The sequence below is a fragment of the Balneolaceae bacterium genome, assembly GCA_034521445.1.
Lineage (GTDB): Bacteria > Bacteroidota > Rhodothermia > Balneolales > Balneolaceae > JAXHMM01.
On the sequence record JAXHMM010000011.1, the window covers coordinates 1 to 186,210 of the forward strand.

The 186,210-nt window shown below is 57.9% G+C and carries 145 protein-coding genes, 1 tRNA gene and 1 pseudogene; 68 read left to right on the forward strand and 79 right to left on the reverse strand.

Features of this window, described 5'->3' with window-relative positions; all coding sequences use genetic code 11:
- Nucleotides 1-299 precede the first annotated feature (299 nt).
- The 4 genes from mfd (at nucleotide 300) to U5K31_11755 (ending at nucleotide 5,606) form a co-directional block, all read left to right on the forward strand.
- Nucleotides 300-3,662 (forward strand): transcription-repair coupling factor, encoded by a 3,363-nt coding sequence (gene mfd, locus U5K31_11740; protein MDZ7773393.1) that lies wholly within the window; start codon nucleotides 300-302, stop codon nucleotides 3,660-3,662.
- Nucleotides 3,655-4,635 (forward strand): L-threonylcarbamoyladenylate synthase, encoded by a 981-nt coding sequence (locus tag U5K31_11745; GenBank protein ID MDZ7773394.1) that lies wholly within the window; start codon nucleotides 3,655-3,657, stop codon nucleotides 4,633-4,635. The genes mfd and U5K31_11745 overlap by 8 nt, the downstream gene beginning before the upstream one ends.
- Nucleotides 4,636-4,710: 75 nt before the next feature.
- Nucleotides 4,711-5,142, forward strand: a complete 432-nt coding sequence (locus U5K31_11750) for an antitoxin Xre/MbcA/ParS toxin-binding domain-containing protein (protein ID MDZ7773395.1) — start codon at nucleotides 4,711-4,713, stop codon at nucleotides 5,140-5,142.
- Complete coding sequence (locus tag U5K31_11755; GenBank protein MDZ7773396.1) at nucleotides 5,139-5,606, forward strand: RES family NAD+ phosphorylase; 468 nt, start codon at nucleotides 5,139-5,141, stop codon at nucleotides 5,604-5,606. Before U5K31_11750 ends, U5K31_11755 begins: the two co-directional genes overlap by 4 nt.
- 33 nt (nucleotides 5,607-5,639) lie before the next feature.
- Here U5K31_11755 and U5K31_11760 read toward each other — a convergent pair whose 3' ends face one another.
- Nucleotides 5,640-6,719 (reverse strand): M42 family metallopeptidase, encoded by a 1,080-nt coding sequence (locus U5K31_11760; GenBank protein ID MDZ7773397.1) that lies wholly within the window; start codon nucleotides 6,717-6,719, stop codon nucleotides 5,640-5,642.
- Nucleotides 6,720-6,818: 99 nt separating this feature from the next.
- Here U5K31_11760 and U5K31_11765 point away from each other — a divergent pair, with 99 nt between their 5' ends.
- The gene (locus U5K31_11765) at nucleotides 6,819-7,280 is read left to right on the forward strand and encodes a thioesterase family protein (protein ID MDZ7773398.1); all 462 of its coding nucleotides are present in this window, start codon (nucleotides 6,819-6,821) and stop codon (nucleotides 7,278-7,280) included.
- Nucleotides 7,273-8,541 carry an HD domain-containing protein gene (locus tag U5K31_11770; protein ID MDZ7773399.1) on the forward strand — a complete coding sequence of 423 codons (1,269 nt, stop codon included), beginning with the start codon at nucleotides 7,273-7,275 and terminating at the stop codon, nucleotides 8,539-8,541. The genes U5K31_11765 and U5K31_11770 overlap by 8 nt, the downstream gene beginning before the upstream one ends.
- Before the next feature lie 460 nt (nucleotides 8,542-9,001).
- Here U5K31_11770 and U5K31_11775 read toward each other — a convergent pair whose 3' ends face one another.
- The 9 genes from U5K31_11775 to mgtE all read right to left on the reverse strand — a co-directional run bounded on the left by U5K31_11775 (nucleotide 9,002) and on the right by mgtE (nucleotide 16,879).
- Entirely contained in the window at nucleotides 9,002-9,589 is a 588-nt protein-coding gene (locus U5K31_11775) for an OsmC family protein (protein ID MDZ7773400.1), read from the reverse strand.
- 372 nt (nucleotides 9,590-9,961) lie between these two features.
- The gene (locus U5K31_11780; protein MDZ7773401.1) at nucleotides 9,962-11,029 is read right to left on the reverse strand and encodes a hypothetical protein; all 1,068 of its coding nucleotides are present in this window, start codon (nucleotides 11,027-11,029) and stop codon (nucleotides 9,962-9,964) included.
- A 598-nt stretch (nucleotides 11,030-11,627) separates the two neighbouring features.
- Nucleotides 11,628-12,050 carry a hypothetical protein gene (locus U5K31_11785; protein MDZ7773402.1) on the reverse strand — a complete coding sequence of 141 codons (423 nt, stop codon included), beginning with the start codon at nucleotides 12,048-12,050 and terminating at the stop codon, nucleotides 11,628-11,630.
- A 568-nt stretch (nucleotides 12,051-12,618) separates the two neighbouring features.
- Complete coding sequence (locus tag U5K31_11790; protein MDZ7773403.1) at nucleotides 12,619-12,831, reverse strand: addiction module protein; 213 nt, start codon at nucleotides 12,829-12,831, stop codon at nucleotides 12,619-12,621.
- 228 nt (nucleotides 12,832-13,059) lie between these two features.
- Entirely contained in the window at nucleotides 13,060-13,515 is a 456-nt protein-coding gene (locus tag U5K31_11795; GenBank protein ID MDZ7773404.1) for a DUF3368 domain-containing protein, read from the reverse strand.
- On the reverse strand, nucleotides 13,493-13,735 hold the full coding sequence (locus U5K31_11800) for a UPF0175 family protein (protein MDZ7773405.1): 243 nt from the start codon (nucleotides 13,733-13,735) through the stop codon (nucleotides 13,493-13,495). Before U5K31_11800 ends, U5K31_11795 begins: the two co-directional genes overlap by 23 nt.
- Before the next feature lie 389 nt (nucleotides 13,736-14,124).
- Complete coding sequence (locus U5K31_11805) at nucleotides 14,125-14,610, reverse strand: dihydrofolate reductase (GenBank protein MDZ7773406.1); 486 nt, start codon at nucleotides 14,608-14,610, stop codon at nucleotides 14,125-14,127.
- A complete protein-coding gene (locus U5K31_11810; GenBank protein ID MDZ7773407.1) occupies nucleotides 14,607-15,455 on the reverse strand; it encodes a thymidylate synthase in 849 nt (282 codons plus the stop codon). Before U5K31_11810 ends, U5K31_11805 begins: the two co-directional genes overlap by 4 nt.
- A 41-nt stretch (nucleotides 15,456-15,496) precedes the next feature.
- Nucleotides 15,497-16,879 (reverse strand): magnesium transporter, encoded by a 1,383-nt coding sequence (gene mgtE / locus U5K31_11815; GenBank protein ID MDZ7773408.1) that lies wholly within the window; start codon nucleotides 16,877-16,879, stop codon nucleotides 15,497-15,499.
- A 168-nt stretch (nucleotides 16,880-17,047) separates the two neighbouring features.
- On the opposite strand from mgtE, the gene trkA reads away from it, so the two are divergent.
- The 3 genes from trkA to U5K31_11830 all read left to right on the forward strand — a co-directional run bounded on the left by trkA (nucleotide 17,048) and on the right by U5K31_11830 (nucleotide 20,858).
- On the forward strand, nucleotides 17,048-18,397 hold the full coding sequence (gene trkA, locus U5K31_11820; protein MDZ7773409.1) for a Trk system potassium transporter TrkA: 1,350 nt from the start codon (nucleotides 17,048-17,050) through the stop codon (nucleotides 18,395-18,397).
- The gene (locus tag U5K31_11825; protein MDZ7773410.1) at nucleotides 18,397-19,911 is read left to right on the forward strand and encodes a potassium transporter TrkG; all 1,515 of its coding nucleotides are present in this window, start codon (nucleotides 18,397-18,399) and stop codon (nucleotides 19,909-19,911) included. Before trkA ends, U5K31_11825 begins: the two co-directional genes overlap by 1 nt.
- A gap of 314 nt (nucleotides 19,912-20,225) precedes the next feature.
- Nucleotides 20,226-20,858 (forward strand): hypothetical protein, encoded by a 633-nt coding sequence (locus tag U5K31_11830; GenBank protein MDZ7773411.1) that lies wholly within the window; start codon nucleotides 20,226-20,228, stop codon nucleotides 20,856-20,858.
- Between the two features lie 183 nt (nucleotides 20,859-21,041).
- Here the strand turns inward: U5K31_11830 and U5K31_11835 are convergent, their stop codons facing one another.
- Both U5K31_11835 and U5K31_11840 read right to left on the reverse strand, forming a co-directional pair.
- The gene (locus U5K31_11835; protein MDZ7773412.1) at nucleotides 21,042-23,528 is read right to left on the reverse strand and encodes an MMPL family transporter; all 2,487 of its coding nucleotides are present in this window, start codon (nucleotides 23,526-23,528) and stop codon (nucleotides 21,042-21,044) included.
- 96 nt (nucleotides 23,529-23,624) lie between these two features.
- A complete protein-coding gene (locus U5K31_11840) occupies nucleotides 23,625-24,398 on the reverse strand; it encodes a DUF3047 domain-containing protein (GenBank protein ID MDZ7773413.1) in 774 nt (257 codons plus the stop codon).
- Nucleotides 24,399-24,712: 314 nt separating this feature from the next.
- Between U5K31_11840 and U5K31_11845 the strand changes: the two genes are divergently transcribed.
- Nucleotides 24,713-25,735: a hypothetical protein gene (locus tag U5K31_11845; GenBank protein MDZ7773414.1), complete on the forward strand. Its 1,023-nt coding sequence runs from the start codon at nucleotides 24,713-24,715 to the stop codon at nucleotides 25,733-25,735.
- A gap of 59 nt (nucleotides 25,736-25,794) precedes the next feature.
- On the opposite strand, the gene U5K31_11850 is transcribed toward U5K31_11845, so the two are convergent.
- Nucleotides 25,795-27,285 (reverse strand): capsule assembly Wzi family protein, encoded by a 1,491-nt coding sequence (locus U5K31_11850; protein ID MDZ7773415.1) that lies wholly within the window; start codon nucleotides 27,283-27,285, stop codon nucleotides 25,795-25,797.
- A 331-nt stretch (nucleotides 27,286-27,616) separates the two neighbouring features.
- Here U5K31_11850 and U5K31_11855 point away from each other — a divergent pair, with 331 nt between their 5' ends.
- From U5K31_11855 to U5K31_11865, 3 genes are read left to right on the forward strand one after another with little or no spacing between them, the layout of a single operon-like run.
- The gene (locus U5K31_11855) at nucleotides 27,617-28,438 is read left to right on the forward strand and encodes a glycosyltransferase family 2 protein (GenBank protein ID MDZ7773416.1); all 822 of its coding nucleotides are present in this window, start codon (nucleotides 27,617-27,619) and stop codon (nucleotides 28,436-28,438) included.
- 29 nt (nucleotides 28,439-28,467) lie between these two features.
- Nucleotides 28,468-28,941, forward strand: a complete 474-nt coding sequence (locus tag U5K31_11860) for a hypothetical protein (protein MDZ7773417.1) — start codon at nucleotides 28,468-28,470, stop codon at nucleotides 28,939-28,941.
- Between the two features lie 5 nt (nucleotides 28,942-28,946).
- Nucleotides 28,947-29,828 (forward strand): hypothetical protein, encoded by an 882-nt coding sequence (locus tag U5K31_11865; GenBank protein MDZ7773418.1) that lies wholly within the window; start codon nucleotides 28,947-28,949, stop codon nucleotides 29,826-29,828.
- Between the two features lie 54 nt (nucleotides 29,829-29,882).
- Here the strand turns inward: U5K31_11865 and U5K31_11870 are convergent, their stop codons facing one another.
- The 16 genes from U5K31_11870 to U5K31_11945 all read right to left on the reverse strand — a co-directional run bounded on the left by U5K31_11870 (nucleotide 29,883) and on the right by U5K31_11945 (nucleotide 41,593).
- The gene (locus U5K31_11870) at nucleotides 29,883-30,905 is read right to left on the reverse strand and encodes a hypothetical protein (protein MDZ7773419.1); all 1,023 of its coding nucleotides are present in this window, start codon (nucleotides 30,903-30,905) and stop codon (nucleotides 29,883-29,885) included.
- 42 nt (nucleotides 30,906-30,947) lie between these two features.
- The gene (locus tag U5K31_11875; protein ID MDZ7773420.1) at nucleotides 30,948-31,553 is read right to left on the reverse strand and encodes an ABC transporter substrate-binding protein; all 606 of its coding nucleotides are present in this window, start codon (nucleotides 31,551-31,553) and stop codon (nucleotides 30,948-30,950) included.
- Nucleotides 31,554-31,557: 4 nt separating this feature from the next.
- On the reverse strand, nucleotides 31,558-32,946 hold the full coding sequence (locus U5K31_11880; protein MDZ7773421.1) for a TolC family protein: 1,389 nt from the start codon (nucleotides 32,944-32,946) through the stop codon (nucleotides 31,558-31,560).
- 68 nt (nucleotides 32,947-33,014) lie between these two features.
- A tRNA-Ser gene (locus U5K31_11885) sits at nucleotides 33,015-33,102 on the reverse strand.
- A 64-nt stretch (nucleotides 33,103-33,166) separates the two neighbouring features.
- Nucleotides 33,167-34,057 carry an ATP synthase F1 subunit gamma gene (atpG, locus tag U5K31_11890; protein MDZ7773422.1) on the reverse strand — a complete coding sequence of 297 codons (891 nt, stop codon included), beginning with the start codon at nucleotides 34,055-34,057 and terminating at the stop codon, nucleotides 33,167-33,169.
- Nucleotides 34,058-34,066: 9 nt separating this feature from the next.
- Nucleotides 34,067-35,695 (reverse strand): F0F1 ATP synthase subunit alpha, encoded by a 1,629-nt coding sequence (atpA, locus tag U5K31_11895; GenBank protein MDZ7773423.1) that lies wholly within the window; start codon nucleotides 35,693-35,695, stop codon nucleotides 34,067-34,069.
- Between the two features lie 33 nt (nucleotides 35,696-35,728).
- Nucleotides 35,729-36,277 (reverse strand): ATP synthase F1 subunit delta, encoded by a 549-nt coding sequence (atpH, locus tag U5K31_11900; GenBank protein ID MDZ7773424.1) that lies wholly within the window; start codon nucleotides 36,275-36,277, stop codon nucleotides 35,729-35,731.
- A gap of 4 nt (nucleotides 36,278-36,281) precedes the next feature.
- On the reverse strand, nucleotides 36,282-36,800 hold the full coding sequence (gene atpF / locus U5K31_11905; protein ID MDZ7773425.1) for a F0F1 ATP synthase subunit B: 519 nt from the start codon (nucleotides 36,798-36,800) through the stop codon (nucleotides 36,282-36,284).
- A gap of 28 nt (nucleotides 36,801-36,828) precedes the next feature.
- A complete protein-coding gene (gene atpE / locus U5K31_11910) occupies nucleotides 36,829-37,149 on the reverse strand; it encodes an ATP synthase F0 subunit C (GenBank protein ID MDZ7773426.1) in 321 nt (106 codons plus the stop codon).
- Nucleotides 37,112-38,203, reverse strand: a complete 1,092-nt coding sequence (gene atpB / locus U5K31_11915; GenBank protein ID MDZ7773427.1) for a F0F1 ATP synthase subunit A — start codon at nucleotides 38,201-38,203, stop codon at nucleotides 37,112-37,114. Before atpB ends, atpE begins: the two co-directional genes overlap by 38 nt.
- Entirely contained in the window at nucleotides 38,204-38,584 is a 381-nt protein-coding gene (locus U5K31_11920) for a hypothetical protein (GenBank protein ID MDZ7773428.1), read from the reverse strand.
- 31 nt (nucleotides 38,585-38,615) lie between these two features.
- Nucleotides 38,616-38,861, reverse strand: a complete 246-nt coding sequence (locus U5K31_11925) for an AtpZ/AtpI family protein (GenBank protein MDZ7773429.1) — start codon at nucleotides 38,859-38,861, stop codon at nucleotides 38,616-38,618.
- Nucleotides 38,858-39,325, reverse strand: coding sequence for a polymer-forming cytoskeletal protein (locus tag U5K31_11930; protein MDZ7773430.1), 468 nt, complete (start codon nucleotides 39,323-39,325; stop codon nucleotides 38,858-38,860). The genes U5K31_11925 and U5K31_11930 overlap by 4 nt, the downstream gene beginning before the upstream one ends.
- A gap of 11 nt (nucleotides 39,326-39,336) precedes the next feature.
- Entirely contained in the window at nucleotides 39,337-40,218 is an 882-nt protein-coding gene (locus U5K31_11935) for a M23 family metallopeptidase (protein ID MDZ7773431.1), read from the reverse strand.
- Between the two features lie 4 nt (nucleotides 40,219-40,222).
- Nucleotides 40,223-40,543, reverse strand: a complete 321-nt coding sequence (locus U5K31_11940; GenBank protein ID MDZ7773432.1) for a DUF3467 domain-containing protein — start codon at nucleotides 40,541-40,543, stop codon at nucleotides 40,223-40,225.
- Nucleotides 40,544-40,606: 63 nt separating this feature from the next.
- Nucleotides 40,607-41,593, reverse strand: a complete 987-nt coding sequence (locus U5K31_11945; GenBank protein MDZ7773433.1) for a cysteine synthase family protein — start codon at nucleotides 41,591-41,593, stop codon at nucleotides 40,607-40,609.
- Nucleotides 41,594-41,762: 169 nt separating this feature from the next.
- Here U5K31_11945 and U5K31_11950 point away from each other — a divergent pair, with 169 nt between their 5' ends.
- On the forward strand, nucleotides 41,763-42,038 hold the full coding sequence (locus U5K31_11950; protein ID MDZ7773434.1) for a DUF4290 domain-containing protein: 276 nt from the start codon (nucleotides 41,763-41,765) through the stop codon (nucleotides 42,036-42,038).
- Nucleotides 42,039-42,110: 72 nt separating this feature from the next.
- Here U5K31_11950 and U5K31_11955 read toward each other — a convergent pair whose 3' ends face one another.
- Complete coding sequence (locus tag U5K31_11955; protein MDZ7773435.1) at nucleotides 42,111-42,689, reverse strand: GNAT family protein; 579 nt, start codon at nucleotides 42,687-42,689, stop codon at nucleotides 42,111-42,113.
- A gap of 303 nt (nucleotides 42,690-42,992) precedes the next feature.
- Here U5K31_11955 and U5K31_11960 point away from each other — a divergent pair, with 303 nt between their 5' ends.
- Genes U5K31_11960 through U5K31_11975 form a run of 4 tightly spaced genes read left to right on the forward strand, consistent with a single transcriptional unit; the run spans nucleotide 42,993 to nucleotide 47,964 of the window.
- Nucleotides 42,993-44,486: an isochorismate synthase gene (locus U5K31_11960; protein ID MDZ7773436.1), complete on the forward strand. Its 1,494-nt coding sequence runs from the start codon at nucleotides 42,993-42,995 to the stop codon at nucleotides 44,484-44,486.
- Complete coding sequence (gene menD, locus U5K31_11965; GenBank protein MDZ7773437.1) at nucleotides 44,479-46,260, forward strand: 2-succinyl-5-enolpyruvyl-6-hydroxy-3-cyclohexene-1-carboxylic-acid synthase; 1,782 nt, start codon at nucleotides 44,479-44,481, stop codon at nucleotides 46,258-46,260. The genes U5K31_11960 and menD overlap by 8 nt, the downstream gene beginning before the upstream one ends.
- Nucleotides 46,257-47,150: an alpha/beta fold hydrolase gene (locus tag U5K31_11970; protein MDZ7773438.1), complete on the forward strand. Its 894-nt coding sequence runs from the start codon at nucleotides 46,257-46,259 to the stop codon at nucleotides 47,148-47,150. The genes menD and U5K31_11970 overlap by 4 nt, the downstream gene beginning before the upstream one ends.
- Nucleotides 47,125-47,964, forward strand: coding sequence for a 1,4-dihydroxy-2-naphthoyl-CoA synthase (locus tag U5K31_11975; GenBank protein MDZ7773439.1), 840 nt, complete (start codon nucleotides 47,125-47,127; stop codon nucleotides 47,962-47,964). The genes U5K31_11970 and U5K31_11975 overlap by 26 nt, the downstream gene beginning before the upstream one ends.
- A gap of 5 nt (nucleotides 47,965-47,969) precedes the next feature.
- On the opposite strand, the gene U5K31_11980 is transcribed toward U5K31_11975, so the two are convergent.
- Nucleotides 47,970-49,202, reverse strand: a complete 1,233-nt coding sequence (locus U5K31_11980; GenBank protein ID MDZ7773440.1) for an ABC transporter permease — start codon at nucleotides 49,200-49,202, stop codon at nucleotides 47,970-47,972.
- A 263-nt stretch (nucleotides 49,203-49,465) separates the two neighbouring features.
- Here U5K31_11980 and U5K31_11985 point away from each other — a divergent pair, with 263 nt between their 5' ends.
- Nucleotides 49,466-50,185, forward strand: coding sequence for a hypothetical protein (locus U5K31_11985; GenBank protein MDZ7773441.1), 720 nt, complete (start codon nucleotides 49,466-49,468; stop codon nucleotides 50,183-50,185).
- 14 nt (nucleotides 50,186-50,199) lie between these two features.
- On the opposite strand, the gene U5K31_11990 is transcribed toward U5K31_11985, so the two are convergent.
- Nucleotides 50,200-51,537: an amidohydrolase gene (locus tag U5K31_11990; protein ID MDZ7773442.1), complete on the reverse strand. Its 1,338-nt coding sequence runs from the start codon at nucleotides 51,535-51,537 to the stop codon at nucleotides 50,200-50,202.
- A 109-nt stretch (nucleotides 51,538-51,646) separates the two neighbouring features.
- Nucleotides 51,647-51,934 carry a type II toxin-antitoxin system Phd/YefM family antitoxin gene (locus tag U5K31_11995; protein ID MDZ7773443.1) on the reverse strand — a complete coding sequence of 96 codons (288 nt, stop codon included), beginning with the start codon at nucleotides 51,932-51,934 and terminating at the stop codon, nucleotides 51,647-51,649.
- Between the two features lie 187 nt (nucleotides 51,935-52,121).
- Between U5K31_11995 and U5K31_12000 the strand changes: the two genes are divergently transcribed.
- Genes U5K31_12000 through U5K31_12010 form a run of 3 tightly spaced genes read left to right on the forward strand, consistent with a single transcriptional unit; the run spans nucleotide 52,122 to nucleotide 54,666 of the window.
- Nucleotides 52,122-52,646 (forward strand): sigma-70 family RNA polymerase sigma factor, encoded by a 525-nt coding sequence (locus tag U5K31_12000; GenBank protein MDZ7773444.1) that lies wholly within the window; start codon nucleotides 52,122-52,124, stop codon nucleotides 52,644-52,646.
- On the forward strand, nucleotides 52,643-53,239 hold the full coding sequence (locus U5K31_12005; protein MDZ7773445.1) for a hypothetical protein: 597 nt from the start codon (nucleotides 52,643-52,645) through the stop codon (nucleotides 53,237-53,239). The genes U5K31_12000 and U5K31_12005 overlap by 4 nt, the downstream gene beginning before the upstream one ends.
- Nucleotides 53,236-54,666, forward strand: a complete 1,431-nt coding sequence (locus tag U5K31_12010) for a DUF4097 family beta strand repeat-containing protein (protein ID MDZ7773446.1) — start codon at nucleotides 53,236-53,238, stop codon at nucleotides 54,664-54,666. Before U5K31_12005 ends, U5K31_12010 begins: the two co-directional genes overlap by 4 nt.
- A gap of 114 nt (nucleotides 54,667-54,780) precedes the next feature.
- Here U5K31_12010 and U5K31_12015 read toward each other — a convergent pair whose 3' ends face one another.
- The gene (locus U5K31_12015; GenBank protein ID MDZ7773447.1) at nucleotides 54,781-56,964 is read right to left on the reverse strand and encodes a glutamine synthetase III; all 2,184 of its coding nucleotides are present in this window, start codon (nucleotides 56,962-56,964) and stop codon (nucleotides 54,781-54,783) included.
- A gap of 293 nt (nucleotides 56,965-57,257) precedes the next feature.
- Between U5K31_12015 and U5K31_12020 the strand changes: the two genes are divergently transcribed.
- The 3 genes from U5K31_12020 to U5K31_12030 are packed head-to-tail and all read left to right on the forward strand — an operon-like array spanning nucleotide 57,258 to nucleotide 60,921.
- Nucleotides 57,258-58,145, forward strand: coding sequence for a 1,4-dihydroxy-2-naphthoate polyprenyltransferase (locus U5K31_12020; GenBank protein ID MDZ7773448.1), 888 nt, complete (start codon nucleotides 57,258-57,260; stop codon nucleotides 58,143-58,145).
- A 3-nt stretch (nucleotides 58,146-58,148) separates the two neighbouring features.
- Entirely contained in the window at nucleotides 58,149-59,360 is a 1,212-nt protein-coding gene (gene menC, locus U5K31_12025; GenBank protein ID MDZ7773449.1) for an o-succinylbenzoate synthase, read from the forward strand.
- Entirely contained in the window at nucleotides 59,350-60,921 is a 1,572-nt protein-coding gene (locus U5K31_12030) for a class I adenylate-forming enzyme family protein (protein MDZ7773450.1), read from the forward strand. Before menC ends, U5K31_12030 begins: the two co-directional genes overlap by 11 nt.
- 95 nt (nucleotides 60,922-61,016) lie before the next feature.
- On the opposite strand, the gene purD is transcribed toward U5K31_12030, so the two are convergent.
- The 6 genes from purD to U5K31_12060 form a co-directional block, all read right to left on the reverse strand.
- Complete coding sequence (gene purD, locus U5K31_12035; protein ID MDZ7773451.1) at nucleotides 61,017-62,297, reverse strand: phosphoribosylamine--glycine ligase; 1,281 nt, start codon at nucleotides 62,295-62,297, stop codon at nucleotides 61,017-61,019.
- The gene (gene tpiA / locus U5K31_12040; protein ID MDZ7773452.1) at nucleotides 62,297-63,076 is read right to left on the reverse strand and encodes a triose-phosphate isomerase; all 780 of its coding nucleotides are present in this window, start codon (nucleotides 63,074-63,076) and stop codon (nucleotides 62,297-62,299) included. Before tpiA ends, purD begins: the two co-directional genes overlap by 1 nt.
- Nucleotides 63,073-64,437: a TlpA disulfide reductase family protein gene (locus U5K31_12045; GenBank protein MDZ7773453.1), complete on the reverse strand. Its 1,365-nt coding sequence runs from the start codon at nucleotides 64,435-64,437 to the stop codon at nucleotides 63,073-63,075. Before U5K31_12045 ends, tpiA begins: the two co-directional genes overlap by 4 nt.
- A gap of 50 nt (nucleotides 64,438-64,487) precedes the next feature.
- Nucleotides 64,488-65,963, reverse strand: a complete 1,476-nt coding sequence (gene gatB / locus U5K31_12050) for an Asp-tRNA(Asn)/Glu-tRNA(Gln) amidotransferase subunit GatB (GenBank protein MDZ7773454.1) — start codon at nucleotides 65,961-65,963, stop codon at nucleotides 64,488-64,490.
- Nucleotides 65,964-66,059: 96 nt separating this feature from the next.
- Nucleotides 66,060-67,175 (reverse strand): agmatine deiminase family protein, encoded by a 1,116-nt coding sequence (locus tag U5K31_12055; protein MDZ7773455.1) that lies wholly within the window; start codon nucleotides 67,173-67,175, stop codon nucleotides 66,060-66,062.
- 3 nt (nucleotides 67,176-67,178) lie between these two features.
- The gene (locus U5K31_12060; GenBank protein MDZ7773456.1) at nucleotides 67,179-68,054 is read right to left on the reverse strand and encodes a carbon-nitrogen hydrolase; all 876 of its coding nucleotides are present in this window, start codon (nucleotides 68,052-68,054) and stop codon (nucleotides 67,179-67,181) included.
- A 323-nt stretch (nucleotides 68,055-68,377) separates the two neighbouring features.
- Here U5K31_12060 and pckA point away from each other — a divergent pair, with 323 nt between their 5' ends.
- Complete coding sequence (gene pckA / locus U5K31_12065; protein ID MDZ7773457.1) at nucleotides 68,378-69,976, forward strand: phosphoenolpyruvate carboxykinase (ATP); 1,599 nt, start codon at nucleotides 68,378-68,380, stop codon at nucleotides 69,974-69,976.
- Here pckA and prfA read toward each other — a convergent pair.
- Nucleotides 69,973-71,058: a peptide chain release factor 1 gene (gene prfA, locus U5K31_12070; GenBank protein ID MDZ7773458.1), complete on the reverse strand. Its 1,086-nt coding sequence runs from the start codon at nucleotides 71,056-71,058 to the stop codon at nucleotides 69,973-69,975. The genes pckA and prfA overlap by 4 nt on opposite strands.
- A 167-nt stretch (nucleotides 71,059-71,225) precedes the next feature.
- Between prfA and U5K31_12075 the strand changes: the two genes are divergently transcribed.
- From U5K31_12075 to U5K31_12100, 6 genes are all read left to right on the forward strand, one after another.
- Nucleotides 71,226-72,383, forward strand: a complete 1,158-nt coding sequence (locus U5K31_12075) for a 5-(carboxyamino)imidazole ribonucleotide synthase (GenBank protein ID MDZ7773459.1) — start codon at nucleotides 71,226-71,228, stop codon at nucleotides 72,381-72,383.
- 139 nt (nucleotides 72,384-72,522) lie between these two features.
- Nucleotides 72,523-73,014, forward strand: coding sequence for a 5-(carboxyamino)imidazole ribonucleotide mutase (gene purE / locus U5K31_12080; protein MDZ7773460.1), 492 nt, complete (start codon nucleotides 72,523-72,525; stop codon nucleotides 73,012-73,014).
- 17 nt (nucleotides 73,015-73,031) lie between these two features.
- Complete coding sequence (locus U5K31_12085; GenBank protein ID MDZ7773461.1) at nucleotides 73,032-73,838, forward strand: SDR family oxidoreductase; 807 nt, start codon at nucleotides 73,032-73,034, stop codon at nucleotides 73,836-73,838.
- Nucleotides 73,839-73,842: 4 nt separating this feature from the next.
- Nucleotides 73,843-74,340 carry an N-acetyltransferase family protein gene (locus U5K31_12090; protein MDZ7773462.1) on the forward strand — a complete coding sequence of 166 codons (498 nt, stop codon included), beginning with the start codon at nucleotides 73,843-73,845 and terminating at the stop codon, nucleotides 74,338-74,340.
- A gap of 83 nt (nucleotides 74,341-74,423) precedes the next feature.
- A complete protein-coding gene (locus U5K31_12095) occupies nucleotides 74,424-74,582 on the forward strand; it encodes a hypothetical protein (protein MDZ7773463.1) in 159 nt (52 codons plus the stop codon).
- Between the two features lie 158 nt (nucleotides 74,583-74,740).
- Nucleotides 74,741-75,019: an RNA-binding protein gene (locus U5K31_12100; GenBank protein MDZ7773464.1), complete on the forward strand. Its 279-nt coding sequence runs from the start codon at nucleotides 74,741-74,743 to the stop codon at nucleotides 75,017-75,019.
- Nucleotides 75,020-75,084: 65 nt separating this feature from the next.
- Here the strand turns inward: U5K31_12100 and dnaJ are convergent, their stop codons facing one another.
- From dnaJ to U5K31_12115, 3 genes are all read right to left on the reverse strand, one after another.
- Nucleotides 75,085-76,242, reverse strand: a complete 1,158-nt coding sequence (gene dnaJ, locus U5K31_12105; GenBank protein ID MDZ7773465.1) for a molecular chaperone DnaJ — start codon at nucleotides 76,240-76,242, stop codon at nucleotides 75,085-75,087.
- Nucleotides 76,243-76,262: 20 nt separating this feature from the next.
- Entirely contained in the window at nucleotides 76,263-76,961 is a 699-nt protein-coding gene (locus U5K31_12110) for a nucleotide exchange factor GrpE (protein MDZ7773466.1), read from the reverse strand.
- Nucleotides 76,962-77,117: 156 nt separating this feature from the next.
- Nucleotides 77,118-77,510 carry a VOC family protein gene (locus tag U5K31_12115; GenBank protein MDZ7773467.1) on the reverse strand — a complete coding sequence of 131 codons (393 nt, stop codon included), beginning with the start codon at nucleotides 77,508-77,510 and terminating at the stop codon, nucleotides 77,118-77,120.
- A 240-nt stretch (nucleotides 77,511-77,750) separates the two neighbouring features.
- On the opposite strand from U5K31_12115, the gene rsmI reads away from it, so the two are divergent.
- Nucleotides 77,751-78,434 (forward strand): 16S rRNA (cytidine(1402)-2'-O)-methyltransferase, encoded by a 684-nt coding sequence (gene rsmI, locus U5K31_12120; GenBank protein MDZ7773468.1) that lies wholly within the window; start codon nucleotides 77,751-77,753, stop codon nucleotides 78,432-78,434.
- The gene (gene lnt / locus U5K31_12125) at nucleotides 78,431-80,059 is read left to right on the forward strand and encodes an apolipoprotein N-acyltransferase (protein MDZ7773469.1); all 1,629 of its coding nucleotides are present in this window, start codon (nucleotides 78,431-78,433) and stop codon (nucleotides 80,057-80,059) included. Before rsmI ends, lnt begins: the two co-directional genes overlap by 4 nt.
- Nucleotides 80,060-80,105: 46 nt before the next feature.
- Here lnt and sprA read toward each other — a convergent pair whose 3' ends face one another.
- Complete coding sequence (gene sprA, locus U5K31_12130; GenBank protein MDZ7773470.1) at nucleotides 80,106-87,278, reverse strand: cell surface protein SprA; 7,173 nt, start codon at nucleotides 87,276-87,278, stop codon at nucleotides 80,106-80,108.
- Nucleotides 87,279-87,530: 252 nt separating this feature from the next.
- On the opposite strand from sprA, the gene U5K31_12135 reads away from it, so the two are divergent.
- Complete coding sequence (locus U5K31_12135; GenBank protein MDZ7773471.1) at nucleotides 87,531-89,195, forward strand: LptF/LptG family permease; 1,665 nt, start codon at nucleotides 87,531-87,533, stop codon at nucleotides 89,193-89,195.
- The gene (locus tag U5K31_12140) at nucleotides 89,188-90,270 is read left to right on the forward strand and encodes an LptF/LptG family permease (protein ID MDZ7773472.1); all 1,083 of its coding nucleotides are present in this window, start codon (nucleotides 89,188-89,190) and stop codon (nucleotides 90,268-90,270) included. The genes U5K31_12135 and U5K31_12140 overlap by 8 nt, the downstream gene beginning before the upstream one ends.
- A 42-nt stretch (nucleotides 90,271-90,312) precedes the next feature.
- On the opposite strand, the gene U5K31_12145 is transcribed toward U5K31_12140, so the two are convergent.
- Both U5K31_12145 and guaB read right to left on the reverse strand, forming a co-directional pair.
- A complete protein-coding gene (locus U5K31_12145; protein ID MDZ7773473.1) occupies nucleotides 90,313-91,005 on the reverse strand; it encodes a hypothetical protein in 693 nt (230 codons plus the stop codon).
- 137 nt (nucleotides 91,006-91,142) lie between these two features.
- Nucleotides 91,143-92,621, reverse strand: coding sequence for an IMP dehydrogenase (gene guaB, locus U5K31_12150; protein MDZ7773474.1), 1,479 nt, complete (start codon nucleotides 92,619-92,621; stop codon nucleotides 91,143-91,145).
- 2,611 nt (nucleotides 92,622-95,232) lie between these two features.
- Between guaB and U5K31_12155 the strand changes: the two genes are divergently transcribed.
- The 5 genes from U5K31_12155 (at nucleotide 95,233) to U5K31_12175 (ending at nucleotide 98,265) form a co-directional block, all read left to right on the forward strand.
- Nucleotides 95,233-95,397 carry a hypothetical protein gene (locus U5K31_12155; protein MDZ7773475.1) on the forward strand — a complete coding sequence of 55 codons (165 nt, stop codon included), beginning with the start codon at nucleotides 95,233-95,235 and terminating at the stop codon, nucleotides 95,395-95,397.
- 737 nt (nucleotides 95,398-96,134) lie between these two features.
- Nucleotides 96,135-96,467, forward strand: a complete 333-nt coding sequence (locus U5K31_12160) for a DUF6249 domain-containing protein (protein MDZ7773476.1) — start codon at nucleotides 96,135-96,137, stop codon at nucleotides 96,465-96,467.
- Between the two features lie 36 nt (nucleotides 96,468-96,503).
- Nucleotides 96,504-96,851 carry a sigma-70 family RNA polymerase sigma factor gene (locus U5K31_12165; protein MDZ7773477.1) on the forward strand — a complete coding sequence of 116 codons (348 nt, stop codon included), beginning with the start codon at nucleotides 96,504-96,506 and terminating at the stop codon, nucleotides 96,849-96,851.
- Between the two features lie 187 nt (nucleotides 96,852-97,038).
- Complete coding sequence (locus U5K31_12170; GenBank protein ID MDZ7773478.1) at nucleotides 97,039-97,431, forward strand: hypothetical protein; 393 nt, start codon at nucleotides 97,039-97,041, stop codon at nucleotides 97,429-97,431.
- 195 nt (nucleotides 97,432-97,626) lie between these two features.
- Entirely contained in the window at nucleotides 97,627-98,265 is a 639-nt protein-coding gene (locus U5K31_12175) for a hypothetical protein (GenBank protein ID MDZ7773479.1), read from the forward strand.
- 1,817 nt (nucleotides 98,266-100,082) lie between these two features.
- On the opposite strand, the pseudogene U5K31_12180 reads toward U5K31_12175, so the two are convergent.
- Nucleotides 100,083-101,174: pseudogene (locus U5K31_12180) on the reverse strand (transposase).
- A 1,156-nt stretch (nucleotides 101,175-102,330) separates the two neighbouring features.
- Here U5K31_12180 and U5K31_12185 point away from each other — a divergent pair.
- The 6 genes from U5K31_12185 (at nucleotide 102,331) to U5K31_12210 (ending at nucleotide 108,769) form a co-directional block, all read left to right on the forward strand.
- Nucleotides 102,331-102,564 (forward strand): hypothetical protein, encoded by a 234-nt coding sequence (locus tag U5K31_12185; GenBank protein MDZ7773480.1) that lies wholly within the window; start codon nucleotides 102,331-102,333, stop codon nucleotides 102,562-102,564.
- 2,235 nt (nucleotides 102,565-104,799) lie between these two features.
- Nucleotides 104,800-105,408, forward strand: coding sequence for a hypothetical protein (locus U5K31_12190; GenBank protein MDZ7773481.1), 609 nt, complete (start codon nucleotides 104,800-104,802; stop codon nucleotides 105,406-105,408).
- Between the two features lie 269 nt (nucleotides 105,409-105,677).
- Nucleotides 105,678-106,703 carry a CPBP family intramembrane glutamic endopeptidase gene (locus tag U5K31_12195; GenBank protein ID MDZ7773482.1) on the forward strand — a complete coding sequence of 342 codons (1,026 nt, stop codon included), beginning with the start codon at nucleotides 105,678-105,680 and terminating at the stop codon, nucleotides 106,701-106,703.
- A gap of 345 nt (nucleotides 106,704-107,048) precedes the next feature.
- Nucleotides 107,049-107,636, forward strand: coding sequence for an OsmC family protein (locus U5K31_12200; GenBank protein MDZ7773483.1), 588 nt, complete (start codon nucleotides 107,049-107,051; stop codon nucleotides 107,634-107,636).
- Between the two features lie 216 nt (nucleotides 107,637-107,852).
- On the forward strand, nucleotides 107,853-108,182 hold the full coding sequence (locus U5K31_12205; GenBank protein MDZ7773484.1) for a hypothetical protein: 330 nt from the start codon (nucleotides 107,853-107,855) through the stop codon (nucleotides 108,180-108,182).
- A 299-nt stretch (nucleotides 108,183-108,481) separates the two neighbouring features.
- Nucleotides 108,482-108,769 carry a hypothetical protein gene (locus tag U5K31_12210; GenBank protein MDZ7773485.1) on the forward strand — a complete coding sequence of 96 codons (288 nt, stop codon included), beginning with the start codon at nucleotides 108,482-108,484 and terminating at the stop codon, nucleotides 108,767-108,769.
- A 351-nt stretch (nucleotides 108,770-109,120) separates the two neighbouring features.
- Here U5K31_12210 and arsB read toward each other — a convergent pair whose 3' ends face one another.
- The 7 genes from arsB to U5K31_12245 are packed head-to-tail and all read right to left on the reverse strand — an operon-like array spanning nucleotide 109,121 to nucleotide 115,198.
- On the reverse strand, nucleotides 109,121-110,158 hold the full coding sequence (gene arsB, locus U5K31_12215) for an ACR3 family arsenite efflux transporter (protein MDZ7773486.1): 1,038 nt from the start codon (nucleotides 110,156-110,158) through the stop codon (nucleotides 109,121-109,123).
- Nucleotides 110,159-110,192: 34 nt separating this feature from the next.
- Nucleotides 110,193-111,965 carry an arsenical pump-driving ATPase gene (gene arsA, locus U5K31_12220; protein ID MDZ7773487.1) on the reverse strand — a complete coding sequence of 591 codons (1,773 nt, stop codon included), beginning with the start codon at nucleotides 111,963-111,965 and terminating at the stop codon, nucleotides 110,193-110,195.
- Nucleotides 111,966-112,017: 52 nt separating this feature from the next.
- Nucleotides 112,018-112,647 (reverse strand): arsenite efflux transporter metallochaperone ArsD, encoded by a 630-nt coding sequence (gene arsD, locus U5K31_12225; protein MDZ7773488.1) that lies wholly within the window; start codon nucleotides 112,645-112,647, stop codon nucleotides 112,018-112,020.
- Between the two features lie 48 nt (nucleotides 112,648-112,695).
- Complete coding sequence (locus U5K31_12230) at nucleotides 112,696-113,142, reverse strand: DinB family protein (protein MDZ7773489.1); 447 nt, start codon at nucleotides 113,140-113,142, stop codon at nucleotides 112,696-112,698.
- Nucleotides 113,143-113,164: 22 nt separating this feature from the next.
- Nucleotides 113,165-113,929: a metallophosphoesterase family protein gene (locus U5K31_12235; protein MDZ7773490.1), complete on the reverse strand. Its 765-nt coding sequence runs from the start codon at nucleotides 113,927-113,929 to the stop codon at nucleotides 113,165-113,167.
- A gap of 31 nt (nucleotides 113,930-113,960) precedes the next feature.
- Complete coding sequence (locus tag U5K31_12240) at nucleotides 113,961-114,839, reverse strand: universal stress protein (protein ID MDZ7773491.1); 879 nt, start codon at nucleotides 114,837-114,839, stop codon at nucleotides 113,961-113,963.
- Between the two features lie 26 nt (nucleotides 114,840-114,865).
- Nucleotides 114,866-115,198 carry a metalloregulator ArsR/SmtB family transcription factor gene (locus U5K31_12245; GenBank protein MDZ7773492.1) on the reverse strand — a complete coding sequence of 111 codons (333 nt, stop codon included), beginning with the start codon at nucleotides 115,196-115,198 and terminating at the stop codon, nucleotides 114,866-114,868.
- 444 nt (nucleotides 115,199-115,642) lie between these two features.
- Here U5K31_12245 and U5K31_12250 point away from each other — a divergent pair, with 444 nt between their 5' ends.
- From U5K31_12250 to U5K31_12260, 3 genes are read left to right on the forward strand one after another with little or no spacing between them, the layout of a single operon-like run.
- Nucleotides 115,643-116,257 (forward strand): phosphoribosyltransferase, encoded by a 615-nt coding sequence (locus tag U5K31_12250; GenBank protein MDZ7773493.1) that lies wholly within the window; start codon nucleotides 115,643-115,645, stop codon nucleotides 116,255-116,257.
- 25 nt (nucleotides 116,258-116,282) lie between these two features.
- A complete protein-coding gene (locus U5K31_12255; protein MDZ7773494.1) occupies nucleotides 116,283-116,909 on the forward strand; it encodes a hypothetical protein in 627 nt (208 codons plus the stop codon).
- A complete protein-coding gene (locus U5K31_12260; protein MDZ7773495.1) occupies nucleotides 116,828-117,466 on the forward strand; it encodes a hypothetical protein in 639 nt (212 codons plus the stop codon). Before U5K31_12255 ends, U5K31_12260 begins: the two co-directional genes overlap by 82 nt.
- A gap of 110 nt (nucleotides 117,467-117,576) precedes the next feature.
- Here the strand turns inward: U5K31_12260 and U5K31_12265 are convergent, their stop codons facing one another.
- The 5 genes from U5K31_12265 to U5K31_12285 form a co-directional block, all read right to left on the reverse strand.
- The gene (locus U5K31_12265) at nucleotides 117,577-118,974 is read right to left on the reverse strand and encodes an efflux RND transporter permease subunit (GenBank protein ID MDZ7773496.1); all 1,398 of its coding nucleotides are present in this window, start codon (nucleotides 118,972-118,974) and stop codon (nucleotides 117,577-117,579) included.
- On the reverse strand, nucleotides 118,950-119,810 hold the full coding sequence (locus U5K31_12270; protein ID MDZ7773497.1) for an efflux RND transporter permease subunit: 861 nt from the start codon (nucleotides 119,808-119,810) through the stop codon (nucleotides 118,950-118,952). The genes U5K31_12265 and U5K31_12270 overlap by 25 nt, the downstream gene beginning before the upstream one ends.
- A gap of 200 nt (nucleotides 119,811-120,010) precedes the next feature.
- Nucleotides 120,011-120,262: an efflux RND transporter permease subunit gene (locus U5K31_12275; GenBank protein MDZ7773498.1), complete on the reverse strand. Its 252-nt coding sequence runs from the start codon at nucleotides 120,260-120,262 to the stop codon at nucleotides 120,011-120,013.
- Between the two features lie 125 nt (nucleotides 120,263-120,387).
- Nucleotides 120,388-121,233, reverse strand: a complete 846-nt coding sequence (locus U5K31_12280; protein ID MDZ7773499.1) for a universal stress protein — start codon at nucleotides 121,231-121,233, stop codon at nucleotides 120,388-120,390.
- Between the two features lie 2 nt (nucleotides 121,234-121,235).
- Complete coding sequence (locus tag U5K31_12285; protein ID MDZ7773500.1) at nucleotides 121,236-123,674, reverse strand: AAA family ATPase; 2,439 nt, start codon at nucleotides 123,672-123,674, stop codon at nucleotides 121,236-121,238.
- Between the two features lie 191 nt (nucleotides 123,675-123,865).
- Between U5K31_12285 and U5K31_12290 the strand changes: the two genes are divergently transcribed.
- From U5K31_12290 to U5K31_12310, 5 genes are all read left to right on the forward strand, one after another.
- On the forward strand, nucleotides 123,866-125,317 hold the full coding sequence (locus U5K31_12290) for an ATP-binding protein (protein MDZ7773501.1): 1,452 nt from the start codon (nucleotides 123,866-123,868) through the stop codon (nucleotides 125,315-125,317).
- Nucleotides 125,318-125,563: 246 nt separating this feature from the next.
- Complete coding sequence (locus U5K31_12295; GenBank protein ID MDZ7773502.1) at nucleotides 125,564-126,724, forward strand: multicopper oxidase domain-containing protein; 1,161 nt, start codon at nucleotides 125,564-125,566, stop codon at nucleotides 126,722-126,724.
- A gap of 47 nt (nucleotides 126,725-126,771) precedes the next feature.
- Entirely contained in the window at nucleotides 126,772-127,269 is a 498-nt protein-coding gene (locus U5K31_12300; GenBank protein ID MDZ7773503.1) for a plastocyanin/azurin family copper-binding protein, read from the forward strand.
- Between the two features lie 245 nt (nucleotides 127,270-127,514).
- The gene (locus tag U5K31_12305) at nucleotides 127,515-128,714 is read left to right on the forward strand and encodes an AAA family ATPase (protein ID MDZ7773504.1); all 1,200 of its coding nucleotides are present in this window, start codon (nucleotides 127,515-127,517) and stop codon (nucleotides 128,712-128,714) included.
- Nucleotides 128,715-128,773: 59 nt separating this feature from the next.
- A complete protein-coding gene (locus U5K31_12310) occupies nucleotides 128,774-128,962 on the forward strand; it encodes a UPF0158 family protein (protein ID MDZ7773505.1) in 189 nt (62 codons plus the stop codon).
- Between the two features lie 494 nt (nucleotides 128,963-129,456).
- Here U5K31_12310 and U5K31_12315 read toward each other — a convergent pair whose 3' ends face one another.
- Nucleotides 129,457-129,789: a hypothetical protein gene (locus U5K31_12315; GenBank protein ID MDZ7773506.1), complete on the reverse strand. Its 333-nt coding sequence runs from the start codon at nucleotides 129,787-129,789 to the stop codon at nucleotides 129,457-129,459.
- Nucleotides 129,790-129,952: 163 nt separating this feature from the next.
- On the opposite strand from U5K31_12315, the gene U5K31_12320 reads away from it, so the two are divergent.
- The 3 genes from U5K31_12320 to U5K31_12330 all read left to right on the forward strand — a co-directional run bounded on the left by U5K31_12320 (nucleotide 129,953) and on the right by U5K31_12330 (nucleotide 132,018).
- Nucleotides 129,953-130,291 carry a tRNA-binding protein gene (locus U5K31_12320; GenBank protein ID MDZ7773507.1) on the forward strand — a complete coding sequence of 113 codons (339 nt, stop codon included), beginning with the start codon at nucleotides 129,953-129,955 and terminating at the stop codon, nucleotides 130,289-130,291.
- Nucleotides 130,292-130,419: 128 nt separating this feature from the next.
- The gene (locus tag U5K31_12325) at nucleotides 130,420-131,499 is read left to right on the forward strand and encodes a ketoacyl-ACP synthase III (GenBank protein MDZ7773508.1); all 1,080 of its coding nucleotides are present in this window, start codon (nucleotides 130,420-130,422) and stop codon (nucleotides 131,497-131,499) included.
- Between the two features lie 138 nt (nucleotides 131,500-131,637).
- Nucleotides 131,638-132,018 (forward strand): DUF3127 domain-containing protein, encoded by a 381-nt coding sequence (locus U5K31_12330; protein ID MDZ7773509.1) that lies wholly within the window; start codon nucleotides 131,638-131,640, stop codon nucleotides 132,016-132,018.
- Here the strand turns inward: U5K31_12330 and U5K31_12335 are convergent.
- Nucleotides 132,015-132,896, reverse strand: a complete 882-nt coding sequence (locus U5K31_12335) for a DUF5694 domain-containing protein (GenBank protein MDZ7773510.1) — start codon at nucleotides 132,894-132,896, stop codon at nucleotides 132,015-132,017. The two genes, U5K31_12330 and U5K31_12335, sit on opposite strands and share 4 nt — an antisense overlap.
- Before the next feature lie 182 nt (nucleotides 132,897-133,078).
- On the opposite strand from U5K31_12335, the gene U5K31_12340 reads away from it, so the two are divergent.
- Nucleotides 133,079-133,516 (forward strand): thioesterase family protein, encoded by a 438-nt coding sequence (locus U5K31_12340; protein MDZ7773511.1) that lies wholly within the window; start codon nucleotides 133,079-133,081, stop codon nucleotides 133,514-133,516.
- Nucleotides 133,517-133,881: 365 nt separating this feature from the next.
- Here U5K31_12340 and U5K31_12345 read toward each other — a convergent pair whose 3' ends face one another.
- From U5K31_12345 to U5K31_12365, 5 genes are all read right to left on the reverse strand, one after another.
- A complete protein-coding gene (locus U5K31_12345; GenBank protein ID MDZ7773512.1) occupies nucleotides 133,882-134,625 on the reverse strand; it encodes a HAMP domain-containing sensor histidine kinase in 744 nt (247 codons plus the stop codon).
- A 117-nt stretch (nucleotides 134,626-134,742) separates the two neighbouring features.
- Nucleotides 134,743-138,882, reverse strand: coding sequence for a hypothetical protein (locus tag U5K31_12350; protein MDZ7773513.1), 4,140 nt, complete (start codon nucleotides 138,880-138,882; stop codon nucleotides 134,743-134,745).
- Nucleotides 138,883-139,058: 176 nt separating this feature from the next.
- A complete protein-coding gene (locus U5K31_12355) occupies nucleotides 139,059-148,757 on the reverse strand; it encodes an SdrD B-like domain-containing protein (protein ID MDZ7773514.1) in 9,699 nt (3,232 codons plus the stop codon).
- A gap of 338 nt (nucleotides 148,758-149,095) precedes the next feature.
- Nucleotides 149,096-149,743, reverse strand: coding sequence for a response regulator transcription factor (locus tag U5K31_12360; GenBank protein MDZ7773515.1), 648 nt, complete (start codon nucleotides 149,741-149,743; stop codon nucleotides 149,096-149,098).
- Nucleotides 149,744-150,045: 302 nt separating this feature from the next.
- The gene (locus tag U5K31_12365) at nucleotides 150,046-150,951 is read right to left on the reverse strand and encodes a YihY/virulence factor BrkB family protein (protein ID MDZ7773516.1); all 906 of its coding nucleotides are present in this window, start codon (nucleotides 150,949-150,951) and stop codon (nucleotides 150,046-150,048) included.
- Nucleotides 150,952-151,081: 130 nt separating this feature from the next.
- Here U5K31_12365 and U5K31_12370 point away from each other — a divergent pair, with 130 nt between their 5' ends.
- The gene (locus U5K31_12370; GenBank protein ID MDZ7773517.1) at nucleotides 151,082-151,237 is read left to right on the forward strand and encodes a hypothetical protein; all 156 of its coding nucleotides are present in this window, start codon (nucleotides 151,082-151,084) and stop codon (nucleotides 151,235-151,237) included.
- Between the two features lie 194 nt (nucleotides 151,238-151,431).
- On the forward strand, nucleotides 151,432-152,586 hold the full coding sequence (locus U5K31_12375; GenBank protein MDZ7773518.1) for a 6-bladed beta-propeller: 1,155 nt from the start codon (nucleotides 151,432-151,434) through the stop codon (nucleotides 152,584-152,586).
- A 443-nt stretch (nucleotides 152,587-153,029) separates the two neighbouring features.
- On the opposite strand, the gene U5K31_12380 is transcribed toward U5K31_12375, so the two are convergent.
- A complete protein-coding gene (locus U5K31_12380; GenBank protein MDZ7773519.1) occupies nucleotides 153,030-153,500 on the reverse strand; it encodes a hypothetical protein in 471 nt (156 codons plus the stop codon).
- A gap of 109 nt (nucleotides 153,501-153,609) precedes the next feature.
- Nucleotides 153,610-156,168, reverse strand: a complete 2,559-nt coding sequence (locus tag U5K31_12385; protein MDZ7773520.1) for a protein kinase — start codon at nucleotides 156,166-156,168, stop codon at nucleotides 153,610-153,612.
- Between the two features lie 195 nt (nucleotides 156,169-156,363).
- On the opposite strand from U5K31_12385, the gene U5K31_12390 reads away from it, so the two are divergent.
- From U5K31_12390 to U5K31_12400, 3 genes are all read left to right on the forward strand, one after another.
- Nucleotides 156,364-157,698, forward strand: a complete 1,335-nt coding sequence (locus U5K31_12390; protein MDZ7773521.1) for a GAF domain-containing SpoIIE family protein phosphatase — start codon at nucleotides 156,364-156,366, stop codon at nucleotides 157,696-157,698.
- A 220-nt stretch (nucleotides 157,699-157,918) separates the two neighbouring features.
- A complete protein-coding gene (locus U5K31_12395; protein MDZ7773522.1) occupies nucleotides 157,919-160,303 on the forward strand; it encodes an ABC transporter permease in 2,385 nt (794 codons plus the stop codon).
- Between the two features lie 58 nt (nucleotides 160,304-160,361).
- Nucleotides 160,362-162,761 carry an ABC transporter permease gene (locus U5K31_12400; protein MDZ7773523.1) on the forward strand — a complete coding sequence of 800 codons (2,400 nt, stop codon included), beginning with the start codon at nucleotides 160,362-160,364 and terminating at the stop codon, nucleotides 162,759-162,761.
- Between the two features lie 4 nt (nucleotides 162,762-162,765).
- Here the strand turns inward: U5K31_12400 and U5K31_12405 are convergent, their stop codons facing one another.
- The 7 genes from U5K31_12405 to U5K31_12435 all read right to left on the reverse strand — a co-directional run bounded on the left by U5K31_12405 (nucleotide 162,766) and on the right by U5K31_12435 (nucleotide 172,673).
- Nucleotides 162,766-163,623: a mechanosensitive ion channel family protein gene (locus U5K31_12405; GenBank protein ID MDZ7773524.1), complete on the reverse strand. Its 858-nt coding sequence runs from the start codon at nucleotides 163,621-163,623 to the stop codon at nucleotides 162,766-162,768.
- 40 nt (nucleotides 163,624-163,663) lie between these two features.
- The gene (locus U5K31_12410) at nucleotides 163,664-166,297 is read right to left on the reverse strand and encodes a M20/M25/M40 family metallo-hydrolase (protein ID MDZ7773525.1); all 2,634 of its coding nucleotides are present in this window, start codon (nucleotides 166,295-166,297) and stop codon (nucleotides 163,664-163,666) included.
- A 104-nt stretch (nucleotides 166,298-166,401) separates the two neighbouring features.
- Complete coding sequence (locus tag U5K31_12415) at nucleotides 166,402-168,081, reverse strand: ATP-binding protein (GenBank protein ID MDZ7773526.1); 1,680 nt, start codon at nucleotides 168,079-168,081, stop codon at nucleotides 166,402-166,404.
- Nucleotides 168,082-168,357: 276 nt separating this feature from the next.
- Nucleotides 168,358-169,248 carry a bifunctional methylenetetrahydrofolate dehydrogenase/methenyltetrahydrofolate cyclohydrolase FolD gene (gene folD, locus U5K31_12420; GenBank protein ID MDZ7773527.1) on the reverse strand — a complete coding sequence of 297 codons (891 nt, stop codon included), beginning with the start codon at nucleotides 169,246-169,248 and terminating at the stop codon, nucleotides 168,358-168,360.
- 18 nt (nucleotides 169,249-169,266) lie between these two features.
- Nucleotides 169,267-170,637, reverse strand: coding sequence for a sigma-54 dependent transcriptional regulator (locus U5K31_12425; GenBank protein MDZ7773528.1), 1,371 nt, complete (start codon nucleotides 170,635-170,637; stop codon nucleotides 169,267-169,269).
- A gap of 19 nt (nucleotides 170,638-170,656) precedes the next feature.
- A complete protein-coding gene (gene dacB / locus U5K31_12430; protein ID MDZ7773529.1) occupies nucleotides 170,657-172,141 on the reverse strand; it encodes a D-alanyl-D-alanine carboxypeptidase/D-alanyl-D-alanine-endopeptidase in 1,485 nt (494 codons plus the stop codon).
- 67 nt (nucleotides 172,142-172,208) lie between these two features.
- On the reverse strand, nucleotides 172,209-172,673 hold the full coding sequence (locus tag U5K31_12435; protein MDZ7773530.1) for a PTS sugar transporter subunit IIA: 465 nt from the start codon (nucleotides 172,671-172,673) through the stop codon (nucleotides 172,209-172,211).
- A 132-nt stretch (nucleotides 172,674-172,805) separates the two neighbouring features.
- Between U5K31_12435 and U5K31_12440 the strand changes: the two genes are divergently transcribed.
- The 4 genes from U5K31_12440 to U5K31_12455 are packed head-to-tail and all read left to right on the forward strand — an operon-like array spanning nucleotide 172,806 to nucleotide 176,946.
- Complete coding sequence (locus U5K31_12440) at nucleotides 172,806-173,465, forward strand: heme exporter protein CcmB (protein ID MDZ7773531.1); 660 nt, start codon at nucleotides 172,806-172,808, stop codon at nucleotides 173,463-173,465.
- A gap of 21 nt (nucleotides 173,466-173,486) precedes the next feature.
- Nucleotides 173,487-174,689: an AAA family ATPase gene (locus U5K31_12445; protein MDZ7773532.1), complete on the forward strand. Its 1,203-nt coding sequence runs from the start codon at nucleotides 173,487-173,489 to the stop codon at nucleotides 174,687-174,689.
- A 3-nt stretch (nucleotides 174,690-174,692) separates the two neighbouring features.
- Nucleotides 174,693-175,532, forward strand: coding sequence for a diaminopimelate epimerase (dapF, locus tag U5K31_12450; GenBank protein MDZ7773533.1), 840 nt, complete (start codon nucleotides 174,693-174,695; stop codon nucleotides 175,530-175,532).
- Complete coding sequence (locus U5K31_12455) at nucleotides 175,519-176,946, forward strand: DUF5103 domain-containing protein (protein ID MDZ7773534.1); 1,428 nt, start codon at nucleotides 175,519-175,521, stop codon at nucleotides 176,944-176,946. Before dapF ends, U5K31_12455 begins: the two co-directional genes overlap by 14 nt.
- A 17-nt stretch (nucleotides 176,947-176,963) precedes the next feature.
- On the opposite strand, the gene U5K31_12460 is transcribed toward U5K31_12455, so the two are convergent.
- The 3 genes from U5K31_12460 to U5K31_12470 form a co-directional block, all read right to left on the reverse strand.
- Entirely contained in the window at nucleotides 176,964-180,356 is a 3,393-nt protein-coding gene (locus U5K31_12460) for a hypothetical protein (GenBank protein MDZ7773535.1), read from the reverse strand.
- A 26-nt stretch (nucleotides 180,357-180,382) separates the two neighbouring features.
- Complete coding sequence (gene rnr, locus U5K31_12465; protein ID MDZ7773536.1) at nucleotides 180,383-182,563, reverse strand: ribonuclease R; 2,181 nt, start codon at nucleotides 182,561-182,563, stop codon at nucleotides 180,383-180,385.
- Between the two features lie 87 nt (nucleotides 182,564-182,650).
- Nucleotides 182,651-186,210, reverse strand: a 3,560-nt coding sequence (locus tag U5K31_12470; GenBank protein MDZ7773537.1) for a hypothetical protein, incomplete at its 5' end; no start/stop codon positions are given.

Consider the following 186,210-nt stretch of genomic DNA (forward strand, 5'->3'; position numbering starts at 1 on the left):
AGCCCATGCGCTTGTGCCGGAGGGTGTGATCGCTGGCGTAGAGCTGGCTGATCTCCCAGCTTACGAACACGACGATCACCATCAGCACCGCTGCGTGTACGTAGGAAATATCCATAGCATTTCACTTGATAATTGTAACAATCTGGCGGTCTGAGTGAAGAAAAGCAAATACATGCCCCTCTCACCTATCCCGAGCTATTTAAGGACTCCCCGGAAATGGTTACCTTGTCCGCTTTGTTGTCACCCTCGTAAGCTACTGTCGGCTACCGACGCCGTCCCGACTGAGCGAAATACCCCGCATGGCCCTGCAGACCGTATCGAAAAAACTGGAATCCGCCCTCCCCTGGAAAGGCATGGGCGAGGAGCTGGAGAGCCAGGGATGCCTGCACCTGGACCATTTTGTGGGCTCCACCCCCTCCCTGCTGGCCCACCGCCTGCAAAAGCGCTACCGGCGCATCGTGGTAATCTGCCCGGACCATGAAACAGCCGAATTCTTCAAAGGCGACCTGGATGCCCTGGAAGCCGACAACGCCCTTCTCTTCCCACCCACTGGCCGGAATCCCTACGACGACCAGCAGATCACCGACAGCACCCGCACCGTGCAGCGTTCGGAGGTGCTGGAGGAGATCCAGAAACACGACACTTCGCTGACCGTCACCTCGGCGGAGGCGCTCTTCGACAAGATCATCTCCCCCGAGGCCTTCCAGCAGTCGTCGTTTACCATCCGCACCGGCGAGGAAGTCGCCATGGAGAAGCTGCTGGAGGAGCTGGCCGATCAGAACTACGAGTCGGTCAGGTTCGTGGACATGCCCGGGGAGTTCGCGCGGCGCGGCGGCATCCTGGACATCTTTCCCTACTCGGGCGAATATCCCATCCGCCTGGAGTTTTTCGGAGACGAGGTGGACTCCATCCGCGAGTTCGACCCCGATTCCCAGCGTTCGGTTTCCTATCTCAACACCGCACGCCTGGTGCCGGACGTCACGCGCCTGGCGCAGGGCGGCAAGCAGCATCTGCTGAGTTATTTCGACGAGCACACCCTCCTGCTTGCCCTCAACGAGTCGCTTACCCGCGCCGACCTGGAAAACCGTTTCGGGGAGGCCGCCGAACGCTACAGGGAGCTCGAGAAGGAGGGGCGCGAGGATCTGTTGCCGCCCAAAGAGCTCTTCCTGGATCCCCATACGTTCGGACAGGTGCTGGAAGCAAGCACGCGCATCTACCTGGGAGGATTTTCAGAGCGGCGCGACGACCTGTGGAGCTGGCGCCTGGAGGCGGGTCCTCAACCCGACTTCAACGGATCCATCAAGCTGCTGCGCGAGCGCATCGCCCGGCTCAGTGAGGAGGACACAGAAACCTGGATTCTTTGCGACAACGAGGGGCAGCGCGACCGTTTCGAGGAGCTGCTTGGCGAGCCCTCCGAGGAGCTTCGCTACCACCTGGCCATCGAAACCATCCACGAAGGATTCATCCTCCACGACCAGAAGTTGGCCGTCTTCACCGACCACCAGATTTTCAACCGCTACCACCGCCCGAGTACCCGAAGACGGCGGCGCGCCGACAAGGGCGGCATCTCCTTCAAGGAGCTGCGCGACCTGAACAAGGGAGACTTTGTGGTGCACGTCGACTACGGCATCGGCAAGTTCGCCGGTTTCCGCAAGATCACCGTCCGCGGCGTGGAGCAGGAGTCGGTCGTGCTGCGCTACGCCGAGGACTCCGTGCTCTACGTGAACGTGACCAGCCTCCACAAGATCCAGAAGTACTCCGGCAAGGAGGGCACCCAGCCGCGTATCACCAAGCTGGGCAGCGGAGCCTGGGCGCGAAAAAAAGCCCAGACGCGCTCCAAGGTAAAGGACATCGCCCGCGACCTCATCGAGCTCTACGCCAAGCGCAAGTCCAAGAAGGCCTTCGCCTATTCGGAGGACAACGCATGGCAGACCGAAATGGAGGCGCGTTTCGAATTTGAGGAAACGCCCGACCAGCGCGAGGCCATCGAAGCCGTAAAGGACGACATGAAAAGCGACACCCCCATGGACCGCCTGGTCTGCGGGGACGTGGGCTTCGGCAAGACCGAGGTGGCCGTACGCGCCGCCTTCAAGGCTGTGATGGACAACAAGCAGGTGGCCGTGCTGGTGCCCACCACCATCCTGGCCGACCAGCATTACAAAACCTTCGCCAAGCGCATGAAAGACTTTCCGGTGAAGGTGGAAGTGCTCTCGCGCTTCCGCTCATCCAAGGAACAGAAGGAGGTGCTCGAGGGACTCAAGGAAGGTACGGTAGACATTGTGGTGGGCACCCACCGGCTCACCTCCAAAGACGTGGCGTTCGACGACCTGGGCCTGTTGGTCGTGGACGAGGAGCAGCGTTTTGGGGTGCAGGCCAAGGAGAAGCTCAAGGAGTACCGGGCGACGGTGGATGTGCTGACCCTTACGGCCACCCCCATCCCCCGCACCCTGCAGTTCTCGCTCATGGGCGCGCGCGATCTGTCCATCATCAACACCCCTCCGCCCAACCGCCAGTCGGTGCAGACCGAGATTCACTCCTTTGACGAGGAGCTTATCCGCGACGCCATCCTCCACGAGGTCTCACGCGGCGGGCAGGTCTTCTTTATCCATAACCGCGTGAAGAATATCGAGGAGATCGCCTCCATGGTGCGTCAGCTCATTCCCGACGTGCGCGTACGCTTTGCCCACGGGCAGATGAGCTCCTCCAAGCTGGAGAAGATCATCGAAGACTTCTACGCCCACAAGTTCGACGTGCTCATCTCCACCAACATCGTGGAGAACGGCATCGACATTTCCAACGCCAACACCATGATCATCAACCGGGCCGACCGCTTCGGACTGTCGGAGCTGCACCAGCTCAGGGGACGTGTGGGACGCTCCCAGCGCAAGGCCTACTGCTACATGATCACCCCGCCCATACAGACGCTCACCGACGAGGCGCGCAAACGCCTGCTGGCCCTGGAGGAGTTCTCCGATCTGGGCGCAGGATTCAACATCGCCATGCGCGACCTCGACATTCGCGGAGCGGGCGACATCCTGGGGGCCGAGCAGAGCGGCTTCATCAACGAGGTGGGCTTCGAGCTCTACCAGAAAATCCTCAACGACGCCGTCCGCGAGCTCAAGGAGGAGGAGTTCAGCGAGGTATTCGAAGATGTGGAGGTGGATCTGGAGCTGCCGGAGACACAGGTGGAGCACGATCTGCCCGCCCTGCTGCCGTCGGACTTTGTGGCCGACAACGTGGAGCGGCTCAACCTCTACCGCAAGCTCTCGGGCGCCGATGAGCTGGAGGAGATCAACGACTGGAAGGAGGAGGTGGAAGACCGCTTCGGCACTCTGCCCCAGGCCGCACAGAATCTGCTCACCTCCTTCGTCATCAAGCTCTACGCCTCGCGCCTCTTCTTCAAGAAGGTGACGGTCCGCTCCGGGCGCATGTGGCTGGTCTGTCCCGATCCCGACAGCGAGCTGGGCAACGAATTCTACGAAAACCGCTTTCAGGACATCCTGAAGGCTCTGCAGGAGCTCGCTCCCGACAAATTTGAAGTGGTCCAGAAAAAAGACAAGGTGCGCTTCGTGGTGCACGACATCGACGGGCTGGAGGACGCCGCCACCTTCCTGAAGGACCTGCACAAGGAGCGCTTCCGGGAGGAGGTCACCCTTGCTTGAACGGATCAAGAAGATACTGCGAGAGGGCGGCGTGGCCGCCTTCCCCACCGAAACAGTCTACGGGCTGGGCGCCTACGCCTGGAACCCCGACGCCGTGCGCCGCGTCTTCGAGCTGAAGGGCCGCCCCGCCGACAACCCCCTCATCGTGCACCTGGCGTCGGCCCGCATGGCCGCAGACTTCGTCCCGGAGATTCCCGAAGACGCCCGCACCCTCATGACCGCCTTCTGGCCGGGTCCCCTTACGCTGATCCTCCCCAAAAAACCCGAAGTGCTCGACCTGGTCACCGCGGGCCTGGACACCGTGGCCCTGCGCTGGCCCGCCCATCCCCTGGCGCAGGAGCTCATCGCCACCTGTGGGCCGCTGGTGGCCCCCAGCGCCAACAAATCCGGGCGGCCCAGTCCCACGCGCCCCGAACACGTGCGCGAGGACTTCGGGGAGGATTTTCCCGTATTGGAGGCCGGCGAGACACAGATCGGGCTGGAATCGACGGTATTGGACCTTTCCCGCGAGCCCTATACCATTTTGCGGCCGGGATACATCGGCCGCGAACAGATCGAGAAAGCGCTGGGCAAGGAGGTGCGCCTGGCCGATTCAGAGGAGGGCGAAGAGACCGATGGCGAGATCCCCGGCCGTGTCGGACAAACAGACGCCGACGCCCCCGCCCGCAGCCCGGGCACCAAGTATTCTCATTACGCCCCCTCGGCCCGGGTGCGCTGGATGGAAGAGGGAGAAGAGCCCGGCCGGGACAACACCCTCTACCTGATACATGCCGAGACGGCGGCCGAGCGGCCCAACGTGGCAAGCTACGAAAGCGACTACGAGCGCATGGCCCGTGAGCTCTACGACCGCTTCCGGCAGGCCGACCGCGAGGGTTACGCCCAGGTTGCCCTCCGACCCTTCACTGCCGACCTCCGCCGGAGTAAGCCCGTCGCCGAAGCCCTTCACAACCGCATTTCGAAGGCTATTGGCTGAGCCTGTACCTTGATGCGGACTGTATTGCAATTTGTCATTATATATACGAAATTTGTCTTAGCAACCATGCCATGAATGCGTTCACTCATGAATATTATAAAAGAGATTGCCACCCATTATAAGACGGATGATCAGAGCTTATATAAGCTGAGTAAAATGGCAAGGGAGGGTATCCCTTACAGCTCTTTTACCCTGATTGTGGAAGATAATCCATTCGATCTCTCCGACTGGGCGAAGTTCCTGGATATATCAGAACGAACGCTACAGCGATACAAAAAAGAAGACACTACTTTCAGTCTCCTTCACAGCGAAAAGATCTTGGAAATAGCTCTGTTAAATTTGAAAGGTATTGAGGTATTCGGGAATAAAGAGAATTACCATACCTGGCTTGATAGTAAGAGTATCGCACTAGGTGGAATAAAACCCAGAGAATTGCTGGATAACCATTTCGGGATAGAGCTGATCCGGGGCGAGCTGATCAGAATTGAACATGGCGTCCTTGCATGACCGTATTCCGGCTGTGTCGCAAACCTTACAGAAATGACCTGTCGGGGAGAGGGGCGGAAATCAAAGGGGGGCGCTGGAACAGCGAAGGTGTACCCCTGCTCTATACATCGCAGTCCCGTGCCCTTAGCGTAGTAGAACTGGCCGTTCACCTGCCCCTCGGAATTCATCCCCTGGACTATTTCATGCTGACTATCACGGTTCCCGATTTTGTACCCGTACAATCATCGGAGGAAATGGGACTGCCGGCAGATTGGAAAGAACGCCTGCATTCGCAATCAACGAGGGAAATCGGCAATCAATTTTTTGACATGAATACCCACCTCGTACTGGAAGTCCCCTCTGCGGTTGTGGAGGGTGACCATAACTACCTGGTCAACCCCCGTCATTCAGACTTTAACCAGGTAACATTAGTTGAGACGGTCCCTTTTCAATTTGACAGACGACTATTCGAGAGGGAGATTTAGTTTACTCGCTCAGTCTGATCAAGGGAACGCCCCCTAGTCAAACACCGTGAAGGTCTGGTCGGGCTCCAGGGCCAGCACCGACTCGGTCATCAGTTCAATAAGCTGCTCCACGTCGCCCACCGAGACCGTCTCCACCGGCGAGTGCATGTAGCGCAGCGGCAGCGAAATCAACCCGCTGGGAATGCCCGTCTTCTGGTGGAATATGCTGTCGGTGTCGGTGCCCGTGCGTACGCTGTTGGCCTCGTGCTGGATGGGGATCTCCTTCTTTTCGGCCACCCCTTCCACGAACTCCACGATACGCGGGTGGTTGGCCCCGCCGTGCTGCACCACCGGACCCCTACGCATCTTGATCTGCCCGTGCTCCTTGTTGTCGATGCCGGGCGAGTCGGTGGCGTGGGTCACATCGGTGACCAGCGCCATATCGGGCTCCAGGCGGTAGCTCATCATGCGCGCGCCGTAGCCCCCGACCTCCTCCTGTACGGAGTTGAGGGCCATCACGTTCACTTTCAGCTCCTCGCGGCGCTCCTGCAGGTTCTTCAGAGCCTGGGCGATCACAAAACCGCCGATGCGGTTGTCCAGCGCCCGTCCGGTGAGAATGTCGTCCGACAGGTACTCGAAATCACTGGCGTAGGTGATGGGATCGCCCACCTGCACCATCTCCAGGGCCTCCTCCCTGTCGGAGGCGCCGATATCCACGTAGATATCCTTCCAGGCCGGCTCCTTCCCTCCCCCGTTCTTGTTCTCCTGCAGGTGAATGGCGGTGTTGCCCGTCACGCCCGAAACGCGTCCCCGCTTGTTATGAATATAGACCCGTTTGGCCCGGGCAATAGTAGAGTCGCTGCCGCCCAGCTTGTTGATGTAGACAAAACCGTTGTCGTCGATGTATTGCACGATCATCCCGATCTCGTCGCAGTGCGCCTCCAGCATGACGGTAATCACGTCGAAGCTGGTGTTCAGCTTGGCCACCGCCGAACCATAGGCGTCGGTGTCCACCTCGTCGCTGAAACGCTCGGTATACGATTTCCACACCTTCTGGCCGGCCTTCTCGAAACCGGTGGGGCTGGGCGTGATGAGCAGATCTTCCAGGAATTCCCGGGCCGCATCGTCTAACATATTCCTCTTTTTCCGTTATATTTTGGTCGCTTACGAGCCTGAATATAAGAATCCCGCGGACAGCCCTAAACCCAATTTACCAGCGCGAAACCGGTCCCCATGGACGCACCCTCCTACGACGAATCCCTCTTCCCCCACTGGTTTCGCCTGCCGGTGCGCTTCCGCGACCTCGATCCCCTCAACCACGTCAACAACGCCCTCTTCAACACCTACTACGAGGAGGCGCGCATCGATTTCATCCGGGAAGTGCCCGCCCTGGTGCGCGGGCTGGAGGAGGGCTTCAGCTTCGTGCTGGCTGAGATCACCATCCGCTACCTGCATCCGGCCGAATTCCCCGACACTCTGCTGATCGGCACAGGCATCACGGACACGGGCAACAGCAGCATCAGCAGCTACCAGGCCGTCTTTTCGGGGGAGGAGAATCGGCTGCTCTCCACCGCCCGGGCCACGGGCGTCTGGTTTGACGTGGAGGCGGGACGGCCCGCGCGCCTGCCCGACCTCCCCGACCCGGAGGCTTTCCGCCCCGACGAACGCATGCTAAGCTATCGCGACCATGGATAAGAGCACCCAGTACAAAATTTTCAACGATCCCATCCACGGTTTCATCACCGTGCCCAAGGGCACCATCCTGCGGCTGATTGATCATGCGAATGTGCAGCGCCTGCGCCGCATCAAGCAGATGGGCCTGGGCTACCTTGTTTTCCCCGCCGCCGAGCACTCGCGCTTCTCTCACGCCATCGGCGCCATGGAACTGGCCCAGCGCACCCTCAACAACCTGCGCGAGAAAGACACCACCATCAGCGAGGCCGAGTACGAGGCCACCCTCATCGCGGTGCTCATGCACGACGTGGGACACGGTCCCCTCTCCCACACCCTGGAGTACGACCTCATCACCGACTTCCACCACGAAATGATGACCCTGGCGGTGATGAAAAGGATGAACAAGGAGTTCGACGGGGCCCTGGACCTGGCCATCAAGATCTTCACCGGGCAATATCCCAAAAAGCCCTTTTTGAATCAGCTCATTTCCTCGCAGCTCGACATCGACCGGCTGGACTATCTGAAGCGCGACAGCTTTTTCACGGGCGTCTACGAGGGCTCGGTGGGCATTGACCGCATCCTGAAGACCATGCGGGTGCACAAGGGCAACATCGTCATCGAAAAGAAGGGCATCTACGCCATCGAGAACTACATTCTGGCGCGCCGGCTCATGTACATGCAGGTCTACCTGCACAAGACCGTGCTCAGCGCCGACAAGCTGGTGCGAAACATCTTCGCCCGCGTGCGCCAGCTCATCGACCGAGGCATCAAGCTTTACCACCCTTCCCCTTCCATGGAGTATTTTCTGAAAAAGAAGCCCTCCGCCAAAAAGGGCATCAGCGGGGAGATCCTCGACCGCTACCTGGATCTGGATGACAACGACGTCTTCCAGAGCATCAAGTACTGGCAGAAATCCAGCGATCCCGTGCTGGCTGACCTCTGCCGGCGATTTCAGTCGCGTACCCTTTTCCGCACGACCTTTACCGGGGGACGCAAAATTACCAAGAAGATGAAGGAGGAGGTTAAACGGAAGACCAGGGCGGTGCTGGAGAAGCAGGGGCTGCCAGCCGATGAGGAGGCCGCCTCCTACTATTATGCCTTCGACCGCAGCTACAGCGAAGCCTACAAATACGAAAAAGAGGGCATCTGGATCCTGGAGGGCAAAGAAAAAGCGGTGGAGTTCTCAAAAGCCGCTGACACCGACAATATTATTGCGCTCACCGAGCCCGTGGTGAAGCCCTTCATTGTGCACTTGAAGGATTTTGAAATTGAGGGGATTTAATACTTTCACCTTGCCAGTTCCTGCATTGGCGGGAGGGTCGAGACGATTATTCGACGCTCCAAAAAGACGACCAACAAACCTTTAAATCTCTAATCACGGGCGTAGCTGTTTAGGTGAAGCTTTCACAGAATGACTGAGATTCTCGTCCGGCTAGCCACCCGGCCCCGAATTGATAAGCCACATAAGTCCATAGACGCTTCCCCTTTGGGAAGTAGTCTCAGATAAACGCCTGGACAACAATTAATGTCCAATTGACCGAAGAACTGTTACTATCACTGTAAATAAATAGGATAAATAGAGCTGAAATTATTAGTGAAAACAGGTGTCCACCAGCCCTTCCAACAGGTCATAGAAAAGGTGTGGGAAGAGATGCCTTTCTAATACATAAACGCGTTAATGCGTGGGTTATATGGCGGCTCTTGTTTGCTATAGTTGAAGTTTAAACTAGTTTAAGATTCGTTCAAATTATCTTCAAGGTTTTTGTTATTGGGATTGCAGGTTTTAAGGTTTGATAGACCACGCAACTTTTTACTGCAGCACCAAATAAAGTATTTAAAACCTTTTCTCCTGCATTGTCTGAACCTAATTCTACCTCCATATTAATTTTTTGAAATCCAACTGGAACAGATTTATCAAACTTTAATGTTCCGCGGACATCAAGGTTGGCTTCAACTGACACTTTTGTGTGCTGCAATTGAACTTCTAATCTATCTGCAATCATTCTTAAGGTACTTTCTAAGCAAACAGCCAATGCGGCACATAAAATGTCTCCGGGTGTTGAGTAATCGTGATCACCGCCTACAGCTCTATGGAGACCCGTTTTGAGTGGTAATTTTAGCTCATCATTCATTAGAACTTTAGAATGAAATGGATCATCCAAGTTTTCACCTTCAACTACTGCTGAATCTATAATTAACGCTTTCTGTGGGTCATCATCATAGATTTTCTTTAGTTGATTATGCCTTTTTACGACTTCGGATTTTACATTTCGCAGTTTAAGTTTTTTAGCTAAATGCTTAGCGGTAAATTTAATGTCGTCTTTTTCCATAAAATGTATTTATGCTTTTTTAATGGGTATTAACATTGGAATAACCCCAGTGCGGTTGATGTTATCCTCACTTCGCTCATAAGTTTTCTTAAGGTTATTCTTATAAATTAAATAAACAATTTGAAGAAAATCGCTCTCAAATCAAAGTAACTTACTACATCACCGCACTGTTTGGATGCTGAATTAAGCCATATAACGACATTGCGCATAAGCTGCAGGAGCCAACGCGTTGAAATAATTTACAAATGAATGGATGAATAATAAATGGAAGCGGGCAGGAACAGGCGAGGCCTGTCCGCTTAGTGCGCTGGTTATGTGGTGGTCCTATTCAATTGAGAATTTGGGCTCAGGGTTAACTAGTTCTCTCATTTTTCAATTCTCTCGGTAATTATCAATCATAAAAATGCTCCCATCTCGATTTAGAAAGAGATTTTCCTCCGATGTGAGTAGCTGATAATCATATTTCCCCAGAAATGATGCCTCTCTAGAGGTGTTGTCAATGCTGTAGTGGCTGTATGAAATCATAAATGAAGTGGAGTTGGGCTCCTCACGAACTCCATTAACGACACGGACCATCACATCTCCATTTTCTTCTAAATATAGACCGTTCATAGCATCGTAATCTGCGATTATAGGAGAAAGACCTCTCATATCCCCTTCAGAAGAATAACGGATTTCCAAGTTAGCATAGTTAAAATCTTCTACGCGGTACAGTCGATCCAGTTCAAAATCATTGTTAAAAACATAGACCAAAGGGAAAGAATTGTACATCAAATAAATAAGATTTCTATCCGGGTCGACTCTGACTTTGCCCTCGGAATACAAATTAGTCAATCTTCCAATATCCGTGTGATAAAACCTTCCAAAAGATTGGAGCAGGTTTCCTTCTTTGTCAAAGACATGCAAGGGATGATCACTTGATACACTCTCCGGTAACCCCAAGGCAAACAACCGATCCTCCGTCACTGCAATCGAATGAGGCACAAATTCAAGGTTGATGGAACGTACATATTGGCACGGAGTACTGCTACACTCGAAGATCGATATCAACCCCTCAGCGCCTGATACAAATACTTGTCCTTCCCAGACAGTGAGGTCACTTGGTTGAAACAAATCACCCGGTCCTCGTCCCGCTTGAGCTATTTTCTGTACTTCATTGCTTGACGAGTTATATTCGTACAGGATGCTATTGGAGATATCCAGGATAACTCCTCTTGTTTTATCATCCGTTACATACTGAAAGATCACATCAGTGCCTACAAAAACATCCAGTTTTAGTGGGGCGTTAGCACTACTTTGCCCTTCGTTTGAGAATTCCTCCAGTAATAGATTCGTATTACGTTTATCGGCACCCAGGGGAATGGCCTCTTCATTGATGTAAGGGATATTTTCCAGTATCGGATGAGTTACCGTTTGTGCGGTTACCCACTCAGCGCTCACAAATAAAAAAAGTATTGCCATGACAATATTATAAATACTTATTCTGATCATCATAATATTTCCTTCAATCTTAGATTTTTAACTAATGAGTGATATTACTTTCACTTTTGTGATCTCAGTAACTTAGCCACATAACGTTGCTGCAAATAACCTGCGTAGTTACTAAGAATGTAATTTAACAGATTGAAGAGGAACCGAAAGAGGAGAGGGGGTGGAAGCGCTTCTGCCACGTTAGGTTAATTTGCTGGTTAGAGTGCCAGGATTAGACTCGTTGTCTCCACTTTTCAGGATCACTTCGTTGATCAAGAATTGCGAGAATTGTTATGCTTTCTGGCTCATCAATAAAATAGGGCATTTAACTCCGTTGGAGTGATTTCCGATTAAAACGTACAATAAGTGTCCGACAAATTCCTGTTGATCCAACTGGCGATGGTTGAACCGGTACTCAATTTCTTTGAGGTAGTATAAAAAGTTTTCTGCACTTACTCCGTGGTAGCGGAGAAGACGTTCTTTGGCATACCCCCAAAAGCCTTCGATTCCGTTGATACTGGCTGCTCCGCGAGCGTATTCAGCCTGGCCGTGATCGACCGTTTGATGATCAGCAAGCGGAGTCCTCGGACTGCCAGGTGTCGGAGTAGATGGTTGTTTCAATGGACACTTTATCACGGATGATATCTTGTAGCGTGAGTTTGTCTACTTCGGCGACAGGAACGACATACACGATCCCGTCCTGGCGCTGATAGATCCCAAAAACTGGCTGCTGTAGCTCCTTGGCCCCTCGCCCGCGTTTTACCTTGCCGGCCTTACGCAGGCGCTTCCGGTCGCTGTGGCGACGGTTCTTGAAACTCGGGCCAAAGTAGGTGCCTTCCGGCCCGAGGCCGGACCTATCTCGTGGGCCTGCGACAGGCTGAATCTGCCCGGGCGACTTCGAACGCTTGGAGGCTCTTGTCTGTACGCGGCCGAAGCAGCGGCCGCACGCGGCCTGGTCTGGCCGCTTGCAGTCGCGCGGCACGACCTGCACGATTCGGTAAGCTCTTCAGCTCGAACCGCCGAACGGGCCGTCCTCCAGGCTGTCTTGGCCGGCTTTCTGGTAGGAGCAGCTCCGCGACTGGGGGTGCCAGGTGACCTCACCCTGCAATCTGCGGCCCGTAGCATCGCCCCGGGCATCGCCAGCGGCCGTTCAGCGGGCTTCCAGAATCGACGCGTCCAATCCGCGCAACCAGGCTGCCGGCGTGTGCGACCCCCGCAACGGGCCGCACGCCAGATACGGCCAACGGCGCGAAGAACGTAAACCACGCGTAAATATGCTGCACAGGCGCTTACCGCCGCAGAGCCACACTCCCGCAGACGGGGGCATGCCCGGAGATCATTGGCACGTGCCGGAAGCGAGCTACTAAAGCTCGCCGCACGGTATCCATGTAGATTGTTTGATAATGAAGAGGATTGCGTTGAACCGTAGCGATTTTGGCATCCACGCACCGAACAAATTCTTTGCTTAGACTGGCGAGCTGCTTCTCATACCACCAATACGCTTGATCAAAATCTCGCTCTGCCTGAAGAGTAAAAATTAAGCGTTTGCTCACGAGGGGTCATAAGTATTGATCCCGAATCTCATCCCAAGATTTCCCTCTTTTCTTATCCTCTTGAAATGATTTCAGTCTCTCTTCTAGAATACTCTTGTGGTGATCGGGGAGAGGTACGTCATTTGGTTCGGATGCAATGGAATCCCAGAGTGCCTCAACGACGAGGAGCTTCTCGCTTTTATTTAGCTCGCTGAGTTGCTTGGCCAGTGCTTCATCCATGATGATGCTTTTAAATGATCATCTGGAATTTACTAAAAATGGGTCAGAATACAATTAACTGCTGAGGGAACGGGAAGTGGGTAGGCACTCTAACGTTGCTGCAAATAACCTGCGGGGGACTACAGTTCTAATGTAACAGACATTTCGGGAACCGCAAGCTGTGAGGTAGGGGGAGGGGCTCTGCCCCGTCAGGTTGATTTGCTTGTTATGGTTGCGAACGATCGCTGATCAGGTTTCATCAACTATCTGCAGGACCCGATCAACCAGTTCTTGGGATATCCAAAAATTCGTTTGTAGCATTTTTTTAATCAGCGGTTTGACAGCCTGAATATGTCCTTTCCTTTTTGCTGTTACCAGGACGCCTAGCGAGCCGGTAATTGTCACTCCCATCTCAGTAGCTGCTTTTCTTCCCTTGATCTCATCGATGATCAACAACGAATTACTTTCCTCCGAAGCCAGTGCAATACTTGTCGCTTCACCCGGATCCAAATAGCTGGCTAACCCTTTATCAAGACCAGACGTCGGTTTCTTTACTTCAACCCAATCCGGAAGAGATTGACTAAACTCTTTCGAAACGGTTTCCGTGATATGGATTTTGCCGAAAAGATCCTTCAGGAGATCTAACTCTCCGATTTTGTAGAAAAGAATAAGGCAGCTCGTGTCAGAAACTGTGACCTTGGGCATTTTCTATATCTTGATCCAATTCCTCTGCCGGATGATTGATGAGCGCTACATTATACTCCGCGAGAAGCTCCATAAACGTCTCTTTGGAATATCCTGCTAATTCTGCTGCCTGGCCCAGAGTTAATTTTCCTCTCTCGTACAATTTGGATGCCAAAGACATACGGGCCTCTTGATCATCTATCTCTGCTGTGTTTGGTATGTGTATCGTAAGAGTTTTCATAGATGAAAAGTAATTAATTTTTCCTACTAACGATAATCATCCATCAATGGTGTTTACGGCTTGCAATTAGGGCATGAGGAGTGAGCAACATAACATAATCTTACACCACTAACGTAGCTGATAGTGGTATATCAAGCAACTGGAGTGCCCATCGAAAAGCTCTGGGTTGGGACACTGGGAATTGCCGTTGATGTAATATCTTGATATAACATCTTGACGTAACTACAGGTTTTATGTCTGAGGGGGTATAAGGTGAAAGGCGGCCAAAAGTCTCATTTCTACGCATACCACAAATGCGATCCTTATGATAGGCGAACTAAATTCCTGGTGGAATAAACTGGCGCAACATTCCCCTTAAGCCAATCTCACCTAAATCGAATCCTCTCTATCTAATCCGATACGCGGTCGTAAATAACGAACGAAAGGTCTTCCCGGTCGTCTCGCATGACCTCTTTCCAGATGCTCCCGACGTCCTCGCGGTACTCCGGGAAATAGGTGTCTCCCTCAAACTCCTCGCGGATCTCGGTAATGTACAGCCGGTCAGCGTAGTCCATAAACTGCCGGTAGATCTCCCCTCCCCCGATGATAAACACCAGATCGTGGTTGCTCAGGTAGCTGATGGCCTGACTGACGGATTTGAAGGCGGTGATCTCCTCCAGGTCGTCGTAGGTGCGGGTGCGGCTCAGTACTACGTTTTCGCGACCTTCCAGCGGGCGCTCGTTGAGCTCCTCAAAAACCCCGCGTCCCATCACGATGGGATTTCCCATGGTGGTCTCCTTGAAGTGCACCAGGTCGTCGGGGAAGTGCCAGGGTAGCTTGCCGTCTTTTCCGATGACCAGGTTGGGATCGTGTGCTGCGATGATGGCTAGGGTCATACGGCCACCTCGAATTTGATGGAGGGGTGCGGATTGTAGTTCTTCAGCTCAAAGTCCTCGAAGGTGAGCTCGTCCACCGGCTTGTCGGCGATCTCCAGGGTGGGAAGCTCGCGGGGCTCGCGCTCGAGCTGTTCCTTTAGTCCGTCCACGTGATTCATATAGATATGCGCGTCCACGATGGTATGGGCGAAGGTGCCGTAGTCAAGTCCCACTTCGTTGGCGACAGCCATGGTGAGGGCGGAATAGCAGGCCAGGTTGAAGGGAATACCCAGGGCGATGTCGCCGGAGCGCTGCGTCAGGTGACAGTTGAGTTTGCCGTCGGCCACGTTAAACACGTACATCACGTGGCAGGGCGGCAGGGCCATTTGATCCAGCAGGCCGGGGTGCCAGGCGGAGACCACGATGCGGCGGCTGTGGGGGTTCTCCTTGAGCATGGTGATGGCGCGTTCCACCTGGTCGAGCTCCTTGTCGATGGTAACGGTTTTTGTGAGATGGGAGGCGTCTCCCTCAAAGCTGATCTCCTCGGTCTCCGAATAGGGAAAACGGCGCCACATGACCGGATAGATGGGTCCCACATGCCCGTCCTCGTCCGCCCACGCGTCCCAGATGTGACAGTCCTGCTCGTCGCGCAGCCAGCGGATATGGTCCTCCCCGCGCAGGTACCAGAGCAGTTCCAGGATGACCGAACGGAAGTATACCTTCTTGGTGGTCAGCAGCGGATAGCCCTCCGCCAGGTCCACCTTGTAGAATTCCGAGAAGCTGGAGAGGGTGTCGGTGCCGGTCCGGTTTGATTTCCGCACGCCGTTGTCAAGGACGTTGCGTACCAGGTCGAGGTACTGTTTCATCTACGGGTTGCTTGGGTCTGTCTTTTTGAATTTTCGGATCTCTAAAGGGCTACGCCTTGAAGTAACGCTATTGCAATGGAAAAGTAAATGAGAATTCCCATGACGTCGCTCAGCGTGGAGACGAAGGGAGCGGAGCTGACAGCCGGGTCCAGCCCGAACTTGGAGAGCATAAAGGGCAGCATGGAGCCGCTAAGGTTCCCCCAGAGCACCACCCCGATGAGGCTGAGCGCCACCACCGTCGCACTGGCCAACATGTCGTCGGACACCCCGCCGTGCAGGGCCCATGTCCAGGCCAGGATAATGCCGAAACCGATAACTGCCATGAGCAGGCCCAGCATGAGTCCGGAGAGCAGCTCCCTCCCCATGACCTTGAGCCACTCGTCGCGGTCAATGTCGTCGGTGGCGAGGGCCCGGATGATGAGCGTGGCGGCCTGCGATCCAGAGTTGCCCCCGCTGGAGATGATCATCGGGATGAAAAGAGCCAGGGTAACGGCGTTGGCAAGCACGCTCTCGTAGCCGTCCAGCACCGAGGCGGTCAGCAGCTGTCCCACAAACAGGATCAACAGCCAGCCGATGCGCTTTTTGACCATCTCAAGGATGGTGGTCTGCGAGTAGTAGTCGTCGAGGGCATCCATACCGGCCATCAGCTGCATGTCCTCGGTGGTCTCCTCCTCGGCCACGTCGATCACATCATCCACCGTCACGATGCCCACGAGGATGCCGTCGGAATCGACCACAGGCATGGCCACACGGTCGTACTTGGAGAGCATCTTCACAGCATCCTCCTGGTCTTCGAAGGCGCTCAGCGCCTCAAAACTCTCGTCCATCAGCGAGCTTATGGTGGCCTCGGGGTCGGCCAGGATGAACTGGTTGAGCCGCAGGTCGTCGATCAGCTTTTCGTTCTCGTCCACCACGTAGATCACGTTTACCGTTTCGGCGCTGTGCCCGTAGCGCCTTATATGCTCCATGGCGCGCTGCACGGTCCAGTCCTGTTTCACCTTCACATAACGCGGGGTCATCAGCCTTCCCACGCTCTCGTCGGGGTAGCCCAGCAGCTTGGTCACCAGGCGGCGGTCCTCGGCCTTCATGGAGCTCATCACCCGCTGGGTGAGGTGGCCGGGCAGCTCCTCCATGAGGGCCACCCTCTCGTCAGGCTCCAGGTTGGACATAACGTCGCTGAGCTGCTGGGCGGTGAAGACCTCCAGAAGTTCGGCGCCCTTGACGGTGCTCAGGTAGGAGAAAACGTCGGCGGCTTTCTGCTTTCTGAGGAGGCGGAAGATGACCACGGCCACCTCGTTGTCCAGCTCCTCCAGCAGCTCGGCCACGTCCACCGCAGGCACGTCGTTCAGAATGTCCTTGAGCGCCACCCAGTCCTTGGCTTCGATCAGCTCGTCAAATTCGGGTTTCAGCAGGTGGACAATCATCGGACTTCCGCAATATGGGACGGTTTACGGGGATGGTTTCGCGGCGTCCTAATTTACGGGCTTCTCCCCTGTTTTAAAAAAATGAGGTGACCGGCTAAGAGATTTTTGCGATTTTACCTCCGCTTTGTCACATTGTGCCATGCTTTTTAACGAGGAAGTAGCAACAGCTTGAAGATCATCATTATCGGGGCGGGCGAAATAGGCTACGAACTGGCCAGCCTGCTCTCCAAGGAGCAACACGACGTGGTGGTCCTGGACCGGGACAAGGAGTGTCTGGACAAGGTGAAGGCAAACCTCGACGTGCTCACCCACGAAGGCAACGCCACCTCGGTCAAGGACCTGGTGGATTCGGGCGTGCGGGACGCCGATATCATGATTGCCGTGACGAGCATCGACGAGGTGAACATGATCGCCTCCATGATGAGCAAGCGCCTGGGCGTTGAATTGGTAATCGCACGGGTGCGCAGCGATGAGCTCTCGCGTCCGGGCGCCCCGCTGAAGCCCACCGACCTGGGCATCGACGTAATTATCCATCCCGAGCAGAGCGCCGCCTATGAGATTGTGCGCCTCATCAAGCGCGCCTCGGCCAGCGACCTGGTAAACCTGGCCGATGGCAAGATGCAACTCATCGGGCTGAGGCTGGGCAAAAATTCGCCCCTGGTGGGCATGTCGCTGGAGCAGTACGCCGAAAAGCATCCCGATCTTACCTTTCGGGTGGCGGCCATCTCCCGGCGTACGCTTACCATCATTCCCAGCGGCTCAGTGAAGCTGCAGGCGATGGACCAGATCTTCGTGCTGGCCCGGACCGAGGACATCCCCGCCGTCATCAAAACCACCGGCAAGCCCGATGTGGAGATCAACTCCATCATGATTTCGGGCGGCACGCCCATCGGCGCCATGATCGCGCGTATCCTCACTCAGGAGGAGAAAAACTGGAAGATCAAGCTCATCGAGCCCGACCGCAAGATTGCCGAAGAGCTGGCTCAGGAGCTCAAGGACGTACTGGTGCTCAACGGCAACCCTACCGACCCCGACCTGCTGGCCACGGAGGGCATCACCGACACCGACGCATTCATATCGGTAACCGACGACGAGGAATCCAATATCATCTCCTGCCTGATGGCCAAGCACCTGGAGGTCAAGAAAACCGTGGCGCTGGTCTCGAAGACTGACTACATCCCCCTCAGCCAGACCATTGGACTGGATGCCGCCGTCAACAAGAAGTCGGCCGCCTCCAACGAGATTCACCGCCACGTACGCCGTGGACGCGTCATCTCGGTGACCGCCCTGCAGGGTATCAAGGCTGAGGTGATCGAGCTGCAGGCCGCGTCCGGATCGAAGGTGGTAAAAAAACCCATTCACAAGATTTCCTTTCCCCAGGGCTGCGTAATCGGGGGCATTATGAGCAACGGCTCGGTGGAGATTGCCACCGGACAGTCGCAGATCAGGGCCAGCGACCGGGTGATCGTCTTCTGCATGCCCGAGGCGGTCGACAAGGTAACCTCACTCTTTAACTGATGCTCAGAAGCCCCTCCGACAGTTTCAGGCGACCGAAGATCGACTATCTCACGGTGCTGGGTATCCTGGGTTCCTTTATCTTCTTCCTGGGCTTTGCCCTGCTGATTCCCATGATTATCTCACTGCACTACGGGGAGGAGATATGGGACACCTACCTATACTCGGCGGGGATAGCATTTGGCTTCGGGGGACTGCTCTGGGTGCTGTTCAAGCCGCGCCACGAGCTGCGCATACGCGAGGGGTTCCTGGTAGTGAGCTGCACCTGGCTCTTCCTTTCGCTGGTGGGCGCCCTTCCGTTCGTCATTTCGGGCATTCTCCCCAGTTACACCGACGCGGTCTTCGAAACCATGAGCGGGCTCTCCACCACGGGTGCCACCATCTTCAACGGGGTAACGGCCGATGGCTTCCAAAACCCGCAGATCGAGGCCCTGCCCATGAGCATCCTCTTCTGGCGCTCCCTGGCCCACTGGCTGGGCGGCATGGGCATCATCGTGCTCACCATCGCCATCCTGCCCCTGCTGGGCGTGGGGGGCATGCAGCTCTTCGCGGCGGAGTCGCCGGGCCCCACCACCGACAAGCTCACCCCGCGTGTGCAGGAGACGGCCAAGCTGCTCTGGATTGTGTACGTCTCTTTTACCTTCGCGGAATTCCTGCTGCTCTGGGCCGCGCCGTCGATGGACTGGTTCGATGCCCTCAACCACGCCTTCGCCACCATGGCCACCGGGGGCTTCTCCACCAAGAACGCCAGCATACAGGCCTTCGACTCGATGTATGTGGACGGGGTGATCACCCTCTTCATGTTCATGGCGGGCATCAGCTTCGCCATGCACTTCCGGCTCTTCCGCGGCGACGCAGCATCTTTCTTCAACAACCGCGAGACGCGATTCTACGCGCTGATCACCGGCATCAGCATCCTGGTGCTCTCCGGATCCCTCTGGCTCTTTAATAACTACGACGTGGTCAGCGCCCTCCGCTACGGGGCCTTTCAGGCCGTGGCCATCGTGACCACCACCGGCTTTGGGACGGACGACTACGAGCTCTGGCACTCCTTCGGGGCCTTTTTCCTGTTTTTACTCTTCTTCACGGGAGGCTGCGCCGGCTCCACGGGCGGAGGCGTAAAAATGATCCGCTGGATGATTATCATCCGCAACTCCCTGCGTGAGTTCAAGCAGATCGTCCATCCCAAGGCCGTGCTTCCCATCCGCATCGGCGACAAGGTGGTGGATTCGGACATCCAGCGCACGGTGCTCAGCTTTTTCGTGCTTTACCTGGTGGTCTTCGGCGTGGGGGCGCTGATTATCGCGATCATGGGCTACGACATGAAGTCGGCCATCGGGGCCAGTATCGCCTGCCTGGGGAATATCGGTCCGGGCTGGGGCGAGTTCGGTCCGACGGACAGCTACGCGCATCTGCCCTATTTCGGAAAGTGGGTGCTCATTCTGATGATGATGATCGGGAGGCTGGAGCTGTTTACGGTGCTGCTGATCTTTACGCCTGCGTTTTGGCGTCAATAGGGATACTGCTATTCTTAACTGGAAATTTTATACATCCTCATTACCTGTCCTATCTACGACCGTATATAAAATTTAGGTTTAGAATAGCAGTATCCCTATTGCCTTAATTTCTGTATTTCGCATAAATAATTTAGATTGAATAAGGGACGTACCCTCCTCCTATATCTGAAACCTGCCCGCGGCCGGTTCGTATCCGCCAAGGATTCTAGTGTAGGTGTGCATCCTGGTGTTTCCAGGCCAGTCCAACCATTCGGCAGCTAACATCCACCTCCATCCCACTCCTCTCTCTGATGACAAATGATCGCAAACCTGTCATGAGCGACAGTAAGGCCGGCATGGAAAAATGGATAGGCATCCTGCGGGCTGTCGTTTTGGGATGGACCGCCTTCACCACGGTTTTTATCTGGACCGTCAGCAATCGAGGATTCTGGCGTCCTTCTATCTCTTCGGCTTCCATTGGGATGGAAGGTGCCGGGCGTACCACCTCCTTTTGGATCATCCTGGCGCTGGCCCCCCTGGCACTGACACTCTTCTACCTTCACGGCAGACGCAGAATGCAGCCGCTCTACCGCACCGGTTTCCTGCTTTGGAATCTTCTCCTGGCAGGTATCGTCATCTACGTTGCAGTGAGCACGGGATGGGAATCCAACTTTGTCGGGGGCACCTGGGGTTGGGAAGTGCCGCTGGTCCTCCTGGCCTTCCCATTCGGATTGGTGGCCGTCAGCGCCGTGGCCTGGATCTACCTCGATTCCAAGCTTCCCGGCGAAGCGCCCCGAGGGTGGAGCGACCTGCGCTGGAGGACCCTTGCAATCGCCCTGCTGCTGACTCCGTTGATAGCGCTGATATTCCAGATGGGCGAAGGCTACGACTGGAGCGCCAAGGTGGCGACGGGTACAGCCATCCTGCAGTGGCTCATGTTCATCCACTCCCTCGAAAATAGCCGTTGAACACCTTGAAAAAGATAAACAGGCGCGTACAGGTCCTTTTACGGCCTAAATGGGTCATGCCATATCAAGATGAGGAATTGGGCAGGTATAGTCCCCTTCAGGGCCTAATTGGGTCATGCGATACTTGATAAGGCGGGATATCCGATATGAGCCAATTCTAGCCCTGAAGGGGACTATACCTGCCTAGTACCGAATCCAGTTCCTATCCTCCAGCCATTGAATCAACGCCGGCAGGAAGGTAAGCGCCGCCACCAGCGTCATGCCGATGCCGATCACCGCCATAATGCCCAGCGACTGCAACCCGGGGTGTGTGGTAAAGATCAGCCCCGAGAAACCCAGCATGGTGGTCATCGAGCCGATAGTCACGTGCTGTCCTGTGCTGGAGAGCACCTCCCACATGGAGTTCCTGCCCTCGTCGCGGTAGCGGTGGGCCAGGTGAACCCCGTTGTCCTCCCCTATGCCCAGGATGGCCGGAAGCACCACCAGGTTGTAGAAATTGAACATCATGCCGGTCAGGATCATGATCCCGAAAAGCCAGAGCAGTCCCACCACCAGCGGCAGCATGGCGATGAGGGTCCACCGCAGCGAGCGGAAGGCGATCAGCATGAGCAGGAAGACCATGGTGAAGGTGGCGCCCACCATCCAGGGACTCTCGCTGCGCATCAGATCCAGCATTTCAGCGGCGATGATGGAGGTGCTGGCGGCGTGGAAGGTCTTGCCGCTGTCCAAGGTCACTTCGCCCACATCCTCCTTGAAGGCGATGGAATTACGTCCGTCGGCCAGTCCCACGCTTGGGTAGACGATCACGAAATTGCCCACCTCGCCCTCGCGCGTCACAAACTGGTTGCGAAAATAGTCGGGGATATCATCGATGCTCATGCGGGTCCGGGTCTGGGCGGCCCTGCGAAGGCGATCCAGCTGCGGGTCGTCCTGTCCCTGGATGACGGGGTCGTTGAGCAGTTCGCGAATGTCCGATATGCGCTGGAGTTTAGCCGTGGCCGCAGAATCGGTGGGTGGAAAGCGCTCAGGCAGGGCTTCCACCTCGGCGATGGTGGGACTGGTGGTGTCGGTGCGCATGCGGTGGCGCAGTTTCTCCAGGATCTGGATGACCTCCTGCTGGTTGTCGGCCAGAAGGTAGGCGGGGTTGTGCTTGTCGCTGGTATTGACCCGATCGGTAATCTCGCGAAAAGACTCATAGCGGGGGAAGTCAGGCTCCAGCTCCCCGAAGTCGTACTGGAAACGAATATTGCTGGAAAAGATCCCAACCAGCACAGCCACGGCCAAACCTGACAGCACGATGGTGCGGGCCATCGGGAAGCGGCGGGGACCGGACGCCCTCCTCTCCACCGACTCCACATTCAGCAGGATCCAGTTGAACCGCTCGCATATCACCAGCAGAGAAGGCAGCACGAAGAGCATGCAGAGCAGCGCCAGGATGATGCCCGAGCCGGCGATAAATCCGAATTCCGAGAAGCCTCGGAAGCGCGCCAGCACCAGCACGTAGAGGGACAAGGCCGTGGTCAGCCCGCTCACCATGATGGCCATGCCCGTCTTGTCATAGGTACTCTGAAGGGCGTCGGGGATGTCCAGCCCGTCAGATCGGAATTCGATGTAGCGGGCGTAGAAGTGGATGCCATAGTCAATGCCCATACCGAACAGTATCACGAAAAGCACCGAGGTCATGGTATTAAGCATGCCCAGCACGGCGTAGGTGATCCCGAAAGTCCACGAGAGGCTGATCACCAGCGGCAGGCCGATGACCAGCACGGGCACCGGCACCCTCAGCAGATGGCTCCATACGGCGTGCGTCTGTCCCCTGCTACCCCCGCGGCGGTAGTGGATGTATTTTTTGATGAAAAAGTAGAACATCACCAGCAGGATCACCGTGGAGATGCCGGAGGCGAAACTGCGGAAGACGTCATTCATGATGGAGTCGATCTCCTCCAGGTGACGCTGCAGTCGTCCCCCGTAGCGCACCTCCATCTGGGGATGATAGGAGGCCGGCTCCATGACGGCGGCCAGGGAGTCCACACTTGCGAACATGTCGCGAAGGAAGCTCAGGTTGCTCTTCGAGCCGGTGGGATAGAAATGCACCACCATGACCGTGGAGTCGGGGCTCATGGGATACTCGTCGGGGATGAGGTCGTTGTAGCTCTCCTCAAAACGCTCCAGGTTCTGCTGCTGGGCAGCCTCATCCCCTTCCTCATCCAGTCCCAGATCCATGTAGAAGGGATTGGCATCCTCCTTGGCCTGATGGATTTCCGACTCCAGGTAATCGGCGATATCGGTCAGCTCGTTGTCGGTGGCGAAGTAGAGAGCGTTGTCCTTGAGCACCTCCACGTCCTTGCGGAACTCGGCCCGCTTGAAGAAGTAGTTCTCGGTGGCGGGATCGTAGAGCTTGAGGGCCTGCTGTATGAACTCATTGGCGAAGGCGCGGTTGGCCTCAAAGGAGGGCGACTGAATGGCCAGCTCCATGGAGGTCTCCCCGCCAACCGTCTGCTGCAGTCGCTCCAGTGCGATAACGTGGTCGTTGGTTTTGGGAAGTAGATTGGCCAGGTCGGTATCCACCTTGAGCTGCACGGCAAAGTATCCGGCCACCGCCGCCGTTACCAGCGCAAAGGCGATTACGCCGAAGGGATTCCGGTAGTTAAACCGGATCAGGGGACGCAAGTAATTCAGGATTTTGTCCATTCGCTGTCAACCCTACGAAATATGACCCTGCATGAAAGGCGTGAATTTAACCATTTTATTCCATCTTGTCGGTCTTCAGTTGCCCACGGGCTTCAGTATGAAATCATCGTAGTCGGCCATTACGTGGGAACCTGTGCTGTCGCCGTCGCTCAATACCAGGATGGCCAGGGGCTGCTTGGGAGGCGTCTCCCCGAAGAGTTCTCGGTAGTCCTCGTATATGTTGCGCTCGAAGGTGACCCACTCGCCTGTGCGCGCCTCACCCGACTCGATCACGAGGATTTTCTGGTTGCCGAAGAGCTTGGAAAACTGCGAGCCGGTCTCCCTGGTAGTGCTCCAGGAATAGCGAATGGACTTAGGCACTTTTCGAAAGAGCACATGGCCGAATTCGAAGACCACATAGACGCTGACCACAGAGTCGTTACGGTCGCTGACGTCTTCATCGGCGTTATCAGGAAGCTCGTGAGCGCGCACCCGCCAGCTTAACACAGGCGTCTCGTGGATGTTTACCATTTCCTTGTTCGCGAGCGGATAATTGATATGCTTGGCGTGCATACCCTCGTACCGTAGAAAGCGGTTGCCCTCCTCCTCCATAATCCGGTATTTGTACTCTTCCTGAACATTAGAATCATAATTCACCAGTTCCCTGTTCCCGTCCCGGTCAAACCAGCCGACAGGCAGTCCCCCGACGGGATCGCTCTCAAAATCATCCAGCAGAAGGGAGCCGTCGGCCAGTCGTTCCGGTGCACCTGCCTGCTTCTGGGCACTGGTTTCCGGTGGCACGGCCAGCAAAACCGCAAGCAAGCATAGCAGGATGCGCATGGTATGGATGGGGGTTCGAATGTTGTGCACGGTAATCGTACTATTTGCCCTCATGATTTAAATGGTTGCCGTCCGATGGCCTGTATAGTGACGCGTTCCTTCAGCGAATACCTATAATACAGAATACGCTGTGAATAGAAAATGCAGGAATATGACAACGTATGAACGCCCGGTATAGTTTTCTCTGATCCCAAATCAGGGTTTGCCTGCGCCAATGCGGCTGCACCGGATTCCCGCCAACGACCGACGAACACGCATACAGGACCCCGGCATTAAGGTTGAAATAATTATTATATATATTGGGAACCGCCGAATCGGCCGCCTGTTTCACCACAGATCACTGCATGCTTGACTCCCTTGCCGAAAGCCTGAAACGCTACCGCCGGAAACTGGCGGAATTCCGGGAGTCCCCCCGCGGCGAGCGGACGGTCCGATACCTAACCTGGACCTTCCAGGCTGTGGTTCTGGGGGTGATCATCTACCAGCTCACCGGCATCGGCTGGGGGACGTTTCTGGCCGCGTTGCCCGACGTGGCAATGTTTTACGCGCTGTTCCTGTTGATCTACTTCCTGTTGCCCTTTTCCGAGGCGCTGGCCTATAAGATTTGCTGGGGCACCCCGTACCTGCACAGCATTCCGATCTTCCTGAAGAAACGCATTTTCAACAAGGACGTGATGGGCTATTCCGGGGAGGTCGTCCTGCTGCACTGGGCCACCCAGTCGATTCCCCGCTCCCGCCGCCAGCTGTTCCGTGATATAAGGGACATGAACATTATCTCCTCGGCCGCTTCCACCATGGTGGGTGTGGGATTGCTGGTATTTTTGGTGCTTACAGGACAGATTCAGGCGCTGAATTTCCTGTTTGACGGCAGCGTTATCGGAAGCGCCGGGGTATGGGACTACACCGTGGGGGGCGCCATCGCCCTGGCAATTATCCTGATCGCCTACCGCTTTCGCGACTGGCTTTTTTCCATGCCGGTCGGGATCGCATCGAAAGTGTTCTCCATTCACTTCCTGCGAATGCTCCTTCTCTATTCTGCGGAGATCCTGCAGTGGCACCTGGTGCTCCCGGAGATCGGACTGGAGATCTGGTTCACGTTCCTGAGCATCCGGATCATCATCAGCCGCATCCCATTCATTCCCAGCCAGGATCTGGTGGCCACCAGCACGAACATCGAGCTGGCCCGAGTCCTGAATGTCTCCGTAGCGCCGGTCTCCGGACTCTTCCTGGCACATGACGTGCTGGGTAAAATCTTCAACCTCTTCTTCTACCTCTATTATAGCTGGCAGGAGCGGCGGGGAAAGAGTGTCACGGCGGGCGACGAGCAGATGGTCGCCCACCGAGAGGGAGAGCCGCCGGGGATTTAGACCATCCTTCCGGCCGGATGCCTTCCGTACGGAGCCATACGCTCCAAGCGGCTGTCGATCTAGAAGCTCCCGTCCCATCGGATGCCTGCGCGGATCCCCAAGATATTCCCGTACACTTCCCCCGTGTCGGCGCCCATGGAGAGATGCGCGGAAAGCCCGTCCCGGGAAGGAAAATCATAGGATAGGTCCAGCAGCAGAGAAAGATTAACCTCCTTCATCTCCTCCAGGGACCGGAAATTGTCTTCCAGCTCGTTGATCCTGCGCCGCTCGAAGGTGCTATAGTTACGGGAATAGGTCGCCAGGACGCGATAATCCAGCCCGGGCGATAAACTGCCGTTTACCCCGAGATGGTGGGCAACGATAATATTGTGCCAGGGCCGGTTGATCTCAGGACGGAAGGTAATCAGCGGCATACCAAGCACACGGTCCTCATGGGTCCACCCGCTCTGATAGATAAAATTCCAGTAATACATCTGACGTCCGCTGGGCTGGTCGGCCCGGGAGTCCTGCTGTTTGGTGTTGATGTGCTCGTAAGTAACTCCCTCAAGCCAGTGGGAATCGTCCGACCGCCGGAGGTAGTTGAGACCCCACACCCCGTCCCATGGACTGCGGAGACGGCGGGAGACGCTATCCTCCAGGTAAAACAGGCGGGTGGCGGAAAGTTTAAAGCCCTCCCCCCGGTAGAGCAGCTCAAATTCATAGGCCGCCACAGAGTTGCCCAGCGAATTGGAGACCTCGCCGTCCGGCGTGCTGTCGCTCCCGGCTGCCCCGTAGGCAAACACCACACGGAGGTAGTCGGAAAATGAGCTGGGCAGGTGGCCGTCATGCGGATGCGTGCCGCCCCAGGTGCTGTTGTGCACCACCCCGCCCGTCCCGCTCCATCGACCGGAATTCAAGCGCAGATAGAGGTATTTCTGGTGCAGCATGACGTCCTTCACAAACCGGTTGTCGGGGAACACGCCGTTGGAGAAGAGCCCTTTGAACTGGACGTGCCCGTCGGTCCCCGGGATGTCGGCAAATTCCGGGTTGTAGATGCTGACCCTCGGCACGGGCGTGGCATGGGTGCCCTCCATCATCGATCCAACCGAAAGCCGGTGGTTGTTGCGTCCAATGGGGAGGGCAAAGCGTCCCGCATCCAGCCGGAACGCCCCGTAATCCGCCCTCAGGTAGAGCTCCGGGAAGTGATAGGAGGAGCGGTCCGACCACCTCACCAGGAACGTTCCAGCTGCGGTGAGCGACCAGCGGGAACCCCTGAGGAGCGGCGCCTCCACGGAAAACTCATTCAAAAAGTTGACCCCCTCCGGATGAACCCGTCCCAGGCTGTTGGAATAAAACCAGAAGGGAAGGCTGTCGGCCGTCGCGGCGTACACATCGGAACGCAGGGAGTAGCGAATGCTGTGCACCGTGTCGCGGTCCGCCACATCTCCGAGGACGGTATCTTCTCCATTTGCGTCCCCGTACTGTGCCTGTGACGTAGAAGGCAAAAGTGCTGGAATCACGGCAGCCGACAGCACCGCCAAAACCAGGAGACGAATCGGAATGGAGTTCATAATTTCTTGATCCTGGCAGTTTGTGTGCTTCTTTTCCCAGACCGCGTGATGCAATTCAGCGATTCACCCTGTCTTCGGTTTCGATGAGTTACCATAACTTTAATACAACATCAGGCGAAAGATAATGAAATATTTATTGGAGAGATGCATTCCGGCGCGCACGGTGAGAATTGCAAGGCCCGCCGTAGCCTTTTATTATTGCCTCCCCGAAATTTTTACGATATTTCGACCGCATTCAGCCCCAACTGCAGGACCGCGCGGGCCCGGATGGTGACCCGGCGCCGAAGGGGTACGCATCCGGCGAATACAGATTGTCAAGACGAACGAACCTATGGATTTGAAATCCGACACTCAATTCCCCGCGTCCTCCGACCGCACAGAAGAGGAGAATCCGCCCAAGGTGAGCTGCCTGATCGTAACGGCAGACCGCAGGGCCCTGCTTCGCCGGTCGATCCGATCGTGGAGCAGGCAGACCTACTCCAACCGCGAGCTGGTGGTTGTGGACAACGGGAAGGATACCGTTGAGGACCTGCTGGAAGATCTGCCCGGAGACCAGGTGCAGTATGAGCGGATCGACCCTGACGGGGACCTCGTGCTTGGGGACCTTCGCAATATCTCCCTGGACCAGGCGACGGGTGATTTTCTGATGTGCTGGGACGACGACGACTGGTTTCACCCAGACCGCATATCGGTCCAATTGGAGTCGCTCGGCGAGGAGTACGACGCCTGCTGCCTGCTGGGCAATCTCTTTCACATCAACACCCCGCAGCTCACAGACCATCCCTACCGGGGCTACCTCCCCGACGGCAGTCCCAGCTCCATTATCCACCGTCGCGACCCGGAGATTCGCTATCCCAGCCTCCCGCGTCAGGAAGACACCGTCTACCTGAACAAGTGGAGAGAACGCAGATACCGCAAACTCCCCCTCTCCTATTCCTATCTTTTCGTACGCTGTTTTCACGGCGATAACGTTTCCGGCCGTAAACACTTTTTGAGGCGCCTGCGCAACTCGCCCATGGGATGGATCCGTTACATGTGGTTTCACTATGTAAAGGGTGACGTGCTGCAACATCCAAAATTCAGGCTGACGGAGAAGGAACGTGCGTCTATTGAAATGTTTCAGAAGGATTCCCGGCAGCTCGGTCTCTTCTAACCCTGCAATTCCGGACCGTACAAAACGACATGAAGAACTACACCACACACAAGAAAATTCTGGGAGGCGCAATGCTGATCAACATCCTGCTGATCAGCACACACCTGGGGGAATTCTGGCCCTTCAGTATCTTTCCCATGTTTTCCCAGGCGGGCAATCCGTGGACCCGCGCCACGGTGGAGCGGGTGGAGAACCCCTCTGAGGAAGAGCTGTGGCAAAGCCGCACGCTTCCGGAACTCAACGGTAAGGCGGTGGGACTCTACCGGCAGGGCGTCGATCCCATCGACTACGCCAATTTCGTCGGGAAGACCACGGAATGGAACCAAAAACGCATCAATGCTCTTCGCGAGCTCCTCGGAGCCCGTGACCTGGGTGATCAGCGCTGGATGATCCATCGTGTCCGCGGCTACCTGGCGGAGGGCGATTCCGTGGTGGTCGAGAGCACACCGCTCTTTCTCTTTACGGCAGACTCCACCATCAAAAATCCTAATCTCTTCAGGTGAGCCTCATGCTGAACCGCCTGATGTACAACCTGTTTGATTGGGAGGAACCGGAATCGTTCGGCGTGAGGACCTACCTGCGGGTGTTCGAGTTCTTTGTAGCCGCCTATTCTCTGATCTACGCCTGGAGCTGGGGTTTCTACATTAGGAAAATACACGACGTGGTACTTCCGCTCGGGCTGGCTAACTACATCAATGACGAGATTTTTTTCGGAAACGATCTGGCGCTCTGGCTCGCCGGACTCCTCACCTTGCTGACAACGGCAGGATTCCTGGGCCGGGGGCGCCGTTTCCGGTGGGCATACCTGGCGGCATTCCCGCTGCTGCACCTTCTGTACGTGACCCGATTTTCTCTCGGGGAGATCCCCCACAGTTCCAACCTGGTTGGGTTCGGACTGCTGGGACTGGGACTCGGTTTCGTCTTTTTCAAGGATCGGCTCAAGGCGCTCTCTTTCGGCTACGGACTGATGATTTTCTTCATTGGACTGGGCTACACCACCGCCGGTATCAGCAAGCTGGTCGCCTCGGGCGTCACCTGGGTCGACGGCCACCACCTGTGGCTCTGGATCGCGGAAAAATCAACCGACGTTCTCTCAGGATACGGTTCCTTTGAACTTAATGCCCTGCAGGAAGTGGCTCTCTCAAGCCGTACCGCCGCAACCGCCATACTGGGCGTGGGACTGCTGACCGAACTGAGCGCTTTCCTGCTCTGGTTCAAACGGTTGCGTCCGTGGATTACCCTGGCCGTAATCGGCATGCACATCGGCATCTACTACTCGATGAACATCTTCTTCCTTTCCTATATGATCGGGCTGGTCATTGTCGGCTTCCCCTGGCACCTGCTGTTGAATCGGCTGAAGAGCCGAGGCAATCCGGCGCCCAAGCCATGAAAAGTGCAGGTCTTACACCTGATGCCGTTTGAAATGGCTTCAACGCTTCTTCGCTCAAATCCTGTTCTCCTTGAAAATACCCGACGATCGTTTCAGCTGTTCCAGATTGCGTGTTAGGTTGTTCCAGGTGCGTTCGGCAAACTCGTAAAAGGGTTGTTTCTGGTGGTACCAGCCGAAATGCAGGCAAAAGGGCGTGGTTTTCAGGTAGTCACCCTTGCCGGGAATGACGGAGAGCAGGCGCGTCAGAAATCGCCGGAGCCTACGCGATTTGAGTCCCCGCAGGTTGTAGACGAAGCTGTCGCAGTAGTAGGTGCAGACCACGTACTCAAAATCGGGGTCATGGGCCGTCAGGTCGCCTATATAGTCGAGCTGGGGACTGGTATGGCCCTGCAGCCAGGGATAGACGGGCAGGTTCAGCTTGGACATGGCCATGGCCATGCTCCACTCGCAGGACTCCTCGCTGCGGCCCTGCTCCAGGGTGCGGCTGCGGAAGTGCGTCTCATTCTTGCGGTCGAGCATCTTGGAGGAGAGCTCGCACATCTTTTTGGTCAGGTTGTAGTCGGCCGCGTAGATCATGCCGGTCTGCACGCGGCTGAGATAGGTAAGGCCGAAGTGGCGCAGGGTGCGCTGACGGCGGCGCAGAATGATGTCGGCCAGCACGCCGATGTTTTTGGGTCCCCCGAAAAAGTTATCCGACACCTGTGTGCCCGTAATGGTGAATTCATAGGGAGAGAAGGATTGCCAGAGGGGGTCCGGGTCCCGGCACCAGATGATGTCGCTGTCCAGGAAAATATTCCTGCCGAAGAAGAGATAGTCGTGGATGTTGTGTTTGAATCCCACGATGGAGGCGCGCTCGGGCGCCATCAGGTGGACCACGTCGAAAATGCCGGTCAGTCCATGCTCTTCCAGGATATTCTTGTGCTTCTTCTCGCAGACCAGGGCCACAGGACGCTCCCGGTCGTAGCGCCGCAGGGAGACCACGGAAGCGATGGCATGCCTGAGGTACCTGGGATGCCCGTACGTGGCGTAGACGTAGCCCTCCGGGGCGAGCTCTTTTTTCTGGACGGATCGTAGCATGACGTGAAAATACGAATAAAATGGACCTCGTTCAGCCCGCTCCTATCCCCTGCCCGCCCGCTTGCGCAGGGCCTCCAGCAGCACCTGGTATCCGCGCTGGCTGATAATGCGCTGGTACTGGCTGCGGTAGCTCTCAGCCGTGGAGACGTCGTCGATGACAATATCGGTAACCGTCCACTCTCCGTCGTAGTTCATGTCGTAGTGTACGGGAATGCGCGAGGCGTCCTGCATCACGGTGGTATGCACCCGCGCGCTGTCCCCGTTGACGCGGATGGCGAGGTATTCCACCCGAGCGCGGTAGATATCCAGGTTGTTCATGGACTGGTCGCGCACCACGGTGGAGAACACCTCGACAAACTCGTCGCGCTCCTCGACTGACAGCGTGTCCCAGGTCTGCTGCAGGGCGTAGGCCGCCATGGAACGGTAGTCGATGATGCCATTGATGATGTCCTTAAGCTGCTCACGCTGCGCCTCGGTATACTCGGCGCCTTCCGGGCCGACCAGATCCTTGATCTCGCGGTCGCGCTGATCAAGCAGGGCGCGAACGGCAGCGCTGTCCTGCTGCTGCGCCGCCGCAGGGGCGGGCAGTGCCGCCAGGAGGGCAACCGTCGCCGTCAGTGCCAGGTGCAGGGTTCTCTTGATCGTCATGGGGTCAGGGTTGATTCATAGAAAGGTGAGTGATAGGTAGTCCGGCCGCCTTGAAAAGTTCCGCCATGTTCTTATTGTGCTCGAATACCTCCCGCTCGATCTGCACACGAAGCTCCAACTCCTTCCTGAGTGCGTCCAGCAGGTCCTTGGTGTCTCCGAAGCCCAGGTCGTAGTCCAGCTGCTCCTGACGCAGCCACTCCTTGGTGGTGGTCAGCGCCTCATCGAGGCGCTCCAGGCGGGAGCGTGAGAGGCTGGCGTTCTTGTAGTGGTCGTTGAGTTCCAGTACGATGCCGTCCATGGCCGCCGATCGCGCATCCTGGGCCTGTTCGAGCTGAATGCGGCTGCGCTCGATCCGGGTACTGATGCCGAAGATGTCGAGGTTCTGGCGAATGCCGAAGCCCAGGGCGCCGGTGGCGTAGTTGGTGTTGTTGATGATAAAAGGGTTACTCTGGCGCGGGCGGTTGGGTGTGTTGGCGTAGCTGCCGGAAAGTCCCACGAAAAGGGTGGGCAGGGCCTGCGAACGGGTGGCCTTGAGGCCGAACTCGGCGGCGCGGATACCCGAATCAATGCCTTGCAGCTCCGGGCGCGACTTCAGGGCGTTGCCGCGGTAGTAGCTGAGCTCGCGCAGGACGTTGTTTACCGGGTCGAGGAACTGCGGCTCCGGCACGTAGACCGTCCCGGGATCGGCCTGCAGCACATAGTTCCAGATACGCCGTATATAATCCATATTCTCCCGCACTTCGGCCGCGCGCATGTCAAACTCCGACCGGAAAACGCGAAACTTGAAGAGGTCCGACTGGTCAAAATCCTGATTGCCCTCCTCCTGCATCTGCTCCAGCTGGGAGGTAATCTCCTCGATGCGCCCGCGCGCCTCGTCCAACAGACGTTGAAGCTCACGCGTCATCATATAGCTGTGATAGAGCTCATAAAGGCGCAACTCCAGTCCAGCCTGCCGGGAGTCGAATTCGTGACGCGCCGCATCGGCGCCCGCCTCCGCCGCCTTCACTGCGCTGCTGAGTGCGCCCCAGGTGAAAACCGGCTGCACGGCGCTCACCTCCGCGCGTGTGTAGAGTCCCCAGTTCTCCCAGTCGTTGTCCAGGTTGGGGTCGAGGTAGTATTCGTTTTCCGACAGGTCGGTCCGGTCGCTCTTCACGCCCGGGACCACCCCGTGCTGGGTATTCAGCTCGAAGCGCGGAAGGTAGCGCTGCGAGCGGGCCTGGTCGATGCGGTTATTGGCCAGGCGCACCTTCTCCTGCTCAAATTCGAGCTGGCCCGAATTTTCCGTGCCTTGACGGATGAACTCCTGGAGACTCACGGAGAGGGTATCCTGCGCGGTTGCTGCCGGGACGGCCACGCAGAGCAGCAGCGCGAAAAGCAGGAAGCGGAGTTGCATGGCGAGTGGATTGGGTTAGAGCCTAATGAAATAGCCCCTCCCCCCGGAAGGGACGGGGCTATGCAAAGCGGAGAGAGAGGGATTCGAACCCCCGGAGACCCATAGGGCCTCAACGGTTTTCAAGACCGCCGCATTCGACCACTCTGCCATCTCTCCGTTCCTTTCGGCGGCGCGGGCTCCCGTCCGCGGGCGTACCCGTTAACTGGGCCGGCTACTGCGGTCAGGATTCCTTCAGGGCCTGCGCGCCTGAAACAATTTCGGAAATTTCCGTGGTAATCGCACTCTGGCGCGCCTGGTTGTAATCAAGCTTCAGATCCCGTTCAATATCCTTGGCGTTCTCGGTGGCGTTGTCCATAGCGGTCATCCGGGCACCCTGTTCGGCGGCGTTGGATTCAAGCACGGCCTTCCAGATCTGCATGTTCAGGTGCAGCGGAAGCAGCTTGTCGAGGATGGCCTCCGCGTCAGGCTCGTAGATGTACTCGCCCTTCAGGTCGCGGGAGGCGCGGTCCTCCAGCAGCAGTTCGGGATCGATGGGTAGCACCGGCTCGACGATACGGTTCTGCGAAATGACCGATTTAAACTCGTTGTAGCAGAGGTGTACCTGGTCGAAACTTCCCTGCTTGAACAGCCCGATCACCTCGCGCATGACCTCGGAAGTGGAGGCGAATTCCAGCTCGTCAAAGAACCCGGGAATGCTTTTGGCTACCTTGTACTTGCGCTTGCGGAAGTACTTGTCGGCCTTTTTTCCCAATGCGATAACGGACAAGTTGCCGGAATCATTGTACGCGGCAAAGTCGTCGGCAATGCGCTTCTCGACCGCCTTGAAGAGGTTGTTGTTGAATCCGCCGCAGAGTCCGCGGTCGGAGCCGATGACAATGAACAGCACCCGGTCGATCTGTTCGGGGCGGCGCATCAGCACGTTGTCCCCGCCGGCGTTGGCAACCAGCCGGGAGACCACCTGCTTCATCTTGTAAGCGTAGGGGCGCGTGTCGATGATGCGGTTCTGCGCCTTGCGCAGCTTGGCGGCCGCCACCATCTTCATCGCCTTGGTGATCTGCATGGTGTTCTGAACCGATTCGATCCGGTTCCGTATGTCGCGTAAGTTGGCCATACCTTATGCTTATGCTTGTGCTTCTGCTTCTTCGGAGGCTTTGATCTGTCGGATGACGCTGCGGGCGGCTTCCAGCAGCTGCTCGCCCAGCTCGTCGCCCAGATTACCGGAATCGGCGAGCTCGCCGAGCTCATCGCTGAATTTGGCCCGGATGGTCTCCAGGTACTCCTGCTCGAACTGCATGATCTGGTCAACTTTCAGATCCTCAAGCAGTCCCTCGTCGTTAACCTTCAGCAGGGCAATCTGATCCTGCACCGGTCGCGGCTGGTAGATGTCCTGCTTGAGCAGTTCCACCGTGCGCTCGCCCCGCTTGAGCTGCCGCTTGGTTGCGGCGTCGAGGTCGGAACCGAACTTGGCGAAGGCCTCCAGCTCGCGGTACTGCGCCAGGTCCAGCTTCATGGTGCCGGACAGCTTTTTCATGGACTTCACCTGGGCGGAGCCTCCCACACGCGACACGGAGGAACCCACGTCGATGGCGGGGCGCACCCCGGAGTTGAAAAGGTCGGTGTCCAGGAAGATCTGTCCGTCGGTGATGGAGATCACGTTGGTAGGAATGTAGGCGGAGATGTCGCCCGCCTGGGTCTCGATAATGGGCAGTGCCGTCAGCGAGCCCCCGCCCTTCATGAGAGGCTTGAGCTGCTCGGGCACATTGTTCATCTGCCGGGCCACCTCGTCGTTGTCGATAATCTTGGCGGCGCGCTCCAGCAGACGGCTGTGCAGGTAGAACACGTCGCCGGGGTAGGCTTCGCGTCCCGGGGGACGCTTCAGCAGCAGGGAGAGCTCGCGGTAGGCGACGGCCTGCTTGGAAAGATCGTCGTAGACCACCAGAGCGTGACGGCCAGTGTCGCGGAAGAACTCCCCGATGGCAGCCCCTGCGAAGGGGGCGATGTAGCGCATGGGGGCCGAGACGCTGGCCGGGGCCGAAACGATCACCGAATACTCCAGGGCGCCCTGCTCTTCGAGGGCGTTGGCGATACCAGCCACCGTAGAGCCCTTCTGTCCCACAGCCACGTAGATGCAGAAGACCGGCGCGTCGGTCTCCTGGGTCTCGCGCTGGTTGATAATGGTGTCCACCGCTACGGTGGTCTTGCCGGTCTGGCGGTCGCCGATGATCAGCTCACGCTGGCCGCGTCCAATGGGAATAAGCGAGTCAATGGCCTTGAGTCCAGTCTGCAGCGGTTGGGTTACCGGCTCCCGGTAGATCACGCCCGGGGCTTTCCGCTCCAGGGGGGTGCGGATGGTGTCGCCCGAAATGGGTCCCTTGCCATCCAGGGGACGTCCCAGCGGATCGATCACGCGTCCCAGCAGCCCTTCCCCCACGTTGATGGAGGCGATGTCCTTGGTGCGGCGCACCGTGTCGCCCTCCTCCACCGCGCTGGTGGCGCCGAAGAGCACGACGCCGACGTTGTCCTCCTCAAGGTTGAGCACCATGCCGCGCACCGAGTTGCCCTCCTCGTCCTTGGAATCGGGCAGGTCCACCAGCTCACCGGCCTGCACTTTGGAAAGGCCGTAGACGCGGGCGATACCGTCCCCTACCTCGAGGACCGTACCCACGTCGTACACGTCGGCTTCGTTGTCAAAGCCGGAGAGCTGCTTGCGTAGGATGGCGGATACTTCGTCTGGTCTGACTTGACTCATGGTATTCGTAAATGCTTTTAGCGGATGTTGGAATTATTCGACCGAAGCGGCCGTAAGCTGCTCGTGGAGTTCCTCCAGCTTGTGCCTGACGGTGCCGTCGATGACGGTGTCGTCAAGGCGCACGGAGAGCCCGCCCATCAAGTCGGGATTCACCGAGAGGTCCATCTTCACCTTTTTGCCGGTTTTCTTTTCGAGGGATTGGTGCAGCTTTTCGCGCTGCTCCCCGTTCATTTCGAAGGCGGCCTGCACCTCCACCTCGATGATGCCGGCGTGGATGTTGTACTGCTCGCGGAAGGCGGCGGTCACCTGGTCCAGCAGGCGTATCCGGCCCTTTCGGGCCAGCAGGTCCAGGAAGAGGAGTGTGGCCTGATTGACCTTCTCCCCGAAAATCTCACGCAAGGCCTCCTTCTTGTCGTCGAACTTAATGACGGGACTGCGAAGAAAGGCCACAAGCTCCCGGGATCCCTCCAGGGTGTTGTGGATGAGATTCATGTCGTCCAGGATGGCCTCCACCTGCTCCTTTTCCTTTGCAAACTGCAGAAGGGCGGAGGCGTACCTGCGTGCCGTCTTGGTGGTGCGCATGGCGTCAGTTTTTGGAGAGCTCTTGGATGTAGTTGTTCACGAGCCTGCTGTTCTTCTCCTCGTCCAGTTCGGACTCCAGGATGACGGAGGCCGACTGCACGGCAAGGCGGGCGACTTCGTCCCGCAGTTCCAGCAGGGCACGTTTCTTCTCCTGTTCGATGGTTTCGCGCGCCTGTTCGAGCATGCGCGCGGCTTCAGCCTTCGACTTTTCGATGCGCTCGGCGCGGAGGACTTCCGCCTCCGCGATGGCTTCCTTGCGAATCTGCTGGGCCTTCTGCTCGGCCTCGCGGAGGGCCTTCTCGTTGTCTTTCGAGATCTGCTCCGCGCGGGCCAGGGCGTTTTCAGCCGACTCCAGCGACTCCTGGATACGGTTTTCGCGCTCGCTGAGTGCCTTCATAATGTGCGGAACGGCATACTTCCCCATCAGGAGAAGAAAGAGCACCATCGTGATCAGCACCCATAGGGCGAAACCGCCGTTAAAAGAGAGGAAACCCCCTCCCTGGGCCAGGACTAGTGGTAACACAGTCATAATGGAGTGTCAGCGGTGAAGGTTACAGTTGGATGCCGAGAGCCAGGAGGAAACAGACGATAGCGGCGACCAGTGCCACACCCTCGATGAGAGCGGCGGTCAGGATCATGGCCCCGCGAATGTCGCCGGAGGCTTCAGGCTGACGGGCAATGCTTTCCACCGCACCTTTACCGATCATGCCAATGCCGATGCCGGCGCCGATGGCTGCAATTCCTGCTCCGATTCCTGCTGCTAATAAACCCATAGTGTTGTACCTGTTCTTTTGATTATGGTTGGGATGTAGGGTATTGAAAGTTCGATTAAAATCAGGCGTGTGCTTCCACCGCCTCATCATGGTGTTCATGCTCCTCGACCGCCATACCGATGAACACGGCCGAAAGGAGCGTGAAAATGTAGGCCTGCAGTACGCCGACAAAAGCTTTCAGCACGTACATCAGTACGGTGAGGGGCACCGCCAGGAAACTGGTGCCGATGCCCACCGTGGTACCGAAACCGTCGGCAAAAATGAAAATGAGTCCCAGCACGATGATGATCATGATCTTGCCGGAAAGCATGTTGGCGAAGAGACGGACGGCGAGCGCAATAGGCTTGGTGAAGAGGCCCAGGAGTTCAATGGGCGTGAGAATGATGCGCATCCAGCCCGGTACGCCGGGGAACCAGAACACATGCTCCCAGTGGTCCTTGGAGCCGTTCCATTGCGTCAGAAAAAAGGTCATGAAGGCCAGCGTGCCGGTCACGGTCAGATCGGCCGTCGCAGTGACGCCCCAGGGCAGCAGGCCGAAGAGATTCATAAAGGTAATGGAGACGAAGGCGCAAAACAGGTAGGGCAGAAACTTTCTGTACTTGCTTTCCGGAATGTTGCCCCGAGCGATGTCGTCGCGAACGAACAGGAAGGTGATCTCAAAGAGGTTGTGAAACCAGCCCCTGGGCGCCGTCTCCCTTCCCACCCCCTTGTCGTAGCGCCGCACGGCCATCAGGGTAAGCAGGCCCGTGAGGCCCACGGCAAACCAGAAGAACATCAGGTGGGAGGTGATCGACATATCGAGCGCGATCTCCCCTTCGCCGGTATAGGTAAGGGCGCCGTGGTCTTCGGTAAAACGGCCCGATTCCACGGCGGCATGGGTAGACCCGTAGAAGTGCCACTGCCCGCCGGCCAGAATGATGCGCGGCAGCTCCAGGTGATAGCCCATCACATCCAGGTAGTGATGGTCGGAGATCTTGCCCATCAGGTCGATGGGAGCGCCATCCGATTCACCCTCGGCGGCTTGCGCCTGTTCGGACTGATCGGCTTGCTCCAGTGCAGACTCCGGGGAGGTGGAGGCAAGAGCATTAGAATCGGGAACCACAAAGAACAGTAAGAATACTGTGACTGCCAGTCGGCGAAAGGCCTGTACCATTTAGAATTCCGCTTCGGTTTCCAGTGTTTTGTTTAAAAAAATAATTTCGATTACAGAATGGAAAAGATAAGAAATAATGAAACTAACTGTAAAATAAATATGGTGGAATTTCACCACCGCAAGCGCAAGATAGATGGCCCCCAGAACCAGCAGAAATCGTAGGGCTATAGAAACCAGAAAGATACGGTAAAAGCGCCGGTCGCTGTCGACGCCGATTTTCAGGATGACGGCGAAGTTGCTGCCCGTGAACAGGAAGCTCAGCAGGTAGGCGACGGCCGCCGGAAGCAGCGCCTCGGGTCCCAGCATCAGCCAGGCGGCCAGCGGCAGGAGGGCGCCGGCGGCGCACCAGGAGAGAAAATGGTAGAAATAAGCGTTCTTCACAGAAGCATTCCCTTTGAAGCAGTGGTTCGCATCACCCCAGGTCCTTGTAGAGGCGGTAGATCAGCAGAAAGATATTGGCCATGCCGGCCAGAATACCCAGCAGCATGAGCCAGGGCGAGGTGTCCAGTTTCTGATCGAGCCAGTAGCCCAGCAGAACAGGCGCCGTAACGCCCACAGCGATTTCCGCGCCCAGCGAGAGGTAGGGCGCATAGCGGGAATAGGCGGAACGGCTGTCCTTCTCCCTGTCGGCCTGCTTCCTGTCGGATCCGCCGCTCACGCCTGGGCGCCTTCGGGCGTATCGCTGATGGCCTGGTTCACCGAGCCCTGCCCGGCGCTGTTGGTCGGGGGAAGCTTCATGTCCTCGCCCATGTGACAGGTGCCGTTGATCTGGGCCCCCTCCTCCACCAGGAGGCTCTTGGTGTGGATGTCCCCGTCAATTACGGCCGACTGGCGAAGCACCAGCTTGTTCTTGACGTAGATCTCCCCGTTGAGCGTGCCGGCGATGTCGGCGTCGGCCGCCTGCACATCCCCGGTCACCGACCCGCTGGAGGTGATAATCAGCTTGCCGGTGGCCTCGGCCTCGCCTTCCAGGGAACCCGCAATGCGAATGTCGTTCTTGGTCTTCAGGTTCCCTTTCAGGTTGGTGCCCTCGCTGATCATGTTAACCGAGGGCAGATTGTTGCCCGGAGATCCCGCCCCGGACTTCGAAGACGATTTGTTGGAGTTGTTGCTGTTGAACATGGTCCTGGTCCTTACGGGTTGATTAAAAAAGAATTCGGGTTCTGCGGGACGCCGTTTTTCCAGATCTCAAGGTGCAGGTGCGGTCCCGTACTGAGTATGCCGGTGTCGCCCACCGCTCCCAGTATTTCGCCCTTGAGCACCACGTCGCCGATGGAGCGGTTCACCCGAGTCACATGCTTGTAAATGCTTATCAGTCCCCCGGCATGCTGCACATGAATCACGTAGCCGTAGTTGACCGACCAGTCCTGGCTGACGATGGAACCGTCGGCCAGGGCGCGGAATTCGGTGCCCTCACCGGTGGCAATGTCGATACCATAGTGGCGGTTGGCGGGTTGATAGTCCCGTGTGAGAGTCCCCTCCACAGGATAGGCCACCGGAAAAGTGGGCGCCCCCGAAAACAGGTCCGAAAAGATGATCTCGTTCTGTGAAATCATCTCGTAGGCGGGCGCAACCTGCCGGCCGTCGGACAGACCCACTGATCCGGGGTTTGCCGTCCCCTCTCCGCCGGATACGGGGGAGGACGGCAGGTTGACGTCCCCGCTCACCTCAAAAGTAGTGTCGCTTCCTGTCATAAGCACGTCCTGGATCTGGCTGAGCTGCAGGTCGCGCGCCTGCAGGGAATCCTGCAGGGCCTGCACGCGCTGCGATACGTCGATGACCTGCTGGCGAAGCCGGTCGTCCGGCTGGTTGTAAAACAACGTTCCCAGCGGGGTGAACATCATCAGCAGGAGTACCACCGCGACGGTGGCACCCAGCACCCCGTAGAGCATGGTCCAGAGCCGGGCCGGTCGAACCTCGTAGGAGTTGGCCTTCTCGGGGTGCTCGTCGTCCAGCAGCACCACCGTCAGCTCGTTCTCCTTGTTATAGAACAGCTCTTTCAGGAAGTCGAACATGCAATCAGGCTTCGGGCGTGGGTCCCCGGTAGTTGAAGGGGACGTCCGGGCGTCCGCTGGTGTTTATGCTCCCGTTCTCTTCCTCGTAACGCTTCACGTTTTCGGAAAGTGCGTTGGCCAGGCGCTTGGCGTGATCGGGAGTCATCACCATGCGCTTGACCACCTTGGCCTTGCTGGCCCCGGGCATCACCGCGATGAAATCGAGGATGAATTCCGAGGGGGAGTGCGTGATCATCACCAGGTTGGAATAGGTGCCCGTGGCCTCCTCCTCAGGCAGTTCAATTTCCATTTGTCCCTGTTGCATGCGGTTGCTCTGATCAGCCATGAACTCGTGTCTAGGTTGTCCTTCCAGTGTGTGAAAAGGAAGCGGATTCCTTCCCGGGGCGATTCAGTCGCCCAGGAAACCGTGCTCCCTCATCCACTCGTCGTTGTAGATCTTCGATACGTAGCGGGTGCCGCTGTCGGGCAGGATAATCACCATCACGTCGTCCTCCGACAGCCCCTCGCGGCGCGCATACTCCACGGCACCGTAGACGGCTGCCCCGCACGATCCCCCCACAAAGAGGGCCTCCTCCTGCGCCAGGCGCCGCGTGGCCTGGAAGGCGTTCTTGTCGTTGACCTGCTCCACGGCGTCTATAAGGTCGAAATTCATATTTTCGGGAAGGATGTCCTCCCCTATGCCCTCGGTGAGGTAGGGTTGTATCTCCTCCTTGTCAAATTCGCCGGTCTCGAAGTACTTCTTGTAGACTGAGCCCACGCTGTCCACCCCGATCACCTTGATGTCGGGGTTTTTCTCCTTCAGGTAGCGTGCGGTGCCTGAGATGGTGCCTCCCGTACCCATGCCGGCCACATAGTGGGTCACCCTGCCTTCGGTCTGCTCCCAGATCTCAGGCCCGGTCGTCTCGTAGTGGGCCTCCACGTTGCTTGGGTTGTCGTACTGGTTCGGGTAGTAGGAATTGGGGATCTCCTCGTTGAGCCTTTTGGCCACCGAATAGTAGCTGCGCGGGTCGTCCGGCTCCACATCGCTGGGACAGAGCTTAACTTCCGCCCCCAGCGCTTTCAGCAGGTCGACCTTCTCCTTGCTCTGCTTGTCTGAAACCGTAAAAATACACTTGTAGCCCTTGACAGCCGCCGCCAGGGCGAGCCCCATCCCGGTGTTGCCCGAGGTGCCCTCGATAATGGTGCCCCCCGGTTCGATTAGCCCCTTCTCCTCGGCATCTTCGATCATCTTGATGCCGATGCGGTCCTTCACGCTCTGTCCGGGGTTCATATACTCCACTTTGGCGAGCACGGTGCCCGGCAGGCCGTCGGTCACATGGTTGAGACGGACCAGCGGGGTGTTGCCAATGACATCCAGGATGGAATCGTAATACATAGGGGAAAAGCTGATGGCTTCGTTCGGGTTGTCAGAGCTAGAGAATATAGGAAAATTGCGCTACCAACCCGAATTCGCGAAGCCGAAATATTTTTACCTTTCCGCGCAGAACCGCTATTATAGAAGGGCAAACACGGCAGCAAGAACCCCCTCTTTACTCTCAGAAAGCATGTTTATAGAACAGAAGAAACCCAGGGATTACGACTGCGGCTACAACCTGGACCTCATGATCGCCGCCCTCCCCCGTATCAAGGACCAGAAGAAGAGGCTGGAATACGCCAACCGCGCGGTCGGCCTGATCAAGCAGAGCCACCCCTCGTGGGTGGACGACGACGGGAACAGCGAAGATGCCTGGGACTACTTTTTCCAGCTGGCCGATTACGACCCCACCGCCTACGGCATTTACAACCCCTACATGACGGGGGATCCTGATGAAGCCAAGTAAGTCTTTTAAAGTCTGTAAAGTCCAGAAGTCGAAAAGTCTTAAAGTCGGCGGACTTTCAGACTTTCTGACTTGTCAGACTTTATGACTTAGAATATTGTCGGAGCGGCCGTTCGTGCCGTTGCTCGATTCCGTTTCCGTAAACTCCTGGCGTAGCAGGCTGTAGATGAGCTTGTCGCGGAATTCTCCCTTCTTGAGCACATGCTGCCGGAGGGTGCCCTCACGGCGGAAACCCAGGCTTTCCACATGTTCGATCCACGAAGTATTGAAATCGAAGGCCGTGGTGGCCACCTTGTTCAACTCTTTCCGGTTGAAGCAGTAGCGCAGGATGACCTCCAGCGCCTCCAGATCCAGTCCCTTGCCGGCGTAGTCGCGGTCACCGATGGTGCAGTTCACGAAACAGCGCCGGTTGTAATGGTCGATGGCGTGGATGTCGACAATGCCGATGAGCTTGCCCGACTCCTCCAGGTGAATTTCGAATAGCTCGGCCGCCTCATTCTTCTCGTTGGCCACCGCCTTGATGCGCCTGAGAAAGTCATCAAAGGCTTCGTGCTCGTGGGGGTAGTCGGAATCGTAGTAGTTGAGTTCGGCGTCGTTATTCCACTTGTAGTGCAGCCTGACGTTCTGCAGGTCGAAGGGCTTTATCTCAACCATGGTAGATGATAAGGGTAAGCTGAAAGATCGTCTGTCGTTTCCCAAAGGCTGATGCAGATGTTTTCAAGAGTGTCGTGAACCTGCCTTGGAAAAGCAAATTAATTTTGGGCGAGACGTGCCTCCAGGGCACCACAAGGTGGACCAGATCCGGACGGAAGGCCGCCCGGATCGGACATCTTCGCGTGTGGACTTCTTCCAATTTTCACTATATTTTGAAACTTCTGAAAACAAATCGGGGTAGACCCCGGTGACGGTTTCCCGGAAGGCTCCGCCCCATGGTCCACCAACCTTCTTATCGGCCAGATGAACTCCAACCTTAGCTCGCGTACCGGCAAGCTGCCCGACGTCCTCCTGCGTCACCTGGAGACGCCCGGATGGGAGGCCTTTCTCGAGGAGGCCATCCAGAGCAGCGGCGACCGCCCCTGGCTCTCGCTCAGCCTGCCCGTAGAGGAGCTGGATCCCCTGGCCTGTCTGGAGATTGATAGGGAGCGCGATACCTTTCGCTACTACCTGGAACAGCTCGAGCGCGAGGAGGCGCTGGGGGCTTCCGGCTCCCTGCTGTCCGTAGAGGCAGAGGGCAGAGAGCGATTCGGGGCGGTGCGGCGGCGCCTGCATGATCTGAAGGAGCGCTTCGCCGTCTACAATCCCGCCGGCCACTCCGGCGGCGGCCCCCTGCTGCTCGGCGGATTCTCATTTTTCGGGGAGGAGGGCGCCAGCGCGAACGGCGACAGCAGCCTCTGGGAGGGATTCCGACCGGCCATGTTTCACGTGCCGCGCTGGTCGGTGCTCCGGGATGGGCGCCTCACCCTGCTCACCCTCAACCTTGAAAACGGGGAGGACCCTACCGAACTGGACCGGCGCGTGCGCCGTGCCCTGCGGCGGCTGGTGCCTCTCTTCGAGCTGGACCCCGACCAGGTGCTGGGACGTCCCGGCGGGGAGCCGGAGGCCTTCCGTCTGCCCGGCGACGCCTACGACCGGCGAACATGGACCCGATCGGTGTCTCTGGCCGTGGAGGCCATCCGCGGAGGCGAACTGGACAAGGTGGTGCTGGCACGCAAGGTGGATCTATCCCCCGGGAAAGGTTCCGGCCTGTCGACGGAGACGCTCGAACCCACCGCTATTCTGCACGACCTCCGCCGAAGCTACCCGGGATGCTGGTCCTTCCTCGTGCAGCCGGCCGGGGGACGCGCCTTCCTGGGCTGCACGCCGGAGCGCCTGGCCTCCTTCCAGAATCGACGGCTGCTTACCGAAGCCCTGGCCGGCAGTATTCGCCGGGGCGGGACCGCCAGCGAGGACGCCCTCTACGGCAAGGAGCTGCTGGCCAGCGCCAAGAACCGTGAGGAGCACAACCTGGTGGTCCGCGACATCCGGGATCGCCTGCAGCCCTACATCGCCCAGATCGAAAACCACGGGGAGCCGCGTGTCAAGAAACTTTCCAATGTGCAGCACCTCTACACGCCCATCACCGCCCGCCTGGAGGAGGAAGCCGACCCCCTGACGCTGGTCGGGGCCATGCACCCCACGCCCGCTGTGGGCGGCTACCCCTGGTCGGCCGCCGCGCCCTGGATCCGCCGCCTGGAGAACTTCGACCGCGGCTGGTACGCTGGTCCCCTGGGCTGGCTCAACCTGGACGGAGGCGGGGAGTTTGTGGTGGGCATACGCAGCGCGCTTGTGGGACCCGAAGGGGTCTCCCTTTTTGCCGGCTGCGGCATCGTGCGTGATTCCGATCCTGAAACTGAATGGGAGGAGACCAACCTGAAACTGGAGCCCATGCTCTCCGCCCTCAACCATGCCTGACGCCGACGTCCCCTCCGGCAATCTCGCCTTCGACCTCTGCAACGCCCTGTTCCGGGCCCTCTACCGGCTGGGACTGCGCCATGTGGTGATCTCCCCCGGATCGCGCTCCACCCCCCTGGTGCTGGCCGCCTCGGTCCATCCCGGCCTGGAAAAGCACGTGATTCTGGACGAACGGTCGGCCGCATTCACCGCCCTGGGCATTGGCAAGGCTACGGGACGGCCCGCCGTGCTGGTCTGCACCTCCGGTACCGCCCTGGCCAACTATTTCCCCGCCGTCATCGAGGCGCGCATGTCCGGCGTACCCCTGCTGCTGGCCACGGCCGACCGTCCGCCGCAGCTGGTGGGTACCGGCGCCAACCAGACCATACGCCAGGATGAACTTTACGGGGACTATCCCGTGCGCTACGCCAGCTTGCTGTCCGACGGGATCACCCCGGAGGAGACCGGGGAGCTGGCACGCAAACTATGGAATGCTGCGCGGGAGGGACGTGGACCCGCCCACCTGAACGCCCCTTTTGACAAGCCGCTGGAGCCTGATTCCGATCGCCTCGAGGAGGCGAACGATGCCAACGCACGACAGGTCCGGGAGGTGGAGGCCGAGGAAAGACCGGGAGTCGAATGGGGCGAGGCCCGTCCCGCGGCGGTCCCCGATCTTGCACCGGGCGGCGACGAGAAGGCCGGTCACATCGTGCCCGAAGCCCCCCTCGCCGTGGTGATACAGGGACCCCTCTCCCCCATGGAAGATCCCGGGGCCGCCGCGCGCCTGGCCCGCCGCCTGAACGCCCCCCTGCTCAGCGAGACGGGCGGGGACTCCTCCGCCCTGCACGACACATCCGACGGTACGGCGGTCACCGGTTTCGAGGGCTTCCTGCGCGACGGGGAAGCGCGGCGGGAGCTGCGCCCCCAGCTGATCCTGCGCTTCGGATTCCAGCCGGTGAGCAAGGCCCTGGAATATGCCCTGCGTGCCTGGGAGGGGGTCCCCCACTGGCATCTGGCCCACCCCTCCAATTCCCACGACATCACCGTGTCGGTCACGCGCCGGCTGGCCTGGGACGGTCATTCGGAGCCGGATTGCCGGCTGCAGCCCGCCGGTCCCGACTGGCTGGCAGGCTGGCGCGCACGCGAGGAGGAATACGCGCGCCGCCGCGGAGAGGTGCTCGGCAGCAGAAACGGCGAAACCGGCAGCGATGGCACACACCTGGGCGACGGACAGCTCTACCATCGCCTGCTGCCGCAGGTGCCCCCGGACTGGTTCGCCTTTTTTTCGAACTCCTTCCCGGTACGCGACCGCCTGCTCTGCGGTCCGCCGCTCGCCTCCCCCGCCTTCGTCAGCCGCGGGGCCAGCGGCATCGACGGCATCACCTCCACCGCCATGGGCATCGCCCTGGCTTCCGGCAAAACCGGCGTGCTCTTCACGGGCGATCTCGCCTTTCTTCACGACACCAACGCCCTGTTGGGCGGACAGTTGCCCTCCCAACCCCTGATCGTTATCATAGTCAACAACGGCGGAGGTTCCATCTTCCGCATGCTGCCCATCGCGGAACGCGGGGAGGTCTTCCGTCTCTATTTCGAAACCCCGCAGCAGGCCGATATCCGCAGCATGGCCGGGAGTTACGGCCTGCCCTACACCCGCATCGAGACACCGTCCGAGCTCTCTTCGCTGGATCTGCAGGAGCTGGCCCGCCAGACCGGCCGGGGCCTGCACCTGGTCGAGTGCCGGACCGACGCCGAATACGCCATGAACCTGCGCAGGAGGCTGTGGGGAATCGCATGACCGAAACGGTTAACGACATCGCCTATCACCTGGAAAGCCTGGGGGAGGATGGCGCCGGCCCCACCCTGCTGATGCTGCACGGCTTTATGGGCAGCGGCGCATGCTTTGATCACCTGGGTTCCGACCTGGCATCCTTCTGCCGGCCAGTGACACTGGACCTGCTGGGACACGGCCGCACGGAGGGACCGGCCGAACCGGACCGCTACCGCTGTGGCCGGCAGGTGGCCGACCTCCGCGAAATCGTCCGTCGACTGGACCGCAAGCCGCTCTATCTTTACGGCTACAGCATGGGGGGACGGCTGGCCCTTCAGTACGCCCTGGAGCATCCTGAAACACTGAAAGGCCTGGTGCTGGAGAGCGCCCATCCCGGCCTGGAGGATGAAAACGAACGGGAGCGGCGGCGCAGGGAGGACGAGGAACGGGCCGCCGCCATCGAGGAGGATTTCGACGCCTTTCTGCAGCGCTGGGAGGAGCTGGAGCTCTTTGAGGTACCCTCCCCCATCTCTCCTGCCGGGGAAGGCGGGGAGCCCGGCAACAGCCCGCGTCGGCCGGATCCGAAACGATACCAACGCTACGCCGCGATACAGCGGAGCCAGCGGCCCGCATGCATGGCCGCCAGCCTCCGGGGCTTCGGCAGCGGCGCCATGCCCCCGGCCTGGGACCGCCTGGAGGGCTTCGGACTGCCCGTGCTTGCCCTGGCGGGGGAACACGACCCCAAATACCGCGGGATCGCCGCAAACCTGAACCGACTGCTGCCGTACAACCGCGTCGACATCGTCCCGCAGGCCGCCCACCGCGTGCACCTGGACCAGCCCTTTTACCTTCTGAAACTTATCACCGCATTCTTAACCAACCACGAAGACCATGAGCATGGATTGGACCACCGTTAAAGAGTACGAAGACATCACCTTTCGGAAATCGGGGGGCGTGGCCCGCATCGCCTTCAACCGGCCGGAGGTGCGCAACGCCTTCCGCCCCAAAACCCTCTTCGAGATGTACGAGGCCTTCGAAGACGTGCGCGAGGACACCGACATCGGGGTGGTGCTGCTGACCGGCGAGGGTCCATCGCCCAAGGACGGCGGCTGGGCCTTCTGCTCGGGGGGCGACCAGCGGGTGCGCGCCAAAACGGGATACGCCGACGAAAAAGGCACCGCCCGGCTCAATGTGCTCGACCTGCAGCGGCTGATCCGCTTCATGCCCAAGGTGGTCATCGCCGTGGTGCCGGGATGGGCCGTGGGCGGGGGACACTCCCTGCACGTGGTGTGCGATTTGACGCTCGCCAGCAAAGAACACGCCGTCTTCAAGCAGACCGACGCCGACGTGGCCAGCTTCGACGGGGGCTTCGGCTCCGCCCTGCTGGCCCGCCAGGTGGGACAGAAGCGGGCGCGTGAGATCTTCTTCCTGGGACGCGACTATTCCGCGCAGGAAGCCCATGAGATGGGCATGGTCAACGAAGTTGTGCCCCACAACGAGCTGGAGGAGACGGCCTACAGCTGGGCGCAGGAGATCCTGGGCAAGAGTCCGACCGCCATCCGCATGATCAAGCTGGCCTTCAACCTGGTGGACGACGGCATGGTGGGGCAGCAGGTATTCGCCGGCGAGGCTACCCGCCTGGCCTACATGACCGAAGAGGCGCAGGAGGGTCGTGACGCCTTCCTGGAAAAGCGCGACCCCGACTGGAGCAAATACCCCTGGATCGGGTGACGGCCCTACTCCCGGCGGATGGCGTCGATGGGCGTGAGACGGGCCGCACGAAGCGCCGGGTAGGTGCCGAAGACGATGCCTATGATCAGCGCAATGAGGCCGATGATAAGGAAAGTCTCCGCAGTGAAAACCACCCGGAAGGGCGCATCGGTCAGCCAGGTCACTAGAGGCACAGACGCCAGAGAGACCCCCATCCCAAGAAGCAGTCCCAGGGCGCTGCCCAGGCTGGAGATGGTGACCGACTCGGAGAGAAACTGCAACAGGATGTCCCTTCGCTTGGCGCCGGTCGCCTTGCGGATGCCGATTTCACTGGTGCGTTCGGTGATGGAGACCAGCAGCACATTCATCACGCCGATGCCGCCCACCACCACGGAGATGCCCGTAATGAGTCCCATAATCACCTTGAAGATGAGCATGGCGCGGCTGGCCTGCTCCACGCGCATCCGGTTGGTGGCGATGGCAAAGGCCTCCTCCCCTTCCGCAAAGCGCCCGTCCAGCCACACCCGGATATCCTCTTCGATTCGGGGCACCTCCTCCACGCGCTCCGCCTGCAGGACCAGCCGGGGAGGCGCGGCGCGCAGCTCTTCCCGGCTCAGGGCCTCCATGGGCATGACCGCGCGGAGCAGACCCGTGGGATCGTCTTCCACTACCCCGGCCACGCGCCAGCTGCGGCCGTTCAGCACCGCCTGCGTGCCCAGGGCCCCGGACACCTCACCGTCCCCGGATAGGCGCCGCGCCAGGGCGTGGTTGACCACCAGGCTGCTGTCCTCGCCGTTTTTCACCAGTTCCGCCAGGCTCGCACCGGCCACCCCTTCGGCCTGCTCCAGGAGGGGATCGCCGGCGGTCAGCACGGCGTAGGTAACGCCCAGTTCCCCTCCCCCGTCGGGACGCCTCACCAGGGCGCTGCCCTCCACGCGGGGGGAGACCGACACCACGCCCTCCAGTGCGCCGTGAAGTGCAGCCGCCTCTTCGGGTCCAAGCACGGGTACGTCCTCCCTCTCCACCCGTATCCCGTCTACCTGCCGGCTGGTGCGGCTCTGCACGATGAGGGTCTGCAGGGAGGTGGTGCTTTCGATCTGCTCGCGGGCATGCTGCTCCAGGCCGTCGGCCAGCGAGAGGATGGAGACGAGGGCCCCGACGCCGATAACGATGCCGAGGGTGGAGAGGGCGGTGTGGAGGGGGTTGGCCCGGATATTCTGCCAGGCCACGCCCACGGAGATCACTATTTTTTCAAGCATTCTATAGAATTCGTGACGTATTCCAATTGGGTTTGCCTACGTCCGCTGCTGCACGCAAGTTACGTATGGTCCGTGACTCAAACCCCATCCTTACATCTGTTAAAGTATTTAAAAACAATATTTTATAGTTTTTTTTCTTGTTTGATTCGGTCCATTATGCTAGGTTGCCAACACTTGCACATTGAGGTATACCCATGAGCATCCGCCGCGCCATCATATTATTGACAGTCCTGTTGCTTATTAGCGCAGCATGTGATAATAATATGGACGGGATCGACTCCTATCCCATGGAACTGACACCTATCTCCGAATCGGAATTGGGGCAGCGAACCGCCGAGTTCCGGGAACTGAGCGATGGACAAATCTGCACGGGACTCAACCGGTACGGCTATACGGCCGATCAGGGGGAATGTCACCGTGCGGAGGGAGCGGACTCAAGCATTACGCTCGACGAGGCCATTGCCATCCTTCGATCCGAACTGCCGAAATACCACGAATTCACCAACCTGCAATCGGAAGGGGACATTCACATAAGGGATTACAGCGGCCGAGCAGACGTTCCGGACAGCGAATGGAAATTCCAACTGGGAAGACAGATCGTAAACGGCATCCCGATCCGCTTTACCCGGATAGACATCTGGCTTTCAGCGGAGGGCATCTATAGAATCGACGGACACTGGTACCCCAACGTGGTGGTACCCGACAGGTTTGCCGTCAACAGATCTCAGGCGCGCAATTCCGTTGTCGGCCATACCTTCAAATACCGCGACTGGACCGGCGGGGCGGCATTTAATATCGGTCCGGATGATCTGCCTCCCCCCGACTCCCTTGAGACGGTCGTCTTCCCTCACCGGGTAGGGGACACGATCCAGCTACGCCTCACCTGGCGTATTCCATTCGGGGAGGAATTCACCTGGCTGAATCTCTATGTAGATACGATGGACGGGCAGATCCTGGACGAAAATATGCTGGTTAATTTCTGACTCGCCCGATCATGCTAATCCGCATGGCTTAGCATGTAATCCACCGCCAGGTAAGCCAGGGACCTCACGCCCAGCCGCATGCCCGACTCATCGATGTAGAAATCGGGGGTGTGGTGCGGGGTGGCGTTGGCCGGGTCCATATCCGCCGGCATGCCGCCGATGAAAATGTAGAGGCCGGGCACCTGCTGCTGGAAAAATGAGAAGTCCTCCGCCCCCGTAATGGCGTCCTCCAAAATCACGTTCTCCCCTCCCCCGGCGGCCTGTTGCAGGGAGGGCAGCATCTGCTGTGTGAGCTCCGGGTCGTTGTAGGTCACCGGCACGCCCAGCTCAATCTCCACCTCGGCCGTGGCACCCATGCTTTCGGCGATGGTGGTGGCCGTGTGGCGGATCTTCTCATGGATGATGGTCTTCATTTCAGGGTCCAGCGTGCGGATGGTGCCGATCATTTCGGCCGATTCCGGAATGATGTTGTTTCGCACGCCGCCGGAGATCTTGCCCACGGAGATCACGGCCGCCGCCTTGGTCAGCTCGGTCTGCCGGCTGACAATGGTCTGCAGCCCGTTAATGATCTGTGCCGAGGTGACGATGGGATCGACGCCCGTCCACGGTGTGGAGCCGTGCGTCTGCTTGCCGTGCACGGTAATCACAAAGCGGTCGGCCGCCGCCATGGAACCCCTCGGGCGGTAGTTCAGCTTGCCCACGGGCGTGTCGGAGTCAATGTGCTGTCCGAAAATCACGTCCACTTCCGGATTCTCCAGCACGCCCTCCTCCACCATCAGCTCGGCGCCGCCCTCCTCTCCCGGAGGCGCGCCCTCTTCGGCGGGTTGAAAGATAAATTTTACGGTGCCCGGCAACTGCTCCTTCATGTCGGTCAGGATCCTGGCCACCCCCATCAGCATGGCCACGTGGGTGTCGTGTCCGCAGGCATGCATCACGCCTACCTCCTGGCCCAGGAAGGTGGTGGTCTTGGTGGAGGCGAAAGGCACGTCCACCCGCTCGGTCACGGGGAGGGCGTCCATGTCCGCGCGTAGACCCACGACGGGACCAGGCCGCCCGCCCTCCAGTATACCCACCACGCCGGTGTGGGCCACACCGGTCTGCACCTCCATGCCCAGGGAGCGCAGGTAGTCGGCCACATACGCCGCCGTTTCGGTCTCCCGGTTGGAGAGCTCGGGGTTCTCATGGAAATGGCGGCGCCACTCCACCACCTGCTCGAAGAGGGCCTCCGACTGCTGGTCGATGATTTGGTGAAGCTCGTCAGCAGAGACGTTTTGTGCATAGGAGGATGGCGCGGCCAGGGCCAGAAGCAGGCAGGCAGCGGCCGGAATGTAGAGGCATCGGAAGACTTTCATGGATCCCGGGATTGGATGAAAAGGTACGTTGGATCGAACCTTCTGAATTAAGGGGGTTTGGCCGGAAAGCGCAAGAGGGCATATTACGATGAATATGATGCTGAAAATGTTATTCCCATTTACTCTTGTGTTTCTCAAGTCGCTCCTTTGCCTCCTCCAAGGTGTAACTCTCTCCTCTCTTGATCTGACCCTCAGCTTCCAGAATTTCTTCCAGCAGTTGAATTTTGTTGGTCATGCGCTCAAACTCAGCCACATCCATAAGTACGGCGGCGCTCTTCCCATGCTGGGTGAGTAGGATCGGCTGTTTATCCTCCTTGATGCGCTGGATAAACTCGGCAGATCGTTTTCGGAATTCAGAGAGAGGCTGTACGTCTTCAGACAGGGAAATGGTATTCATCGAACTATATTTAGTTTTTAGATATACCATTAATGTACTTCATGAAGTTTTTTTATGCAATGAATTTCAATTCATCTCACCTGATAATTAAAAGAGTCACCATCCAGGAAACACTTACAATTTTATTAAACTTTCCTGTAGCGTTTCGGGGGTGGGACGCATCCAACCGACAAACAGCAACCACCGCATGGGATCATCACAGCAGGAGCCGACAGTGCAGAGGGCGCGGACGGGCGACCAGTCCGCCTTCCGCGAACTGTACGAGCGGCATGTGGACGCACTCTTTCGCTTCCTGATGCAGTTCTCGGCGAACCGGGCGGAGGTGAAAGACTGGGTTCAGCAGGCCTTTATCAAAGCCTTTGAAAATCTGAACACTTTCGAGGGCCGTTCGCAATTTCGAACCTGGCTCTGGCGCATCGCCATCAACGAGATGAAGATGAGCCGCCGCGGCGCCCTGCGCTTTGACACAATGGAGGAGCTGCCCGACAATGGGAAGGCGCAGGGCGGCCTGCCGCCCGAAACGCTGATGACCATGCGCAGCGAAATTGAGAACCTGGACGAGCGAAAGCGGATGGTCCTGATCCTCTACGAGGTGGAGGGCTACTCGCATCGCGAAATCGCCGGTATGCTGGAGGTGGGCGAGAGCACCTCGCGCACCATCCTGACCCGCGCGAAATCGGAATTACGTGAACAGATAGGCAAACGACCATGAACAGCGACCGACACCAAAACCGCGACCGAAAAGACCGTGGGCGTTCCGGGGCTTCCTCCCACGAATACTACCGGGAGGAAGACCGGCCCACCTCCTCCGAGAAATCCTCCATGTGGACCGCCGTGGCGCAGCGCCTGCCCGGCGGCGGCGCCGGGTCCACCTCGGGACGGGAGGCCGGCCAGGGGTCCCCGCATCGGGGCGCCGCCTTCCACTGGCGCAGCTTCTGGATGGGACAGGCCGCGGCCGTGCTGCTCCTGCTGGCCCTGTTCGGAGCGTACACGCTCTGGCAGGAACTGGGAGGGGATTCGGCGCCCGAAAGCCGGCTGCAGCAAACCTACCGCACCTCCCTGCAGGAGCTCGCCTCCTCCGCACAGTTCCTCTCCACACCCGCCAGTGAGGTGCAACAGGAGGCCCTGGATTCGCAGCTCAGGGGACTCCAGGAGATCGACCGCATGATCGAGGAGATGCGCAGCGACATGCTGCTCAACGGCTCCACCCGGGCCAAGCGCAGTCAGCTGCGCCGGCTCTACGCCACCAAACTCGACTTTGTACAGAAACTGATCCTAACCGAAGACCAAGAGGCATCCTCATGAAACGTACCGTCCTTCTATTCAGCCTTTTCTGCCTGGCCCTGGTCCCCGCCCTCACGGCGCAGGACACCTACACCGGGGAGACCCGCGACGCCATCGACGGGAGAGGCGTCCAGAACTTCCAGGTGGAGCTGGGCAACGGCTTCACCGTCGTCCTCCGTGGCAGCGACACCGACAGCATCTCCTACCGTTACGCCTTCGAAGGGAACCGCCTGGCCCACGAACGCAACTTCAACCGGGCCGAATTCCGCCTGGAGCGACAGGGCGGCACGGCCTTGCTCAGCATACAATTTCCCGAGCTGGAAGATATGCGCCGTGAGGCCAATCAGTCCTGGCTGCAGCGCCTCTTCGGCAGCGACATACGGAATTTCAACATCGAGAAGCAGGAGCTGGTGATTGACATGCCGCAGGATCTTGCCCTACAACTGGGAACGCGCTATTCCAACGTCGATATTCGCAGCGTTGGCCGTGACCTTCAGGTATCAACACGGAGTGGAAAGGTGACTGTGGCAGACATTGGCGGTAACCTCTCGGTGTCCAACGAGTACGGAAACACGACGGCCCGCAACGTGGAGGGACAGGCCCATATCAACAGCCGTTCCGCGGACATTGTCCTCGAAAATATCGGCGGTCAAACACAAATTATCAGTCCCTACAGCAATATTGACCTGTCCGACATCCGCGGGACCGTCGGTGTACAGAACCAGAGCGGTACGGTGGAGGCAACAGGCATCCGCGGCACCCTGCAGGTACGGGGGGACTATTCCTCCATGAATATCCGGGAAGTGGAGGGAGGGGTAACCGTTCAGAGTCGGAGTGGGGAATTGACCATTGAAAACGTCCCCCAGCTGGCATTTGCCGGCGAGTACACCGACATTACGGCCAGAAATCTCACCGGCACCGAACCCAGCTCCATTGAAAACCGGTCGGCTTCGATGAACGTACGCAACGTCACAGGAAGCCTGCAGATTTCCGGTGAGTACCTGGAGGTAAATCTGGAAGACATCCGGGGAGATCTGAGCGTCGAAAACCGGTCCGGTTCTGTGACCGCTGACGGGGTGCAACGCACCACCAACATCCAGGGTGAATATCTTGAAATCGACCTCAACCGGTTTTCCGGGGCCGTGCTGGGCATACACAATCGCTCGGGTGACGTCAACGTGGAGAGTACAGGCTCCCTTTCGCAGGTGAATATACAGGTAACCTACGGGGACGTGCAGTTCACGCTGAACGAAAAATATTCCGGTCACTATAATTTTTATGCACGCTACGGAGAACTGACCGTTCCAAATCTCTTCACTTCCAATGGACGAGGGGTTGAAATACCCGATAAGCAAGAAGATGTACTTACGGGTTCAATAGGAAATAGTCAGAGCCGTTTCGAAATCCAAACGCAGAACGGCGACATTACGATCACCGCAAACTACTGATACCGCACCTTCCCCTTCCCCATGCAAAAAGGGCTGCCCGATAAACCGGGACAGCCCTTTTGCGTTGGCCATTCATTACGGAGTTCGCGCAGGCCGCGGAGGTCCCATCACGCCCTACTTCACGAAGAGCATTTCGCGGTAAACCGGCAGCGGCCAGAAGTCGTCGGCCGTGTAGCGCTCCAGGAAGTCCACCGAGTCACGGATGCGCGTGAGTACCGGAAGCACCTCGTTTTTTACGCGGGTGGCCCGGGTCATCACGTCCTCGTCCTCGATGTCCTGTACGGTCTCGCGGAGGTCCTCCAGCGCCTTGTTCAGGTCGTTGAGCCCCCCGTTTACCTTCTGGAGCATGTCGCGCGAGCCGGAGTTATCTATATTCAGCTTTTCCAGGCGCTCCACGCTCTCCGAGAGCTCGTTCATGTAGCGCACCACCGCAGGATAGATCATGGTCTTGGCCATGGACTCGGTGGTGTCGGTCTCGATGTTGAGGGTGGTCAGGTACTGCTCCGCCCAGATCTCCTGCCGGGAGTGGATCTCCCGCTCGTTGAGCACGCTGTGGCGCTCGAACAGGTCGATGTTTTTCCGGTCGGTCAGCCGCGGCAGAGCGTCCATGGTGGTGCGCAGGTTCAGCAGCCCGCGCTCTTCGGCCTCTTCACGCCAGGCATCGGAGTAGCCGTCGCCGTTGAAGATGATGTCCCGCGACTCGCCCAGGGTGCCGTGCAGTACGTTGGCCAAGGCGTTTTCGAGGGAGTCGGTATCCTCCATGCCCTCTTCCAGGCGATCGCACATCCGGCCGATGGCGTCCGCCACGATGGTGTTGAGCACCACGATGGGGAAGGAGATGGACTGGCTGGATCCCACGGCGCGGAACTCAAACTTGTTGCCGGTGAAGGCGAAAGGCGAAGTCCGATTGCGGTCGCCGGCGTGCTTGGGAATGTTGGGCAGCACGGGCGATCCGAGCCCCATCAGTCCGCCCTGCTTGGACTCCTTGAGTCCCCCGTTCAGCAGCTGGGTAATCACGTCCTCCAGCTGCTCCCCGATGTAGGCGGAGATGATGGCGGGAGGCGCCTCGTTGGCGCCCAGCCGGTGGTCGTTGCCCGCATGGGCGATGGAGATGCGCAGCAGGTCCTGGTGCTCGTAGACCGCCTTCAGGATGGCGGAGAAGAAGAACAGGAACTGCATGTTGTCGTGGGGATTGTCCCCGGGTTCCAGCAGATTCACGCCCTCGCTGGTGCTCATCGACCAGTTGAGGTGCTTGCCGCTTCCGTTCACCCCGTCAAAGGGTTTCTCGTGGAGCATGCACTCCATGCCGTACTTGCGGGCGATGCGTTTGAGGGTAATCATCATGAGCTGCTGGTGATCGGCCGCAATGTTGCAGGTCTCGAAGAGCGGGGCGATCTCGTACTGGCTGGGAGCCACCTCGTTGTGGCGGGTCTTCACGGGAATGCCCAGCCTGTAGAGTTCCTGTTCGGCCTCCAGCATGAAAGAGAGCACGCGGTCGGGGATGGAGCCGAAATAGTGGTCGTCCAGCTCCTGTCCCCTGGGCGGTTTGGCGCCCACGAGGGTGCGGCCTGACGTCAGCAGGTCAGGACGCCGGTAGTAAAACTCCTGGTCGATGAGGAAATACTCCTGCTCGCACCCGACGGTGGAGGTGACCCGCGAGGTTTCCACGCCGAAAATGTCCAGGGCGCGTTTGGCCTGCTGGTTGAGCGCTTCGATGGATCGCAGCAGGGGCGTCTTGTGATCCAGCGCCTCCCCGGTCCACGAGGCGAAAGCCGTGGGGATGCAGAGGTAGGAGCCGTTCTGATTCTCCATAATGAAGGCCGGAGAGGTGGGATCCCAGGCCGTGTAGCCGCGCGCTTCAAAAGTCTGGCGCAGCCCCCCGCTGGGGAAGCTGGAGGCGTCGGGTTCGCCCTGGATCAGGTCCTTGCCCGAAAACTCGGCCAGCGCGCCGCCGCCCTGGTTGGGCGTGATAAAAGAGTCGTGCTTCTCGGCGGTGAGGCCGGTCAGCGGCTGGAACCAGTGGGTGAAGTGGGTGGCGCCCTTCTCGGTGGCCCAGTCCTTCATGGACACCGCCACGGCGTCGGCCACTTCGGAATTGAGCTGCTCGCCCTCGTAAATGGTCGACTTCAGGTCGTGCCAGACCTTCTTGGGAAGACGCTCCTTTAGGTCCTCCAGCTGGAAGGCGTTTTCACCGAAAATTTCGGTGATCTGCATCGCTTTGTGGTCGTTGCCGTTCTGCTGCGGAGTCCAGTTGCGGGCCGCGGCCAACGTGTCGTATCGTCGAAGTGCTTTTGTCATGGAGAGTGTGGAAGAGATTTTATGGGGCGGGGTTAAAAAGCAGTTCGACTCTAAAATAGGATATTGGCGCACCAACGCGCAACTTATTTAAGCTATATTTTATCCACATTTAATATATAAAGGAGTATTTAGGCTATTACCTTATTTATTTAATTGAAGAGGGGTATTTACCCCATCCGGCTTAAACTTTTTCGCCGAGGGAGGCGGTATGGCTTGTTTTTTTAAGCAGGGCGGAATTTCACTATCTTGATCGCGTCATCCGGGAACGGTTATTCACAGTCATCCCCGTATCCATGAGCCGATCACGCCTCTCCATCTGGCTGGGCGCTGCGCGTCCACAAACCCTGCCCGCCGCGGCAGTGCCGGTCATGCTGGGCGCCAGCCTGGCCTGGACCGACGGCCTGTTTGGCTGGGCCCCTACCCTGGTCGCGCTCTTCTGCGCCTTTCTTATCCAGATCGGGACCAACTTCGCCAATGACTACTTCGACCACCGCAAGGGGGCGGATACCGACGAGCGGGTGGGCTTTGAGCGGGCCACCGCCACCGGGGCCGTCAGCGAGGGACAGATGAAGGGGGCCACCCTGCTGACCATGGGGGCGGCCTTCGTGCTTGGACTCTACCTGGTATGGCATGCCGGGTGGGTGATCCTGCTGGTCGGCGTGCTGTCGCTGGTCTGCGGGGTGCTTTACACCGGCGGACCCTGGCCGCTGGGCTACCATGGGCTGGGCGACCTGTTTGTGTTTATCTTCTTTGGAGGGGTGGCCGTCATGGGCACCTACTACGTCAACGCCCTGCGGCTGAGCGAAGCCTCCCTCTGGGCCTCCCTTGCGGCGGGCGCCCTCGCCGTCAACATCCTGGTGGTCAACAACCTGCGGGACATCGTGCAGGACGCCGCAGCCGGAAAGCGTACGCTGGGCGTGATCTTCGGGGAGCGTGCGCTGCGCTACGAATACCTCTTCATGCTGGCCCTGGCCTTCGCCGTACCTCCCCACTTTTTCTTCCGGCTGAATTTTAACTGGCCCGTCATGCTTCCCCTCATCACCTTTCCGATCGCCCTCTGGCTGATCGTGTCGGTCTGGACGGAGCAGCGCAAGGCCAACCTGAACCGTACGCTCGAACGCACCGCTCAGTTCATGGCCCTTTTCGGGGCACTTTTCTGCACCGGTCTACTGTTGGGGTGAATCATGGCACTCACCGCATACCGTTACGAACTGCCGCTTGCCCGTCCCTTCCGCACGTCGGGACGCACCTGGCTGTCCCGCCAGGGCGTACTGCTGAGGCTGAAGCATAAAGACGTCACCGCCTGGGGGGAGGCCGCGCCCCTGCCCGGCTTTTCCCGGGAGACGGTGGCGGAGGTGGCGGCCCAGACCAGGGAGCTGGCCTCCGGGATGATGGAACTCTTTGAGGAGGAGGTCGACCTGCCAGGCGAGGCGGAGCGCGCCCTGCCCGGATCCAATACCCATCCCGCCGACATTCCTCCTCCCAGGGGCTGGAAGCTGGGCGATACCGGCGAGCCCTTCCTGACCGGCGTAAGCCGCTACCCACGGGTGAACCGCTTTCTCCTGGAGCACCGCGTGCCTCCCGCACTGCAGTTCGCCATCGACACCCTATGGACCGACTACCACGCACAGAGGGAGGGCTGCAGCCCCGGCACCCTGCTCTTCGGACGCATGCCGGACGCGATCCCCGTAAATGCGGTGCTCTCGCTGGGCGACGACCTGGAGGAAACCCTGGCCCGGGCCGGCAAGCTGGCCGAAGGCGGCTTCGGTACCATCAAGGTCAAGGTGGGGGACGAAGGCGGGTCGGGCATCGCCCTGCTGAAAGCCCTGCGCAAGCGGCATCCGGATCTCCGGCTCCGGGCCGACGCCAACCGGGCCTGGTCTCCCAAGCAGGCCCTGGAGGCCTTCGCCGCCCTGGAGGATGCGGAACTGGAGTACTGCGAGGAGCCTCTCGCCAACTGCACGCCTGCCAGCCTGGAACATCTCGCTTCCCGGACGAAGGTGCCGGTGGCGCTGGACGAAAGCCTGACCGACCCCGCCTTCAGCGTCGATTTACTGCCGTTTGTGAATTTTTTTATACTCAAACCGATGGTCGCAGGCGGACTTTCCAATTTATTTGCAACAAAAGCCCTCGCAGATGATCATGATATTGAAATCATCGTAACAAGCTCCCTGGAGGGGAGTACGGGACGGTCCATGACGGCGCTTATTGCCGGAGGCCTGGGTTCACGGGACTTCGCACACGGCCTGGCAACGGCTTCGGTGCTTGAAAAGGATTTTCGCAGCTCCCCGCCCGGCGGGGAGCCCCCCGCCGTCTCTCCGCCCCGGGGACCGGGTCTGCCACCGGTGGATCCTGACCTGCTGTCAACCCTAAGCACCGAACGTCTTGAGCTCTGAACTCGAATTTCGGGAACACCTGGTCCCCACTTTTTCGCAGCCGGACGAGGATGCGCACTTCCTCGCCTCGGCCCGGGGCCTGTACACCTATAGCCACCTGGCACGTTTCGAGCGCTTCCTCCTGCAGTTTCTTAACGACTACGGCTACGACCCCGGCGGGGAGCGTCCCGTCGGCTTTCTCTCCCACTCCAGCGACGAACTGATCTTCGCCCTGGCGGCCTGCTGGAGGCTGGGATTCACTTTTTGCTGCGTGGACGCCAACGCCGCCCCCTCCGAGCAGAAAAAACAGCTGGAGCGGCTGAATCCCGGCCTGCTCTTCTACGACCAGGAGCACATGGACCAGGCCCCGGTCACCGGCTCGGTGCCCATGTCCAATCTGAAGCTGGAGGAGGTACTGGAGCGCACCTTCAACATGACCACGAGCGTGGAGAAGCGACGGGAAGCTATCGACACGGAGGACGTTTTCGCAAAATTTCTCACCTCGGGCACTTCAGGACCTCCCAAGATCGTACCCCTGAAGCGCCGCCAGATGCTCTATGCCGCAAGGGCATCCGCCCGCAACTTCCGGCCCGATCCGGGCCACTTCTGGCTGCTCTGCCTGCCCCTGAACCACGTGGGCGGCATCTCTATCGTGCTCCGCTCCCTGCTCTACGGCAGCGGCATCTACCGCATGGACGGCTTCGACCAGGAGATGGTCTCCACTTTCCTCAACGAAAACACCCTCTTCCAGGCGGCCTCGCTGGTGCCCACCATGCTCAAGCGCCTGCTGGAGATCCCCGCCTTCCGCACCCACCGCGGCTTCAAGGCCATCCTGCTGGGCGGGGGACCCATCGACCCGGCGCTGCTACGCCAGGCCACCGAAAAGGGCATCCCCATCGTGCCCAGCTACGGGATGACGGAAACCTGCGCGCAGATCGCCGCCAACCACATCCAGAAGCCCAGCGGCGTCTACGTCCCCTTCCAGAGCGTGGGCGCCATCTTCGCGCCCAACGAGATGGAGATCCGTGACCGCGAGGGCGAAAAGGTGCCGCCCAACGACTCGGGCACCATCTGGCTGCGCGGCCCGCAGGTTTTCGACGGCTACCTGGACGACGGGGAGGGCGGCGCTTCTGCGGCCGGAGACGGGGACGATGCGCCTTCGCGTACCGGGGGCGAGGGCAGTTTCGACGCCGAGAGATGGTTCAACACCGGCGACTACGGGCACCTGAACATCCACGGGCAGCTCATCGTGGAGGCGCGCCGCACCGATCTGATCATTACAGGGGGAGAAAACGTCTCCCCCCACGAAGTGGAGAGTGCGCTGGTAAAGCTGGAGGGCATCGCGGAGGCGGCCGTCATCGGCCTGCCGGATGAGGAGTGGGGGCAGCGGGTGGTGGCGGCCGTGGTCACCCGCGACGGGAAAGAGCTGGATCCCGAGGCCGTTCGGGAAGCCCTGGGACAAAACATGTCGGAGTTCAAGATTCCCAAGGAGTTGCTGGCCGTCGACGCCCTGCCCCATACCCCCTCAGGCAAAATAAAAAGAAAAGACGTCATAGCACTCTTCAAGTCCAACAAGTCGTAAAGTCATAAAGTCAAAAAGTCCGCCGACTTTCAGACTTCCAGACTTTTCGACTTATCAGACTTTATGACTTTACAGACTTTATGACTTTACAGACTTTAAGACTTTAAGGCTTTGTGGCCGATGTCGCTACGGAAGTAGCGGTTGGAGAAGCGGACCTTTTCAACTTCTTCGTACACCCCGCTTATGGCCTGCTGCAGGCTGTCGCCCGAAGCCACCACGCTGAGCACGCGTCCCCCGTCGCTCACCAGCTTCCCGTCCCTCAGGGCCGTGCCGGCGTGGAATACCATGGCGTCGCCCGACACCTCGTCGATGCCGGTGATCTCCCTGCCCTTCTCGTAGTCCACGGGATAGCCCTCGGAGGCCAGCACCACGCAGCAGCGGTAGCGTCCGTCCACCTCCACCTCCTTCCCGTGCAGGCTGCCCTCGGCCGCCGCCAGCATGAGCTCCAGCAGGTCGCTCTTCAGGGCGGGCAGGATGGCCTGGCATTCGGGGTCGCCGAAGCGGCAGTTGAACTCCACCACCCTGGGACCCTCGCGGGTGATCATGAGTCCACAGTAGAGGATGCCCTTGTAGGGGTGCCCGTCGAGCTGCATGGCCGAGATGGCGGGCAGGATGATCTCCTTCTCCACCCGGGCCAGCATGCGTTCGGTCACAATGGGGGCCGGGCTGTAGGCGCCCATGCCCCCCGTGTTGAGTCCGGTGTCCCCCTCCCCTATGCGCTTGTGGTCCTGGGCGTTGTGGATCACCTTGGCCGTCTCCCCGTCGGTGATGACGAAAACGGAGGCCTCCTCCCCCTCCAGAAACTCCTCGATCACCAGGGTCTGCGCCGCGTCGCGGAAGCGCTCGTCTTCCTTCAGCTCGCCGAGCCGCTTCTCCACCTCGGCCTCGCTTTCGCAGATGAACACCCCCTTGCCGCCGGCCAGCCCGTCGGCCTTCAGCACGACGGGATATTCGCCGCGGTTGCGCACCCAGTCGAGGGCCTCGTCAAACTCCCCGCGCGTCCACGTCGTGAAGTCCGCCGTGGGGATGCGGTTCTTTTTCATGAATTCGTTGGCGAATTTCTTGCTGCCCTCCAGCTGGGCGGCGTACCTCGAGGGGCCGAAGACGGGAATGCCGCGCTCCTCCAGAAAGTCGGCAATGCCGTCCACCAGCGGCTGTTCGGGTCCCACAACCACCAGGCCCACCTCCTTCGATTCGGCAAAGTCGGCGACAGCCCCGAAATCGGAAAGAGAGAGGTCCACGTTGGTTCCCACGTCGGCGGTCCCGGGATTGCCGGGGGCGATGTAGAGGGTATCGAGCAGTTCGGAACGCGCAATGGACCACGCCATGGCATGTTCGCGTCCCCCGCTGCCCAGAAGCAGTACGTTGAGAGGCATCAGTCGGATGAGATTTGTTCGGCAATTTCAACGATGGCGGCGAAGCTTTCGGCCTCAAGGGAGGCGCCTCCCACCAGTCCCCCGTCCACGTCAGGCTGCTCCAGCAGCTCACGGGCGTTGCGGGGCTTCATGCTGCCGCCGTAGAGAATCTGCACGGCGCGGGCCGTCTCCAGATCGTACAGATCGGTGATGGCGGAGCGTATCATGTCGTGCATCTCCTGGGCCTGCTGCGGGGTGGCCGTCTCGCCGGTGCCGATGGCCCAGAGGGGTTCGTAGGCCACGATCACGCCGGGGGCGTCGTCTATGGAGACCTCCGTAAAGGCGGCCTCCACCTGTTTGCCCACCATGCGCTGGTGGGTGCCCTTCTTGCGCTGCTGCAGCGATTCCCCCACGCAGACGACCGGCGTGAGTTCCGCGCCGAGGGCCTTGCGCAGCTTGTAGTTGACGGTGGTGTCGGACTCCCCGAAAAACTCCCGCCGCTCGGAGTGGCCCACAATCACATGGGTGCAGCCCAGCTCGCGGAGCATGGAGGTGCTCACCTCCCCCGTGTAGGCGCCCTCGTCCTCGTAGTGCACGTCCTGCGCCCCCAGCCATACGGTCTCGCTGCCGTCGAGGGCCACGGAGGCCGCGGGGATGGAGACGAAAGGGGGACAGATCAGCACCTGGACAGAGTCGGGGAGGTCGCCCAGGCGCTCGCGGATGCCGCCCGCGAGCTCGGCGGACTCCCTGGGACCGCCGTTCATCTTCCAGTTTCCGGCGATGAGCAGCGGTCGAGTCATGAAGCGGGGCCTTCGTTGTTAATCAGCGTTTGAATACCCTGAATGATATCGCGGAACTCCGTACCCACATACCTTCGCACGATGCGTCCCTGGCGGTCGACAAGAAAGCGCGTGGGCGTGCCTCGGATGTTGAACCGGTTCACCAGCTCCTGCCGGTCGTAGGCGCCGGCCTGGGCCACAGGCCAGGGCTGCACCCGCTCCTCAAAGAAGCCTTCGATCGTCACCTGGCTTTCGTCCAGGGGAAGCGTGACGACCTGGAGTCCGTAATTGCGGTAGATGCTGTGGATGACCACCGTGCGGTCGAACTGCTGCTGGTAGGTGCGGCTGGCCAGCGAGGTGATCTCCAGGATGTAGGGAGTGCCCAGGAGCGACTCCCTGCTCACGGTACCCCCGTTGGTGCCAAAGGAAAATTCGGGAATGGTGTCGCCCGGCGCCAGATAGTCCAGATCGTACTGGATGGCTTCGGACCAGTTTCGCGCGGTGGGGTTATCGGGGTAGCTGTTCTGGAAATCGGTCAGCAGGTTCTGGGCGGTTTCCACACGCGCGCTGTCGTAGAGCAGCTTGATGCGTTCCATGCGGATGCGCATGCTCGCCTGGGAGCCCTCCGTCATCTGCTGGAGGGTGTCAAGGTAGGCCAGCGCGTGGTCGAGTCCCTGGTCCTGGGCCAGGTAGTCTTTGCCGTAGGTGGCGGCCAGCCCCACCAGGTCATCATCGGCGCGCACCTGGTTCAGGCGCAGCATCATGCTGTCGGGGTCCTGGGTGTTGAGGATGCGTATCGATTCGGTGGCCGCCATCTTGCCTGCAATGGTGGTGGGATAACGCTCGTAGACCTCCCAGTAGAGTCCGCTCCACTTGTTCATCTCCTGGGAGAGGCTGTCGGCGGAGATGCGGCCCGCCTGGGCGTAGATGCGCACCCGGCCTATGGTGCGGTTCATGCGCTGGAAAAGCTCCAGGGCCTCGTGCTCGCGGGAATGGATGTCCAGGGTCTGCTGCAGGTTGGCCAGGTCGCCGGTCACGCGCACCGTATCGTCGGCCGACAGGTAGAGGGGCACCCGGGCCAGCTCGCTCTGGTTGCGGGTGATGGAGAGGGGGTAGCGGTTCTGGGCAGGTACCTTGGCCATGCCGGCGAATCGACCCGTGGAATCGGTCACCTGGTGAAAAAGGGTATCGGTGATGGCGCCGGCCGAGTCCTCGCGGACCACGGTCACGCCGATGCCGGAATAGTCACCGCTCTGGTCCACCGAATCGGCCACGGTAAGCCGTCCCTCCATGCGCGCGCCGCCCTCCTCGGAGCCGCCCGAACAGGAGACGGCGAACATGGCGGTAAGGCCGAGGGCGATGCTGATAAATGGTTTTTTCATCAATCCTGAATACTGACGGTGCGGTATGAGCAACCGATTAATCAACCTATTTACGATTCTTCAAGCTTACTTGCAATGAGCTCGCGCACCAGGTTGGGATTTGCCTTTCCCTGGGAGCGCTGCATCACCTGCCCGATAAAAAAGCCTATAAGACCCTTTTTCCCGTCGCGGTATCGGCCCACTTCGTCGGGGTGCTCCTCGATGACCTGCTCCACGATGGGCTCGATGAAGCCGGCGTCGGAGACCTGCAGCAGGTTCATCGACTCGGCCAGATCTTCGGCGCTGCCCTCCTGCTCCAGCATGGCGTCAAAGATAGCGGTCATGGCGGAGGAGTTCACCTTGTCGTCCTCGCGCAGGTCGATGAGTCCCCCCAGGCGTTCGGACGACACCGGGAATTCGCGAATCGAAATACTGCGCTCGTTGAGTACGCGCAGCACCTCGGTGAGCACCAGGTTGGAGGCCGCCCGCGGGGAACCGGAGGTATCGACCAGCTTCTCGAAAAAGTCGGCCAGGTAGCGGTCGTCGGTCAGGGTGCGGGCGTCCTGTGCGCTCATGTCAAAATCGTCCATAAAGCGCTTCTGCCGCACGTCGGGCATTTCGGGGAGCTCCGCGCGCACCTCATCAAGCATATCGTCGGTCACCACCACCGGCGGGATGTCGGGTTCGGGAAAATAGCGGTAGTCGTGCGCCTCCTCCTTGGTACGCATCATGCGGGTCTCCATCTTGTCGGGGTCCCACAGCATGGTTTCCTGCACGACCTCCCCGCCCTCCTCCAGCAGGGCGATCTGCCGCTCGATCTCGTAGCCCAGGGCGCGCTCCACGTTGCGGAAAGAGTTCATGTTCTTAAGCTCGGTGCGGGTGCCGAACGTCTGCGAGCCGCGCGGCATCACCGAGACGTTGGCGTCGCAGCGCAGGCTTCCCTCCTCCATGTTGCCGTCGCAGATCTCCAGGTACTGCACGATCTGCTTGATGCGAGTCAGGTAGTTGTAAGCCTCTTTCGGGGTGCGCAGGTCAGGTTCGGAGACGATTTCGATGAGGGGCACGCCCGCACGGTTCAGGTCCACCAGCGTGTGGTAGGGATCCTGGTCGTGGATGGACTTTCCGGCGTCCTCCTCCATGTGTATGCGCGTGATGCCGATGCGTTTTTCGGTAGACGGGCCGTCCTCCCCTCCGGCCTCCTCATCGGTAATGGTGATGTGTCCGCCGTGGCAGATGGGCGTCTCGTACTGGGAGATCTGGTAGCCCTTGGGCAGATCGGGGTAAAAGTAGTTTTTCCGGGCGAAAATGGACTTGCGGGACACCTCGCAGTGGGTGGCCAGTCCCATCTTAATGGTGTAGCGCACCAGGTTATCGTTCAGCACGGGGAGGGTGCCCGGATGTCCCAGGCAGAGGGGCGTCAACTGGGTATTGGGCAGGCCGCCGAACTCGGTGGATACCGGCGCGAAGGCCTTGCTCTCGGTCAGCAGCTGGCAGTGCACCTCCAGCCCGATGACCGCTTCGTAGTTGTCGTGATCGATGGTACCCATGTCCTCTGTTTACTTCGTGCCTTCCAAAAGCAAAATGACGGCCGCCGTACAACCGCAATCGGGAAGGCCAAAGATATTAAAGATGCGAGACATTTATTAGTGCTTCGGGGAATGGCCTGAAGGCAGCCCGTAGAGCTGCTGTGTGACGCAGTGAATGGAACCCTGACCCCAAACCAGGTCGGCGCAGGAAATGCCGTCTACCTCGCGGTCCGGGAAATGGCTGCCGATCAGTTCCAGGGCCTCCCCGTCGCGGCGCGTATCGTAGAGGGGCACCAGCACCACCCCGCTGGCCACGTAGAAGTTGGCGTAGCTGGCCGGCACATAGGCCGAGCCGTCCACCGTGGTGCCCTCGATGCGGGTCTCCGGCAGCGGGAGAGTCTCGATGCGCAGGGACCTTCCGCCGGGGAGGGTGGCCGAACGCAGGATTTCCAGGTTTTCGGCCAGGGCGGCGTGGTTCACGTCGCCGGGCGGGGCGGTGACCGCCAGCACCGTATCCGGCGCCAGAAAGCGGGCCAGGTCGTCGATGTGGCCGTCGGTATCGTCCCCGGTCAGCCCCTCCTTCAGCCAGATGACGTGATCGGCGCCCAGGTAGGCGCGCAGCCTGTCCTCGATCTGTCCGCGGTCCAGTGCCGGGTTGCGGTTGGGATTGAGAAGCACCGACTCGGTGGTCAGCAGGGCGCCTTCCCCGTTCACCTCGATGGACCCTCCTTCCAGCACCATGCCGGGGGCGTAGCGCGGGATGCCGAACCGGCGGGCAAACCAGGCGGGCAGGGCGTTGTCGTCTTCCCAGGGAGGATACTTTCCGCCCCACGCGTTGTACTCCCAGTCGGTGAGGGCCCATTCGGGGAGGTCGCCGTCGACAGCCTCCTCCCGCCGCACAAAGATGGGCCCGCAGTCCCTGGCCCAGACGTCGTTGATCGGGCGCACATGCCAGGTGATGCGGGTGGGGTCCACCGCAAAATCCTCCAGCACCTTTCCGGCACGCTCACGGACTGCCTCATTTTCGGCCAGCAGGTGCACCTGCTCGTGCGGGGTCAGCGCGGCCAGGATGTCGCCGTAGACCCGCTCGACGCGCGCCAGGCACGCTCCGGGCCAGGTCTCCCGGTTGGAGGGCCAGTGGAGCTGGGTGGCAGCATGGGGATGCCACTCGGCCGGCATGCGGTAGCCGAGCTCTCCCGGGCGGCGGTTGGACGATGCAGCGGTTCGGGGCATGGGCTAGTCGTCGTAGCGTTTCAGCAGGGGACCATAGGTGTCGATGCGGCGGTCCCTGAAAAAGGGCCAGATCTGCCGCTGTCGTTCGACGGCCGACAGATCCAGTTCGGCGTGCAGGATCTCCTCCTCCCGGCCGGCCTGCGCCAGAATCTGCCCGAAGGGACCCGCCACGAAGGACTGTCCCCAGAACCGCGTGCCCCCCTCCTCGCCCACGCGGTTCACGCTGGCCACGAAGCATCCGTTGGCGATGGCGTGGCTTCGCTGGATGGTCTGCCAGGCCTGGTGAAACTCTTCGCTCTCGCCCCCGCTCTCCTCGGGGAGGGTGCCGATGGCCGTGGGATAGAGCAGCAGGCCGGCCCCCTTCAGGGCGGAGACCCGCGCCGCCTCCGGGTACCACTGGTCCCAGCAGATCAGGGGGGCGAAGCGTGGCGCGTCCTCCCCGACATCGTCCAGGCCGAACACCCGGTAGCCCTCCTCCCCCGGGGTGAAATAGTACTTCTCGTAGAAGCCGGGATCGTCGGGGATATGCACCTTGCGGTAAAACCCCTGCAGCTCACCGCCGGGTCCGATCACGGCCAGGGAGTTGTGGTAAATGCCGGCCGCGCGCCGCTCGAAAAAGGGCGCGACAAGGGAGATGTCCAGTTGATCGGCCAGCTGGCGCAGACGACGGGTGAGGGGACCGTCCAGGGGCTGCGCCCACTCGAAAAAACACTCGTCCATCTCGCGCGGGAAATAGGTGGTATGGAAGAGCTCCTGCAGACAGACCAGGCGGGCGCCGCCCCGGGCGGCCTCCTCCACCAGTCCGCAGGCGCGCTCCAGGTTGGCCTGCGGGTCGTCGGTGCAGGGATGCTGTATGAGCGCCAGGTTGAGGGTGTTCATGCTCATGATTCGTTTACCTATGCTCGGCCGGAATTACGGATGTTTCGGGTCTCCCGAAAGGCACGTCCGGAAATACCGCGCCGGCCTTCCGGAGACCCTTCGAACTAAATATTTTCGTTATAGGCCCGTCTTCGCCTGAATAACTTGCCTCATCCAAAAAGCGGCCTTTAGAATATTAGGAGACCGGTTTTAGCCTCCGAAAGATCGAAGGTACGGGTTTTGAGGCTCCCATATTAACAATAATTATTCGTATACTAACAGGCTCTCTGAAGAGAGCTTTTTTTTGATTGAACATTTCAGAAACCGAAACACAACAGCATCAGATGAGTAACCAAGCACATCCCCGGAGTTCCGTGGGACTGGACTACCTGGGACTGGAAAACAACGACCATACCCTCTGGAACCTGACGCCCCCGGAGCTCTACGAGGAGGCCATCCAGAACGGGGAGGGAACCCTGACCAGGGACTACGCCCTGCGCGTGCTTACCGGAAAGTATACGGGACGTTCGCCGGAGGACAAATACATTGTGGACCTGCCCTCCATCCACGACGACATCGACTGGGGTGAGATCAACCAGCCCGTGGACGAGGAGACCTTCGACGGACTCTTCGAGAAGGTGACCGAGTATCTCTCAGAAAAGAAACTCTACATCAAGGACTGCTTTGCGGGCGCCGAGGAGGAGCACCGCCTGAACGTGCGGGTGGTCAGCGAGGCCGCCTATCACGGGCTTTTCGCCCACAACATGTTCATCCGCCCCAGCCACGAGGAGCTCAAGAACCACAAGCCCGACTTCACCGTGCTGGCCGCGCCCAATTTCAAGGCGAACCCGGAGGAGGACGGCACCAAGAGCGAAACCTTCATTTTTGTACACTTCGACAAGCGGATCATTCTCATCGGGGGCACCCTCTATTCGGGCGAGGTGAAAAAAGGCATCTTCTCGGTGATGAACTACCTGCTGCCCAAAAGGGAGGTGATGGCCATGCACTGTTCGGCCAACATGAGCGAGGAGGGCGAAACCGCCGTATTCTTCGGGCTTTCGGGCACCGGCAAGACCACGCTGAGCTCCGATCCCGACCGCGTGCTCATCGGAGACGACGAGCACGGCTGGAGCGACGAGGGCGTTTTCAATATCGAGGGCGGCTGCTACGCCAAGACCATCAACCTCTCGGAGGAGGGCGAGCCGCTGATCTACGCCACCACCAGGATGCCGGGCACCATCCTCGAGAACGTGGTACTCTACAGCGACCGCAGTCCCGACTTCGACGACACCAGCTTCACGCAGAATACGCGCTGCTCCTACCCCATTGACTACATCCCCAATGCCAGCGACGCCGGCCGGGGCAACCATCCGAGCAACGTGATTTTCCTGACCTGCGACGCCTTCGGGGTGCTGCCTCCCATCTCGCGGCTCACCCCCGAGCAGGCCATGTACCACTTCATCAGCGGCTATACCGCCAAGGTGGCGGGCACCGAGCGCGGCGTCACCGAACCCCAGGCCACCTTTTCGGCCTGCTTCGGCGCCCCCTTCATGCCCCTGCACCCCACCGTGTACGCCGAGCTGCTGGCCGACAAGATCCGCCGCCACGAGTCCAACGTCTGGCTGATCAACACCGGCTGGACCGGCGGGCCCCACGGCACCGGCCACCGCGTCAAGCTGGGCTACACCCGGCAGATGCTCAGCGAGGCGCTGGAAGGCAATCTGGATGATGCGAACTTTGAGACCGAGCCCTTCTTCGGGCTTCAGATTCCCGCCGAAGTGGCCGGCATCCCGGACGAGCTTCTGCGTCCGCGTCAGACCTGGGACGACCAGGAGGCCTACGACGAGAAAGCCCACAAGCTGGCCGGCATGTTCCGCGAGAACTTCAAGCAGTTTGAGAGCGAGGCGAGCGAAGAGCTGATCGCCGCAGGACCGAACGCCTAGGCGCCCTCCTCCATCACCGCATTGAGCTTGTCCAGGTTGTCCTGCACGCGCAGGGCCTGGATCACCTCGTCGATCTCCCCCTTCATGATGTCCTCCAGGTTGTAGAGGGTCAGTCCGATGCGGTGGTCCGTGAGGCGGCTCTGGGGGTAATTATAGGTGCGGATTTTGGCGCTGCGGTCGCCCGTAGAAACCTGGCTCTTGCGTTCGGCCGCACGCTCCGCGCGCAGCTTCTCCTCCTCGCGCTCGTAGAGCTTGGTACGCAGCATGGTCATCGCCTTCTCCTTGTTCTGGTGCTGGGAGCGCTCCTGCTGGCACTCCACCACCACGCCGGAGGGTTCGTGGGTAATGCGGATGGCAGAGTCGGTCTTGTTGACGTGCTGTCCCCCCGCCCCGCTGGCCCGGAAGGTGTCGATGCGCAGATCGGCCGTATTGATTTCGATATCCACCTCCTCGGCTTCCGGCAGCACGGCCACGGTGGCCGCCGAGGTATGCACGCGCCCCTGGGTCTCGGTCTCAGGCACACGCTGCACGCGGTGCACCCCGCTCTCGTACTTCATCTTGGAGTAGACTTCGTCGCCTTCCAGCCCGAAGACAATCTCCTTGAAGCCGCCCTTATCCCCTTCGCTGAGGGTCATTACGTTCAATTTCCAGCCCATGTGGTCAACGTAGCGCCGGTACATCTCGAACAGGTCGCCGGCAAAAATGGCGGCCTCGTCGCCGCCGGTGCCCGCGCGCACCTCCACGATGACGTTCTTGGAGTCGTCGGGATCCTTCGGGATGAGCATGAACTTGATCTTCTCCTCCAGCTTCTGCAGGCGCGGCTTGAGCTCCCTGTTCTCCTCTTCCGCCATCTCGGTGATTTCAGGGTCCTCCCCGTCCTCGATCAGCTCGCTGTTACCCTCGATCTGGCGGTTGATGGACTTGTATTCGTCGTAAAGATCCACCAGCTCCTTCAGGTCGCTGTGCTCCTTGGTCAGCTCGGTATAACGCTGGGGATCGTCGTATACAGAGGGGTCGCTCATGGCGGCGGTAACCTCCTCGAACCGCTCGCGGACCTGCTCCAGTTTCGCTTCAATATCCATGGGGTGCTGATAATTCGAATTCACGCGCCGGTAGGCTGTCAAAGTAGTAAAGTTCTATTACAAAATAAGGGATATTCGGCACTATTCACGGGTGGGCGGGGGTTAACTTTCACGCGCCAATGGGCTATATTGGCCCTTCATTCTTCGCAACGTAAAGCACAGTCCCCGTGTCCAACCCCCTTAGCGCCCGCTACCGGCTCGGCTTCCTGGGAGCCGGCCAGCTCGCCCGCATGTCCGGCCTCCAGGCCTTCCGTTTCGGCATCCAGGTCGGCGTTTTCTCCGACCGCGAGGAAAACGAGCCGGTCCAGTTCATGACCCCCCATTCCCGTTCCGGTTCCTTCGATTCGGAGGTGGACCTTGCCGAATTCGCCCGAACCTGTGACGTACTCACCCTGGAGAACGAATTCATCGACTCGGAGGTGCTGGCCGCCGCCCAGGAGTCGAGCGGAACGCCCATCTATCCCTCCCCGGCCAGCTTCGCCCTCATTGAGAACAAGCTGATTGAGAAACAGACCTTCGAGAAGGCCGGCATCCCGGTCACTCCCTACGCCCTGGTGGAGGGCGAGCAGGAGCTCAAGGCCTTCGGGGCCGAACACGGCTGGCCCTACCTGCTGAAATCCTCCAAGGGCGGCTACGACGGCTACGGCAACGAGACCGTGGACGACCTGGAGGAGGCGGTCCGGGCCTACCGTGACCTGGGAGGCGAAAAGGGGCGGGATATTGTGGCGGAAGCCTTCGTGGATTTCACCCATGAGCTGGCCGTACAGGTGGCTCGCAACGAAACCGGCCACGTGGTTTATCCCTGCTGCGAGACGGTTCAGGAAGAGCACATCTGCGTGGCGGTGCGCTCTCCCGCGCCGGTGGACGAGTCGGTGCGGCAGCGGGCGCAGCAGCTGGCGGTGGCCGCCACCGAGGCCATCGACGGCCGAGGCATCTTCGCCTACGAATTTTTCCTTACCCCGGAAGGCGAGGTGCTGCTGAACGAATCGGCCCCGCGCCCCCACAACTCCGGCCACTACACCATCGAGGGCTGCGTGACCTCCCAGTTTGAGAACCACGTGCGGGCCGTGCTGGGCCTGCCCCTCGGGGATCCCTCGCTGCGCACCCCGGCCGTAACCATGGTGAACCTGCTGGGCGCCCACCGGCGTGATGCCCGGGTGGACCACGCCCTGTCGGCCGTGGCCGAAAAGGACGGCCACCTGCATGTCTACGGCAAGCTCGACAGCAAGCCCGGCCGCAAGATGGGACACTACACCCTGCTGGGTGAAGATCCCGAGGCCACCTACCGGCGCGCCTGGGAGCTGGCCTCCGGCATTGAAATTTAGGGGGAGGGCGTCCGGGATCGTCCCCGCAGGAAGCCTCCACGGCTGTGCCTTGCCCGTTGTTTGTTTCCCCGCTGATCGGTTTATTGCAGTCGGGATTTACACGTTTTTTAACCGCCTCTGACCTGAAATCCGGATCGATATGAGTGACAAAAACACCCGCGTAGGAGTCATCATGGGCAGCGACAGCGACTGGCCCACCATGAAGGAGGCCTGCCAGATCCTGGACCGTTTCGGCATCGCCTACGAAAAAAAGGTGGTATCGGCGCACCGTACGCCCGACATGATGGCCGAATACGGCAAGAGTGCGCGGGATCGGGGCCTGAAAGTGATCATCGCAGGCGCCGGCGGTGCGGCGCACCTTCCCGGCATGACCGCCGCCTACACCACCCTGCCTGTCATCGGCGTGCCGGTGAAGACCAGCGCGCTGGGCGGCGTGGACAGCCTCTATTCCATCGTGCAGATGCCGGGAGGCGTGCCCGTGGCCACCGTGGCCATCGGCAAGGCCAAGAACGCCGGTCTGCTGGCCGCCCGCATCCTGGGGGCGGAAGACCCGGACGTGGCGGAGCAGCTTGAAGCCTATCACCGGGAGATGGCCGAGGAATCGGAAAAGAAAACTCGGAATCTCACCTGAACCGCAATTCCAGGGACATGAAGACAGCCGAACCGGAAAGCGCGCCTGTAGCCTTGATAACGGGTGCTTCCGGCGGCATTGGCATGGAACTGGCGCGGGTGCATGCCGCCCACGGGCATGATCTCGTGCTGGTCGCGCGGCGGGAGGAGCGCCTGCGCGAACTGGGGGAGGAACTCGGCGAGGCGCACGGAATCCGGGCCACGGTGGTGCCGGCCGATCTTGCCACCGCCGGAGGACCCGAGAACGTTTACCGACGCACGCAGGAAGCCGGCATCCGCGTGCGCTACCTGGTCAACAATGCCGGGATCGGCGACTTCGGACCCTTCGCCGAATCCGACTGGCAGAAACAGTCCGACATGATCGGCATTAATGTCACCTCCCTGACGCGGCTCACGCACCTCTACCTGCCGGACATGGTGGAGGCGGGGCGGGGACGCATCCTGAACGTGGCCTCCACGGCCGCCTTCGTCCCGGGTCCCCTCATGAGCGTCTACTACGCAACCAAGCACTACGTGCTGGCCTTTTCGGAATCCCTCTATACCGAACTGCGGGGGGACGGCGTCACGGTTACCGCGCTCTGCCCCGGACCCACCCGCAGCGGGTTCCAGTCCACCGCCGAAATGCAGGAGTCCGGCCTGTTCGACTACCAGGTGGTGGCAGGCGCGCGCGAGGTGGCGGAATACGGATTCAAACAGATGATGAAAGGCCGTCCCGTGGCCATCCACGGCTGGGCCAACAAGATCAGCATGCAGGCGGTGCGCCTCTCCCCCCGGTCGGTGGTGCGGAAGATGGTGCACACCATGCAGAAACCCAGGTCCCAATAGACCCATGATTCAAAGGGCAGGCCCACAGCACCTCGGGGAGATTACCCGAATCTACAACCAAGCGGTGGAGGCGGGCCTTAGAACCGCCCACCTGGAGGCCCGCTCCCGGGAGCAGCAGGAGGCGTGGCTTCGGCGACATCTTGACGATCCCTACCCCGTTTTTGTGGATGAACGTGAAGACGAGCTGGTGGGATGGTTTTCCGTCTCTCCCTACCGGCCGGGTCGCGGAGCCCTCGACGGGGTGGCCGAGATCAGCTACTACGTCGATTTCCGCCACCACAAGGAGGGCATTGCCACAGGACTCATGGAACATGCCCTGGCCTACTGCCGGGAACAGGGCTTGAGGATACTGGTAGCCCTCCTGATCGAAGGCAACACCGGCAGCGTGCACCTGCTCAAGAAATTCGACTTCAAGCTCTGGGGCGTCATCCCTCAGGCCGTAGAATACCAGCACGAGTACTACGACCACATCTACATGGGCAGGGACATTACAGACAGCTGAAAACGCGGGCCGAGGTTGCCCAAGGCCTTTAACCAAGCCCAAACATTGGTTATACTGTTCCTGTAACATTCACTCCATCCCCTATGCTTATGCAAGTGCTCTGGCTGCTGGTACCCTTCGGGCTGCTCTACCTGGTGTACCGCTGGAACCGCAAGAGACTCAACGAGCCGCGTGAGCGCTGGGAACGTTTCTGGGAAATCCGCAGCCAGGCCCACGACACCCATCGCAACGAAAAAGGATGATCTAAAAATACCTGTTGCTATTGAACACGAAAGTGTCGTAACATGCATCTCGTGGGATGAATGACGACCGTTCTGATTGCGCTGCCCAAAGCTGCCTTTCCGCTTAGACCGCACGACATGCCTTCCCTTCACGCTAATAACAATGTACGATACGACCGATGAACATTTACGTAGGTAATCTTAGCTACAACATCTCGGATGACGACCTGAGAGAACTTTTTGAAGAATTTGGCGAAGTGGATACCGCAAAGGTAATCACCGACCGCGAAACCGGCCGCAGCAAGGGCTTCGGCTTCGTGGAAATGCCGGACGATGACGACGCCCGCGCCGCCATCGAAGAACTGGACGGCGATGAAATCGACGGACGCACGGTGAAGGTTAACAAGGCCCGTCCCAAGGAAGAGAAGAGCGGAGGAGGCGGCCGCTACGGACGCTAGTCCCGGTCACCTTACGAATGGCATAGCCATGCCCTCTCCGACCACGTCGGGGAGGGCATTTTTATTCAGGTAAAGACGTCCTTGATCTTCGAGAAGAAGCCCTTGCTGTCGTCCTGCTTGTTCTCAATGGCAAAGTTGGGATTCTCGCGAAGCGCCTCCATATGCTTGCGCTCGCTGGTGTTCAAGTCCCGGGGAATGTATACGTTTACCCGGATAAACTCATCGCCAATACCGCTGTTGTTGAGTCCCTGTATGCCCTTGTCCTTCATGCGCAGCAGCTTGCCGGGCTGGGTGCCCTCTTCAATCGTGATCCTGGCTTTGCCTTTCAGGGTGGGCACCTCCACCTCGGTGCCCAGGATGGCGTCGGGCACGGTCAGCAGCAGGTCGTAGTAGATGTCGTTGCCGTCCCGCTCAAAATGCTCGTGCTCCTCTTCCTCGATAAGCACGATCAGGTTGCCGGGATCCCCTCCCCTCATGCCCGCGTTGCCCTTGCCGCGCAGGGTGATGTAGTTGCCCTTGGAAACGCCTGAGGGCACGTTGATCTTCACCTGCTCCTGCCCTTTCATGCGGCCCTCGCCGCTGCATTCCGAGCAGGTGTTGCGGATGATGCGCCCCTCCCCGTTACACTCGGGACAGGGCTGCACGTTGACCATCTGTCCCAGCATGGTGCGGTGCACCTGGCGCACCTCGCCCATGCCGTTGCAGGTGCCGCAGGTCTCGAAATCCTCTTCGGTCTCCGCGCCTGTGCCGTTGCACTCCTTGCAGGTGACAAACTTCTTGACCTTCAGCTTCTTTTCGGTGCCGAAGGCGATGTCCTCCAGGGAGAGTTTGATGCGCAGTTTCATGTCGGAGCCCTGCTGGCCCCGCTGGCGTCCGCCCTGCCCGCGGCCTCGTCCGCCTCCCCCGAAAAATTCCGAACCGAAGATCTCGCTGAAGCGGCTGAAGATGTCGTCGAAACCCACGTTTTCGTAGGCGCCGCCCCGGCCTCCAAATCCGCCGTTCATGCCTTCGTGGCCGAACTGGTCGTAGCGCTGGCGCGTCTCGGGATCGCGAAGCACCTCGTAGGCCTCCGAAGCCGCCTTGAACTTCTCCTCGGCCTCGGGATTGTCCTTGTTGCGGTCCGGGTGGTACTTCATGGCCAGCTTGCGATAGGCCTTTTTAATCTCGTCCTGGTCGGCATTCCGGCTGACTCCCAGGATTTCGTAATAATCTTGCTTGGGCATATAAGTTCAGGAATTGGCGGTTACTCGCTTACAATGACTTTGGCGTGGCGGATGGTGCGTTCACCTATGCGGTAGCCGTTCTCGATGACCTGCAGTACCATGTCGCTGTCGACGTCGTCGCCTTCGGGCTTCCGGCGCATCATGGCGTCGTGAATGTCCACGTCGAAGGGCACCATCTCCTCGTCTATGCGCTCCACCCCGTGCTTGCGGAGCACCTCCTCGAATTTCTCGGCCACCAGGTTGACCCCGTCCATCAGCGTGTCCGGCACGTCGAGGTCTTCGGCCGCCTTCAGCGTGCGGCGCAGGTCGTCGTTCACCGAGAGGAAATCCTCCAGGGCATTGGCCTTGGCCGTCTCGTAAATCTGGGCGCGGTCGCGCTGCACCCTTTTGCGGAAATTGTCCATTTCGGCCGTCTTGCGCAGGTTGCTCTCCTTGAGGCTGCCGACCTCCTGCTCCATCTCCTGGATGTAGCGGTCGCGCTCGGCCAGTGCGGCTACCAGCTCCTTGCGATCAATCTCTTGGTAGGTGGAGATATCGGGTCCAATGAAGCCGGAGGGCGTCTCGCCTTCGCCGCCCTCCCTCGACTGCGGTTGGCCGGCCTGCCGGTCGCCGGAGGCCTGCTGCTGTCCGCCCTGCGCTCCCCCCTGTCCGTCGGCGGTGGCGGACACCTTCTCGGAGTCCCGCTGCTGCTGTTCCTGTTCCTTGCTGGATTCGCTCATGAAAAAGTCGTTTATGCGTCTGTATTGGGGTTTGCTTCAGGCAGCCTTATGAAAGCAAATAACATGCCATCAAATATTGCGGCCGCCGGTACTGTCAAAGTTACGCAATCTGGCGCAATTCCCTGAAGGGTTGTGCAAGACCTGTCGCGGTCGGACCTACGCTGCGTCTTCTTCGTAGAAGACCTCGATCATGTTGCCGTCGGGGTCCGAGATGAACACAAAACGGCCCCGCTTGCGGTTGGCCGGTCCGCTCATGATGGTCACTTCATGCTCGCGAAAATACTCGGCCAGCTCGTCCACCCGGTCCGGAGAATCCACGTAGAAGCCGAAATGGTCCACCCGGTAGTCGCGCGAGGTGGGGTCGTAGCTGGTCTCGGCCTCCACAAGTACGATGGTGTCCTCTTCGCCCACCCGGTAGACGGCCATGCTCTTGCCCATCTTGCGGACCAGCTCGAAGCCGAGGACCTCTCCGTAAAACTCCTCCGCCCTGTTAATGTCGTTGACCCGGATGGTGATGTGATTGATGCCCGATGGTTCGAATTTTGCCATAATTTGTCTTTAAAGTCTAAAGGTCTGATACGTTTCATGGTCCAAACGGGCAGCTACCTGCCCCGGACCTGTTCATCAGGGAATAATACCATTTTTGGCGCAGACGTTCATTTATTGGGCACGGGGAGGCGGGGCACATTGCCTCCCCGTTACATAGTTCCCTAATTTTACTATTTTCCCGACCGTGCAAATAAAGCTTGAATTCCCGGACCACAAACCCTAACCGACGGTATCCCGCCCGTGAGTACCCTTTACCTGGTCGCGACCCCCATCGGCAACCTGGACGATCTCTCCCCGAGGGCCGTGGAGGTGCTCTCCTCGGTGGCGCAGATTGCCTGCGAGGACACGCGAACCTCGGGCGTGCTGCTGCAGCGGTACGGCATCTCCACCCCCACCTTCGCCTTCCACCAGCACAACGAGCACCAGAAATTGGCGCACCTGCTTAACCTGCTGGACGCCAACCGGGAGGTGGCGCTGATCTCCGACGCCGGCATGCCGGGCATCTCCGACCCGGGATTCCTGCCTGCGCGTGAGGCCTGGAAAGCCGGCCATACCGTTTCGGCCATACCCGGACCTGACGCGGCAACCACCGCCCTGGTGGCCAGCGGACTCCCCTGCGACCGCTACGTCTACGAGGGGTTCCTGCCGGCCAAAAAGGGACGCCAGAAACAGCTCAGGCAGCTGACCGAAGAGGAGCGCACCGTGGTGCTCTACGAAAGTCCCCGCCGCCTGCTGAAACTCCTGGAGGAGCTGGAGACGTACATGGGAGGCGAGCGCATGGTGGCCGTGGCGCGCGAGCTCACCAAGAAATTCGAAGAGGTTGTGCGCGGCCCCCTGCACCGTATCGCCTCCGACTTCACCGCGCGCAACGAAATACGAGGTGAAATCACCGTAATCATAGCCCCCAAGGACTACCGCGAATGACGCTGTTAAGAAGAGTGCAAAACATCTGGAACAAACCCTGGGTCCTCTCCGTGCTGGCCGGCGTGCTGCTGGGCCTGAGTTTCCCCCCCTTCCCCTTTCCTATTCTCAGCTTCCTGGGAATATTTCTCATTCTGCGTATCGTCGACCTGTCGGATTCCGCACGGCAGGCAGCCCAATACACATGGGTGGGATTCATCATATGGAATTCCATCGTAACCTATTGGCTTCTGATGGCATCTGTTGCGGCGGGCGCCGCCGCCATACTGGCGAATGCGGCCGTCATGACCCTGCCGGTCATGATGCAGAAAAAGACGGCGGATTGGTTCGATCACCCCTGGGTGACCGGGTTGCTGCAAGCCTGCTGGTGGGTGAGTTTCGAATACCTGCACCATAACTGGGACCTGGCCTGGCCCTGGCTCTCCCTGGGAAATGCCTGGGCGAACGTGCCCCAGCTGGTCCAGTACATCTCCGCCACCGGTTACCTTGGCATTTCTTTCTGGGTGGTCGCCACGTCCGCCCTGGCCTACAGGTTGCTTGCCGACGGCAGCCAGCGTAAAAGCCAGGATGCTTCGCCCGCACTGAGACAAACCTCGCTCAAATGGGGTGCTCTGGGTATGCTCCTGCTCTTTCCCGCCGTCTCATTGATCGTTAACGCCGGGCTGCCCACTCCGGATGACGGTCCGGAGAACACCCTCACAACCCACGTGGTGCAGCCCAACTTTGACTCCTATCAAAGCAGTGGGGGACACGGCTCACCCATCGAATCCAACGCCTACATACGGGCTCTGAGCGACTCGCTGCTGCGGGGCGGGACCGAATTGGTTTTATGGCCGGAGAACGGCATTCATCCGGGCCTCAGCAATGTATCATCCGAATACTCCATGGCCTATTATGTGGAGGATGAAATCCAGGATTTCGCTTCGGATCGTAACCTGACCGTTATCGGAGGAGCAACGTTTTACGAATTCTTCAATCAAGACGAACTGCCCCCCTTGCCCGAATATGACGAGGATGGGCTGCCGTACCTGACCTACAACGCGGCCATGGCTTTCTATCCGGGCGACAGCATCCGGGTATACCGAAAACACAACCTGGTTCCCATCGTCGAGCGCATGCCCTTCGCGCGTACGCTTGCCGCCTTGGACATCCTGGACCTGGTCAGCTGGTCAGCCATCCAGGGATATGGCAAGGGCTGGGAACCTACGCTCTTCTCGGTCGGCAATACCAAGGTGCCCGCACTTATTTGCTACGATTCCATATTCCCGAATTGGGTCCGCCGTTTTGTCAAGGGGGGCGCGGGCCTGATTACCGTGATTACCAACGACGGCTGGTGGGGGGATACGGGAGGGCACGAGCAGCATTTTGCGTATGCCCGACTGCGGGCCATCGAATTTCGCCGCTTCGTAGTGCGCAGCGCCAATAATGGCATATCGGGCGTGATCGGGCCGGACGGATCGCTGCACGTTCGCACGGAATACTGGGAAAAGGATGTCTTTCGCTACGAGGTGCCCATCATGGAGGATCTTACATTCTACGCCCGTTTCGGGCCCTGGCTGCCCTGGCTTTGTCTGCTGGGCGGATTCGGGTCACTGGTGTGGAGGGGCGTGCGGCGTTTCAGGGAGTGATTCACCCGGCCGACCCTCTCAGGGGCTAATTGAGCCCCCCCCCCTTCTAATTCGACTGAATGCTCACCACCACGTTGAAGCGCAGGTCGTGGTCGGTGCGGGCGTAGATTCCCGAGCTTTTGGGGATGAGCCGGCTGTAGGTGTACTCAAAATTGGCGCGGATGGTCTGGGAAAACTGGTAGCCTATTACCGCCGAACCGTTGATGCGAGACTGTCCCCCGGTAAAACTGCTGGCGTAGCCGTATGCATGAACATCCCGGTCAATATGTTGCGGCGGCTGCACCAGGGCATTGTCCAGGTCAGAGTCCAGGCGAAACTTCTGCTCGGTGTCCTCGATATAGCTGCCGTTGATGGTCACGTCCACCGCATTCCGGATGGTGGGAAAAAACGGCAGGCGCAGGTCACGGATGGTATAACCGAACGACATCGTCACACCCCGCGACAACCGCTCGATCACCGTGGTGTTGCTGAGCGACAGGCTGGTCAGCTTGCTGTACTCGTACTGGAAGTTGGTCCGCAGGTTGGAGTCCCAGGTGATGCTCAGTCCAACCAGGGGCGAAAAACTCTTCTGGATGTTGATGGTGTTGGGCTCGTAGCTCTGGCGGAAGTTTGTCACCGCGTACCGCCCCAGCGACAGGGCCGGCAGCTCGCCCGTGTCGGCGTTGAATTCCCAGCCCAGCCGGTAGCTCCCGCTGTAGCTGTGACTGAGGGAAGCGCGCGCCATAAAGTTCCCGAAGTAGGGAATATACCTTTCCAGTCCGCTCCAGGTCACCTGCCAGCCCGGCAGGGGCAGCGGCATGAAATCCTGTTTGCCGACGACTGACGAGCCCACCGAAAGGAAGGCGGTCCGGAAATCTTCCTCCAGCGACTTCCTCCCCATCACGATCCGCCCGTCCCTGTTGCCGGCGGCGTCGCTGAGGGTGTCTCCCTGCACGCCCAGGTCGTCGAAAGCCGTCTGCAGCTGCTTCCGGAAAAATTTCCCGTAGCCGCTTCCGAAATTCCAAACGCTGGAGCTCACATTGCCGCTTCGGGATTGCACGATGGAGGTGGATTCATCAGGATTCAACGTGATGCTGCGCGAGGAGGTGACGTCCCACTGCACGTTCCAGGTGAGATCGACGGTGAAGTTTTGGAAGGGTTCCCAGCGCGAATCGACATGCAGCTCGTCGTCGATGCGCTTGCTGGAAGGAATCTGGATGCTGCGGTCCTCGAAAGGGTTGTCGATGAGCTGAGCCAGTCCGATGCGGTCGCCGAAGCCGGTTCGGTAGGAGAAAGGCGGCGAATAGTTCTGCCCGGAATTTCGGAACATATGGAAAATCTGGGAGTCTCCGCCATAGCCCCGCTGCATGGCATTCTTGGATATGTTAAACGCGATCTCCACGTTCTGGATCCTGGTCCGCCCCGCCAGCAGCTCCTCCATATCGAAATCCAGCGACTGGTCCAGCGTCAGGTTGTTGGTCAGCGTGGAGCCCAGCCCGGAGCCGACCGGGGAGTTCTCCCACTGATAGCCTCCCCCGTAGTTGGCCGAATAGGAGACCCATTCGAGGGCCTCGATACGGTCCAGGCGCGGATCCCAGGCCGCCGTATACTGCTCTTCGTAGTCGTTGCGGCGCGAGCGCAGGGAGTCGAATACCAGATCCTCCAGCACGTCGAAGGAGGGGCGGACGCGGAACCGCGTGCTGTCGGCCTCGCCCGGCAGACCCGCCTGCTCGATGCCGGCCCGCGAAAGGTCGAACACCGTGCGCGTCTGGAAGCTGGTCTTGATGGAGGGCGTCAGATTGTAGCCGAAACCGAAACTGGTGGAATAGTTGAAGATATGCGACTGCTGCAGGGGCGGTGTGACGCCGGATGAGGCATTGTCCTGAAGCCGGCGGCGGCGCTCTTCGTACTCGCGGGTGATCCCGGCAGAGGCGTTCACCGAGGCGGGGGTGTAGCCCAGGCGAAGCCCGGCCAGCGGATGCAGCAGGGGGACGTCTCCCAGGAACCCGAAGGGCCGGAAAAGTTGCGTTTGGTCGAAGGAAATGCCGTAGTTCAGCGACCCGCTGTAGTTCCAGTTGTCGTTGAAGAGAAACTCGGGATTGCGCCGGCTACCGGTGTTGTAGACGTAGTTGAGGGTGGTGTTATCGAGGGTGGCGCGAGCCAGTTTGCTGCTGGAACCCTGCTTGCCCACATTGGAGAGACTCACCGAGTAACTCTCATTGAAGGTCTGTATTTCGTGCACTTTCTGGTCGATCAGGCGCTGCTTCTGTTCTTCGCCCAGATCGCGCGCGTTCACCGCCTCCCTGAACTCCGACAGGCGCACGTCGCCCTGGTTGGGCAGGTAGCGCGGGGTGGAGGTGGAGCGGCGCGTGGCCAGGCTGAGCGGGATGTTCCACCCGTAGCGCTCCGGCAGGAACTTGTCGATGCTGAAGGTGGAACTGAGGTCGTAGGACCAGACGTCGGACACCCGGCGCTGCCCCATCCGGGAGTCCAGCGCCCCGAAGCCGTCGGTCTCCCGCGCCACGTTGGCATTGAAGCGGGCGAAGTCGGCCACCTGCACCTCCATTTTGGCGTTGGCCGCCCAGCCGCGCTTGTTGTCAAAACCGGAGACGCGCAGCTCGTTCAGCCAGAACTCCGCGTCCAGGGAGCCCGTACCTCCGGCCTCCGGGTTTTGAGGGTTGTAGGGATTGCGTATGCCCATGCCGATCTCACCGATGCGGTCCAGGGAAGGGTTCCCCTTGACGGCAAGCACCGCACCCGGGGGCGCGTCGGGCAGCATGTCGGTGCTCTCGAAGATCTCGCCGGTGTTCATCTGCTGCTGGTCACGCAGCTGCTTGAGCCGGTTGAGGGCGCGCATGACCAGGTTCATGCTGTTCTCCTCGTAGAGCCAGACCTGCTCGGCCTCCTGCAGGCGCTCGCCCTCGGTGAGCTCGTCCAGCGGCTTCCGGGCATACCTGTAGTCTTCGTCGCTGGGGGTCACCGGCTGCCGGTACTCGTAGTAGTTGTTGGTCAGGTCCGTTCCAAAGCGCATGACCAGCTCCGCTTCGTCGCGCGAATCGTAGCCCTCCCCGTGCACAAACATGCGCAGGTTGGAGTAGTGGATCATATTCATGCCTCCCGGGTAGACCCGCTTGACCATCTTCAACTCGCCCGGTCCCAGTCCCCGCGCCTGAAGCACCAGCGACTGCTCGTTGGCAATGGTTTGCCGCTGGCGGCTTCGGTTGGTGGCGCGGATGGCGCCCTCGGGCTGGCGGTAGGGAATGGGGCGCCGGCGCGAGTTCTCCTCGATGTTGACCGAGGATATGCTGAAATCGGCCGTGCTGGGCTGCTCATTCGACACATTTTCGGCGGGGCGCCACTGGCTGCCCACCAGCTCAAAGGTGGCGAAGCGCATGGTAAAGGCCTGTTCGTAACCGGAGAACCAGAGGCGGATATAGGAGATGTTCTGGAAGTTCTCGATGTCGCCCACCCTCCGCATGAAATCCTCCAGGGGAATGCGCACCTGGTACCAGCGATCCTGCTGGTCCTCCGCCGGGATCTCGTCAACGATATAGGTGCCCGGACTGCCCGGCTCCAGCTCGCTGAAATCGGCGGGGTTCCAATCGATTTCGTACTGAAAGTAGGCGTTGTTCTGCTCCACATTGGAGGGGGTGATCAGCCCCTCGGAATCGGGGCGGTTGGTTACAGCCCGCTTCTCGGCGGTGTTGGGCGGGGTATTGCCGTCGTGAAAACCGTACATGCGGTGGAAGCGCTCGTGCAGCGGAAGTCCGCTCACCTCCTCCTCCCCGTAGTAGACGTAGTCGTCGTTGGAGGGATCCTCCAGCGCCTGCTGGAACTCGGGACTCTCGGTGCCCCAGGCCTGGCGCACCGACTCCAGAAAGGTGGCGAAGACGGCCTGCTCGTTGATACCGTCAAAACCCTCGCGGTTGGGCATGCCGTCCAGTCCCACGTCCTCCAACGCCCGCAGCTCGTTGGAAAACTGTCCCTCGGGGGGCGGCGGCGGACTCGGAATGTACGAGCGGGTCTGTCCCCCCAGGTTGTCGGGCTGCAGGTCGTCGGGCCGCTGCGCCAACCCGTCCTCGGAGTTGGTCTTGAAATTGGGCACGACGTCCTCCGATACCGTGCCGATGTCGATGTAGATCTTGCCTTCGTAATCTTCCAAATCCTGGGAGGTGGGCAACTCGGCGCCGGGCAGCACCGGCTGCACCCAGAATTCCAGGAACTCGATGTTGTTCTGGGTAAGGTCTTCCTGTCCGCTGGGAAGGGTGGTCACCATCCCGCCCCAGGTTCGATCCGGCTGGGCCTGCAGCAGCTGATGCAGGTTTTCGTTGTAATTATAGGAACCTCTGTGGGTGGGATCGTAGTGGATGTCGAGCGTGGTGATAAAATTCTCCTCGCTCAGCACGTCCCGGTTGGGGAAGACGTCGGTCACCGCCACAGGTTTTGACTCGGGGGTAAACTCGGTCCCCTCCAAAATCTCGGTGATGTTGCGGGGAATGGCGTACCAGGAAAACTGGCTGCGCAGGTCCGACCGGGCAATCTTGTCGGGGAGGTTGGTGGAAGGATTCACCCGGGTGGTGTCGTTAAAGAATTGCTGGTCCGGCCGGTAACCCGGCACGGCGGCGGGAGCGGCAGCCAGGCTCCAGCGCGAGGGATTCATGAAGGAGAGCCCTATATCGGCCCCCTCGAAATCATCGATAAAAACCAGCCCGTTCTCCTCGTCCTCGAAGAGCCGGTTGTTGCGGATGGCGTCCTCCACCGCGTTGGTCTGGGAGACGTCGGGGCGGAGCTGCGCAAACTCCCCGCTCAGGCTGATGCTCGAGGTGGCGGTGGTCTGCAGCAGGGGCACCTGGTCGAGGGCGCGGGTGAGCCACGGCAGCTCTCCCTGAGCGGTGGCGTCAAAGCCTATGGCCGTATTGTTCACCGGCTCGTTGCCGATGCGGATCTTGTCCTGCAGCGGCTTCTCCTTGAGTTTGAGGTAGGTGCCGCCGATGCTCACGCCCGGTGCCAGGGTATATTCGGCCCGCAGTCCCGTGAAGCCCTTCTGCTCAATCTGGGCGAACTGGTTGTTCTCGTACTCGATGCGGATTTCCTGTCCCCGTTGCAGGTAACGGTCGTTGAGGATGGTGATCGAGCCGATGGAGTAGTCCACCACGTAGTCGGTGCCCTCCTGCAGGCGGGTGCCGTTGGCGTAGACCTCCACGGAACCCTCCACCAGGGAGATACCCAGGGAGTAGGAGTCGGACACGCTCCCCTTGGCCTGCCCCTCGATGCGGTAGAAGCTGTTCTTGGAGACCTGCTCGGCGTTCACCTTTTTCTCCTCGTAGAGCTCGGTGAAGGCGAGGTCGCTCACCCGGTCGGGCGGCTGTCCGCTCTCCTGCAGCAGTTCGGCGATGCGCGAACCGAAGGGCTCCAGGTAGGGAAAGATGACAGTGCCCTCCACCGGGTTGAGGGTGCCCGTGCTGAAATCCACCTGGTTGTCCGGGGCCGTGGCGCCCTGCCGGTCCACGCGGTCCAGTCCCAGGTCCTGCAGCAGGATGGAGCTGCGCCCGGGCAGGGAGCTGCTGGGCACGTTCTGCTCGGTGAACTTGATGTCAAGCTCCAGTCCGTCGGCCGTCAGGTTCTGCACGCCCGTGGAGTAGACATTCTTGAGCATCAGGTCCCACGCCGCGTTGGAGGTGGTCACGTTCTGGGGACGGACAAGTTTCAGAAACAGGCGGCTGCTGCCCCCCTGGCTGACGTCACCCACGCTCACCGTCTGACCCGTCTGCGGGTCCACATACTTGAAGGACACCGCCACGGCCTGCCGGGAGTTGAGGCTGCGGTTGACCGAGATGAAGCCCAGCGAGCGGTGCACCTCGTAGTCGGTGCCCTCCTGCAGGGGAATGAAATAACCCTCGGTAAACTCGTCCGGGTCCACCCCGAAATCCGCCGCCGAGACCCCCGTGGAAGGATTCCGGTACGGGTTGAGCAGCGACTCCGGGAAGGCGTCCCGCGCCTCGTCCGGCGGCAGGTAGCTCCCGTCCGGACCCTGCCGCACGCCCAGGTCCACCATAGCGATGGCCTGGCGCTCGCCCTCGCTGGCCTGGCTCGACTGGCGCAGCATCCAGACGTTGATTTCGGAAAGCTGAAGGGCCTGTCCCAATTGCTGGGGATCGGACATGTTCTGCTCGAACTGCTGCCGCGGGAAAAAGTCGATGAAAAAGTGGGTGTCGTTTTCGTAGTTGGCCGGCCGGATGGAGATCTCCTGCTCCTGGGCACCGCCGGTGATGGTCTCCGTGCGCCCCTGCCCTTCCTGCTGGGAGAGCACGCTGGTGAGGCGCAGGGCACCCAGCTGGGCGGTGGATTTGACCCCGAAAAGCGCGCTGCCGCCCCGCATGAGGGAATTGCCCGTTTCCATGGAGACGTTCCCCATCTCGATGGACTGCAGGATCTCATCCTCGTAGCCCTGGTAGCGTATCGACAGGCGGTTCATGAAATCGAAGGGCCGCTCGGTGTCCCAGTCCGTCGCAATGGTGAGCTTGTCGCCTATGGTCCCCTGGATATTGAGCTGCAGATCCTGCTCAAAGGTGGGATCCACCTGCGTCTGCTGGTCGGGGGGAACTTCGGGGTTCTCCGTGGTGGAAATGGAGGCGCCCACGTTCAGGTTGGCCGTCCCGTTGATGCTCAGGTCTACCGTCGGCCGCCCGAAGATGGTGGAGAAAGCCGATTGCTCGCCTGCCGGCAGGTCAAACTGGAAATCCAGGAGTCCCCCGCCCTCCTGCGTCTGCTCGGTGTAGGCGGCGATCAGCTCCTGCCAGTTGCTCCGTTTGGCCTCCTCGAAGGAACGCATCTCAAACTCGTCGAAGGTCATCCGGTAGGGATCGCTCAGAGCCAGTTCGCCCAGCCATCGGCGGCTGGAATAGTAGCCGAGCGAATCGCGCGTGATGCGGGTCTCCTCCCCCGGCAGCCTGACGTACCAGAGCGCGGGCGGCCAGACGGGAAAGGGACGCGCCAGGAACCAGGGCTCCGGGAAGTCCGGAAGGCGCCAGTCGGTGGTGTCGCCCGCAGCATACTGCCAGGGGAGCGCGAAAAGAGGGAGCGCGGGACCCGAGAGGCCGACCGCGGCCTGCACGGAGTCAGCCTGCGATGTGTCGGCCACCGCCGTGCTGTCCTCCTGCGCCTGCGCCTCGAGGGAGGCCAGCAGAAAGAGGCAGACGCCGATTACCCAGGAGTAGTAAGCGGGTACGTTGAGCTGCACGAAACCGTTTTTCTTACGTTAGGCGTTGCTATAACAGAGAATCAGGTCGTAGCAGTGTTCGATACGCAGCTCCTGTAGTGCGAAATGAGTGTTTATGCTGAACCCAGATAGCCTCCGGCGCCGTTTGGGCCGAATGGGGGGCTATTTTCCCCGGAACTGCCAGTATAACGCTAAAAACTTACTGTTGAAAGGGGGCCACGTTTTGTTATATAGGCGCAGTGGCCTAATTTAGCCCCTACGCAAGCATTACCTATGAGACTCATACCCAACAAACTGCAGCGGGACGTCCTCCGGAGCCACATCGGACCCTTCCTGTTCTGTTTCTTTACGCTGATGTTCCTGCTGCTGATGCAGTTCCTGGTACTGTATATCAACGATCTGATCGGCAAGGGATTGCCGCTGGGGGTCGTCGTAGAGCTCATCCTGACCAACCTGGCGTACATGGTGGTGCTCGCCTCACCCATGGCCACCCTGGTGGCCTGCCTGATGGCGTTCGGAAAACTTACCGAGCACAACGAGCTCACCGCCCTGCGCGCAGCCGGCGTAAACCCCTTCCGGGTCATGGTGCCCGTGCTGGCCGCCTCCGTGCTGCTCTGCGGGTTCCTGGTCTGGTTCGGCAACGGCTTGCTGCCCGACGCCAACCAGAAGGCCAAGACGCTATTCATCGACATCCAGATGAAACAGCCCTCCTTCGAGCTGGAGGAAGACCAGTTCTACGAGGGCGTCGAGGGGTATACCTTTCTGGTAGACGAGATCGAGTCGCAGGAAGACTCCCTCTATAATATCACCTTGTACCAGGAACAGACCCGAAGGAAGAACAAGGCCATCATACGGGCCCAAAAGGGACAACTGCAAAGCAATCCTGACAGCCAAACGGCCACGCTCATGCTTCGCGACGGCCACGTCCTGCGATATTTGACGCGGATTGACGATGGCGAGCCGCAGGAAGTGCTGGAGAAGACCAACTTTCACCGGTACAGGATCAGCTTCGACCTGTCGGCGCTGGCGTTTTCACGCTCCAACCCAGATGACCAGGCGCGCCATGAGCGTACCATGAATATGCAATCGATGCGCATGGTGGTCGACTCCCTGCGGGACGACATCGCCCAGGAAAAGGAGCGTCTCTGGCAACATACCCCCTTCACTTCCGCCGAACCACAGGAACCGGCTGAATCAGGAGAACCCGCTGAATTGGACCGTGCTTCGAACGACCCTTCCGACACCGGGTTCGATATTCGCGGCCCGACTACCCGGCAGGGAGACTCCGGTTCAGAATCTGCCGCGGACAGGCCCCGGCTGCTGGAAGTAAACCTGGAGGCCTCCGAGCAGCCCCCCCCGGTGCAGAGCTCCTACCTGGTGCTCAACGAGCTGGACAACGCCACCTCCCAGCGCAACCTGCGGGACATGGCCCTGAACGCGCTGCGCGACTACAAGGGCACCTACGACAACGTCATCGTGAACACCGACTGGCGCAAAACACGCGTGGCGCGCTACCTGGTGGAGATCCACAAGAAACTCTCCATCCCGGTGGCCTGCATCATCTTTGTGCTGCTGGGAGCGCCCGTGGGCATGTACTCGCGCAAGGGCAACCTGGGCTACGCCGCCCTCATCGGGACGGTGTTTCTCACCTTCTACTGGATCTCGATAATCCAGGGCGAGAAACTGGCCGACCGGCTGTTCATATCTCCCTTCTGGGGCATGTGGTTCGGCAACATCGTGCTGGGCACCATCGGGCTCTACCTGACGCTGCGGGTCAGCACCTCCTTCCGGCTCTCGCGGATGGTGCCCGAGCGCTACCGTGTGCCGGCGGGCGACCTGCTGCCGGCGGGACTCATGGAGTCGTTCTGGAAACTGCTGCCGGGACCCGCCGGATCAAGCTCGCCCCCTCCACCCGACGAGAGGTCCTCCGATGATTAAGAAGTTCGACCGCCATATCTTCGGGCGCCTGACGGGTATCACCCTTTTCGTGCTGGGCGTGCTCATCTTCGTGTTCATCATCTTCGACTTTTCCGAGCACAGCGACGAGTTCACCGACCGCGGCGCCACCATGGGACAGATCTTCGGGACCTACTACCTGAACTACATCCCCGAAATGTTCCGCCTGGTCATGCCCATGGCCGTCTTTGTGGCCGTACTCTACCTCACCGGACAGCTCTCCGAGCGGCTGGAGATCATCGCCCTCAAGGCCGCCGGGGTGAGCCTCTACCGCCTGCTGGCCCCCTACCTGGTCTTCGCCTTCCTGGTGGCCGGCGCCATGTTCTACCTGGACGGCTGGGTGATCCCCGACGCCAACGCCAAGCGCATCGCCTTCGAGAGCCGCTACCTTACCGACAAGTCGCAGCGGGTGGACCGCAACCAGATCTACCGGCAGGAATCCGAAAACGCCCTCTACCGGATCAATTACTTTAATGCCAACGAACAGGTGGGCTATACCATCGAGGTGGTCAACTACGCGGGCGACTCCCTGCAGTCCCTCACCACTATCGACCGCATGCGCTGGGCGGAAGGCCGGGAACAGTGGGTGATGTACAATATCCAAAAGCGGGTCTTCGACTCTACGGGCTTCACCGATTTCCAGACTGACTCGGCCGACACCACGCTCAATATTCTGCCGCGAGACATCACGCGGACCACCTCAGACATCTACCAGCTCACCTACCCCGAGGCGCAGAACTACATCGCCTCCATTGAGCGCAGCGGGGCCGGCAGCGTAGGCCTGCCCAAGATCCAGTACTACGGGAGGCTGGCCTATCCCCTCTCGGTGATCGTGATCACCATCGTGGGCTTCTCCATCGCGGCTGTTCGCAGGAAAGGCGGAAAGGCCATGTACATCGCGGCCGGGCTGGCCATCGCCATCATCTACCTGGTGTTCATGAAGATCATGGAACCGGTAGGCAGCAAGGGAGCGGTGGACCCGGCCATCGCGGCTTTATTGCCGCACCTGAGCTTCTTTGTGGTGGGGATGGGACTGCTGATCAGCGCACGAAAATAAGGCAGCTCCAATGCCAAGCCGCCTCCCTCCTATTTCGCCGCACTAAAACTCTTCGGAAACCCAGTCGAGTTGCCCGGGTCGGTCGCCGGTATACTGCATCTTGTTGTCACGGTCGCTCACGTCGAAGTAGACCTCGTTCCAGCCCTGATTCAGCTCCACGTCCACCGCGGCAGACGAACACGTCACATCCACGCTCACGTCCTCGCTGGCGTAGATCCACCGCGCCTGGTGGTCCCCGTCCGTGTCGCTCTGGGGAGGATAAACATTCCCGTTGGGCGAACCCGAGGACAGGGCGATCTGCATGACGTTGGTGTCCTCCCCGTAGGTAAAGTTGAACAGGTTCACATCCACAAACTGCGGCGAGCCGTCAAGGGCCTGGGCCGCCTCGTCGCGGCAGTACATGCCCACAAAATCGTCCGAGGAGTCATCCCCCAGGGGTTTCAAGGCATCCTCGATGGCACTCTCGCCCAGGAATTCCGCCGAAAAACTGCCGTCGGCCTGGATGGAGCCCTCGATCAGGTCCACAAAGTCCTCCTTCTGGTAGAGCTCCTGCTCGCTGTCGCTGGGGTTGTTGACCGACCCTTCAACCGTGAGAGGACCCGAAGGCGGTCCCCCGTCGTCAGAATCGTCGTTGCCCGCCGGGTTGTCGCTGCAGGCCGTCGCCAGCAGTCCGGCCGAAAGGATCAATACCAGCATTGCGGTGGGTATGCGACGCGCGTGTTGGGTCAAAGGCATGAAAAGGGCTCTCTTGGGGTTAAACCGAGAAAATTAATTACCTAATATAGAGCAATAGCGGCCCGGAAATGCAAATGCGGTCTCAATCGGCGCCCCGGAAAAGAACGGCTGAGGTCAACCGAACGACCCAAAAAGCGTCAGCTCACCGAGTAGTTGGGGCTCTCCTTGGTGATCTGCACCGAGTGGGGATGACTCTCCTTGTAGGCCGCGGCCGAGATCTGCACGAATTCCGCCTGCTGCAGTGCGGCGATATCGGCGGCGCCGCAGTAGCCCATGGCGGCCTGCAGCCCGCCGATCATCTGGTAGACCACCTCGCCCAGGTGGCCCTTGTAGGGGACGCGTCCCTCGATGCCCTCGGGCACCAGCTTCTTGATGTCGTCCTCCACGTCCTGGAAGTAGCGGTCCTTGGACCCCTCCTCCATGGCGCCCAGGCTGCCCATGCCGCGGTAGGACTTGTACTTGCGCGATTCGTAGATGATGGTCTCGCCCGGCGCCTCGTCCACCCCGGCAAACATCGATCCCATCATCACCGCGTGCGCCCCGCCGGCGATGGCCTTGGGGATGTCCCCCGTCTGCTTGATGCCGCCGTCCGCAATCAGTCCGATACCGTTGGCGTGGCAGTACTCCGCCACTTCCATCACGGCGCTGAGCTGGGGCACGCCCACGCCCGTCACCACGCGCGTGGTACAGATGGAACCGGGTCCCACGCCCACCTTCACGATGTCCGCGCCCGCCTCGTCCAGCGCTTCCGCGCCGCCACGCGTGGCCACGTTGCCCGCGATAAGATTCAGGTCGGGATGGCGCTCCTTCACCGATCGCACCATGTCCAGCACCCCGCTGGAGTGACCGTGCGCGGTGTCGATGGTGATCACATCCACCCCGGAATCCACCAGGGCGTCCACACGGTCGTGCGTGTCAGGCGTCACGCCCACCGCAGCGCCCACCCGCAGGCGACCCATGTCGTCCTTGCAGGCGTTGGGGAAATTCATCTTCTTCTCGATGTCCTTGAAGGTGATCAGCCCCACCAGCCTGTGGCTGTCGTCCACGATGGGCAGCTTCTCCACCTTGTGTTCCTGCAGGACCTTCTCCGCCTCCTCCAGGGTGGTGCCCTCCCGCGCGGTCACCAGGTTTTCGGAGGTCATGATGGAACTCAGTTTCTTGTCCACGTACCGCTCAAAACGCAGGTCCCGGTTGGTCACGATGCCGATGAGCGTATTGTCGGACTTGACGATGGGGATCCCGCCGATCTTGTGCTTTTTCATCAGGGAGCGGGCCTCCTTGACCGTGGAATCCTTTGGGAGGGTAATGGGATCGACGATCATGCCGCTCTCGCTCCGCTTCACCAGGCGCACCTGCTCCGCCTGGCTTTCGATGCTCATGTTCTTGTGGAGCATGGCGATGCCCCCCTCCCGCGCCAGCGCGATGGCCAGGCGATACTCCGAGACGGTATCCATGGCCGCGCTGATGACCGGAATGTTCAGCCGCAGGTTGGGCGCCAGGTCCACGCTGGTATCCACGTTGCGAGGAAGGGTTTCCGAGTAGGCCGGCACGAGCAGAACGTCGTCGTAGGTGAGGCCCTGCCGGGTAATGCGATCGAAGGGAGAGGAGTTGTTCATTGCGTAGCTCAAAAAGGTCAGGTTCCCATTTGAGCTAAGATAAAAAATTTGCGGGGGAGGTGCTTAACGGGATTTGCTAAATATTCGGTTGTCGGAGCTCTTCGCCAATTGTGGGTTAAGATATGCGGATAGCAGGACCGGTTTACGTGATCGCTGGACAATTCATATGAATAAACTCCGGTAGTTATGTCAAAATATTATATCAAGATATTATGCCTCCAAATCGGTGTGCTCACGTACCCTATCGCTAACTGACAGGCACTCCAGTTGCTTGATAAACCATTATCGACTACGTTACTTGATGTAAGACTAGGTTAGGTATTTTTATTTTCAATAGCGGCTTTTATTCCCCTATTAATTGATTGTAAAAAAATTGACCTGTCCTGTTCTTTGTTAAAGTGGAATGAAATTTTCTGTTTGAATCCACCCCTCCAATTCAATATAAAGTTCTCCAAACAATTCTTTTGAAAATCCAGTCGATAAGTTTTGTTAGACCATCAAATTCAAATATAATCTCCTCATCACTTTCATTTATTTTTTCCAATATATTATCTTTTTAATTTTGCACCAAGTGCCCGTGGCCGTAAATTTTTGCCATGTTCTTTTAATTCAATCCGCATAATTAAACTATTTGATGGTCTTCTAAATAACTTTCAACACTTGTTGAACTTATAATATCATTAAAAGGTAGTTCAACACTTGCATTAATTTTAAAATTGACTAAAGTCCCCGTCATAAAAACTACCTCGCCCGAGGGTACTTATAACCATTTTCATTAATTTCTATACTTCTGCCTGAACTCCATATAGCAATTTCTCCGTTGTTTGATTTAGTAAGTTCTAGCACTAAAAAGTCCGAATCCTGGACTGTATATTTGGGGTGCCCTGTAACCTCGTCTTGGATTGCTATTTTTAAAGCTTCTTTTGCTCCTAAGCCTGCATATTTATCTTTTTTTTCTTCTTAGTCTTTCATGAATCCCTTGTCCAAGATCTCAGTATTGCTACCTCCACTCCAGTTTTATATGAGAATGCTGTTAAATAAACTGGTTTTGGATAAGAATCTGAATAATAACATTTATAGCCATGGGTACCGGCATTATCCCATATCTACAGTTATCATATAATCTATAGCTGCAAAAGCTGATTCTGTAGAGTCAGTTCTGTCTTTGACTTGCCTCATTATTTCTTGCTGCACCGCCAAGCATTCATCATAGAGTATCACATCTTTGTTTTAATTTTACTGTATAATCAGTTAAGTTCTTCACATACTCATCTTCATACAGTTCCTCTACGTTTAGTAAACCAAATATCTGTAAAAACTTCGTTAGCTTATTCTTTTTCTTTGTATCGAATTATGATTTTTAAATCATTATTTTGTTCCCTTAATAAATCTGAAAAACTTGAAACAACTAAAGCACCTGCAGGTGTTATATATTTGCAAATTAGAGAAAGTCAAAAATCAACCTGTCATATTTTTTCACCTTGCCCTTAAAAGTTCTTAACTCATCAAAGAAATCGCTAATCTTCTTATATGATAGATATGTGGGTACTGCAATTTTAAAATCCATTAAATAATTAGCCAATTCTTCTCACCGAAACATAAGAAAAAATACCTAACCCCTTTATAAAGGAATTTGTCGAGCAGCTAGTACTCAACTACGGTATAAGTTCACTTCATTTCATTAATCTTGTTCTCGAACCTATTGCTGGCATCCGGTTCCGTTGATCAAGTTCGGATTACCTGCTGGTATCCGGACCCCTTTACGGGCTGGGTCTTTGTCAATGGGCAAAGACTGCCGCATTAAAAAAATGCGGCCGTGCCAGAATCTTCCGCCGGCCAGCGAACCGATGTCCCAATCCCGCGCACGGGTTTTAATACCCCTCTTAGGCGTACGGGCTTATCGGCTGGGGCCAGCAGGTTTGTGAGGCTGCCCGCACGGGCTGCCCCTTATATCCCCTCATATTTTTAGTATTAACATGAATAGCATTAGTTTTTATGCCAATGTTATGTTTAATTCCCTAGCACTTGAACAGAACGATCTTAATAAATCGACATTTGAAATATGGCAAGATGTACAGCGCCTGTAAGAGGGCATCGAACAGCTAGTGCGGCGGCAGCCTGTCCAGCCTGTGGAGGACGCTATCGCAGGTACAATTCTCACTCACATTATTCTTCATATAGTAGTAGCTCTAGAAGCACAGGGGCTGGAAGTAGAAATTATGGGGGTGGGAACACAAGAAATGGAAAACCAAAATGGTCTAGCCCTAGTTCAAATATCTATTATACACCAGCCGAGATTCGGACATTAACACCTATTCGTGAAAATATTGAAAAACGCTCAACTATACCTGACCTTCGCGACGTTTTTCTTTGTCACGCATGGGATGACCGAAAAGATGCTGCGAAGGAATTACACGATTTACTTGATTCCAATGGAGTATCAGTATGGTTTAGCGAAAAGGATGTTTTGCTAGGTTCGTCATTACTTCGAAGAAATCGACAAAGGCTTGGCTAATTCGCGTGTTGGCATAGTACTGGTTACGCCATCTTTTCTGAATCCAGTAAAAAAGGAAGGTATTGCTGATAAGGAACTTTCGGCACTTTTAAGCACGTGATCGTACTTGTTCCTATTGTTCATAAAACAACATTCGAAGAACTTCGTGAAGTTAGCCCTTTACTCGGCTCAAGAAGCGGTCTGAGTACATTGGAAGAATCATTGGTGGATATTGCCTTTAAATTAGCCGAGTTGGTAGAAGTTGAAGAAGAATCTGCTTAAACTGTATTAGCTAAGATTTCATCTGACAGTCGGGGTGGTTTTAGGCGTATCCATCCAGGCGTCCCTCCTGCGTGGTAAACGGTTCCTGTGGAGTGCCTCCCTCTCCTGCCGAGAACTCATCATTAGATGAAGGTAGTGTTACCTATCAGCAATAGTGTACCACCTGTTCTCACTAAAAATGTACCACCCAAGTGCTGGTGAATGAGCGACTATTACGTAGAGCCGAATCTGCACCCGTGCTTTTGTCTGTGAGATTCAAGGATAAATACCAGCCACGACAATTAGACTCCCCACCGGTCTGGGTCCAGTTGGTGCCCTGGTGCCCGAGCCGTTGCCCGGCAAGTGCCCGTTAATTTCATCGATGCATAAACAGGGTCTGCAGCCACTATTTGGGGATTGCCCATCCAGGTCCTTACCGGCCGCCGTTGGGCAGGGACCTCTTCTTGGGTGAATATTGAGACCTCCCCTTATGTTCTGCTGTAGGCCGGTACCCCTTCATCTCTGCCCGTGCGAAACAAGGCGCATTAACCGCACCAGCCCTTGCTTTTCCGGGTAGATTCTACCAGATTCGAATTTCAATCACGGCTCAATGGTCCAACGGCCGGGCCGGTTACGCGCTACCACATTATAGGATCTTACCGATTTCATAACTTGTAGTTAGTTTTTGTTGTAACTTTTTCTTTATGTCTTGCATCTAAAGAGTGTACAATAAGAATACTCACTCAAAAGATTCTCTTATGGAATTAATTTTACTCACTATTCTGGCCATCGCTTTTATTACAGCCATCTTTCTAACCTGGTTTTTTATTCATAAATCGAAGCAAGAAGAACGCCAGTTACTCATCGAAAAAGGTGTTGATCTTTCAGAATTACCAGAAAGAGGGATATTAAATTTCAATTTTCCGTGGCTGAAAATAGGATGTGTCTTAACAATAGGTTCTATCGGTTTGTTAATCGGAGTAATCTTGCAAGATACGATAGTAAAAGGAGGCGGTGAGCCCCTGCTGGGCATGTTAATATTTGGAGGCATCGGAATGATTGCTGCACATTTTATTGGTAATCGTAATTAGAAGTCTTTGAAAATGTGTGACTCATACATTCAAAAAGTGCTTGATGGAGATACCGATGCATTCCGATTTATCATAAAACAATATCAAGATGAAGCATATTCGCTTGCTATATCCGTAGTGAAAGATGAGTTTCTCGCAAAAGATGTGGCTCAAAATGCTTTTATAAAAGCTTATACCAAACTTGATACGTTCAAATGGAATTCAAGATTCTCCACTTGGTTGGTAAGAATCGTTATCAATGAAGCCTTTATTCAACTACGAAAACAAAAGAGGCAAACGAAGATTGCAGAGGGAATCTTGAAACAACCAACCGATCCACCATCAATTTATCTTCTGAAAAAATTGAAAAAGATAACCAGCGTTATTACATCAATGAAGCTTTAAAACAAATTCCTGCAAAGTATAGCCTGGCCTTGCGGTTGTTTTATCTTCAGGATTATAGCATCAAGGAAATCAAAGAAATTACGGGTTGGTCTATTTCTAATACGAAAGTCATTTTGTATCGTGCCAGAAATAAGGTAAAAACGCTTCTTGGTGAAATCTATAATATTGATAAAGAAGAATTGTACTAATGAAGCAATCAGACAAAGATCCATCTTTCAAAGAGTTGATGTCCCAAAGCAAACTGGAAATGCCATTCCCAGACTTTGGAGATGAGGTAATATTACAGATAAAAAAGCAAGAAGAGCATAAAAAATCTTTATCACGCCATCTAAAAGTATCGTGGTTATCATTCTTTGCGGGAACTATTTTGGGAATTGTTTTGACCATACAGCTATTTCAGCTAAGAATGGAAGGCTTGGGAATAAGTTCAGGAATGATAGAACTCATATTCCAAATAGTATTCTCAGTATTTGTGATACTTAGCTTGGACTTATTAATACGATTTTCTATGGAAATATGGCCTGAAGAATTATTCAATATTAAGTCATTGAAAATTCCATTTTTGAATAATAAAAGTTAAAACTTGAATATTAAGTAACAGCAACGCATGGCCCTATAACCCGCACATTAAGGGGGACGTACCTCGCCCTTCCTTGCCAATTTTTACATCCTCAATTTCTGTAGTACATTTTGTTATTAAATTGACGTTAGTCTGCACACCCCTTATGCGCAATGTCGTTAAGTGGCCACTTGAAACGACTCGAAAGTATAAACTATGAGAATTAAATCAATAGACCTGACGGACTATCCTCCCATTGGTAAGTTCAAAATCGAAAACTTGGGAAGCACCATAATTATTGCGGGTGCTAATGGATCCGGAAAAACGAGACTGAAGGAGGCTATCGTTCAGACAATACAAGGGAAGCCAGTTATGGATATGACTATAGAAGCTACCCGACCTGATGAAGAGGAAGAGAAATACTTTGGATCTCACGAGATTAGTGTCACTAAAGGGGTGAATAATGATAAGTTGAAAAACTATTTCAGGAGTCGGAGCTTTGGCCGAGGGCGTTATGTCGGTTCACTCGTTCAGATAGATTCTAATAGGAGTGTTGAGAATGTGAACTATTCTGCTGTGAACTGGCTAGGGGGAGATCCGGACGATCAGGAGACAGCGTCGAATTTTTACTTTTCGGCATTCCGTACAAGGTGGCAAGATTTCGTCAACTACATCCACCAAAAAACAGCAGCTCGCGGGAAGAAAATATCTGATGCCGTAATATCTGATCCTTCAAAGACTGGTGAAGAGGTGATTGCACTTCATCCAAATCCACTTGACAAGTACAAGAAAATATTTCGGGAAGCACTACCTGGAAAGGAACTACTGGACATAGACCCAAAGAGCCCCTCGTGATTTTCGATACTCAGATTCATCTGGACAAGAGCTTAATTTCCAGACGTTGAGCTCTGGAGAGAAGGAGATCATTAAGGTTCTATTCGATGTCGCCAGAAAAGACATACGCCATTCAATTGTGATTGTCGATGAGCCAGAGCTTCACCTCCACCCGACCCTTACGTTTCAATTAGTCGAGTCCCTGAAAAGTCTCGGCGATCAGTACAAATCAATTCATATTTCTCACACACTCATCAGATTTAATAACCACATACTTCTCAACCGGAGATGTGTATTTCATAGATTCAGAAAATGATGGTACTAACCAAGCACATCGTCTGCTTGACCTAGTCGAGCAACACCACGAAATTGTACCCTTAATTGGGCAGAACATCGGCTTGTTCGCCGTCGGAAAGAAAATTGTATTCGTTGAGGGTGAGCATTCAAGCATAGATCGGCTTGCCTACCAGAAAATAGCTCAAAAAGTTGATAGCGAGATTCGGGTAGTACCTGCTGGTTCTGTTCTGAATGTATTCGCGCTAAGTCAGATTGAACGTCAGATTCGAACAGCCATTTATGTGGTATTGAGTTGTATATGGTTAGGGACCGAGACGGGTTATCTGATGATCAGGTCAGTAAACTCGAGGAGAACGGGCGAATCCGTTGCCTCAAAAGGCGACACATTGAAAATTATTTTCTCGACCCAGAAGTGCTAGCCGCGGTCGCGCAACGACTCTACATTAATAAGAGACATCCAGATGTCAATCGAGAGAGTGGATCGATCAATGTATCCAAGAGATAGTGCAAGAGTCAATAGGGTACACACTCTACAAAACCGTATGTGAGAACCTATCTATGAATTATTCTATCCAGACATCCTAAGATATCTGATCTTCATAAAAAGACCTTAGATGATATCCGAACAGAGTTGCACAAGGGCGTTCTTGAGGGTGTACGGGGTGTTGCCGACTCGTTAGATGATGCCAGTGTAAGTAGCTGGTTAGAGACTGAGTCGATGAACTTACAGCGCATGGTTGACGATGGTACATGGGTAAAGGGTTTCCACGGCAAGTACATCTTTAATCGTGTATGCAGTGAGGTCATGAGAGAGGATGCGATTCGAGTTAGGCACGCCTACGTTGACATAGCGCTCGAGCAATATCCGAATAAGATATCAGATCTGAATTGACATATATAACCAAATGTAAGTCACTTTATAATATTTAAGCCGAATGAAGTACGATGGTCTAAGTACGAAAACAGTGGCCACATAACCGTATATATGGCCTCCAATGTCAAGGGCAATAGCATTCCCTGCAAGAAAGGGAAGTCCTTTCTCCCCGTTTCAGATTCGACCCTTTTCTATCGACACTGTTCTGCAGGTATTTTTCAATTTGGGATGGCAGCCACATGACTGCACCAAACATATATAGAGGTTCGACGGAAACGGGCGGAATTCATTCCACATCCCGTTCTCCGGTCCTGCTTATTGCGGTGACGACCATAGAGAATATTACGTTCCCTGAACCCGGATGATCACGCGGATGGCTATGGGCAGATGTCTCCGCCTATTCCAGTTATGGGACATCTCGGAGCAGGGGCAGCACATGCCGATTTCACCGGCAGCGAGCGAGCTGACGGGAATCGAATCAAATCCAAGGGCAACTACCGCATCCAACGGGGCGCCAGAGGTCGGCTTTTGGGCTTAGCCAGTCATTGAAGTGATCGAGCTGGTCGTTACAGAGCGGTAACTGGTCAAAAGCTCTCGCCTGGGTGCCTCAGTTATACGTCGGGCTTGCGGCAGCGCCCCATTCATACAGCTTTCCTGGTTGGGTGTTTTAATCCAGAAACGTGTATTCATTAAATGGTTCGGATCGTTTGAGCATGTAGTAGACGGCCGTGCCCAGACGTTTGGCCAGGATCGTAAGGCAGGCTTCGGCTTCAGCCATGCCGGCAGATCAGCCTGTCGGTAGTACCGCCCGGCAAGATCATTGCGCCCCGCACATATAACAGCGCGGCTTCTGAGAAGGCCCAACGCAACTGCGCATTGCCGATGCGTCCGCCCGTGCTGCCATAAGACCTTCCCGGCCGAGGACTTTCTGCCCCTTTACCAAACGGGCGTAGGAGCAGAACTCTCCGCGAGAGGGAAACCGCCGGATGTCGTGAATCTCATAGAGCATCGTCAGCGCCAGTACATCACCGACTCCCCGGATGCTTCGCAGAAGGTGCAAACTGGTCGGTCGTGTCCCTCTGGCCAGCCGCAGGATCTGGCTGTCCAAGGCCTTGATGAGAGGATCGTAGTGGTCGATCATTTGAAGGTCGGCCTCCACGATAAAGCCGGACGACGGGATCCGGGACATGCCCGACGATATCTTTACCCCGGCGGTGATGGGAACGCGACAGGGTGCCCAACGCGGGCAGGTTGTAGCCGACCGGCGTGGTATTCTGGACATGGGCCAGCAGTTCGGCCCGTTTGCGCACAAAATGCGTGCGCCGGCGCATCAGATCCCGGGCCGGTCGCATACGGGCCGGATAATAATAGGCGAGGGAAATTGCCGCCCCGCAGCAGCCGCGCAATTTTCAGTGAAGTCGATGCGGTCGTTCTTCGTCTTCACCCCATGAATGGGGATCTCATGTAGAGAGCATGACCCAGTACAAATTCGATCCCCTCCCGATCACACAGATCGGCCAGCCAATACCAGCAAAAAAATACACTCCACGCCTACCAACAGCCCTTCCCGGTATGGGGTAATGGCAGCCAGAAACCAGTCCGGATGGCATGGCATGTTTTTGTGATAGACCGTTTGTCCCTCTTGGTTCAGGATACATACGTACATGGTCCTCTGCAGCTGCAGATGCCCACTTGACTGCGCGGGAATCGCTTCGCTCGGAGCGCAGTAAAATAGATGTTGTTTAAGGTATACGTTCATGGCTTTCCTCTTTGGTTTTATTGAGGTTGTCCAGAACCCTGATCTGACGATTCCGAGAGGAGGCCGGTGAACAATATCAAGGCGCATTAACCGGACCGGACGGAAATTTGCTTTTGCCGGTCGGATCTGCCAGATTGGAATCTACGCGCCTGGCTACAGCTTCACTGAACCGGCCGGTTATGCGCTACCACGTTATACTCAATTTTTCATATCTATAGCAAAATTTCACTATTAAACTACTTCTCTAAGGATGACACGTACTGTCACAAATAACAATTACATTATTAAAACAAGACTAGAAATCAGTGACTAAAAACTGCAAATATGTCTAAAATTAATACGATTCAAAATAAGATACTTGAATTAAGCGGAGGACGATTTCAAGAAGTCGGCCGATTTGTATCTGAAAGCCAAAGGATATCAACATATCAATAGTATTGGTTCAGTTTATGGCAAAGACAAAACTAGATCCGGTACACCAGATTCATTTATCTCACTTCCTGAATGGGAAGTATGTTTTTGCAGAGCACACTAACGAATGAATCCCGCTATTTGTTCAACAAGTTGAAGGATGATATAAACAAATGTCTTGATGTTGAAAAACATGGTATATCCGTAGAAAAAATTGAAAAAATCCTTCTTGTTATACCGGAAGGTTAGCTCCGAAATGAAGAAAGTGAGCTTAAGAGAATTAGCGCATTCAAGGGGAGTATTTTATACGATCTATTTAATCTTGAGGAAATCTCAGAATGATCTCTACTCACTTTTTTCCAAAAATTGCCAAAGATGAGCTTGGGATTAAGATTGATACCGGTCAGCATAGTTCAGCCAGCCGATTTCATTAAAATCCATGAGGATTCCAAGTATTTCAACTCCTCTGAGTTTAGACCTTCAGTTTAGAGAGACTGAAAAGATAATGCACTAAAGAAATTGGCTGATCACGATCTTTTGATTTTATCCGGTCCGGCTGGCGTGGGAAAACAAGATTGGCGTCCAAGTAGCAAAAGATTTCAAATCTGGCAACTCCGATTTCAATCTATGGTGCATATTCAAAAGAACAGCAGATCTTTGGGAGGATATACAGGATTATTTTTCATCTCCTGGTAAATATTCGATTATCGTTGATGATGCCAATCGGATTAACAGTTTTTCATATGTGGTAGATTTTCTCAAGCATGCAAGTCCAAACCATGATATCAAAATTATTGCCACAGTCAGAGACTATGCATTATCAAAAGTAAAAAATGAGGCCTATCTGGAGGTGGACTTAGATGAATTAAACATAAAACCACTCACAGATGATCAAATAAAAGAGATTGTAAAAGTACAGTTTGAAATTTCGATAAATCATCTTTTTCTCGATCGTATAGTTCAGATTGCAAAAAGGTAATCCGAGACTGGCCGTAATGGCTGCGTGATGTTTGCAAGAAAAGAGGATTCCATTTCGGCAATTAGCGATGTATCTGAACCATATATGATCAAATATTTCAAGTCCGGTCCACGATGATATTTTCAATGATGCGAATCTCAATGGTAAGACAGATTTGAGTAGTCAAATTTTGTTAAAAACTTGCATCTATTATTTCTTTTTTCAAAGCCGTTGACCGTGAGAATGAAGAAATGATGAGCCTGATTGAGCAAGTGTTAGGCATTTCTAAAAAATGAGTTTTGGGAAGCAGCGTTATTTCTTCATGAGACCGAGTTTGTCTGACATGTATGAAAATATCGTTCGCATGTCTGATCAGGTACTTGGAACATATTTCTTTTATCTATGCTTATTTAAAAAGAACTTAATTGAATTTGGTATGCGATCTCAATCATACCTTTCCTCAGTTTAAACATAGAATTGTTGATTCGTTAAATCCCTGACTTCTAAGTTCATTTGATCATCGCTCAAATTTTTGAATCAATTAAACCAGTAGTAAGCACACGTATTAACCATTTTCGGAAAAGAAGGCGATACAGGAAGTGTACATGATTTGATTGGAAACATTTTGGTTTGTAAATGAAACAGAAACGCTTCTTTTTGCAAAATCATTAATCGAAGAGACAACTTCTGAAAGGATCTGATTGATCAAGTTCAGTTTACTATCGACAAGAACTGGACCTCCTGACCGATCCAAGTCCTATCCTTATTGAAACCTTTTTCGAACGCTGAGCCCCGAAAACATTTGGAATTGCTATAGACCTAATTCTGGACTGATGCCGAAAAAAAGCCCTTCTGAAGTGCCAAAGATATTGGGTGTTTTAACTCGAGATTTTGGATTTAAACTGCACTCCTATAGAAGAAGGTTTGAGGTTCAGGAATTGGTAGTCGAAAAATTAATCCAAAGAATATCCAAGGGAGAGGATCTTTTTAGATACACCTTTCTTGCTGTGAGCCGGTCTATTTTTAAAAACGCAGTTTGAATCATCTGGAATGAAAAAGACAATCGAACTGTACAGATTCACGAGGTTTTCCCACTTCCGTTGTCGTCCGATACAAAACAAACAATTGCGAAATAAAAATATGGCAACACATTTTTGAATTGTCAGAAAACTGGAAAGTACAGAGAAGAAGTTTTGAAGCTAGTTCGAAGCGTATTCTCAGCCACATTTGGAATTTGAAGAAGAAGTGGAACTTGTAGTATGGGAAAGCGATCTACGCGCTTTCGCATTTATCTTAGATGCTTGCAGAGAGAAGCAGTGGCGAGTATGATGGATGTCAGTGCTTTTCAAAGCTACCTTGACCTCCTCGACACAGTATACAATGTTACTGATGAGAAATCACTCCGTGAACAATACGCGAATGACATTTATCAAATTTCTGAAATATTCTTGCCAGAGAATGGGGAGTCAGGGATTCTGGAAGAAAAAATACATGGAAAGAATTTCATAAGCAGGAAAAAGTGCTCGACGCAAACGAGTTTATTGAGAGCTACACCATAGAAGATTTTGTCGAATTGATTGTATGCATGTATAGTTATCTGAAAGAATCGCAGCAAAAGACAGATCTGATATATTGAGAAGTCTTAGGCTTCTAGTTAGTATTTGAGATATCGACTGCATTCCGAATTCCGATCTCTTTCTAGAAGCAATTCGATACTATTTGTCTATTGGAGATCCATTTAATATTAGGGGCAGGGAAGTAATAGAAAGTTGGCTTAACACTTGAAAAGCCAAATGTCGTTTTGGAGTCAATTGAAGGTTTTGAATTTTCGAATAAAGACCGTTGGATCTTCTGCTATTATGAAGCACTTCCTGAAACAGAAAATTACTAAAATAGATACGAGTAATTTATGCGTACGAGACAAATTCCGTAGAGGCCAAGAATCTTCCAAGAGACTGGAATTATCTTACAAAATATACTTCTCAGGATAATAAAGCAGTTGAAACTGTACTACAAACACTAGTAGAGAGAGCAAAAGAAAATCCCGATGTTATTTCCGCACTGGATATGTTATTTCTAAGTTTTGAAAATATTGAGTCTCTCATAAGAGAGTACTCCAGAAGAAGTGTTTGGAAGCGGTAAAAAAAGCCTACCTTTTAGTTTCTGCAAAAAGAAATCATACTGACTATAAGGGCACCACCCTCTAATCTTTTACTTGATCGAGACATTGATTTTATCGAGGAGTTTATAAATTCAATGTATCCCGAGGATACTGATTATATAAACGAGAGAGGGGACAATCGTGATTTTGCCTTCGTTTGGGATCGTGATGATTATATAAAGATTATCGATTTAGCGGTTGATCAAGTATATATGAATGAACAAAAGTCCAAAGCGTTTTGGGAGAGTAAATTACAAATATTTTTTGATGCCAATTTCAAAGAAAACACATCAAAAGAAGTCCAAGAGAAACAAATCCAATATCTGAAAGAATGCATCTCAAGTAAGTGTGAACAGATTCTAATTCCTTCAGTTTATTTTCCAAAATCATTAAAAAAGCTTCCTTCCAAAAAACGTCGAAATCTTATCGAATTATTTCTTAAGTCGGTAATCCAAGTACGTATGGACGATTTTAAAACTCTTCAGCTTGAGCCCAGTTCATGGGGTGGTGTTGGTAGCATGGTACCAGTTTTTTCGGGTAGAATTAAGTTTTTCGAATCATTATTACCACTGATGAATAGTGCAGATTTACTTTCTCACAAACAACTTATTGAAACCAAAATTGAAAGCTTGGAAGTAGATCTTCAAAGAGAGAAAAAGAGAGACTTTTTGAGTAGATTGATCTTTAAAATTTCAATTCTTTAACCAAATGGAAGTTGCTACCAATATCATCATAAAGCTGAATCGAAGTGAAAATTGAGTATAACAACGGTTTCAACGCGGACTTGGCCACTGTTTGCCCTTTTTAAAATTTGTCCGACGAATAGCGTCAGTCTAGATTTTTGAATCTGACATAGGATGTCCCAGTAATGCAAGCCGGTTATGCTCGCAGGCCGTTATAAGGCAGAAACATATAGAAAAATGTTTGAACACAGGATGATATTTTTACAGCAATTTGATTAAGGAGTCATGCTATGAAAAACTTTATCAAATCTCATCCCATTATAAGCTACACCCTAATTACATTTGCTCTTTCCTGGTTCTTTTGGGGTAGTTCAATAGTTGTAAACTTTTCTGATGATATTTTTCTTGGCGTAATTTTAGTTGGGGGATTTGGGCCTGCCATTGCGGCTTTTATCATGATGCACATTCAGTCAGAAAAGAAAATAACCCTAGGCAGCAACAGGTTATTCTGGTCGTTTTCCTTTATTGCTATTGTAGTAGTTGTTGTTACATATTTTTTAGTTCAGGGTTCCACCGATGAGGCTTGGGGAACTAGTATTTGGTCTGGCTTAAAGGAACCAGGATTACTAGCTATATTCCTCATCACAGCTTGTTGTCTTTTTTGGGGGCTCCTGGTTAGTAATGCTTACAATGGAGATCTTAAGGAGAATTTTCTAACCTCTTTTCTATTTCAGAATAAAAAAATCAAATGGTATGTCTTTGCTTTATTACTTTTTCCGGCAATTTATTCGTTAAGTTTTGGTGTCGGCAAACTATTAAACTTTAACACAACAGAAGCAATATTTTCTCCTGATACTAATTTTTTTATAAGTTTCATACTTACCTTCATTTTTACGGGTGGCAATGAAGAGTTTGGGTGGAGAGGATTTTTTCAAAAAGAATTACAAAAAAAATACTCTCCGCTGTTCAGTGCTTTTGTTATAGCGATCGTTTGGGTTCTTTGGCATTTACCCTTGCACTATAATGGATTTTATCCCTCTGAATTTAGCTTTACTTCCCGTTTTGCACTGGGATTTCAAATGGCTTTACTGTATACCTGGCTGTATAACAAATCCGGCTATTCTCTCCTGAGTGTCGTTATACTTCACGCTATGTATAATAATGTGTCAGATATCTTTGGATCTTCATATGTGCCTGCCATGTCGATAGGAATCGTGCTAGTATTAATTTTTATTATCGAGGATAAAATGTGGGTTAAAAAGAGCTATCATGATAATATTTATCAGTCAAGTGCTTTAAGCCAAGAATCTACGTAGCTACAATCCCATTTTTAATTATGCCATATAACCCACGCTCCAACGGGACACACCTCGCCCGGGCTTGCCACTTATCTGGCTTTTTAACTCTTCGTTCATTTTATCTAATAAATCAACATTCATTCGCGTGCAGCTTATGCGCAATGTCGTTATATGGCTTAAGTAGCTATCAAAACAGTAAGGGGGCTTCGGTAAGTTACTTTCATTTGAGAGCGATTTTCTTCAAGTTGCCCTTATGATTTATCAGAATAACCTGAAGAAAACGTATGACCGAAGTTAGTATAAGATCAACCGCATTGGGGTTATGCCAATGTTAGTGCCCATTTTAAATATCATAAATACATTATGGAAAAAGACGACATTAAATTTACCGCCAAGCATTTAGCTAAAAAACTTAAACTGCGAAATGCAAATTCCGAAGTCGTAAAAAGACATAATAAACTAAAGGAAATCTATGATGATGACCCAGAAAAAGCGTTAATCATAGATTCAGCAGTAGTTGAAGGTGAAAACTTGGATGATCCATTTCATTCTAAAGTTCTAATGAATGATGAGCTAAAATTACCACTTAAAACGGGTCTCCATAGAGCTGTGGGCGGTGACCACGATTACTCAACACCCGGAGACATTTTATGTGCCGCATTGGCTGTTTGTTTGGAAAGTACCATAAGAATGATTGCAGATAGATTAGAAATTCAATTGGATCACACAAAAGTGTCAGTTGGAGCCCATCTTGATGTTCGTGGCACATTAAGGTTTAATGACTCTGTTCCTGTAGGATTTCAAAAAATAAATGTGGAGGTAGAATTAGGTTCAGACAATGTAGGAGAAAAGGTTATAAATACTTTATTTAGTGCTGCAGTAAAAAGTTGCGTGGTCTATCAAACTTTAAAACCTGGTATTCCAATAGAAAAAAACTTGAAAATAATGTAAACCAATCTTGAATTGTCATAAACACCGGCTATAGCAAACAAGATCTGCCATATAACCCGCGCATTAACGCGTACGCACCTCGCCAATTCCTTGCCAGCTCTTGGTTTTAAGGCTCCTCTTTCGTTAGTTGCTAATTTAACATTAATCCGTGCGCAGGTTATGCGCAATGTCGTTAACTGTCGATGCCTTTATTCAATCAACCATAACTAGCAGTAAATGAATACCCTCAATAATATTAGCTGTATAACCTTGACCTTACTTATGATGTGGGGTTGTAGCATACAAGATCAGGATGAATATCGAGTGGAGATTACCGCATATGACTACGCATTTCAGGCTCCTGAGGAACTACCCTCTGGATGGATCACCTTTATTTTAAATAATGAACAAGCTCATGAAATTCATGAATTAAGTTTTGCCCGCCTCCCCGAAGACATTACCTACAAAGAGTATCTGGATGAATATGTTGGAGCATGGGAAATTTTATTGGAGGAATTTCAGGCTGGTGAAGTTGAACGATCCGGTATTTCGACAGCGAGTAAATGAACTGTTGCCAGACTGGGCTGATGCCGTGAAATATGTGAACGCCCGGGGACTGGTTTCTCCGGGACGATCAGCCGAAAAAACCGTTTATCTGGAACCGGGATTGTATGCTGTGGATTGCTGGGTTAAAACGGAAGATGGTATTATTCACCTCAGTAATGGCATGACGCGGTCTCTTACTATAACGGAGGAGTCTACGAACAGCCCTGAACCTTCTGTCGAATAATATTATTACACTGAAAGAAAATGAAATCGATATTAATTGGAATGCACAAGTCGGTTTCCATTCTTTTGCTGTACTCATGGAAGCAGATTCTTTGGGAAATCCAGTTCATAATAATATCCATCTGATCAAAACAGAGGAAAGTACCAATCTGAATGAAGTAAATACATGGATGGATTGGTACAAAGTTGGAGGACTCAGAGCTCCCGCTCCGGCTGATTTCCTTGGGGGTGTTAGTACTTATAATGCCATTCCCGGTGAAAGTGCTACTTACTTCTCTTTAGAAATTGATGAACCTGGAGAATATGCTTGGATCGTTCAGGGACCGGAAGGTGAACAATTGTGGAAGACGTTCAATATTCCATAAAACGGTCTAAATCTTGTAAAATTCCTCTTTGTTGTACCTGATTTAGAAATACGTGACAGTTAACAAGCGATTCGTGCAGACCGGTTCAAGATTTTGCCCTACTTCAATGTTGGTCGCCCTGAAAGCTTCCCCTCAAACAGCCACGCCCATGATCACGGAAGAGATCAAAAATGCCGGTTAAACAACTTGCTGTGAAGACTAAAAACCCAATCCCCCTCAACTCTCCAGCAGAACAGGACAAAACAGAATTCCCAGAATAGAATCCAAATAACTGGCCGCCAGCGGCTGCCTTGGGCCTACCTTGTCAAGAACCTCCTGCTTCAACGTAGGATATCCGCTGAATCCCTCACATTAATAACGCGATCGGCTTTTGTTGGCAAATCGTACCAGGGAAAGCATCACCGGTACTTCAATCAGAACCCCGACCACGGTTACCAGGGCTGCGCCTGACTGGAGGCCGAACAGTGCAATGGCAACGGCCACAGCCAGCTCAAAAAAGTTGCTGGCGCCGATCATTGAGCCGGGGGCGCACACCTTGTAGGGCAGCCCGATCCACTTTCCGCCATACCAGGCGATCGCAAAGATGAAATAGGTTTGAATAAGTAATGGAATGGCTATAAAGAAGATGGCGGTGGGCTGATCAATAATCCTGTCTCCCTGGTAGGCAAATAACAGTATGAGCGTAATCAGCAGGGCTGAAACTGACACCGGCTTGAACTTTGGCAGAAAGCGGTTGAGGTACCAGTCTTCCCCTCTTCTTTTAACCAGTATTTTATGTGTCAAATATCCGGCGGCCAACGGAACCACCACAAATACAAGCACGGAAGCCACCAGCGTGCCATACGGGATGGTGATATCGGTAATGCCAAGCAATAATCCCACGATGGGAATGAACAGAATTAAAATCAGCAGGTCGTTCACCGAAACCTGCACGAGGGTGTAGTTGGGATCACCATCCGACAGATACGACCAGACAAAAACCATCGCCGTACAGGGAGCAGCCCCCAGTAAAATAGCCCCGGCGATGTACTGATCCGCCAGTTCCGGGCTCAACCATGCCGAATACAAATGATCGAAAAAGATCCAGGCGAAAAAGGCCATGGTGAAGGGCTTTATGGCCCAGTTGATGATGACGGTCCAAACCACCCCCTTGGGCGATTTACCGATCTCTTTGAGTGATCCGAAATCAATTTGAAGCATCATCGGGTAGATCATCATCCAGATCAGGATGGCGACCGGTATGTTGACCTTGTAGATCTCCCACTTGCTCAGCTCTTCTATGCTGTCACCGGCCAGGTAGCCGACCCCGATTCCTATGGCTATACAGAGCAATACCCATACCGTCAGGTATCGCTCAAAAAACGCCATTTTCTTTTCGTTACCGCTCATGCTGAAGTTTTTATAGAGATGTTAAAATTCCGATTCACGCCAACTCTTTCTCGCCCGGAAAAGCCATGCTATGTGCTACCGAGTCGCCATGAATCCAGGGAATGGAATAGAGCTGGTTGGCTTTCTCATTTTGAATGGTTTCCAGGATGGGCAACTCTTCTTTTGCCCGCTGCACCAGCAGGGGATCACTCACCTCGGTTGCAGAGAGACTCTGATTGACGATCCACCCATAGGGCTCAATATCGGCCCGGCGCAAATCTTCCTGAAGGTGCGCCGCTTCGTTCACCGGCGTGGTTTCGGGCAGCGTTACAATCAGCAGCCGGGAGTGTTCCGGATCCTGCAGATACATGTAGGGGGTTTTCAAGTGGCTTGCATCCATATTCGTGTTTCGCATGATCTCCCGGTGATAGCTGCCTGCCGTATCAAGCAAAAGAAGCGTGTGCCCTGTCGGGGCTGTATCTACCACCACAAACTGGCGTTTCGCTTTTTGGATGGCTTTGGAGAATGCGTGAAAGACGGCGACTTCTTCGGTGCAGGGAGACTCCAGATCTTCCCGAAGGAGCTTGCGTCCCTCTTCATCCATATTTTTCCCCTTCTGGCTCATCACCTTTTCGATGTAGTTTTGTGTCTCCTTCTTAGGATCAATGCGATCAACGGTGAGATGATCTTTGGCGTCCTTATCTCCCAAATGATCCATGAGATGTGCAGCCGGATCGGTGGTGGTGAGATGAACCGGATATCCCTTATCTGCAAGTTTCAGGGCCACGGCAACGGCTACGCTCGTTTTTCCAACACCGCCTTTGCCCATGGTCATGATCAAACCATGGTCCTGCCGCGTGAGGTCTTCTATCAGGTCATTCAGACCGGGTAATGTGGCGAGCGGCTCTTTTTTCAGATCATCGGAATGACTGGCCATGATCTCGTCTTTCTCAAGCGGTTCGAATACTTTTCGAAGCTTATCAATGCCGAGAATGTTATACGGGCGAAGCGGAAATATCTCCCGGTCCAGGTGTTGAATGCTCTCCGGCATCTGTTCGATGGCCTGATCGGCGGTTTTCTTCATTTCCAATGCGACAGGATCGCCTAAATCCAAGGGCTCAAAATATCCGTTGATCAGCAGCAGTTGACTCGAAAGTCCAAGATCATCCAGTTCCCTGCTCGATCTGGCGGCTTCTTTAAGGGCGGACGTTTCGGGGCGGCTCACCAGGTAAACCGTGGTGGCATCCCCATCGCGAAGCCGGCTTACCACTTTCTCGTATAGTTCCTTGCTGCTTTTGAGAGAGGAGGTTGGACCCAGGCAGGAAGCGCCCTCCGGATTTTTATCAATGAAGCTGCTCCACGCCGCCGGCAGTTCCAGCAAACGCAGTGTGTGCCCCGTGGGAGCGGTATCAAATACCACGATATCATAGTCCTCGCCTTCGTGCTCGCCGGCTACGAAGCGGGAAAATTCATCGAAAGCGGCGATTTCGGTGGTGCAGGCCCCGGAAAGCTCTTCTCTTATTTTATTGAGCTGATCGGCTCCGAGCACATCCTCAAGGGGTTCCAGCGTGCGGTTTCGATACTCTTCAGCCGCAATTTCAGGATCAATATTGATGGCCTCCAGGCCGCTTACGCCTTCAATGGGCTGAACCTTATCGTTTACGTTGCTCTGCAGCACATCACCCAGGTTCGACGCCGGATCGGTACTGATCAGCAGCACGCGATTTCCTTCATCCGCCAGCTTCACCGCCGTGGCACATGCAAGCGTCGTTTTTCCAACGCCACCCTTGCCGGTAAAAAAGATGTATGGGGTAATCTTGGATAACATAGTGAAACCTCTTGATGGTTCTTATGACTTGTTCATATAATTTGATATCACATCAGCAGCATCCGCTTCCGGGAGCGCAGCCGTTGGATGGCTGAGAAGATACTCCCAGCAATTTGTTTGCCAGTTGTACCATATCGGAAGCCGGACTTTCTTTTACCTGCTGAGCCATCTGCAGTGTCCGGGCAAGGTCCTCTTTGGCAATGCCCAGTTTTTCTGCCTCTTTGTAATGGTGCTTCAGACACGGTTCGCAATTAGATGCCAGTGAAGCCGCTATCGCCACCAGTTCATTAATCCTGGCATTGTAGATGGACTCATGTGGTTTTTCTGCAGCTCCTTTTTCATTGCTTTTGGATTTTTCATCCAGCTGGCACAGATCTATTAGCAGCGCACGTGTGGGATAATCTCCTTCCAGCTCCAGCTTACCGTTTACGACGATAATCGGAAGAATATCGGTTCCCATTTTTTGAATACGCGTGATCACCTCAGGGTGATTTTTAAACGCTTCAGCCTCCTGCCCCAGGTTATATCGCTGTACTTCAACCCCCTGGCTTTTCAGCCATTTCAGGTCGTTATTAAAATCCACCAGTTTTTGATCCACCTCCGGTCCGCACACGCCCGTGCTGCAACACATTGGAGGATCGTACACTTCAATTTTGGTTTGTTTGTCCGTTTGGATAGTCATGATTTCCGAATTAGATATTTGACTAATTAAAATTTTTCGTTGAGTGGTTCATGAATTTTTCCCGTATTTCAAGGCGAGGGCCATCTGCCCGGCATGGTAGGCGGTATGCGTTGCAATACGGCCGAGGGCTTCAGCTTTTGCAACGGTGCCAAACTCCGCTGTGGTGACTTCTTCCTTCCAATCTTCAATCTCGCTGATTGCTTTTCCAAGTTCCTCTCCGGCTTTGTCAATCAGGCCCAGAAGTGGATTGAGTTCCTTAAACTGTCCCCGGTCTTTGGCGATTGAGCCAATAGTTTGTGCTTTTACTTCCAGTTCACGTCCAAAAACATTCTTGGCAAATAACAACTCTACTTCCGCGATATGACGCAGTAACCAGCCAACGGATGCCGCATCAGGATGCAACCTTTTGGCAAGGTCCGATTCATCAATAGAACCAAGCTGATCGGTCAGGCGGGTACGCCCCATTTTCCACATTGCCAGTTGCATATCTTTCATTGTGCCCTTCTCTGTTTTTCGTTCATCCGCCCTTTCGCAGCATGTCCGCGAAGGGATTCGGCAACGGACTTTCTTCAATGGCTTGTGCCGCTTTTTCCACCTCATAGTCAACCCGGATAAAGGCTACCTGAAGGCTGTCTGGATTCTTCAAGTTCAGTTCGCCATCCCACTCCAACATCACGTAGCAGGCTCGCGGGTCTCCGTCTTTCGGTTTCCCTACCGAGCCGATGTTAAGGGCATGGCGATAGGATCCGTCTTCATCCTCTAAAATTTTGTGATAGGGTTTGTGCGTATGGCCGAACGCCATCACCTGTGCGTTGGAACCTTTCATCATGCGCAGCAGGCTTTTATCCTTCCGGTCTTCAAACAGGTACTCGTTGATCTTTCGCGGACTACCATGCACCAGCAGCAGGTTCCAGGGATCGCCGTTCACGCCGAATTCAAGGCGCAGGTGAGCCGGAAGCGAATTCAAATACGCCCGGTTTTCATCACGGATGACCTTGTTCGTATAGGCGATGGATGCTGCGCCTCGCGCCTTATCCTCTTCGGTTTGATAGGCGCAGCCGCAATCGTCACTGTTCAGGCCCACCCCCTGATCGTAATTCCCTGCGATCGCCGGAATCCCTCTTTCCCGAATGAATTCGGTTACCTCATTGGGCCAGGTGGCATATCCCACCAGATCACCCAGGCAATAGATGGCATCCGGCGCCCGTGCGCTGATGTCGTCCATGACAGCTTCAAGTGCGGGAAGATTTGCGTGTATGTCACTGAAAAGAGCGATTTTCATATTGGCGCGATTTGTTACCGGTCGTAAATTCCTATTGGGTTGTCGGGATCACCATCGTATTGGTCTTTCCGCCTTCGATAACTCGCCGGACGGTGCTGCCCAAAATATGGTCGGAAATAAAATTTTGGCCCTGGGCGCCCATCACCACCAGAGATACCGAATACTCGTTCATAGCTTTGATGATCTCCTGGGAAGGAACTCCGGTCGTAATGTTTATATCAATGGCCGCCTCCGTAATTTTTTGGAGATCCTCTTTCAGCCGCTCAAGCCTGGATTGGTCGATGTCATTGAATTTTTGAATGTCCGCATCATCGCGATGCTTCATCACTTCACGGTTTTGCACGTGCATTAACAAAATGTGTTCGGCCTTCGGAGCTACCTGCTTCTTGAAATGATAAAAGGCTTGTTCCGACGACTCCGAAAAATCGGTTGCAAACAAGACCTTCCGATTTATTTCATGGCAATAAAACTCACATTTTGCGGGATCACCGTTTTCTTCCAGCTTATCAATGAGCTGAATTAGGAGAATGGGATTTTTCCCATATCGCAATACCTGGTCAGCCGTGCTGCCGATCAGAACATTCTTGGCAAATCCCATCCCTTTGGTTCCAATTATAATCAGGGTTCCCGGATCTTCCTGGGCATACTGAACCAGCTCCCGGGCGGGTTGACCTTCTTTGAGGACAATTTCTGTCTTGAAGCCTCTCTCCTCTAACCGTTCCTTGAGCTGATTTAACTTTTGCTTGGTGTTATCAATAAAGGTGATGCCTGCAAAATTCATGTAGCTTACTCCAAGGGCATGAAACAGGGTGATTTCATCAATACCCAGAGCCTTATACTGATCGGTGCAGTCAAGCAGCAGATCTGCCGCTTCTGAAAGGTCGGTAGCTAAAAGGGCCTTTTCTTTCATGGTTTCCTCAAGTTTAACAATGACAGCTAACAACAGTTTGCCTGATCAGGAGTAAATTCCTCGAACCACTGGTCCATCAGCTCCTTCAGTTCACGCATCGTTTCCGGGTGGATGCAATAGCAGGTGCGGGGGCCCTCCACCTCGCCTTTAATGAGGCCGGCTGTTTTAAGCACTTTCAGATGCTGCGAGACGGTGGATTGAGCCAGCGGCAATTCGCTGGTTATATCCCCGCAAATGCAACTTTCCCGCTTGCTCAGAATTTCCAATATGGCCAATCTCGCCGGATGAGATATGGCCTTTGCAAGCTCAGCCGCCTTTACGTGTTTTTCTTTGAACAGGGATGCTTTGGTATGTGCCATAATCGTATATCGTAATTGAACGATTAAAGGTACGACGTCCTATTGGAATTGTCAACCCGAATGGTCTTTACATCAAGTGATTGACGGGCAAATTCTGGTAAAGCCCCATATAGCCGTGTACGCCTGTTGGAGGTGCCTGGACCGGGAGCCGGAACAGATTCAGCAGTTCTGCAAGAAGTGAGGTACCAGCGAGCCGTTTGGCCATAGGTGCCTTTGATGAGAAAGGTATATCGCCGGGCGGTCTGAATGAGCAAATCAGAGTGACTTGCCCGCCAGATGGCAGCAAAATCCGGCCCCTTCAGAGCCTCCAGTGGATAAATCAACTCCCGGCCTCCGCGAAATTCAAAAAAGTACTTCAAAGAACGTATCTTGATGAATCAACTCACGGAATGAGGATTTAGTTTGGAAACCTCTGGGCAACGAAATCAATAAATCAGACGAGACATGAAGAAGGATTTTACCGCTAGAATTGTCGGCCTGCCCGAAGTGTATGAGATGGCCTATGTTATCTCTCAAAAGGTAACGGAAAGCAATCTGAAATTTGATGTAATCGTTGGCATCGCACGCGGCGGTTTCCCTCCCGCACGGTTTGTATGTGACTTTCTGAATATTAAAACACTTACATCCGTACAGATACGTCACTACACAGGTGGCGCCAAGGAAAAGAAAGATATTGAAATAACGGACGCCGTTGGCATCGACCTGCAGGACAAGAACGTCCTGATCGTGGATGACGTCAACGACTCGGGCAAAACCCTCACCGCCGCCGTGAACCATATCAAAGCAAAGGGAGCCTCGGAGTTCAAAACAGCCGTTTTACACGAAAAGGACAACACCTCATTGAAGGCTGATTTCGTGGGAGGTTATCTCGACGATTGGAAGTGGCTCATCTACCAGTGGGCGGCAACAGAAGACCTGGTGGAATTCCTGCAGGGGGATGATATGCTGACAGCCGGCCAGCAAGAAATTCGCTCGCATCTTGAAGACACCTATGAGCTTGAAGTATCAGGAGAGCTCATTGAAAAGGTGATGGCTATGAAAGGTAATTACCTCCGATAACCACATTCACCCATTAATTTTTGATATGATGTTTGATTATACCGCGACCTACACCGACCAGTACCAGGTTACGATGTCCCAGGTCTATTTTCACAAAGGGATGAGAGATGAGACGGCCATTTTTGACTATTTTTTTCGAAAATTACCGTTCGAAGGTGGTTATGCCGTATTTGCCGGTCTCGAAGATCTTCTGAATGCCCTTGAAAATTTCCGCTTCGACCAAAAAGACCTGGCGTTTTTGGAAAAGGAAGGGATGGACCGGGATTTTCTCGACTATCTTGAAGACTTCCGGTTTACGGGAAATATATATGCCGCAAAGGAGGGCGACCTCATCTTTCCCAACCGGCCGGTGCTTAGTGTGGAAGCACCCATTATTGAAGCACAGCTTCTTGAGACGCTCACCCTTAATACGCTCAACTACCAGTCCTTGATCGCCACCAAAGCCAGCAGAATGAGGCTATCGGCCGGAAACCGTAAACTTGTGGATTTTGGATTGAGACGGGCTCCGGAACCGGCGGATATTCGGCCAGCCGCGCAGCCGTCATCGGCGGATTTGACGCCACCAGCAATGTGCGCAGCGGACGCGATTACGGCATCCCGATATCGGGCACCATGGCCCACTCATTCGTGCAGCGCTACGATAAGGAGATAGATTCGTTCCGGGATTTTGCTGAAATACGCCCCCACGACGCTGTATTTCTTGTGGATACCTACGACACGTTAAAAAGCGGGGTGCCGAATGCGATTACGGTGGCGAAAGAGATGGAAGAGCGCGGTGAAAAACTCAAAGGCATCCGGCTCGACAGCGGTGACCTGGCCTGGCTGGCCAAAGAATCACGGGAAATGCTGGATGAAGCCGGGCTGGACTATGTTAAAATTGCGGCCTCCAACCAGATTGATGAGCATATAATCAAGAGCCTGCTCAGCCAGCAAGCTCCCATCGACCTGTTTGGGGTGGGCACGACGCCTAATGCACGCCTCGTTTTGGATGGAGAAGAAGAGCGTGGAGTAGACGCCGTAGCGGTCCTGTGCAAACCAGTTGGAGATGTCCGGCTGGTGCTCTTCTGTCCGGAAGCCGTGGATCTCCGTTTCGCTGTAGATGGGTACCTTCTGGCGGGCCAGGATTTTCCGTACGTCGTTGGTGTATTCTTCGATGCTGAGGATGATGAGCAGTTTCATAGTCAGGCGGTTTCGTTGTTGCAGATGTGAATCCCTTTCTGCGTCTACTGAAATAGATCAGGGGAACCATGATCAGGGTCAGGGCTGTAGAGGCGACCGCGCCGCCCATCAGGGAGATGGCCAGTCCCTGGAAGATGGGGTCAAACAGGATCACGACCGCCCCGATGACCACCGTGCCGGCTGTCAGCAAGAATGGGCATGCTGCGGACGGCGCCGGCCTCGATGACCGCCTGCTTGAGCGAAATCCCGTCCTTGAGTCGCAGGTTGATGAAGTCGATCAGCAGCACGGAGTTACGCACCATGATGCCGGCCAGGGCGATCATGCCAATCATGGAGGTGGCCGTAAAGAAGGCGCCCAGCAGCCAGTGGCCGATCATGATGCCCACCAGTGACAGCGGTATGGCGATCATCATGATAATGGGCACCTTGAAGTCCTGGAACCAGCCGATGATCAGCATGTAGATGATCACCAGCACCACGGCGAAGGCGATGCCCAGGTCGCGGAATACCTCGTAGGTGATCTGCCACTCGCCGTCCCACTTGAGCGTGTAATCCTCCTGCATGAAGGGCTGCCCGGCGAAGATCTGCTCCAGGCTGTAGCCCGCCGGCATGTCGATCTCCGCGATCTGCTCGCCGGCGTCCAGGATGGCGTAGACGGGACTCTCGATGGCGCCGGCGACCTCGGCGGTCACGTACATGACGCGCCGCTGGTTCTTGCGGTGGATGCTGGGCTCGAGCGTTTCCTCCCGCACGCTGACCAGGTCCGCAACCGGCACCATGCTGCCCGGATGCCGACTGCATGTAGAGCTCGCTGGAGCTGCGGAATGCCGGAGCGATCCGCCTTCGGGAAGCTCCAGGACGATGGGAATCTCGTTGACCTCCCGGTCGCTGTACAGGCGCGAGACCGGCATGCCCTCCAGGGCCATGGTCACCGTCTCCACCACCTGCCCGGAGGGAATGCCCGAGAGCATGGCCTTCTCGGTGTTCACGTCCAGCCGGTACTTGGATCTGCGGCGCCTCCACGCATCCAGTCCACATCCACCACGCCTTCCATGCTCGCGGAAAATGTCCATGACCTGGCCGGCGACGCGTGCGCGCTGCGTCGCTGTCCGGGCCGTAGATCTCGGCCACCAGGGTGGACAGCACCGGCGGGCCGGGCGGGACCTCCACCACCTTGATGTTGGCGTCGTACTTGCGGCCCGACCTGTTGAACGATGGGACGAATGCGCTTGGCGATGGCGTGGCTCTGATCGCTTCGCTCGCCTTTCTCCACCAGGTTGAGCTGGATGTCGGCAACGTTGGCGCTGCCGGCGCAGGTCGTAGTGGCGCACCAGTCCGTTGAAATTGATGGGCGCGTTAAGCCCCGCATAGATCTGGTAGTCCTTCAGCTCGGGCAGGTCCTTCAGGCTGATGCCCACCTCCCGCGCCACGGCGTTGGTGCGCTCCAGGGTGGTGCCCTCGGGCATGTCGATGATGAGCTGCACCTCGTTCTTGTTGTCGAAGGGCAGCATCTTCACCTCCACCATGCGGAAGTACAAACAGCAGCGTGGAGGCCAGCAGCAGGAGCGTCACCCCGCCGATGAACATCCAGCGGTAGGTCGCCTGTTCCAGGAGCGGCTCGCATGGTTCCGCGCAGTACCATCGGTAGATGCGCGTGTCTTCCAGCCGGTAGGCCTTTTCGCTGCCGCTCCTCATCCTTTTCCGGCTTGACATGCGGCAGCAGCTTGTAGGCCAGCCACGGGGTTATCACCAGGGCCACAATCAGCGAGAAGATCATCGCCAGGGAGGCCCCGATGGGCATGGGACTCATATAGGGTCCCATAAGCCCCGATACAAAGGCCATGGGCAGCACGGCGGATATCACCGTGAAGGTGGCCAGGATGGTGGGGTTGCCCACCTCGTTGATGGAGGCGATGGCAGCCTGCTTGAAGGGCAGCTTCCTCATCTTGAAGTGCCGGTGCATATTTTCGGCTACGATGATGGAGTCGTCCACCACGATGCCGGTCACGAAGACCAGCGCGAAGAGGGTGATGCGGTTCAGCGTGTAGCCGAAGAGATAGTACAGAAAAAGGGTCAGGGCGAAGGTGACCGGCACTGAGAGGAAGACCACCAGTCCGCCCCGCCATCCCATGGCCAGGGCCACGACGACGGTCACGGCCAGGATGGCCGCCAGCAGGTGTTCCAGCAGCGAAAGCACCTTGTTGGCCGCCGTCTCCCCGTAGTTGCGGGTGGTGGTCACGGTGATGTCGGAAGGTATGAGGCTGCCCTCCAGCAGCGCGATCTTCTCCTCCACCTGCCCGGCGATGTACATGGCGTCCGCCCCGGGGCGCTTGGCCACCGAAATGGTCACGGCGGGAAAGGACTCGCCCGGCATCAGATCACCTTTTCCCGCGGCCGCCCTTCCCAGCCCGTAGGAAACATAGTCTGTGGGCTCACCGGGACCGTCGCTTACCGTCTGCGATGCTGCCCAGGTAGATGGGGTCGCCGTTGCGCACGTCGACCACCAGGCTGCGCACCTCCTCGGCGTCGCGGAAGAAGTCGCCCGTGTCTACCAGGTAGCTGGTGTCGGCCCGGTCAAAGGAGCCCGAACGAAAGCTCCCGGTTGGCCGCGCGGATCTGGCCGGCCACCTGCATGGGATCGATGCCGTAGGAGGCCATCCTGGCCTTGTCGAGCTGCACGCGAACCTGCCGGGTTCGTCCCCCGTGCAGGCTGGTCTGCGCCACGTCGTCGATTTTCTTGATCTCCAGGGCCAGCTCGTCGGCCACCCGCCGGATCTGGTAGTCGTCGTAGCTGCGGCTCCACAGGGTCAGCGTCATGATGGGCACGTCGTCGATGGAGCGCGGTAATTTAACGATTAAAAGTACGGCGTCTTTTCAGATTTGTCAATCGTTTTCGCACAAATTGACCAAAAAGACGTGGAGTTTCGCGACTCTCTTGATGACTTCCGGTGCTAGCTCACCAGCAGCAGCGGACATTTCACGTTGCGCAGCAGCGAATCGAGGTACTTGCTCACCACCTCCATCCCCTTCGGCAGGACCAACAGCCCGCACCGTTGCCTGTAGACGACGTCCATAAAACTGCCCAGGTCGGCATGGGGCATGGCCTGCACGTCTGCGAAGACCCGGTGCCGGTCCAGCACGTCGCGAACTTCGACGCGCCGCTCCTCGGTCAACTTGTCACCCTCCCCCGTCACCAGCACGGACAGCCGGCTGTTGTCGTTTTTCGCAATCTGCAGGGCGATGGCCAGTCCTTTCCGTCCTGACGGCGATCCGTCATAGACCACCGTCAACACCGTCCCCACGTACATCCCCTTCTCCAGGATCAGCACGGGTTTGTCGGATTGCCGGATGATGGCCCGGGCCGTGGAGCCCAGCCGCCCCCTTTTGGCGTAGTTGCCTTTCAGTCCCAGCGTGATCAGGTCCGACCGCCTGGAGGCCTCCAGCACCTTTTCGTCCACCTTGCCGCTGGCGGTCTCCATGGAATAGGTTACCTGGTAATGCTGGCCCAGGTCGTGCATGCGGTCCCGGATGCGGTTGCGCAGGCGGGTCATCTTCTCCTCCACCGTGTCCCTTTCGAGGGGTCCCTCCTCCCCGGTGAGCTCGCTGATGCTGGTGGTGACCGGCAGGTCGGACAGCCGGCCCCAGAGCTCGTTCTCCACGAAGAGGCCCTTCACGTTGGCTTCCAGGATGTGGGCCAGCGTGACGGCGGCCTCCAGGGCGGCGTGGCTGTGCGGGGAGGTGTCCACCGCCACCAGGATCTCCCGCAGCACCCGTTCTTTTTCGGATTCTTCGGCCATGGCTACTTCCTGCCGTTTTCAGGGGTTGCGAATTCCTTGCGGCGCTCGGCAAAGTCGGAGAGCTTTTCCCGGATAAGGTGATTGACGGTATCCTCGGGGAAACTGCCGTCCGGCTGCTCCTCGCCGGCGGTCATGCCGGTGAGCAGCTCCATGCCCTCGTCGAGGGTTTCGATGGACCAGATGTGGAACCGGCCCTCCTCCACCGCCTCCACCACGTCGCTGCGCAGCATCAGGTTCTTCTCGTTGGCCTTGGGGATGATCACGCCCTGCTCGCCGGTGAGCCCCTTTTTGCTGCAGACGTCGAAGTAGCCCTCGATCTTCTCGTTCACCCCGCCGATGGGCTGGATCTGCCCGTGCTGGTTGACCGAGCCGGTTACGCTGAACGACTGTTTCAGGGGGAGGTCGCCTATGGCCGAGAGCAGCGCGAACAGTTCGGCTGCCGAGGCGCTGTCGCCGTCGATGTTCCCGTAGGACTGTTCGAATACGAGGGAGGCGGACATGGCCAGGGGACGTTCCCGCGCGTAGCGCTCGCCCAGGTAGCCCTTGATAATCAGCACGCCCTTGGAGTGAATGGGACCGCTCATCTCCACCTCGCGCTCGATGTTGATGATCTCGCCCTTGCCCAGCTGCACGCGGGCGGTAATGCGGTTGGGCCGCCCGAACATCAGGTTGCCCAGCTGCAGCACCGACAGGCCGTTCACCTGCCCGACGGCCTCCCCTTCCGTGTCGATGAAGATGGTGCCCCGCTCGATGGTCTCCTGCACCTTGTCGCGCAGGCGCGCCGAGCGGTAGATCTTGTGCTCGATGGCCTTCTCCACGTCTTCGTAGTGCACGTGGCCGTTATCGTTCTCCTCGGCCCAGTGGTCGGCCTCAATCAGCAGGTCCTTCAGCTCCTCGGTCTGCGTGGAGAGCTTCTCGTTGTCGCCGGTCATCCGCGATCCCTGCTCGATGATGCGGGCCACGGCCTTCCGGTCGAAGTGCCGCAGGCCGTTCTCCTCGATAAGGCCGGCGATCAGCTGCGAGTAGTGCTCCTGGTTGTCGCCGTTGCGGTCAATCTCGTCCTCGAAGTCGGCCTCCACCTTGAAGAGCTTCTGGAATTCGGGGTCGTGCTCACAGAGCAGGTAGTAGAGCATGCGCTGCCCCAGCAGCACCACCTTCACCTCCAGGTCCACCGGCTCGGGCGAAAGCGAAACCGTGCTGATCATGCTGTAGGATTCGCCGAGGGACTCGATCTTGAGCCTGCCCGATTTGAGGGCGCGCTTCAGTCCCTCCCAGGCGAAGGGCTCCAGCAGCACCTGCCGCGCGTCCAGCACCAGGTAGCCCCCGTTGGCGCGGTGGAGGGCGCCCGGCTTGATCAAATTGAAATTCGTGGTCAGGGCGCCCATGCGTGACTTGTACTCCACGCGGCCGACCAGGTTCTTGTAGTTGGGATTGTCCTCGTAGACCACCGGGGCGCCCTCGGTTTCGGCGTGGTCCACCAGCACGTTCACCCGGTACCGGTCCAGCACCGGGGTGCCCGAGTCGGTGCCCTGCAGCCGGGCTTGCCGGCCGCCCATCATCTGGGCCATCTGGTTGCCGCCCTGCTGCTGACCCTGGTTGCTCATGATGGCCTGCACGTTCTCCACGATGTCCAGCTCCACGGCGTCCAGAAAGTCCTGCACGCGTTTCAACTCGGAGAAGGCCTCCCGGATGTCGTCAAAGAGGTCCTTGATGGCAAAGGTGGCGATCTCCTTGTCCAGCTCCTTCTTCTTGCGGCGCAGCTCGCGCTGGGCGGACGGCATCTGGCGTATCAGTTCCTGGAGCTTCTCCTGCAGGCCCTTGGTCTTCTCCTGCAGCTCCTGGCGTTTCTCCTGGGAAAGGCTGTTCACCTCCTCCTGGTTCATCAGGTCGCCGTCCTCCTTGATGGGCGCGAAGGTAAAGCCCGCGGGAGTGCGGAGCAGCGAGAGTCCCTTCTCCCGGGCCTCCTCCTGCAGCTCCTCGAAAGTCTGGTCCTGCTGGTCCTGCACCTCATCCTGCAGGGCCTGGCGGCGGTTTTCGTACTCCTCGGTCTCGAAGGCGGCCGTCAGCGTGGGAGGCAGGTCCTCGATCAGCTTCTCCATCCACTCCTTCAGCTCGCAGCCGCGGCCGCGAGGCATATGCAGGGCCGCGGGTTCGTAGCGGTCGTCGAAGTTGTTCACGTAGCAGAGATCCCCCGGGGTCTCCTCATCAGCGGAGGCCTCCTCCAGGTACTCCAGGATGTGTCCCCGCTTGTCGGTCTCATGGGGACCCAGGGCAAAGATGTTGTAGCCCTTGCGGTCGATGCCCGTGCCGAAATCCAGGGACGAGGTCAATCGCTCCTGGCCGAGCACCTTGACCCGGTTGGAGATTTCTTCGGTGGATTCAAAGTCGAATTGCCGGGCGTCGCACGCCTTGCGAAGGGACGCGGCGTCGAGCTGGTTCATGTGGGATGGTTTCGTTGCAGAGTATGACGTGTAATTACAAAGGGAGCCGGGGCGCTGACGTTCCATGAGATCTAAAATGGGTGCCGGCTCGAGGATGACAGCACTGGGGATCATTTTGCAGAAGTTGGGATATATGGTATTATAAATGATCAGGTACAATACGATACCAGAAACCAGCCCTGAAGTCTGCTATGGATACTTCCCTGCAATCGATACTGGACGCCTTTCACGATCTGCTTTTTCTCTTTTCGGAAGAGGGGGTCATCAAGGAGTACCTCTCTCCGGGCAGGCAGGACAGGCCGGTGTTATCCGTAAACGATTTTTTAGGGAAACATTACCGGGATGTAATGCCCCCTCATGTGAGCAAAAAACTGGACCAGGCCATTGAACACCTGGATCGGAAGGAGACCGATTTCAAATTTGACTACAGCATCGAACTCGACGGGGAAAAATCCTGGTTCGTGGCCGTGGTGTCCAAGGTAGACCTGGGAGACAAGACGGCATACCTGGCGGCGGTGCGTGACATCACCGAGCGGAAAAACAAGGAGCTGTTGCTCCAGGGCGTGCTGAATACCGCGCCGAGCGGTATTTTCGTGTACCGTGCCATACGGAATGCCGATGATGAAATTGTGGATTTCGAAATCAGCCAGGTGAACCGCTCGGTCGAACAACTTACCGGCGTGTCCCCTGAGGAGCTCGTAGGATTGAGAGTGACCACCATGATTCCTAATAATTCCCAGGCGGAGATACTGGAACAGTTCAAGATCGTCGTAAACACCGGGGAGATGGTGGATTTCGAATATCATGATAAGGAGGGCCTCGGCAAACCGTCCTGGTACAAGTGCAAGTCAGCAAAATTCCGGGACGGAGTGGTGAGCTCGTTCCAGGACATCACCGAACTGAAGGAATACCAGGAAAAGCTCGTACGGAAGAACCAGGAGCTGAAGAATCTGAACCGGCAGAAAGACAAACTGCATTCCGTCATAGCCCACGATCTCACCAATGCTGTATCCGGGTCCGAAGCTGCCTGGGATTTCATCTTTGAGGAGTATGACACTCTCTCGGAAGAGGAGCTGCTGGAATTCCTGCACGCGTTGCGGGAAAATAACAGGAACGCCAATAGGCTGCTGAAAGATCTCTTGATGTGGTCCAGGAACCAGTTTCAAGAGGTGGAGGCAAATTCCGAAATCATTCCTCTGGCTGAAGTTGCCGACCAGGCATTTCAAGGCGTCAAGTCAAAGGCCGACGATAAAGAGATTGCACTGAAAAATCGGGTTCCAGGACAGACGACCGTCAAAGCCGATCCCAACATGTTGAAAACCATATTACGCAACCTGGTCGGCAACGGCATCAAGTTCACTCCCGAAGGTGGGGAAGTCACGGTGGAGGCCGTTCAAAAGGATCAGGAAGTAAAAATTACCGTATCGGATACCGGGGTGGGGATGGATCGGGAGACGCTGGAAAAAGCCCTCGACAAGACCAACAACTTTACCTCACACGGGACCTCCGGCGAAAAGGGCTCCGGACTGGGACTGGATCTCTGTCACGACTTCCTGGAGAAACAAGGGAGTAAACTTATGGCCGAAAGCGAACCGGGTAAGGGGACTTCCTTCTACTTTACCCTGCCGGCCGGTACCTCCTGACCTGCACCTTCCTGTTGTTCCGTTACGTTCTCTCTTCCGGGATCGCAATTATTCGTACTGAGACAAGCACCGCGGCAGAATCCCAAAAATTTATTTGGTAAATATTTGATTAAGACAAAATACTCTTATATCTTTTAAACGCACTGAAGAAAGAACCCGGCCGGATCAAAAGACCTGAATCGACCGATGGATTGAAAAGCTTCTACGCACTCATCTACCATTTAATAAGCCATAAAGGCAACTCATATGAATACCTTTAAACAGATTACACTGGCGATGGCGGGCCTATTCCTGGTCCTCTTCGCCGTACCGACCCTTGCACAGGACAGCACCGGAACCGAACCGTTTCCGGCAGAATTTGAAATTGACGGCAAATGGTACGGCCTGCCCGACGCCAGGCTCTACCAGGAGGACTACGATGGACCTCCCGTTGTGGGCGACAACCTGACCATGCTGCCCAACGTCGCCCCCCTCTCCCCCGGGAACAAAAACCACGATGTGCGCATCGACGTGGTGACCCAGGAGATCGAAGTGGCGCCGGACATGCGCTACCGCGCGTGGACCTTCGGCGGAACCGTCCCCGGTCCCGTCCTGCACGTTCGCGAAGGCGACAAGATTACCTTCACCATGAAAAACCGCTCCCACGAGGAGGTCGCGATCTCCCAGCCGGCCAAAGGCGGCTCCATGTTCATGCAGCAGCTCGCCTCGGGCAACATGCAGAATCCCCAGCCGGCCGTCCAGCCCATGATGCACTCCATGGACTTCCACTCCGGTACGGTGGCGGCGGACGACAAGTGGCGGAACGTGCCTCCGGGCATGACCCTGCAGTTCGAGTGGATTGCCAACTATCCCGGCGTCTACATCTACCACTGCGGCACCCCGCCGGTCCTGCAGCACATGTCCATGGGACAGTATGGCGTGGTAATCGTCTCCCCCAAGGAGGGCTATCCCACCGACGAGCAGGTGGACAAAGAGTTCGCCGTGGTGCAGTCCGAGTTCTACCTGAAGGAGAAGGTCGGTGAGGAGGGCATCTACGAACTGGACTACAATGCCGCCCTGAACAAGCAGCCCACCGTCGTGGCCTTCAACGGACATCAGAATGCCATGATGGAGAATCCACTGCAGGTTGACAAAGGCGATCGCGTGCGGCTCTACATGCTGAACGTGGGGCCCAACGACGTCGCCAGCAGCCACGTGATCGGCGCCATTTTCGACCGGGTCTGGTACGAAGGCAACCTGGAGAACGAGTGGCGCGGCATGCAGACCGTCCTGCTCGGCGCGAGCAACGGCGCGGTCATGGAGTTCATCGTACCCGAAGAGGGACACTACGTGTTGGTGGACCACGAGATGGCCGACGCCGAAAAAGGCGCCAAAGGCCTGATCGTGACCGGCGGCGACTCCAACTGAATATCACCAGGCAAACAACCCATTTATTCACTCAAAATCCCGACACCATGAAAACACTCAAGAAAATAACCACCCTGATCGTACTCTCCGTCCTCCCCTTCCTCGGCGCCTACGCGCTGCCTGGGAGCAGCGGGACCGGCGCGGAGGATATCCGCACCATCGAAATCAAGGGAACCGACCAGATGAAGTTCGACGTAACCGAAATAACAGCCCAACCCGGTGAGGAGATCCGTATCCGGTTCACCACCGTAAGCCAGATCCCCAAGGCGGCCATGGCGCACAACGTGGTGGTTCTGAAAGAGGACACCGACATCGACGCCTTCGCCAACGCCTCCGCGATGGCGCGGGATAACGACTACCTCGCCCCCGACTACAAGGACCAGATCATCGCGGCTACCGACCTGGCCGGGGGTGGCGAAACGGTGGAGGTGACCTTCACCGTGCCCGATAACCCGGGAGAATACGAGTACATCTGCTCCTTCCCCGGCCACTTCGCGGCCGGCATGAAGGGCGTGCTGACCGTACAACAGCCTGACGCGCGCTGAAGCAGGAAGTAACGTACAAGCTGGATTAAGCTAAAAGGGCAGTCCCGAATAATATCGGGGCTGCCCTTTTTTGTGGGAAGAGCTCCTGAAATGGCGCGGTTTCGAACAGCAAGATCCCTGCCCCTGCGATAACGGAAACGTGTACAGGGAGTGCTGCCTAGGCCAGGAAGGCTTGGTAAATATTTCCTAATTGATTTGGACTGAAATCAATATTTCATTATTATGATTCAGATACAAATCATTTTATGGATAATTTGATTTCATATCAAAACAACTTGGTGGAACAGGTAGGCCATACCTGGCACCGATACCTGTATCCCGAACTGGATAAAGACATCCGTCTGCTGGGCCTCAAGGGATTGCGTGGAGTCGGCAAGACGACCATGCTATTGCAATACCTGAAATATGAGTACCCCGACCGGAGCAAGGGGCTCTATGTTACGGCAGACCATCCCTACTTCTATGAACACACCTTGTTCGACCTCGCTTCCGACTGGTACATGCATGGAGGCAAACTGCTCCTGATCGACGAGGTACACAAATATCCGAACTGGTCCAGGGAACTCAAGCTGATTTATGACGGACATCCCGATATGAGGACCCTGTTCACTAGCTCTTCTGCCCTGGACCTGTATCGGGGCGAATCCGACCTGAGCCGCAGGCTTGTCACCCGTACTCTACATGGTTTGTCGTTCAGGGAATACCTGGCATTCAGACACGACATCCGATTCGACCCTATCAAGCTGAATGATGTGCTGCATAAGCACAGCCAGATTACACCAGATCTGACCCGCGGGCACCATATGGTCCCTTTATTTAAACAATATCTGCGGGATGGATACTTTCCCTTCGCTGCCGGTAAAGGTGAAGATACCTTTCTCCCCGGATTACTCAACATTATAAATACCGTACTGGAAAGCGACCTCTCCTACACAGAAGATTACAGCAGCGCCCATATTACGAAGATCAAAAAACTACTGGGAGTCATAGCAGACAGCGCCCCTTTCGAACCCAATATCTCCAAAATAGCCGAGAGGCTTCACCTGGGGAGGAATACCGTCAACATCTACCTGAAAAATCTTGAGGATGCACGCATACTGAATCTTCTGAACAAACCGGGAAGAGGAATCACGCGTTTACAAAAACCTGAAAAAATCTATTTCGAAAATGCCTCCTTTGCATTTGCATTCCAGTCCAGCCCAAATATCGGTACCCTGCGGGAGATCTTTTTCATGAACCAGGTTCAAAATGCCGGCCACCGAATACATCTGAGTCCCGAGAAGGGAGATTTTCTGGTCGACGGGGAACTCCTATTTGAGGTAGGCGGAAAAAACAAGGACAAAAGCACCCTGAAAAAGGTGGAGAATGGCTACTTCGCACTGGATGACCTCGATCACGGTTTCGCGAACACCATTCCGCTATGGCTGTTCGGTTTTTTATATTGATTGGCTGCATGACAGACATGCGGGAAGTGCAGTTATGAATGAATTCAACAGGTGAAGCCATGAAATACGCTGACGAAACCGTACAGACGGTGCTGGATGTCGTACTTTCCAATGCCAAGCCCTTCGGGAATTTCAAAAATACGCTGCAACGTTATCCCGAGGTCCGCCAGTCCTGGTTCGACTTCAAACACGAGCGGATGAAACAGTGGGTGAGGGAGCAGATAGAATCGGATCGTTCGACCCGTTAGGATCACCATATGGATCCCACCATAATAGTCCGTCAGTTCCGGCGCAAGTTGATAAACGCTTTTGTACACCTCAATGAGCCGTTGTGGAACCGTCTGTTTGAGTGGTTCATGGTATTGCCGACGCTGGAAAAGTGGAAGGCGTAGATAAAAAACCGTGAGAGGCGAACCTGCTTCATGATCTCATATATTTGTCTTCTATAAAAGGCAATTATTGCAAGTATTTGTGTTTTTAAAACGACGAAATTTGGGATACACGGATCAAGTACCCCTACAGGCTTGTACCACAGAACCAAATCCGGTAATCGGACCCATTTCCTTTTCTTGTAATATTTCCCTCCCTTCCCGGTACTAATGGGGTGAACGGAGGCCGATTACCCATGACCCAAAAACAACAGCGAGAAATCTTCGAGGAGTGGATGGAGCAGCACCAGGCGCTGATCCACACGGTCATTTTGCACAATTGGATGTGCAATTTTCCGAATCGCCGAATAGATCTACAACCTGCGCACCTTCAGCGCGGCCACGGCCGTCCTCAGCGAGCAGATGTTATCGCGGTAACAGTTCACCCAGTGGATGACCGACTTGCGGCGGCGCAGCACGTGCGGGTCGCAGGTAGAATAGCGTCCCTGCAGTTCGTCGACCATGGCACTCACGTCGTCCTTGATCTCCATCTTGAGAGCGTCGGGCAGATCGCCCCATCCCATCAGGCGGAAGGTCTCCTGCAGCCGGCGATGCTCCTCTTCGGCCTCACTGAGCACCTTGCGGAGTACCGGGGCGATTTCGTCGCGGCGGCTTGGAATGCGGTGATGTGTGATCGCTGTTTTCATGGTATCAGAGGTTTATTGGCTGATGTTCACTCCCATGATAACCGACGGGGGTGACACCTGTATGTCACCCCTCTTTCAAAAATTTTCCTTGCCCTCTTCCCTCAGGGACAATACCTTTCAAATCGGACGCAGAAAGACAGAAAGCCCACTTTTTCGCCTGCACATGGAACAGATAAGCTGGGATGATTTTGAAAAAGTGGATCTGCGGGCAGGCACCATCGTGGAGGCGGAGGCGTTCCCCGAAGCCCGCAAGCCGGCCTACAAGCTGCAAGTGGATTTCGGGGAGAAGATCGGCATCAAGCAGTCCAGCGCGCGCATCGCCGACCTCTACCGGCCGGAGGATCTGGTCGGCCGGCAGGTGCTGGGCGTGGTGAATTTTCCGCCGAAACAGATCGGCCCTTTTATATCGGAGTGCCTGGTCACCGGTTTTTACCGCGAGGACGGGTCGGTGGTGCTGGCCGGGCCCGACAGGCAGGTTCCCAATGGCAGCCGGCTGGCATAATAGATTCTCAACGCAGCCGCCTGAGGGATTCCCCCACAGGAGAAATAGTGGTTTTTTATCTGGAAATGTGATAGCGTAAACCAACCGGCCCGCCGCCGGGCCAGCAAGAGTAGACAGCATCCAACGGCATGAACAACCGCATTCGCTCCGTCATCACGGGTACCGGTTCCTACATCCCCACGCGCAAGGTGACCAACGACGATTTCATGGATCACCGCTTCCTGGACCGGGAGGGCAATCCCATGGAAAAGGACAACGAGGAGACCATCCGCAAGTTTGCGGAAATCACCGGCATTCACGAGCGGAGGTACGCCGACGACGACATGCTCACCTCCGATATGGGGGCCGAGGCCGCCGTCAAGGCGCTGGAGGATGCGGGCCTGGATCCGGAGGAACTGGACTACATCGTGGTGGCGCATAATTTCGGGGACGTCAGGGCGGACAATCCGCGGGTGGACATGGTGCCCGCCCTGGCCTCGCGAGTAAAGCACCACCTGGGCATCTCCAACCCGAAATGCGTGGCCTACGACCTGCCCTTCGGCTGCCCGGGATGGGTGCAGGGCATCATCCAATGCCACTATTTCCTGCGCAGCGGCGACGCCGGGGCCTGCCTGGTGATCGGTGCGGAAACCCTCTCGCGGGTATGCGATCCCCATGACCGTGACAGCATGATTTATGCCGACGGTGCCGGCGCCGCCGTCCTGCAGGCGCGCCGCAGCGACGATCCGGCAGGCATCCTCAGCCACAAGGCGCGCACCGACACCGAGGAGCAGGCCTACTTCCTGAAGATGGCCGAATCGTACGGCAGCGGCTGCGGGGAGACGATCTACATGAAGATGGACGGGCGCAAGCTCTACCAGTACGCCCTGACACACGTGCCCGGACTGGTGAAGGAGAGCCTGGACGAGGCCGGCGTAGACTTCGGGGAGGTGAGCAAGGTGCTCATCCACCAGGCCAACGCCAAGATGGACGCCGCCATCCTGCAGCGGCTGGGCAAACTGTACGGCGAGGACCAGGTGCCCGACGATCTTATGCCGATGACCATCTCCTGGCTCGGCAACTCCTCGGTGGCCACCGTGCCCACCCTGCTCGACCTGATCCGGCGCGGAGAGATGGAGGGCCACCGGATCGAGGAGGGCGACCACATCGTACTGGCTTCGGTCGGCGCCGGCATGAACATCAACTCGGTGGTCTACCGGGTGCCCTGACAGCGCGCCCCTTCCCTTTCGACGGGTGGTTCAGCCCTTTCAATCCACGGCGGAAAAGCCTACTTTGTGCGGGATGCGGTCCCGCCTCATAGGCCGCCATCCAACCACAACAGCAAGTCACATCAGCATACTGTTTTTATGGACGAACTCAAGATAACGGGCGAGGTCAAGAAAGTACTGGAAGAGCAGTCGGGAGAGAGCAAGAACGGCCCCTGGAGAAAGCGCGATTTTATACTGGAAACCCAGGGCAAGTATCCCAAACCGGTCTGCATCACCCAGTGGGGCGACAACATCGACCAGGACAATGTCCATGAGGGTGAGACCGTCACCGCCCACATCGACATCCAGAGCCGTGAGTACCAGGGGCGCTGGTACACCGACGTGAAGGCCTGGAAAATCGAGAAAGGGGCCGGCGGGGATGGAGGCAGAGACATCCAGCTCTCCGCATCAGGCGACAGCGACGACGACTTCGATCCGCAGGACGTGCCCGACGACATCGACGACGAACTGCCCTTTTAGAGCCAGTCCAGCGGATCCACCAGCTCCATGTTCCGGGAAGACTCCACGAAGTAGCGCAGCAGCGGGGCGTGTCCTGACCCAAAAATGACCGCCACACGGTCACCGGGTTCTGCCACTCTTGCCAGTTTGGCAAATATCTGAATGTTGCGCCGATGCCATTGGGTAACAAGATCTACCCCCACCCAGGTGGAATCGTCCCCCACGGCGGCGGTCTTGGCGTAGTAGTTGCGCTGCCTGGAAAGGCTCTCCTTCCCGTTGTTGTAACGCAGGATTTCCCGGATGGTGGCGTTGGCATACAGAGAATCGTCCACCTGCTTTACGGTACGCCTTATGCTGTCAAATTCACGGATAAATTCCGGTTGATGCTCCTTGGCATACCTGATCACCGCCCGAAAGGGAAATTCGCCCTCGTAGTCAATGCCGTAGAGCCGGCTGTGTCCCATACGCCCCGCCAGCCGGAAGCCAAGCTGCTGGCGTTCGTTGCGGGTCAGCTCGTGCTCGCCTCCCAGCCAGGCCCTATACATGCTGTCCATCTCCGCCCTGTAATCAGGACGCGCCTCCAAGGCCACCTTGGTGGGCTTAAATTCGGCCAGTGAATCAACCACCTGCCGGATCTGACGCTGGTACTTCGGTAGTTTGACGTCGGGAAACTCCGTATTGATCACATCCTGCCCGGGATTGCCGAAGTGGGAAGTGCCCAGGATCATGACCTGGATTTTTTCCTGTCCCATTTCGGCCGCGCTGGTATCGTCTCCATCCTGGGCATAGGTCGTGCCGCAGAGGAGGATGAGCAGGAGCGTCAACCCCGAGAAATTACGCAGGAATGTAAAATTGATGAGGCTTACGTAACTTTTCCATGTTCGGTTAATGGGTATCATTCGATCATGAGTATCCTGTGATTCGAATTGGTTGGATGGAAGACACTGGGACTTCCTTCACATGCGATTACGAACAATGGGCGTATTTGTTAACCAGCGGTTACCCGGAGTTGCAATTTAGCCGGCGCTTTGGCTAATTGCGTAGTTATCAATATCTGCTTCACAGCTCATGTACAAAAATTATGGACCCCTACCGGTGCTCTTTTGAGGTCATCTGGGCGGATATGGATCCCAACCGCCACATGCGCCACTCCGTCTACAACGACTACGCCGCCCAGGCGCGGGTGAGCATGTTCGCCGACGGCGGACTGCCGATGGACGGCATTGCTGAATGGGGACTGGGACCCATCCTGTTCCGGGAGGAGACGCGTTTCCTGAAGGAGGTACACCTGTCGGACACCCTTACGGTGACCTGCGCCGTGAAGGCCATGCGGGAGGACGGCAGCCGGTGGACCATCGTGCACGAGCTTTTCCGCAGCGACGGGGCGAAGGCCGCGACTATTACGGTGGAGGGCGCCTGGCTCGACCTGCAGAGCCGCCGCCTGGGCACCCCTCCCGACGAGATGCTTGAGACGCTGCAGCAATTTCCGCGGACGGACGATTTTGATTGGCTGGAGTGATGCCGACGTGGGACTGTGGGCAAAGTACCTGCGTATCGTCCATCAGAATCGCACGGTCAGGTGGGCCACAGGGTAGAAGGGGAAGGCACCCATATGGGAGGGCGGATTTTCAACATCGTAGGGCTGCGTGGGCATCTGCACTGCCAGGTTGTGCAGCACGGGCGGATTCCTGCTCGGTGGTGGTCCGAAGAGAGTCCTTGCAGCCTGCAAGCAGAAGCGGAAGTATGGCCAGCATGAGAGTGGCCCTTCGCAGCATACCGGGGACAAGGTACTGGGTTTTCATCACCGTTGGATTAGCTTGCGGGTATGCCTGTGCCTGGACTACAATCCTCGGGCTTCCTCCTCCAGCAATCAGAAATGAGCCATCAACTGGTGACCGGGATTTCGATCCGGAAGACCGTACCCGCAGCCTCGACGCTCTCGAAGTCGATGGTACCCCCGTGGGCCTCAACGATCTGGCGGGCCGATACCAGTCCCCTGCCGAAGGTGGCCTCCCCGCAAGTACCGGGGCGGTTCGCCTCGCTGTAGGGCTCAAAAATATGATCCTGCAGCTCCAGTGGGATGCCGATGCCCGGGTCCGCCACCTCGAGAAGGAACCGATCTCCCCTGCAACAGGCTGTAATTCGGATGTCCGAACCATGGGGACTGAATTTGACTGCGTTGTCCACCAGCGAGGCATAGACCCGGAAATACGCATCGGGATCGATATGAACCAGCCTTGGCTGACCCCTCTCCTCAAAGTTGAAAATGAGCCTCTGAAATTTAGCGTCGGCGCGTTCCCTCAGCACATCCACGCACTGACGGAGATAGACTTCGATATCGAGCGGAATGCGCTGCAGCACTATGCCCTTCCGGTCGCGGCCGTTCCCCTTCAGCATTTCTCGGATCATGTCCATCGACTCCAGGCTGGAACTGTTAATCAGCTTAACCCAGGCTTTCTGGCGCACGGTCAGCCCCTTTTCGCGCGAGAGAATGGAGGAGAGTTCCCGGATACCTCCCAGCGGGTTGCGAAGCTCCCGTCCCACCCGGTACTCCATGCGCGCAAGGGCGCGGTCCTTCTCGTCCAGCTGTAGGTTCTTGCGCAGGATGATCTCATAGAGACGGGGCACTTGCTTTATTAGAGTCCACTTCCGCTGCTGACGGTAAGACCATAGGGAAAACAGACCTAAAACGGCCAGCAGGCAGACCGCAACGGGTAAAAGCATGGACGACGCGCTAATCATCGATCAGAGTACTCCAAGCACGTTGATGAACCAACCGCGGCTGCGATAGCTCAGGTCGGTGAGGTCGTCGGAGTAGTCGGTGAAATTATAGCCTGCGCCCAGCCTCAGGTTACCGGTAATCTGCCGATAGAGACCCAGCAGCACGCCCGAGCGGGTGTCATCCGTCTGCTCCACCGTCAGGGTGCGGTACTCCCCGACCAGGTCCCAGCGTTTGACGACATGAAGGTCGGCGCGTGCGATGTAGAGCCAAGTGGTGTTGTCGGTCCAGGCTGCATCCTCCAGGGTGCGGTCGCGGATTTCCCCGCGCCGGTAACCCACCTTGCCGCCAATGGAGAGAAAATGGAACAGTCGGTAGATACCATCCACCGATACCACGTGGCTACGCTGGGCAAAGGGATTAAGCTGCAAACTGGTGCCCAGCTGGACCGGGCTGGACACATCGTGCAGGTAGGTGTAGCGTGCCAGGGCGTTGAAACGGTTATGGCGGACGGGACGGTAGGCCAGTCCCCCGACCAGCTCGGTGTACTCGGCATTGCCCAACCCGCCGCCACTGATGTCGCTCAGGGCCAGGTTGGCGCGTCCCAGCATCCGCAGTGAGGGGGTGAGTTGCAGGCCGACGCTGTTGCGAATGAGCCAGGAATCACGGCTTCCCGCCTGGCTGCCATCCTCGGTGCGGTACTCGAGAGCGCCGTTCCAGCGGAAGTCCGGGGCGCTGTAGGCCGAGAAGAGGGAGGCCGACGTGCGGTCCACATCCCCGAAAGTCGGGTTGGAGACAGTACCCCTTTCCAGCTGCAGGCCTACGCTCCACGCCTCCCAGGGGGCCAGGTCGATGCCGAAGGCGTGGGTTACACCGGAAGGGCCAGCCTCAGCGCTCTGCTGGCGGCGTTCCACGAAGACATTGCCGTTATCGTTGTAGCGGTAACGAGCGCCCGTTGCAAAGATTCCCGTACGCCCGGTGGCGCCCGACAGGCCCAGTCCACTCTGCGGAGTACCGCCCGAAGGACCGAAATCGGTGCGGTCGGGATCCATCACGTAGTTCAGATAGAGATTCAGCCGCCGGTTGAGCTGATAGCCGGCCTCGGCCTTGCCTCCCCACCCCCCATCGCCCTCGGTGGCCTCGGCGGACAGGTCGAGGCGATCCCAGAGGTTCACGCCGGCGCCAATACCGTAGCGGTCGTTGGAGCGCCGGGTCTGGTCTTTGTCGAGTGTGCCCTGGTAGAGAGTGTAGAGATGGTAGCCCCTGCTGATCCCAGCGGAGTCTTCCGGCCAAAAACCGAAGACGCCCACCGCGTCAGTACGCGCGCCGGTCTCCGACAGGAGATCGCTGTTGCCCCCGTTCAGGCCCGTCTCCCGCTGGTCGTATCGCACGCCGCCCTTAAGGCGGAAATGCCGGCCGATGCCCAGCTCGGCGCCACCTTCCGCCACCTGCATGGTGCCGGAACGGTCTCCTTCACGCAAGTCGGCCTTGCCGGTAAAGGTGACCCGGTCGCCCACGGGAATTTCGGCCTGCAACCCTCCCTGGCGCACCTCTTCGGTGTTAAGCTGTCCGGGGGCCGAATAACCGTCCCCCCGGCGCTGCACGTAGGCGTTGAAGCCACCCGCCCCATTCCCCTCCCCGAAATCGGTGAAATCCGCAGACAGCTCCGCGCGCTGGGCTGTAGCGTCCATGCCTGCCGTCGCGGAGGTGGGCTTCGTGGCGAATGAGAAGCCGCCGTCCATGGAGCTTATGACAGGCGAGCCGCGGCCCTCTGAAAACGCGCCCTCTACCTTGAGATAGGTGCCCGGACGGTAGCGCAAGGTGAGATCGCCTCCCACCAGGTCCTGTTCCACCTCCCTACCCTCCTGGCGGTAGCCGGTAATCCCGAGCTGCAGGTGGTCTCCCAGCCACTGTGAGACGCGTCCACCGGTGGTAAAATTGTCCAGCCTGGTCAGTCCCGGGTAGAATTCGTAGCTCACCACCAGGTAGACGGGGTTTCCTGAAAGGGCGCCCGTGCGCACCAGGCCCTTATCTTCGGCCACCATTGAAAGGGGGCGCTGCAGCAGGATGCGGCCCTGTAGGGCATTGACCTCATAGTCCTCGTAGGGGGTCAGGGTGGTGCGCTCCAGCACCAGGTCCGATTCGCGGTCGCGTACTTCCACCTGCACGCGCTCAGATCCGCCCAGGATATCACGGTGGTGCAGGTAGTAGAGGGAGCCTCCGGTGGCGCGAAACTCCTCGCGAGAGCCGGCGGTGCCGGGATCGGCCGCGAAGGCGTTGACCGTGGTCTTGCGCTCGCCGTATTCGGTGGCGGCAAGGCCCTGGTGCTGCAACTCGGCACCATAGAGTCCACGATTGAAATGCACCAGGTCGGTGCCCACCACAGGTGTACGGAAGCTGCCCCACATCAGGTGGGAGTCGTGGCGCTCCAGGCGCAAGTGGAACTTGCCCTGGCTGGGTGCGTCGTCCACCAGTGTACCGTCGTCGCCGTAGACCGGGTAGGCCTCGTTGATATCCAGGCGGCGGAGCAGCGAGCGCGGATCGCGCGCGCCGAAGTTGGTAAAAAGTTCCGAAAATGGCTGTTCCCAAGTATCGGCAGAAGCGGTCAGCACGGTCTCTGCGCCCAGCCCCCCTTTCAGGTAGAAGGCCAGCCGCCCGTCCACGTACTCCTCCCCGCGGTATCGTGCCGTCTGCTGGCCGGTGACCAGAGATGCGGGGCCGTCCACCGAGTTGGAGCCCACGGTCACGTCGGCCAGGCCCATGTAAAACCAGGGACGCCCGGGTATGGTGATCTCTCGGCTGTATGCGCTACGGCTGCCGTCGGGCCGCACCATCTCCACAGATAGGGTATGGGTGCCTGAGGTCAGCAGGGTGCGCGAAGCAAAACGGCCGGTGCGGCTAACAGGCACGGGCCTTCCCCGAACAAAGACCTTCGTTTCGGGGTCGAGACTGTCAGCAAAAACGGTCACGGCCGCCCCGGATACCGGAATATTGGCCACCTCGCGGCTGTTCTGGCCGTAGCCCGCCCGGGCCATCTCTTCGTCGCTGCTGCGTACGCTGCGCACCTGGTCCGGGGTGATAATGGGCAGCGAGCGGGGCGCGGTTTCGTCGAAGGTGCCATATTCTCCGTACACCCTGAGCACGTAGCGTACCACTTCGTGTCCTTCTTCCACCCGGGCCGCCCAGCGGAAGCGCGTGCCGTTGGCGTCGGTGGCCGTAAGCACGGCGAGGGGCTGCTGACTGACGGGTCCGCGCGCGCGAAGGATGCGCAGTTCGTAGCGCGTGATCCAGTCGGGATAGTTGGTATATGCGTGGAAAACGACCTCTTCTCCGAGCACTGCCGAACCGGGTGCGGTCACGTTCAACATGGGCGTTCGTTCGCGGGGATCCACCCGTATCTGCAAACCTTCAAAGGTGTGGTGAGCGCCCGACTGGCGCAGCGTATCCATGTATACGGTAAAAGGATCATCTGAGTCACTGGAGTGGACAACCGCTGAATCGGCCGGCGTGGTACTTTCTGGCACGTCGCGTCCGAAGACTGCACTGCGCAACGTGGGACTGAGGGAATGCGCGGTCTCGCTGGCAAGCCATACCGTATCGAGGACGCTTATCCTTTCGAGCAGAAACCGGTCCGCGGGGGAGTTTTTCGCTACTGCGGGCCCACCCGGGGCAGGCAGCTCTTCTGCGGCAACAACCTTGGTGCCACGGTGCCGCAACAGCCGCCTGGCCTCCTCCACTTTAATTTGCTCGCCCTCCAGATAGGCCACCGTGAAAGCATCGCTGTAGCCGGCATTCGCTGCAAGCCGCCGAAGAGAGTCGGCAGCGGCTTCACTGCGAAAGACCCCCGCAAGGTAGCGTACCCGGGAAGAGCCGAGGCTGTCGGTGAGCAGGGTGCCCAGACCTTCCCCCGGTCTGGTGCTCGACTCAATTTGTACCACGGCAAGCTGCACGCTAAAGAAAAGTCCCCGGACGGTTTCCACTCCAAGAGAACCGGGGAGGGCGGTGGGTCCAGTTCCGGTTTGAACTGTGCCGTCCAGGATGGTAAGATTCCGAGAAAGGGTATCGCCTGCCACCGTTGCCCATCCAGCTTGCGAGGCCGATTGCCCGTGCAATGCACCGGCGGGAATGACGGTGACTGCCAGGAAGAACAGGAATGGCAATGCCACTCGAAAAAGTACCCCGGGAACACTGAGTCTCAGTGCCCCGGGGGCGCCGTTGACGAAAATTGCCATACTAGAGCGGAGACCGCCTATCGTTTCGGACATGGTTTTGGAACTGTGTGTTAAAATCGTACCTGAGGTACTGATATGTGCCTTCACCGATATGATTTTCCGGGCCGTTTTCATCGTCCTCCCCCCGGCGCAGCCGCCAGTTCAAGGATCTCCTCGATGCGAATAATCTGCTCCAGGGAAGACGCCCTCCATCTGCTGCGGATATCCTCCGTCACTGCGCGCAGACGCTGGCGAGCCAGGTCCGTAGCATGCTGTGCCCCTCCTCCGCGGTAGACCACGCGAAGCACCACAGGCCTGTCGCCCAGCTCCTCCTGGAGCCGGACCAGACGGTTGGCCCAGTCCTCCTTGAGACGAATTTCTCCCTGATGGAAGGCCGCTGGACGCAGCTCAAGACGCAATTCACGCGGGGTGGCGATGCCGAAGTTCACTTCGGAGAATTTACCTGCGGTGAGACGCACGGTGCGGGGATTCTCGGTGACCACCTCCCAGCCCGCGGGCATGCTGGCGTGGTCCAGCTTGATGACAAAGTTGCTGCCGCGCTGCTCGTCGGGATAAGCCGCGCAGGCGATATGATAGCGGCCCTCGGCGTCGGTGGTGATGAGCCAACCCTGGGCGGTGACAACGCGGACATCGGCCAGGCCGGGCTCCCCGCGCTCCTGCACCCCGTTGGCGTTGCGGTCGTCAAACACCTTGCCCACGATATCGGAACATTCGAAGACCGGGTCAGGCGTTACCCGCACGTTGGCCTCCGCTATATTCGAAAGCTGCTCCTTCTCCCCTGCCGGACCGCCTCCGTCCCAGGCCCCGGCGCGGTTGACATACTCGCCGGTCTGTACGCCCGCCCCCACCACCAGCACCAGACGTATTTCAAGGGTCTGCTCGGGCAGCAAGGTCAGACCCTCCCAGTAGAGGGTGCGGCCTTCGCTTCGCGGCTCGGCGGCGAGACCGTCTACCGATCCCGTACCATCGCGATAGCGGAAGCCCGGGGGCAGCATGTCCCGCACCTCCACCTTCTCGATAGGAATGGCCACCGGATTGGTGACCGAAATTGTATAGGGCACCAGCTGCCCTACGCGCACGTTAACCAGGTGCGAAGTCTTGCTGACCAACAGCTCAATATCGGGTCCCTGAAGCACGAATATCACAGGCGTTGGATCGTTCTCGCGATTGGGGTCGGGTTCCTCTCCATTTTCAGAACTAGTCTCGGTAATAATAGCCCCCCCGGGCACTCCGGAGGTGGTGGCCCGGGCCTGGTTGAGCTGCGGCTCCTCGGGTATTTGGTTTGCGCCGAAGTCGATTTCAGCGGTGAAGGTAATCACGCACGATTCACCGGGCTGCAGGTGCTCGTCCCCTGCCAGAAAATTAGTCTGATCCACACCGTCGAAACCGGGGTCGGCCAGGGCCAGTTCTGTGCCCGTGCACTCGCTGACAACCGCCTCCCGGGCGAGGGAAATGGACTCAGCCGCGGGGAAGGTGTGCGTTAGATCATCGGAGATCTGCACGTTGGTGGCAGTCGCCGTCTCACTCCAGTTGACCACCTTGATGCGATAGGGAATCTGGAAGGCCCGGAGTCCGGTCTGAACCGGATCATCCGCCATCTTGGCGAGTTCCAGGTGCTGCGCTCCTATGGACACCTGCGTGGGAATGGATGCATCGATGTCGGGCTCCTGGCCGTCTACGCTCTCGTCGATGACCATAGAGCCATCTGGTGTGCGGGCAGTGGCGGTGGCGCTATTCAGGAAGGGTCCCCCCTCCTGGGGGAAGAAGCGCAATGTAAATTCCAAACGCGCGCGGGAGAAGTCAGGCAGCCCGTTCGGGAGGCTGCTCCGGGAGGCGTCCAGCAGCTCGCGCCCTCCCTCTGCACCCGTATAGGCACCTGAAGCGACGGGTGCCAGGGAGGCGCCGTTCAGTGGGTCGGCAACCACTGGGCCGCTCACAATACGGTATTCACCGGGTCCCGGCTCCCCGTCGGTGAACGTGCCGAATTCCGAAAGATCATCGGTCACCTGCACCATGTCGAGGAAGGTGGAGCCGAGGTTCTGCACGTGGAGATTGAAAGTAACGTCGTAGCGACCGTTCCCGAGACTCTCCAGGGCCGAGAGCTCCTTGGCCACTCCGATGGAAGGCACCAGCACGGAGGTAATATCGTCGTTATTCTTAGGATCACCATCACCGTCAGGATCGGGGTCCTCCCCATGGTTGGAGCGGTCGCCGGTGGGCAGCCCGCTCTCGGAACCCTTGCCCTCCGCCCAGGCATGGTTGACCAGCGACTGCACGTCCGGGGCAGGTATGAATTCCATGAGGAGTTCGATAGTGGCCGAACCGCCCACGCCCAGGCTACCTTCGGCAAGCAAGCGGTCGCCACTGCCGTTAAAACCGGGATTGGCCGTTAAACCGCTTGCGCTCAGCTCTTCCACACGGTATTCGCCGGGCTGGAGGCCGCCACCGGATACGCGGGGTTCACCGAAGCTGCCGCCGAAGGAGGTAGCGAGGGTATCGAATACCTCCACCCTGCTGAGGCCCTCCTCCCCGAAGTTCTCCACTCGGAAGGTGAAGCGAGTGCGGAAGCTGCCCGCTGCAGTCTGCTCCAGAAACTCCGACTCCTTGGCCAGTCCCACCAAGGGGATGCTCAGTACGGGGTTGCTTACCGAAGCGCTGTTGTTGTCCAGGTCGGGATCAACGATATCTTCCCGCGGGTAGGCCTCAACGGTATTCACGCCGGTTCCTTTGAAAGCGGTGACACGCGCAGTGACCGCTACCTCGTAGAAACCGTCCACTTCCAGCACAGGCAGGTCAGCCCCGGATACAAGTTCGGCGGCCGAGGGAGCATCGGTGCATCGGTTACCTGCGGCGCCTGTGCAGACCACGGAAATCAGTTCCAGTCCCTCGGGCGTGTCGGTAATGGTACCGGAGGCAAGGGCAACGGATGGACCTTTGTTGGTCACACGCATGGTGTAATCCACCTCGGTGGAGGTGAAGATGGTGCCCGGCTCGTTTGTTTTAACCACCGCCAGATCGGCCACCATGTCCCCACTCACACGGTCCTCCGACTCGTCAGGCGCCGCGTTGGCCGCTTGGTTGGTACTGGTGGCAATAGTGGAGCGGGCTTCAGATGTACCGGGACCAGGCTGAACGTAGGTGAAGGTGATGCTCCCGGTGCCGTCGCCTGAGGCGATCTCCTCGGCCGCGAGCTGGACGGGCATGCCGGTGAAGGTGACCTGACCCGATGTGGCGTCGTAGGAAAAGGAAGCGCCAGCCGGCAGGTTGCCGAAGGATACCTCCTTCAAATCTGCGAGCAGGGTGAACATATAGGTGATACCGGATCCGGTAGAGGGACCGTTGTTGCGATAGAGAAGAGTGCCTTCAACAGTCTCGCCGGCGTTGGCTGATTCCGGGAGCACCACCTCGGTGGTCACGTCGGCGACCAGTCCCTCGAGATCCGTGTCATCGGCATCGGGCAGTACGTTGGCGCCCTGGTCGGTGGAGGTTGCGATTTCGCTCTCCACTTCACTGGTACCAGCTGCCGGCTGGGTGTAGCTAACAGTGATTCCGCCCGTGCCGTCACCCGAGGCGATCTGTCCGGGGGTCAGCGAGGAGGACATCCCGGTGAGGGTGACGATCCCGGTAGAGACGTCATAGTCGGCAGCAGCCCCGCCGGGCAGATTGCCGAAGCTCACATCCTCCAGGTTTGCCAGCAGCGTCAGCGTATAGGTGACATCCGAGGCGGTGGAGGGGCCGTCGTTGCGAAACAGCACCGTGCCGTTGACAGTGGTGAGCGCATCGACCTCCACGGGAAAGTCCACTTCGGTGGTCACGTCCGCAATAAGGGTGCCGCCCAGTACAGTATCGTCGTCGTCCTGCGCCAGGTTAGCGCCCTGGTCGGTGACCGTGCTGATGGTGCTGGATACCTCGCTGGTGGCGTCTCCAGGCTGCGTAAAGCTGACGGTAATGTCGCTGCTGCCGTCGCCGGAGGCGATTTCGGTGGAGGCGAGGGTGGAGGGCATGCCACTGAGGGTGACGTTTCCTGTGGAGGCGTCATAGCTGGCGGAGACTCCAACCGGCAGATTGCCGAAGCCCACGTCCTCCAGGTTGGGATCCAAAGTGAGGGTATAGCTGAGGCCGGTGGCTTCCGAGGGACCGTTGTTTCGGTAGCGTACCGTTCCGCTGACGGTCTGCCCAGCGTCCACTAATGCCGGGAAGTTGAGAGCAGTGGTCACGTCAGCCACAAAACCGCCGCCAGGACTGAACTGAGCCTCGTCGATCTCGAGGTTGGCACCCTGGTCGGTGGTGGTGCCGATTTCACTGTTAATGGTGCTAACAGCGGGACCGGGTTGGATGTAACTCAGCTCGATGCCGTTAGTGCCGTCGCCTGAGGCGATCTGCCCGATGGTCAGCGAAGCTGGCATACCGCTGAGGGTAATCACACCGGAGGCGTTGTTGTAGCTTGCCGAGGCGCCTCCCGGCAGGTTGGAGAAGGTAACAGCTCCCAGTGTATTCAGGCCCGCGTCCACCGAGAGCTGATAGCTCATACCGGAGGCGGTCGAGGGACCGGTGTTGCGGTAGACGACACGGCCGGTCACCGGTTGACCGGCATCCTCGTTGGCGGGAAAGCCGACCAGAGAGGTCGTCACATCAGCGATGAAATCACCGGAGACCGAGGCGTCGTCCATGTCCGGCTCATGGGTGCCCGGCTGCTGAGTGGCAGTGGCGATTTCCGATTCCACCTGGCTGGTCGCCGATCCAGGCTGGGTGTAGCTGAAGGTAATAGCGCTGGAGCCGTTGCCGGACGCGATCTGGTCGATGAGAAGACTGCCCGGCATACCGGTCAGGGTTACCGTGCCGGTGCCCGAATCGTAGGAGGCACCGGCACCGCCTGGCAGGTTGCCGAAGGAGACATTGGCCAGATCGGTGTCAAAAGAGAGGGTGTAGGTCACCCCGGAGGCCGTGGAGGGACCGTGGTTGGTATAGAGCAGCGTACCGTTGACGGTTTGCCCGGCGTCCACTTCGGCCGGCAGGGTGACGTCGGTCTCCACGTCGGCGATGAGCGTACCTCCCACGTTTGCCGTGGCGCTGTTGGGCAGGGCGTTGGCCCCCTCGCTGATGGTGGTAGCGATGGTGCTGCTGACGGAAGTACTCGCTTCTCCGTCCTGGGTATAGCTGACGGTGATTCCGCCGGGATCGCTGGCGGCGATTTCGCCCGCCTCCAGCTGATCAGGCATATTGGAGAGAGTGACCGTTCCGTCCCCGTCGTTGTAGTAGGCGGTGGCACCCACGGGGAGATTGCTGAAAATCACGTCCTCCAGCCCGGCGTCCAGGGTAAGAGAATAGGCCATGTTGTCTCCAATAGAAGGACCGTCATTCGACCAGGTCACCGTGCCGCTGACGGTCTGTCCGGCATCCACCGAAGCGGGGAAGGAAAGGGAGGTGGTCACGTCGGCCACCGGCGTCACATTTACCGGCGTGGGCACGTCGTTGTCGGTGGGATCGTCATCGGAGTCGGGATCGGGATTGGCCCCGTTTTGCGACTGGTCTGACGGCGTCTGTCCGGAGAGGTCGCCGGTACCATCGATGGAGGCCTGGTTCTCGTAGCCTCCGCCTGGCAGCGGGATAGGCGGCTGGAAACGAATGGAAAAGTTGACTTGGCAGTCATCGCCTGCCGCCAGGCTGCTGATGGAGCCCACGACCGGATCACCGTCCCCCGTAAAGGAGGCATTCACCGATCCGCCGGTGCAGCTGCCCTGAAAAGATGGGGCCGACTGGACGGTGTAGTCGCCGACATCGAGGGAGGCCCCTCCCCCGCCGGCCACGTAGGCACCCAGGGCCGGGACCGGACCCGCCACCTGGTCGGAGAAAGTGATTCCGGTGAGGGCCTCCAGGCTGAAATTCTCGATGGCCAGACGGAAGTCAACCGTAAAAGTGCCGTCGTTGTTGAGGGTTGGTGTACCTACTACCCGCTTGGCAATGCCCAGACGCGCCTGCGGCACGTAGGCGAAGAGATAGTTCGTGCCGGTATCGGTATCGCCGAGGACGATGCCCGAGATTTGACTTGAAGTGGAGGCATCCCCGCCCCGGTCGCCCGCCGATTGCTGTCCCACCGTCAGGTGGTCTTCCGAAGCGGCACCTCGGGTGACCGTGTAGCCGGAACCGTCGCTCTCCGGCAGGTCCTCGAAGCTGAAATTTCCAGAGCCGTCGGTGTTTACGTTTTCGCTGATCGGTGCCCCGTCGAAGGCGTTGCCTGCCAGGGTCATCGTCACGCCTGAGATGCCGGTGTCGCCGGCGTCCACAGAGCCGTCGTCATCAAAATCGCGATAAACTCTTCCTGAAAGGCTGGAGCCCGTGATGGTGACCGTCCCGGTCACCGAGTTGTCGGAAGGATCTACGTCCTGGGAGAAGGTGGTCAGGGAGGCTGTGTTGTTGATATCACCCCCTGAAGGCACCTCGTTGACCTGCACTGGGATGGTGATCTCGATTTCGGAATCCTCGTCCACCGTTCCCAGCTCGCACTGGAAGGAGCCGTCGCCTGCACTGCCGGTACAGGTTGTGAACTCCGCGCCGCCGGCGATTACGTTGACGGTAGGTGTGCCCGTAAGCTCCATGGTGGCGGGCAGGTTGTCGCTCACCACGACGGTGTCAGCCTCGGCCAGGCCCGGGGCGTCGCGGTTAACCAGGGTGAGCACCCAGTTGAAGTGCCGGCGTACAGCCTCGGGGTTGGGTGATGGGACCTTGCTCTGCAGTTCCAGGTCCACCCGCGTCCGTACGGTGGTGTTCTCGGAAGCGGTATTGTTATTGATCTGAGAATCGTAGCCGGCGTTGGTTTCGTCAGACTCAACCTCCACCTCATTGGTGTAGACACCCTTGTTTTCCGCCAGCACGGTCACCTCCAGGGTCTCGCTGTCGCCGGCGGGTATGCGGTCGATTTCGCAAATGAGTTGCCCGCCGAAGGTCCCCACGGCCGGCGTGCTGGTGCAGGTACCGTCGCTGATGGTGTAGCTCACGTAGCTGAGTCCCCCGGCGGGAAGGTCTTCCGTAATCACCACGTTTTCAGCGTCGGAGGGACCCACATTGTTAAGAATGATCTCGTAGGTCATGTTGTTGTCTACCGTCACCGGATCGGTACCGTCATTCTTGTTAATCAACAGGTCAAGAGAGGGCTCCTCCACGTAGGCGTCAATGCTGGTAGAGTTGTTGGAGGGATCGGCGCCACTTGGTTCGGTAGTGGTCGTTGAAACCGTGGCATTGTTGGTGATGGTAGTACCGAAGGTGGCGAAGACGGGCTTGACGGTAATGGTGACCGTCTGCTGGGCGTCGCGGTTAATGTTGCCCAAATTGCACTCCACCGTCTTATTGCCGGCAGTGGTCACCACATCTGCACCGGGCGTGGTGCTGCAGCTGCCCGATGAGGGAGTAGCTGAAATGAAGAGCACGTCTTCGGGCAGCGTGTCGTCGATGGTCACATTGTCGGCACGGCTGGGGCCGTTGTTCTCGGCCGTCACTACGTACACCAGCTCCTGTCCCGCAGGTACGGGATCGGGTGTGGCGGTCTTGGTGATCCCCACATCGGCCCGAGCATTCACCGTACTGGTGACGTCGTTCTCGTTATTGTCCAGGTCACCGTCCGCCGTTACACTGGAAATGATCTCCGCAGTGTTGGTACGGCTGCCGGTAGTAGCCCGGCTGGGACGCACCTCCACTTCGACGGTAGGACAGTCGTTGCCCTGCGTGCAGACGGGGAATTCGGTGACGGTACAAGTCAGTCGCCGGCTGTAGGAACCCGTGGAGGTGGTAGAGCAGCTCATGTCGCCGGGATCGACCACCCCGTAGGAGGTGATATTGTGTCCCACGTAGCCCTCACTGGCCCCGGTATTGTTATTGATAAGGGAGGTCAGGTTGTCGGTCATCGTGACCGACTCAGAGGCGTCTGCCCCATTGTTCACCAGTTCGATCTCGTAGGAAAGCACCTCGCCTGCCGCCACGGGATCGGGGCCATTCACTGTCTTGATAATCGAAAGGTCCGCCGCATCGGGGTTGCTGCTTGAACTCACCGAATAACTGGCATCGTTGTTGGAAGGATTGGTGTCGCTAACGTTGGGATTGGTGGTGGTAAGGTCGGCAGTGTTGTTCACCGAACCGGCCGCATTGGCCACCGCCTGAAGCACAAGATTGGGGGTGTTGGAGTTGGCCGACAGCGGAGAACCGGAAGTGTAAGTACGTTCGCACGACAGGTTTTGTCCCCCGGCAATGGGCAGGCTTCCGCTGCCGGGCGTGCAGCTCCAGCCGTTCAGGGTGAAGCCGGTGATTTCGATGTTGGCAGGAAGAGCGTCGGTAATCTCGAGGGTCCCGTAAAATTCTTCCGGACCGTTGTTGCGAGCGCGCAATGTGAACTCGAACTGCTGGCCAATCACTACCAAGGCGGGATTAGGGCCCGTTTTGGTGAGCGAAAGGTCGGCATAAGGGTCCTGCAGGGTCGCTCCGCCGTCATCGTCTGAGTTGTTGCTCATGTCGGGGTCGAAGGGATTGTCCGAGGTGATGGTCGCCGTGTTCGTGACGCCAACGCCCGAGCTGGTCACCTCCACCGGGATGGTGATGGTGCCGAGCGACTGGCTCTCCCCGGGCGAGCTCCCTGAATTCTGGGTGCAGGTAACCGTCTGCCCGGATAGGGAGCAGTTCCAGCCGTTCTGGGTGGTGGCGAAGCTGCCCGAATTGATGGTGTAGTTGGCCGGCACCACGTCCTCCACCTCCAGTAAAAAGGGTACATCGCCGGTGTAGTTGGGAGCTAACACAAAATTAAAGGTATCGCCTACAAAGTAGGGAGCACTCTGGCTGCGAGATTTCGTGATGGCCACGTCGCTTCCGGCCGTAACGGAAGTGTCGAAGGTATCGGTGTTGTTGCCGGACTCCGGGTCCTGGGCAGCGGGCGGGGAATCGGTGATTTGAACGGAGGCCGAGTTCGTGATAGTGGAGCCGGAACTCACGGTAATCTGTGCTTCGATAGGGGCCACCGAGACGCTGCCTCCCGAGGCGATTGAGCCGCCTATGGAGCAGGTGATGGTGCCTCCGGCCTGCGAACAGCCAGCCGGCAGGCCGCCGGTAATACTAAGTCCGGTGGGAATGGGATATTGCACCTGGACGCCCGAGGCGGGATCCGGTCCCGCGTTTCCAACGGTTATGGTGTAGAAGACCTCAGCACCGGAGGCGGCGGTTGAGGAGCCGGAAATGGTAATGGAGAGGTTGGCGCCGGAGATCACCGTTGTAGTAGCGGTATGGGTATTGTTGGCCGTATCGGGGTCATTCTGGTCGCCCGACACCTCGAAATCGACATCCTCTGTCCCCGATGCGGTGGTTTCCAGGAAGAGATCAAATTCCAGGACACTATTGGTCGCTATGCTGGAAATCGAGCAGGTCACAGTACCCGGCCCCGATCCCCCCACGGTCATACCGCTGCAGGTAAGTCCACCGGGGCCCGTAAAGCCGCCATAGTTCATGTCCGCAGGCACGCTGACAGTAAGCTCCACGCCGGTGGCGGTATTGGTCACATCGTCGTTGGTGATGCGCACGCTATAGGTTACCGTCCCACCTGCTGCCACCGGGTCGGGAGCGTCCGTCACATTGAGCACCAGGTCCACATTTTGAGCTGTCGCCACGCGGGGCATGCCCAGGCCTGCAGCCAGCAAAACAATCAACAGGAGCAACCTGCCAGCATTGCGGAGCTGTCCCCCAATCAGGGGACGGTGACCCGCGTGGCCGCGGTAGTCAACCGCCGCGGCGGGTAGGGGAGAAAAGCGGTAAAGAAAGGAAGCAAAGGTTTTCATGCGGTCAGGGAATAGGCCATCAGGTATGTCGTGAACCGAGAATTTCCGGAAGCGATGACGGAAAGGCGGGGCACATCTCCCTGCAGGGCCAAAAACCTGACCGAGGGACGCCGGTCAACCAAACCGGCACGTGGGCTCTACTGAGCATGCCGTAAACGCCAAAACCGTTTTCACTCCTTAAATTATGATAGGAAGATAAACGCCGGGAGGGAAAATGGACGTAGTATTGCTTGTAAACTGGTGTCGTATTTCATGGAATATGGTGTAGTAGAAATACGACAGGAGAAGCCTTAGGAGTGGCTCAGTTACCTACAAAACCCACTAGTGATCTACCCTGATCAGCTGGCCTGGCTCAGATTGTAGATGCGGTAAATCTCGGAGAGTTCGATGAGATTGGAAATGGAGAGCTTGTCAAAAATGCGCTTCTTGTAGGTACTGGTAGTGGTAACGTGGATGTGAAGCTCGTCGGAAATGTCCTTTACTCCCCTGCCTCTGACCAGCATGCCGGCGACCTCAAGCTCACGGTCAGTCAGGCTTTGGATGGGATGGTCCGGGATATTGCCGTCAAGGGACTTGCGCACCATCAGGTCTTTGATCTCCGGGCTGATGTAGCGTCCCGTTTCTATCATCTGTCGAATAGCGCCGATAATCTCCTGTGTGGTGGAATCTTTGGTGAGGTAGCCGTCCGCACCCGCCCTTAGGTAACGGATGGCGTAGAGAGGGTCGGTGAGCGCAGAAAAAATGAGCACGCGGGTGCTGTCGCCACTGCCTTCCAGCAGGTCGATCACCAGTCCCGGACGGTTGCCCGGCATATCCAGGTCTAACACGATCAGGAAAAAATCGTGCTCTTTCATAAGCTCTTCAACCCTGCAGTAGTCGCCTGCCTCAATCAGCTGGGCGTCGGGCAGTATATTGCGTATGTATTCGCGTACGACAACCCGGATAATGCTATGGTCATCGGCCAACAGTATCTTGTGTGAATTCATGAGGTGTCACTCCTTGTGTAAAGTACCGCAGATCCCGGACTTGGGTCCTGCTCTCACCGACGAATATGATTAATGTATGGCAGGAGAACCTTCCATTGTCAACCACTCGCATCAAATCAACCGGCAACGTCCTCGTACCGGATTCAGCCACTCACAGGCATCAAACTATTGGCAAGCATGGGATTTTGCAAGGCCACAAACCTTAAAATGCTGTAATATAACCCTGTTGTACTGTCCATGGCCCTGCTGCTCATTTACGTGCTGTTGAGCGGCGTGGTACAGAACATGCCATACCAGATTGACTACCACACCGGATCGTCGGGCTCCCGCTCGGAGGGCTTGGGGAAACGCATGGCTTTGGAATCGGGGCGGATGGGCCTGCCGCGTGCCCTTGCGTAGACGTAGGTGAACTCGGCCCCCACCAGTACGATCACGGCGGAGTAGTAGATCCAAACCAGCATGACCACCAGCGAACCCGCAGCCCCGTAGATGGAGCCGAAGACGCTGTTGCCCAGGTAGAAGCCGATGAGAAATTTTCCGGCGGAAAACAACAGGGCGGTCAGGAAGGCTCCCGTCCAGACATCGCGCCAGGCCACCTCCGCGTCGGGCAGCACACGAAAGGTCACCGCGAATATAAGGGCAATCACTCCCAGGGATAGGGCCTGGTTGACGCCCGACAGGAGAATCCACGAAGCCCCGGACAGCCATTCCACAACCAGCTCGCGGAAGAGGGCCAGGAAAGTGTCCAACAGCAGGGAGACCAGCAGCAGGAAGCCCATGCCGATGACCATGGCCAGGGAGAGCAGGCGGTCCACCACGTATTTAAACAGGTTGGTGTCGGGCCGCAGTCGAATGCCCCATAGGGTGTTGAGGGTATGCTGAAGTGTGACGATCACGGTCGTGGCGCTGAACAGCAGGATGGCGATGCCGGCGAGCTCGGCGGCCAGGCTGCCGCCGTAGGCACCTGCGTTGGCCAGGATGGACTGGATGGTGCCCGCGCTTTCGGGTCCCAGAAGCCGGCCCGCCTGGTCCAGCAGGGACTGCCGCACGGCCGCGTCGTCGTAGAGCGATCCCGCCACCGACATGGTAATAATGATAATGGCCGGCAGCGAAAAGATGACATAGAAGGCAATGGAGGCGCTCCAGGTCCACGGATCGTCGTTCCAGAACTCCAGGGCCGTTTCCTTGAGAATTTTCCAGTAGCTCATGACTCCTTGCTTTTTGGGCGTCGCCGACAGCGGACAAGGTACCAATTTTTCGCCATCCAGACGTACCGCCTGCTGTTTGCAACGGAATTCGTTCGGGCCGGCACGTGTCTTACTTGGTCGCGCCGACAGCATGCGCACCTGGCAGGCCCGGACCGACGCCTACAGCCTGAGCGTAATCGCCGAGCCTCTCCCCTGCACCGATTCCATGAACGGCATGCAATTCCCCGCCACCGTGACGGTCATCCTGGACGGGCACGCCTACCATGGCTGCGGACGCGACCTGTAGGCTTCGAGACCCCTTCCTATTCTCCCTGTATTTAAGCCCTGCGACTTAAATAATCCATGTTAAGTCGCAGGGCTTAAATCGATCATATAACGCCACTTGTGCGCTGCTGTAGTGCTTATGTCCCTCCTTGAAGCGCTGGGTATAATTAAGTACTATTGGTCTAACATTTCATGTGGACCCATAAAGGCAAGTTTGTGAACCGCATATCTCTGGTCATTCCGGGACTTTTCCTGCTTCTCCTTTTCGGCGGCTGCAGCCAGGAACGCACGGCATCGGAAGGCGGCGTGGAGAAGCTGGACCTGCGCTTCGAGCAGGCGTTTGTCATCGGCGACACCACCATGCAGGCCGATACCCTTCGCATCCCCTCTCCCGGAGAGATTGTCACCGGTCCAGGTGGACGCATTCACATCGCGGATTCCAAACTGAACACCATCCAGGTATACGATCAGAACGGGCAATTCCTTCATTCCATCGGGGGACCCGGAAGCGGGCCGGGCGAATTTGAGAGTATTTCCGCCATGAACATAAATTCCAGGGGTGAGCTGGTGGTTGCGGACGCCCCGGCGGCCCGCATCAGTTTCTTTTCCCGGGAGGGTTCCCTGATCACCGAACTCGCCCCATCGCAGGAGGACCTTATCTGGCCTGCGCAAATGGAGTTCGTGTCGGGCAACCGCTTCCTTATCCTGAACAAGCTTTACCCCAATGCGCGGCCCGAGCCCTCGGTGCAGCAAGCCTACCTCCACCTGTACAGCGCGCGCTACGACCAGCGCCTGCAGTCCTTCGCGCCCGTTGAATCCGTGCTGCAGCGTAACATCCCCTACATGCTCCACGCCACCCGCACCTTCCATCGGGGTCACATGGTCTCGGACGGAAACCGCACCGCCTGGTACGTGCCGGGCATCTACGAGGGACGCATTCTGCAGTACGCCGAAAGCGACACCGGGTGGAGCTGGAAGCGGACGCTGAGGGGACGTCTCTCGGCGGATGAGGCCATCGAAGCAGACTCCGATTCCGAATATGCCGGGAGCATCTCCCGCTACGACGAGGAGGGTATGAAGACCTACACGGCCTACGTGAAGAGCCACAGCCTGGGACTGTTTCGCCTGGACGACGGCAGGCTGGTGCATTTCAGCTCCCAGGTGGCCGACACCGTCCGCCGTCTGCAGGTGGAGGTATTCGACAAGCAGGGCAGGCTGCAGGGCATCGGGACACTTCCCCGCTTCCGACTGTCGCTGTCGGAGAACAACGCGCCTCTCACTTTTGCCTGGATGGACGACCGCCGGCGCTTCTATGTGATCGACGAAAGGGAGGTTCCCGTGGTTCGCGTGGGGACGGTAGTGGGACTGTAATTAGCCGGCCCACACTTTTTTCCATTCGCGCGCAGACGCAAATCCGTGTTTACAGCGCGCTCTATATCCAAATCTTCGTTTCCGTGACCCCGGCGCATTTCGGTCATAAGAATGTGTGTAACTATGTGGAAAACTTGTGGGAAAGTAGGTGATTTTTTCCTTGACCCGGGTCCCGTATTTATGCTAATTACTGGTGAACACAGTCGACGAGAATGCCACGGCAGGATCGTCGGCGAGGTCGGAAAATCACCCGCGGCCTCCGTTGAGATCACCCTTTCCCACCGAAAGCGATTTCAATTGTGTTCCGGTTCTTTTTTTATTTTCGGCCTTTTTTGCGCGCACACCCTCCCTCCTGGTGGCCCTCTTCCAAAGCCTCCATCCTCAATGTGGATAACTCCGCAACCCTCCCCGTCCAGGCAGCAGGACCACGCCCGCCGGCGACGTCAGTAAACGATAAGCACGGGCGGCGAATTGCCTACGGCAAAGGTGTCGGCGTTCACGACGTAAACCTGGTATTCCAGGGAATCGCGGGGCGCATTCTCCCTGACGGTCACCCGAAGCCAGTCGTTCCGGTTAACGTGAGCGCTGTCGTTCTGGAAGGTGCCGCTTTCGAAGGTGAAGTAGTCGTTCACATCCCGGCTAAAGCGGAAATCCATCGCCGAACCCGCCGCACGCCAGTTGATGCTGTCGCCGGCCCGAACGCGAAGGTGTCCCCGGTTTACTCCGCCGGCATCCCATACACGCCACAGGCGGTCGTTGCCCCGCTGCTGCACATGCAGGTTCCAGGTTCGCATCTCCCCCTCCTCCTCCCCGGCGGATCCGTTGCCGCTAAAGGGGTCGATCTTCAGTACCACCCATGCGGCGGCGGCCAGCAGGATGAAGAGTGCGATAATGATAATGGGCTTACGTTTCATCGGTTGGTTGGATTGATTTACGGTTGCGCCCGCCCGTTGGGGGAGCGTTCAAGTGCCTGTGTTAAACTGAGTGAATCAGATCGTTTCTTTTAATGCCTGTGAATGTCCGTCAGCGGTCCTCTTCCGCGAGCAGTTGCTCCTTCAGGTTGCCATAGGCCGGGTCGGCCACCAGCTCGCGGAACTCCGGCTGGGATTCGATGTCGGGCAGCATGGAGGGCTGTATCCACTCCAGGGCTTCATCGCGCATGCCCGATTTCTCGTAGACAAATACAGCCCGGTGCCGGACCCGCACGTTTTGCGGGGTGAGGGCGGTGGCCTTGCGAATCCACGACAGCGCGCGGGCCGTGTCAGCCAGGTCGGCATAATAGCCGCCCAGGTCGGCCATCACCTGCGCGTCTCCTGGGTTTACCTGCAGCTGCTCTTCGGCCCTGCGGATGGCCTGGCGATACGCCTCCTGTGATTTCTCCTCCTCTCCGCTCCAGTGGTAGGCGGCAGCGAGATTGGCCCAGATGTCGTAGCGGTCGCCCAGGTCCTCCAGCACCACTTCATATTGGGCAGCTGCCTCGGCGTAGAGGCCGTCCCAATAGTAGAACCCCGCCAGGTTGTTGGCGGTAAGCGGATTGGGCTCCAGTTCCAGGGAGTGTTCCATCATCTGCCGCGCAAGTTCGCCCTGGCCGTCATAGTAGTAGGCAACGCCCAGGTTGGACCAGGCGGTGGCATTCTGCGGGGTGAGCCGGGTTACCTGCCGGAACTGCTCGACGGCGTCGCCGTAGCGGCCCTTGCCCAGGAAATGAATGCCCAGGTCCTTGTAGCCCTCCCAGTAGTCGGGCTTCAGCTCGATGGCCCGCCGGTAGGTGTCCACGGCCTTGTCCGGCTGGCCCTGGGCGTCGTACACGCGGGCCAGTCCACGGTATGCGGCGTGGTAGCGCGGATCCATCTCCAGGGCGCGGGTGAAATGCATGATGGCCTGCACATGGTCGCCGGTGCCCGCGCTGAGCCGGCCCTTCAGCTCCTGCACACGGGGAAGCTCCTCCCCGCGCAGGAGGGCCTCGTCGAGGGCACGCTTCGCCTGTTCCAGGTAGCTGGCGCTGCGGGTCGTTTCGTACTTGCGCCAGCTCGCCTCCCCTATGCCCGCATAGGCGAGGGCGAAACCGGTGTCGGCCGCCACCGCCTCCCGGAAGAGCCGGATGGCGCTGTCGAGGCTGTCCTGGCTGGCGTAATGCTGCAGGCTGGCCATGCCCTTGAGATACCATTCGTAGGCCTGCGGGTTGGAGGGAGCCCCCTCCTGCAGCATCCGGGTCATGCGGGAGTCCACATCGATCTGCATCATACTCAGCATGGCGCGCACGCCGCCCTGCTCGAGGGCGGCCAGGTCGCCCCGGTGTACCGTCACCTGTTCGCTGTCCAGCCGCCGCACCTGGTCGGCGTCCACCAGCTCCATGATAAGCCGGAGGGAGTCGCCCACCTCCTGCACGGTGGAAAGCACCGCCAGGTTCACCCCGAAGCGGCGGTTGGCCTGGGCGGCGGTCTGAATGCGCTCGCGGCGCAGCTCGCTGGCCGGAGCCACCCAGTAGGAGGGATCGAACTGCTCCAGTTCGGAAAGACGGTAGGAGAGGGTTTCCGCCAGCCCGTCGCAAATGGCCTGGACGCCGGTATCGCCCCCGATGGATTCGATGGGCAGCACCGCCAGGTACTTCCTTCCCGGTACGCCCTGACTTCCGGACCAGGGGACCAGCCAGAAGGCCAGCGCCAGCAGCAGTACGACCGACAGGAAAGCTGCGGCCCGCCTTCGGATGCCGAGCCGTGCGACCGCTCCCGCGCGCCCCGTGCGGCCTCCTCTGCCGCGGCCCGGTGCCCCCGAAGCCTCCGCCCCCTCCTCCAGGTCGCTTATCACGGCCTCCATATCGGGGTAACGCTTCTCGCGGTCCTTTACCAGGCATCCTGCGATCACGGTCTCCACGCCGTCAGGAAGATGGCCGCCGGAGGCCTCCAGGGGTTCAGGCTCCTCCTCGGCGATGGCGTACATCAGGGCGGGGTCGTAGGCGCCCCGGAAGGGCAGCCGGCCCGAAAACAGCTCGTACAAAACCACGCCGTACGACCATATGTCGGAGCGTGGGTCCAGATCGTAGCCCGCCAGCTGTTCGGGCGACATGTAGGCGGTAGTTCCCAGGGTGGATCCGGGCCGGGTGATGTGCTCGGACCCCTGCATGCGGGCCAGCCCGAAGTCCATCACCTTCACGCGTCCCCCGTTGTCGAGCATGATATTGCTCGACTTGATGTCGCGGTGGATGATACCCTTTTCGTGGGCCGCCTGCAGGGCACGGGCGATCTGCAGGGCCACCTCCGCCCTGCGCTCCATCGTCAGCTCCTCCCCGGCGATCACCTCCCTCAGCTCCTTTCCCTCCACGTACTCCATGACAATAAAGAGCTCCTCCTCCGTCTCCTCGATGGAATAGACCTGGGCGATGTGCGGATGGTTGAGGCGGGCGGCCGACTGGGCCTCTATGCGAAAACGCCGGCGCTCCTCGTCGTTGCCGGAAATGTAGCGGGGCAGGAATTTCAGGGCCACGCGGCGGTCCAGGCGGGTATCCCGGGCCAGGTAGACCACACCCATGCCACCTTCCCCAAGCTTTTCCATAATATCGAAGTGCAGAACTGAATCGGGCATGACTCCCCACCTCGGATCGAATTCGGGCGGCTGTCCCTCTCAGCCCATCCGCGCCGCCGTTGGTATGCTAATTAATAAATTTATACATAAAAGAATAATTTTCAGTAGTATTTCTATAGAAGAAGCATGGCATGACGTGTTTTTTATACGCAACGTCCTGCGCCGCAAGTATTAACACCACCTGAGCTTACCATTATGAAGGAGAACGACTCTCTGGCCCGGGAAAACAGGCAGCTTCAGCTGGCCGTGAACGAACTGTCGGTGCTGAACGAGGTGGCCACGGCCATCTCCTCCACCCAGCCCGTGGAGGGGGTCATCGAGGAGATCGTCCGGCGCTGCATCCGCCACCTGCGCGTGGAGGAGGGTGTGGTGAGCCTGCTGGCGGCCGAGGACGGCCAGGCCGGCGATAAACAGGCGGGAGCTGCTGGCAAGGCCGGCGCGGACGCTCCGCAGTTCCAGACCATGGTCCGAAGCCGGGCCTCCTCCTCCGAAAAAATCCCCCTTCGGCTGGATACCCGCCTGGCGGGCTGGATGATGAAGAACCGCGCCGTCCTGCTGAGCAACGACATCCGTGATGACGAGCGCTTCCGCTTTCTCGATTCCGGCGACTTCCGCTACTCCTCCCTGCTGTGCACCCCCCTTATGATCAAGGGTAAGCTGACCGGCTACCTGGCCGTGTTCAACAAGAAAGATTCCGGCGGTTTCAGCGAGGAGGACAAACGCCTGCTCTCCATCATCGCCTCCCAGTCGGCCCAGGTGATCGAGAATGCCCGCCTCTACGAAGAGGAGAAGGCGCTGATCGCCCTTCAGGAGGAAATGCGCATGGCGAGGGAGATCCAGCTTAACCTGCTGCCCAAACACACCCCCGAGCTGCCGGGCTACGAGCTGTTCGCCGTCAACCTGCCTGCCCGTTCGGTGGGAGGCGATTACTACGATTTCGTCCGTCCCGCGTCGGGCGGAACAGGCTTCTGCGTGGGCGACATCACCGGCAAGGGCATGCCCGCGGCCATGCTCATGGCCAACCTGCAGGCCACCTTCCGCAGCCAGGCCATGGGCGCCGGCGACTGCCGCCTCTGCCTGACCGGCACCAACCGGCTGCTCTGCCGCAGCACCGAGCCCTCCAAGTTCGCCACCCTCTTCTACGGGGTGCTCCGGCCGGAAGAGGGGGTCATCGACTACGCAAACGGGGGACACGACGCGGCCCTGCTCTTCCGGGGCGGAGACGAGCCGGAGCGCCTGGAGGCCACCGGACTCCTGCTGGGCGTGGTGGAGGAGACGGACTACGAAGGCGGGAGGGTGAACATGGATCCCGGGGATTGGCTGCTGCTCTACACCGACGGCATTACCGAGGCCATGAACGTCGCCCAGGAGGAGTTCGGCCTGGATCGGCTTATTGATCTGGGCCGCTCGCTGGCGGACGTCCCGGCCGAGAAGGCGGGGCGCGCCATCCTCGAGGCCGTGCGCACCCACGCGGGGTCCAACTCCCAAAGCGACGACATCACCCTGATGGTGATCCGCAGGACCGCCTGACCCTCTCCTACTGCCCGCGGATGCTCTCCACGAGATTCATGCGCGCCGATGACCTCGCCCACCTAGGGCTGTCCGCTGGTGTACAAAAAGTGTACGCTGCCGTACAGATATGGGGTCCAATCCGGGCTCAAGGGAGGCAGGCGGGGATGGCACGTTCTTTGTACTATGCATAGGTCAAGTCTTTACCTTGCACCGGAACGGAAATCACGCCATCGTACCCATGCTCTGGAACCACATCAAGATCTCGCTGCGCAACATCCGACGCCACAAGCTCTTTTCGGCTGTCAACGTTATCAGCCTCACGCTGAGCTTCACCATCTGCCTGGCGGTGCTGATGGTGGTTAAGAATCAGCTCGATTTCGACGCCTTCCATCCGAATGCAGACCGCACCTACCGGGTAATCACGGAGACCACCCGTGACCAGGGTCCCGCCGAACGTTACGCCACCGCACCCCTGCCGTTGACTGAACGGTTGCAGGACAACCTTCCCTCCATCGAGCACACGGTACGTATTCTGGGACAGGATATACACTACGGGGTGCTGGCCAACGGCAGAAAGCTCTCTGGCGTGCGCGCATTCAGCGAGCCCTCATTTTTCAAGGTATTCGGCTTCGGGCTGCGTCACGGCCATCCCGGCACGGCCCTGGCTGAGCCCCGGTCGGTAGTGCTCACGCCCGAAACAGCCCGCCGTTTCTTCGGAGATGGGAACCCTGTGGGCGAGACCTTTGATATCGACGGCTCCGACGTTTATACGGTAACGGGCGTGCTGGAGCGCAGTCTGGAGCATTCCCATCTCTCCTTCGATTTCCTGGTCTCCCTGAACACCCTTACCGCCGGGGGCCGGGAGAACGTACTGGACAATTGGCAGAACCTCTCCAGCGCCAGGGTTTACGTGCAACTCGCTCACGGCACCGGCGCCTCGCGGCTGGAGCAGGCGCTCGCCCCCCTGGCTGAAGAGGTTAACCGCAACCAGCAGCTTCCCGAAGGGATTACCGCCTATGGATTCACTTCCCAGGGCCTGACGGACATCACACCGGGGCAGAATCTCCAAAATGAGATGACCTACGGCAAAATACGCTCCTCCTCCGAGCTGCTCATCCTCTTCGGCATCGCCATGGTGCTCCTGCTTATGGCCTGCTTCAACTACACCAACCTCTCCATCGCACAGGCACTGCGGCGTTCCCTGGAAGTGGGGATCTACAAACTCTTCGGTGCCCGTCGGCGTCAGATCGTCGGCCAGTTCGTGGTGCAGGCCATCCTCATCGCAGCAGCCTCCCTCATCTTCGCCTACGCCCTTCTGCCGTTCGTGCCCCTGCCCAACACCCTGGCCGGGGAGATCCGTTCGGTGATCTTCGACGCCAGACTCCTTGCCTGGATGGCCCTCTTCTCCGTGGTGGCCGGCCTGCTGGCCGGTGGACTCCCCGCCTGGATGCTTTCCGCCATGCAGCCGGTCAAGGTACTGAAAGGACTCAGGGGCATGAACCTGATGAAGGGTATCAGCCTGCGCAAATTCCTGGTCACCCTTCAGTTTGCCATCTCCATCGTACTGCTCATCACTGCCTCTGTGGTCTACCAACAGTCGCAGTTCGCCGCCACAACCGACTACGGCTTCCGCCAGGAGAATATTTACAATCTCAGCCTGCAGAATGAGGTGGATCCACAACTCATGAAAGATGAGCTGACATCTATACCAGGTGTGGAAATGGTCTCCTCCATATCCCGCCCCTTCGGTCTTATGTCCAGTCCCGAGTCCTTCTACCTCGATCCTGAAGGCGAGGGCATTCACGGGGACATGTTTCCGGTGGACCGACACGCGGTGCCCAATCTGGAGCTCGAGCTGGTGGCGGGACAAAACTTCACGTTGGAGATGGAACAGGCTCCGGGCAACCACGTACTGGTCAACGAGCATTTCCTGACCGTGACCGAATGGGAGACGCCGGCCGAGGCGTTGGGCGAGACCATCTACTGGAGGGAACAGGAGCTGGAGATCCTGGGCGTGGTCAAAGACTTCAACTACCGCAGCGTCGAAATGCCCATACGTCCCCTGATCCTGCCCCACCTTCCCGGCTGGGCCCGCCACCTGCAGGTTCGCGTAACCGATGGCATGGGAGAGACCGTCGCAGCCCGGGTAGAGGAGGCCTGGAACCGGGTCGCTCCTCAGCTTCCCCTCGACTACCGTCCCTTCAGCAGAGATATCTACCGTTTCCACGCTAACGAACAGACCGTCGCATCCCTGGGATACTACGCTCTAATTGCCCTCTCCATTGCCTGCCTGGGACTGCTGGGCATGGTAACCTACACCGTGCAAGTGCGTACGCGTGAGGTGGGCATCCGTAAGGTGCTGGGTGCTGGAATGGGGAGCGTGCTGGGCCTGCTCTCCCGCGAATTCGTCCTGCTGCTGGCCATCGCCACAGGTATAGGACTACCGGCGGGCTACTGGCTGGGGCAACTCTACCTAAACAACTTCGCCTACCATATCAGCATCGGATTCGGCATCTTATTTACAGGTTTTGCCGTAATGGCCGGGCTCGGCCTGCTGGCCATCGGCTGGCAGACCTGGCAGGTGGCCCGGCGCAACCCCGTGGAAGCCATCCGCTCTGAGTAGTTTTTTCCGGACTCCTATCCGGCCTGAACCATCATCGACCATAAATTCCCTCTACCCCATGCTCTGGAACCACATCAAGATCTCGCTGCGCAACATCCGACGCCACAAGCTCTTTTCGGCCATCAACATCCTCAGCCTCACGCTGAGCCTCACCATTTGCCTGGCTGCGCTGATGGTCATCAAGCGCCAGTACGACCTCGACCGGCACCATCCCGATCCCGACCTCACCTACCGCGTGACCACCGACTTTCAGTACGAAAACGGGGCCTCCACATCCTACGCCACCTCGCCCCTGGAGATCGGCGACGCCCTGGAGCGCGACTATGCTTTCGTGGAATCGGTGGTGCAGGTGCACAACCGATTCAATCGCTACGGGCTGGCCAACGGCAAAAAGCTGGGCATAAGAGGCAACTTTGTCTCCTCCAACCTTTTCGAAGAGTTCGGCATCGGCCTGCGGCAGGGCAGCGTGGTCTCCGCCTTGACCCGGCCCCGCACGGCGGTGCTCACGCCGGAGGCCGCCCGACGCTATTTCGGCGACCGAAGTCCCATGGGCGAAACCCTCACCCTGGAGGGATGGGGCGAGTTTACGGTCACGGGCGTGCTTGACGCGGAGCGCCTGCAGCAGTCCCACCTGAGCCTCGGCGGAGTGCTGGTGTCCCTCGAAAGCCTCCCCGTGCTGCAGCAGACCGGCGCCATTTCTTCCGCCGACGCGGCCGACCCCGGACGCAGCTGGACCTACCTGAAGCTGGAGCAGTCCTCCGACCGGCAGGCACTCGAAGAGGCTCTGCCTTCCCTATCGGAGCGCTTCACCGCCGGACAGGAACTGCCCGAAGAGGTGGCCTCCTATCGCTTCCGGGCGCAGGCGCTGGGTGATATCACTATGGGACCCCCCATCCTGCGCAGCGAAATCGGTGCGGGCAAGGTGCGTTCGTCGGAGGAGCTGGCGGTATGGGGACTTGTGGCCTTTGTCATTCTTTTCATGGCCTGCTTCAACTACACCAACCTCTCCGTCGCCCGGGCCCTGAAACGGGCGCGCGAGGTGGGCGTCTACAAGGTGCTGGGTGCCCTGCGGGGACAGATCATCACGCAGTTCGTCACACAGTCCACCCTCACCGCCGCGGCCTCCCTGATGCTGGCCTGGGCCCTGCTTCCCTTTGTACCCCTGCCGCAGGGACTCATGGACGACATCCGGCTGGCGCAGTTCGATTTCATCCTGGCCGCCTGGATTGCCGTTTTCTGCCTCTTCACCGGCCTGCTGGCCGGGCTGCTCCCTGCCTGGCTGCTCGGCTCCCGCTCGCCCGTGGAGATGCTTCGCAGCCGCAAAAGCCTGGATCTGATCGGGGGACTCAAAATCCGGAAGTCACTGGTGGTCGCCCAGTTCACCCTCTCCATTGTGATGATCGTGGTAGCCCTGGTCACCTACCGGCAGTCACAATACGCGGCCACCGGCGACTACGGTTTCCAGCGCGAAGGCATCTACACCCTCAGTCTGCAGGGGCAGGACGCCGACCTTCTGCGAGAGGAGATCTCCGGCATCGCCGGCGTGGGGGACATCACGGCCGCCTCCGATCTCTTCGGCCTCTTCACGGCGGGCGATGTGACCCTGGGTGCAAACCGGGGAGAGGAAGTCCTTCACGCCGACTACCTGTCGGCAGACCGCAACCTGCCGCAGGTTATGAACCTGGAACTGGTGGCGGGCAGCACCTTCCCGGACCAGGCGGCCGGTGGACCCGAAAGCCATGTGCTGATCAACGAGACGGCAGTAGAGCGACTGGGCTGGCCGTCGGCCGGGGAGGCGGTAGGCGAGAACGTCTGGCTGGCCGACAGCCTGCAGGTGCAGATCGCCGGGGTGGTCCGTGACTTCAACTACCAGACCAAAAGCCTGGCCATTCGCCCCCTGGTGATGCGCCACCTGCCGGGTGCGTTCCGCCACCTCTACATACCGTACACAGGCAACGACCACGAGGCCTTCCAGGAGGAGCTGACGTCAACGTGGGAGCGGGTGGCGCCGCAGCTCCCGGCCTCGTACAACCGGCTTGACCGGCGGCTGTACGAGGCTCACTCGCACGAAGAGGACGTCGCCTCGCTGGGCTACTACGCTCTCATCGCCCTGTCCATCGCCTGCCTTGGTCTGCTGGGCATGGTCACCTACACCGTGGAGGTGCGCACCCAGGAGGTGGGCATTCGCAAGGTACTGGGGGCGGGCACCGGCAACGTAATGCGCCTTCTCAGCATGGAGTTCGTCTGGCTGCTGCTGGGGGCGGCGGCTGTGGGACTGCCCGCCGGCTACTGGATCGGGCAGCAGTTCCTGGGAACCTACGCCTACCACGTGTCCATTGGTGCGGGCACCCTGCTGGCCGGTTTCGGCGTGATGGCCGCGCTGGGCCTGGGCGCCATCGGCTGGCAGACCTGGCAGGTGGCCCGGCGGAACCCCGTGGAAGCCATTCGGACCGAGTAGCCGGTCAGCGGTTCAGGCTTACCTCCACCGGACGCATCTCCACCGCCGTGGTCACGCTGGAGCTGAAGGTATAACCCTTCTTCTGGAGCGCCTCACGGCAGTTGTTCATCAACTCGAAGCGCGTACTGGTGAGGGTCAACTCCTGGTCGGTCGAACGAATCCAGAAGAAGACCTGGAGCTGCACAAAATTGGGGTCGAATCCCTTGATCTGTACGGACGCCTTCGGATCCCCGAGCACCCCGGGCGTATTTTGGGTCACCTCCAGTAGCATATCTGCCGCCGCCCGGGCGTCGTCTCCGTAGTCGATGCCCACCGTAAAGCTTCCGCGTCGGAGCCCGTCCAGCGTGTAATTGTGCAGCGGTTTGGTGAACAGCTGGACACTGGGTACGAAAACGTCGCATCCGTCGGCGGTCCGAATATGAATATGCCGCAGCTGGATGCTTTTTACCCTCCCCAGCACCCCCTCGGTTTCGATGACGTCGTCGGTGTTGAAAGGACGGCTGAACGCCAGGAAGAAACCGGCCAGGAAATTCTCGCCAATGTCCTTGAAGGCAAAGCCCAGCACCACCGCGGTGAGTCCCCCGCCCGCCACCAGGCTGGTTGCCAGCGTGCCGTATCCGATCATGTTCAGGAAGACGATGATTCCCACAAGCAGTGTCAGTCCACGTATAAGCGTCACGAAATAGGGATGGTAGGCGCTGGGCATGCTGCTGCGAAGGATCAGCCGGTGCGCGCCCTTGGCGAGGAGGCGTCCCAGCCCATAGAAGGCCAGCAGGACAAGGGAGGCGAAGAGGAGCTCGGGCAGGAAGTCCACCAGCTGCTGCAGTTCTTCCAGGAAGGCGTTGGCAAGATTATCTAGCATGGTGCCGCGAAATTCAGGTGATAAAGAGCGTCGAGAACCATTACCGCGCGGGAACCCCGGCCCGGGCCCAGTCCCATCCCTCCATGCCGTGGCGGTTAACCGCCTTCACGCGCACCTCCGATCCGGGCGCCAGGTCTTCCAGGGTGATCTCCGTGCCTTCCACCGTGGCGGTCTGCACGCCGGCCTGGTCTGACTCATATTCCACCAGGTAGTGGTCAATGTCGCTCTCGGGGGAGGCGTCCCAGCTCAGGCGGTACTGGTCGGCGCTCTGCAGGGTCTGCACCTGAAGGTCGGCCAGCCGCGAGGGGGAGGAGGCCAGCAGCATGAGCGTGGCCGCCGTGGTTTTCGACACCTCGGCCACCAGCTGGTGGTTGATGGTCTCCAGATTGTCGTTCGCCTGGTGGTAGAAGGGGCTGCCCAGCACCGGGTAGGAGCCGATGCCGCCCACAATGTCCCCGTAGGCCTCGTAGTAGGCGTGGGCGTCGGTGAACTTGTAGTAGAGGGCGTCGTAGGTCACCAGCCGGCTGAATTTGCGTGCGGCGTTGTGCTGGATGTCGCGAATGCCGGGGTTGGAGTAGCGGATGGTGTTGTCGAGGCGGGCGTTATTGGCAAATCCCACCATGTCGTTGTTGAGGGCGCCCACGATCTGCATGCCGCTCTCCTGGGCCTGCCGCACGAACTCCCGGCTGCCCAGCAGCCCGGCCTCCTCGCCGGTAAAGGCGGCGAAGATGATGGTGGCGGGCATGGGATGGTCGGCCAGCACGCGCGCCGCCTCCAGCAGGGCCGCCGTGCCGCTGGTGTTGTCGTCGGCCCCGGGGCCCCGCTCCACCGAGTCGTAGTGGCTGCTGATCACGTAGACCAGCTCGGGATGGGTGGTGCCCTCCAGGCGTGCCAGAACGTTGGCGGTGCGTCCCCCGTACACCTCCCGGCCTTCGGGGGAGAACCACTGGTAGTCGGGCTCGTAGCCGAAGGACTGAAAGGCCTCGTAGATGTACTCGGCCGCCTTGTCGTTGCCCGGCTGCGTGATGTACTTGGAATCGAAACGGTAGAGGTCCTCCTCGTAGCGGTAGATCCGGCGGAGGGAGATCTGGCCGGTAACCTGCGACACGCGGTCAGCGATCTGCTCGTAAAGGCGGTCGCCCTTGGTGCGCAGCGCCTCTTCCTGCTCCATGTTGCGGTTGATGCGCGCCAGGAGCTCCTCTTGGGTGATCCGCTCGGAAAGGTCCAGCAGGTAGACGCCCCGCTCCGGGGAGATGGTGTCTCCGTCCCTTTCGGCCACGATGAGCAGGCGGTCGCCGTCGGGATGCACCGCCCACTCGTATTCGGGGGCGATGGTGCGCAGGGTGTTGTTGTGGAAGAGTTTCTGCAATTCCCCGCTTTGCAAGTTGTAGAGAAAGGAACGGCGGTGACGTCCCTCACCCTTGGCGGCCACCAGGCGGTCTTCATCCAGGAAGGCCGGGAAGCGGTCGTGCTGCAGCTCGCGACTCACGCGCTTGCGCTCCCCGGAGCCGTCGGCGTTGTGCGCATAAATCTCATAGTCGTCCTCTGCCTGCAAGGCATAGGCCACACGGGTGCCGCCGGGCGAGAGGGTGGCATCGGTAAGCGGCAGGTCGGTGGAGGTGATCTCGGTGACGGCGGGTCCCCCTACGCGCAGTCCCGAGGTCAGCAGGGAGGTCGCCCCGTCTGATTCACGGGACAGCAGCATGCGCTCGCCCTCACGGGAAGCGTCCACCAGCTCGCCCTCCGCCTTGAAGAGTCCTCCAGTCTGAAGATCGTAAGCCCCGGTCCAGCCCGGCGTCTGCGCGGGTGCGTCGGAGGAGGGATCGAAGGGATTTTGTTCCTGGTAGCCGAAGACCAGGAAGCGTCCCCCGCCGGCCAGCCTCATTTCGCTTTCGTAGCTGTCCTGCCCGGTGAGCGTGCGCACCTGCCCGTTACCCGCCTCCATGGTGTAGACCAGAGGGTAGGTTTCCCCCTCCTGCTGCCCGGTGAAGTAGAGCGTCTGCCCGTCGGGTGAGGAAATCACCTCTCCTATGGCGTAGCCCTGCGGGGTAAGGACGCGTTCGGGCGCACCCGGTCCCTCACGGTAGAGTAGCAGGGTGTTGCTGCGAACCACCGCATCGTAGTCGGCCTGTGCGCTCCGCCAGAGATCCCAGTTGCTCTCCGCTCTCGCCTGCTCGATAGCCTCGTCGCGCACCTCCCCGGCCGAGCGCACGGCCTGATTGTCCGCCACGCGACGGTAGATAACTGCGCCACCTGCCAGCAGCTGCACGTCCTCGCCCTCCACAGCGAAGGATTCTGAAGACCCTGAGAGATCGTGCACCCAGGTGCGCATGCCCCCCTCGCCTTCCCGCTGCCAGATGGCATACCGCCCATCGTCCGAGAAACGTATATCGGTGCCGTCCTCGCTCAATTCGGTCACGCGGTAGAGTTCGCCGGTCTTCAGGGCGATACGCTCAAAGAAACGGCCGGCCTCCTCCCCCTCCAGCAGGTGCCGGAAGGCATGCAGGGCCTGCGGGTAGTGGCCCTCGTGCCAGTCGTCCAGGGCGCCCTGGTAGATTTCGTCCGGTGCGGATGCGTGCAGCATGTCGTGCATGCCGTCCTCCTGGGCGAGGGCGGAAGCGGAGGTGAAAAGGATGAGCAACAAGGGGAGAGTAAGGGAGCGTACAGCGTTCATGGATATGGAATGAGTTGGGTTTCAGGAAAAGATGCGCCATCCCCGGCACAAATGCCAATACCCTTTGTCACCCGCGGGTTGTGCTAGACTTCCTGTGCCATCAGTTACTTGTCTACAACCTGCCGTAGATCATTCATCTGGACGGGCTTGGACAAGTAGTCGTCCATGCCGGACTGAAGGCACTTCTCCCGGACGAGAGGCTGCGTGTCTGCCGTCATCGCGATGATCCGGGTCCTGTTCCCCTCGCCGTTAAGCATGGACCGTATCCTGGCTGTGGACTCAAAGCCGTCCATTTCGGGCATCTGCAGATCCATGAATACCAGCTCGTAATGCTTTCGGCCAACGGCTTCCACCGCTTCCAGACCGTTTGAGGCCACATCCGCCTGGTATCCCAATTTCTCCAGCATTTTCTGGGTTACAAGCTGGTTGATCCGGTTGTCCTCCACCACCAGGATGGAGGAATCCACGGGCAAGCCCGCTTCGCCCGCAGGCATCTCACTCCCGGTGTTATTTGCTCCGTTGACCATCGTGCGCGGCTTTTCCTCCGCATCCACCATGATGTGAAAATAGAAGGTGGATCCCTCCCCTTCCCTGCTGTCGACGTCAACTTCACCTCCCATCATCTCGACGATACTGCGGCAGATGGCCAGGCCCAGTCCCGTTCCGCCATGAGAGCGTGTACGCGAGCTGTCCACCTGGGAAAAGGACTGGAATAGTTCCTTTTGTTTTTCTTCGGAAATGCCGATTCCCGTGTCGCTCACCGCGAAACGTATGCACTGCCCAGGCCCTTTTTGACCGCAATTCTCAACGTTCAACTGTACCTCGCCCTCCTCGGTGAATTTCAAGGCGTTCCCTATCAGATTCAGCAATACCTGCCGCAGACGGACCTTGTCAGTCACAATCTGGGAGGGGACATCTGGTGCGATCTGCCAGGCGGTATTCAAATCCTTTTCGGCGGCCTCAAGCTTAAAGAGATCGAATACGTCCTGCACCAGTTCTGACAGGTCAAAGGACTCCTCTTCAATCTCCATCCTTCCCGACTCCATCTTGGAGTAATCCAGCACGTCATTGATAATCGAAAGCAGGTTCTCCCCTCCTATTTTGATCGTTCGGACATACTCCTCCTGTTCGTCGTCCAGCTCGGTTTCCATGATCAGGTCCGACATGCCAATGACCGCATTCAGGGGCGTACGGATTTCATGGCTCATCATCGCCAGGAAGTCGGATTTTATGCGGGCGGCCTTTTCCGCCTCGTCACGGGCTCGCTCCAGGGCCTGGGTACTCTTTCTCTGGCGCCTGACCATAAATGTCAACGCCAGGCCCAGCATACAGGATATGAATACCAGGAAGTACAACTGATTCCAATAGGAATTGACGTGGCTGCTCCATCGGCCGATGGCGATGCCCACAAGCGTGTTGGCATCATCCATATCTTCCAGAAGCTGGAGCAGTTGAACATCCATATCCGCAGAGCGGAGTTCCTGCCGGCTTTGACCCGCCCAGTCAAGGGAATGAAACACGGAGTCCACCCGGCCCATCAGTGCCTGAATATCGACCAGCTCCTGATCCTGAAGAAGGCCCAGTTGCCGGTCGATGCGATCCATGTGTTCCTCGAAATAGCGTTCGACATGCTGCTGGGTCTGGGCCGAGTCGCTTTCAAGATAGATTCCCATTTCTTTAATCTCGCCCGAGACCCACCCTATGCGGGTAATGAGTTCGATGCGATCGTTCACGCCCTTTCGGCCGCGGTCAACCTGCCAGATGATATACGCAGACCATCCCACGAAGATCACCAGAAGAAAACTGGAAATCCGGACGGAATGCTTTTGAAAAAATGAAGTCAGTTTGGACATGGGTGTCCCTCCTAAAGCCGCTGATATTGGATAAAAACCCTTTACAACCTATTGATCCGTGATCAATCGGCGAAATATTAAGATTTTTTAATATTACGGCCAACTTTATTTTTTGGGCCGATGAGAGGGGTGAGACAAGACTTTGTGGACACTCAGAGAAAGGGCCGATGAAATGACTACAGCGCGGGATGGCAGCGGGAGAAAGCCCTAGTCGGGGTAGATCGATTTCTTGGCGGCCAGCAGGGTGTTCTTCATGAGCATGGCCACGGTCATGGGACCCACCCCGCCGGGGACGGGCGTGATCCAGCTCGCTTTCTCGCTGACGCTCTCGAAGTGGCAGTCGCCCACCAGCGAGTAGCCCTTCTCGGCGTTCTCGTCGGCCACGCGGTTGATGCCCACGTCGATGACAGCCACCCCCTCCTTGACCATCTCCCCGCGGATGAGGTTGGGCTGCCCGGCGGCCACCACCAGCAGGTCGGCCGATATGGTGTGCTGGGTGAGGTCCTTGGTAAACTTGTGGCAGATGGTGGTGGTGGCCTTCCCCCCGGAATCTTCCTTGGAGAGCATGGTGGAGACGGGCCGGCCCACGATGTTGCTGGCTCCCACCACCACCGCATGGCGCCCCTTGGTGGGAATACTGTAGTATTTGAGCAGCTCGAAGATGCCCGCCGGCGTGCAGGAGCGGAAACAGGGGTCGCCCACGGTGAGCCGGCCGATGTTCATGGGATGGAAGCCGTCCACGTCCTTGCGGTAATCGATGGCCTCGATCACGTCGTGCGACGACAGGTGCACCGGCAGGGGAAGCTGCACCAGGATGCCGTCCACGGAGTCGTCGTCGTTGAATTTGCGGATGGTCCCTTTAAGCTCCTTGGCGGAGACGGTGTCGGGAAGGCGGAGGGTGCCGGTCTCAATGCCCACCTCCTTGCAGGCGCGCGTCTTCGCCCCCACGTAGACGTCCGATGCGGGGTCGTTGCCGGTCAGGATCACCTGCAGGAACGGCGGACGGTTGCCGGCGGCGGTCCAGTCCTTCACATCCCGGCGCACCTCGTCCCGTGTAATTCCGGCTACCTTCTTTCCGTCGATGATCTTTGCTGACATGCGTGGCTGTTGGTTTGGTTATCGTTCGATGTCGTATTTCTTCATCTTGTTGTACATGTGGCTGCGCTGGATATCGATGGCCTCGGCAGTTTGGGAAATATTCCATCCGTGCTCCTCCAGCTTGCGCAGCAGGAAGGCGCGCTCGGCCGCCTCCTTGAACTGCTGGAAGGTCTGGCGGTCGTCCATCATCGCCTCCAGGCGCTCCTCCCCGCTGCGTCCGGCCAGGTTGAGGGCCTCCACGTCGGCGCGCCCGATGGTGCTGTTCTCGGCCAGCAGGCCCAAACGCTCCACCGCGTTCTGCAGTTCGCGCACGTTGCCCGACCAGGGCAGCTCGCTGAGCAGCTCCAGGGCCTCCTCCGAAAACTCCTTGCCGGAGAAGACGATGTCCTCCTCCCCCAGCCGCTCCAGGGTGGCCCGCGCCAGCACAGGGATGTCTTTCCTGCGGCGCCGCAGGGGCGGCACCTCCACCGGGATTACGTTCAGGCGGTGGAAGAGGTCCTCGCGGAAGGCGCCCTCGTCGATTTCCTCCTCCAGCTTCTTATTGGTGGCGGCCAGCACGCGCACATCCACCGGTATGCTTTCGTTGCCACCCACGCGGGTGATGGCATGTTCCTGCAGGGCACGGAGCACCTTGGCCTGGGCTTCCAGGCTCATATCGCCCACCTCGTCCAGGAAAAGGGTGCCGCCGTCGGCCTGCTCGAACTTGCCGATGCGCCGCTCCGTGGCCCCCGTGAAGGCACCCTCCTCATGGCCGAAAAGCTCGCTTTCCAGCAGGTTTTCGGGGATGGCGGCGCAGTTCACGTCCACGAAGGGTCCGTCGGGGCGCCGGCTCTTCTCGTGGATCCAGCGGGCCACCAGCTCCTTGCCGGTGCCGTTCTCCCCGCTGATCATCACCCGCGAGCTGGTGCGCGCCACCTTGTCGATCAGGTTTTTTATTTCGGCGATGGCCTCGCTCTCGCCCAGGATTTCCGGTACCTGGTGCAGCTGGGAGCGCATGCGGCGGTTTTTACGGCTGAGCTCGCCCTTGTCCAGGGCGTTGCGCACGCTCACCAGCAGGCGGTTCAGGTCAGGCGGTTTTTCGATGAAGTCGAAGGCCCCCATTTTGGTCGCCTCCACCGCCAGTTCGATATTCCCGTGGCCCGAAATCATGATTACGGGAAGCTCCCGGTCGTCCTCCCCCAGCTTTTCAAGCACCTCCATGCCGTCCATGCCTTTCATCTTGATGTCCAGCAGAAGCAGGTCGACGGTCTCCTCCTCCAGCACCTCAAAGGTGCGGCCGGCGTTCTCGGCCTCGTGGACGGCGTAGCCTTCGAACTCCAGGATCTCACGCAGGGAGTTGCGGATGCTCTTCTCGTCGTCCGTTATCAGTATGTGCGCCTTGGGGGCCATTCGCGGGTCGGGATGCGGGTTAGTAATCCTCGTACCAGTGGCGCAGGATGCGCTCATGCAGCCAATCCAGGTAGGTGGTCCTGGCGGTGTAGTGGTTGGTCATCATGGTGAAAATCAGCGGACGGCCGGAGGCGGCCTCCAGGTAGCCGCTGAGGGCGCGCACCCCGGAGACGTAACCGGTTTTCCCGCGCAGGTTGCCCGCCAGGGGCGTGCCCTGGAAGCGGTGGCTGATGGAACCGTCCACCCCTGCGATGGCCAGGCTGTTTCGCCAGGTGTCGAAGTGCGGATGGGACTGCATGCCCACCAGCAGGCGGTTGAGGTCCTCGGCCGTCAGCAGGGTGGCCGGCGACATGCCCGCGGCATCGGTTAACTCCACGCGCGTGGTATCCATGCCCATCTCGTGGGCGAAATTTTCGATCAGGCCCAGTCCCAGCTCCGTGCTTCCCTGCTCGTCGTAGCGTTCGGCGGCCATGGTCTTCATGAGCATTTCCATATAGAAATTATTGCTCTCCTTGTTGGTCTCCTGCAAGATGAGTCGCAGCGGCGGGGAGCGATGGCGTGTAAGCAGGGTGTAGGTATCGCCCTCGAAGTCCCTCGGCTGGTGCTCCAGGATCATGCGGCCGTCGACCGTCATCCCCCCGTCGCGCAGGTATTCCAGAAAGGTATCCATAAAATAGAGGGAGGCGTTGTGCACGGCGAGGGACTCCTCCTCATAGTGGTTGCGGGGCACCTTGCTGCCCAGCGTGATAATGTTGGTGCCCAGCTCCCGACGGTAGAACTCGTCGAATTCGGTATCGGGCGGGGTGATCACCTGCTCGTTGACAAAGGTGACGTAATCGGTGTCAAAGGGGAACCACTGGATGCGCGGTTTTTCCCCCACCGGCCGGTCGGCAAAAACCTGCAGGTCCACCGCATTGTTGTTAAAGGAGAGGGCACTTATCTCCACCCCGTAATAGTAGGTCAAATCCTCCCAGCTCCAGCCCTTGGGATAGACCTGACGCTCGAAATAGGCGTCGTTGCCTACCAGGTTGCCGCGGATGCGGCGTATGCCGAGGGAGTCGAGCGTGCTGTAGAACTTCTCGAAGACGTGGAAACGGTGTTCATCGTAGAACAGGCCGCTGATGGTGGGATCGCCGCGCCCCTCCACCACCAGGTCGCCCATCCAGGTGCTGTCCTGCTGGTGGCCTATGCCCCAGACGCGCGTTTCGAAGCGGTAGTCGGGTCCCAGCTGATCCAGGGCCGCCGCTGTGCTGAGCAGTTTCAGGTTGGAAGCGGGCCGCATAAGCTTTTCCGGGTAGTAGGACTCCAGCACCCTCCCGGTGGTGTCGGTGACAATCACCGACCACCAGGCGTTGGCGGCGCGGCTGTTTTCAATCATCTGCTGCACGTCTTCCGAGAGCTGCATGCCGGGATGCTCCTGCGCCTGCGCGGGCTGAAGAGCCGCGGCCGCCGCCAGCAGCAGGACCGCAAGTGCCCCGCTCAGCCTGTGTGCGTTACAATGCATGGGTAGGATTGGCTATTCGTTCGGATGGCCCTGATCCGGCGTTGCCGGGGCTGGGACCGATTACGGCTCAGGAACGAACTTGTTCCTGCTCTTCGAAGACCTCCAGGATCTCCGCGGCGTCATCGCAGGCCTCCAGCCGGCGCCGGAAATCGGCGTTGTTCATCAGCCGGGAAATCCGGCTGAGGGTCTTGATGTGCAGACTGTTGCTGCCCTTGGGGCCCACCAGCAGGAAAACCATGGAGACCGGCTCCCCGTCGATGGACTGGTAGTCCACCGGCTCCTCGAGCAGGGCGAAGGCGGCGTAGTTGTTCTCGATGCCGGCCGCCTTGCCGTGTGGTATGGCCAGCCCCTTGCCCACGCCGGTGGACATGATCTGCTCGCGCTCCATCACGGCCTCGCGAATCTTCTCCAGCTCGCCGGGATTCACCTGGGATTTCAAGGTATCGATCAGTTTTTCCAGCACCTCCTCCTTGCTTCCCGCCTTCAGGCCGGGCAGCACGCTGCTCGTATTCAACAAACTCACAATATTCATAGGAGCCAAATATAGGAATCGTGGCCGTCTTCCAACAACGTAAAAAGTGTTTCCTCATTCACGGTTCACCGCTCGCCCTCGCCGGATGACATATAACTTGTGCCGCAATTTTTGTAAACTGTTTCCGTGGACATGCTGCGCGGCATAACGGCGGTATTTTGGAAGGACCTGCAGGCGGAAATGCGCTCGCGCTACGCCATCAACACCGTGCTGGCCTTCGTGGCCGCCTGCCTGCTGCTCATCCTCTACGCGCTTCGCGCCGAGCAGCTCCCCCCCACTCCAAAAAGCGGGCTCATCTGGATCGTCATTCTTTTCGCCGCCCTCTCCAGCCTTTCACGGGCTTTTGTGGCGGAGACCGACCGGCACACGTTTGATCTGTTGCGACTGCACGGGCGAGCCTCCGAGGTCTTCGCGGGCAAGCTGCTCTACAACTTCTGCTTCGCACTGGCCGTGAACGTACTCACCTTCGGCCTCTATATTTTCCTTCTGGGCATGCCGGTGGCCGACGGAGGCGCGCTGGCCCTGGTGCTGCTGCTGGGCACAGCCGGGCTTTCGGCCGTGTCCACCATGCTGGCCGCCATCGTCTCACAGGCCGACCGCAAGGGGGCCATATTCTCCGTAATCAGCCTCCCCCTGCTCTTCCCCCTGGTGCTCTTGCTGGTGCGCGCCACCCGGGCCGCCCTTATCGAGGGACTCACGCCCGAATATGCGGGCGATTTCTGGGCCCTTTTCGGCTTCGCCGGGGCCACGGTTACCGCCGGGATCCTACTTTTTGACTATATTTTTGACTGAAAGCTTGTACTTTACCTTCCCATGACCGACTACTCCGACATGCAGTTCCAATTCGGCGACCGCCGGCTGGTGGGCCAGGAGCAGACGCGCGAGCAAATTTCGCGGATCGTCCGATCGGGACGCATCAGCCACGCCTATCTCTTTTCGGGTCCCCCCGGCGTGGGCAAGACCGCCTTCGCCCTCGCTTTCGCCGAGCTGCTCAACGGGGTGGACCACCTGACAGACCTGGGCGGACAGGCCTTCTCCCGCAAATCGAGCTGGTTCACCCACCCCGACGTACACGTCTTCCTGCCGGTGCCCACCGGCGTGTCGGTGGAGGAACTTCGGGCCCGCCTGGAGCTGCTTCGCGACGACCCTTACGAGGTGGTGGACTTCAGCCTGCGCCCCTCCCTCAGCGATACGGAGGACACCTCCAACAAACAGGCTTTCTATCCTATCCGCTATTTTCGGGAGGAGATTCGGCCCATGGCTTTCTTCAAGCCCAACGAGGGACGAAAGACGGTCATCGTGCTCACCGACGTGGAGAACATGCGCACGGAGGCGGCCAACGCCTTTCTAAAGCTTCTGGAGGAGCCCAACGAGAAGGTCATTTTCCTGCTGACCACCCGCAACACCGAGGCCCTGCTGCCCACCGTCATCTCGCGCTGCCAGCATCTGCAGCTGCGTCCCCTAAAGACCGCCGAAATCGAGGAGGCGCTCATTCGCAACGACGGCCTCCCGGAGGAGGAGGCCCGGTACCTGGCCCGCGTCTCGGGCGGCAACTATGCCATGACCCGCTTTTTCGACGCGGAGACCCTGAAGGAGACCCGCGCCTCCATTGTGACATACCTGCGTGATTCCTACACGCAGGATGCGGTGGCCCTCACCCGCACCGCCCAGAACTGGCAGTCGGAGCGCAACCGCGAGGGGCAGCTCGCCCTGCTGAATGTGCTGGAGGTCTTCCTGCGCGACCTGATGGTCTACCGTGACACCGGCCGCAAGAGCCTGGTCACCAACGCCGACCAGATCGACGTGATCGGGCGCTTTTGCGAAACCATGCCTGAAGCCCGTCTCGAGGAGATGATCGCCGAGGTGGGCCGCTGCAAGCCCATGGTCCTCCAGAACGTACAGTCCAAGTACATTTTTACCGTGCTGGCCCTTCGCTTCTCCTGGATGATGCGTGGCAAGGACCCTGCCATCGCCTCCAACGAGCCCTGGCGCCACCTCCCGGCCTATTCCGCCTGACCCGTGAGTTCCCGCGTGCACATACCGTTTACCAAGATGCAGGGAGCCGGCAACGACTTCGTGGTGCTTGACAACCGCGAGGGGCGCTGGGAGCGCGAGCAGATCATCGAATGGACCCCGCGCCTGTGCAACCGCCGCTTCGGCATCGGGGGCGACGGGGTCATCTCCCTGGAGGCGCCCGACATGGAGGAGGCCGACTGCACCATGTTCTACCGCAACGCCGACGGCTCCGATGCCGGCATGTGCGGCAACGGCGCGCGCTGCCTGGCCCTGCTGGCCCACCGCCTGGGCATGGAAGACGAGCTTGCCTTCAACGTGCACGACGTCCTCTATCGCGCCCGCGTGGAGAGCCGCGACCGCGTCCACATCGCCTTCCCGGTTGAGGCCGGCGTGGAGACCGTGAGACTGTCGCAGGACTGGAAGGTCTACAAGACCTACACGGGCACCGAACATATTGTAATCCCCATCTCCAAGCGCCGTCTGGACGACGAGGGCTGGCTGCGCACCACCGGTGAGAAACTGCGCAACCACGACGCCTTCAACCCGCCCGGAACCAACGTGAATTTCATCTCCTCCCTGGAAGACCGCGTGCTGCGCATGCAGACCTACGAGCGGGGGGTGGAGGACCTCACCCTGGCCTGCGGCACCGGCGCCATCGCCTCCGCCCTGGTCTGGCACTTTCTGCGGCAGTCGCCCAATACCGAAGACACCTGCGAGGTGCGCGCGCCCGGGGGGCGCCTGTACGTGCATTTCCGCTACGACGCCGAGCAGGAACACTACACGGATATCGAACTTGCCGGTCCCGCGAGGGCGGTCTTTGAGGGCAGCTATGTGCTGGACTGAGACCGGGGGGCGCGCGACAGGACTTGCAGGCCGCTCCGCCCTTCCCGCACTCCTCGCCGTATTGACTTTTCTGGCCCTCACCCGATGCGTACCGCTGCGAGGAGGCGGCTCCGACGAAGGAACGGCCGGTTCCGGGCATACGAACAGCTCCAACGCACACGCATGGCAGGGTCCAGCCGGCCTGGCGCCCTACGCCCCCGCCTTCCTTGTGGCCCCGCCCGGCGACATCGCCTCCCTGCGGCTCCATCCGGCAGACCGTCCCTCCCATCCGCCCGTGGTGAGGCTGGGCACGGACGACGCCCTCATCCTCTCCTTCGACCGGCTGGGCGGCGGTTCCGAACGCTTCCATCTGCGCCTGACCCACCGAAACCGCGACTGGGAGCGGAGCACGCTCTCCCCCTACGAGTACGTGGACGGTTTCCACGAAGCCTTCGCAGGAGGCGGGCGTACCAGCACCGGGGGACCTCCTTCCTATGTGCACCACCGCATGGTGATAGGATCGGGCGGGCCACTGGGGACTTTCAGGGCGAGCGGCAACTACCTGCTGGAGGTTTCGGAGGCGGGCGGCGGGGAGCTTCTCTTCTCCCTGCCCTTGCTGGTAACGGAAGACGAAGGTGAGCTGACCGCCGCTACGGAACGTCTCTTCACCTCGGCCACGCGCGGGAACCTCAGGGCCACCCTGCCTCTCAGCGACTATCGCTACCCTGACGGGATTTCCTTCCCGCAGTTCGACCTGCACGCGGTATGGGTGCCCGACCTGCTCTGGGGACGTCGCACCGGGGCGGGCGTTCAAGATCGTACGGCCCCGAACGCGGTGCGCTTTCGCCAGGAACGCGAAGCGGCATGGCCCGACAACTACTTTCGCCGACGCCTCGACCTGCGCCTGGACGGCGGCTTCGGCGCGGGCAACCCTCAGATCCGCCAGGTACGGCGGGACACCGTTCCGCGCCGGGTCACCCTCGAGCGGGACCTGCAATCCTTCCCCAGGACTTCGCCCTCCGGAGATCCCGGCCGCTCTCTTGACGAGGGACCCTCCTCCGACCGCGCGGCCGACTACCTGCAGGTGGATTTCTCACTGGAGCCCGGCGGGAAGGAGTGGCGGCTGGGAAAGACATCGGCATCAACGCCCGCAGAAGTGACGCTCTTCGTGGCCGGCGATTTCAACGGGTGGCGGCTGGAGCCGCGGCACCGCATGCGTTGGGATGCCGGCGAGGGACTTTGGAGGGGCAGCGCCCTGGTCAAGGAGGGGGCATGGCATTACGCCTACCTGCTGCGCGGGCCGGAGGGAGACGTGCGTTCGGTGGGGCCCCTTCCGTCGACCGGCGAGGCGCCCCACGAAATTCTCGCCCTGGTCTACTACACCGACCCCGTCCGCGGCCACGACCGCCTGCTGCAGGCAAAGCTGAACCGCTGAATGAACGGGCCTTCCCTCTAGAAGTCGAGGCCCAGAGAGATGTAGTGTACCGGCTTGCCGGCAAATCCGTCGGAGTAGTAGGGCCAACCCACGTCGTACCGCAGCGGCAGTCCGAAGACGATGGTGCGCAGCCCGAAGCCGGCGCCGATCAGCACGTCGCCGTCCCTGAAGGGCAGCGGCGAGTAGCGCTCGTCCTCGGGTTCATCCGGCAGGTTGTCTACGACATTTCCTGTGGCGTTGTCATAGTATTTCGTACCCCGTTCCTGCACGTGGAAGTCGAAGTCGCCGTCGTTCGTAAAGTAAGGCAACTGCATTCCGTTGGAGAGCGGCACGCTAAATTCAATGTCCTTTCCCCAGGCCATGCCGGCATCGAAGAAGGCCACGCCCTGCATGTTGTAGAGCGGCAGGAAGGGAATGGGACCCGGAAGGATGGCCGCGAAGAGCGGGAAGCGGAACTCCAGGTTGGTCATGGTAAACTTGTCGCCGTATATGGCGTTGTATGCGTGTCCCCTCAGCGGCAGGGCCGGCAGGGTGATGAAGGTATCGCCCAGCTTGTCGAGGGGCAGCGGGGTCTCGGAGTTGAAACGCCGATTGATCCACCCCTGCATGCCTCCCATAAAGAAGGTCTGCGAGTCACGTCCCAGCGATACCGCTCCGGCGCCACGCAAGGCTACGGAGTATCCGGCTCCCAGGTTGAAGTACTTGCGGAAATCGCCCAGAAGGGAGGCAAAGTGCAGGGTATTGCCGGTGATGGGGGGAGATCCGGTCAGGCTTAACGAATAGCGGGAGCCGCCTATCGGGTGGGTATAGCCGGCCAGCGTGCGGTCACTGGTGAAGATGATCTGCGGGTAGAGGAACTCCGAACTGTTGTTGGTGGTGGCGTCCTGACCGACGACACTGAAATCCTGCGCGAGTCCAATACCCGACAGGCTGAAGTCAAGTCGGCGAAACTGGTCGATAGGATACTGCGCGGACACGCCCAGCCCGTAGTTGCGGAAGCGGTACACCTGCCCGCTGAAGCCCTGGTAGCTGCTGGCGTTGTGGAAAAAGGTGTATTGCCAGTTCCAGCGATCCTTGAAGTTGCCGTACTGCAGATAGTAGTTGCTGTTGCGCAGGTCGAGCACCAGGTTACTGCCAAAAACGATCTGGTGGTCGCCCAGCAGGTCGGACAGCACGATCTGCGTCATCCCGTATCCGCCATAGTAGGTGGAAAAGCCTCCGCCGGAATAGACCAGATCGGTCGTGAAGCGAAGACGGTAGTCCTTGGGCTGAAAACGCCCGTCCTCGGTCTGGCTGTTGATGGGTGCGAAGGTGGAGTCGTCCAGGTACTGTGCGGTAAAGGCGGTGTCCTGGGATACGGACGACTCAAAGACGTAGTTGCGAAAATCGATATTGCCCCTGGCGTCCCGCCCGGTGGTGTCGGTTGTGGTGGTGTCGTCGGCCTGACGCCCGGCATCGGCCATCGCCTCGCCGGTACGCGGGTCGGTTTCCACGGCATCGCCCGATCCGGTAATCAGCTCCCCGCTGCTTCCAAACATCTGCTTTACGTAGCGAATGGCAGGCACTCGCTCCCCGTAACTCTCTGTGGCGCGGCGCTGCGCCCAACGGTTGGGCTGAAGCTCCTGGCCGCGGGCGCGGGTCAGGGGCTGCCTGACCAGAAAGATGTCGGTATAGCCCTCGTTGATGCTGGCCACCGCCAGGCGGGTGCCGTCGGAGCTCACCGAGATCTGCTGCACGCCGGTCAGCAGGTTGGTCAGCGGTGTGGAGATGCGGTCGTCCAGGTTCATCTCGAAGACATTGCGTATGCCGTTTTCGTCGGAAATGTAGATCAGGCGTCCGTCGCGTGTGGTCACAGGCTCATCCTCGTTCCAGCCGGGCGTATTGGTAAGCCGCGTGACGCGCTCCTCGCCCACGCGCACCGAATAGATATCGGTGGTGTACATGAAGTCGGACCTCAGCAGGTCAGCGTTGTTCAGGAAGGTGCCCAGCTGCAGGTTGTCGCCACGCGCGGATGTGAAATAGATCGTCTGTGAGTCGGCACCCCAGGCGGGCTGCACATCGGTGATGGCGTCGTTGGTCACGTTGATGAAGTTACGCTCCTCCACGTTGTAGACGAAAATGTCCTGAAGCGGACCGATGTTCCCGTCAAAAGCGATCTTGGAGCCGTCCGGAGACCAGGACACCGAACCGATGGCGCTCAGCTCGGGAAATTCGACAAACTGCTTGTTGCCGGTCTGATAGTCCACAATGGCCAGGTGGTCCTTGCCTTGCGATTTGGCTGAAAGGGCGATCTGCGAGCCGTCGGGGGACCAGGTGAGGTTGGGGTTGAGGATGTTCAGTTCCTCAAACTCTACGTTGTCCTGCCCGGAAATAAGGGTCTTGAGCACTTCGCCTGTCACCGCGCTGACCACCACCACGTCAAAATATCCGCGGTGGTTGGTGATCATGGCGATCTTGTCGCCCTGCGGGGAGAGGGCCGGGGAGGTGTTGTAGGTGCCCAGTTTGCCGCGTTCGGTGATATGCTCGGCGAAGTTGTCGAGGTCCTCGCGCTGGGCCACTTCGGGAAAGTAGATTTTGCGGTAGTAGTCGTGCCAGGCCTCGCTCAGCTGCTCGATGTTCATGCCCAGGGCGCGCTGGAAGGCGCCGTTAATGGTGCGGGTGGCACGAGCCCCGTGGAGGATCTCCCCGATCTTCTGGCGTCCGTACTCCTCCACGATGAAGTTCCAGATGGATTGCCCGCCCCGGTAGGCCAGGTAACCAGAAAGCTGGTTGATGGCCGGCATGTAGTCGTTGAGCAAGCCGTCGCGCATGAACATGTCGGTGTTGGTGTCCCATGCCACGGAGATGTACTCGGCCAGCCCCTCGTCAAACCAGTTGGGAATCTGCAGCTGCGCGCGTCCGCTGACCAGCGACTGCACATTGCCCCCGTAAAACATGTCGTTGACCACGGCGTGCACCAGCTCGTGCTGCAGGGTGCTCCGGAACTCGTCGTAGTTCCCGCTGAAGGGCATGATGATGCGGTTCTTGAAGGGCTCGGTCGCCCCGCCTATGCCCTCGGCGTTGACCGGGAGGGCCGCCACATTGGTCTGCGAGAAGTCGTTGTGGGAGTCGTAGACCACCACCTTGATGCGGTCGATGATCTGATGGTCGAAATCCTCATGAATCTGCCGCAGCGACGACTCCATCACCCTGGCCGTAAAGTTGGCCAGGTCGTAGTTCTCCGAATCGTAGTAGAAGACATCGAAGTGCTCCGACTGGATGTAGCGCCAGTCAAAGTCGGTGTACTGCACCCGGTTCTTCCCGAAGGAGAAGTACTGGGCCTGGACCGGCAGAGCTGAAGAAAGCAGCAGGAGGAGGGCTAGCGCTAGGCTGCCCGCGAGTGCGGAAAGAGGCCGTCGGATGGATGTCATAGGAGATGTCTACATTACGAGAGCAATTAGGAACCGTCGTCAACCAGTTTGAGGTCGATCTGGCGCTGTTCTACATCAGTCTTAACGACCTTAACCCGAATTTCTTTTCCGAGCTGGTATTTTTTTCCCTTATTGCGGCCCTGCAGCAGGTGACGCTTCTCATCATAGACGTAATAATCGTCATTCAAATCACTTACACGCACCATGCCCTCGCAGTGGAGATCTTTTAGGTCTACGAAGATGCCGGCCTCGATCACCCCGCTGATCACCCCGTCGAAGTCCTCTCCAAGGTGCTGGCTAAGGTATTCCACCTGCTTGAGCTTGACGGAGTCGCGTTCGGCGTTGATGGCCGATCGTTCCTTTTCGCTGCAATGACTGCCTTGCTTTTTCAGCTCCGTGTGGCGGTAACCCGGCTTGCCTGCGGCGTAGGCTTTCAGCAGGCGGTGTACAATCACGTCCGGATAACGCCGGATGGGCGAGGTGAAGTGGGCGTAGTGATCAAAACCCAGTCCGAAGTGTCCGATGTTGTCGGGATGGTATTCGGCCTTGGACATGGCCCGCAGCATGAGGTCGTTGACCGTGAGCTCCAGGGAGGTGTCCTCCACGTCGTTGAGCAAGGTGTTGATGGCCTTGGAACTCACCGTGTGGCTGTCCACCCGGAAGCTGATGCCGATGGGCTTCACGTTCTCCTCGATGTTGCGCAGTTTCTCCAGGTCGGGCATGTCGTGAATGCGGTAAAGAAAGGGGTGGTTGTCCTTGTCCTTCGGGCTCTTGCCAGAGCGCTCACGCAGCATGTCGATGTGGCGGGCGATGGTCTGGTTGGCCATGAGCATGCACTCCTCAACGAGCCGGTGGGCGAACAGACGCTCCTTGATCTTCACGTCAATGGGCTTGCCGTTCTCGTCCAGGATGAATTTAGGCTCGGGCGTGTCAAAGTTGATGCTGCCCTCGCTGAAGCGCTTGTCCAAGAGTACCTGCGCCAATTTGGCCGCCGTATTGAGCTGCTTGGCGTATTCGCTGTCGCGTTCGCCGTCAATGACCTCCTGGGCCTGCTCGTAGGTAAATCGGTGATTGGAGTGGATGACCGTTTCCTCGATAGAATGATCCACCAGCTTGCCGTCGGGAGTGATCTCCATGAAACAGGAGTAGGCAAGCTTATCCTCGCGGGGACGCAGGCTGCAGACCCCGTTGCTTAGTTTCTCGGGCAGCATGGGAATGACGCGGTCGACCAGGTAGACGCTGGTGCCGCGATTGTAGGCCTCCTGGTCAAGTACGGAATCGCGCGGCATGTAGTGGGTCACGTCGGCGATGTGCACTCCCAGGTAAAAGTTGCCGTTTTGAAGCACCTCGATGCTGATGGCGTCGTCGAAGTCCTTGGCGTCGTCAGGGTCAATGGTAAGGATCACCTCGTCGCGCAGATCGTTTCTGCGATCGATCTCCTTCTGCGGGACCTCCATGGGTATGTTCTCGGCGTAGTCCACGACTTCCTGTGGGAAGGGCGCCTTGATCTGGTTTTCGGCCAGGATGGAGAGCAGGTTGCTGTCGTTGGTGCCGGCCTTGCCCAGCACCTGTACGATACTGGCCTCCGGCAGGGACCTGGGATGCACCCAGTCTACCAGTTCGAAGACCACCTTGTCGCCGTCCTGCGCGCCGTCCACATTTTGGGGAAGGATAAAGAAATCGGTGTGGGCGGAGTTCTGGTCAGGCTGAATGAGCCAGTTCTTCTTGCCCTGGCGTTTCAGCGTACCCACGAAGATGCTGTTTCCCCGCTCGATGACCTCCAGCACCTTGCCCTCGGCCTGTCCTCCGCGGCCGGAGTCCGTGAGAATCTCCGCCTTGACGGTATCGTTCTTGAGGGCTGTGCCCATGTGCTTGCCATTTATGCGGACATCTTCCTCGCGGTCTTCCACCATGAGATAGCCGGTGCCGTGGCGGCTCACGTCCATCTTGCCGGTCACGATCTTGCCGTCGCGCTTCCCGCCGCCCCGCTTCTTGCGGTTGTCGGCCAGCTGGAGGTCCCCCCCTTTGCGCTTGACGATAAGGTTGCGGTCGTAGAGACTGTTTATGACGCTTTTCAGATGCTGGTTGTCCTTCTTGCCCTTCACCTGAAGAACATTCTGCAGGGTTTCAAAGGGATACTGGGAATCCGGATTGCTGCGAAGCAGCTCCAGAATAATACGTTCAAAGGTCTTTTTTCGGTCGGACATTTTTTAAAAAGTCTTAAAGTTATTAAGTCGTAAAGTCGTAAAGTCGAAAAGTCGAAAAGTCTGGAAGTCGGAGGTTGTTGGTAACGTTTATTTTTGTTGTGCAATTTCGTCGTTTTCCTCTTCGTCATCATCTCCCCCAAAGATGGCGCGGAAGAAGTCTCCTATGCGCCGCTTGAGTTCCTGCCAGGTGTTAAACTGCACCTCCGCCTCCAGGCCGATGCCGTCCACGCTGGGCGTGACGTCGGTGGTCTGAGAGCCGGTGGCCGCGGTTCCGAAAACCTGGTCCTGTCGGTGAAATGCGGTGAGCGAAAGTCCCCTGCGGATGCGGTAGGTGGCGTTGAGATCGCCAATCCGGTCTCCAATGGAGGTCTCTCCGGTAATCTGTCCCTCCCTTCTGAGGATGAGGCGGTCGTTATAGAGCCGCAGGGCGATCCCGAGATCGATCTGGTTGTAGGTATTCAGGTTGAAATCAATATCAAAGCGGCTGACTTCACTGTTTAATAACGAGTTTATTTGGTTGGAAAGCAACGGGCTGATCACCTGGTTGGAAATCAGGGGGTTGAGCACCGTGGAACCGCGTGTGAGGCTCTGGCTGAGCGTTGTGGTGGCCTGATCGGTGTTTTGCACGGGGATGAAACGGTCGGTAAGCAGAATACTGGCGGCCTGCAGCAGCTTCTGCTGTTCGTCGCGGTTGATCTGGCTGATGGTATAGGAGAGTGTGGAGTTGGAGGAGAGGTCCAGGGAGTTGGGCATGCGGAAGAAATAGTTGTTGCGCACGCTGCTGACGGTGCCTGTAATCTCCACCACCAACTCCACGGGCACGCGTCGGCCGGTCTCCTCTCCCAGTCCCCCATCGGGCAGCCCGGTGCCGCGGTAGTTGAGCAGGGAAATGTCCGGGCGGGCGCGGTAGACGGCGCTGATATTCATCTGCGCATTGGCGGGGTCGCCCTGCCAGACGATGTCGCCCCCCTGCTCCAGGTCCAGTTCGCGGCTGATCACGTCGCTGGCCACAAAGCGGTAGGTTCCGCCGGTAATGTCGTAGCGCCCGAACATCTGCACCTCCTCGTCCTGCATGGTGAGACGGATCTGCCCGGTGCCCCTCGAGGAGAGGGCCTCCCCGGTAACCCGGTCGAAGACCAGGTCCACATTTACCCCGTCTGGGGCGTTGAACTGCAGATCGAGGTTGAAACGCTCGCTGAAGGTCAGATTTTCAATGGCGGTCTGCAAGGCCTCTCCTTGCAGACCGGTGTCGACCTCACCGCGCTCGAGCTCCGCGGCATCCGGGTCGCGCTGGTCGAAGGAATCCACGAAACGGATGAAGCGCCCGGACTCACTCAGCTCGGTCTCCTCCAGGAGGGGGACGGTGATGCGCGAATCGGAGGTTACCTGTATGGGACTTTCAGTGCGCAGCAGAAGTTTGGTGTTGGAGCCGCTGATCCGCGCCGTGCCCGTGCCTGCCACAGCCCCGTAGAAGGGCAGGTCGGGATCGAAGCTGTTGTTCAGGAATCGCAGTCCGTCCATTTGCAAGGTGAGATCGAGATAGGTGATGGGACGAAATTCGTTTAGGTCGATGTTTCCCCAGAGCTGGCCGGTACCTCCGCGGGTATCGCGGAGGGCCAGTGAATCAAGCACCACGCCCTCCTGCCGGTCGAAGGCCACCGGACCGTTGGCATAGTATTCGGTCTCCAGGAAAGAGGGTTTCAGGTAGACATCCCGAAGCTCGAAATCGGCATGAAAGTCATAATCCCGCAGATTTCCGGCGAGCCAGCCGCTCCCGCTGGCGCGTCCCTCCACCTGGTTGATGGGATTGACGATGTGGGAAAGCACCCAGAGATCCACCTCATTGAACTGCGCGTCGAAGTGATATACCGTATCCTGCGGGGCGTTAAGGTCGGGCGCCACGAACCAGCCGTCCAGCACGATATCCTGCCCTATCTGGTTGTTGGCTTCCAGGTAGTCGGCATAGCGCGTGGAGTCGGTCAGTATTTCGATGCGCGTATCGAAGCGCGAGTCTTCCTCATTGAGGCGGCTGCTGAAATGCACGTCGCCCACCAGGCGGTCGGCCAGGGTGAGGCGGCGCACGCGCAGCTCACCCTGCACGGAAGGCTGGCGCGTGAGGGAACGGGTGATCAGGTCGCCGTTGAGCTGGCCGGAAAACCCAAGCTGGCCCTGCACCAGCGACGAAATTCGTGCCAGGTTGACGTTGCGGATGGTGTATTCCAGGGCGTGCGAAGGATCCGGGCTCATCACTCCGCTGACCCTCATGAACTCCTCGCGGTTGCGGAAGACGAAATCGTTGAAGAAGAGTTCCCTTCCTTCGGTGTAGACCAGGGTGGGACGCTCCTCGCTGCGCCAGGCATACTCCTCGTTACCGAGCTGGAAACGCTCCACGGCGGCCTCCAGGCGGTCCGGCTCCAATACAGCCGACATGGCCAGGTCGAGACGGGCCTCCCCGCCTACCTGGCCAACGTGTTGGGTCAGTCCCAGCGAGTCGCCGTTGGCGGTCAGGCGGGTGACCACCGAATCGAGCTCCAGCGCCCCGCTGCTAAACGTCCCCACATGAGACTGAAACTCCAGGCTGGCGTAATCGCGGAAGGGGCGGTCGCTTCGGACATTGGCCGTCACCTGCATATTGCCGTTACGCAGGCGTGTCTCCCCCCAGCGTAGGCTGTCCGCATCCAAGGTTCCGCTCAGCAGCAGGGTGGGACCGCTGGTGTTGATGTTGAACTCAAGAGAGGCATCGGTGCTCACCTCAGGCAGCCCCGGAACATAGGAACGGAGCATGCCCACATTCTTTACCTGTGCCGTACCGTCGAGGGAGAGCGTATGACCGGGGTTTAAGACCGGCAATCTTCCCGTCGAATCCTGCACGCCTGCGGAGTCGGACATCATCACCTCCCGGCGGAAACGCCTGGGGAGGTGGTCCGCCCAGAACCGCATCTCTGCGGCGATGCGGGAGGGCACGATAGTGCCATTGAGGGTGAGGTCCAGGAAGGTGCTGGTCAGCCGCAGACTGCGGCGCTCGGAGTCCGGGCGGTTCAGATCCACGTAAAATTGGTGCGGCTCCAGGGTGTCCCCCGCCACCGCCGAGCGGGCAATATCCAGGTTGGCCTGACCCTGCAGACTGTCGGGGCCGGTGCCGCGGAACGCCACGTTGTAGTCCAGGTTGAGCCGGGTGACCGGCGCCCCGCCCCCGGGCAGCAGCTGCGCCAGGTCGAGGTCGCCCGCACCCCCCTGCAGGGAGAAGGCCGGCTCGCGACCGGTAAAGGTGACCGATCCCTTGCCGCTGACCGACTGGCGTCCCGCCCGCCAGTCGTAGCTGTGACTAAGCTCTCCGCTTTGCAGGGAAGCCCGAAAGACCAGGGAGTCGACGGGCACGCCGTAAAGCCTGCTGTCGGTAATGGTGGCCGAGATCTCGGAGACAGCCTCCTGCAGACGGAAACCGGTACCGTCCAGGCGCGAGGTAAAATTAATCCGGGTGCTGTCGCCGGGGTGACCCAGCAGGGGCGCTGCGTCCACATCCCTTCCCTCGAGCGTGAGGGCGTAGCGGTGGGGCGGTGCCGTACGGACTCCCCCCTCCAGGGCGAGCGAGCCGTAGTGCGAACTCTCCAGGGCCAGGTCGGCGCCCAGCGAATCGGCCGTGCCGC

Excerpts from the sequence above, each read along its gene's own strand:
- mfd (MDZ7773393.1), top strand. The coding sequence starts at position 300 with ATGGCCCTGCAGACCGTATCGAAAAAACTGGAATCCGCCCTCCCCTGG.
- U5K31_11750 (MDZ7773395.1), top strand. The coding sequence starts at position 4,711 with ATGCGTTCACTCATGAATATTATAAAAGAGATTGCCACCCATTATAAG.
- U5K31_11755 (MDZ7773396.1), top strand. The coding sequence starts at position 5,139 with ATGACCGTATTCCGGCTGTGTCGCAAACCTTACAGAAATGACCTGTCG.
- U5K31_11760 (MDZ7773397.1), bottom strand. The coding sequence starts at position 6,719 with ATGTTAGACGATGCGGCCCGGGAATTCCTGGAAGATCTGCTCATCACG.
- U5K31_11765 (MDZ7773398.1), top strand. The coding sequence starts at position 6,819 with ATGGACGCACCCTCCTACGACGAATCCCTCTTCCCCCACTGGTTTCGC.
- U5K31_11770 (MDZ7773399.1), top strand. The coding sequence starts at position 7,273 with ATGGATAAGAGCACCCAGTACAAAATTTTCAACGATCCCATCCACGGT.
- U5K31_11775 (MDZ7773400.1), bottom strand. The coding sequence starts at position 9,589 with ATGGAAAAAGACGACATTAAATTTACCGCTAAGCATTTAGCTAAAAAA.
- U5K31_11790 (MDZ7773403.1), bottom strand. The coding sequence starts at position 12,831 with ATGGATGAAGCACTGGCCAAGCAACTCAGCGAGCTAAATAAAAGCGAG.
- U5K31_11795 (MDZ7773404.1), bottom strand. The coding sequence starts at position 13,515 with ATGCCCAAGGTCACAGTTTCTGACACGAGCTGCCTTATTCTTTTCTAC.
- U5K31_11800 (MDZ7773405.1), bottom strand. The coding sequence starts at position 13,735 with ATGAAAACTCTTACGATACACATACCAAACACAGCAGAGATAGATGAT.
- U5K31_11805 (MDZ7773406.1), bottom strand. The coding sequence starts at position 14,610 with ATGACCCTAGCCATCATCGCAGCACACGATCCCAACCTGGTCATCGGA.
- U5K31_11810 (MDZ7773407.1), bottom strand. The coding sequence starts at position 15,455 with ATGAAACAGTACCTCGACCTGGTACGCAACGTCCTTGACAACGGCGTG.
- mgtE (MDZ7773408.1), bottom strand. The coding sequence starts at position 16,879 with ATGATTGTCCACCTGCTGAAACCCGAATTTGACGAGCTGATCGAAGCC.
- U5K31_11825 (MDZ7773410.1), top strand. The coding sequence starts at position 18,397 with ATGCTCAGAAGCCCCTCCGACAGTTTCAGGCGACCGAAGATCGACTAT.
- U5K31_11830 (MDZ7773411.1), top strand. The coding sequence starts at position 20,226 with ATGAGCGACAGTAAGGCCGGCATGGAAAAATGGATAGGCATCCTGCGG.
- U5K31_11845 (MDZ7773414.1), top strand. The coding sequence starts at position 24,713 with ATGCTTGACTCCCTTGCCGAAAGCCTGAAACGCTACCGCCGGAAACTG.
- U5K31_11850 (MDZ7773415.1), bottom strand. The coding sequence starts at position 27,285 with ATGAACTCCATTCCGATTCGTCTCCTGGTTTTGGCGGTGCTGTCGGCT.
- U5K31_11855 (MDZ7773416.1), top strand. The coding sequence starts at position 27,617 with ATGGATTTGAAATCCGACACTCAATTCCCCGCGTCCTCCGACCGCACA.
- U5K31_11860 (MDZ7773417.1), top strand. The coding sequence starts at position 28,468 with ATGAAGAACTACACCACACACAAGAAAATTCTGGGAGGCGCAATGCTG.
- U5K31_11865 (MDZ7773418.1), top strand. The coding sequence starts at position 28,947 with ATGCTGAACCGCCTGATGTACAACCTGTTTGATTGGGAGGAACCGGAA.
- U5K31_11870 (MDZ7773419.1), bottom strand. The coding sequence starts at position 30,905 with ATGCTACGATCCGTCCAGAAAAAAGAGCTCGCCCCGGAGGGCTACGTC.
- U5K31_11875 (MDZ7773420.1), bottom strand. The coding sequence starts at position 31,553 with ATGACGATCAAGAGAACCCTGCACCTGGCACTGACGGCGACGGTTGCC.
- U5K31_11880 (MDZ7773421.1), bottom strand. The coding sequence starts at position 32,946 with ATGCAACTCCGCTTCCTGCTTTTCGCGCTGCTGCTCTGCGTGGCCGTC.
- atpG (MDZ7773422.1), bottom strand. The coding sequence starts at position 34,057 with ATGGCCAACTTACGCGACATACGGAACCGGATCGAATCGGTTCAGAAC.
- atpA (MDZ7773423.1), bottom strand. The coding sequence starts at position 35,695 with ATGAGTCAAGTCAGACCAGACGAAGTATCCGCCATCCTACGCAAGCAG.
- atpH (MDZ7773424.1), bottom strand. The coding sequence starts at position 36,277 with ATGCGCACCACCAAGACGGCACGCAGGTACGCCTCCGCCCTTCTGCAG.
- atpE (MDZ7773426.1), bottom strand. The coding sequence starts at position 37,149 with ATGAACACCATGATGAGGCGGTGGAAGCACACGCCTGATTTTAATCGA.
- atpB (MDZ7773427.1), bottom strand. The coding sequence starts at position 38,203 with ATGGTACAGGCCTTTCGCCGACTGGCAGTCACAGTATTCTTACTGTTC.
- U5K31_11930 (MDZ7773430.1), bottom strand. The coding sequence starts at position 39,325 with ATGTTCAACAGCAACAACTCCAACAAATCGTCTTCGAAGTCCGGGGCG.
- U5K31_11935 (MDZ7773431.1), bottom strand. The coding sequence starts at position 40,218 with ATGTTCGACTTCCTGAAAGAGCTGTTCTATAACAAGGAGAACGAGCTG.
- U5K31_11940 (MDZ7773432.1), bottom strand. The coding sequence starts at position 40,543 with ATGGCTGATCAGAGCAACCGCATGCAACAGGGACAAATGGAAATTGAA.
- U5K31_11945 (MDZ7773433.1), bottom strand. The coding sequence starts at position 41,593 with ATGTATTACGATTCCATCCTGGATGTCATTGGCAACACCCCGCTGGTC.
- U5K31_11950 (MDZ7773434.1), top strand. The coding sequence starts at position 41,763 with ATGTTTATAGAACAGAAGAAACCCAGGGATTACGACTGCGGCTACAAC.
- U5K31_11955 (MDZ7773435.1), bottom strand. The coding sequence starts at position 42,689 with ATGGTTGAGATAAAGCCCTTCGACCTGCAGAACGTCAGGCTGCACTAC.
- U5K31_11960 (MDZ7773436.1), top strand. The coding sequence starts at position 42,993 with ATGAACTCCAACCTTAGCTCGCGTACCGGCAAGCTGCCCGACGTCCTC.
- menD (MDZ7773437.1), top strand. The coding sequence starts at position 44,479 with ATGCCTGACGCCGACGTCCCCTCCGGCAATCTCGCCTTCGACCTCTGC.
- U5K31_11970 (MDZ7773438.1), top strand. The coding sequence starts at position 46,257 with ATGACCGAAACGGTTAACGACATCGCCTATCACCTGGAAAGCCTGGGG.
- U5K31_11975 (MDZ7773439.1), top strand. The coding sequence starts at position 47,125 with ATGAGCATGGATTGGACCACCGTTAAAGAGTACGAAGACATCACCTTT.
- U5K31_11980 (MDZ7773440.1), bottom strand. The coding sequence starts at position 49,202 with ATGCTTGAAAAAATAGTGATCTCCGTGGGCGTGGCCTGGCAGAATATC.
- U5K31_11985 (MDZ7773441.1), top strand. The coding sequence starts at position 49,466 with ATGGACGGGATCGACTCCTATCCCATGGAACTGACACCTATCTCCGAA.
- U5K31_11990 (MDZ7773442.1), bottom strand. The coding sequence starts at position 51,537 with ATGAAAGTCTTCCGATGCCTCTACATTCCGGCCGCTGCCTGCCTGCTT.
- U5K31_11995 (MDZ7773443.1), bottom strand. The coding sequence starts at position 51,934 with ATGAATACCATTTCCCTGTCTGAAGACGTACAGCCTCTCTCTGAATTC.
- U5K31_12000 (MDZ7773444.1), top strand. The coding sequence starts at position 52,122 with ATGGGATCATCACAGCAGGAGCCGACAGTGCAGAGGGCGCGGACGGGC.
- U5K31_12005 (MDZ7773445.1), top strand. The coding sequence starts at position 52,643 with ATGAACAGCGACCGACACCAAAACCGCGACCGAAAAGACCGTGGGCGT.
- U5K31_12010 (MDZ7773446.1), top strand. The coding sequence starts at position 53,236 with ATGAAACGTACCGTCCTTCTATTCAGCCTTTTCTGCCTGGCCCTGGTC.
- U5K31_12015 (MDZ7773447.1), bottom strand. The coding sequence starts at position 56,964 with ATGACAAAAGCACTTCGACGATACGACACGTTGGCCGCGGCCCGCAAC.
- U5K31_12020 (MDZ7773448.1), top strand. The coding sequence starts at position 57,258 with ATGAGCCGATCACGCCTCTCCATCTGGCTGGGCGCTGCGCGTCCACAA.
- menC (MDZ7773449.1), top strand. The coding sequence starts at position 58,149 with ATGGCACTCACCGCATACCGTTACGAACTGCCGCTTGCCCGTCCCTTC.
- purD (MDZ7773451.1), bottom strand. The coding sequence starts at position 62,297 with ATGCCTCTCAACGTACTGCTTCTGGGCAGCGGGGGACGCGAACATGCC.
- tpiA (MDZ7773452.1), bottom strand. The coding sequence starts at position 63,076 with ATGACTCGACCGCTGCTCATCGCCGGAAACTGGAAGATGAACGGCGGT.
- U5K31_12045 (MDZ7773453.1), bottom strand. The coding sequence starts at position 64,437 with ATGAAAAAACCATTTATCAGCATCGCCCTCGGCCTTACCGCCATGTTC.
- gatB (MDZ7773454.1), bottom strand. The coding sequence starts at position 65,963 with ATGGGTACCATCGATCACGACAACTACGAAGCGGTCATCGGGCTGGAG.
- U5K31_12055 (MDZ7773455.1), bottom strand. The coding sequence starts at position 67,175 with ATGCCCCGAACCGCTGCATCGTCCAACCGCCGCCCGGGAGAGCTCGGC.
- U5K31_12060 (MDZ7773456.1), bottom strand. The coding sequence starts at position 68,054 with ATGAACACCCTCAACCTGGCGCTCATACAGCATCCCTGCACCGACGAC.
- pckA (MDZ7773457.1), top strand. The coding sequence starts at position 68,378 with ATGAGTAACCAAGCACATCCCCGGAGTTCCGTGGGACTGGACTACCTG.
- prfA (MDZ7773458.1), bottom strand. The coding sequence starts at position 71,058 with ATGGATATTGAAGCGAAACTGGAGCAGGTCCGCGAGCGGTTCGAGGAG.
- purE (MDZ7773460.1), top strand. The coding sequence starts at position 72,523 with ATGAGTGACAAAAACACCCGCGTAGGAGTCATCATGGGCAGCGACAGC.
- U5K31_12085 (MDZ7773461.1), top strand. The coding sequence starts at position 73,032 with ATGAAGACAGCCGAACCGGAAAGCGCGCCTGTAGCCTTGATAACGGGT.
- U5K31_12090 (MDZ7773462.1), top strand. The coding sequence starts at position 73,843 with ATGATTCAAAGGGCAGGCCCACAGCACCTCGGGGAGATTACCCGAATC.
- U5K31_12095 (MDZ7773463.1), top strand. The coding sequence starts at position 74,424 with ATGCTTATGCAAGTGCTCTGGCTGCTGGTACCCTTCGGGCTGCTCTAC.
- U5K31_12100 (MDZ7773464.1), top strand. The coding sequence starts at position 74,741 with ATGAACATTTACGTAGGTAATCTTAGCTACAACATCTCGGATGACGAC.
- dnaJ (MDZ7773465.1), bottom strand. The coding sequence starts at position 76,242 with ATGCCCAAGCAAGATTATTACGAAATCCTGGGAGTCAGCCGGAATGCC.
- U5K31_12110 (MDZ7773466.1), bottom strand. The coding sequence starts at position 76,961 with ATGAGCGAATCCAGCAAGGAACAGGAACAGCAGCAGCGGGACTCCGAG.
- U5K31_12115 (MDZ7773467.1), bottom strand. The coding sequence starts at position 77,510 with ATGGCAAAATTCGAACCATCGGGCATCAATCACATCACCATCCGGGTC.
- lnt (MDZ7773469.1), top strand. The coding sequence starts at position 78,431 with ATGACGCTGTTAAGAAGAGTGCAAAACATCTGGAACAAACCCTGGGTC.
- U5K31_12135 (MDZ7773471.1), top strand. The coding sequence starts at position 87,531 with ATGAGACTCATACCCAACAAACTGCAGCGGGACGTCCTCCGGAGCCAC.
- U5K31_12140 (MDZ7773472.1), top strand. The coding sequence starts at position 89,188 with ATGATTAAGAAGTTCGACCGCCATATCTTCGGGCGCCTGACGGGTATC.
- U5K31_12145 (MDZ7773473.1), bottom strand. The coding sequence starts at position 91,005 with ATGCCTTTGACCCAACACGCGCGTCGCATACCCACCGCAATGCTGGTA.
- guaB (MDZ7773474.1), bottom strand. The coding sequence starts at position 92,621 with ATGAACAACTCCTCTCCCTTCGATCGCATTACCCGGCAGGGCCTCACC.
- U5K31_12160 (MDZ7773476.1), top strand. The coding sequence starts at position 96,135 with ATGGAATTAATTTTACTCACTATTCTGGCCATCGCTTTTATTACAGCC.
- U5K31_12170 (MDZ7773478.1), top strand. The coding sequence starts at position 97,039 with ATGAAGCAATCAGACAAAGATCCATCTTTCAAAGAGTTGATGTCCCAA.
- U5K31_12175 (MDZ7773479.1), top strand. The coding sequence starts at position 97,627 with ATGAGAATTAAATCAATAGACCTGACGGACTATCCTCCCATTGGTAAG.
- U5K31_12190 (MDZ7773481.1), top strand. The coding sequence starts at position 104,800 with ATGTATCCCGAGGATACTGATTATATAAACGAGAGAGGGGACAATCGT.
- U5K31_12195 (MDZ7773482.1), top strand. The coding sequence starts at position 105,678 with ATGAAAAACTTTATCAAATCTCATCCCATTATAAGCTACACCCTAATT.
- U5K31_12200 (MDZ7773483.1), top strand. The coding sequence starts at position 107,049 with ATGGAAAAAGACGACATTAAATTTACCGCCAAGCATTTAGCTAAAAAA.
- U5K31_12205 (MDZ7773484.1), top strand. The coding sequence starts at position 107,853 with ATGAATACCCTCAATAATATTAGCTGTATAACCTTGACCTTACTTATG.
- U5K31_12210 (MDZ7773485.1), top strand. The coding sequence starts at position 108,482 with ATGGAAGCAGATTCTTTGGGAAATCCAGTTCATAATAATATCCATCTG.
- arsB (MDZ7773486.1), bottom strand. The coding sequence starts at position 110,158 with ATGAGCGGTAACGAAAAGAAAATGGCGTTTTTTGAGCGATACCTGACG.
- arsA (MDZ7773487.1), bottom strand. The coding sequence starts at position 111,965 with ATGTTATCCAAGATTACCCCATACATCTTTTTTACCGGCAAGGGTGGC.
- arsD (MDZ7773488.1), bottom strand. The coding sequence starts at position 112,647 with ATGACTATCCAAACGGACAAACAAACCAAAATTGAAGTGTACGATCCT.
- U5K31_12230 (MDZ7773489.1), bottom strand. The coding sequence starts at position 113,142 with ATGAAAGATATGCAACTGGCAATGTGGAAAATGGGGCGTACCCGCCTG.
- U5K31_12235 (MDZ7773490.1), bottom strand. The coding sequence starts at position 113,929 with ATGAAAATCGCTCTTTTCAGTGACATACACGCAAATCTTCCCGCACTT.
- U5K31_12240 (MDZ7773491.1), bottom strand. The coding sequence starts at position 114,839 with ATGAAAGAAAAGGCCCTTTTAGCTACCGACCTTTCAGAAGCGGCAGAT.
- U5K31_12245 (MDZ7773492.1), bottom strand. The coding sequence starts at position 115,198 with ATGGCACATACCAAAGCATCCCTGTTCAAAGAAAAACACGTAAAGGCG.
- U5K31_12250 (MDZ7773493.1), top strand. The coding sequence starts at position 115,643 with ATGAAGAAGGATTTTACCGCTAGAATTGTCGGCCTGCCCGAAGTGTAT.
- U5K31_12255 (MDZ7773494.1), top strand. The coding sequence starts at position 116,283 with ATGATGTTTGATTATACCGCGACCTACACCGACCAGTACCAGGTTACG.
- U5K31_12270 (MDZ7773497.1), bottom strand. The coding sequence starts at position 119,810 with ATGCCGGGCGAGTCCTTTCCCGCCGTGACCATTTCGGTGGCCAAGCGC.
- U5K31_12280 (MDZ7773499.1), bottom strand. The coding sequence starts at position 121,233 with ATGGCCGAAGAATCCGAAAAAGAACGGGTGCTGCGGGAGATCCTGGTG.
- U5K31_12285 (MDZ7773500.1), bottom strand. The coding sequence starts at position 123,674 with ATGAACCAGCTCGACGCCGCGTCCCTTCGCAAGGCGTGCGACGCCCGG.
- U5K31_12290 (MDZ7773501.1), top strand. The coding sequence starts at position 123,866 with ATGGATACTTCCCTGCAATCGATACTGGACGCCTTTCACGATCTGCTT.
- U5K31_12295 (MDZ7773502.1), top strand. The coding sequence starts at position 125,564 with ATGAATACCTTTAAACAGATTACACTGGCGATGGCGGGCCTATTCCTG.
- U5K31_12300 (MDZ7773503.1), top strand. The coding sequence starts at position 126,772 with ATGAAAACACTCAAGAAAATAACCACCCTGATCGTACTCTCCGTCCTC.
- U5K31_12305 (MDZ7773504.1), top strand. The coding sequence starts at position 127,515 with ATGGATAATTTGATTTCATATCAAAACAACTTGGTGGAACAGGTAGGC.
- U5K31_12310 (MDZ7773505.1), top strand. The coding sequence starts at position 128,774 with ATGAAATACGCTGACGAAACCGTACAGACGGTGCTGGATGTCGTACTT.
- U5K31_12315 (MDZ7773506.1), bottom strand. The coding sequence starts at position 129,789 with ATGAAAACAGCGATCACACATCACCGCATTCCAAGCCGCCGCGACGAA.
- U5K31_12320 (MDZ7773507.1), top strand. The coding sequence starts at position 129,953 with ATGGAACAGATAAGCTGGGATGATTTTGAAAAAGTGGATCTGCGGGCA.
- U5K31_12325 (MDZ7773508.1), top strand. The coding sequence starts at position 130,420 with ATGAACAACCGCATTCGCTCCGTCATCACGGGTACCGGTTCCTACATC.
- U5K31_12330 (MDZ7773509.1), top strand. The coding sequence starts at position 131,638 with ATGGACGAACTCAAGATAACGGGCGAGGTCAAGAAAGTACTGGAAGAG.
- U5K31_12335 (MDZ7773510.1), bottom strand. The coding sequence starts at position 132,896 with ATGATACCCATTAACCGAACATGGAAAAGTTACGTAAGCCTCATCAAT.
- U5K31_12340 (MDZ7773511.1), top strand. The coding sequence starts at position 133,079 with ATGGACCCCTACCGGTGCTCTTTTGAGGTCATCTGGGCGGATATGGAT.
- U5K31_12355 (MDZ7773514.1), bottom strand. The coding sequence starts at position 148,757 with ATGAAAACCTTTGCTTCCTTTCTTTACCGCTTTTCTCCCCTACCCGCC.
- U5K31_12360 (MDZ7773515.1), bottom strand. The coding sequence starts at position 149,743 with ATGAATTCACACAAGATACTGTTGGCCGATGACCATAGCATTATCCGG.
- U5K31_12365 (MDZ7773516.1), bottom strand. The coding sequence starts at position 150,951 with ATGAGCTACTGGAAAATTCTCAAGGAAACGGCCCTGGAGTTCTGGAAC.
- U5K31_12370 (MDZ7773517.1), top strand. The coding sequence starts at position 151,082 with ATGCGCACCTGGCAGGCCCGGACCGACGCCTACAGCCTGAGCGTAATC.
- U5K31_12380 (MDZ7773519.1), bottom strand. The coding sequence starts at position 153,500 with ATGAAACGTAAGCCCATTATCATTATCGCACTCTTCATCCTGCTGGCC.
- U5K31_12385 (MDZ7773520.1), bottom strand. The coding sequence starts at position 156,168 with ATGCCCGATTCAGTTCTGCACTTCGATATTATGGAAAAGCTTGGGGAA.
- U5K31_12390 (MDZ7773521.1), top strand. The coding sequence starts at position 156,364 with ATGAAGGAGAACGACTCTCTGGCCCGGGAAAACAGGCAGCTTCAGCTG.
- U5K31_12395 (MDZ7773522.1), top strand. The coding sequence starts at position 157,919 with ATGCTCTGGAACCACATCAAGATCTCGCTGCGCAACATCCGACGCCAC.
- U5K31_12400 (MDZ7773523.1), top strand. The coding sequence starts at position 160,362 with ATGCTCTGGAACCACATCAAGATCTCGCTGCGCAACATCCGACGCCAC.
- U5K31_12405 (MDZ7773524.1), bottom strand. The coding sequence starts at position 163,623 with ATGCTAGATAATCTTGCCAACGCCTTCCTGGAAGAACTGCAGCAGCTG.
- U5K31_12410 (MDZ7773525.1), bottom strand. The coding sequence starts at position 166,297 with ATGAACGCTGTACGCTCCCTTACTCTCCCCTTGTTGCTCATCCTTTTC.
- folD (MDZ7773527.1), bottom strand. The coding sequence starts at position 169,248 with ATGTCAGCAAAGATCATCGACGGAAAGAAGGTAGCCGGAATTACACGG.
- U5K31_12425 (MDZ7773528.1), bottom strand. The coding sequence starts at position 170,637 with ATGGCCCCCAAGGCGCACATACTGATAACGGACGACGAGAAGAGCATC.
- dacB (MDZ7773529.1), bottom strand. The coding sequence starts at position 172,141 with ATGCATTGTAACGCACACAGGCTGAGCGGGGCACTTGCGGTCCTGCTG.
- U5K31_12435 (MDZ7773530.1), bottom strand. The coding sequence starts at position 172,673 with ATGAATATTGTGAGTTTGTTGAATACGAGCAGCGTGCTGCCCGGCCTG.
- U5K31_12440 (MDZ7773531.1), top strand. The coding sequence starts at position 172,806 with ATGCTGCGCGGCATAACGGCGGTATTTTGGAAGGACCTGCAGGCGGAA.
- U5K31_12445 (MDZ7773532.1), top strand. The coding sequence starts at position 173,487 with ATGACCGACTACTCCGACATGCAGTTCCAATTCGGCGACCGCCGGCTG.
- U5K31_12455 (MDZ7773534.1), top strand. The coding sequence starts at position 175,519 with ATGTGCTGGACTGAGACCGGGGGGCGCGCGACAGGACTTGCAGGCCGC.
- U5K31_12460 (MDZ7773535.1), bottom strand. The coding sequence starts at position 180,356 with ATGACATCCATCCGACGGCCTCTTTCCGCACTCGCGGGCAGCCTAGCG.
- rnr (MDZ7773536.1), bottom strand. The coding sequence starts at position 182,563 with ATGTCCGACCGAAAAAAGACCTTTGAACGTATTATTCTGGAGCTGCTT.